This window comes from Pelagicoccus sp. SDUM812005 (genome assembly GCF_031127875.1).
Classification (GTDB): domain Bacteria; phylum Verrucomicrobiota; class Verrucomicrobiia; order Opitutales; family Opitutaceae; genus Pelagicoccus.
In genome coordinates this window covers 403,700-634,385 of record NZ_JARXIA010000001.1, presented here as the reverse complement: position 1 = coordinate 634,385, position 230,686 = coordinate 403,700, and the positions used below count along the sequence as shown (strand labels likewise).

At 58.3% G+C, this 230,686-nt stretch carries 173 protein-coding genes and 2 tRNA genes (2 of these 175 cut by a window edge); 91 read left to right on the top strand and 84 right to left on the bottom strand.

What is annotated here, in order from left to right:
* The 5 genes from QEH57_RS02375 to ilvE all read right to left on the bottom strand — a co-directional run.
* Nucleotides 1-2,152, bottom strand: the 5' portion of a protein-coding gene (locus tag QEH57_RS02375) for a S8 family serine peptidase (RefSeq protein ID WP_309005068.1). 1,916 nt of this gene lie to the left of the window's left edge; the window shows 2,152 of its 4,068 coding nt (coding positions 1-2,152); the start codon lies at nucleotides 2,150-2,152; the stop codon falls past the left edge of the window.
* 221 nt (nucleotides 2,153-2,373) lie between these two features.
* Nucleotides 2,374-4,878, bottom strand: a complete 2,505-nt coding sequence (locus tag QEH57_RS02370; RefSeq protein WP_343224738.1) for an ATP-dependent Clp protease ATP-binding subunit — start codon at nucleotides 4,876-4,878, stop codon at nucleotides 2,374-2,376.
* A 6-nt stretch (nucleotides 4,879-4,884) separates the two neighbouring features.
* Nucleotides 4,885-6,015, bottom strand: coding sequence for a protein arginine kinase (locus tag QEH57_RS02365; protein ID WP_309005066.1), 1,131 nt, complete (start codon nucleotides 6,013-6,015; stop codon nucleotides 4,885-4,887).
* 5 nt (nucleotides 6,016-6,020) lie between these two features.
* Complete coding sequence (locus QEH57_RS02360; protein ID WP_309005065.1) at nucleotides 6,021-6,530, bottom strand: UvrB/UvrC motif-containing protein; 510 nt, start codon at nucleotides 6,528-6,530, stop codon at nucleotides 6,021-6,023.
* A 265-nt stretch (nucleotides 6,531-6,795) separates the two neighbouring features.
* A complete protein-coding gene (ilvE, locus tag QEH57_RS02355; RefSeq protein ID WP_309005064.1) occupies nucleotides 6,796-7,662 on the bottom strand; it encodes a branched-chain-amino-acid transaminase in 867 nt (288 codons plus the stop codon).
* Between the two features lie 360 nt (nucleotides 7,663-8,022).
* Here ilvE and QEH57_RS02350 point away from each other — a divergent pair, with 360 nt between their 5' ends.
* The gene (locus QEH57_RS02350; RefSeq protein WP_309005063.1) at nucleotides 8,023-8,757 is read left to right on the top strand and encodes a type II secretion system protein; all 735 of its coding nucleotides are present in this window, start codon (nucleotides 8,023-8,025) and stop codon (nucleotides 8,755-8,757) included.
* Between the two features lie 53 nt (nucleotides 8,758-8,810).
* Here QEH57_RS02350 and nth read toward each other — a convergent pair whose 3' ends face one another.
* Nucleotides 8,811-9,464, bottom strand: coding sequence for an endonuclease III (gene nth / locus QEH57_RS02345; protein WP_309005062.1), 654 nt, complete (start codon nucleotides 9,462-9,464; stop codon nucleotides 8,811-8,813).
* A gap of 198 nt (nucleotides 9,465-9,662) precedes the next feature.
* Here nth and gcvP point away from each other — a divergent pair, with 198 nt between their 5' ends.
* Nucleotides 9,663-12,590, top strand: a complete 2,928-nt coding sequence (gene gcvP, locus QEH57_RS02340; protein WP_309005061.1) for an aminomethyl-transferring glycine dehydrogenase — start codon at nucleotides 9,663-9,665, stop codon at nucleotides 12,588-12,590.
* Nucleotides 12,591-12,629: 39 nt separating this feature from the next.
* On the opposite strand, the gene QEH57_RS02335 is transcribed toward gcvP, so the two are convergent.
* Complete coding sequence (locus QEH57_RS02335) at nucleotides 12,630-13,517, bottom strand: HDOD domain-containing protein (RefSeq protein WP_309005060.1); 888 nt, start codon at nucleotides 13,515-13,517, stop codon at nucleotides 12,630-12,632.
* A gap of 263 nt (nucleotides 13,518-13,780) precedes the next feature.
* Here QEH57_RS02335 and QEH57_RS02330 point away from each other — a divergent pair, with 263 nt between their 5' ends.
* The 10 genes from QEH57_RS02330 (at nucleotide 13,781) to QEH57_RS02285 (ending at nucleotide 23,839) form a co-directional block, all read left to right on the top strand.
* Entirely contained in the window at nucleotides 13,781-14,581 is an 801-nt protein-coding gene (locus QEH57_RS02330; RefSeq protein ID WP_309005059.1) for an alpha/beta hydrolase family protein, read from the top strand.
* A 25-nt stretch (nucleotides 14,582-14,606) separates the two neighbouring features.
* Nucleotides 14,607-15,308: a hypothetical protein gene (locus tag QEH57_RS02325; protein ID WP_309005058.1), complete on the top strand. Its 702-nt coding sequence runs from the start codon at nucleotides 14,607-14,609 to the stop codon at nucleotides 15,306-15,308.
* A gap of 83 nt (nucleotides 15,309-15,391) precedes the next feature.
* Nucleotides 15,392-16,582 (top strand): outer membrane beta-barrel protein, encoded by a 1,191-nt coding sequence (locus QEH57_RS02320; RefSeq protein WP_309005057.1) that lies wholly within the window; start codon nucleotides 15,392-15,394, stop codon nucleotides 16,580-16,582.
* A 157-nt stretch (nucleotides 16,583-16,739) separates the two neighbouring features.
* A complete protein-coding gene (locus tag QEH57_RS02315) occupies nucleotides 16,740-17,390 on the top strand; it encodes a response regulator transcription factor (RefSeq protein WP_309005056.1) in 651 nt (216 codons plus the stop codon).
* 230 nt (nucleotides 17,391-17,620) lie between these two features.
* Nucleotides 17,621-18,265 carry a response regulator transcription factor gene (locus QEH57_RS02310; protein ID WP_309005055.1) on the top strand — a complete coding sequence of 215 codons (645 nt, stop codon included), beginning with the start codon at nucleotides 17,621-17,623 and terminating at the stop codon, nucleotides 18,263-18,265.
* Between the two features lie 33 nt (nucleotides 18,266-18,298).
* Nucleotides 18,299-18,715 carry a response regulator gene (locus QEH57_RS02305; protein WP_309005054.1) on the top strand — a complete coding sequence of 139 codons (417 nt, stop codon included), beginning with the start codon at nucleotides 18,299-18,301 and terminating at the stop codon, nucleotides 18,713-18,715.
* 201 nt (nucleotides 18,716-18,916) lie between these two features.
* Nucleotides 18,917-19,189 carry a 30S ribosomal protein S15 gene (rpsO, locus tag QEH57_RS02300; protein WP_309005053.1) on the top strand — a complete coding sequence of 91 codons (273 nt, stop codon included), beginning with the start codon at nucleotides 18,917-18,919 and terminating at the stop codon, nucleotides 19,187-19,189.
* 286 nt (nucleotides 19,190-19,475) lie between these two features.
* Nucleotides 19,476-21,698 carry a polyribonucleotide nucleotidyltransferase gene (pnp, locus tag QEH57_RS02295; RefSeq protein WP_309005052.1) on the top strand — a complete coding sequence of 741 codons (2,223 nt, stop codon included), beginning with the start codon at nucleotides 19,476-19,478 and terminating at the stop codon, nucleotides 21,696-21,698.
* A 123-nt stretch (nucleotides 21,699-21,821) separates the two neighbouring features.
* Nucleotides 21,822-22,592 carry a 5'/3'-nucleotidase SurE gene (gene surE / locus QEH57_RS02290; protein ID WP_309005051.1) on the top strand — a complete coding sequence of 257 codons (771 nt, stop codon included), beginning with the start codon at nucleotides 21,822-21,824 and terminating at the stop codon, nucleotides 22,590-22,592.
* A gap of 95 nt (nucleotides 22,593-22,687) precedes the next feature.
* Nucleotides 22,688-23,839: a phosphoserine transaminase gene (locus tag QEH57_RS02285; RefSeq protein WP_309005050.1), complete on the top strand. Its 1,152-nt coding sequence runs from the start codon at nucleotides 22,688-22,690 to the stop codon at nucleotides 23,837-23,839.
* Nucleotides 23,840-23,902: 63 nt separating this feature from the next.
* Here the strand turns inward: QEH57_RS02285 and QEH57_RS02280 are convergent, their stop codons facing one another.
* Genes QEH57_RS02280 through QEH57_RS02260 form a run of 5 tightly spaced genes read right to left on the bottom strand, consistent with a single transcriptional unit; the run spans nucleotide 23,903 to nucleotide 28,955 of the window.
* Entirely contained in the window at nucleotides 23,903-24,580 is a 678-nt protein-coding gene (locus QEH57_RS02280; RefSeq protein WP_309005049.1) for a YoaK family protein, read from the bottom strand.
* Between the two features lie 3 nt (nucleotides 24,581-24,583).
* Nucleotides 24,584-26,053, bottom strand: coding sequence for an FAD-linked oxidase C-terminal domain-containing protein (locus QEH57_RS02275; protein ID WP_309005048.1), 1,470 nt, complete (start codon nucleotides 26,051-26,053; stop codon nucleotides 24,584-24,586).
* 42 nt (nucleotides 26,054-26,095) lie between these two features.
* The gene (gene murJ, locus QEH57_RS02270) at nucleotides 26,096-27,616 is read right to left on the bottom strand and encodes a murein biosynthesis integral membrane protein MurJ (protein WP_309005047.1); all 1,521 of its coding nucleotides are present in this window, start codon (nucleotides 27,614-27,616) and stop codon (nucleotides 26,096-26,098) included.
* Between the two features lie 52 nt (nucleotides 27,617-27,668).
* Nucleotides 27,669-28,349, bottom strand: a complete 681-nt coding sequence (locus QEH57_RS02265; protein WP_309005046.1) for a hypothetical protein — start codon at nucleotides 28,347-28,349, stop codon at nucleotides 27,669-27,671.
* 21 nt (nucleotides 28,350-28,370) lie between these two features.
* Nucleotides 28,371-28,955 (bottom strand): DUF4013 domain-containing protein, encoded by a 585-nt coding sequence (locus QEH57_RS02260; RefSeq protein WP_309005045.1) that lies wholly within the window; start codon nucleotides 28,953-28,955, stop codon nucleotides 28,371-28,373.
* 46 nt (nucleotides 28,956-29,001) lie between these two features.
* Here QEH57_RS02260 and QEH57_RS02255 point away from each other — a divergent pair, with 46 nt between their 5' ends.
* The 4 genes from QEH57_RS02255 to QEH57_RS02240 all read left to right on the top strand — a co-directional run bounded on the left by QEH57_RS02255 (nucleotide 29,002) and on the right by QEH57_RS02240 (nucleotide 35,553).
* Nucleotides 29,002-29,880 carry a farnesyl diphosphate synthase gene (locus QEH57_RS02255; RefSeq protein ID WP_309005044.1) on the top strand — a complete coding sequence of 293 codons (879 nt, stop codon included), beginning with the start codon at nucleotides 29,002-29,004 and terminating at the stop codon, nucleotides 29,878-29,880.
* 95 nt (nucleotides 29,881-29,975) lie between these two features.
* Nucleotides 29,976-30,827 carry a glycosyltransferase family 2 protein gene (locus tag QEH57_RS02250; RefSeq protein WP_309005043.1) on the top strand — a complete coding sequence of 284 codons (852 nt, stop codon included), beginning with the start codon at nucleotides 29,976-29,978 and terminating at the stop codon, nucleotides 30,825-30,827.
* Between the two features lie 79 nt (nucleotides 30,828-30,906).
* Nucleotides 30,907-32,106: an aminotransferase class I/II-fold pyridoxal phosphate-dependent enzyme gene (locus QEH57_RS02245; protein ID WP_309005042.1), complete on the top strand. Its 1,200-nt coding sequence runs from the start codon at nucleotides 30,907-30,909 to the stop codon at nucleotides 32,104-32,106.
* A gap of 471 nt (nucleotides 32,107-32,577) precedes the next feature.
* On the top strand, nucleotides 32,578-35,553 hold the full coding sequence (locus QEH57_RS02240) for a TonB-dependent receptor (RefSeq protein ID WP_309005040.1): 2,976 nt from the start codon (nucleotides 32,578-32,580) through the stop codon (nucleotides 35,551-35,553).
* Nucleotides 35,554-35,678: 125 nt separating this feature from the next.
* On the opposite strand, the gene QEH57_RS02235 is transcribed toward QEH57_RS02240, so the two are convergent.
* The 6 genes from QEH57_RS02235 to recN all read right to left on the bottom strand — a co-directional run bounded on the left by QEH57_RS02235 (nucleotide 35,679) and on the right by recN (nucleotide 43,116).
* Entirely contained in the window at nucleotides 35,679-36,770 is a 1,092-nt protein-coding gene (locus QEH57_RS02235) for a glycosyltransferase (protein WP_309005039.1), read from the bottom strand.
* Nucleotides 36,771-36,893: 123 nt separating this feature from the next.
* Nucleotides 36,894-38,012 carry a hypothetical protein gene (locus tag QEH57_RS02230; protein ID WP_309005038.1) on the bottom strand — a complete coding sequence of 373 codons (1,119 nt, stop codon included), beginning with the start codon at nucleotides 38,010-38,012 and terminating at the stop codon, nucleotides 36,894-36,896.
* Nucleotides 38,013-38,104: 92 nt separating this feature from the next.
* The gene (locus QEH57_RS02225) at nucleotides 38,105-39,295 is read right to left on the bottom strand and encodes a glycosyltransferase (RefSeq protein WP_309005037.1); all 1,191 of its coding nucleotides are present in this window, start codon (nucleotides 39,293-39,295) and stop codon (nucleotides 38,105-38,107) included.
* A 36-nt stretch (nucleotides 39,296-39,331) separates the two neighbouring features.
* Nucleotides 39,332-40,510 carry a glycosyltransferase gene (locus tag QEH57_RS02220; protein WP_309005036.1) on the bottom strand — a complete coding sequence of 393 codons (1,179 nt, stop codon included), beginning with the start codon at nucleotides 40,508-40,510 and terminating at the stop codon, nucleotides 39,332-39,334.
* A 23-nt stretch (nucleotides 40,511-40,533) separates the two neighbouring features.
* Nucleotides 40,534-41,343: an SDR family NAD(P)-dependent oxidoreductase gene (locus QEH57_RS02215; RefSeq protein ID WP_309005035.1), complete on the bottom strand. Its 810-nt coding sequence runs from the start codon at nucleotides 41,341-41,343 to the stop codon at nucleotides 40,534-40,536.
* A 111-nt stretch (nucleotides 41,344-41,454) separates the two neighbouring features.
* Complete coding sequence (recN, locus tag QEH57_RS02210; RefSeq protein ID WP_309005034.1) at nucleotides 41,455-43,116, bottom strand: DNA repair protein RecN; 1,662 nt, start codon at nucleotides 43,114-43,116, stop codon at nucleotides 41,455-41,457.
* Nucleotides 43,117-43,279: 163 nt separating this feature from the next.
* Here recN and QEH57_RS02205 point away from each other — a divergent pair.
* From QEH57_RS02205 to QEH57_RS02195, 3 genes are all read left to right on the top strand, one after another.
* Nucleotides 43,280-43,356: transfer RNA gene (locus QEH57_RS02205), tRNA-Val, on the top strand.
* A 445-nt stretch (nucleotides 43,357-43,801) separates the two neighbouring features.
* On the top strand, nucleotides 43,802-45,754 hold the full coding sequence (locus QEH57_RS02200; RefSeq protein ID WP_309005033.1) for a sialate O-acetylesterase: 1,953 nt from the start codon (nucleotides 43,802-43,804) through the stop codon (nucleotides 45,752-45,754).
* A 97-nt stretch (nucleotides 45,755-45,851) separates the two neighbouring features.
* Nucleotides 45,852-47,399, top strand: a complete 1,548-nt coding sequence (locus QEH57_RS02195; RefSeq protein ID WP_309005032.1) for a SpoIIE family protein phosphatase — start codon at nucleotides 45,852-45,854, stop codon at nucleotides 47,397-47,399.
* Nucleotides 47,400-47,426: 27 nt separating this feature from the next.
* Here QEH57_RS02195 and QEH57_RS02190 read toward each other — a convergent pair whose 3' ends face one another.
* Nucleotides 47,427-50,243: a rhamnogalacturonan acetylesterase gene (locus tag QEH57_RS02190; RefSeq protein ID WP_309005031.1), complete on the bottom strand. Its 2,817-nt coding sequence runs from the start codon at nucleotides 50,241-50,243 to the stop codon at nucleotides 47,427-47,429.
* A 159-nt stretch (nucleotides 50,244-50,402) separates the two neighbouring features.
* On the opposite strand from QEH57_RS02190, the gene QEH57_RS02185 reads away from it, so the two are divergent.
* The 5 genes from QEH57_RS02185 to QEH57_RS02165 all read left to right on the top strand — a co-directional run bounded on the left by QEH57_RS02185 (nucleotide 50,403) and on the right by QEH57_RS02165 (nucleotide 57,882).
* The gene (locus QEH57_RS02185) at nucleotides 50,403-51,746 is read left to right on the top strand and encodes a hypothetical protein (protein WP_309005030.1); all 1,344 of its coding nucleotides are present in this window, start codon (nucleotides 50,403-50,405) and stop codon (nucleotides 51,744-51,746) included.
* Nucleotides 51,747-51,860: 114 nt separating this feature from the next.
* A complete protein-coding gene (locus tag QEH57_RS02180; protein ID WP_309005029.1) occupies nucleotides 51,861-52,631 on the top strand; it encodes an EI24 domain-containing protein in 771 nt (256 codons plus the stop codon).
* 5 nt (nucleotides 52,632-52,636) lie between these two features.
* Nucleotides 52,637-53,191, top strand: a complete 555-nt coding sequence (locus QEH57_RS02175; protein WP_309005028.1) for a sugar O-acetyltransferase — start codon at nucleotides 52,637-52,639, stop codon at nucleotides 53,189-53,191.
* A 95-nt stretch (nucleotides 53,192-53,286) separates the two neighbouring features.
* Entirely contained in the window at nucleotides 53,287-56,016 is a 2,730-nt protein-coding gene (locus QEH57_RS02170) for a tetratricopeptide repeat protein (protein WP_309005027.1), read from the top strand.
* 210 nt (nucleotides 56,017-56,226) lie between these two features.
* Nucleotides 56,227-57,882 (top strand): hypothetical protein, encoded by a 1,656-nt coding sequence (locus tag QEH57_RS02165; RefSeq protein ID WP_309005026.1) that lies wholly within the window; start codon nucleotides 56,227-56,229, stop codon nucleotides 57,880-57,882.
* Between the two features lie 131 nt (nucleotides 57,883-58,013).
* On the opposite strand, the gene QEH57_RS02160 is transcribed toward QEH57_RS02165, so the two are convergent.
* Complete coding sequence (locus QEH57_RS02160; protein WP_309005025.1) at nucleotides 58,014-59,210, bottom strand: KamA family radical SAM protein; 1,197 nt, start codon at nucleotides 59,208-59,210, stop codon at nucleotides 58,014-58,016.
* 141 nt (nucleotides 59,211-59,351) lie between these two features.
* Here QEH57_RS02160 and carA point away from each other — a divergent pair, with 141 nt between their 5' ends.
* Nucleotides 59,352-60,509, top strand: coding sequence for a glutamine-hydrolyzing carbamoyl-phosphate synthase small subunit (gene carA, locus QEH57_RS02155; protein WP_309005024.1), 1,158 nt, complete (start codon nucleotides 59,352-59,354; stop codon nucleotides 60,507-60,509).
* A 90-nt stretch (nucleotides 60,510-60,599) separates the two neighbouring features.
* On the opposite strand, the gene kdsB is transcribed toward carA, so the two are convergent.
* On the bottom strand, nucleotides 60,600-61,340 hold the full coding sequence (gene kdsB / locus QEH57_RS02150; protein ID WP_309005023.1) for a 3-deoxy-manno-octulosonate cytidylyltransferase: 741 nt from the start codon (nucleotides 61,338-61,340) through the stop codon (nucleotides 60,600-60,602).
* 94 nt (nucleotides 61,341-61,434) lie between these two features.
* Between kdsB and QEH57_RS02145 the strand changes: the two genes are divergently transcribed.
* From QEH57_RS02145 to QEH57_RS02125, 5 genes are all read left to right on the top strand, one after another.
* Nucleotides 61,435-61,734, top strand: a complete 300-nt coding sequence (locus tag QEH57_RS02145; RefSeq protein WP_343224737.1) for an HPr family phosphocarrier protein — start codon at nucleotides 61,435-61,437, stop codon at nucleotides 61,732-61,734.
* A 236-nt stretch (nucleotides 61,735-61,970) separates the two neighbouring features.
* Nucleotides 61,971-62,762 (top strand): cytochrome c3 family protein, encoded by a 792-nt coding sequence (locus QEH57_RS02140; RefSeq protein WP_309005021.1) that lies wholly within the window; start codon nucleotides 61,971-61,973, stop codon nucleotides 62,760-62,762.
* A gap of 24 nt (nucleotides 62,763-62,786) precedes the next feature.
* On the top strand, nucleotides 62,787-64,862 hold the full coding sequence (locus QEH57_RS02135) for a hypothetical protein (RefSeq protein WP_309005020.1): 2,076 nt from the start codon (nucleotides 62,787-62,789) through the stop codon (nucleotides 64,860-64,862).
* Nucleotides 64,863-64,882: 20 nt separating this feature from the next.
* On the top strand, nucleotides 64,883-65,218 hold the full coding sequence (locus tag QEH57_RS02130; RefSeq protein ID WP_309005019.1) for a cytochrome c: 336 nt from the start codon (nucleotides 64,883-64,885) through the stop codon (nucleotides 65,216-65,218).
* Nucleotides 65,219-65,248: 30 nt separating this feature from the next.
* Nucleotides 65,249-66,748 carry a NapC/NirT family cytochrome c gene (locus QEH57_RS02125; RefSeq protein ID WP_309005018.1) on the top strand — a complete coding sequence of 500 codons (1,500 nt, stop codon included), beginning with the start codon at nucleotides 65,249-65,251 and terminating at the stop codon, nucleotides 66,746-66,748.
* A 39-nt stretch (nucleotides 66,749-66,787) separates the two neighbouring features.
* Here QEH57_RS02125 and QEH57_RS02120 read toward each other — a convergent pair whose 3' ends face one another.
* Nucleotides 66,788-67,651 carry a TatD family hydrolase gene (locus QEH57_RS02120; protein ID WP_309005017.1) on the bottom strand — a complete coding sequence of 288 codons (864 nt, stop codon included), beginning with the start codon at nucleotides 67,649-67,651 and terminating at the stop codon, nucleotides 66,788-66,790.
* A 165-nt stretch (nucleotides 67,652-67,816) separates the two neighbouring features.
* Between QEH57_RS02120 and trxB the strand changes: the two genes are divergently transcribed.
* The gene (gene trxB, locus QEH57_RS02115) at nucleotides 67,817-68,755 is read left to right on the top strand and encodes a thioredoxin-disulfide reductase (protein ID WP_309005016.1); all 939 of its coding nucleotides are present in this window, start codon (nucleotides 67,817-67,819) and stop codon (nucleotides 68,753-68,755) included.
* A gap of 93 nt (nucleotides 68,756-68,848) precedes the next feature.
* On the opposite strand, the gene QEH57_RS02110 is transcribed toward trxB, so the two are convergent.
* Nucleotides 68,849-70,222: a M20/M25/M40 family metallo-hydrolase gene (locus tag QEH57_RS02110; RefSeq protein WP_309005015.1), complete on the bottom strand. Its 1,374-nt coding sequence runs from the start codon at nucleotides 70,220-70,222 to the stop codon at nucleotides 68,849-68,851.
* 165 nt (nucleotides 70,223-70,387) lie between these two features.
* On the opposite strand from QEH57_RS02110, the gene QEH57_RS02105 reads away from it, so the two are divergent.
* Nucleotides 70,388-71,053 (top strand): GPP34 family phosphoprotein, encoded by a 666-nt coding sequence (locus QEH57_RS02105; protein ID WP_309005014.1) that lies wholly within the window; start codon nucleotides 70,388-70,390, stop codon nucleotides 71,051-71,053.
* A gap of 36 nt (nucleotides 71,054-71,089) precedes the next feature.
* On the opposite strand, the gene QEH57_RS02100 is transcribed toward QEH57_RS02105, so the two are convergent.
* Entirely contained in the window at nucleotides 71,090-71,422 is a 333-nt protein-coding gene (locus tag QEH57_RS02100; protein ID WP_309005013.1) for a hypothetical protein, read from the bottom strand.
* Nucleotides 71,423-71,642: 220 nt separating this feature from the next.
* A complete protein-coding gene (locus tag QEH57_RS02095; protein WP_309005012.1) occupies nucleotides 71,643-73,085 on the bottom strand; it encodes a hypothetical protein in 1,443 nt (480 codons plus the stop codon).
* A gap of 202 nt (nucleotides 73,086-73,287) precedes the next feature.
* Here QEH57_RS02095 and QEH57_RS02090 point away from each other — a divergent pair, with 202 nt between their 5' ends.
* From QEH57_RS02090 to QEH57_RS02060, 7 genes are all read left to right on the top strand, one after another.
* On the top strand, nucleotides 73,288-74,082 hold the full coding sequence (locus QEH57_RS02090) for a thiazole synthase (protein WP_309005011.1): 795 nt from the start codon (nucleotides 73,288-73,290) through the stop codon (nucleotides 74,080-74,082).
* 49 nt (nucleotides 74,083-74,131) lie between these two features.
* Nucleotides 74,132-75,280, top strand: a complete 1,149-nt coding sequence (gene thiH / locus QEH57_RS02085; protein WP_309005010.1) for a 2-iminoacetate synthase ThiH — start codon at nucleotides 74,132-74,134, stop codon at nucleotides 75,278-75,280.
* A 37-nt stretch (nucleotides 75,281-75,317) separates the two neighbouring features.
* Nucleotides 75,318-75,518, top strand: a complete 201-nt coding sequence (gene thiS / locus QEH57_RS02080) for a sulfur carrier protein ThiS (protein WP_309005009.1) — start codon at nucleotides 75,318-75,320, stop codon at nucleotides 75,516-75,518.
* Nucleotides 75,519-75,521: 3 nt separating this feature from the next.
* Nucleotides 75,522-75,914 carry an ApaG domain gene (locus tag QEH57_RS02075; RefSeq protein WP_309005008.1) on the top strand — a complete coding sequence of 131 codons (393 nt, stop codon included), beginning with the start codon at nucleotides 75,522-75,524 and terminating at the stop codon, nucleotides 75,912-75,914.
* Nucleotides 75,915-75,999: 85 nt separating this feature from the next.
* Nucleotides 76,000-76,878, top strand: coding sequence for a cytochrome c biogenesis protein CcsA (ccsA, locus tag QEH57_RS02070; protein ID WP_309005007.1), 879 nt, complete (start codon nucleotides 76,000-76,002; stop codon nucleotides 76,876-76,878).
* The gene (gene hemA, locus QEH57_RS02065; protein ID WP_309005006.1) at nucleotides 76,875-77,930 is read left to right on the top strand and encodes a glutamyl-tRNA reductase; all 1,056 of its coding nucleotides are present in this window, start codon (nucleotides 76,875-76,877) and stop codon (nucleotides 77,928-77,930) included. Before ccsA (QEH57_RS02070) ends, hemA begins: the two co-directional genes overlap by 4 nt.
* A gap of 58 nt (nucleotides 77,931-77,988) precedes the next feature.
* Nucleotides 77,989-78,387 carry a hypothetical protein gene (locus tag QEH57_RS02060; protein ID WP_309005005.1) on the top strand — a complete coding sequence of 133 codons (399 nt, stop codon included), beginning with the start codon at nucleotides 77,989-77,991 and terminating at the stop codon, nucleotides 78,385-78,387.
* A gap of 22 nt (nucleotides 78,388-78,409) precedes the next feature.
* Here the strand turns inward: QEH57_RS02060 and QEH57_RS02055 are convergent, their stop codons facing one another.
* Complete coding sequence (locus QEH57_RS02055; protein WP_309005004.1) at nucleotides 78,410-79,513, bottom strand: PilT/PilU family type 4a pilus ATPase; 1,104 nt, start codon at nucleotides 79,511-79,513, stop codon at nucleotides 78,410-78,412.
* A 131-nt stretch (nucleotides 79,514-79,644) separates the two neighbouring features.
* Between QEH57_RS02055 and dapA the strand changes: the two genes are divergently transcribed.
* From dapA to ruvA, 3 genes are read left to right on the top strand one after another with little or no spacing between them, the layout of a single operon-like run.
* Complete coding sequence (dapA, locus tag QEH57_RS02050; RefSeq protein ID WP_309005003.1) at nucleotides 79,645-80,526, top strand: 4-hydroxy-tetrahydrodipicolinate synthase; 882 nt, start codon at nucleotides 79,645-79,647, stop codon at nucleotides 80,524-80,526.
* A 9-nt stretch (nucleotides 80,527-80,535) separates the two neighbouring features.
* A complete protein-coding gene (dapB, locus tag QEH57_RS02045; RefSeq protein ID WP_309005002.1) occupies nucleotides 80,536-81,267 on the top strand; it encodes a 4-hydroxy-tetrahydrodipicolinate reductase in 732 nt (243 codons plus the stop codon).
* Nucleotides 81,268-81,276: 9 nt separating this feature from the next.
* The gene (ruvA, locus tag QEH57_RS02040) at nucleotides 81,277-81,897 is read left to right on the top strand and encodes a Holliday junction branch migration protein RuvA (protein ID WP_309005001.1); all 621 of its coding nucleotides are present in this window, start codon (nucleotides 81,277-81,279) and stop codon (nucleotides 81,895-81,897) included.
* A 105-nt stretch (nucleotides 81,898-82,002) separates the two neighbouring features.
* Here ruvA and QEH57_RS02035 read toward each other — a convergent pair whose 3' ends face one another.
* Both QEH57_RS02035 and QEH57_RS02030 read right to left on the bottom strand, forming a co-directional pair.
* Nucleotides 82,003-82,737: a hypothetical protein gene (locus tag QEH57_RS02035; RefSeq protein WP_309005000.1), complete on the bottom strand. Its 735-nt coding sequence runs from the start codon at nucleotides 82,735-82,737 to the stop codon at nucleotides 82,003-82,005.
* On the bottom strand, nucleotides 82,734-83,336 hold the full coding sequence (locus QEH57_RS02030; protein ID WP_309004999.1) for a sigma-70 family RNA polymerase sigma factor: 603 nt from the start codon (nucleotides 83,334-83,336) through the stop codon (nucleotides 82,734-82,736). The genes QEH57_RS02035 and QEH57_RS02030 overlap by 4 nt, the downstream gene beginning before the upstream one ends.
* A 368-nt stretch (nucleotides 83,337-83,704) precedes the next feature.
* Here QEH57_RS02030 and QEH57_RS02025 point away from each other — a divergent pair.
* Nucleotides 83,705-83,780, top strand: a tRNA-Lys gene (locus QEH57_RS02025).
* Nucleotides 83,781-83,883: 103 nt separating this feature from the next.
* On the opposite strand, the gene QEH57_RS02020 is transcribed toward QEH57_RS02025, so the two are convergent.
* From QEH57_RS02020 to QEH57_RS01970, 11 genes are all read right to left on the bottom strand, one after another.
* Nucleotides 83,884-88,236: a family 78 glycoside hydrolase catalytic domain gene (locus tag QEH57_RS02020; RefSeq protein ID WP_309004998.1), complete on the bottom strand. Its 4,353-nt coding sequence runs from the start codon at nucleotides 88,234-88,236 to the stop codon at nucleotides 83,884-83,886.
* 107 nt (nucleotides 88,237-88,343) lie between these two features.
* Nucleotides 88,344-90,965, bottom strand: coding sequence for a family 78 glycoside hydrolase catalytic domain (locus QEH57_RS02015; RefSeq protein ID WP_309004997.1), 2,622 nt, complete (start codon nucleotides 90,963-90,965; stop codon nucleotides 88,344-88,346).
* Nucleotides 90,966-91,068: 103 nt separating this feature from the next.
* A complete protein-coding gene (locus QEH57_RS02010; RefSeq protein WP_309004996.1) occupies nucleotides 91,069-95,085 on the bottom strand; it encodes an exo-alpha-sialidase in 4,017 nt (1,338 codons plus the stop codon).
* A 19-nt stretch (nucleotides 95,086-95,104) separates the two neighbouring features.
* The gene (locus QEH57_RS02005) at nucleotides 95,105-98,629 is read right to left on the bottom strand and encodes a glycoside hydrolase family 88 protein (protein ID WP_309004995.1); all 3,525 of its coding nucleotides are present in this window, start codon (nucleotides 98,627-98,629) and stop codon (nucleotides 95,105-95,107) included.
* On the bottom strand, nucleotides 98,626-100,119 hold the full coding sequence (locus QEH57_RS02000) for a sodium:solute symporter (protein ID WP_309004994.1): 1,494 nt from the start codon (nucleotides 100,117-100,119) through the stop codon (nucleotides 98,626-98,628). The genes QEH57_RS02005 and QEH57_RS02000 overlap by 4 nt, the downstream gene beginning before the upstream one ends.
* Nucleotides 100,120-100,139: 20 nt before the next feature.
* The gene (locus QEH57_RS01995; protein WP_309004993.1) at nucleotides 100,140-101,063 is read right to left on the bottom strand and encodes a dihydrodipicolinate synthase family protein; all 924 of its coding nucleotides are present in this window, start codon (nucleotides 101,061-101,063) and stop codon (nucleotides 100,140-100,142) included.
* A 21-nt stretch (nucleotides 101,064-101,084) separates the two neighbouring features.
* The gene (locus QEH57_RS01990; RefSeq protein WP_309004992.1) at nucleotides 101,085-102,074 is read right to left on the bottom strand and encodes a glycosyl hydrolase family 28-related protein; all 990 of its coding nucleotides are present in this window, start codon (nucleotides 102,072-102,074) and stop codon (nucleotides 101,085-101,087) included.
* A gap of 34 nt (nucleotides 102,075-102,108) precedes the next feature.
* Nucleotides 102,109-103,098 (bottom strand): glycoside hydrolase family 43 protein, encoded by a 990-nt coding sequence (locus QEH57_RS01985; protein ID WP_309004991.1) that lies wholly within the window; start codon nucleotides 103,096-103,098, stop codon nucleotides 102,109-102,111.
* A 30-nt stretch (nucleotides 103,099-103,128) separates the two neighbouring features.
* Complete coding sequence (locus tag QEH57_RS01980) at nucleotides 103,129-104,697, bottom strand: DUF5060 domain-containing protein (RefSeq protein WP_309004990.1); 1,569 nt, start codon at nucleotides 104,695-104,697, stop codon at nucleotides 103,129-103,131.
* Between the two features lie 35 nt (nucleotides 104,698-104,732).
* Nucleotides 104,733-107,720, bottom strand: coding sequence for a DUF6298 domain-containing protein (locus tag QEH57_RS01975; RefSeq protein ID WP_309004989.1), 2,988 nt, complete (start codon nucleotides 107,718-107,720; stop codon nucleotides 104,733-104,735).
* Between the two features lies 1 nt (nucleotide 107,721).
* Nucleotides 107,722-109,359, bottom strand: coding sequence for a glycosyl hydrolase family 65 protein (locus tag QEH57_RS01970; protein ID WP_309004988.1), 1,638 nt, complete (start codon nucleotides 109,357-109,359; stop codon nucleotides 107,722-107,724).
* Between the two features lie 363 nt (nucleotides 109,360-109,722).
* Here QEH57_RS01970 and QEH57_RS01965 point away from each other — a divergent pair, with 363 nt between their 5' ends.
* From QEH57_RS01965 to QEH57_RS01930, 8 genes are all read left to right on the top strand, one after another.
* On the top strand, nucleotides 109,723-110,811 hold the full coding sequence (locus tag QEH57_RS01965; RefSeq protein ID WP_309004987.1) for a LacI family DNA-binding transcriptional regulator: 1,089 nt from the start codon (nucleotides 109,723-109,725) through the stop codon (nucleotides 110,809-110,811).
* A 278-nt stretch (nucleotides 110,812-111,089) separates the two neighbouring features.
* Nucleotides 111,090-112,652 carry a sodium/solute symporter gene (locus tag QEH57_RS01960; protein ID WP_309004986.1) on the top strand — a complete coding sequence of 521 codons (1,563 nt, stop codon included), beginning with the start codon at nucleotides 111,090-111,092 and terminating at the stop codon, nucleotides 112,650-112,652.
* Nucleotides 112,645-113,829, top strand: a complete 1,185-nt coding sequence (locus QEH57_RS01955; protein ID WP_309004985.1) for an iron-containing alcohol dehydrogenase — start codon at nucleotides 112,645-112,647, stop codon at nucleotides 113,827-113,829. Before QEH57_RS01960 ends, QEH57_RS01955 begins: the two co-directional genes overlap by 8 nt.
* Nucleotides 113,830-114,759, top strand: coding sequence for a dihydrodipicolinate synthase family protein (locus tag QEH57_RS01950; RefSeq protein WP_309004984.1), 930 nt, complete (start codon nucleotides 113,830-113,832; stop codon nucleotides 114,757-114,759).
* 9 nt (nucleotides 114,760-114,768) lie between these two features.
* On the top strand, nucleotides 114,769-115,959 hold the full coding sequence (locus QEH57_RS01945; RefSeq protein ID WP_309004983.1) for a four-carbon acid sugar kinase family protein: 1,191 nt from the start codon (nucleotides 114,769-114,771) through the stop codon (nucleotides 115,957-115,959).
* Entirely contained in the window at nucleotides 115,956-116,978 is a 1,023-nt protein-coding gene (gene pdxA / locus QEH57_RS01940) for a 4-hydroxythreonine-4-phosphate dehydrogenase PdxA (RefSeq protein ID WP_309004982.1), read from the top strand. Before QEH57_RS01945 ends, pdxA begins: the two co-directional genes overlap by 4 nt.
* 23 nt (nucleotides 116,979-117,001) lie before the next feature.
* On the top strand, nucleotides 117,002-118,843 hold the full coding sequence (locus QEH57_RS01935) for an exo-alpha-sialidase (RefSeq protein ID WP_309004981.1): 1,842 nt from the start codon (nucleotides 117,002-117,004) through the stop codon (nucleotides 118,841-118,843).
* A 41-nt stretch (nucleotides 118,844-118,884) separates the two neighbouring features.
* Nucleotides 118,885-122,781, top strand: a complete 3,897-nt coding sequence (locus QEH57_RS01930; RefSeq protein WP_309004980.1) for a malectin domain-containing carbohydrate-binding protein — start codon at nucleotides 118,885-118,887, stop codon at nucleotides 122,779-122,781.
* An 89-nt stretch (nucleotides 122,782-122,870) separates the two neighbouring features.
* Here QEH57_RS01930 and QEH57_RS01925 read toward each other — a convergent pair whose 3' ends face one another.
* The 7 genes from QEH57_RS01925 to QEH57_RS01895 form a co-directional block, all read right to left on the bottom strand.
* Nucleotides 122,871-123,674 (bottom strand): fumarylacetoacetate hydrolase family protein, encoded by an 804-nt coding sequence (locus QEH57_RS01925; RefSeq protein ID WP_309004979.1) that lies wholly within the window; start codon nucleotides 123,672-123,674, stop codon nucleotides 122,871-122,873.
* A gap of 66 nt (nucleotides 123,675-123,740) precedes the next feature.
* On the bottom strand, nucleotides 123,741-124,514 hold the full coding sequence (locus QEH57_RS01920) for a glucose 1-dehydrogenase (protein WP_309004978.1): 774 nt from the start codon (nucleotides 124,512-124,514) through the stop codon (nucleotides 123,741-123,743).
* The gene (locus QEH57_RS01915; protein ID WP_309004977.1) at nucleotides 124,489-125,328 is read right to left on the bottom strand and encodes an amidohydrolase; all 840 of its coding nucleotides are present in this window, start codon (nucleotides 125,326-125,328) and stop codon (nucleotides 124,489-124,491) included. Before QEH57_RS01915 ends, QEH57_RS01920 begins: the two co-directional genes overlap by 26 nt.
* Before the next feature lie 19 nt (nucleotides 125,329-125,347).
* Complete coding sequence (locus tag QEH57_RS01910) at nucleotides 125,348-126,421, bottom strand: L-rhamnose/proton symporter RhaT (RefSeq protein WP_309004976.1); 1,074 nt, start codon at nucleotides 126,419-126,421, stop codon at nucleotides 125,348-125,350.
* Nucleotides 126,422-126,435: 14 nt separating this feature from the next.
* Nucleotides 126,436-127,578 carry a CaiB/BaiF CoA-transferase family protein gene (locus QEH57_RS01905; protein ID WP_309004975.1) on the bottom strand — a complete coding sequence of 381 codons (1,143 nt, stop codon included), beginning with the start codon at nucleotides 127,576-127,578 and terminating at the stop codon, nucleotides 126,436-126,438.
* Between the two features lie 8 nt (nucleotides 127,579-127,586).
* Nucleotides 127,587-128,720, bottom strand: coding sequence for an ABC transporter substrate-binding protein (locus QEH57_RS01900; protein ID WP_309004974.1), 1,134 nt, complete (start codon nucleotides 128,718-128,720; stop codon nucleotides 127,587-127,589).
* A 127-nt stretch (nucleotides 128,721-128,847) separates the two neighbouring features.
* Nucleotides 128,848-129,924, bottom strand: a complete 1,077-nt coding sequence (locus QEH57_RS01895) for a Gfo/Idh/MocA family oxidoreductase (RefSeq protein ID WP_309004973.1) — start codon at nucleotides 129,922-129,924, stop codon at nucleotides 128,848-128,850.
* A 70-nt stretch (nucleotides 129,925-129,994) separates the two neighbouring features.
* Here QEH57_RS01895 and QEH57_RS01890 point away from each other — a divergent pair, with 70 nt between their 5' ends.
* From QEH57_RS01890 to QEH57_RS01880, 3 genes are read left to right on the top strand one after another with little or no spacing between them, the layout of a single operon-like run.
* The gene (locus QEH57_RS01890; protein ID WP_309004972.1) at nucleotides 129,995-130,765 is read left to right on the top strand and encodes an IclR family transcriptional regulator; all 771 of its coding nucleotides are present in this window, start codon (nucleotides 129,995-129,997) and stop codon (nucleotides 130,763-130,765) included.
* Nucleotides 130,766-130,778: 13 nt separating this feature from the next.
* Nucleotides 130,779-131,219, top strand: a complete 441-nt coding sequence (locus tag QEH57_RS01885; RefSeq protein ID WP_309004971.1) for a MaoC/PaaZ C-terminal domain-containing protein — start codon at nucleotides 130,779-130,781, stop codon at nucleotides 131,217-131,219.
* A 60-nt stretch (nucleotides 131,220-131,279) separates the two neighbouring features.
* Complete coding sequence (locus tag QEH57_RS01880; protein WP_309004970.1) at nucleotides 131,280-134,105, top strand: glycosyl hydrolase; 2,826 nt, start codon at nucleotides 131,280-131,282, stop codon at nucleotides 134,103-134,105.
* A 19-nt stretch (nucleotides 134,106-134,124) separates the two neighbouring features.
* Here QEH57_RS01880 and QEH57_RS01875 read toward each other — a convergent pair whose 3' ends face one another.
* The gene (locus QEH57_RS01875) at nucleotides 134,125-134,952 is read right to left on the bottom strand and encodes an AraC family transcriptional regulator (RefSeq protein WP_309004969.1); all 828 of its coding nucleotides are present in this window, start codon (nucleotides 134,950-134,952) and stop codon (nucleotides 134,125-134,127) included.
* A gap of 97 nt (nucleotides 134,953-135,049) precedes the next feature.
* On the opposite strand from QEH57_RS01875, the gene QEH57_RS01870 reads away from it, so the two are divergent.
* The 6 genes from QEH57_RS01870 (at nucleotide 135,050) to QEH57_RS01845 (ending at nucleotide 144,480) form a co-directional block, all read left to right on the top strand.
* Nucleotides 135,050-135,865: a phytanoyl-CoA dioxygenase family protein gene (locus QEH57_RS01870; protein WP_309004968.1), complete on the top strand. Its 816-nt coding sequence runs from the start codon at nucleotides 135,050-135,052 to the stop codon at nucleotides 135,863-135,865.
* 108 nt (nucleotides 135,866-135,973) lie between these two features.
* Complete coding sequence (locus QEH57_RS01865; protein WP_309004967.1) at nucleotides 135,974-136,852, top strand: hypothetical protein; 879 nt, start codon at nucleotides 135,974-135,976, stop codon at nucleotides 136,850-136,852.
* Nucleotides 136,853-139,162, top strand: coding sequence for a TIM-barrel domain-containing protein (locus tag QEH57_RS01860; protein ID WP_309004966.1), 2,310 nt, complete (start codon nucleotides 136,853-136,855; stop codon nucleotides 139,160-139,162).
* Between the two features lie 368 nt (nucleotides 139,163-139,530).
* Complete coding sequence (locus QEH57_RS01855) at nucleotides 139,531-141,624, top strand: TonB-dependent receptor (RefSeq protein WP_309004965.1); 2,094 nt, start codon at nucleotides 139,531-139,533, stop codon at nucleotides 141,622-141,624.
* 2 nt (nucleotides 141,625-141,626) lie between these two features.
* Nucleotides 141,627-142,181 carry a YfiR family protein gene (locus tag QEH57_RS01850; RefSeq protein ID WP_309004964.1) on the top strand — a complete coding sequence of 185 codons (555 nt, stop codon included), beginning with the start codon at nucleotides 141,627-141,629 and terminating at the stop codon, nucleotides 142,179-142,181.
* Nucleotide 142,182: 1 nt separating this feature from the next.
* Nucleotides 142,183-144,480: an ATP-binding protein gene (locus tag QEH57_RS01845; RefSeq protein ID WP_309004963.1), complete on the top strand. Its 2,298-nt coding sequence runs from the start codon at nucleotides 142,183-142,185 to the stop codon at nucleotides 144,478-144,480.
* A gap of 6 nt (nucleotides 144,481-144,486) precedes the next feature.
* Here QEH57_RS01845 and QEH57_RS01840 read toward each other — a convergent pair whose 3' ends face one another.
* The 14 genes from QEH57_RS01840 to QEH57_RS01775 all read right to left on the bottom strand — a co-directional run bounded on the left by QEH57_RS01840 (nucleotide 144,487) and on the right by QEH57_RS01775 (nucleotide 164,007).
* On the bottom strand, nucleotides 144,487-145,782 hold the full coding sequence (locus QEH57_RS01840; RefSeq protein ID WP_309004962.1) for a glycosyl hydrolase family 28 protein: 1,296 nt from the start codon (nucleotides 145,780-145,782) through the stop codon (nucleotides 144,487-144,489).
* A gap of 33 nt (nucleotides 145,783-145,815) precedes the next feature.
* Complete coding sequence (locus tag QEH57_RS01835; RefSeq protein ID WP_309004961.1) at nucleotides 145,816-147,903, bottom strand: hypothetical protein; 2,088 nt, start codon at nucleotides 147,901-147,903, stop codon at nucleotides 145,816-145,818.
* Between the two features lie 36 nt (nucleotides 147,904-147,939).
* Nucleotides 147,940-148,836, bottom strand: coding sequence for an ABC transporter permease (locus QEH57_RS01830; protein ID WP_309004959.1), 897 nt, complete (start codon nucleotides 148,834-148,836; stop codon nucleotides 147,940-147,942).
* A 125-nt stretch (nucleotides 148,837-148,961) separates the two neighbouring features.
* Entirely contained in the window at nucleotides 148,962-150,467 is a 1,506-nt protein-coding gene (locus QEH57_RS01825; RefSeq protein ID WP_309004958.1) for a sugar ABC transporter ATP-binding protein, read from the bottom strand.
* Between the two features lie 103 nt (nucleotides 150,468-150,570).
* Nucleotides 150,571-151,608, bottom strand: a complete 1,038-nt coding sequence (locus QEH57_RS01820; RefSeq protein ID WP_309004957.1) for a sugar ABC transporter substrate-binding protein — start codon at nucleotides 151,606-151,608, stop codon at nucleotides 150,571-150,573.
* Between the two features lie 3 nt (nucleotides 151,609-151,611).
* Nucleotides 151,612-152,718 (bottom strand): Gfo/Idh/MocA family oxidoreductase, encoded by a 1,107-nt coding sequence (locus tag QEH57_RS01815; RefSeq protein WP_309004956.1) that lies wholly within the window; start codon nucleotides 152,716-152,718, stop codon nucleotides 151,612-151,614.
* Nucleotides 152,719-152,733: 15 nt separating this feature from the next.
* The gene (locus QEH57_RS01810; RefSeq protein ID WP_309004955.1) at nucleotides 152,734-154,008 is read right to left on the bottom strand and encodes a bile acid:sodium symporter family protein; all 1,275 of its coding nucleotides are present in this window, start codon (nucleotides 154,006-154,008) and stop codon (nucleotides 152,734-152,736) included.
* Between the two features lie 30 nt (nucleotides 154,009-154,038).
* Nucleotides 154,039-154,743, bottom strand: coding sequence for an aspartate/glutamate racemase family protein (locus tag QEH57_RS01805; RefSeq protein ID WP_309004954.1), 705 nt, complete (start codon nucleotides 154,741-154,743; stop codon nucleotides 154,039-154,041).
* Nucleotides 154,744-154,754: 11 nt separating this feature from the next.
* Nucleotides 154,755-156,128 (bottom strand): four-carbon acid sugar kinase family protein, encoded by a 1,374-nt coding sequence (locus QEH57_RS01800; RefSeq protein ID WP_309004953.1) that lies wholly within the window; start codon nucleotides 156,126-156,128, stop codon nucleotides 154,755-154,757.
* 16 nt (nucleotides 156,129-156,144) lie between these two features.
* Complete coding sequence (locus tag QEH57_RS01795; RefSeq protein WP_309004952.1) at nucleotides 156,145-157,392, bottom strand: ribulose-bisphosphate carboxylase large subunit family protein; 1,248 nt, start codon at nucleotides 157,390-157,392, stop codon at nucleotides 156,145-156,147.
* Complete coding sequence (locus tag QEH57_RS01790) at nucleotides 157,392-160,130, bottom strand: family 78 glycoside hydrolase catalytic domain (RefSeq protein ID WP_309004951.1); 2,739 nt, start codon at nucleotides 160,128-160,130, stop codon at nucleotides 157,392-157,394. Before QEH57_RS01790 ends, QEH57_RS01795 begins: the two co-directional genes overlap by 1 nt.
* Before the next feature lie 77 nt (nucleotides 160,131-160,207).
* The gene (locus tag QEH57_RS01785) at nucleotides 160,208-160,387 is read right to left on the bottom strand and encodes a hypothetical protein (protein WP_309004950.1); all 180 of its coding nucleotides are present in this window, start codon (nucleotides 160,385-160,387) and stop codon (nucleotides 160,208-160,210) included.
* Nucleotides 160,384-161,895 carry a hypothetical protein gene (locus QEH57_RS01780; RefSeq protein WP_309004949.1) on the bottom strand — a complete coding sequence of 504 codons (1,512 nt, stop codon included), beginning with the start codon at nucleotides 161,893-161,895 and terminating at the stop codon, nucleotides 160,384-160,386. The genes QEH57_RS01785 and QEH57_RS01780 overlap by 4 nt, the downstream gene beginning before the upstream one ends.
* 54 nt (nucleotides 161,896-161,949) lie before the next feature.
* Nucleotides 161,950-164,007, bottom strand: a complete 2,058-nt coding sequence (locus tag QEH57_RS01775) for a beta-L-arabinofuranosidase domain-containing protein (RefSeq protein WP_309004948.1) — start codon at nucleotides 164,005-164,007, stop codon at nucleotides 161,950-161,952.
* Nucleotides 164,008-164,411: 404 nt separating this feature from the next.
* Between QEH57_RS01775 and QEH57_RS01770 the strand changes: the two genes are divergently transcribed.
* A complete protein-coding gene (locus tag QEH57_RS01770) occupies nucleotides 164,412-165,965 on the top strand; it encodes a hypothetical protein (RefSeq protein WP_309004947.1) in 1,554 nt (517 codons plus the stop codon).
* 28 nt (nucleotides 165,966-165,993) lie between these two features.
* On the opposite strand, the gene QEH57_RS01765 is transcribed toward QEH57_RS01770, so the two are convergent.
* The 12 genes from QEH57_RS01765 to QEH57_RS01710 form a co-directional block, all read right to left on the bottom strand.
* The gene (locus QEH57_RS01765; protein ID WP_309004946.1) at nucleotides 165,994-166,845 is read right to left on the bottom strand and encodes a hypothetical protein; all 852 of its coding nucleotides are present in this window, start codon (nucleotides 166,843-166,845) and stop codon (nucleotides 165,994-165,996) included.
* A gap of 18 nt (nucleotides 166,846-166,863) precedes the next feature.
* Nucleotides 166,864-168,072: a DUF1593 domain-containing protein gene (locus QEH57_RS01760; RefSeq protein WP_343224743.1), complete on the bottom strand. Its 1,209-nt coding sequence runs from the start codon at nucleotides 168,070-168,072 to the stop codon at nucleotides 166,864-166,866.
* 173 nt (nucleotides 168,073-168,245) lie between these two features.
* Nucleotides 168,246-169,670, bottom strand: coding sequence for a nucleoside hydrolase-like domain-containing protein (locus QEH57_RS01755; RefSeq protein ID WP_309004944.1), 1,425 nt, complete (start codon nucleotides 169,668-169,670; stop codon nucleotides 168,246-168,248).
* A gap of 117 nt (nucleotides 169,671-169,787) precedes the next feature.
* The gene (locus tag QEH57_RS01750; protein WP_309004943.1) at nucleotides 169,788-170,501 is read right to left on the bottom strand and encodes a PA14 domain-containing protein; all 714 of its coding nucleotides are present in this window, start codon (nucleotides 170,499-170,501) and stop codon (nucleotides 169,788-169,790) included.
* 107 nt (nucleotides 170,502-170,608) lie between these two features.
* Complete coding sequence (rbsC, locus tag QEH57_RS01745; RefSeq protein WP_309004942.1) at nucleotides 170,609-171,589, bottom strand: ribose ABC transporter permease; 981 nt, start codon at nucleotides 171,587-171,589, stop codon at nucleotides 170,609-170,611.
* A gap of 2 nt (nucleotides 171,590-171,591) precedes the next feature.
* A complete protein-coding gene (locus QEH57_RS01740) occupies nucleotides 171,592-173,130 on the bottom strand; it encodes a sugar ABC transporter ATP-binding protein (protein ID WP_309004941.1) in 1,539 nt (512 codons plus the stop codon).
* Nucleotides 173,127-173,780, bottom strand: coding sequence for a DUF2291 family protein (locus QEH57_RS01735; RefSeq protein ID WP_309004940.1), 654 nt, complete (start codon nucleotides 173,778-173,780; stop codon nucleotides 173,127-173,129). The genes QEH57_RS01740 and QEH57_RS01735 overlap by 4 nt, the downstream gene beginning before the upstream one ends.
* A 22-nt stretch (nucleotides 173,781-173,802) precedes the next feature.
* The gene (locus QEH57_RS01730) at nucleotides 173,803-174,780 is read right to left on the bottom strand and encodes a D-ribose ABC transporter substrate-binding protein (RefSeq protein ID WP_309004939.1); all 978 of its coding nucleotides are present in this window, start codon (nucleotides 174,778-174,780) and stop codon (nucleotides 173,803-173,805) included.
* A 52-nt stretch (nucleotides 174,781-174,832) separates the two neighbouring features.
* Nucleotides 174,833-176,338, bottom strand: coding sequence for a glycerol kinase GlpK (gene glpK / locus QEH57_RS01725; protein ID WP_309004938.1), 1,506 nt, complete (start codon nucleotides 176,336-176,338; stop codon nucleotides 174,833-174,835).
* A 92-nt stretch (nucleotides 176,339-176,430) separates the two neighbouring features.
* The gene (locus QEH57_RS01720) at nucleotides 176,431-177,423 is read right to left on the bottom strand and encodes a transketolase C-terminal domain-containing protein (RefSeq protein ID WP_343224742.1); all 993 of its coding nucleotides are present in this window, start codon (nucleotides 177,421-177,423) and stop codon (nucleotides 176,431-176,433) included.
* 17 nt (nucleotides 177,424-177,440) lie between these two features.
* Complete coding sequence (locus QEH57_RS01715; RefSeq protein ID WP_309004936.1) at nucleotides 177,441-178,283, bottom strand: transketolase; 843 nt, start codon at nucleotides 178,281-178,283, stop codon at nucleotides 177,441-177,443.
* 102 nt (nucleotides 178,284-178,385) lie between these two features.
* The gene (locus QEH57_RS01710; protein ID WP_309004935.1) at nucleotides 178,386-179,810 is read right to left on the bottom strand and encodes an L-fucose/L-arabinose isomerase family protein; all 1,425 of its coding nucleotides are present in this window, start codon (nucleotides 179,808-179,810) and stop codon (nucleotides 178,386-178,388) included.
* A 184-nt stretch (nucleotides 179,811-179,994) separates the two neighbouring features.
* On the opposite strand from QEH57_RS01710, the gene QEH57_RS01705 reads away from it, so the two are divergent.
* On the top strand, nucleotides 179,995-180,852 hold the full coding sequence (locus QEH57_RS01705; RefSeq protein WP_309004934.1) for a helix-turn-helix domain-containing protein: 858 nt from the start codon (nucleotides 179,995-179,997) through the stop codon (nucleotides 180,850-180,852).
* 80 nt (nucleotides 180,853-180,932) lie between these two features.
* Complete coding sequence (locus QEH57_RS01700; RefSeq protein WP_309004933.1) at nucleotides 180,933-182,126, top strand: hypothetical protein; 1,194 nt, start codon at nucleotides 180,933-180,935, stop codon at nucleotides 182,124-182,126.
* Between the two features lie 296 nt (nucleotides 182,127-182,422).
* Here the strand turns inward: QEH57_RS01700 and QEH57_RS01695 are convergent, their stop codons facing one another.
* Entirely contained in the window at nucleotides 182,423-185,470 is a 3,048-nt protein-coding gene (locus QEH57_RS01695) for a TonB-dependent receptor (RefSeq protein WP_309004932.1), read from the bottom strand.
* 585 nt (nucleotides 185,471-186,055) lie between these two features.
* Between QEH57_RS01695 and QEH57_RS01690 the strand changes: the two genes are divergently transcribed.
* The 3 genes from QEH57_RS01690 to QEH57_RS01680 all read left to right on the top strand — a co-directional run bounded on the left by QEH57_RS01690 (nucleotide 186,056) and on the right by QEH57_RS01680 (nucleotide 188,425).
* Nucleotides 186,056-186,835, top strand: coding sequence for an IclR family transcriptional regulator (locus tag QEH57_RS01690; RefSeq protein WP_309004931.1), 780 nt, complete (start codon nucleotides 186,056-186,058; stop codon nucleotides 186,833-186,835).
* A gap of 128 nt (nucleotides 186,836-186,963) precedes the next feature.
* Nucleotides 186,964-187,743, top strand: coding sequence for a hypothetical protein (locus QEH57_RS01685; protein ID WP_309004930.1), 780 nt, complete (start codon nucleotides 186,964-186,966; stop codon nucleotides 187,741-187,743).
* Between the two features lie 175 nt (nucleotides 187,744-187,918).
* Complete coding sequence (locus tag QEH57_RS01680; RefSeq protein ID WP_309004929.1) at nucleotides 187,919-188,425, top strand: AAA family ATPase; 507 nt, start codon at nucleotides 187,919-187,921, stop codon at nucleotides 188,423-188,425.
* 95 nt (nucleotides 188,426-188,520) lie between these two features.
* Here QEH57_RS01680 and QEH57_RS01675 read toward each other — a convergent pair whose 3' ends face one another.
* Both QEH57_RS01675 and QEH57_RS01670 read right to left on the bottom strand, forming a co-directional pair.
* Nucleotides 188,521-190,077, bottom strand: coding sequence for a sulfatase (locus tag QEH57_RS01675; RefSeq protein WP_309004928.1), 1,557 nt, complete (start codon nucleotides 190,075-190,077; stop codon nucleotides 188,521-188,523).
* Between the two features lie 170 nt (nucleotides 190,078-190,247).
* Nucleotides 190,248-191,255, bottom strand: coding sequence for an AraC family transcriptional regulator (locus QEH57_RS01670; protein ID WP_309004927.1), 1,008 nt, complete (start codon nucleotides 191,253-191,255; stop codon nucleotides 190,248-190,250).
* A gap of 206 nt (nucleotides 191,256-191,461) precedes the next feature.
* Here QEH57_RS01670 and nrfH point away from each other — a divergent pair, with 206 nt between their 5' ends.
* The 8 genes from nrfH to QEH57_RS01630 all read left to right on the top strand — a co-directional run bounded on the left by nrfH (nucleotide 191,462) and on the right by QEH57_RS01630 (nucleotide 202,192).
* On the top strand, nucleotides 191,462-192,106 hold the full coding sequence (gene nrfH / locus QEH57_RS01665; protein ID WP_309004926.1) for a cytochrome c nitrite reductase small subunit: 645 nt from the start codon (nucleotides 191,462-191,464) through the stop codon (nucleotides 192,104-192,106).
* Nucleotides 192,090-193,592 (top strand): ammonia-forming cytochrome c nitrite reductase, encoded by a 1,503-nt coding sequence (gene nrfA / locus QEH57_RS01660; RefSeq protein ID WP_309004925.1) that lies wholly within the window; start codon nucleotides 192,090-192,092, stop codon nucleotides 193,590-193,592. The genes nrfH and nrfA overlap by 17 nt, the downstream gene beginning before the upstream one ends.
* 126 nt (nucleotides 193,593-193,718) lie before the next feature.
* Nucleotides 193,719-195,002 (top strand): cytochrome c biogenesis protein ResB, encoded by a 1,284-nt coding sequence (locus QEH57_RS01655; protein WP_309004924.1) that lies wholly within the window; start codon nucleotides 193,719-193,721, stop codon nucleotides 195,000-195,002.
* Complete coding sequence (ccsA, locus tag QEH57_RS01650) at nucleotides 194,999-195,784, top strand: cytochrome c biogenesis protein CcsA (protein WP_309004923.1); 786 nt, start codon at nucleotides 194,999-195,001, stop codon at nucleotides 195,782-195,784. Before QEH57_RS01655 ends, ccsA (QEH57_RS01650) begins: the two co-directional genes overlap by 4 nt.
* 111 nt (nucleotides 195,785-195,895) lie before the next feature.
* Entirely contained in the window at nucleotides 195,896-197,002 is a 1,107-nt protein-coding gene (locus tag QEH57_RS01645; protein ID WP_309004922.1) for an efflux RND transporter periplasmic adaptor subunit, read from the top strand.
* A gap of 14 nt (nucleotides 197,003-197,016) precedes the next feature.
* Nucleotides 197,017-200,157 (top strand): efflux RND transporter permease subunit, encoded by a 3,141-nt coding sequence (locus QEH57_RS01640; protein WP_309004921.1) that lies wholly within the window; start codon nucleotides 197,017-197,019, stop codon nucleotides 200,155-200,157.
* A gap of 45 nt (nucleotides 200,158-200,202) precedes the next feature.
* Nucleotides 200,203-201,567: a TolC family protein gene (locus QEH57_RS01635; protein ID WP_309004920.1), complete on the top strand. Its 1,365-nt coding sequence runs from the start codon at nucleotides 200,203-200,205 to the stop codon at nucleotides 201,565-201,567.
* A gap of 163 nt (nucleotides 201,568-201,730) precedes the next feature.
* Nucleotides 201,731-202,192: a bifunctional nuclease family protein gene (locus QEH57_RS01630; RefSeq protein ID WP_309004919.1), complete on the top strand. Its 462-nt coding sequence runs from the start codon at nucleotides 201,731-201,733 to the stop codon at nucleotides 202,190-202,192.
* Between the two features lie 47 nt (nucleotides 202,193-202,239).
* On the opposite strand, the gene QEH57_RS01625 is transcribed toward QEH57_RS01630, so the two are convergent.
* Together QEH57_RS01625 and galK are read right to left on the bottom strand one after the other, a co-directional pair.
* Entirely contained in the window at nucleotides 202,240-203,787 is a 1,548-nt protein-coding gene (locus tag QEH57_RS01625; protein WP_309004918.1) for an HDOD domain-containing protein, read from the bottom strand.
* A gap of 195 nt (nucleotides 203,788-203,982) precedes the next feature.
* Complete coding sequence (galK, locus tag QEH57_RS01620; protein ID WP_309004917.1) at nucleotides 203,983-205,170, bottom strand: galactokinase; 1,188 nt, start codon at nucleotides 205,168-205,170, stop codon at nucleotides 203,983-203,985.
* Between the two features lie 103 nt (nucleotides 205,171-205,273).
* On the opposite strand from galK, the gene QEH57_RS01615 reads away from it, so the two are divergent.
* The 5 genes from QEH57_RS01615 to QEH57_RS01595 all read left to right on the top strand — a co-directional run bounded on the left by QEH57_RS01615 (nucleotide 205,274) and on the right by QEH57_RS01595 (nucleotide 214,381).
* Nucleotides 205,274-206,434 carry a XylR family transcriptional regulator gene (locus tag QEH57_RS01615; protein ID WP_309004916.1) on the top strand — a complete coding sequence of 387 codons (1,161 nt, stop codon included), beginning with the start codon at nucleotides 205,274-205,276 and terminating at the stop codon, nucleotides 206,432-206,434.
* 113 nt (nucleotides 206,435-206,547) lie between these two features.
* Nucleotides 206,548-207,660 carry a TlpA disulfide reductase family protein gene (locus QEH57_RS01610; RefSeq protein ID WP_309004915.1) on the top strand — a complete coding sequence of 371 codons (1,113 nt, stop codon included), beginning with the start codon at nucleotides 206,548-206,550 and terminating at the stop codon, nucleotides 207,658-207,660.
* 193 nt (nucleotides 207,661-207,853) lie between these two features.
* Entirely contained in the window at nucleotides 207,854-209,020 is a 1,167-nt protein-coding gene (locus tag QEH57_RS01605) for a VCBS repeat-containing protein (protein ID WP_309005298.1), read from the top strand.
* A gap of 5 nt (nucleotides 209,021-209,025) precedes the next feature.
* Nucleotides 209,026-210,423 (top strand): tetratricopeptide repeat protein, encoded by a 1,398-nt coding sequence (locus QEH57_RS01600; RefSeq protein WP_309004914.1) that lies wholly within the window; start codon nucleotides 209,026-209,028, stop codon nucleotides 210,421-210,423.
* Between the two features lie 388 nt (nucleotides 210,424-210,811).
* Nucleotides 210,812-214,381 (top strand): TonB-dependent receptor plug domain-containing protein, encoded by a 3,570-nt coding sequence (locus QEH57_RS01595; protein ID WP_309004913.1) that lies wholly within the window; start codon nucleotides 210,812-210,814, stop codon nucleotides 214,379-214,381.
* Between the two features lie 93 nt (nucleotides 214,382-214,474).
* Here the strand turns inward: QEH57_RS01595 and QEH57_RS01590 are convergent, their stop codons facing one another.
* Nucleotides 214,475-215,140 carry a response regulator transcription factor gene (locus tag QEH57_RS01590; RefSeq protein WP_309004912.1) on the bottom strand — a complete coding sequence of 222 codons (666 nt, stop codon included), beginning with the start codon at nucleotides 215,138-215,140 and terminating at the stop codon, nucleotides 214,475-214,477.
* The gene (locus QEH57_RS01585; protein ID WP_309004911.1) at nucleotides 215,137-216,429 is read right to left on the bottom strand and encodes a sensor histidine kinase; all 1,293 of its coding nucleotides are present in this window, start codon (nucleotides 216,427-216,429) and stop codon (nucleotides 215,137-215,139) included. The genes QEH57_RS01590 and QEH57_RS01585 overlap by 4 nt, the downstream gene beginning before the upstream one ends.
* A gap of 173 nt (nucleotides 216,430-216,602) precedes the next feature.
* Between QEH57_RS01585 and QEH57_RS01580 the strand changes: the two genes are divergently transcribed.
* Nucleotides 216,603-217,115, top strand: a complete 513-nt coding sequence (locus QEH57_RS01580) for a hypothetical protein (RefSeq protein ID WP_309004910.1) — start codon at nucleotides 216,603-216,605, stop codon at nucleotides 217,113-217,115.
* A 113-nt stretch (nucleotides 217,116-217,228) separates the two neighbouring features.
* On the top strand, nucleotides 217,229-217,732 hold the full coding sequence (locus QEH57_RS01575; protein WP_309004909.1) for a hypothetical protein: 504 nt from the start codon (nucleotides 217,229-217,231) through the stop codon (nucleotides 217,730-217,732).
* A gap of 31 nt (nucleotides 217,733-217,763) precedes the next feature.
* On the opposite strand, the gene kdsA is transcribed toward QEH57_RS01575, so the two are convergent.
* Nucleotides 217,764-218,606, bottom strand: a complete 843-nt coding sequence (gene kdsA / locus QEH57_RS01570) for a 3-deoxy-8-phosphooctulonate synthase (RefSeq protein WP_309004908.1) — start codon at nucleotides 218,604-218,606, stop codon at nucleotides 217,764-217,766.
* A gap of 89 nt (nucleotides 218,607-218,695) precedes the next feature.
* Between kdsA and orn the strand changes: the two genes are divergently transcribed.
* Nucleotides 218,696-219,271 (top strand): oligoribonuclease, encoded by a 576-nt coding sequence (orn, locus tag QEH57_RS01565; protein ID WP_309004907.1) that lies wholly within the window; start codon nucleotides 218,696-218,698, stop codon nucleotides 219,269-219,271.
* On the top strand, nucleotides 219,268-220,452 hold the full coding sequence (locus tag QEH57_RS01560; RefSeq protein ID WP_309004906.1) for a S41 family peptidase: 1,185 nt from the start codon (nucleotides 219,268-219,270) through the stop codon (nucleotides 220,450-220,452). The genes orn and QEH57_RS01560 overlap by 4 nt, the downstream gene beginning before the upstream one ends.
* Here QEH57_RS01560 and QEH57_RS01555 read toward each other — a convergent pair.
* Genes QEH57_RS01555 through trpD form a run of 3 tightly spaced genes read right to left on the bottom strand, consistent with a single transcriptional unit; the run spans nucleotide 220,449 to nucleotide 224,252 of the window.
* Nucleotides 220,449-221,846: a hypothetical protein gene (locus tag QEH57_RS01555; RefSeq protein ID WP_309004905.1), complete on the bottom strand. Its 1,398-nt coding sequence runs from the start codon at nucleotides 221,844-221,846 to the stop codon at nucleotides 220,449-220,451. The two genes, QEH57_RS01560 and QEH57_RS01555, sit on opposite strands and share 4 nt — an antisense overlap.
* A 13-nt stretch (nucleotides 221,847-221,859) precedes the next feature.
* Nucleotides 221,860-223,215: a hypothetical protein gene (locus QEH57_RS01550; RefSeq protein ID WP_309004904.1), complete on the bottom strand. Its 1,356-nt coding sequence runs from the start codon at nucleotides 223,213-223,215 to the stop codon at nucleotides 221,860-221,862.
* Nucleotides 223,212-224,252: an anthranilate phosphoribosyltransferase gene (gene trpD / locus QEH57_RS01545; RefSeq protein WP_309004903.1), complete on the bottom strand. Its 1,041-nt coding sequence runs from the start codon at nucleotides 224,250-224,252 to the stop codon at nucleotides 223,212-223,214. Before trpD ends, QEH57_RS01550 begins: the two co-directional genes overlap by 4 nt.
* A gap of 220 nt (nucleotides 224,253-224,472) precedes the next feature.
* Here trpD and rpmF point away from each other — a divergent pair, with 220 nt between their 5' ends.
* The 8 genes from rpmF to QEH57_RS01505 all read left to right on the top strand — a co-directional run.
* Nucleotides 224,473-224,652 (top strand): 50S ribosomal protein L32, encoded by a 180-nt coding sequence (rpmF, locus tag QEH57_RS01540; RefSeq protein ID WP_191617571.1) that lies wholly within the window; start codon nucleotides 224,473-224,475, stop codon nucleotides 224,650-224,652.
* Nucleotides 224,653-224,701: 49 nt separating this feature from the next.
* Nucleotides 224,702-225,748 carry a phosphate acyltransferase PlsX gene (gene plsX / locus QEH57_RS01535; protein ID WP_309004902.1) on the top strand — a complete coding sequence of 349 codons (1,047 nt, stop codon included), beginning with the start codon at nucleotides 224,702-224,704 and terminating at the stop codon, nucleotides 225,746-225,748.
* Nucleotides 225,749-225,806: 58 nt separating this feature from the next.
* Entirely contained in the window at nucleotides 225,807-226,805 is a 999-nt protein-coding gene (locus QEH57_RS01530) for a beta-ketoacyl-ACP synthase III (protein WP_309004901.1), read from the top strand.
* Nucleotides 226,806-226,857: 52 nt separating this feature from the next.
* Nucleotides 226,858-227,967, top strand: coding sequence for a tetratricopeptide repeat protein (locus tag QEH57_RS01525; RefSeq protein ID WP_309004900.1), 1,110 nt, complete (start codon nucleotides 226,858-226,860; stop codon nucleotides 227,965-227,967).
* Nucleotides 227,968-227,994: 27 nt separating this feature from the next.
* Entirely contained in the window at nucleotides 227,995-228,501 is a 507-nt protein-coding gene (locus QEH57_RS01520; RefSeq protein WP_309004899.1) for an LptE family protein, read from the top strand.
* Between the two features lie 81 nt (nucleotides 228,502-228,582).
* On the top strand, nucleotides 228,583-229,239 hold the full coding sequence (rpe, locus tag QEH57_RS01515; protein WP_309004898.1) for a ribulose-phosphate 3-epimerase: 657 nt from the start codon (nucleotides 228,583-228,585) through the stop codon (nucleotides 229,237-229,239).
* Between the two features lie 7 nt (nucleotides 229,240-229,246).
* Nucleotides 229,247-230,101, top strand: a complete 855-nt coding sequence (locus QEH57_RS01510; protein ID WP_309004897.1) for a class I SAM-dependent methyltransferase — start codon at nucleotides 229,247-229,249, stop codon at nucleotides 230,099-230,101.
* A gap of 103 nt (nucleotides 230,102-230,204) precedes the next feature.
* Nucleotides 230,205-230,686, top strand: partial view of a polyphosphate kinase 2 gene (locus tag QEH57_RS01505; protein WP_309004896.1) — the 5' portion only. Its footprint extends 376 nt past the window's final position; only the first 482 of its 858 coding nucleotides appear in the window; the start codon lies at nucleotides 230,205-230,207; its stop codon lies off the right edge, out of view.

The window sequence follows — 230,686 nt, the reverse complement described above, 5'->3', positions numbered from 1 at the left end:
TGTTCACGATGCGAGGATGCGGACTCACGCTCATGTCGTCGGAGCGAACCAAGGCCGCGATGGTCACCACATCGCTGAAGGCCGCGTCGAAGCTCATCCGCTCGTTCGCCGCATTCAGTTCCAAACTCCTCCCGTACTCGCCCTGCGTTCGCGTCGCCCCCGAGATCGACCCGTTGCTGCCGCCAGCCAAATCCGGCTCCACGCTACCGCTCCCTTCGAAGGCGTAATGGCGTTGCAGACCGGAGCTGACAGGCTCGCGCACCCCCACCACGACCGATCGCTCCTCGAAGCGGACCAGCCCGGACAAGCTCGCCGTAAACCTCAAGCGAGCCTGGCCCTTCGCCAGGGTCCTAAAGCGAAAAACGCCCTTCTCCACTTCACGTACTTCTCCCACGCTAGCCCCCGAGAGCAGCTCCGCTCCCAGAATCGCGTCCTCCCAAGCGGACAACTCAAAAACGACTTCCGTCCCAGCTTCCTCCACCAGCACCATCGCATCCCGGACGTTGCTGACTTCCAGAAAGTGCCCGCCCAGCTCTGGCTTCAAGGCTGCCAACAGGTTCAAGCGCTTGCCGGTCACGGTTCGCCCGTTCTGGGAACCGACCGGATCCGCCGTATCCAAAATCCGAGCCTTCAACTCGCCCGCCGTGAGCTGCGGCTGGTTTTGAGCGAGCAGCGCGATGGCGCCGGCCACCATCGGCGACGCCATCGAGGTACCGGACAAGAACTCGTAATCACCATCTGGATACGTCGAATAAATATCGCTGCCGGGTGCCGAAATATCCACGCTAACCGCTCCGTAGTTCGACGACAGGTTCAGCGTATCCTCCTGATTCGAACTGCCCACCGAAATGATATTATCCAAATCGTAGCCGGCTGGATACTCTAGGGAATCGGACGAAAGGTCTATGTTTCTCCCTTCGTTTCCAGAAGCCGCCACGAAGAGGATGCCTAGCTCTTCATGTTTTCGAATCTCGCTCCGAGTCGACGCGTTGGCCGCGCCCGACCCATAGGAATTGTTCGTAGCCACAATATTGATACCGGCTTGCTTGAGAAAACGAACATAGGTTAAGGCGTCGTTGATTGCCGAGGTTCGCAATCCATCCGCATCCCCAACCTTCAAGGGCAGGATCCGCGCTCCCCAGCTCACGCCTACCGCTCCGCTGCCGTTGTTCCCAACCGCCCCGGCGATTCCCGCCACATGGGTTCCGTGCCCGTCGTCGTCCTGAGGATCGGCATCGTCGTCGAAAAAGTCCCAACCGCTCACGTCATCCACTAAACCGTTTCCATCCTCGTCCGCCCCGTTGCTGGTGGAATCGCGTGGATTGCGAAACAGGTTCGCCGCCAAATCCGGATGCGTTCGCTGCATGCCGGTGTCGATAACGGCGATCACCACTTCGTCTGCAGCGGCCCCCGTCTCGAATTCCCAAGCATCCCGAGCCCCAATCTGGTCCAAGCCCCACATCCGCGATGCGTCCCAATCGCTCGGCGTCGCGCTGGGAAAGCTCAAGGTATCGAATTCAGCCAAGGCCCCTGGAAACCGTTCCCGAAACAGCGCCTGCAAAGCTTCGATCCGCCCTAGCGACGGCGCCCCAAACCCAAGGCAAAGGTAATCCGAAAGCGAGGAGTCGCGCTCGATAAACAAGCCGTTCTCGCTCAGAAACGCAGCCAAGTCCGCCTCTGGCACAAGCTCCGGGGCCGCCTCCACCAAAATCACGTTTCCCACATGGGCGACGTAGCCCGAACTGCCCCATTCCCCGCTGGCCTCCCGCTGCAGCTTATCTTCCCACAGCACCCAAGGCAGGCGGGCACCCCTTCGCTCCAGCAAATGCTGTCGCCTCCAAAAGCCCTCCTCCGAGCGAACGACCCGAACCTCCACCAGCCGCGCCTCGGGATAGCGCTCTGCCCAACGGCTCTGCAGCCCCTGTAGGTCAGCCAGGGTCGGGACGCTGCCAACCGCTTGCTCATCCTCGCCGCGTGGCGACGTCGCCAGCGGTTCCGCCTCGACCTCCGGTCCCTGCGCGCTCGCGGAAACTTCCTCCCTCGCGAGACCCTCCGGCGCTTCCGGATCGGCTTCGCGCAGCCATGCCCACCACACAACGCTCCCGACAAGCAGGAGCGCCCAGGCAAAAGGAGCGATACGGCGGCTGTTCATTCTGTTTTCGATCGGAGCGATCCGCTCGCAGCGGACGCCCGATATAATCTATCTACGGCACGAGCAAAGGGTTCGTATGCAAAAAAGAGCGGATTCTCGGAGCGCCAAAGCCATCGAGAGACGATTTCCCTCCCCTGCGAAACGCCCTCGCTCGCCAAAAGGAAACCGCAGCCTCGTTCGAGTACTGCGGTCTCCCGTTGAAACTAGTTTCGAGGCTTGGACTACTTCTCCGACTCGGATGGCACCTCTTCGGTTTCGCTGTCAGCCGCCTTGGTGAACTTCAGCTCCTTGCCGTCGCGAATCACGAGAATGTTGTCTCCTTCTTCGACTTGGCCGCCGAGCAGCGCTTCCGCCAAAGGATCCTCGAGGAATCGCTCGATCGAGCGACGCAGCGGGCGGGCCCCGTACTTTTCGTCGTAACCTTCGTCGATGAGCAGCTCCTTCGCGTCGTCTTCCAAGGTCATCTTGATGTCCTTGTCGTCGAGACGCTTCTGCAGCTTAGCAATTTCGAGGTCGACGATCTTCACCAAGTCGTGGCGAGCCAAGCTGTGGAAGACGATCAGGTCGTTGATACGGTTGAGGAATTCAGGCTTAAACACCTTCTTGGCCTCGTCCATGACCTTGGCCTTCGTGCCTTCGAAGTCGTCCGACAAGTTCGTCGCCGCTCCGAAGCCCATCGTGGTCTGCTTCTGGATCACGCTGGCGCCCACGTTTGTGGTCATGATGATGATCGTGTTGCGGAAGTCGATGATGCGACCCAAGCTGTCCGTGAGGTGGCCTTCCTCGAAGATCTGCAGCATGATCTGCACGACGTCCGGGTGAGCCTTTTCAATTTCGTCGAAGAGCACCAGCGAGTACGGCTTGCGGCGAACTTGCTCGGAGAGCTGTCCGCCCTCTTCGTGACCGACGTAGCCTGGAGGCGAGCCGATCATGCGCGATACGGAGAACTTCTCCATGTACTCGGACATGTCCACCTGGATGATCGCATCCCGGTCGCCAAACATCTTCTCGGCCAGCGTGCGAGCCAGGAAGGTCTTGCCGACACCGGTCGGCCCAAGGAACATGAACGAACCAATCGGACGCTTCGGATCCTTCAGGTCCGCGCGGCTGCGGCGCAAGGCCTTGGAGATCGCCACACAGGCTTCGTCCTGGCCGATAACCGTTTCCTGCAACTCCTTCTCGAGCTGGAGAAGACGCTCGGTCTCCTTCTTTTCGAGACGCTGCAGCGGCACGCCGGTCCAGTCGGAAACGACCTTCAGCATGTCCTCCTCGTCAATGGTGATGCGGTTCTCCTCGCGGCTGGTCTTCCATGCCTCGAGCACGTCTTCCTGCTGCTTGCGGAGACGCTTTTCCTCGTCGCGGAACTTAGCCGCTTCTTCGAAATGTTGCTTGCTGATCGCGTCTTCCTTCTTGGCGCAGACCTCGTCCACTTCCTTGGCCAAAGTCTCGATCTCCGGCGGACGGTTGAGGGAGGCGATACGGGCCCGCGAACCGGCTTCGTCCATCACGTCGATGGCCTTGTCCGGCAGGAAGCGGGAAGTGATGTAGCGCTCGGAAAGCTTGGCCGCGGCCACCAACGATTCGTCTGTGAAGACGGCCTTGTGGTGCTCCTCGTACTTGCCGCGGATCCCCTTCAGGATGAGCACCGTGTCTTCGATGCTCGGAGCCTCGACCTTGACGCTCTGGAAGCGGCGATCGAGGGCGCTGTCCTTCTCGATGAACTTGCGGTACTCGTTCAGCGTCGTGGCGCCGATACACTGCAGCTCGCCGCGGGAAAGCGCCGGCTTGAAGATGTTGGACGCGTCCATAGCGCCTTCCGCCGCTCCGGCGCCCACGATGGTGTGCAGCTCGTCGATGAAAATGATTACGTTACCGGCCCGCTTGATCTCGTCCATCACCGCCTTGATGCGCTCTTCGAACTGGCCGCGGTACTTGGTACCGGCCACCATGAGAGCGAGGTCCAAGGTGATGACCTTCTTGTCCAAGAGGATCTCCGGCACCACGCCGCTGGAAATCTCCAAAGCGAGGCCTTCCACGATAGCGGTCTTGCCCACGCCCGCTTCGCCGATCAGCACCGGATTGTTCTTGGTGCGGCGGCAAAGGATCTGGATGACGCGACGGATCTCCGACTTGCGGCCGATCACCGGATCGAGGTCGCCCTTGCGAGCGAGCTCCGTCAAGTCGCGACCGAAAGCCTTGAGAGCAGGCGTCTTGGCCTCCTTCTTCTCTTCCTGGTTTTGGCTGCGGCCGGGAGCGACCGCTTCTTCGGTCTCGCCGGAAAACTGGGGATCGAGCTCGCGGAGGATCTCGTTGCGGGTGCGCTCGATATCGACGTCGAGCGACTTCAATACGCGGGCTGCCACGCCTTCGCCTTCGCGCAGGAGTCCGAGCAGGATGTGCTCCGTGCCCACGTAGCTATGGTTCAGGGCCTTCGCCTCCTTGCCGGCGAGCGCCAAAACCTTCTTCACGCGGGGCGTGTAGGGAATGCTGCCAGCCGCCTTGCCTTCCGGCCCGGAGCCAACCTGCTTCTCTACCGCGCTGCGCACCGTCTCGAGATCGAGACCCATCTTTTGCAAAACGCTTACCGCTACGCCCTGGCCGAGCTTGATCAAGCCGAGCAAGATGTGCTCCGTGCCGACGTAGTTGTGGTGAAAGCGATCTGCCTCCTTACGGGCCAGGGCAAGGACTTGCTGGGCGCGCGGAGTGAAATTGTTCATTGGTTCCATAAAGCGTTATTCTGCCTCCTGTTCGGGATCTGATTTTGGGGTATCGTCCTCAGTGGACGTTTCGTGAAGATTAAATAAGGGACGCGCCACGTTTTCGAATTGCTTGCGCATGTAGGCCGCCCGGAACTCGTCGCGAGCGCCGGATTCGATCTCGTCGCCCGCATGGTACTGGACGTGCCCCGGCTGACATTCGATGAACATTCGGTCCACGATGTTCCGCGTCTTCTCCGGAAACATCTCCAGATCGACGCCGAAACGCACCAGCGAGGCCAAGTTCATGCACTCCGAGGAGGTGAGCAAATGGCTGTTCTGCAGGATCCCGTACGCTCGTCCGATCTTGTCGTAGAGCTTGTTCGGATCCTTCTCCAAGATCTTTTCGCGAGCGTTCATCTCCTGGTCGATGATAGTACGCAGGACCGAGGAAAGCCGCTTCACGATCTCCTCCTCCGACTCGCCCAGCGTGGTCTGATTCGAAATCTGGAAAATGCTGCCGCTCGCGTCCGAGCCTTCGCCGAACAAGCCGCGCACCGCGATTCCGAGCTGGTTGACCGCTCGCACCACCTTCTCCATCTGGCTGGAAATCACCAGGGCCGGCAAGTGCATCATGGTCGACGCCCGCATCCCCGTGCCCACGTTGGTCGGGCAGGCGGTCAGGTAGCCGAGCTTCTGCGAAAAGGCGAAATCGAGCTGCTCCTCCAAGGCCGTGTCGATGGCGTCGATCACGCCCCAAGCGCTCTTGAAACGATAGCCGGACTTGATCACCTGGATGCGCAAGTGGTCCTCCTCGTTAATCATGACCGAAATCGACTGGTCCTTGCTGATCACCACCCCTGCCGCGTCCGCGTTGCTCGAAAGCTCGCGGCTGATCAGGTGGCGCTCCACCAGGATCTGCCGCTCCAAGTCCGACAGGGAAGAAATTTCCGCGCTGATGCCGCGCTTCATCTGTCCTAGCGACGCCACGGAGGGCAAACATGTCTCAAGGACTTCCTTGCGGCGCGACTCTTTGGCCCACCCCGGAAACGGCGTGTCCGACAAGTTGCGGGCAAGGCGAATGCGGGTCATCAAGACGACCGGGCACTTCTTGGAGCCCGCTTCCGTCATCTCCGACTTACCGCCAAATATGCTTTTGATTAACATCGATTCTAGTCCTCGAGGGCCGCGGCCTCCATCGCCTTTTTCAGTTCAATGATCTCGTCGCGCATGCGAGCCGCGTCTTCGTAGCGCTCGCTTGAAATCGCTTCCTTCAAGCCGTTCTCCAAGGTCCCGAGGCGATCGATAAAGGTCGCTCGCTCCAAGGCCCGCTGCGGCACCTTGCCGCGGTGGGAGTCGCCCTTGTGCATGTTCAGCAGAGCGGGATTCACCACGCTCGCAAAAGTCTCGTAGCAGGCCGCGCAGCCGAGCCGTCCCGTCTTCTTGAACTCGCGCTGCGTGCATCCGCACTCAGGGCACGAGAGGGCCGCGACTTCCGGCGCCGCTTCCGACTCGGGCTTCACCAGCAAATCCGCCAACGAGTAACCGCTGGGATCCGTGATGCCCTTCTGCTCGGCGCAGTTTTCGCACAGGTCGATCTTATGAATCTGATTGTTGATTATCTGCGTCAGGTGAACCGTAGCCGGCTCGCTGCAGACATCGCATTTCAGTGGCTTCGCCATTTAGTAGAGTATTGTGGTTGGGTTTGGTTAACTAGGCAGAATGCGCCTTCCGCTCAACGCGGGGATGACAATGCAAACGCCATGCCATGTTTGCTGGAAGCTTAACGCACTGTCCAACATTAATGCGTGACGAATCGCTCGGTCTCAAAGCAAGACTAACGATTTCCTTAAATTTTACGAGAAGTCGACGCAGATTACTGCACGCCCCGTCAATTGCCTCAAGGGCGGCGCGGAACTCCCCTCGCCACCTTGCAGGCCGGGCCGCTCAAATCATGGTCCCGTGCGTGCTCACCTCGCGGTGAAAGGCCTCGTGCAGCTTCTGCGTGATCGGGCCGGGCTTGCCGTCACCGATCGCCCGCGAGTCGAGCCCGACCACCGGGATCAGCTCCGCCGCCGTACCGGTCAGGAAGCACTCGTCCGCGTTCCAAATCTCGTAGCGGGTCAGGTTCACTTCCTTCACCTCGATGCCCGCCGCGTTCGCCAGATCGATCACCGCCTGGCGAGTGATGCCGCGCAGCGCTCCATTTGAAGCGTGCGGCGTAAAAATAACCCCCTTGTGCACAATAAAAAGATTATCCCCCGTACACTCGGCCACGTTGCCCTGGTCGTTCAAGAGGATCCCCTCCAAGGCGCCCGCCTGGGCCGCCTCGACCTTGGCCATGATGTTGTTCAAGTAGTTCAGGGACTTCACCCCCGGATTCAAGGCCGCTGCGTTGGTGCGACGCGTCGGCACCGTCACGATCTTCAAACCCTCCGTGTAGCACTCCTCCGGATACAGGGCGATCTTGTCGGCGATGATGATAAGCGACGGCTTCGGACAAGAATTCGGCGACAAGCCCAAGCTGCCCGGACCCCGCGTCACGATCAGGCGGATGTAGCCGTCGCTCAGCCCGTTGACCCGGCACGACTCGCACACCAAGTCCGACAGCTCCTGCCGCGACCACGGCATGTTCAGCAATATCGCCTTGGCCGAGTATTCCAAGCGCTCCAAATGCTCGTCCAAACGGTAGACGCAATTCTTGTAGATCCGAATCCCCTCGAAGATCCCGTCCCCATACAACAAGCCATGGTCGAACACTGAAATCTTCGCATCTTCCTTCTCAACAAACGCACCGTCCAAATATATTTTCATAGGTCGCGTATAACGCTAAGCCCCTCCCCCACTGGCAATTAAAAATTGCCGGCCGCGCCAGAAAGCGAAAGCGCCCCGTAGCGCTGAGCTTCAGCCAGCGCCCACAGCGAACAGGTCAGCCAAGCCCTCGAAGACACCAAGAAAGCGCCCGCCGGCTCTTGCCCAACGCTACGGCCTCGCCCTATCAGGTTTTCCATTACGTGGGCCTAAGGTCCGCCATGAGTGCCGCCTAGTAGCAAATACGCTGATACCCCTTATACATTAATGTAACTTGAAGAAACGCTGCTCTGAGCTTTGGTATAGTTGCAATACTGTGTCCCCACTCCCCAAAAGCAACGACCCACAAACTCACCGATTATCATGAACAAACCACTTAACGCCAAGAGAGGCTTCACGCTCATCGAGCTGCTCACCGTGATCGCCATCCTCGCCATCCTCGGGGCCATCATCTTCCCGACCGTTGGCCAGTTCCGTACCCTCGCCAAGAAGAGCAGCGACTCCAGCGACCTCCGCAACATCGTCCAAGCCTCGCAGCTGTTTGCAGCACAAAACGGGGAGCGGTTGGTAGGACCATCGCAAACGCTAGGCCTCGGCGGCGTTACCTCAACTGATGGAGGTGCTGCTAACACAATCGTCGACGTTGCAGCCGTTCTTGCATATGGCGGGGAACTAACAGACCCAAAAACCTGGGTCAGCGCGAACGAGACCACTAGAAACGAAGGTTCTGGAGGTTTGTTTACCGCAACTGTAGATGAAGAAACCAGCGAAATCACAGGAGCGGCTCCGGGGAATTATGACGAAGGAGATTTTTCTTTTTCTTACGTGACTGGCCTCCAAACATCCGACCCAGCGACTACGCCTGTTGCATTCACACGTATGACTTCAACTACCTCAAACACTTGGGGCAGCAACGACCCATACGGAAACGACGGTGGCCACGTAGCATTTTTGGGTGGCAACGTAAGCTGGTACAATGATTTAGGTACCGAAACCAGTGGCGAACTGATTGCAACCAACGGTACATCCGCGAACTCCATCGACCAAGCGGTTCCCGATTCCGATAACGTCAGACAACCGTCAGTGACTCAGCAATAAACGCTGACATTTCCAAAACCCCAGCCTTCACCGGCTGGGGTTTTCTTTTGCCCTCACGCCTTGCGCGTGACTTTCGCCCGCTTGCGATCGGGATAGAGCGTCGTGCAGATCGGGCAGACAGTGCCGTCGCACCCGCGAGCCGTACAGTGCTCCCGCCCGTAGTAGATGATCTGCAGGTGCAGGTGATTCCACCGTTCCTTCGGAAACAGCCGCTTCAAGTCCGCTTCCGTCTGGGCCACGCTCTTGCCGCTGGTCAGCCCCCAGCGCTGCCCGAGGCGGTGGATATGGGTATCCACCGGAAACGACGGATGCCCGAACGCCTGCGACATCACCACCGAAGCGGTCTTGTGCCCCACCCCCGGCAAAGCCTCCAGCTCCTCGAAACTCTCCGGCACCTCGCCCCCGTGCTTCTCCACCAGGATCTGCGACAGGTCGCGGATCGCCTGCGACTTCCGCGGCGACAGCCCGCAGGGCCGGATCACTTCCCGAATCGAATCCACCGGCACCATGCGCATGGCCTCGGGATTGTCCGCCAGCTTCCAAAGCTCCGGCGTCACCTTGTTCACCCGCTCGTCCGTACATTGGGCCGACAGCAGCACCGCTACCAGCAGCGTATACGCATCCACATGGTCCAAGGGAATCGGCGGGTTCGGGTAACGCCGTTCCAATTCCACATCCACATACTCCGCCCGTTCCTTCTTGGTCATGCGTAACCAAGGAGCGAGCTTGCCCGCCAAGCTCAACCCCAAAACGCAAAGAACCCGTTCGAGCAACGTAGCGCGGAGCTTCAGCCCGCGACCGCGCTGCAGAATCCCATGCAAGCGCGGGCCGAAGCTCCGCGCGCCCTACAAAATTAACCGAATTGCCGCATTGATTTGCGCAGATCGATTTCTACTCTCCCGCCCATGCCAAACAGCACCGCGGCCACACCATCTCGCAGCGCCTCCGCGCTCGCCCTCAGCAACCCGCTCGCCAAGCTCGATCAATTCGCGCCGCGCCACCTCGGCACGAGCGGTCCCGCGGCCGACGAACTTGCCCGCAGCGTGGGCTTCGATTCCGTCGATGCCCTCGTTGACCAAGCGGTTCCGGCCTCCATCCGAATCGCCGGCCTCGTAAACCTCCCCGCCCCCATCGGCGAACACGACATGCTGGCGGAGCTCAAAGGCATCGCTTCCCGAAACACGGTCAGCAAGAGCTACATCGGCCTCGGCTACTACCCAACCATCACGCCGCCCGTGATCCAGCGAAACATCCTGGAAAATCCAGGCTGGTACACCCAGTACACTCCCTACCAGGCCGAGATTTCCCAGGGCCGCATGGAAGGCTTGCTCAATTTCCAAACCATGGTCTCCGACCTGACCGGCCTTGAAATCGCCAACGCCTCCCTGCTCGACGAAGGCACCGCTGCCGCGGAAGCCATGGGGCTAGCCTTCTCCCAAGTCGGCCGCGCCGGAAAGAAGCAAAAGATCCTCATCTCCCAGGACTGCTTCCCGCAAACCATCGAAGTCGTCACCGCTCGGGCCGAGCCGCTCGGAATCGACTTCGAAATCGTCGACCTCGACGCCCCGCTCGAGCTCGAAGGCGTATTCGCCGTACTGCTGCAGTACCCGGACGCCAAGGGGATCGCCAAGGACTTCTCGGCCATCGCCGCCCAGGCCAAGGAAAACAAGGTCCTCACCATCGTCGCCACCGACCTGCTCGCCCTCACCCTCCTCAAGTCGCCCGAAACCCTCGGAGCCGACGTTGCCATCGGCAGCGCCCAGCGCTTCGGCGTCCCGATGGGATTCGGCGGCCCGCACGCCGCCTTTTTCGCCACCCGCGACGCCTACAAGCGCAAGATCCCCGGTCGCCTCATCGGCGTGTCCAAGGACCGCTCCGGCAATCCAGCTCTCCGCCTGGCCCTGCAGACCCGCGAACAGCACATCCGCCGCGACAAGGCGACCAGCAACATCTGCACCGCCCAGGCCCTGCTCGCCAACATCGCCGCCGCCTACGCCGTCTACCATGGACCGGTCGGACTGCGCAACATCGCCCAACGCATCCAGCTGCTCACCTCCCTCAGCGTCGAGCTCCTACAGAATTCTGGATACGCGATCGCGGAAGGCTGCCGATTCGACACAATCGTGGTAGACCTCTCCGCGGACGATGCCGCCTCGATTCTCGCCAAGGCCCAAGCGGCCGGCATCAACCTCCGCGCCGCAGCGGACAACAGCCTCGGCTTCTCCCTCGACGAGACCACCTCGCCCGAGGACCTGCTCGCTTTGCTTGCCCTCTTCGGAATTTCCGTCGGCCTCGAAACCCTCGTCGCCAAGGCCCAGGAGCGGGAGGGCGACGCATCGGGCGAACTCGCTCGCGAAATCGACTACCTCAGCCACCCAGTCTTCAACTCCTACCACACGGAGACTGAAATGCTGCGCTACCTCAAGCGCTTGGAAAACAGGGACCTCTCCCTCACCACCTCCATGATCCCGCTCGGATCCTGCACCATGAAGCTCAACGCCGCCGCGGAAATGCTTCCCATCACCTGGCCCGAGTTTTCCAACGTCCACCCCTTCGCGCCCAAGTCCCAAACAACTGGATACCTCCAGCTCATCGAGCAGCTCGAGGACTGGCTCTCCGAAATCACCGGATTCCACGCCACTTCCCTGCAGCCCAACGCCGGCTCCCAGGGCGAGTACGCAGGCCTGCTCGCCATCCGCAAGTACCACGAAAGCCGAGGCGACACAGAGCGCAACGTCTGCCTGATCCCTCTCTCCGCCCACGGAACGAATCCCGCTTCCGCCGCCATGGCCGGCTTGAAGGTGGTCACCGTCGCCTGCGACGAAAAGGGCAACATCGACGTGGAAAACCTGCGGGCCAAAGCCGAGCAGCATGCGGACAACCTAGCCGCCCTCATGGTCACCTACCCTTCCACCCACGGTGTATTCGAGGCGTCGATACGAGATATCTGCAAGATCATCCACGAGCACCGCGGACAAGTTTACATGGATGGGGCCAACATGAACGCCCAGTGCGGACTTACCAGTCCTGGCGAAATCGGGGCTGATGTTTGCCACCTCAACCTGCATAAAACCTTCTGCATCCCGCACGGCGGCGGCGGCCCGGGCATCGGCCCCATCTGCGTGGCCGAACACCTAGCCCCCTTCCTTCCCGGACACGGACTCAGCGATTCCCTGGAAGGCGAGCAACGCATCGGAGCCATCTCCGCCGCGCCTTACGGCAGCGCCAGCATCCTGCCTATCTCTTGGGCCTACATCCGCATGATGGGAGCCCCCGGCATCACCGAGGCCACCAAGATCGCGATCGTGAACGCCAACTACATGGCCAAGCGCCTCGAGGGCGAATTCGATATCGTCTACCGCGGCGAAAGCGGTCTCGTCGCCCACGAGTTCATCATCGACTTCCGCGACTGGAAGGAACAGTCCGGCGTAGAAGTGGAGGACGTCGCGAAGCGCCTCATGGACTACGGCTTCCACGCCCCCACCATGTCCTTCCCCGTCCCGGGAACCATGATGATCGAACCCACCGAAAGCGAATCGCAAGCCGAGCTCGACCGCCTTTGCGACGCCTTGATTTCCATCAAGGGCGAAATGCTCCGCATCGCCAACGGCGAGTGGCCCCAAGACGACAACCCGCTCAAGAACGCGCCGCACACCAGCCAAGCCGTTACCGCTGCGGAATGGAGCTCTCCCTACAGCCGCGAAGAGGCCGCCTTCCCCGCGTCATGGACGCGTGAATACAAGTATTGGCCCGCCGTCAGCCGCATCGACAACGTCTACGGCGACCGAAATCTCGTCTGCTCCTGTCTCCCCATGGAGGCCTACGCAGAGTAGCCACGCCCTCACGAACCGAAAAGAGCGGGCCGGGCTGCATCAATTCGCTTGGTCCGGCCCCGCCTCTTCTTCGACCATCGCCAGCGTGTATTCAAAAAGCTCCGACAAGGTCTTGCCGCGATAAACGGCGCGGCCTTCGCCACGTAGCGGATTCGCTACGCCGCTCAGCGATTCCTGAACGCGGTCTGCGATAAAACGTGAGATGGCGAGGCTTTGCGTCCAGTCGAACTTGTCCTTCGCCGCGTCCTTGCTGAATTGAGCCGCGATCGGCCGATGAATCAGCTCGGAGAAGCCCCAGGTCTTTAAAGCGAGACCGCCCACCTCCGCGTGAGTGACGCCAAACTCGCTCAATTCCGCCTCGGCGAGGCGGCGCGAAGTGCGCTCCATAAACACCAGATCCTCGTCCTCAGCTAAGCGAACCACCTCCGCCACTACCACGCGCCCGATGCCGTGCAACAGCCCGATCGCATAGGCAGTCTCCGACTGTTCCGTATCGCCCTGGTAAAGGTAGCGCATCGCCGCCCCGCAGGCGAAGGACCGGCGCATGAAATGGCCGCCGTCGAGATTGTAGACCGCCAGGTGGCTCGGAATCAGATTGCGCAGCCAAATCCTCAGAGCGATCCGCCCCAAGCGCTCCAAGCCGATCGCCTGCACCGCATCCTTGATCGAGTTCGCTCCTCGAGAGCCGTAAACCGCGGACTTGGAACTCCTCACCACCTCCACCGCAAGCAAGGGATCCACCCCCACCAGCTCGGCAGCACCTTCGCTCGTGCACTGCCTTTGCAGCAAGTAGAAGTAGAGCTCGCGGCAGCCGGCGGCCAGAGTAGGAAGCTTTTCGATACGGGCGACAAAGGCGCTTTTCCAATCCGGACCTTCGAGTTGCGGGAGTCGATCAGCGGAGGCCGCTACATTATTAAAAGATTGCATGGGAACTTTCGAGACCGCCGACAGGGTGCGATTTGCACCCCTTTTTCTGCAGTCGCCCTAGTATCGGATAAAATCGCCCCTGTGAAAATAGGGTTGGCCCGCATTTTTTGACAAGTCCGCCCACCTAGGGAGCCTAGAGCGCAGCCCCTAAAGCGGGCCCTCGTTCGCGTTCCCCCGCAAGCTGGCGCAAAACCAGCAGAGCGCTGGCAAACCTAGCGATATAACGCCATTGATATTCGAAAAAGCACCCCTAGGTTCACGCCATGGCATTGATCCAATTCGATTTTTTCTCCGAAACGCTTCGCCTCTCGTCCTCCATAAAAGTTGTCTTCAGCCAACGCATCAAGATGCAGAAAGGCGCCGACCACAAAAGCCCCGTGCTCTACTTGCTGCACGGGCTTTCCGACGACCATAGCACCTGGACGCGCCGCACCAGCATCGAACGTTACGTCGAAGACTACGACGTCATCGTGGTGATGCCCGCAGTTCACCGCAGCTTTTATCGCAACACCCACGCTGGGCATCGCTACTACGACTACGTCGCCCACGAGCTTCCCGAGATCTGCGCCCAACATTTTTCCATCTCCCAAGATCCCGCCAAAACCTTCGTGGCCGGCCTTTCGATGGGAGGGTACGGAGCCTTCAAGCTCGCCCTCTCCAATCCGCAAGCCTTTGCGGCCGCGGCCAGCCTATCGGGCGTGCTCGATATCGTAGGGGTCGCCGGAGAACGCGAAGAGCGCCTGCCGGATTGGCCCTCCATCTTCGGCCCCGACGCCGAGATCAAAGGCACCGAAGACGACCTTCTCCACCTCGCCAGCCAACTCAAGGAATCAAACGCCCCCATTCCCCAGCTTTTCCAATGCTGCGGAACCGAAGACTACCTCTACCTAGCCAACCAAAGCTTCCGCGCCCATGCTGCGAAGATTGGCCTTCAGGTAAAATACGAGGAAGGTCCCGGCGCCCACGAATGGGGCTATTGGGACCAAACCATCCAACGTGTGCTCGACTGGCTCCCCCTCCCGCGGCTTGAAAACGAAGCGATCGCCGGAGCCCCCACCCGTTAGCCTCCCTTTCCCCCTGAGTAAATCCATGAACAAGAGCCTCGTCACCAACCTCGCAGCCCTCGCGCTCCTCATCGTCGGCATCGCCTTGCCCGCATCGGCCGCCAAGCCCTACCTTTTCAGCGCGGGCGTCTTCGCCCTCGCCGGAGCGATCACCAACTGGATCGCCGTCCATATGCTCTTCGAAAAGGTCCCCGGACTTTATGGCTCCGGCGTCATCGCCGCCCGCTTCGAAGAATTTAAGGCCGCCATTCACAAGCTGGTCATGGAAAGCTTCTTCACCGAGGAGAACTTCATGAAGTTTGCCGACACCGCCCTGCACCAAGGGCTCGATCCGGCAACCCTCGAAAAGTCCATCGACATGGACGAGCTTTTCGACGGCTTCCTGCAGGTGGTCGCCAAGTCGAAGTTCGGCGGCATGCTCTCCATGTTCGGCGGCCTAAAGGTGCTGGAGCCGCTGCGCGATCCCTTCAAGGAGGAGTTCCGCATACGGCTCAAGCAAATCGTCTCATCGCTCGATATCAGCCACTCACACAGCTCCTTCGAGAAGATGCAGCCCATGATCGAAGGCCTCGTGCGCGGCAAGCTCGACGAGCTTACCGCCCCCCAGGTAAAGCAAATCCTTTCCGACCTCATCCGCGAGCACCTCGGCTGGCTCGTCGTCTGGGGCGGCGTCTTCGGCGCCCTCATCGGCATCCTTTCCACCGCGCTGCAGTCCGCCTTTCTCTAAACTCCAAGCAAAGACCAATCAACCAGCCCAAGCTTGTAATTCAACGCCTTGCGCGACATCTACTGACACCAACGAATCCCGATATGAAGCCTACCAAACCACTCTCTCTCGCCCTGCTCAGCGGCGCCCTCCTAATTCCGGCCACCAGCCTGCAGGCTGGCCCACGCTTCGCCGGCGGCGACGTCACCGTGCAAGGCACCCTCTCCGTAACCGACAGCAGCCGCGTCAGCCCCAACGCTGACGCAGGCTCCGACACCATCTTCGGCTTCACACCGGCAATCTACTACACCCGCGAGTCCAACCGCATGAACATGGAGGCCAACCTCAGCCTCCCCATGCGACGCTACGACGAGAACGACTACCTCGATTCCGACTCGCTCAGCTTTGGTCTGTCCGGCGAAATCCCCTTCGGCGCCGGCCCCAAGCTGTCGGGCAACTGGGGCGTCAGCTTCTTCGACGGCGTGCAGGAAAGCTACCTCACCAATCGAACCCTTGACTCCGAAACCTTCTCCGCAAACGCCTACGCGGACTACGTCCTCCAGCGCCGACTCAGCTTCCGCGCCAGAACGTCCTACAGCGATCGCTCCAGCTCCGGCATCGATACCTCCTTCTCGAACGCCAACACCACCACCCTCTTCGCAGCCGGACTGCACGCTCGCGAACTCATCCGAGGCCGTATCGGACTCTACGCCGAATACCAAATCCAAGACCGTAAAACCGACCGCGGGCTCATCAACCAAGCCGTCGACGACACCGACGACGGCCTGAACTTCGGCATCACCGGACAGATCTTGCCCGAACGCCTCTTCCCGAAATTGGACGCGGACCTGTCCTTCGGCTTCACCTCCACCAGCGCGAGCGATCGCGTCAGCTCTCGCCCCGGCGCCGGACGTAGCAACCGCCTGACCCTAAACGGCAGCCTGGCCTACCCCGCCAACGCCAAGACCAACGTGGCCTTGACCTATAGCCGAAACCTCAGCGTCACCGACGACGACCAAACCGTCGAGCAAAGCCAAATAAACCTTTCGGTGGACTACACGCCCCGCCAAAAGCTCACCTTCATAACCTCCGTCGGCATGCAAAGCAACGACTTCATCTACGACCTCGAATCCCGCAACGACGACGTGCTCACCGCCAACTTCAGCACGCGCTACTCGATCCGCTCCAACTGGACCGCTAGCCTTTCCTACAACTACCGCGACTCCGAATCGAACCTTGAGCTCAGCAATTACGACTCCTCCCAGCTCACCCTTTCCACCACCATTTCCTACTGACCGTGTATCCACGTAGGCAGCCGACTAAAGCTGCCTACAATCGGGCCGATTTGATAATAAGCTCCTTATTATCAGCTAAATGGCTTGCCAGCGAAGCGAGCTGAGCAATCTTTTTTACGCATCCAACCATCGGTTTCCCAAAACGAGAACCCAAATCATGTCGATAAGAGTATTCATCGTAGACGATCACCCCTTAGTCCGCCAGGGACTCACCCAGATCATTAACGGTCAAGAAGACTTCGAAGTCTGCGGAGAAGCCGAAGACTCCTCTTCCGCCATGAGGGGCATCGAAAACACCAGCCCCGACGCCGTCATCGTCGACATCTCGCTCCAAGGAAACAACGGGCTCGAGCTCATCAAGAACCTCAAGGCCATCCACGAAAAGCTGCCCATCCTCGTCTTCTCCATGCATGACGAGTCCATCTACGCCCAGCGGGCCCTGCGGGCCGGAGCCAAGGCTTACGTGATGAAGAAGGAGTCCTCCGAAAAGATCATCGAAGCCATTCGCAAGATCCTGAAAGGCGAGATCTACGTCAGCCCGCGCGTCGCCGACCAAGTACTTCACCAGATCGTCAACGGACCCAGCAACTCCTCCGCCTCCCCCGTCGATCGCCTCACCGATCGCGAACTGGAAGTCGTGCAGCTCATCGGCCGCGGCCTCTCCACGCGCGAGATCGCGGAAAGCCTTCACCTCTCCGTCAAGACCATCGAGTCGCACCGAGCCCACGTCAAAGAGAAGCTCAACCTGCGCAACGCCACCGAGCTCGTGCAGTTCTCAGTCCAGTGGGTCGACCAGCAGGAAACCTAAGGCCTCGCCCCCTCCACTCGAATTTCCAAGCAGGACGACCCATTTCGGTCGTCCTTTTTCGTGTCCTTCCCTAGATGAAACTCCCCAAGGGAAATCTCGGGGCAAACCAAGCCTGCAGCTGCGTTTTACTGCTGGCTACTCACGCTCTTTTTCCATTCGAGCTGCATCCGCCCCCCGATTGTAAAAATAAAACCGAAAATGCTACCCTGTCGCACCTTAACAACTGCGACATGATCCTTGCCACTCCTCCCCAAGAAATCCTCTACATCGACGAACACCCCGTCTGCCACGCGGGCCTGCAGGCCTTCCTCGAATCCACCCCCAGCCACGTGCTTGCCCACAGCGCCCGCAGCATCGATGCGCCCGACTTACCGGACAGCGTCGATCTCGTCATCGTGGAGATCACCTCCACCCAGCCCAAAGGCATCGCCGCCGTTCGCGAGCTGAAGCAGAAGTACCCTGCCGCCCGCATCCTCGTCCTTAGCAGCTACGACGAGGGCATCTACGCGGACCGCTGCCTCAAGGCCGGGGCCAACGGCTTCATCATGAAGGCCGCCCCGCTCGCCGAACTCAAGCACGCCATCGAGACCGTCACCGAGGGCGACCTCTACGTCAGCGAAAACGTCAAGTCCCTGATGATCAATCGACTCGCCAACCCCGCCTCCCAAGAAGCCGCCTCCTTCCACAACCTCTCCGACCGCGAGCTCCTCATTGTCGAACAAATCGGGCTGTCAAAAAACAATAAAGAGATAGCTCAGGCGCTGCAAATTAGCGTAAAGACGATAGAGTCCCATAGATCTAGAATTAAGGCGAAGCTACGCTTGGAAAGTCCGCAGGATCTGATGCGGTACGCGATGCGGATGCACTACTTCTAGAAGTAGACACAACCGCAGGCCCAATTTCCCAAAGTGACACCGCAAGCATCCTCCAAAACCGAACATCAAAAAGCCCTCCTGGCAGAAGACGATTCGCTCATCCGAGAGCTTGTGGCCCACTACCTCGAGAAATTGGGATACGAGGTCAGCCAGGCTGCCAACGGAGCGGTCGCCCTGGAAATCCTCGAAACCGATCCCGACGCCTCCTTCGACCTCATCGTGACCGACCTGCTCATGCCCAAGGCCAGCGGAGAAACGGTCATCAAACACGCCAAAGCCTGCGGCGCCTGCCAACGCTTCCTCATCATGTCCGGCAACCCGATAGGACCCCAGGAGCAAGCGCAGCGCCTCGAAGCGAATTCCCGCTACATCGAGAAGCCATTCACCTTCGGCGACTTCGAATCCAAGCTCCATTCCCTCGTCGACGATCCCGTCGCCCAAAGGGCCTAAGTGCATTTTGTTATTGCGCCAGGGAGGAATTCCCCTCTTTTAGACCGCTTTCACGTCAGAGTCTAGCGGCTACACCGCTCTTCTCCGCGGAAGCCTCCATTCTCGGAGGTCAGCGTCTAACCCAGCGAAAACTTGGTTAGGGACCAGCCCAACAGCTCGTCCGTCCTTCCGTGCTAATTCGAAAAATAACGAAATACACAAATGGCTAACAGCAAATCAATCGACAAGTCCCAGATCATCGGCGACTTCAAGACTCACGACTCCGACACCGGGTCCGCAGACGTTCAGATCGCCCTCCTTTCGGCGCGCATCAACCACCTCACCGAGCACCTTCGCTCCAACCGCAAGGACTTCCACACGCGCCGTGGCCTCCTCGCCCTCGCCGCTCGCCGTCGTAAGCTTCTCAACTACCTCAAGAAGAACGACCTCGAGAAGTACAACGAACTTCTCCAGCGCCTCAACCTCCGCAAATAGTTGCGGTTCCTCACGAGGACTCAAATTTCCGGTCAGACATTGCAAACTCAGCGATGATGATCCCCTTTCAAGCCTGCGAATACTCTTCGCGGGCTTTTTCGCTTACCCATTTTTCCAACTAACTAAGTAAAACACCCGCGACGACCCGGCAGAACCCGATCCGTTTGAGGAAATTTCCGCATGTCGCGCCTCGCTTCCCAGCGTGGACGCAACATCCCGAAATCTCTTCAGATTTAGACCGATCCCGTTCGCCGAGTCGTCCTGCACAAAGAAGTAAAAGAAATAAATGATACAGAAACATAGCATCACAGTAGACGACCTCGACATCACATTCTCCACCGGCGACGTAGCGAACCTCGCTTCCGGTGCCGTGACTGTCTCCACCGGCGAAACCAGCCTCTTCGTCTCCGCAACCGTAGCCAAGACCGTACGTGAAGGCCAGGACTGGTTCCCGCTCACCGTCGACTACCGCGAAAAGTACACCGCAGCCGGCCGCATCCCAGGCGGCTACTTCAAGCGCGAAGGACGTCCTTCCGAAAAGGAAATCCTCACTTCCCGCCTCTGCGACCGTCCGTGCCGTCCGCTCTTCCCCAAGGGCTTCCTCAACGAAGTGCAGATCATCGGCTTCGTCCTCTCCGCTGACCAAGTCAACGACGCGGACATCCTCATGGTCAACGGCGCCTCCGCCGCCCTCGCCATCTCCGACATCCCTTGGAACGGCCCCATCGGCGCCGTACGCGTTGGCCAGATCGACGGACACTTCGTCGCTAACCCAACCATCGAAGAGCAATACGCTTCCGACCTCGACCTTATCTACGTCGGCACCAAGGAAGAAATGCTCATGATCGAAGGCTCCGCGGACCAAATCCCTGAAGACCGCTTCCTCGAAGCCCTCCAGTTCGCCCACGAAGCCATCCAGCCCATCATCGCTGGTATCGAGCAGCTCCGCGCCGAAGCCGGCAAGGAAAAGAAGACCTTCCCGCTCTGCGTCCTCGAGGACGAAGTTCGCCAAATCGTAAACTCCCTCGTGGGAGACCGCATCGGCGAAGCCTGCGCCGCTGGCGACAAGCAGGAGCGCAACGCCAAGATCGACGAGCTCAAGGTTCTCGCCGAAGGCGCCCTCCAGGAAAAGTACGGCGAAAAGTACAACCCTGCCCAACTCAACATGGCCATGGAGGAGCTCCTCGAGCACACCTACCGCAAGTCCATTCTCGACAAGGGCATCCGCGCCGGCGGCCGCAAGCCAAACGAACTCCGCGAGCTCAAGTCCAAGGTCGGCGTAGTACCCCGCGTACACGGTTCCGCCCTCTTCTCCCGCGGCGAAACGCAAGGCCTCGTCCTCACCACGCTCGGCCCAGCAAACCAGGCTCAAAGTCTCGACGCCATCACCGGCGGCCCGACCACCAAGTCCTTCATGCTGCACTACAACTTCCCTCCCTTCTCCGTAGGCGAAACGGGCCGCTTCGGCTCGCCAGGTCGCCGCGAGATCGGACACGGAGCCTTGGCTGAGCGCTCGCTCCTCCCAGTCGTTCCTTCGGAAGACGTGTTCCCATACTCGATTCGCGTCAGCTCCGAAATCATGGCTTCCAACGGTTCCACTTCCATGGCTTCCATCTGCGGCGGCTGTCTCTCCCTCATGGACGCAGGCGTGCCCATCAGCGATCCCGTCGCCGGTATCTCCGTCGGCCTCGTTTCCGAATTCGACGAAAGCGGCAAGATCGGCAAACACCACATCCTCACCGACATCCTCGGCGAGGAAGACCACTTCGGCGACATGGACTTCAAGATCGCCGGCACCAAGAACGGCATCACCGGCTTCCAGCTGGACCTCAAGATCAACGGCCTCCCCTTCGACATCGTCAAGGCATCCGTCGCTCAGTCCCGCGAAGCCCGCATGGAAATCCTCGCCAACATGGCAACCGCCCTCGAGGCTCCACGCGAAGAAGTCGCAGCGACCGCGCCACGCATCACCACCGTTCAGATCAACCCTGAAAAGATCGGCGCCCTCATCGGTCCCGGCGGCAAGAACATCCGCCGCATCGTGGAAATAACCGGAGCCCAGGTCGACATCAACGAGGACAACTCCGGCCGCGTAAACGTCTACGCCACCAGCGAAGAGTCCATGAAGCGGGCCCTCAACGAAATCGACCTCGTCTGCGGCGAAATCGAAGAAGGCAAGATCTACCGCGGCATCGTCAAGGCGACCAAGGAATTCGGTTGCTTCGTCGAAGTGCTCCCCGGCCAAGAAGGCCTCGTACACATCTCCGAGCTCGCCGACTTCCGCGTCCGCAAGACCGAAGACGTCTGCAAGCCTGGCGACGAGATGGTAGTCAAGTGTCTCGGAGTCGACGAGCGTGGACGCGTTCGCCTCTCCCGCAAGGCCGCCCTCGAAGAGCTCGAAGCACGCCGCGCCGCCAAGGAAGCAGCCGAAGCGCCTGCAGCTGAAGAAGCCGAGCCCGAAGCGGCCGAAGCTTCCGAAGAAGCGAGCGAAGAAAAGGCCGAAGCGTAGTCTTCAACCAATTACAGCGCCCAAGGCTCCTCGCCTTGGGCGCTTTTTTGTACCATCTCCAGTCTAGGAAACGCGCTTGTCACCCCGCTCCCAGCCGCAATATTCAGCCCAACGACCTTCCTCATGTCCAAAATCCTTATCGTAAACGACGACGGCATCGACTCGCCGCTTCTCCTCGCACTTGTATCCAGCTTTCAACGACTCGGAGAAGTCGTTGTCGCCGCTCCACGCTACGAGCAAAGCTGGGTCGGCAAATGCATGAGCCGCTTCAAGGAAGTCGACGTCATCGGCCGCAAAGATTTTCCCTGCGAAGCCTACTCCATCTCCGGCTCGCCCGCGGACTGCGTCAACCTAGCCCTCGGACACCTCCTCCCCGAAAAGCCACGCTGCATCGTCTCCGGCATCAACGTCGGACACAACGCCGGCCTCGCCTACATCCTTTCCTCCGGCACCGTTGGAGCCGCCCTCGAAGGCGCCCTCCACAACATTCCCAGCTTCGCCGCCTCGCTCGGACTCGCTCGCGACGACTACGATCGCCTCAAGGACAACCCGCAGGAACTCGGCGAAAAGCTCGGCAGCAAAGCCCAGACCGCCGCCGCCATCCTCTCGAAGTTCGTCGAAGCCCAACTCGCCTCGACCGAAAACGCCTACGGAGTCGTCCACAGCATCAACTTCCCCTCCGCTCCCATCACCGAGGAGACAGAAATCGTCCGCACCAACCCAGCTCGCACCGAAGCCGGCAGCTTCTTCGGGCAGAAGAACAACGCCTACAACTTCATCTACTGCGAACTCGGCGAAAACGCTCCCGCCGCCCCCTCCGATCGCGACACCCTCATCGAAGGAAAAATCAGCCACACCCGCCTAGACTTCTCCCAACTCGGCCGCATCGACTGATTGCGACAGCCACCAATTCCACGCCTCGTCTCTCCTGCGATTGACACTCCCCACCTCGCTCCCTAGACAGCTCCCTCCTTTAACCTAACACGCGAATGAAACCCGCAAAAAAACCGAATCGTCCTTACTTCTCATCGGGCCCTTGCTCGAAGCGTCCGGGCTGGAGCCTCTCCGCCCTCGATAACGCGTTGGTCGGCCGATCCCACCGCGCCAAGAACGCCAAGGCTCGCATCCAAGAAGTAATCGATCGCTCCAAAGAGCTGCTCAACCTCCCCGAAGGCTACGTCTGCGGCATCGTCCCCGCATCCGACACCGGCGCGGTTGAAATGGCTCTCTGGTCCCTGCTCGGCGCTCGCGGCGTCGACATGATGGCTTGGGAATCGTTCGGTTCCGGTTGGGTCACCGACGTCGTCAAGCAGCTTAAGCTCGAAAACGTCAACAAGCACGAGGCCGCCTACGGCGAAATCCCAGACCTCGCAAAAGTCGACTTCTCCAACGACGTCGCCTTCACCTGGAACGGCACCACCTCCGGCGCCAAAGTCCCCAACGGAGACTGGATTCCAGACGACCGCGAAGGCCTCACTATCTGCGACGCGACCTCCGCCGTATTCGCCATGGAACTACCATGGGAGAAACTCGATGTCGTTACCTACTCCTGGCAAAAGGTCATGGGCGGCGAAGCGGCCCACGGGATGCTCATCCTCAGTCCGCGCGCCATCGAACGCCTCGAGTCCTACACTCCCGCTTGGCCTCTTCCCAAGATCTTCCGCCTCACCAAGGGCGGCAAGCTCATCGCTGACATTTTCACCGGCGCCACCATCAACACCGTCTCCATGCTCTGCGTAGAAGACGCCCTCGACGGCCTCAAGTGGGCCGAAGAAATCGGCGGCCTTCCCGCCCTCATCCAGCGCTCCGACGCAAACCTCGCAGCCATCGAGAAGTGGGTAGAGAAAAGCGACTGGGCAGGGTTCCTGGCCGAAGACAAGTCAATCCGCTCCAACACCTCCATCTGTCTCAAGATTACGGATACATGGTTCACATCCCTGCCGGCCGACCAACAAGCGGCCGCAGCGAAGAAGATCGTATCCCTCTGCGACGCGGAAGGCGTTGGCTTCGACTTCGGAGCCTATCGCGACGCCCCTACCGGATTCCGCATCTGGGGAGGCGCCACCGTCGACACCGCCGACATCGAAGCCCTCCTCCCCTGGCTCGACTGGGCTTACGCCGAAGTCAAAGCCAGCAGCTAGGCCCGCTGGCCACTCAGCCGCACCTTTTCACCGCCTCGCTCCTCAGGAGCGAGGCGTTTTGCGTTAGGAAGATCTTCGGGCCAAGCGCCTCTTGACGAGACTCCAAGAAATGCCACCCAACAGGTAAGCTCCCCCTGCTAAGGCCAGCCAAGGCAGCTCGAAGGTCAAGACAGCAAAGGCTCCGCAAACCGATCCTCCGAAGAACGATAAGCAAAGGAAAAACGGAACCCAAATGCGCCAGCTCTCGATTCGATGCCCGCGAAAGCGCATCCCCAGCATGATCCCGAGGTCCGTGACCAATCCCGTCATATGGGTCGTACGCAGCACCGCGCCTCGGTACTTGCTCGCCATCGCGTTCTGCAGCCCGCACCCCAAGCCTGCCAAGCCGATCGAAGCCACAGGACTAATCGGCTCGCAGAAAAAAGAGCCGACCAGCAGTATCCCGATCGCTGATACAACCCTGCCATACGGCCTTTCGATTTCCAATTCCGGATGATGAAGCAGCGCCCCCGAAAAGAACGCCCCCAGCACGAACCCCAAGGTGGCCGCCCCTACGAGACTGAAACCGTGTCGATAACCTGAATCGTCGCGGAGCAACTCCGAAGCCAAACGCGAAAGGTCGCCCGTCAAATGGCTCGCCGACGCCCCTGTTCTCAACAGAAAACCAACATTCACGAATGCCGCGCCAAAGGCCAAGATACAGCCACCCAGCACGATGTACTTGGGAGAAACCTGCTGCATCCGCTACGATTTAAGGGCAGAGATCGGCTTTTTGTCCCAAGGCAGCTTCACCTTTTCCAACGTCTTGTCCCAAACCTCGTAGGGCTGGAAAATCTTTCCTGGATTCAAAATCCCGTTCGGGTCGAGAGCCTTCTTGATCGCCTTCATGGCCCCCATCTCCGCCTCGTTGCGGGCCACCGCCATGAACGGAGTCTTCGCCAAACCGATCCCATGCTCGCCGGAAATGGTGCCTCCGAGCTCGCATACCTTCTTCATCAAGTCCGCAACGGCGCCCTTTGCTCGCTTGCACTCTTCCTTGTCGCTGCGGGTGTACATGATGTTCACGTGGAAATTCCCATCCGCCGCATGGCCGAAGGTAGGCGCGTTGATCTTCCACTTCTTTTGCATCTGCTTCAAGAACCGGGCAAACTTCGCCTGGCTTTCCAGCGGCACCACGATGTCTTCGTTGATCTTGGAATCGCCCATGGAGAACATGGCCGGCGAACAAGCGCGGCGGGCCGACCACAAGACTTCGGTTTCCTTCTCCGTCTTGGCTTCGCGGAAGGCCAAACCATGCGCGGTGGCCCACTCGATGGCCCGCTTCTTGTCAGCCCGCAACTGGGCCGCATTCCCGTCGAACTCCACCAGCAGGAGCGGCTTCAAGGAAAGCCCTTCGAAGAGCTTCACCCCAGCGATCTCTTCCGCGCAATAAACCGAGTTACTATCCAGAAATTCCAGAATGGACGGGTTCTGCCCCTCGCCCAACAGCGTCTGAACCGCTTCCAAAGCCTTTATGTCGGAATCGAAGGCGACCAAGATGGTCCACTTCTTTTCGGGCTTGGGCAACAGCCTGAGCACCGCCTTGGTCACTACGCCCAAGGTCCCTTCGCTACCGATCCACAGATCGCGGATGTTGTAACCCGTTGCGAACTTTTTGTATTCACCTCCCCATGACACCTTTTCCCCGGTCGGCAAAAATCCTTCCAGCGCCAAGACGAAATCGCGCGTCACGCCATACTTCGCGCAGCGCATACCGCCCGCATTACAAGCGATATTCCCGCCGATGGTGCTGTACTTGAGCGAGGACGGATCGGGCGGGTAAAAGAGCCCGAGCTCCTCCGCCGCGGCTTGGATTTGCCCCACCACCGCTCCAGGCCCGACGATCGCCATGGACTTCGTCTTCTCGATCTTGATGCGGTTCATCTTCGACACATCCAGCACCCAACCGCCCTTGACCGGCGCCGCCGAACCGGTAAGCGACGTTCCAGCTCCGCGGGTGGTGACAGGAACGCCAAACTCGTTAGCAAGCTTCAGCGTGGCGCCGACATCCTTTTCGGACTGAGCCAGCACGAGGGCATCGTATGCGAAAGCCAGCTTCAAGCTATCGAAGGAAGCCATGTACTTCGCGTCCCCCTCGAGCTTCACCTTCCTCGAGCCCAATGCCTCGAGAAGCTTCTCCGTTGCCTGCTGACGTTTCTTCGAAATCCGTGCCATAATCCGCAGCACTACAGCAGACGCCGGCAGAATCGCAATCGTCTAGTTCAGCAGTCGCTTCAACTTGGCTCCCAGCAGCTGCAGCGCTACGAAGTACACCAAAATTCCCGCCAGGATCGGCCCCATGACCAAGAAAACAGCCCCCAGCAAACCATCGCCGCAACGCGTCGATAGCCAGCCTGAAACCGATACCACGGCCAAGCCCATCAAGGCCGCCGCCACGGCGATGCGGAAGACGTCCCCAAACAACTCCCTCAAGCTTGTATCCAATTTTTTGCGACCTAACGACACGTGCAGCATCACCGACTGTACGATCGCAGCGAAATTCGTGGCGACCGCGAGCCCTACCGCACCGTAAACGCGCATCAAGACCAGACTCAGACAGACGTTAACCACAAAGGCCACCACCGCGACCCGCACCGGCGTTCGGGTATCCTTCAGCGAATAGAAGGCTCGCGTTTCCACCGAAACGAAAGAGTAGAACGGCATGCCGATCGCAAACACCCAGACCAAGGGCACCGTGGCGCTGGTGTCGCTATCGGAAAAAAGCCCCCGCTCGAAAAGCAGGCCAATAATCTCAGGAGCCAAGGAGCAAAGCCCCACTGCCGACGGCACCGCCATCAAAAGGCAGAGCAGAATCCCGCGCCGATAGGTTTTCGAAAACTCGTCCATCCGCTTTCCCGCCACCGCTGCCGTCAGGCTTGGAAAGACCACCGTGGAAATCGCGATCGCGAAAACGCCCACCGGCAGCTCCACCAAGCGATTCGCATAATACAGCAAAGAGGCCGCAGCGTCGTTCACCGAAAACGCCAAGCCGCGGCTCATCATGATATTGATCTGGAAAACCGCCGCTCCAAAAATCCCCGGCAGCGTCAGAAGGGCGACCTCCTTGACGCGCGGCGATATCCCGAGATCGAAACGCGGCCGCCACCCTTCCTTCGCCAAAGCGAAAGCGGGCACCAGCATTTGCAGCGTACCGCCCACCATGGCGCCCCCGCAAAGCCAATAGGTTTTCGTCCGCAGGTCTCCTCCCAGATACCAACCCGCGATCCCCAAAGAAAGCACGATTGAAGTATTCAACCAGACCGCCGTCAGAGCTGGAATCCCGAAGCGGGAAAAGAGATTCAACGCTGCCGACAAAATCGCCGCTACGCAGATTAAAAGCACGTAAGGAAAAACGATTTGGCCGAGGTTCGCGGCCAGTCTCCACTTTTCCGATACGTCCCAGTTCTGAACGAGCTCCAATCCAGCCAATACCAGGACAGTGATTCCTAGGCAAATCAGCACCAGCCAACTCAAGGATTTGTTGACCAATTCGTGCACCGCTTCCCGACCGCGTTCCTCCAGCTCCTCGCTCAGATTCGGCATCAAGGCCGCCGTCAAGGCCCCTTCCCCAAGCAGCCGGCGAAAGAGGTTCGGCAAGGTAAAGGCCGTGATGAAGGCCGAGTTCCAAACCGACGCGCCCAGCATGTAGCTCGTAGCCATGTCCCTCAAGAGACCGACTACGCGGGAGAGCATGGTGAAGGCGGATACCAGCCCGATACGTTTGACAAGCGCTGCCATTAGCTCAAAGCGAACCCTTCTTCGAAATCGAGATCCGCCTCGTATCCAAAATCTAAGCGCGGCGTAAGCCGACTTCGGTAATCAGCTTTCCTGACTCCACATGGATCGCTCGTATGTTTTCCCACATCTCGAGCACCTCCTCAGGCCATGGCGTCTGCGCAATCTTCGATTCGATCATCGAAGAAATCAGCCCCGCCATGCCCGGCACCGGCAGGGAATTGATACGCAGGCTATTGACCTTAAACTCCGGACCTTCGTCCGTATTCTCGAAGCCCACATTCGCCAGCGCCAAAATCTCGAAGGGACTGCCGTTGGGATCGACCACTATCTTGATCGAAGCAAAGATTTGGTCGCCCTCCATCCTCACGTTAAACGGGCCCACCTTGGCGCCTTCGTCCTTCGCCTCGCCCACCGGCTCGCCAAAGGACAAGCTCTTGAAGAAATAGTTTACCTCGCCCTGGCTGAAGGAAACCGGCCCCGGCGAGCGGCGCTTGATCCGCCCTGTTCCGCTGCGCAAATTCGCCGACTCCGCAGGATCCACGCTCCCCGGACGGTAATAAGTGTTGTAGTTGCCAGGCTTGGACAGGAGGGATTCGTCCGGCACGCTGGAAACCGTATTGACCGGTCGCGACAATAACAGCGACACGCCCAACAGCGCCCCGAGCATGATACCGGAAGAAGCGGTGAGGATGAGCGTGGAAAGCTTAGGTTCCTTTGGAGTTATCTTTTTCATACAAGGAAAAGTGTTTTCAGGCTACTTGCGGGATCGATTCTCGAGGTCCTTGAAGGCGCAGCCCATCAGGTAAAAATAAAAGACGCCTCCGAAGAAAAAGGGAAACGGAAGCAACACCAGCCCCAACATGCACAGCCCCAAATAGGCCAAGGTCGGAACCGTGTAGCTAATGGCAGCCTTCTTGAGCATGATGCTCAAGGCCTCCACGTTGAAGCAGTCCGAAATGTCCTGCTTCACCGAATACAGGTACAGGGCCGCGCTCATCAAAGGCCCCGCCATGAACAGCACCGGAATCAGCGGTATGCTCGCGATCATCCCGTCAAACGCGATCTCCGCGCAAAGCGTCACCACCGCGATGGGCAGCACCGCGAAGATCAAACCCACCACCAAGAAACGCAGGCCGTCGAGAAAGAGGTTCTTGAAGTCGTCCCACTCGGGCAGCGAGATCCCCTTTTCGCTGCGACCTTGCAGGAAAATGCGGTAGAGATAGCCGAGAGCGAGGATGTTCACGATCGGGATCAAGCTAAGAACTCCGCCAAGGGCGCACTTCTTAAGCCAATTATTGTCTGAAAAGACTCGTTTAGATACTTGCTCGATTGTGGGCATTCCGGATGCTTTGGTTCTTTAACTGCCTGTAATACGCACATTTAAGATGGAGTTCAAAGAGAAATTACGAGCCTACCAAAGCGAAGTTGAATCTGCTGTAGAGCAATACCTACCCGCAGCGGGAACACGACCCAGCCGCATCCACGAAGCCATGCTCTACAGCATGCGGGCCGGGGGGAAGCGCCTACGCCCCGTGCTCGTCCTGGCCGCCCACAGCCTCTTCGCCAGCAAGCTCAACCCCATGCCGGCCGCAATCGCTGTGGAAAGCCTGCACACCTACTCCCTCATCCACGACGACCTTCCCTCCATTGACAACGCCGACCTGCGACGCGGCAAGCCCACCAGCCATAAGCAGTTCGACGAGGCGACCGCCGTCCTGGCAGGCGACGCCTTGCTCACCTACGCCTTCCAGCTCCTAGCCCGCCACTACGCCGCCGCGCCGGAAATCTGCGCCAAGCTGGTCGCGGAACTCGGCGAAACCGCCGGCAGCGAACGCCTCATCGGCGGGCAAATGGAAGACATCCTCGGCGAAGGCGCCCCCCTCTCCGAGGACACCCTCAACTTCATCCACCTCAATAAAACCTCCGCCCTCATCGAATGCTGCCTCGTCATGGGCGGCACCATCGGCGGCGCCAGCGACGACCAGCTCGCCGCCTTTCGAGCCTACGGACGGGAAATCGGCATCTCCTTCCAAATCATCGACGACATCCTCGACGCGACCAGCGACGAAGAAACCATGGGCAAGAGCATCGGCTCCGACGCCGAACTGGACAAGACGACCTACGTAAAGCTCCACGGACTGGAAAAGTCCCGCGAGCTCGCCCACGCCCGCACCCAAGAGGCCATCCGCATCTGCTCGACCTTGCCTGGCGACACCGAATTCCTCGTCGGCCTCGCCAGCTACCTCGAAAACCGCCTCAATTGAGGCCACTCCCGGTTCCCAGTTCTCCGCAGCAAGGCTGTCGCCCGCGACACGCCGCGACGCGACGAGCAAATCCCGACCGCAGAACGCTCCCGCAAATGTCGCTTCCTCCCGTCACCTTCATCTCCTCGCTGCACAACTGCCTGCCTCACACGCGGGCGATGTTGAGCAGCCTTGAAGCGACGGTCGACCTGCCCGCCCACCAGCTGGTCCTCATCGACGACGCCTCCAGCGACGGGACCCCAGCCTTCCTCCGAACCCTCGCCCCACGCCCTGAAATCACCCTCCTCGCCAACGCGAGCAACCTCGGATTCGCCGCTTCTAACAACAAGGCCGCCGCCGCCGCCCGGCACGAAATCCTGCTCTTCGTCAACAACGACCTCGAATTCGCGCCAGGCTGGCTCCCCCCTCTCCTCGACGCCCTCCAGTCCGCGCCCCAGGCCGGCGCCGTTGGAAACGTGCAGCGAAACTACGCCAGCGGCCTCGTCGACCACGCCGGAATCTTCTTCGACCTAGAAGGCCTGCCCACCCACGCCCACAAGAACCGCCGACACCCGCCGGCCGGAACCCTCATCGAGCGAAACGCCGTCACCGCCGCTTGCCTCGCCATCCGCAAGGAAACCTTTTTCCAGGTGGGCGGATTCGACGAAGCCTACCGCAACGGCAGCGAGGACGTAGACCTTTCCCTGAAACTCAAAAGCCGCGGCTACCGACTCTACGTCGCCCTCCAGAGCGTGATCCGCCACCACATCAGCGTCTCCCCCGGCCGCAACAACCACAACGACCGCAACACCGAAATCTTCCGCCAGCGCTGGGCCCAGCACGCCGCCCGCTACGGCCGCAAAGAGTGGCCCCGGGAATACTTTCGCCGCTACGCCCGCTATTGGTGGCGCATGAACCCGCGACTCGCCGCCCGAGCCCTCCTCATACTGCTGCGACTTCGTTCCTGACTCGCTTTTGCCTTCAGTTACCGCGGCAAGCGCGCAAGCTCCACCGCCAATCCACCGGCCGCCGACCTTTCCCGATCCCATGATCCGCAAGTTCCTCAACTCAAAAGCTCGCAACCCCATCGCCCTCCGCTGCGAGGACGACAAGCTCACCACGCTCCGCCAAAAGTACGACCTCTACTACGAAATCGCGGAAGGCCAAAGCGGAACCCGCATCACCATAGACGGCCAGGAACTAGTCATGCTCGCAAGCAACGAGTACCTCGGACTTTCCCAACACCCTAAAGTCGTGGCAGCGGGAAAGGCCGCCCTCGAAAAATGGGGCAGCGGCACCATGGGGGCCCGTTCCGCCAACGGCGGCCGCGGCTTCCACCGCGAGCTCGAAGCGGAACTCGCCGCTTTCCTAGGTAAGGAATCCTGCCATGTCTTCGCCGCCGGCTACCTCGCCTGCATGGCGTCCATCACCGGCTTCGCCCAACGCGGCGACATCATTCTCGCCGACAAAAACCTCCACTCCAGCATCTGGGACGGCATCCGTCTCTCCATGGCCGAAGTCGAGCGCTTCAGCCACAACAATCCCGACCGGCTCCGGACCCTGCTCGAGCAACTCGACCCGCAAGCGCCCAAACTCCTCTCCATCGAAGGCATCTACTCCATGGAAGGGCACATCGCCGCCCTTCCCGAATTCGTCGAAATCGCCCAGGAGCACCAATGCTTCATCTCCCTCGACGACGCCCACGGACTCGGCGTATTGGGAAAACAAGGACGCGGCACCGCCAACTACTTCGGTCTCACCGAAAAAGTGGACGTCATCGCCGGCAGCCTCTCCAAGTCCCTAGCCAGCACGGGCGGCTTCGTCGCCGGAGACGCCAACGCCATCGAATTTCTCCGCACCCACTGCAAGCAATCCATCTTCAGCGCCGCCATCAGCCCCATGCAGGCGGCCTGCGCCCGCGCCGCCTTGCAAGTCATGCAAGAGGAGCCCGAATGGAACGAACGGCTCTGGGCCAATACACAGCGCTACAAGGACCTGCTCCAAGAGCTCGGACTCGATACCTGGGAAAGCGAAACGCCCGCCGTCCCCATCGTCCTCGGCGACCGCGAACGCGCCTACTACTTCTGGAAGCACCTGCGGGAAAAAGGAATCTTCACCGTGATCTCCACCGCGCCCGGCGTCCCGCCCGGCAAGGACCTGGTCCGCACCGCGATTTCCGCCCGGCACACCGACGAAGACTTCGAGCGCATCGAAGCCGCTCTCCGCTACGCTACCAAGAAGCTGTAACTCCGGTCGTGAGGAAGACGCAAGCGCTACGAGGCGGCTCCCTGTCGGAATCGGGCATCGCTTAAACGTACCATGCCGCGAGGCAGGCGCGCAGAACAATTGCGTTAACTAGGAAGTAGCGACGCAGGCCCCATTCGGCTTCACCCCATCGCTTCGGAAAGCCGCAATCCTAGGCCTCACCCTTCGCTTTTCCATCCCACTATTTTCCCAAGCTAATGTTCTTCCTCAACCGGACGGCAGGGACAATTTTAAGCGCGACGAGAGCGGTTCCCCATCGAATGTAAAAATACCTAAACCCGCTCTAACGGCCGCGATCAGCTTCCTTAATATTTGCGATCAATAACAAGCGAAACGCGGGAAAAAGGGTCGGTCCGTTGACGATTAGTATAAGTATTGCTTACTGATAAATACGCGCGAAATTAATCAACCGACCTGAACCCGTTTCGCGCTGAACTTACAGATGCACTAGAAATGAAGTACAGAAATGCAGCAGAAATCCGAGTTTCCCGATCTGGGTCAGTCATTGGAGCGATCAGCCTAGCCTTGCTCACGACCTGGGGACAGTCGCAAGAAGAATCCGATGAATTCTTCGAGCTCGAACCCTTCCGAGTAGTCGGCTCCCACCTTCTCGTCACAGAAATGGCGGACCGGTCAAACATCACCCCCGTCGCGGTCGTGCTTGCCTCGGACTTCGACGCGAAGGGATTCTCGACCACCAGCGAAGCCCTGCAATCGCTTTCCGTAAACAACGGCGGATCCGTTCCCATCTCCAACAATGCGACCGGCTTCACGCCTTCCGCCTCGTCGGTCTCGCTGCGCGGCCTCGGCCCCGAAGCAACCTTGGTGCTGATAAACGGACGCCGCGTAGCTCCCTTTCCTGTTGGGACCGACGGCACGACCGCTTTCGTCGATCTCAATTCGTTTCCTCTCGCAGCCATCGATCGCATCGAAGTTCTGAAAGACGGGGCATCGGCTCTCTACGGAGCGGACGCCGTAGCTGGGGTGGTCAACATCGTTACCAAGCGAGATTTCCAAGGCACCGAACTCACCGTCAAATACGGCAATACCTCCAAAGCGGACGCCGGAGATCTCACCGTGAACATCGTCAGCGGAAAATCCGACGAAGACGGCAGCGTCACGGTGGGCGCCAACTACTATAAGCGCAACGCGATCTTCAACCGCGACCGTTCCTACTCGGAAGTACCGCCATTTCTCAGCTCCAACGCGAGCCCGCTCAACTTCCAAATTACTCGCGAGGCCGCCCTGCAGGCCCTCGGGCTCGACTCCGATGCAGCGATCCCAGGCCTGGACGATGGAGTCGAGCCTGAAGATCGGGAAGACCTCTTCTTCGCTTCGACCTACGACAATCGGGAGAACAACGACGGTAACTTGCCCGCAACCGACTACCAGTACACCGATGGTCGCAGCTCCTCCTACAATTACAACGAAACCTCGGGCTCGTATCCAGAATACGAGCGCAAAGGTGGATTCCTCTCGTGGGACAAAAGAATCAAGGGAACCGAGCACGTATTTCTCTACGGCGATCTGTTCTACCAAAACACCTATTCCGTGAACGAGCTCGCCCCCTCCGCGACCGGCAACTTCGGCAATCCAGGCGGCGTCTCCCTCGTGATCCCCGCCAATTCAACAACCCCCATCCTCACCCCCGACGAGGTAGAGGCAGGTCAGCGCACCGCAGCGGAAGGCGCCTACAACCCCTTCAACCCCTTCAACCAAGACTTTTCCGGCGGCACCCGAGCGCGCCTCGCAGAATTCGGCAATCGAATCTACCGCGACACCAACGACGCGCTCAACGCGACCCTCGGCCTCAAGTCAGACGTCCTGTTCGGAAACTGGAACCTCGATGCGTCGCTCAGCTACAGCAGCATCAAGAATACGACCCGCAATACGCTCGTATCCATCTCCAAGTTCAATCGCCTCAACAACGCTGCCGATCCCATCTTCGATCCCGAAAGCGACGAGTACATCGGCACCACCATCCCCTACAACCCCTTCGGCTACTACCGCAACGAGATCGAAAACAACCAGCTCATCGCATCCTACGCCAAAGTCGACTTGAAGGACACCAACGAATCCAGCCTCTACGGCTCGCAACTGGTGCTCAGCAACAGCGACCTCTTCCGCATAAACGAAAACCCAGTCGGCGTCGCCTTCGGCCATGAGTATCGCTGGGAGACTCTCGTGCAATCCCCGGACTCCGCCGCTTCCACGGGAGATGTGATCGGATCCTCCACGGCGAACATCACCGATGCTGAACGCGAAATCGGTTCCCTCTACTTCGAGATGAACCTACCTCTCGTCCTGCCTGAAAACGATGCCTCGTGGGCCCACTCCTTCACCGCGAACATCGCCGGCCGCTACGAAGATTTCGTCACCCAGCAAGACAGCATCTTCGTACCGAAGGCATCCTTTCGCTACCTTCCCTTCGACGATAGCTTCGCGATCCGAGCGACCTGGGGAGAGGGCTATCGCCAGCCCTCCATGTACGAACTCTACGCGCAAGGACTCACCTATACGCTCACCGCTGTCACCAATCCCCTCTCTGACGTCAACGAGCCGGAACAGGATGCGACCATCGCCAGCAATCCCGACCTGCGGGCCGAGGAGTCGACCAATACTTCTTTCGGACTCATATGGACGCCCAACTTCCTCAGCACCGCCACCAGCGCCACCAGCTTCAACCTCGACTTTTGGAGCATCGAAAGAAACGGCAACGTCACCGTGGATCACCAGGATGTGGTAAACCGCTACTTCGCGAACGAAACGCTGCTGCCCGGCGAAGGCGTGCAGCTGGACGCCAGCGACCAAATCGTCCTCGTAAACGGAATCTTCCGCAATCTCGGCAACGAAGACGCAACCGGTTTCGACATCGGAGCCAGCTACTTCGTCGCTAACGATATGGGGCGCTGGGACTTTTCGGTAAACGCTTCCTACCTCGACTCCTACGAAGTCCAACAGTTTCCAAGCGCTCCGTTTTTTGAATACGCGGGTTGGACCGAAGACGTCCTCTTCGACAATGCCACAGGCGAACCCAGCCCCGGAGCCGGCGACGACGCTTACCTGAAATGGAAGGGCGAGCTGGCCGCGACCTGGACGAAAGGGAACACTACCGTAAACTTGGTTGGCAACTACAAGGACGGTTTCCGTGACTTCAGCTTCGATTGGGATCCTAGCGCCCCGAGCGACCCAACAGGCTTCAACCAAGTCGAAGCCACTATGATCTGGGATATCACCGCGAGTCACGACTTCTGGAAAGGCCAAGAAACGTGGTTCGGAGACACAAAAGTAACAGTCGGCATCCGCAACCTCTTCAACGAGGCACCGCCCTATGTTTCATCTTGGGGCAACAACTCGACCGGGTACGCCGGATTCCTCTACTCCGCGGAAGGACAGTTCACCTTCGTTTCCATCAACAAGAAACTCTAATCGATCACTTGAGCAGTATCCTGCAGCGCCAAGCCTTCTCCAGCGACCGCGCTGCAGGATCCAGCCTCATCGACAAACAAGCTTGCAGCGACGAGCTCTCGACGAGCACAAGCGAGGTCCCGTTCCTATGCCTCCACCGCTACCCGCGGCTTGATGGTATCCAGCACTTCCTTGGCGGTCATCTGCCAAGTCGGCAATATCGAGGACTGAATTCCGTTCTTCAAATCGTCGACCAAATGGCGGTTCTCGATCAAACGGCGCAATTGCGAGGCAAGATCCTCCGAATCCTCAGGCTTGAAGAAACTCACTCCGCCGAAGCGCGAAGTCTCCCGCACCGGCTGCAGCTTCGAACTGAGCACCGGCAGCCCGCTCCAAAGCGACTCCAGCACCGGTAAACCGCAGCCCTCCGAACGGGACGCGAAAAGCAGCAGGTCCATGGAAGGAATCAAGCGCTTCAGTTCCTCGTCCTCGATATGCCCATGCAATTTGATCGAACGCCCGGACTTGACCATGCGCTTGATGCGACGCTCGATGTCCTTGCCGAAATACGGATTCGCGCGGCCGACGATGTGCAAATTAAACTCCAAGCCGTCATCCCAAAGACGGCTGCACGCATCTAGAGCCAGGTCATGCCCCTTCCGCTTTTCGATGATTCCCAATACCAGCACATCGAACGCATCCCCTTCGCTGCTGGCAGGAATCATCGGCTCGCTGAAAAGTCCGTCCGCCCCGAGCTGGATCGACTTCACGGAAGGCGAATACTCGTAGCCGAGCCATTCCCAATACTCCTCCAGGACGATGGAACTGTGCTGAGAAACCCCGAAAACCCCATCGAACAGGCTCAGCATCTTCATGTAGCTGGGGTGACGCTGCACGCTGTGCGGCCAAGTAAACTCTGGGTGCCGCAGCGGTATCGCATCGTGAAAGATTGCGTAAGCCCGACAAGTCGACGACCTCAGGAACGACTCGATCCCCGGACGCTCGAAATCGTTAAAAAGCTCCGCCGTCAGCAACACGTCCTCCGGTTCGATACAAAAGTCGCGGCCAATCGAAGGGGCCCGAAAGCTCTGCTTGCGCTCGCTCCAGACGACTTCCACTAGCTCGTCGCCCAAAGCCCGCTTCAGCTCGGTTTTCAGGCAATTGGAAACACGCAACACTCCCGAGTAGTGGGACTGCTTGCTCGCTTTAGTAACATCGAATAATAGGCGACCAGACATAACGGTATAAACAAGGGTAGGATATCCACTTCCTAACATGAGGTGGACTGGGGATCTCTCAAGCCCCTACCTTAAATAGTTTCCCCTCATGCCCGCAAAAATCAACGGCTCGAGCCAAAAAAATCAGTCCTCCGCCACCCGCAAGAAGAGCGATCCGTCCCCGTCCGATTCCGGAACCACAAAGCGCAGGCGCTCCGCGGTCGCTTCCGCATCCTCCACGAAGGTCCACTGCTGCATGTCCGAGCTTCTCTCCACCCGATAGAACACGCCCGGCACCGACTCGAACTCGACCTCCATCCCCACCCCTGGAGCGTAGTCCTGATCCGTGATCACCAAATCGTAGGATGGCGGAGCCAACGGATCCCGATTCGCTCGATCGCCAAACAAAGCCACGATCTGCCCGTCCGGAACCTCCAACGGATCCGCGAAGTCCACGCCCGCCAGCGCTGCCGGGACTCGCGGACGCTTGAAGCGAAAGTAGTCGATCGCCGCGTTCAGGTCGGGACTATGCCCGTCGATGGAGCTGCGATTGTGCTCGAAGGGATCCATCAGCTCCACCGACTCCCAATCCGTGTAAGCCGTGATCCCTACCTGCAAAGTATCCGGCATGTCACTACGCCGGTAACGACGATGCACTTCCCAATCGCCGCCCTCCAGCTTGCGCAAAACCAAAAAGACTTCCCCGAGCCGCACGACCTGGATAATCGCTCGCGGCGCCCCGGCATCGATCTCCAAGCTGGAAGCGCTGTTCACCGTCGACTTCACTTCGAACTGGTAGTGTCCCGGGTTGTTGCCCGTTCCCAAGGAAAGGAAAATATAGTTTTCGCCGTTCGCTCTCCAATCCGAAGGCTGCCTTATCGAATCCCGCGGCGCCCGGGCCATGATTCCCGCCAGCGAATAGGAAGAAGCCGGCGCCCCGTCGAGAGCCCTGTTGCGGGGCTCCACCTCCATGGTCGCTACGAAATCTCCCGCGATCCGCTTGTACATCAAGATGCCCCGCCAATCCCGATACCAAGAGCTGGTCTTCGGCACCATGGTCAGGTAGCCGCCGCGGGATTCGCCCACGTCGACCGACTGCATCTGATCCGCCCCCCAGCCTTCCGTCTCGAAGATGCGACTCCAGTTCGAGAGGCTCGACGCGGCCTCGAACTCGTCGCTCAGCGTACTCAGGTCATCCGCGAAGGAAGCTGGTAGGAAGCAAAACAAGGAAAGGGGTAGTAGCTGGATACACTTGGGCGCCATAGCCTGCCATTCGACCTCAAGGCGAAGGCTTGAGCCGACCTAAGCGAATTTGAGCTACTTCCCCAAGAAAACGGAATCCCCGCTGCGAGTCATCACCCACAGGCGACCTCTAAACACTCAAGAAGGTACCCCGTATTTCTATCAGCCACGAACTCTCGCTCCACCCAAGCCCGCGCCGCCTGCGACAAGCGCGAACGCAAGTCCCCGTCTACCTGCAGTTCCCGGCAACGCTCCACCCACGCGTCCGGCTCCCACGGGGCGCAGATAAACCCGGTCTCGCCATCGCGAACCGCCTCCACCACTCCGGAAACCGGGGAGCCGATCACCACCGCACCACTGGCCATCGCCTCCGGAACCACGTTCGGCAGGCCGTCGCGATCTCCGCTGGCGGCCACGATTCCCGTATGAAACAACAGGTCCGCCCAGGCGAGTTGCTCCAGGACCGCCTCTTCCGAAAGGCGTCCGGTCAAACAAACTTCCGCCCCCAGACCCAGTTCCTCGATTCCGGCTCGGATTTCCTCCTCCATCGGACCATCTCCAATGATCTTCGCCTCGAAAGCCAGCCCCGCCGCCTTCATGCGGCGATAGATCTCCAGCTGCAGCGGGAACCCCTTTTTTTCCACCAGGCGGGCGACGCACACAACCCGCAAGACCGGACACTCCGAACGCGGATCGCGAGCCGGCGGCAAGCGGTTCAATCCCCTGCGGATCAACTCCACCTTCGCCTCGGGACAAATAGTCCGTATCCGCCCTTCCGCTACCTGGGTCGACACGTGCACCAAGGCCGAACGCGCGCACTTCATCTCCAGCAGCCAGTCGCCACCGTACTCGAAAATATCGTAGGCATGGGCTCCACTCGAATAGCGGGTACCGGTAAGAGCTTCCGCCATGAGCCCAAACGCCGCCGGAGCGCTGGACCAGACGCAGTGCACCATGTCCGGATCCAACTCGCGTATACGCTTTTCCCATACAATTCCCGCTCCCAGTCCCAACAGGTTCTCGAAAAGGTTCAAGGCCGAGGCCGGCCGGCGCGCGTTCATTTCGCGAACGATCTCCATCAATTCCGGCCCGCGGCGCCAAAACGCCCACGGCAACAGGTAGAGCAGCTTGCAAAGCTCCCACTTGGAAAAGCGGAGCACCGGATGCCCCTCGAAATCCCTTTCGCCGCCGTGCAGCGAAACGATCTCCACCTCCACCCCGGCCTTGATCATGGCCCGGGCCTCCCGTTGGAGGAAGGTCTCGGAATAGACTGGAAAGCTAGTGGTTACGTAAAGAATTCGCATTATCAGCTGGGGCGAAGCTGCGAACCTAGGAAGCTGCTACTCGCCGACAACCTTTAAAGCAGGGCGATCCTTACCGGTCGCCGCATCGCGAGCCAACTCCACCAATAGCCGAATCGTATCCCGCGGATCGTCCTGGAAGCGCATCTTGGAAAAGCGGCGCTTCAGCTCCGTGAATTTTCCCGACGAGCGAAACCAGTCCGCCAACAAGGCCTCGAAGTCCTCCGCCTTGCTGATCTTCACCGCCGCATCGTCCTGCATGAAGTACTTTACCGTGAGCTTTTCCTGCGGCATCACGCCACCGAATCCATTGAAGACGATGGGGCACTCGAAATGCAAAGCCTCCGCGCAGGTCGTCGTACCCCCGCGTGTCACCACGAAGTCCGCCGCCTGCATGTACAAGTGGATCTCGTTGGTATAGCCGGTAATGTTGCAGCTGAAATCGGGATTCCTCTGCTTCCAATGCGTCGCCTCCAAAAAGACCTTCTGGTTTCGCCCGCAAACCACCACCGCCTGATACTTGTCCGCATGCCGCTTCAAGACTTCCAGCAAGGCAATGTGATTATTGGCGCCGGCCCCGCCTGTAGTGAGAAAAACGATACGCCGATCCGGCCTTAGCCCCAGACGCTCGGTAATAAAGCGATGACGCTCGATCGGTGTCAGGGCCTCGCGGTAGATGCGAGGCATCAGGAACTGTCCGCGTACCACGATCTTGCCGGGGTCGAGCTTCAGCGCCTTCACCGCATAGTCCTTAGCCGTCTCGGTACGGGAAATGTAGAGATCCACCGACGGCTCTACCCAATTGCGGCTGTACCCATACCCTCCGGAAAATTCGGAGCAATACGTCGCGCAGCGCACCTGTCCGCCAAGCACCTTGCGAGCATGTTGGAAATAACCTCGATTCAGGCAGTCGTGCACGCTGAACACCAAGTGCGGGCGATAGCTGCGCAAGACCTGGTCGTAGTAATGGCGGCCCAAGGAAACCTCGTTCTTGTTGAGGTAACTCAAGCCCTCGACCAGCAGGTAATAAGGATGGTGCAGCCAAGGGGCGTGGCGCTGTATGAAGTTATAGAAATGCACCCCGAAACGGGCAATCTTCGAGGAATCCTCCAGCATGCTCTCCACGCGTACGTCGACTTCCCACCCGTAAAGCTCGCGCACCCAGCGTCGGAAAGCCGTCGCCCGGGCGTCATGCCCGCCACCCGTGCTCGAAGTCAAAACCAGTATCCGTAACCCTTCCACTATCGCTTGCTGCCTGCGTTGTAGTACGAAAGATTGGCCGCCCGCTTCAGGCGATGCGAGACCAATCTCCCGAAAACCGAGGCTACAAAAGCCTGAAAAAAGCCGCCGACTCGCGCCACTCCGCTCCTGTCCCGCTGCAGAAGCTTGAGGAGCTGTCGCGCCACCTCTTCGGAGCTCGGCCCCTTCGCGACATGGCGACACATAGCCTCCCAAACCCGCTCCTGGCGACTCCCCTGCGGTCCCCCAACCATGGAGTCGTTAAAACGTGTATTCACATCTCCAAGACGCAGTTCGAGAACGCGAACCACAGCCGGATCGCACTCCAAGCTAAGAGATTCGCAAAACGCGGCCAAGCCTGCCTTCGCCACATTGTAGCCACTCATGTAGGGAATCGGATACTCGACTGCCAGAGAGCTCACGTTCACCAGCGTGCCCGGCCGCTCCGACGTCCACCTACCGAGGGAGAGGTGGGCCACTTTCATCGCACCCAAGAGCAAGGTAGCAACCTGCTGCTCCCACTGTTCCCAATCCCTTTCAGCGAAAGAACCGAAAGTCCCCGCACCTGCATTGTTGACCACGATATCGAAGTGCTGCTCAGCGAGCTTGCCCGCGTCCCACCCTTGCTGTACCGACTCGGGACTGGACAAATCCAAACGAACAGGAACCACCCCCTGCGGCCACTCTACCGCGTCAGGGTCCCGCGACGTCCCCAAAACCTGGATACCGACGCCAACAAAGGCCTCCGCGATCGCCCTACCGATCCCGCGACTCGCCCCCGTAACCAAAGCCGTTTTGCCAGTGAGTGTCACCAGACAGTCCCCAATCCAAAGCGGCGAGCCTCGAGCCAGAAACGATCGCACCCATCGCCGCAGGGCGACGGCAGAACGTGGATCGCCGGATTCGAATTCATTCCCATCTCCCTAAAGTGCCAGCAACTCGCGGGCATGCGACAAGGCCGACTTCGCTTGCCGGTCGCCCAGCATCCGAGCCAGTTCCTCCACACGACCTTCCGATTCCGTATCCATTCTGCGGATCTTCACCGCCGCCCGATCTCCGCTCTGGTCCTTCTCGACCAAGAAGTGCTGTTTTCCCAAAGCCGCCACCTGAGGCAAGTGAGTGATGCATATCACCTGATGGTTATCGCCGATCCCCTTGAGCTTTTGCCCCACGATCCTTCCGATCTCGCCTCCGACGTTGGCGTCCACTTCGTCGAAAACCAGGACCGGCACGCTGTCCACATCCGCCAATATCGTCTTCAGGGCCAACATCACGCGAGCCAGCTCGCCGCTCGAGGCCACGTCCGAGAGAGACTTCATCGGCTCGCCCACGTTCGGCGAGAAAAGCAGGTCCGGCAAGCTGTCGCCATGCGATTTCAGATTCGTCTGATCCAACATTTGGATACCGAATCGCCCTTTCTTGAAACCAAGCTCCAGCAGCATCTTCTCCGCCTTCTGGGCCAAGCTCTTGCCAGCCTTCAGACGCTTCTGCGTCAACCTCGAAGCCAGCCCCTTCAGCTCCGCTTCGATCTTGTCCGCCTCCGCATGCAAACGCTCCAAGCTGCCTTGGATGTCCCCCTGCGACTCCAAGCGCTTCTCCATCTCGTCCCGAGCCGCCAGCACCGCGTTCACATCGCGACCGTACTTGCGACGCAAATCCTGCCAGTCGTTCATCTTCTGGGTCACTTCCTGAGCGTACTCCGGCTCGAATTCCAGCGACGATCCGAGCTGCTCGTACTCCGCACCCAGCTCCTGGGTCTCGATGATCAAGCCATTGAGGCGCTCGGCCAGGTCCGAAAGGCTCGGGTCGAGCTCCGCCGCCTGCTCCGCCGCCCGCGACAATTGGGAAATCAGGTTCAAGGCGCCCTCGTCCCCGCTCAGCCCGTTGCTCAATTCCGCCGTCAGCTCCAAGAGCTCCTGCGCCCCCGAGACTCGGTTAAAATCCTGTTCCAATTGCTCGATGCTCTCCGGCGACAGCTCCAAGGCATCGATCATCCGCAACTGGGACTTGATAAAGTCGATCTGGTCCGGAGCCAATTGCGACGCTCCCTGCAATTCCTCGATCTCGCCCAAAATGGACCGCCAAGCCCGATACCGCTTCCCGTACTCCTGCGCCTCCTTCTCCAATCCACCGTAAAGGTCGATCAGCTCCAGCTGGCACTCGCTCTTAAGAAGACGCTGCGGCTCGCCCGGACCGTGGAAGTCGATCCACATCTCGCCCAACTCCTGCAGGTTGCTCAGCGTCGCGAAACTCCCATTGATCGAAATGCGAGACGGCTTCGAGACGTGCAAGGAACGCTTCAAGACCAGCATCCCCTCCTCGCAAGCCGGCAGGTTCATCCCCTCCAGCAAGGCGTCTATCGGCTGCGAATCCTCGAACCAAAGGGCTGCCTCCACTTCGCACAGCTCCGTGCCGGAGCGAATCACCGACTTGTCGGTACGGGCCCCGGACAAGAGGCTCAAGGCGCCCAGCAGGACGCTTTTCCCGGCGCCCGTTTCCCCCGTGACAACGGTGAATCCCGATTCGAAATCGATCGAAGCAGATTCCAGCAAGGCGAGATTGGCGATTTTCAGATATTGAAGCATGGCGACAGTTTACAGGTACCCCTCAGAAATTGGCTGTCCTACCCCTGAAAATCACGCCTGAAATTTAGCGAAATTTGTTCTTGCCCAAGATTTCGATCAATACCAACTTCTGGCCTTCAAATTTCGGACCGCTGGGAACCTTCCCGGAAGTCAGAACAAAAATGGGGGATTAGCTCAGTTGGTTAGAGCGCTACCTTGACATGGTAGAGGTCCCGAGTTCGAGCCTCGGATCTCCCACCATTTTAACCGAAGGAATTAAACGCCTTCGGACTTTTTGTGCCCTATTTCCAAGACCCGCCCCAAAGATCCGAGGCGAGGAATCAACCTCGGATCTCCCACCATTTTAAACCGAAGGAAACAAACGCCTTCGGTCTTTTTGTGCCCTATTCCCAAGACCCGCCCCAAAGATCCGAGGCGAGAACGAGCCGAGTACCAGGCCGTAGGGTTGCCGCTTGCGGCACACCGCGATTCCCCGATCCATCCATTCTTTCCCCATCGCGACAAGGGTACCCCCGGCGCCCCCCTCCGGCAAACAGCCAACTGCAACCATCCAGCCCTGACACTTCAAACTCCCCAACAAACAAAAAGTTAGAGCGCCCCCTGCCCAATTTTCCCCGAATCGCTATCGCACTACTCGGCCCTGGTGTCCTAGGGTACGCTTCCGCCCCGAAAAACGATAGCGCCGATGAAAAGACGAATTTGTCAGGGCCTGGCCCCGCTCCTCTGTATCCTTTTGCCACTCGCCGCAGCCCTGCAGGCTGAGGTCAAGCTCCCGAGCATCGTAAGCGACGGCATGGTCCTGCAACGGGGCACTCCCCTCGAGCTTTGGGGTTGGGCCTCCCCGGGCGAAGCCGTTCGCGTCAGCTTTCGAGGCGAACGCTACGAAACCCAGGCCGACCCAAACGGCGACTGGTCCCTGCTCACCGATAGCTTCGAAGCGGGCGGCCCCTACGAGCTGATCATCTCGGCCAGCAACCAGATCACCGTGAGCGACGTTCTCGTTGGCGACGTCTGGCTCTGTTCCGGTCAGTCCAACATGACCCACGCGTTCAATCGCTGGCAGGAGGAGTACGCCACCGAAATCGCCGCTTCCGAAAACACGGAGATCCGCCAATTCTACGTTCCCACCAACCCTGTATTGTCTGGACCGATACAGGACACGCCACCGCAAGCCTGGAAAGCAGCCAACCCGCGAAATCTGCTCGACTTCACCGTAGTCGGCTACTTCTTCGCCAAGAAGATTCACGACACCCTCTCCGTCCCCCAAGGCATCATCATGTCCTGCGTCGGCGGCACCCGCATCGAAGCCTGGACCAGCGAAAACGGCTTCAATCAATTCCCCGAACTCCTCGAAACCATCGAACGAAACAAGGACGCCGCCTACGTCGCCCGCGTCAACCAAGAGGCCAAAGCCGATCGCAAGGCCCATCCTGCCATCGAAACCATTGACCAAGGCCTAGCCAGCCAGCCCGCATGGTACGACCCGTCCTACCCAGCCCCTAACTGGAAACCGATCAACGTCCCTGGATACTGGGAGCATCAAGGCGTTCGCGACCTCGACGGAGTCGTTTGGTACCGCCGCGAAGTCGACGTCCCTAAATCCATGCTCGGAACACCCCTTACCTTAAAGCTGGGACGCATCCGCAACGCCGACGATGTCTATCTAAACGGAAAACGGATCGGCGGGACCACCTACGAGTATCCGCAACGCCGCTACACCGTGCCAGCCGACCTCCTGCAAGCTGGCAGCAACCTGCTCGTGGTGCGCATTTCCAATTCATCCGGAAACGGCGGCTTCATTCCGGACAAGCCCTACCAGCTCGAAGGCGCCGGACAAACGATCGACCTCAAGGGCACCTGGCACTACCGCGTGGGCGAAGTCTACCGGCCCAACCCTCATCGCTACAAAAGCGGCATCAACGCCCAATCCCAACCGGCCGCCCTCTACAACGGCATGATCGCTCCGCTCACTCGCTACCCGATTCGCGGCGCCCTCTGGTACCAAGGCGAGTCCAACGCGGGCGACCCCGAAGCCTACGCCAAACTCCTGCCCAACCTTATCGAGAACTGGCGACAGGAGTGGGACAACCCTGAGCTTACCTTCTTGATCGCCCAACTTCCCCGCTTCATGGACGTCGACTATCTGCCCGCCGAAAGCAACTGGGCCCTCATGCGTGAGGCCCAAATGGATACAGCCCGCGCCCTGCCCCACACCGGCATCGGCATCAACATCGACCTCGGCGAGTGGAACGACATCCATCCCGGCAAGAAAAAGCCAGTCGGCGAACGCCTCGCCCTCCAAGCCCTCAAGCTCTCCTTCGGCGCCGATATAGTGCCATCCGGCCCCACTTTCCTGTCCCAAGAAATCAAGGACGGAACCATCGAGCTGAGCTTCGAAAACGTGGGCAGCGGCCTCGTATCCAACAACGGCGAGGGGCTCGCCCACTTCGCCATCGCCGGAGCGGACAAGGCCTTCGTCTGGGCCGAAGCCAAAATCGAGGGAAACAAAGTGTTGGTCTGGAGCACCGAAATCAAGGAGCCCCGCTTCGTCCGCTACGCTTGGGCAGACAACCCCGACTTCGCCAACCTCGCCAACCGCGAAGGACTCCCCGCCGCCCCCTTCCGCACCGATCCCTAAGAAGTCGCGCCACCCCCTAAAAAAGTCTCCTGCTCTCGCTAAAATTACTGAGGCAGAGAGCTCGCCAAACAAGGGTAAGCCCTCTACTGCAAACAGGATGAAAATCCTGAAAGTCGATTGCGATTCCCAAGTCGCGGCCTGGCTCTCTGCGCAGCACCCCAACCTGCAGCAGGGCTCGGCCGAAAGCGACCTACCGATCAGCGGCTATTCAGATAGAGTCGACATCATCATCGTGGGTCCTCCCTGCGGCCAAGCCGTATCCCTCGCCAAGGCCGTATCCAACTGGCCCAGCGCCCCACCGACCATCTTCCTGGCCCTGCCGCAAGACCTGGAAACGCTCGACCAGCTGATGCGCTACACCCCCGGAGTCGGCAAAAACATCATCGTCAGCGAGTTCAGCGAAAAAGCCTTCCTCGCCAGCATCGAGCAAGCCCTCGAGATCTGCCGCAAACGCGCCGAGCTCGGCATCGCCTCCCACGACAAGCACGCCGCCATCAACTCGAACATGTCGCCCAGCTGGCTCCTGCAGCTGCTGCTCAAGCACCTCCCCGAGTACATCTACTTCAAGGATACCGCCGGACGCTTCCTCGCAGTGAGCGACTACACCGCCATTCGCTGCGGATTGGAAAACCCAAGCGACGCCATCGGGCTCACCGACTTCGATCTCTTCGACCCCGAGCACGCCGCCGAAGCCGCCGCGGACGAAGCGGACCTCATCCAAGGCAAGGTCTACCGCGTGGACAAGGAGGAGTTCGTGACCTGGAAGGGCAACAAGATCTGGGTCGAGTCCGTCAAGCTCCCCATGAAATCGCGCTCCGGCTACCCGCTGGGCACCTTCGGAATCTCGCGCGACATCACCACCAAGAAGCTGATGGCGGAACAATTGGAACGGCAGCACAAGCAGCTGGAAGACGAGCTCAAGCTCGCCCGCACCCTGCAGCGAAGCTTGCTCACCAAGGGCATTCCGAGCTTCGAGAACGAGCAAGGCGAGGACTTGCTCAACTTCGACGCCAAACACATCGCCTCCTCCCAACTCAGCGGAGACTTCTACTCCGTCCTGCGTACCCCTTCGGGCAACGCCGCCATCTTCCTCGCGGACGTCATGGGCCACGGCGCCCAAGCCGCCATGGTGACCGCCATGCTCTACGCCGCCGTCAACGAAATCTCCCACCTCGCCGACGATCCATCCCGCTTCATGGTCGAGATCAACTCCATGCTGCACACCTGGCTCAGCGAAAAGGGGCACCTCATCTTCGCGACCGGCTCCTTCTGCTACATCGACTTCTCCCAGCGTCACGCCACCTTCTGCCAAAACGGCAGCAACCACGTCCTGCTCCACGACGACCGGCAAAACGAGATCCCCATCAATCCCGCCCTCGGACTGATCCCTTCCGACTCCTTCGAGACCAAGGAACTCGCCTACCAAGCCGGCGACGAATTCCTCTTCTTCACCGATGGGATTACCGAAGCCCAAAACAGCCAAGGCGAACCCTTCGGCAGCGAGCGCCTAAGCAGCATCCTGCGCCAACACAACGACGCCCCAGACTCTACCCTCGTACAGGAAATCGTCGCCCAACTCCAGACCTTCACCAACAGGAGAACCCAGGACGACGACATCTGCCTCATGTCCACGCGCATGATCTAGGGCTCCGCGCACCGCCTCACCCAGCCGCTAGTTCCCCAGCGGGGCCAAATCGCTGCTAAACGGACTCGCCGACATCTCGAACGTATCCACATCGTCAGGACGCCGCGGATCGTAGCCCTCGAAATCCTCGACCAACCAGCGAGCCAGAGGAAGCTTCGCGTCGACGATTCCCTGCGCCACGCACTGAGCTAGCTGGTAGGCTCCATAGTTGTTGTGGTGGGTCGCATCCTTGCCGCCGTTGCTGAATGCCTTCGGCGCATCCTCTACCCCCAGGGCCTCGTACAGGGCCACGCTCATCGGCTGCAGATCGATCAATGCGACGCCCTGCTCCCGAGCCACCTCCCGCATCGCCTGCGGATACCCGCCCAGCGTGCTCTCGATCTTACCATCCCGATCGAAGCGGCGTCGCTCCATCGACGTCACCAAGACCGGCGTCGCCCCGCGCAGGCGAGCCTCGGCAATTAAGACATTGAGATAGGCTTTATAAGTCGTCCCCGCCTCCACATAAGTCTGCGGCCACTGCTGCTTCTGGTCGTTGTGCGTGAATTGGATAAATAGGTAATCCCCAGCTCGCATGCCTTCCAGAACCTTGGCCAAGCGCAGCCCTGTCATAAAAGATTTCAGGGTCTCGCCCGACTCCGCATGGTTGGACACCGCCACCTCGTCCTTGAAAAAGCGCGACAGCATCTGCCCCCAACTCGCCGCCGGTTCGTAGGGTTGATCCGTCACCGTCGAGTCTCCCACCAAATAGAACGTCGGCACCTCAACCTTTTCGATCTCCAGGGAACGTACCTTCGGCGCCGCCCCGTTAAACTCGATCGTCAGCTTATCGTCCCAATGCAGCTTCCCGATCTCCCGCTCGTTGAGGACCACTACCCTCCCACCGGTCGCATACTTTTCCGGCGGTACCAACTTATGGTTACGCGTATTGGCGATCACACTACGCGTTACGAAGACGCCCGCAGCCGTTTCCACCTTTTCCAATAGCAAACGGCGCGACTCGACCTTCACCGTATTGGACGACGCCTCCCCCGCATCGCCAAACTCGATGGTGAGACGATAGTTTCCATCCTTCGCCGAAACCGAAAAATAGAATGCACCTTCGTCTCCATCGGGCGACGTTCCCAAATCGAAACCGTAACCGCGCTCCGCATCGTACACATCCTCAACCCCGACTTGAATCTCGCCTTCCCTCGCCGCCTCCGGGCCAAACCGAAAACGCACCGGATACCCATCGCCCACATTCACCGTCATGAAGCCCTGCAAAGGATTCTCCTCCAAGGCTCGCAAGCCCTCCGCGACGCACTGAGCATTCAATATCGCGCCCTCCCGACTGGTATGCGTGTGCGCGTCTCCAAAAAGTGGATCCACCGCCCTCTTCCCCAAAGCATCGTACTTATCTGCCACCAAATGGTTCAGGTCCACGAAGGGAACCCCTTCCGCGGCCGCCACCTGTTTCGCCCAACCCCGATAGCTGCCGACGCTTCGATTGATCTTACCCGCCTCGCTCCAAGACTTGCGCGGCACGGGCGAGCAAACGATCGGAGTCACCCCCGCCTCCTTCGCCGCTTGGATATATTGCCGCAGGTACCAACCGTAAGTATGCACCACCTCCCGCTTGCCGGTCACCATGTTATCGATGGTTTCCGTTTCCTCCCCGATTCCCTTGATTGTGCCGCGAGCGCGCTTGGCATCGTTGAGGGCGATATCATCGTTGTGCCCGAACTGCAGAATCAAGAAATCGCCGGGCTTCATCATCCCTTGCACCCGCTTCCAATAAGGACCGGTGTAAAAAGTGCGGCTGCTCAAGCCCCCTACCGCGCGGTTCACCACGTTAATTTCCCCTGCATCGAAGTGCTCCTCCAGAAACGCGCCCCAACCCCACTGCCCATTGCCGCCATCCCCGCGTCCGTTGCGAACCGTAGAATCGCCAATGAGAAAAACGGTCGGCTTCTCGCCGTCGGCCGGAATCGGCAAACGCAACCATGACAGCGTATCCGCTGGCACCGCTTCCCCTTTCTCGGAAAGCCATTCGGCCACTGGACTCGGGCGAAGTCCCTTCAAGCCGGCCGTCACCGTTTCCGCATTCACCACGGCTCCTTCTAGGCCTGTGTGCACGTAGTCCTGCGGGAAATACACGTCCAGAGCTTCCTTCGACCCCAAGGGCTCCAAGCGGTCCACCACAGGGTTGGTGATATCGATGAAGGCAACATCGAGCTCTTTCGCCAATTGATAGCTCCAATAGCTATAGCGCCCCGACCCTCGTTCCAAGCGGCCGTCCTTCCAATGGTTGCGAGCCGTCAAGGAAAGCAAAACCGGAGTCGCTCCCTTTTCTCGCGTATCCATGATAATCTTACGCAGGTAATGCCCAAAGGTATATACGATTTCGCGCTTGCCGGTAACCGCATTGAGAATCTCTTCGCTCTCCTCGCCCAAGCCCGGCAAGCTTCCGCGGGCTCGCAAGGGCCGGCTCGATCCCTCCGGCTCGCGATTGATGGCGCCCCCATCGTTGTGTCCAAACTGGATCAGTACCACGTCACCCACCTCCACTTGCTGCAAAAGCGAATCCCAGTGCCCTTCCGTAATGAACGTCCGGCTGCTGCGGCCGCCGCGCGCGCAATTGACCACCTCTACTTTTTCCTCGTCGAAAAAGTCGGCGAACGGCGCTGCCCAGCCGACTCGATCCGACCCATTGCCCGCTGCCGCCGTCGAATCCCCGGCTACGAACAACCGGGCGCGGCGGGCCGTTTCCTCCGCGCCCGAGGCGCCGGAAAGCAAAAGAGCCAAAAGGACGGAAAGCAGAGCGATCGAGCGAAAGCGGGGCGAGGACATGTGCAAATTCATACGGGGCAGAGTTAGGCAAAGCTGACGCGAGCGCTCCACCCGAGCAACCCCGTACAGTCAGAAACCCGAAGGTCGGCCGGCCGCCAAATTCGGACTGTAAACAAAAATCCAAGGCGCAGACCTTTGACCGCCTTCCTTTTGCCAGCAGGATTCCCTTCCATGAACCGCCCCTTTCTCCCATTGATTGCAGCCACAGTCTGCCTACTGGCAACGCAGCTCTTCGCTGCCTCCCCCATCGGCACCCGCCTTCCCTCCGAGAAGAAGATAGTCTCCGATCCGGTCACCGGCGTCGAGCTGGCCTTCCTCACCAGCAAGCAAGCTGGCGACTCCAAGATCTACCAAACCCACCCCCAATGGACCGCCGACGGCGAATGGCTAGTCTTCCGCTCGGACCGCATTCCGGGCGAAGCCCTGGCCGTAAACGAACAGAGCGGCGACATTGTACAAGTCACCGAAGGCGGCTACTTCGGCATGCTCACCCTAGCTCGCAAGAGCATGAAGCTCTACGTCATGCGGGACCCCGAATTGCCCGCCACCGAGCAGCCTCGCTACGGACGCGGCGACGCCGACAAGGCCATCGTCGAAATCGACCTCGCCCGCCTCTTCGCCGACAGCGCCGCCGGCACCCTCAAATCCGCCGAGAGCTACCAACGCGCCATCGGCAAAGTGCCGGGCGAGATGGGCGCCGGAGGAGACATGGCTATCGACGCCGACGAGGACGTGATCTACTTCCGCATCGGCCGCGAGGAATCCGCCAAGCACCTCGCCCCCGGCGTCGAAATCATGGAAAACTTTGGCCCCCGCAACATGGGCGCCGGACCCACCGGAATCGCTTCCATGGAAATCGCCACCGGCAAGATCGACATCGTCGCCGTCGCCCCCTTCCAAATGGGCCACATCCAAACCAACCCCTGGGTTAGCGGCGAACTGGTCTTCTGCTGGGAAACCGGCGGCAAAGCGCCCCAGCGCCTTTGGACCGTCAAAGTCGGCGGCGAAATCGAGCCCCTGTACCCAGAGGCCGAATACGAGTGGGTCACCCACGAAGCCATCATCTCCCCCGACGAAGTCGCCATCGCCATCATGGGCCACCGCGAAGTCGGCACCGACGACGAATGGGGTCCCTCCGCTTCCCGCGAAAAGCCGACCGGACTGGGCATCGTCAACCTGCGCACCCGCGAAATGCGCATCGCCGGCCAAACCCGCAGCGGCAGCGGACTCTGGCACGTGCACGGATCCGCCGATGGACGTTGGGCAGTGGGCGACGACTTTTCCCGCAGCCTCTACCTCATCGATCGCAAGACCGACGAAATGATGCTGCTCACCACCGGCCACAAGCCCAGCGCCCGCGACCACGTGCACCCCACCTTCAGCCCCGACGGCACCAAAATCCAAATACAGTCCGCTATGCTCTCGGAAGACGACCGCTCCATGAACATCTGCATCGTCTACCTGCCCGACAGTCTCCTCGAGCGCGACTACAGCGGCGTGCTGCGCAAAGACTAGCCCACGCCCGACCGTATCCAAAAACGTCCAACGGCTGGCCCTCGCGCCAGCCGTTTTTTCTTGTGTAACGAAACCATCGACAATCGGGTAGCCGCTTCTCCAAACTCGAAAACGATGATCAAACCCTTCATGCAAGGCCTGCTGGCCTACAGACACGCCCACCACCTCGTTTGGAAGGAAGGCATGTGGAAGCAGCTCATCATTCCCGGGCTGCTGAGCATGCTCTACTTCCCGCTCGTCATCGGCGGCCTCTTCGGCGGCACCTTCCTCGGCGTGCAAGAGCTCAGCACCCACATCAGCGAAAAGTGGCTGCCCAACGAAGTCGCCGAATGGATATCCTGGGGCCTCAGCTTCATCGTCGGCCTGCTCGCCATCTATCTCGCGTTCCTGCTCTACCGCAGCGTAGTCATGATCATCTACGCGCCCTTCATCGGAATGATCTCCGAAACCGCCGAAGAGAAATTCCACGGCACCAAAGGTCCTGGCTTCTCCATCGGCGGCATGGCCTACGACATCTACCGCGGCTCCATGGTCAGCGTCAGCATGCTGATCATCTCGCTGATGCTCACCGTCCTTTGCTGGCTGCTTTGGCTGCTGCCCATCGTCGGCGCCGCCATCTACTTCGTCGGCATGTTTTTCCTCCAAGCCTTCTTTGCCGGAGCTGGATTCATGGACCCGGTCCTGGAAAGGCGGCGCCTCGGCATCCGAGCCAGCCTAGCCCACTCCCACCGCCACAAATGGCACGCCCTAGGCAACGGCACCGGCTTCGTGCTCATGATGTTCATCCCCGTCATCGGCTGGTTCCTCGCCCCTCCCTACGGTATCATCGCCGCCGCCGTCAGCGGAGTCGACACCCTCTACGACGGCAAGACCCTGAAACGCTAGCCCCGATGAAAAGCGAAAAGGAAAAGATGATCGTCGGCGAAGAATACGTGGCCATGGACAAGGAGCTCGCCGCCGAGCGCCTCGCGGCCCGCCAAGCCATCCATCGCTACAACGCCACCGAACCGGAGCAATTCAAGGAGCGCGCCCAAATCCTCCAGCAGCTGCTCGGCACCTGCCCCAAGACCGCTTTCATCGAGCCTACCTTCCGCTGCGACTACGGCTACAACATCCACCTCGGCAAAGCCTTCTACGCGAACTTCGGCTGCGTCATGCTCGACGTCTGCCCCATCGCCATCGGCGAATACGTAAAGTTCGGCCCCAACGTGCAGCTCTACACCGCTGCCCATCCGCTCGATCCCGAAGAGCGAGCCAGCTTCAAGGAATTCGGCAAGCCCATCGCCATCGGCGACAAGGTTTGGATCGGCGGAGGAAGCATCCTGCTGCCCGGGGTCACCATCGGCGAAGGTACGACCATCGGAGCCGGCAGCGTAGTGACCAAGCCAATACCGCCCCGCGTCGTCGCCGCCGGCAATCCCTGCTGCGTCATACGTGAACTCTAGCAAAGCGCCCCCTTTTCCCTACTGGAAGATTGATCCCGCCGGAAACGCTCTCTTCTCTCGATCAATCCAACTCGACTCTCCCTGCTAGCCATTCCGTGAGCGACCCGCCCCCACCGCACCTCCATATCCAGCTTTTGGGAGAATTCTCCCTCTCGCTCGGTCGTTCTACTCCCATCCACCTCGACAAGCCACGCCAACGCGCCCTGCTTGCCTACCTCGCCTATCACCAAGGCATTCCCCAAGCCCGAGCCCACCTAGCCTTCACTTTCTGGCCAGACTCTGAAGAAAAGCAGGCCCTCACCAACCTTCGAAACCTACTCCACGGCCTACGCCAAGCGCTCCCGGAAATCGACGCCTTTCTCGAAACCGATAAAAGCTCGATCACACTCAAAAGATCGAGCCATTGCACCGTCGATACAGCCGAGCTCCAAAACGCGCTCGAGCCAGACGACCTTGCCGCCATCATCCAAAATCTTCCGGCCATCGAGAAGCTCTACCGCGGCGACCTCCTCCCGAAAAGCTACGACGAGTGGATTGAATCGGAACGCAACACCCTCCATCAATCACTCGATACCGCCCTCGCCCAAAAAATAGAATTCCTACGCAAGGCCAACAAACTCAGCGAAGCCATCCGCTACTCGAAAATTCGAATACGACACGAAAAACTTAGCGAATCCCCGCACTCCACCCACATACAGCTACTATCCCTCGCCGGCGACAACGCCGCCGCCCTCGATTCCTACCAAACCTACCAAGTCCACCTAAAAGCCGAGCTCGACATCGCGCCTAGCGAAGCTTTGCAAAGACTTGCCCAATCTCTCGCCCGGCAAACTCCCCATCCTCGCACCTCTCCCCCAAGTCGTAACCAACTTCCAAATACAAGAACACCCGCAACCGACCCACGAAAGCGCCCCGCATCAACCCCGCGATGGGGCCTCTACGCCTCGATCGCCGCAGCTCTCGCGTTCGCCGTCCTCTTTTTCACAACGCGTGACATCGCCCCACCACCGTCCCTCGAAAAGTCCATAGCCATCCTACCCTTCGAAAACCGCAGCCAGCTGGAAGAGGACCGCTATTTCACCGACGGATTCCACGACGACCTCATCACCCGCATCTCCCATATCCCCGAGGTCAAGACCATCTCCCGTACCTCCGTCATGGGCTATCGCGACCAAGACAAAGATCTTCGAAAGATAGCCAAGGAACTGGGAGTCACCCACATCATCGAGGGTGCCATACAGCGCTCCGGCAAGCAAATCCGCATCAACATCCAACTCACCGACGCCTCCACCGGGTTTCACACCTGGGCAAAAAACTACACCAAAGAAATTTCCGCCCAAAACATATTCACCCTACAAGCTGACGTCGCTGAAGCCATTGCCCACGAGCTCAGTCCTCAATTCGCGTCTCCAGATATCCACGACACCGTCCCCACCCAAAGCCTAGCCGCTCTCGAAGCTTATTTCCGAGGAAACGCCAGCCACGATACGCTCACCAACGACGGCTTCGAAAACGCTATCGCCCAATTCCAAAACGCGATCGCGCTCGACCCCAGCTTCGCCCAAGCCCACGCCAAGCTAGCCATCGCCTACCTCGACCGCATCCACTTCCAAGGCCTGCCCGTCGCAGCCCAAGTCGCCAAAGCCCAGCCCCATATCAACGCCGCCCTCAACCTAAGCCCCCAACTCAGCGACGCCCACCAAGCCGCCGGCTTCCTCAAGTTCATTCTCATGGAAAACGACGCTGCGGCTCAAGCCTTCCAACTCGCCATCAAGCTCAACCCCAACAACGCAGCTGCCTACCAACACCTCGCCACCGCCAAGATGTACCGGGAAGGCAATCCCCAAGCCGCCCTTCCCCTCATGCAAAAGGCAGTCGAGCTCAACCCCAACAACCTCACCGACCATACCGCTTTGGCCGACATCCTCATCGCCCTCAAACGTACCGACGAAGCCAAAGCCGTCCTCCAACCTATCCTTCAAAAAGATCCCCGCAACATCAAGGCCCTCACCTCCATGGGCCGCCTCTACGACTTCGCCCTCTACCGCTTCGACCAAGCCATTCTCTACTACCGACAGGCCTACGCCCTTGACCCCGAAAGCCTCAACCTTTGCTCCTACATCGCCGACGCCTATTTCGATCTCGGCGACACCGAAGCCTACCTCAAATGGAGCGAGCACTACCTCTCCATCGCCCCCAGCTCCAACCGCTCCACATTCCTTCGAGGGCTCGCCCACGAATTCAGAGGAGAAACCGAACTCGCCATCGCCAGCTTCGCCGCGCTCAAAAAAAGCGACGACTACTACGACTGGTCGGCCTACAAGCTCTGCTCGCTCACCTACCAAATGGGCTACCCGCAAGAAGCCCTCCAAACCTACCTGAAGTCCTACCCCTGGATCGAAGACCCACTCTGCCCAATTACCAAAAAGAACTACATTCAAGTCGTCGAATTCGCCTACCTCCTCCACGCCTGCGGCCAAAAAGAAGAAGCCCGCGCCCTCGCCCTGCGGCTAAAGCAAGCCCGGCCAGACATGAACCGCTGGGGCCCCACCGGCTACCATTGCTACGACATCCCCCTCTTCATCGTTCTCGACGACATCCCAGGCGCCATCGCCAACCTGCAAGAATTCATCGACGAAGGCGGCGCCCTCCACCACGTCGCCACCGACCCCTACACCAGCCAAATTCACCAGCACCCGGAATTCCAGCGCCTCATCGGCGTCATGAACGCTCGACTCGACGCCCAAAAAACCAGTCTCCAAAAAATGGAAGCCAACGGCGAACTCCCACCTCTCCCTCGCGTCGTCAGCTCCCCCGCGCTCTAGCAACCAGAGAGGACTCACCTGCGATCGCAGGAAAAAAACGCCGTTTCTCCCCGCAAAACGCTAAACGAAACGCTCCCGAAACGCCCCATCCCTACAGTAGGCCCCAACCCAGAGGACGCCGCTCGTCCAACCGCGCGATACCGGCTCCCCTGACAAATCCTCCCGAGCTCCTACCCGAGCGCCGGAAACCGACCAACCCGCCTACTGCCCATGAAATTCCTCCACTTACGAACCCTAGCCGTCCTCGGCGCCGCCGTTCTCACCACCGCGTCCGCTCGCGCCCAAGCCAGCGAAGCAAAAATCTACTCTGGCTTCGGCGACTACCACCGCGCCATCTCCACCAGCTCCCCCGATGCGCAGAAATGGTTCAACCAAGGCATGCAGCTCCTCTACGGCTTCAACCACGACGAAGCCATCCGCTCCTTCCACGCCGCCGCCGAAGCGGATCCCGCCGCCGCCATGCCCTGGTGGGGCATCGCCTACGCCCACGGCATCAACATCAACGACCCCATGATGACCGACGAGCGCTCACGAGCAGCCCGCCACGCCGCCGACCAAGCCCTCTCCCTCATCGAAAAAACTACCCCTAGCGAAGCCTCCCTCATCCACGCAGTCTCCGCCCGCTACGAGTACCCAGCGCCCGAAGACCGCTCACACCTCGACCAAGCCTACGCCGACGCCATGGAAAAAGCCTACGCCGCTCATCCTCTCGACACCGACGTAGCCGCCCTCTTCGCAGAATCGCTCATGAACCTCCAACCCTGGGACTACTGGGACAACCAAGGAAATCCCCGCCATCGCATCCTAGAAATAGTCGCCGCCATCGAAGGCGCCCTCGAGCTCAACCCCATCCACCCCGGAGCCAACCACTTCTACATCCACGCCACCGAAGCCTCCCAAAATCCCGACCGAGCCGAAAAGTCCGCCGACCTCCTCCGCACCCTCGTGCCCGGCTCCGGACACCTCGTCCACATGCCCTCCCACATCTACGTTCGCGTCGGTCGATATAGCGACGCCGTCGACTCCAACACCCAAGCCGTCGCAGTCGACCGCGCCTACTTCAAACAAGCTCCCCAGCCGACCAACTACCTCATCTACTACGCCCACAACCTCCACTTCCTCTCCTACGCAGCCATGATGTCCGGACGCTACAACGACGCCATCTCCGCCGCCCGAGCCCTCGAAAAAGAGATCCCAGAGGAAGCTCTCCGTGAACTCTCCTTCCTCATCGAAGGCATCATGCCCAGCACCCTGCACGTCATGATCCGCTTCGGAAAATGGGAAGAGGTCCTCGAGGAACCGGCGTATCCAGAATTTCGATTAGTCAGCAACGCCGTCCGCCACTACGCCCGCTCGATAGCAAATGCCGCTCTCGGCCGCACAAAAGAAGCCCGCATCGAAATGGCCGCCTTCGACGAAGCCATCAAGGCCGTCCCCCAAGACTGGTACATCTTCAACAACCAAGTCTCCCAAGTCCTCCCCATCGCACGTGCCATGATGAAAGGCGAACTCCTGTATCGAGAAGGGAAATACGACGAAGCATTCGCCGCCCTCCGCCAAGGGATCGCCGCCGAAGACGCCCTCGTCTACGACGAACCCCCAGGCTGGATGCTCCCCGTGCGCCACGCTCTCGGAGCCCTGCTCATGGAACAAAAACGCTACGCCGAAGCCGAAGCAGTCTACCGCGAAGACCTCACTCGAAACCGCGACAACGGCTGGGGCCTCCTTGGGCTCCAAAACGCCTTGCGTGCCCAGAAAAAGAATACAGCCGAGGCCATCCGGCTCTCCGGCCAACTCGCCGAGGCCTGGATAAGAGCCGACACCCTCCCAAGTTCCTCCTGCTTCTGCGCCCCAGTGAACGACTAGCGATTCGAATTCCGTTTTGGAGGCAGCTCTGCTCCTCCCCAGTGCCGCGTCATACGTGAACTAGAGCGAAGAAAGTAGCGCGGCGCGAGTACCCGCGACCGCACACCAAAAACGCTAAACCTCCTACGACCTTACAGCATGATCTCTTCCGCGTCGCACTTGCAGTCGTCATCGTCGTCCGACTCAAGCGGACCGTAGGTCTTTAGTGGATACCGGTAGAGCTTGCCTTCGAAGTTCTTGAAGTGGATCGCTTCGTCGTCGATCTTGGTGATATACTGCGGATTGATCGGTACCTTTCCGCCGCCGCCCGGAGCGTCGATCACAAACTGCGGCACCGAGTAGCCTGTCGTATGCCCACGCAGCTGCTTCATGATCTCGATCCCCTTGCAGACGTTGGCCCGAAGGTGGGCGCTGCCGGTGATCAAATCGCACTGGTAAATATAGTAAGGACGCACTCGCATGCGCACGAGGCGATGCACCAGAGCCTTCATGACATCCACGTCGTCGTTCACATCCTTGAGCAAGACCGACTGGTTGCCCAACGGAACCCCCGCGAAGGACAAGCGCTCGCAGGCATCCTTCAAGGTCTGGGTACACTCCTTCGGATGGTTGGTGTGAATGCTCATCCAGATCGGGCCGTGCTTCTTGAAAATCTCGCAGAGCTCCGGCGTGATGCGTTGCGGCAGGAACACTGGGATACGCGAACCGATACGGATGAACTCCACATGCGGGATGGCCCGCAGGCGTCCGAGCAAATAGTCGATCTTCTTGTCCGACAAAAGCAGCGGGTCGCCGCCGCTCAGAAGGACGTCGCGCACTTCCGGGTGCTCTTCGATGTACTTCAGCCCCGCTTCGAATTCGGGATGGAAATTGTAGTCCTGGGCATTGCTCACCAGGCGGCTGCGCGTGCAGTAGCGACAGTAGGCGGCGCAGCGGTCCGTCACCAAAAAGAGGACGCGGTCCGGGTAGCGGTGCACCAAACCCGGCACCGGCGAATGGCCGTCTTCTCCTACCGGATCGAGCATCTCTTCCTGCCCCACCGTCATTTCCCCCGCCCGCGGGATCACCTGCTTGCGAATCGGGCAGTTCGGGTCCTCGCGGTCGATCAGGTTGAAGAAGTACGGCGTGATGGCCATCGCCAGCTTGGTGTTCGCATGCTCGCAGCCCGCCCGCTCTTCCGGAGTCAGCTCCATGTGCTGCTCCAGCTGCTCGAGCGTGGTGATGCGGTTTTTCAGCTGCCAAATCCAATTGTTCCAGTCTGATTCGGGAACGTGCTCCCAAAGGCCTTGGCCAGATTGCCAGTGAGTTCGGTCTTCGATGTAAGGCATAGTTACGAGTAAATCAGTAGAGAAAAGTTTTGGGATTAGGCGGCGATTCGACGGCCTTGGAACAGGTCCGCGATTTTATTTTGAATTAGTCACAAAAAGGGATTGTAGCCCCACCGCAAACCAACTTTTGTCCCAAACCTAATGAACGACAGCCAGACAGGTGTACTCGCATTAGAAGATGGATCCGTGTTCCGAGGCATTGCCTTCGGAGCGAAAAAGACGGTGGTCGGTGAAGCTGTTTTTAATACCAGCATGACCGGTTATCAGGAAATCCTGACCGACCCCTCCTATTACGGCCAAATAATTACCATGACTGCGCCGATGATCGGCAACTATGGTGTCAACGAGGAGGATATCGAAGCCGACAAGCCCATGTGCTCCGGTTTCGTGGTCCGCGAACTCAGCCCCATCGCCAGCAACTGGCGCAGCACCGCCACCCTTCCCGAATACCTCGAGAAGAACGGCATCCCCGGCCTCGAAGGCGTCGACACCCGCGCCATCACCAAAAAGCTCCGCGTTTCCGGCGCCATGAAGTGCTGCATCAGCACCGAGGACATTTCCGACGAAGAAGCGGTCAAGCGGGCCCAAGAGTGGGAAGGCATCCTCGGCGCCGACTACGTCAAGGAAGTCACCTGCAAGGCGACCTACGTCTACGGCCCCGCCGAAAGCGGTTGGCCCTACAATCCAGTACGCTCCACCGTGCGCAAGCCAGCCCGCGAGCGCGAGATCTACAAGATCGCCGCTCTCGACCTCGGCGCCAAGAAATCCATCTTCCGCGAGCTCGCCCACCACGGCTTCGAAGTGCACGTCTTCCCCGCCACCTCCACCGCCGAGGAAATCAAGGCCATCAACCCGGACGGCGTATTCCTCTCCAACGGACCCGGCGACCCCGAGCCCGTGACCTACGTGCACGAGACCGTGCGCGCCCTCATCGACGACTACCCGATCTTCGGCATCTGCCTCGGGCACCAAATCATCACCCACGCCATCGGAGCCAAGACCTACAAGCTCAAGTTCGGCCACCGCGGCGGCAACCAGCCGGTCAAGAACTTCGAAACCGACTTCGTTGCGATCACCGCCCACAACCACGGCTTCGCCACTTCGGAAGAAGGACTGGAAGCCTGCGGAGCGATCGTCACCGAGAAGAACCTCAACGACAACACCATCGCCGGCATCCGCCTCAAGGATAAGCCCGTCTTCTCCGTGCAGTACCACCCGGAAGCCGGCCCTGGACCCAGCGACGCCAATCCGAACTTCGAAAAGTTCTACCAGCTCGTCGCCCAGTCGAAGAAAGCCTAAAGCTTTCCCCTTTTCCGAAAGCGCGGTTCGCAAGGACCGCGCTTTTTTCGTGCCTGGCTCCTGCGAGGAGAAGCAGCGACGCGGGTCGCCCTAGCCCTTCACGTAAGCCTCGAACTGCGCCGCGTCTTCCGCGGTATCGATCCCGATCGAAAGCTCCTCCGTCAAGCCGACCTTGATCGCCACCCCATTCTCGAGGGCCCGCAACTGCTCGAGCTTTTCGATCACTTCCAGCTTGCCCTGCGGCAAGGAGCAAAACTGCCGCAGAAACGAGGCTCGATAGGCGTACAGCCCAAGGTGCCGATAGGCCGGGGCCGCGTCCACCCAAGCGTCGTCGAAAGTCGCGAAACCGTCCCGGTTGTAGGGGATGGGAGCCCGCGAAAAGTAGAGGGCGTCGCTTTGCTCGTTCATCACCACCTTCACCTGGTTCGGATCCAAAAAGTCCTTACGCGTGCGGAACGGCGTCGCCAAGGTCGCCATGGTCGCCCCCTCCTCCATAAACATGGCCAAGGCCTGGATCTGCGATGCCGCCACCAGAGGCTCGTCCGCCTGCACGTTGATCAAGACCTCCGCCCCGATCTTCTCGTTCGCTTCCGCCAGCCGATCCGTACCGCTCTGGTGGTCGCTGCGAGTCATGATCGCGTTGAAGCCCGCGCCTTCGACCACCGTCCTCAACTTCTCGTCGTCGACCGCGAAATAGGCCGGAATTTCCGGAGCCTGCTCGGCGATCCGCTCCGCGACCCAAAGGATCAAAGGCTTCCCGCAGATCGGGTGCAAAAGCTTCTCCGGGAAGCGAGTTGAGGCGAGGCGGGCGGGCGCGACGATAGCTAGCATTTTATCTAAGGGTAAAATATCCGTACTTGTACTCGGGCTAGTCCATACGTATACACAACCTTTACTCAAAGTTATTTTATCGACTTACTAGCTTATGGATTCTGCGAACTTACAATCAGACGGAAACGCACTGGAACGCATGCTCACGGTTCAAAACCAAATGGGCATCCACGCACGCCCCGCCGCCATGATCGTAAGGGTAACCAATAAGTTCCGCTCGGACGTCTTCTTCGAGAAGGACGACGAGCAAGTAAACGGAAAGTCCATCATGGGCCTCATGATGCTTGCCGCCGGCAAGGGCTCGGAAATCAAGACCCTCGCCACCGGCCCCGACGCGGCCGCCTGCCTCGACGCCCTCGAGGAACTTTTCGCCACCAAGTTCGACGAAAAGTAAAAAACACGCCGCTTCCGTACCCTCTTTTCAATATCCAGCCGCGCTCTCGTTCAGAAGGCGCGGCTTTTTGGTGTAAAAACGCCCAGAAACATTCCCCACCCATTGTAAGTGCGGGCGTTTGGCGCTAAATTAAGACACTTTTGTAAGTTATTACTTTCGTCCGTTTCGTAACTCGTTCGAATCAAGTCCCCTAATGTTTAGGCACCCCATAAAAATTCACCCCAATACCTCTCGCTATGAACGATTCCCCCACCTCACGTTCAGGCGGCTCGCGCAGGAGTAGAGTCGCGCTTGTTGGCAGCATCGCCGTGATGGCGATCTTAGCTGCCTGCAGCATCAACTACCAAGCCTACTTCAGCCCTCCGCAAATCCCAGGGGCATCCTTCATGGGGGTGCAAAGCTGCGAGGAGTGCCACGAGGAGATCGTCGACGGGTTTGACGCATCCACCCACGCAAAGCTACTCGGCGACGGGAACCATTCCATCAATATGGGCTGCGAAGCCTGCCACGGGCCGGGCAGCATCCACAACGAAAGCGGCGGGGAAATCGGAACCATCCACAACCCTCAAGCCGATCCGGAAACGTGCTACCAGTGCCACCTCAACGTAAAAGGGTCATTCGCGCTCGCCCACGCCCACCCCATCGGCGACCAGGTCACCTGCAACGACTGCCACGATCCCCATTTTGGCAGCGCGATTAAGGGAGGCGGCGTAGCCAGCATGAGAGCAGGAGAAACCTGCGTCGAATGCCACCAGGCCCAAGCAGGCCCCTTCGTCTTCGAGCACGAAGCCACCCGCGACGGCTGCACGGTCTGCCACACCCCACACGGTTCGCCCAGCGAAAAGATGCTCAAGACCAGCAACCAAATGCTTTGCCTCCAGTGCCACTTCCAGCAGCAAACCGCTCCTGACGTCATCCTCATCGGAGGCCGAAACCACGCTTCCTTCGTAAGCCGCGGGACCTGCTGGACCGCTGGCTGCCACGAGTCCGTTCACGGTTCACACGTGAATTCATCTCTCAGGTATTAACGCTATGAATACAAGGAGCGAAACATGAAATACGCAGCATCGACCATTTCTTCGCGAGCCATCCCGCTCGCTGCCCTGGGAGCCGCCCTCTCCGTTCTCGGACTCCCCACGCGATCGCTGGCCCAGGATCGCCTTCCCGACTCCGGCAACTTCGTTGACATTACCCTCGGCCACGCTTCACACAACGGAAACGAAGCCGCCTACCTCGCCCGCCATCCTATCAAGAAACACGCTTACGGAGGCATCGAGCGCTTCCAGTACGAGGGCTACATCGGAGACTACACGGAATTCTCAGTCGAAGGCAGAGCCCTGTTCGACAACAACGACTACCTCTTCGGCATGGAATTTCTCAACGAGGATGTCGGCTTCCTTAAGCTCCGCTATGAAGAGTTTAGAGTCTATTACGACGGCAGCGGCCTCTACTTCCCCGGCGGCGATACTTGGATCGACATCTACGACGACGAACTCGCCATCGACCGCAGCACCTTCGAACTTTCCGCCGGACTGAAGCTCGAAAACCTGCCCGATCTGGAGTTCGGCTATACTCGCCACGAACGCGAGGGACTGAAGTCCTCAACCATCCTCGCCGATACGACACTAACCGGAGGCTTCGGGACCCGAAACATCGTCCCCACCTTTACCGAGATCGACGAATCACGCGACATCTTCGAAGTCGTGGCCAAAGAAACCTACGGAAATACTAAAACCAAGCTCTCCCTGCGCAGCGAGACCAGCGAGACCGACAATGCTCGCAAAATCACGCGTCGCCCCGACGAAGGCGCCTTCCGACGCATCACGCACCGCGAAACCTTCGATACGGATCTCTTCAGCGCAAGATTCTCCTCCGTCACGGAGCTTGACGAGAAGAACACCCTCAGCGCCGGCATCGCCTATACCGAGATCGATGCCAACGTCACCGGTGGACGCATCATCGGTGGAGAATTTGACGCACCCTTCGACGCCAACTTCCAAGGCCAACGTCGCGACCACGGATGGACCAACCTGCTAGCCGACAGCCAAATCGACCAGTGGCTCCTCAATGCAAACTGGATGACCCGCCCCGCCAAGAACTGGAAAGCCGTGTACGCCTTGCGTCTCGAAGAAATGAATACAGGTATCGACAGTGAGTTTACCGATACCGAATTTTCGACATCTGCCAGAATCTTCGAGACTCACGACATCGCCCTCGACGCCGAACGCGACTGGAAAGATGCGGCAGTATCCGCCGAGCTCACCTACACCGGCCAAGAAAACGCCATCTACAGTGGAGCAATTCTCTACACTTCCGGAGATGGCGACCAACTCGAGGAAGAGTTCGATATCCAGTCCGGCAGTCAACTGCTAGAACGACTCTCCAACAACGAGCGCGACGTGTTGAAAATCTCCGCCAGCGCCAAATTCTACCCGAACGCCAACCTCCGCTACTTCCTTAACGTCTATCATAAAGAGCGAGACAACAAGTTCAACCATATCATAGACCCCGACCCCGGAGCGTACCCCGCCTTCACCTCCGCGCAGGACTTCACGACCGACGACATCAACCTATCCGTACGCTGGAAAGCCGCCAAAAACCTTAGCGGACTCACCCGTATCGACTATCAAGACTCAACCATCGATTCCCAGGGACTCGGCCTCGAATGGGCCCACGCCTACGACCGCAAGGCCCTCATTCTCAGCCAGTCCGCCACCCTAACCTTCGAAAAATTCTACATCCAGGCTTCCGGCGTCTTCATGGACGACTCCCGCGAATCGCCCGTATCCACCATCGGTGGTGGCGTAGCGGATACAGTCGCGGTCCTCGACGGCGACTTCTGGAACGGGAACCTATCCGCATCCTGGGGTATCGACGAAAACTCTAACGCCTCCGTCGCATTGTTCTACAATGCCGTAGACAACTACGTCGATAACAGCGACTCGGCCCAACCGTATGGCGAAGATCTCACCGAGATAGGATTTAGCGCCACCTACACGCGGCAGCTCACCGACAACGCCCGCCTCACCCTTCGCTACTCCTACTACGACAGCGAGGACAAAGCCGCCGGCGGCTACAACGACTACGACGCCCAAGTTCTCTATAGCTCCCTACGCTACCGCTTCTAGCATCAAGAAGTAACATAGTTATGAATACAAAAACCATCTCCTTCCTCGCCCTAGCAACCTTCGTCGGAAGCGCCCTAGCCGCAGAGGACTTCGATGTCGCCGCCGCATGGGTTAAAGACTGCCAGAAATGCCACGCCGAAGACGGTAGCGGCCTAACCAAAAAGGGACGCAAGCTCCGCCTCAAAGACTACCGCAAACCGGAAGTCCAAGCTAAGATGACCGACGAAGAAATCGTCAAAGCCATCAAGGAAGGCGTCAAAGAGGACGGCGAGTTCACCATGAACGCCTATGCCGAAGATTACACGGACGAACAGATAACCGCCCTGCTCGCCTACATTCGCGCCCTGGGGAAATAAGAACAAGACGGAGAATCCCCACAAGCGAATATGCAAGACGACCCAAAATCGCGCCGCGAAACCGGACTCCTCCTGCACTTTCGCAATTGGCTGAGCCTCAGTGGACTCATCATCGTCGCCGGGAGCTTCTTCGCCTTCCTGCTGCTCATCGGCTTCGACCTCGTCACCGGAGGCTCCAATCCCTACGTCGGAATCCTCAGCTACATCGTCGCCCCCCTGTTCTTCGGATTCGGCTCCCTGCTCACCTTCGTCGGCTGGCTCTGGCATTGGCGCAAGCGTCGCAGCCAAGGCGTCACGCTCCGCTTCGACCTATCCAAGCTCAAGGACCGTCGCATCTTCGGAGCCTTCATCGGAGCCGCCATGGTGTTCATGTTCGCAACCAGCATGGGCAGCTACCAAACCTACACCTACACCAGCTCCAACCAATTCTGCGGCGTGCTTTGCCACTCCGTCATGGAACCGGAATTCGCAGCCTACCCGGATGACATCCACTCCCACCTCAATTGCGTCGACTGCCACGTCGGCGAAGGCACCCAAGGAGCCTTCAAAGCCAAATGGCACGGCATCTACAAAGTCTATTCCCTCGCCTTCGACAAATACCCAACCCCCCTGAGGGCCGATCCGCACTACCTGCCCTCCACTCAAGAAAGCTGCAACAAGTGCCACGAAGAAGGCCCCGACTTCAAAGACGTCGCCAAAACCTACCACCACTTCCTCAGCGACGACGAGAACACCCCCTTCTCCGTCACCCTTCGCCTCAAGCTCGGTCCCGAAAAGTCCAGCGCCGCCGAAACCAACGGAATCCACTGGCACGCCAAAGCCGAAAACAAGATCGAGTTCACCACCGCTCAAGAAAATCCAAACGTCATCCCCTGGATCAAAGTCACCGACGCTCAAGGCTCCGTGACCGAATACACCTTTACCCCCGACGAAGACGCCGAAGACGTGCCCAACCTCGATCTCACCTCCGCAGTGCAAACCATGGACTGCGTCGATTGCCACAGCCGCCCCGCCCACGGTTTCAAGAAACCCAACGACCTCGTCGAGCGCGCCCTCCACCACGGCCAGCTCTCCCGCGAGATACCAGAGCTCAAATACATCATCGCCCGAGCCCTCGATCCCACCTACGAGACCCGAGAAGAAGCTAAAGACGCCATTACCAAGACGCTCCGAGACGAACTCAAAGGCCCCGCCCCCCTCATCGAGCAAACCATCGCCGCCGTGCACGGCTTCTACGCAAAAAACATCTTTCCCGAAATGAAAGCCGATTGGCGGGCCTACCCCGACCACATCGGACACAAGGACAGCCTCGGCTGCTTCCGCTGCCACGACGACAAGCACAGCACCTTCGACGGGGGCAAGACGCTCTCCGCTAAAAACTGCCACACCTGCCACGATGTCATATCCCAAGGCGAACCCGGCAACATGACTTTCGCCGCTTCCCCCGACGCCGAATTCGACCACCCCGACGGCTCCTACCTCGGCTTCACCTGCGCCGAATGCCACACCGGCGGCCTCCAACTCGAATAGTCACGAAGCCCCGGCACCCAGCGCAGCCTTTCGCCACGATTAGCCTAAGCTGTAGAATGCCTTGGCGCGACCCGTCGTCTTTTCCGCAAACTCCTCCGGCGAGACGCCGAACAGCTCCGCGCAATACGTCGCCGTGTAGGCCAGGTAGGCCGGTTCGTTCGGCTTCCCCCGCTTCGGCATCGGCGCCAGGTAAGGCGCGTCCGTCTCGATCATCAAACGATCCAGCCCCTGCAGCTTGGCTGCCTCCCGCACGCTCTCCGCGTTCTTGAACGTGATCACGCCGGTAAAGCTCCCGAAGCCGCCGCGATCCAGCAGCTGCTTCATCTCGCCCGGTCCCTCGGAAAAGCAATGGAAAACCACCTTGGTCCAATCCACCCCGCTCGCGTCGATCAGCTCCACGCACTCCTCGAACGCACCGCGCGAGTGAATCACCACCGGCGCGTCCAACTGCTTCGCCAGCTGCAGCTGCGCCTCGCAAGCCGCCACCTGCAGCGCGAAGATCTCCTTCGCAGCAGCCTCGTCGTTGCGCGGCAAGTGAAAGCGATCCAAGCCGATCTCCCCTAAGGCAACCGGCTTCCCCGCTCGCGACCAAAACGGTTCGATCAACGAAAAAGCATCCTCCCAGTCCGCTTCCACATGGCAGGGATGGATCCCCACCGTGTAGTCGATTTGGGAATACCTCTCCGCCAAGTCCGCATAGAAATCCCAGTCGTCCGTATCGGTGCCCACCGTCACCAAGCGCTCCAGCCCCGCCTCCGCGGCAGCCTCCAAAGTCTCGTCCAAGACCCCCTTCAGGGCAAAACTATGCAAATGCGTATGCGAATCCACGATTCCAGCCATGCCCACCAAACCGCCAAGGACCGCTATCGATCGCAATCCCAAAACAACCAAGGTGCGATTCAAGCCGAAAGGTCTAAGGTATCGGCCATGCAAAGGCTCCATTAGAACAGCTTAAGGCTACGATCTATCCACGCCATCGCCAATTCTCCCATTGCCAAAGCCGATTCGATCGCTTTCCTGCATGACTTTCCGCTCTCCCTTCGTTCATCACTTTCTAGAAAATTACTCATGTCTGCCGAAGTAGAAAACGTCATCATCATCGGAACTGGTTGCTCGGGTCTCACCGCCGCCATCTACACCGCGCGAGCGAACTTGAACCCGCTGGTTCTGGAAGGCACCCTGCCGGGCGGCCAACTCACCCAAACCAGCGAGGTGGAAAACTTCCCCGGCTTCCCCGAAGGCATCGACGGGTTCATGCTCATGGATAACCTCCGCAAGCAAGCCACGCGCTTCGGCACCCGCTTCGGCCAGGCCACCATCGACGACGTCGACTTCTCCCAGTCGCCCTACACCCTCAAGGCGGGCGACAAGGAGTACAAGGCCAAGTCCGTCATCATCTCGACCGGAGCCTCGCCCCGCCTCCTCGGCGTTCCCGGCGAAAAGGAAATGTTCGGCGGCAAGGGAGTCACCACCTGCGCCACCTGCGACGGCGCCTTCTACCGCAACATGGACGTGGTCGTAGTCGGCGGCGGCGACACCGCCTGCGAGGAAGCCCTCTTCCTCACCCGCTTCGCCTCCAAGGTCTACCTCATCCACCGCCGCGACGAGCTTCGCGCCTCCAAGCTCATGGCCGAACGCACCCTCGCCCACGAGAAGATCGAGATGGTATGGGATACGGTCGTCGACGAAGTCGTAGCCGACGAACAAGGTTTCGCCACCGCCGTCAAGGTCACCAACCGCAAGAGCGGCGAAAGCAGCTCCATCGACGCCAAGGGGATCTTCATCGCCATCGGACACATTCCCAATACCGGCCCCTTCGCCAAGGAGCTCGAAACCGACGACGAAGGCTACTTCAAGCCCAAGCTGGGCAGCCAAGTGCAGACCAACATTCCCGGCGTCTACGTTTCCGGCGACTGCGCCGACCACGTCTACCGCCAGGCGATCACCGCCGCAGGCATGGGCTGCCAGGCCGCCATCGAAGCGGAACGCTGGCTCGCCGAGCAATAATATCGACAACCTCTTTAAGCAAAAGAGCCGCGTCCCCGAAAAGGATCGCGGCTTTTTCGTAAACTCGTCGCGGCTAGCGATCCTGCGAAGCCGTCAAACGTCCGCGACTTCCTTCAGCACTCGCTTCGATACCCGTATCCCCTTCCTCAATACTTCCAGGGACATGCTCTCGTTCGGAGCATGCAGGTTGTCCTCAGGCAGGAACAAGCCGATCATCACCGAATCCAAGCCGGTGACCCGCTTTACGTCCGCGATGATCGGAATACTACCGCCCTCGCGCAGAAACAGCGGCTTCTTCCCGAAAACCTCCGTTACCGCCGACTCCGTGGCGCGATAAGCCTTCGCCAGAACCTCGCTTTGCCCGGCTGGCGTATTGGGACGATCCGGCGGCACCACCAAATACGGTGCCCCCTTGTGCCCCATCTTTACCTTCGCCTTCAGGCCCTTCGGCACGCGCGACAAAATCGCGTCCGCCACCTGCTTGCCTACCACGTCCGGTTTCATGTTCCCCACCAGACGACAGGTGATCTTCACCGAAGCCTTGGACGGCACGATGGTCTTGCTGCCTTCGCCCGTGTATCCGCCCCAAAGTCCATTGAACTCCAGCGTCGGCATATAGCGAATCGCCTCGAAAGGCGTGTATCCAGCGATCGGATGCAGCGCCTCGACTCCCACGCTCGCGGCGTAGGCGTCCATGTCCGCGCCCAATTCCTTCAATTCCTCGCGCTCCCACGCTTCGACCTCCGTCACGTCATCGTAGAAGCCAGGCACGTTCACGCGATTGTCCGGCGTATGCAACGAGGCGCAAATCTCCGCCATCGCCTGCAAGGGATTGTACACCGCCCCGCCATGCAAGCCCGAGTGCAGGTCCGACTTCGGCCCCACCAGCTCGACCTCCATGTCCACGATCCCGCGCAAGCCCACCGTCACCGCGATCTGATCGGCGCTCGGGCTCAAAGTGTCGGAGAGCAAAACGAAATCCGCTTCGCTCAGCTCCTCCTTCCGCTCCTCCAGCAACGGCAACAAGCTCGGACTGCCGACCTCCTCCTCGCCTTCGATCAAAAAGGTAATCCTCAGCGGCAAGTCCGGATTCTCCTCCAGCAGCTCCGCTACCGCCGCGATGTGGGCCATCTGCGGCCCCTTGTTGTCCGCCGCGCCGCGCCCATAGATGCGATCCCCCTTGATCGTCGCCTCGAAGGGCTTCGTCTCCCAGAGCTCGATCGGATCCACCGGCTGCACGTCGTAGTGCCCGTAAATGACCACATGGGGCCACGACGGATCGCCCGTGCGACGCGCCATCACGATCGGATGCTTCTTGGTATTCACGATCTCAACACTGAGTCCCAAGTCGCCAAGCATCTTGGCCACGAAATCACGCGTCTGCCCCATGCCTTCCTTGTAGGCCGAATCCGCAGAAACGCTCTGATATCCAATGTATTCCTTCAGTTTTTCAATCGCGTCAAACATGCCGCAAACTCAAGAGATTCCCTTTCCAATAGCAACCCGCAAGCTCAAGCTCCCTCAATTCCCCGAACAAAAACCCGCAACCCGCACTGCCTCGAACGGGTAACATTCGCGTAACACGCCTGCGCTACGATACCGCCCAATTCACGCTTCACCCTTTCTCCAGCCATGCTGCGCCTCTACCAAGAAATCACCCTCCTTGCCCTCCGCGACGACAAAGGCACCGTTTCCATCGAATTCCTCGCTCAGGTTCTCGCCGGGGCGCTCGCTGCCGAGCTCGCCCTCAAAAACAGGATCGCCCTCTCTACCGACAAGAAAAAGTGGGTCGAACTCCTCGACGCCCGGTCGACCGGCGATCCCCTTCTCGACGAATGCATCGCGAAGCTCGCGAACGCAAAACGCCGCGCCCGCCTGCAGACCTGGGTCCAACGCTTCGCCTCCATCAAAAAGATCCACCACAAGGCCGCCCAAAGCCTTTGCGATCGCGGCATCCTCCGAAAGGAGGAGGGAAGGTTCTTGCTGGTCTTCAACCGCACCACCTATCCCGAACTCAACGGCGAGCCGGAACGTCAAATCATCGCCCGCCTCGAGAAAGCCATCTTCGCTCCCAGCAAGGATCTGGACAGCCGCGACGCCCTGCTCGTTTCCTTCGCCCACGCCGGTCAGCTGCTCGTACCCCTATTCGGTCGCAAGCGCCTCAAGCTGCAACGCGACCGCATCAAGCAGATCGCCGAAGGCGAAGCCCTAGGTCGCGCCACGCGCGAAGTGATCGAAGCGATTCAAGTAGCCCTCATCACCATAACCGTGCTCGTAACCGCTGCCGTAACATCCTAGAGCGACGGCAGCCCCAGACCGCGCAAATACAGACGACTACGCCTGTTCGTCCATCAGGACGCCCGATCCCGATTCGCCACGATCCCGCAGCAACTCCATCAGCGCAGCGATGTCTTCCGAGCTGAGCTCGCCAGATTCGTATTTCTCGACAAAGGCAGCGATTTCCTCGTCCTCTTCGCTTCCGCCCTGCGGAGGAGGAGGCCCTCCAGGCCCTTTGCCCGACGGCCGCTTCACCTCGAAACCTTGATCGACCATGATATCTCCCAAATCCTTCCCCCGGCCGATACCTGCCTCCTGCAGTTCGCTGCGCATCTCCTCCCGGCTTTCCGCTGTCATCGTCTCCGGATCATACCGAGAGACAATCTCCATGGCTTGAGACTTTTGTTCGTCTGTTAATGAAACACCTTGCGGTCGGGGCATTTGCCCGCCGGAAGAGAATGCTGTAATTGCGTCCATAGCTTAGTGGGAGTCTTGTATTACCTGAGTTCGTCCCAACTATCGGCCACTAAGATTAAGCCATTCCCCTCAAAATAATTACAAAGCAGTCATTGTTTTCAAAAAAACGTAATCTGGAGCGCCACACTCGTTCCTAGAGCCGCCTCATCCCCTTGCTCATCCCGAGCAGGACCAGCCCGCATTCGTTGGCCGCTTCACGCAAGGCCTGCTCGTTCCCGCCGAGCGGCAGCAGCGCCGCTCGCACGCCATGCCGCTTCATACGGCTCAAACACTCCGGCTCCACTTCGGGAACATCGAAAACCGCCACCGTATTCGCCAAGCCAATACCGCTTTCCTCCACCGCATTCCAAGCGATCTTCGGCGCGTAACGCCCCGCCTCCAAGGAAATCAGCCGCTCGCCCGAGACGATAGCCAAAGCCGCCGAGTCGGCGTGCCGCACCACCTTCGCCCCAAACATCAGCGACTCCCAATCTTCCACCAGCGGTTGGGCCAAGCTCAGCACCGTCCACTCCATCGGATTGACCGCCACCCGATCCTTGTCCTGCACCAGAACGCCCCCGACCACGCTGCGGACTTCCTGCAGAGCCTCGTAGCCCATCCCGGAAAGGGAAGCCAAGGCCGTCACTGCAGAGTCGTCCTCGAAGACAGCCAACTCCGCCTCAGAATAGTCCGGAGCCAAAACGCCAGCCACCCCTCCGCGCGCCGCCCGCCGCAAATTCTCGACGCCCACGCTCCCGTTCACCACCAGCCACGATCCCTCCAGGTCTTCGTGTTCCAGCGCCTGGGCCAAACAGTCGCCCAGCTCTTCGCCCAAACAAGCCGCCACGATCTTGCCGTTGCGCAGCAACGCGACCGCCGGCTTTTCGAATTCGCCGATCAAATAGGCCGCTCGCGACACCGTCAAAACCGCGGCATAGCTCAGCTTCCCCCCAGCCACCTGCTTGAAATGCTCGAAAAAGCTACCGTAAAGCGCCGCCAACTGATGTCCGTTTTCACCCGTATCCAGCAATTGGGCACGAGGCCACGCAAAGCGCATCGCCTTGGAATAGCCGCTCAATGCCCCCATATCCGGAGCGTCCGCCCCCTGCACCTCCAAGTATTGCGCCACCGCGAAATCGAACTCGCTCGCCGCCCGCAGCGCCGCCGTAGCCCGCTGCATGCGAAACGCTTGCCGCAGCTTTCCGCCGTTCGCCCGCAACTCCTCCAAGGCTGCGTCGTAGTCGCTCGGGTTTCCCAAAACCGCAACCCGCTCCACCGCCCAGGCCGCAGCGCGGATCGTATCCACGATTCCCCTGTCGAAAGCCGACAAGGCCGACTTCCACGACATGAAGGAACGGCCCGCCGACTCCACGTCCACGAAGTTGGCCACCACCAAGGAAACGCCCTGCTCCCGGTCCGAGAGCAAATCCGCCGCCGCGCCGTCTTCCAGCGCCTCGAAAGCGATCCCCTTTCCCTGCAAGGCCTCCCCCGCGATCGCATTCGCCAATAGCTCGAAGCCAAACTCCGCCACAAGCCTCTCTGCCAAAGCCACCACACCTGATACATCCTTTACTACGAGCAACGCGCGTTTCGCCATGCCCCCTATCTCGCGACCCCCATCCGCCCCCTCAAGCCAAAACCTTCCGCTCCATGCATTCCATTCAAGCCGGCGATTAATAAAACTCTCCTCTGCCGTCCCGCGCCGGCCACGCCCGCCCCGCGCTAAAGTCTCCCCTCCCAAATTCCCTTTTCCTATTGATCTCCCGCCGCGCCACGCTGAAATTCCCCGCTTCCCAAGCATGACGCAGCAAAACACACAGCCACTGAAAATCGGAGATCGCGAGTTTAGCTCTCGCCTATTTGTCGGCACCGGCAAATTCAGCAGCAACGTAGCCATGCGCGACGCAGCAGCCGCATCCGGCTCCCAGCTCGTCACCGTCGCCCTCAAGCGAGCCAACCTTTCCGGCGACTCCGACCCCTTCGCCAACATTCTCGACTACCTCGAGTCCGACCGCTACCTCATCCTCCCCAACACCTCCGGCGCCATGAACGCCGAAGAAGCCGTGCGCATCGCCCGCCTGGCCGCCGCCGCCGGACTCCCCAAATGGGTCAAGCTGGAGATCCATCCCGACCCCAACTACCTCCTGCCAGATCCCATCGAAACCCTCGCGGCCGCCGAAATCCTCGTCAAGGAAGGCTTCACCGTCCTGCCTTACATCAACGCCGACCCTGTTCTCGCCCTCCGCCTGCAAGACGTTGGCTGCGCCACGGTCATGCCCCTCGGCGCCCCCATCGGCTCCAACCGCGGCATCGAAACCCGCGCCCAAATCGAAATCATCATCGAACAAGCCCGCGTCCCCGTCGTGGTCGACGCCGGCATCGGCGCCCCTTCCCACGCCGCCGCCGCCATGGAAATGGGAGCCGACGCCGTACTGGTCAATACCGCCATCGCCATCGCCCCCGATCCCGCCGCCATGGCCCGGGCTTTCGCCAAAGCCACCGAAGCCGGCCGCGAAGCATACGAGATCGGTCTCGGAGCCATCTCCAGCAAGGCCCAGGCCTCCAGTCCGCTCACAACTTTCCTGAACGCGTAACGCCTAAGCCCACTGAGTGGGAAGCGGCCTCCAGCCGCAAACTGCCGCCATGCCAACCTTTTCGCAAAAGTTCCAAACGCTTGATCTCGACCGCCCGCTCGACGTCGCCGCTACCGCTTCTAGCCAGACCGTCGAACGCATCCTCGCCCAAGGCCGAGCCCGTACCCTCAACGACTTCGCCGCCCTGCTCTCGCCCGCCGCCGAAGCCTACCTCGAGCCCCTTTGCCGCCTTTCGCAGCAGATCACCCAAAAGCACTTCGGCAAAACCATGCGCATGTTCGCACCGCTCTACCTCTCCAACGAGTGCGTCAACGTCTGCAAGTACTGCGGCTTCTCCCGCCACAACGACATCCCACGCATCACCCTCGACCTCGACACCATGGAAGCCGAAGCACGCATCCTGCACAAGCAAGGCTTCCGCTCCATCCTCCTCGTCGCCGGCGAACACCCCAAGTATGTATCCAACGGATACGTAGAGGAATGCGTCCGTCGCCTTTCCAAGTTCTTCCCGAGCATCGCTCTCGAGCTCGGCCCACTGGAGTCCGAACGCTACCAGCCTCTCGTCGCCGCCGGATGCGAAGCCCTGCTCGTGTATCAGGAAACCTACGACGAGGAAACCTACCGAGCCCTCCACACCGCCGGACCTAAAAAGCACTTCCACTGGCGCATGGACACGCCCGAACGCGCCTACGACGCCGGCTTCCGCCGCCTCGGCATCGGAGCCCTCTTCGGCTTGCACGACTGGCACAAGGAAGCCCTCGCCCTCGCCTCCCACGCGGAGCACCTGCTCCAAGTTTGCTGGAAGGCCCAGCTAAACGTATCCATGCCCCGCATGCGCCCGGCAAAAGGCGAGTTCGAGCAGGTCGAGTTCCTCAAGGACCACCACTTCGTGCAGCTCATCACCGCCCTGCGCATCTTCCTGCCGCACGTCGGCATCACCCTCTCCACCCGCGAACCCGCAACCTTGCGCGACGGCCTCGCCCCCATCGGCATCACCACCATGTCCGCCGGATCCTCCACCGAGCCGGGCGGCTACAGCAGCTTCGACGAGTCCACCTTCCAGCAAACCCGCAAGCAAGAGGGCGAGCAATTCCACATCGCCGACGAACGTTCCCCAAAGGAAGTCGCCGCCGTGCTCGCGCGACTCGGCTACGAACCCGTCTGGAAAGACTTCGACCAATCGCTCATCCAAGCCTAGATCCCGCGCCCGCAAAACCTTTCGCTACATCCTTCCCATGACCATCACCGCCAACGGAAAAAAATTCGACCTCGAGCCCGGCACCCCGCTGCCCGCCTTCCTCGAATCCATCAACCTCACGGTCGGCCTCGTCATCGTGGAGCGAAACAAACAAGCCCTCTCTCCCAGCGAAACCGCCGACGTGGTCCTCGAAGACGGCGACACCCTCGAAATCGTTAAGATCGTAGCCGGAGGCTGACCCATGCAAAGCAGCCCCTCCGAAGAACTCGACGGCCTCGTCGTACGCCTCGACGACCTCCGCTACCAATACGGCGGCCCCAACGTGCCGCCGGAAACGCCGCACGTCTTCATCTACTTCATCACCATCGAAAACAACTCCGACCGCACCGTCACCCTGCTCGGACGCAAGTGGATCATCCACGACGAGCTGGGTGAAACCCTCGTGGTCGAAGGCGACAAGATCGTTGGCGAAGAACCGGAGCTCGTGCCGGGCGAACACTTCTCCTACAACAGCTTCCACATCGGCTCCTGCAACGCCACCGCCCGCGGCAGCTTCCATGGCCAGGACGAGTACGGCCACAAGATCCACTGCCTCATACCGCCTTTCGACCTCACCATACCGGACGCCACCTGAACCGGCCGCGAGCGGGAACCGCTTGACCTCCTGATTCGCTCTCCGAAGATCGACCCTCCGCCGCCAAACACCTTCCACCGAAACTATGAACAACATCCTATTCGGCCTCGCCGATAAGCAATGGATCTGGGTCGCAACCGTCGTTTTCGCGTCGACCTTCGTTCTCGGCAGCTACTCCGCCCTCAAGCTCCGCCGCAAAACCGGGCGGCCCTACATCCTCGGACTTGTCACCTTCGGCTGGATCCTGCAAACCATCGGCCTCTACGCCCGCGGACTCCAATACGGAGGTTGCCCCCTCTCCAACCAGTTCGAACTGGTCCAGTTCATGGTCTGGTCCGCCATCGCCATCTACATCTTCGTCGGACCCGCCTTCCGCGTCAGCCTCCTCGGCGTCTTCACCTCCGGCTTCGCCTGCGTCTTCTCCATCCTCTCGCTGGTCTTCTCCCACTGGGACAACCCTAGCCGGGAGCCCATCTTCGGCGATTCCCCTTGGATCGAAACCCACGCGGCCCTCGCCCTCTTCAGCTACGGCGTATTCGGCGTCCTCACCCTGACCTCCGCCATGTACCTGCTGCAGAGCCGCAGCCTCAAAACCAAGAAGGTCGTCGGCGGCCTTTTTCCCTTCCTTCCCTCCATCGTCGAGCTCGTCCACATTAACCGCCGCCTGCTCATCATGGGCTTCGCCATCCTCACCGTGTCCTTGGCGATCGGATACAAGTACTTCATCGAGGACCTCGATTCCGTGCTCGCGGTAAAACTAGCCGCCACCATCGCCGTCTGGATCGCCTACGCCGTGACCCTAACCCTACGACAAAAGTTTGCCCTTTCCTCCAAGAAATTCGCTTGGGCCTGCATCGGAATATTCCTCGCCGCCCTGCTCTCGCTGGCCGCGGTCAACCGCAGCACCAAAACCACCAGCCCGCAAGCTGACCTAGCCCCAGCCCCGCCTGCAGAGGTCTCATGAGCCGTCAGCACGACTCCTTTACAGTCATCAGCATCAACCACGAAATCGCCCCCCTCGAGGTGCGCGAGCGCTATTCGCTGGACGACGCAAAAGTCGAGGCCCTCTACGCCCAGCTCCACGCGAACCCGCAGATCTCCGAGTCGCTGATCCTCAACACCTGCAACCGCTTCGAGCTCTACACCGAATGCGCCAGCGAGGCCAGCGAACGCTTCGTCCTGCAAGAGCTCGCCAAGTCCTACGGAGTCGAAATCGCCGAACTCGAGCAACACCTTCACCTGCGCTCCGGACGCGAGGCCGTGCAGCACCTCATCGAAGTCTCCGCCGGCCTCCGCTCTCAGATCACCGGAGAAGCGGAAATCTTCGGCCAAGTCAAAGCGGCCTACGCCGTGTCCCAAGACAACGGATACGCAGGTAAAACCATCAACCGCGTATTCCAAAAAGGCTTCCAGGCGGCCAAGCTGATCCGCAATTCGACCAGCGTAGGCGAAGGGCAAATCAATATCGCCAACGTCGCGGTCGACCTCGCGGGCAAGATCTTCGGCGAACTCAACTCCGCCGCCGCCCTTTCCCTCGGGACCGGCGAGATCGGAGAAAAGACCGTCAAGGCCCTGCGCAGCCGCGGAGCCAAGACCTTCGGCATCGCCAGCCGCAGCCAAGCCCGAGCCGAAGCAGTCGCCCAGGAATGGGGAGGCACCCCGCGACTCTTGCAAGACCTGGAAACGTATTTGCCGGAGTATGACATCGTCATTGCCTCCGTCGGCGCGGAAGAAGCCGTCATCACTCGCAAGATCGTCAAAAACTGCTTCGCCCGACGCAAGGGCCGCCCCCTCTTCCTCATCGACCTCGGCCTCCCCCGCAATATCGAGCAATGCTGCGAAGACTTCGACAACATCTTCCTCTACAATCTGGACGACCTCGCCACCATCGCCGACGAAAACCTCGCCCAGCGAAAGCAAGCCGTGGTCGACGCAACCGCCATCGCCGCCCAAAAGTCCGAGTTCATCTGGAACGCCATCCTCAAGCGCCGCGAGTACGAGCAAAAACAAGCGTAACGCGGACCGCCGACTTCGGGTATTGCTTAGTCAACAACGATAAGCACACTGCCCAACCATGTCCCTATTCTCCTTTCTCTTCCCCGCAAAACCAGAAGAAACCTCCACTTGGAGCCAAAGCCAGCAAGAGGCGCTCGTCGACTTGCTCTACCTTTCGATCTACGTCGATAACCACATTTCCCTCGTCGAAGAGAAAAAGGTGGAAGACGAGCTCAAGAACGCGAATTGGGGCGGCCCCGACTCCTCCGTGCTCTACGTCGAGTCCGCCATCAACCGCGCTCGCGACGCCAAAGGCAACGCCACCCTAAAGGCCGAATACCTCGCCAGCATCGCCGAACGCCTCGACGAAAAGAAGGTCACCGCCATCGATGCCCTCGACAACGTGCTCAAGTCGGACGGCACCGACACCAAGGAAGCCGCCTTCCTCAAGGAAGTCCGCTCCGCCTTCGAGCTCTAGCGCCCGCGTAGCGAAGGGGAATCTAGTTCCCCAGGATCCGGTTCGAATCGCTCAAGTAGATCCCCTTCAGGTTCATATCCAGAGCCTGCGGGTTCGGCGAATTCTTCATGCCGGTCTTCTTGCTGATCTTACCTTCCTTGATCAGGCGGGAGAGCTCCTTGTTGAAGGAGCGCGAACCGCTGTCCGCCGATACGTCCAGCAAGGTTCCCACCTTGTCGAAACGACCTTCCCGGATCGTCGTGCGCACCACCGAGTCGCCGATCAAAATCTCCTGAGCCGGCACGCGACCATCCCCTTCCAGGTTCGGCAAAAGCTTTTGCACGATGATACCACGTAAGGTTTCGGACAACTTACGCTGCACCAGCTGGTGCTGCTCCGCCGGGAAATACTCGAAAAGCCGCGTGATCGCCTGCTGGGCGCTGGCCGCGTGCAAGGTCGTGAAAACGAGGTGACCCGTTTCCGCCGCCGCCAGGGCCGTCTCGAAGGTCTCCTTGTCGCGCATTTCCCCGATCAAGATCATGTCCGGATTCTGACGCAAAACCGCCTTCAGGGCCTTCTGGAAACTCGGAGCGTCGATCCCCACCTCGCGCTGCTGGAAGACGGACTTCGAATCGATGAAGTTAAACTCGATCGGGTCCTCCAGCGTCACCACATGCTTGTCCATGTTGTGGTTGATCCAGTTCAAGAGGCAGGCCAAGGTCGTAGACTTGCCGGAGCCGGTGGCCCCGCAAACGAAGACGATACCGTCCTTCTTCTGGGCAAGGTTCAACAGAACGTCTTGATCCAGAGCAAGATCCTCGAAATTCGGAATCTTGCTCTTAATGTGGCGGAAGACGATGCTCACGGTGCCGCGCTGCAGGAACGCATTCACGCGGAAACGTCCCGCCCGCTCCAGGAAGTAGGCGAAGTCGACCTGCCCCTCCATCTCCCAATTCTCCTTGTAGTTGCTCGGCACGTTGTCGTCCACGAAAGCCAACACTGTTTCGCCGTCGATCGGCGGCATTTCCACCGGCTCGAGGTTGCCGTGCAAGCGGAGATATCCGGGCTTGTCGCTCTTGACCACGATGTCGGAAGCGCCGTTGTCCACAGCAAGATAGAGAAGTTCGTCGAAGATTTCAGATGCCATTTTTCGAAAGTGGGAATTGCGTTGGAGAAAAGGGCCTCGCCACAGGTATAGGGTTGACCGCCCTTATAAATCGGCTTGGAACTCGAATCCTTCACTTTCGAATTATGAGCGCACAAAAGTATACCGGATCAATGACCGCACTAGCGACCCCTTTCCTCGGAGACGGGTCTTTAGCCGAGGCCGATCTGAAAAAATTGGTCGAAGCCCAAATCCAGGCTGGAATCGACGCGCTCGTACCCGTGGGAACCACCGGCGAGTGCCCAACCCTGAGCCACGACGAGCACCAGCGCGTCGTCGAGCTCACCATCCAAACCGCAGCCGGACGCGTACCTGTGATCGCAGGCGCCGGCTCGAACGCTACCCGCGAAGCCGTTTCCCTCACAAAGTTCGCCCACGAAGCCGGAGCCTCCGGCTTCCTGCACGTAGCGCCCTACTACAACAAGCCGAGCCAAGAGGGACTCTTCCGCCATTTCTCCGCCATCGCCGAAGCCACCGACCGTCCGATCGTGCTCTACTCGATCCCCGGCCGCTGCGGCATCCAGATCGACGTGGCAACCGTCGAACGCCTCCTCTCCAAGTATCCACACGTCAACCACATCAAGGAAGCCGGCGGCAGCGTCGAGCGCGTGGACGACTTGAAGAAGGCCATGGGCGACGACCTCGTGGTCCTCAGCGGCGACGACAGCCTCACCTTGCCCTTCATCAGCGCCGGAGCCGAAGGCGTGATCTCGGTCGCCTCCAACGTGATCCCCGCAGAAGTCGTGGCTCTCGTCAGGGCTTCCCTCGCCGGCGACCTCAAGACCGCAAGCGCCTGGCACCAAAAGCTGAATCCGCTTTTCAAGAACCTCTTCATCGAACCCAATCCCGTGCCCGTAAAGGCATGCATGGTGAAGGCCGGCCTCTTCGAAACAGGGCGCGTACGCCTGCCGCTCTGTGAGCTGCAGCCCGAAAACAAGGAGCTCGTCCTCTCAATCTTCGATGCCTTGCAGGCAGAACTGACCGCTCAAGCGTAGGAACACACCATGTCACTCAAGATTTGCATCGTTGGCGCCAAGGGGCGCATGGGCCAAGCTATCGCTGAAGCGACCGAAGAAGCCGGACACACCGTCGTCGCTAAAGTCGATCAAGGCGACGACCTGCGCGCCGGCATGGAAGCCGCCGACGCGGTCATCGACTTTTCCTACCACACCGTCACGGAATCCGTTTTCAGCTTGGCAGCCGAACTCGGCAAGCCAGTCGTCTGCGGCACCACCGGCCACAGCCAGGAAGAACGCGCCAAGCTCCTCGAAATCGCCGCCAAGACGGCAACCGTTTGGGCCGGCAACTTCTCCATCGGCGTCAACCTGCTTTGCTACCTCGTAGAAAAGGCGGCCGACATCCTCCCCCTCGACTACAACGCCGAGATCGTGGAAATGCATCACCGCCTCAAGAAGGACGCACCCAGCGGTACCGCTCTCATGCTAGCCGACTCCGTACTGGAGCCGCGCGGGCTCAACCACGACGACCTGCGCCATGGACGCGAAGGCATCACCGGCGAGCGCACCCAGCGCGAAGTCGGCATGCACTCCCTGCGCGGCGGCGACGTGGTAGGCGACCACACCGTAATCTTTTCCGACGTCGGCGAGCGCGTTGAGCTCACCCATAAAGCCTCCAGCCGAGCCATCTTCGCTCGCGGAGCTGTACGGGCCGCAGCCTGGTCCGTGGGAAAGAAGCCCGGCATCTACGGCATACGCGAAGTCCTCGGCCTCGCTTAACGCACGCCTATGATCGTATCCATAGAGGGAATACTGGAGCGAGCTACGCCCCTTACCGCCATCATCAACGCGGGAGGGCTCGGCTACTTGGTAAACATTCCCGTTTCCACCGCAGCCAAGCTGCCCCCTAACGGGGAAAAGGTTAGGCTGCATACCCACGCGGTCTACCGCGAGGACTCCCAAGCCCTCTATGGATTCGCCAGCGAAGACGAGCGAAACTTCTTCCAGCTCCTCATCGAAAAGGTTTCGGGCGTCGGCCCGAAGGTCGGCATCAGCATGATGAGCAAGCTGGAACTGCCCTCGCTCCTCTCCGCCATCGGCAACGAAGACGCCGTGCTGCTGGCCAAGACACCCGGCATCGGCAAGAAAACCGCCGAGCGCGTCATCATCGAACTCAAGGACAAGCTTAGCTCCTTCGCCCACGCTTCGAGCTCTCCTGCCCTGCAAGGCATGGTCACCGACGCCAACGCAGCCGCCAAGGCCGGCGTCAACCACACCGACGACGCGGTCCTCGCCCTGCTCGCCCTTGGCTACAAGCAGAGCGACGCCACCAAGGCCGTCGGCAAAGCCGTCGACGCCCTCGGCCCCAACGCCTCAACCGAAGCTCTCATCAAAGCCGCCCTCGGATAAGGCGTTCTCTCGCCGCGCAGTAGGCGCAAAAAAAAACGCAGGCGTCTCAGCCTGCGTCTTAACGGCAACAGTGGATAGCTGCTGTCTTAAATGATTGGATACAACCTACGGCTTGGAAACTGCCTTCGTAGCCGCGGCTTTCCCGAAATCGTAGCGAACGTTTTCGCCTTCGCTGTCGAAAGCCGAGCCCACCGATTGAACCGTGAAGCTCGCGTCCGCAGCGTCCTTCAAGCTCAACTCCTCGTGAGCGAAAGTAGAGGTCTCGACCGCGTCGCCGAAGGTGAAGGATCGCTTCCTCCAGACATCCTCGATCTGCTTGTCCTGCACTACCGTGAAACTCGCGAACTTCACGTCCGCTTCGCTGCCGAAGTTGTGAGGCTTGCCGCCTTGGTCGAAGGCGCTGTCCAAATCGAAGGAAACCGGAACGAGGTTATCCCCCAACAGAACGGTGCGGCCGTTCAAGTCGTTCACGTCCATCACCCGCAGCGGCTCCGAAAAATCGGAGTTCACGCTATGGGAAGTCGGCGCAGCCATTGCCAACTCGCCGTCCAAGCCCTCGAGCATCGGAGAAAGGTTGCGGGCCGCCAGCAACAGCAAAGCCACCGCTGCCGCCATGCCTCCATAAGCGTAAACCCTCTGGCGCCACTGGCCGACCGGCTTGGGCTCCGAAAACTTGTCGCCGAGCTGGGAACACGCGTTGAAAAGCTGACAGTACTGGATGTAGATCCGGTGGTACTCTGGGTTAACGCGAATTTCCGCTAGAAGCTCCTCGGACTCCTCGGGAGACAACTCCTCGTCCAGGTGAAGGTTCAGGCGCTCGATGAAGCTCTGCTTGTTCATAAAAGTTCGTGTCCCATCTTCTCGCGAAGGCTTTCGCGAGCACGGGCGATTCTGCTTTTGACGGTTCCGATGCTGATTTGCAAGCGATCCGCAATTTCTTCGTAGGTGAGATTCTTGACATTTCGCATGACCAAGGCTTCACGATGCTTCTCGTTGAGAAGCTTCATGGCAGCGGCCACCCGATCCTTGAACTCGTTCGTGATAGCGATGTCCTCCGGCGACTCCACGTCCGCAGGAAAAACCTCCGCCAGAGTCGTGGACGACTCCGAAGCGATCGGCTGATCGAAGGAGATCGATTTGTCCCGCTTGCGGCGCCACCAGTACCAGTAGCGGTTGCGGGCGAGATTCGTCGCGATCTGGTAGAGCCAGGTCGAAAAGCTCGAGTCCCCGCGAAAGTTCTCCAAACCGCGATGGGCTCGGATAAACGCGTCTTGGGTAACCTCTTCCGCGTCTTGGGTATTACGCAGGAGCTTGTGAACCATCGCATAAATGCGATCCCAGTATCGAGAAACCATTTCTTCGAAGGCCGATTCGTCTCCGGCCTTGAAACGCGCTACCAGCGCTTTGTCTAAGGCGACTTCTTGAGCTTTAGTTGACATAGCAGTTGTCGCTTTGGGACGTTCTTGACCAGCAATTGTTCCCATTTTTTCCCTTTCTTCCAATTTTTATTACACCCTCCTTTACAGGAACTTAACGTCCCTGACCACTGTCCCTCAGCGGATCGGAGGAAACATCCCACGTTTTTAAATTTTGATCCAATTTCGAGCCGCTCGCGGATTTGGAGCGAACGGACTCGTTCTGAAAGACATATACGCGCAAACGGCGCGCTCGGTTGCTCTAATTAAGAGACAAAAACCTAGCTGCGGACGAGTTCCACCGCAACTCCGGAAACTTGTAAATTAGGACTTGCCATCCCCCGAAGCACATCCTGTATTCCCCACCTTCCGAACGCCCACTGGGCGCTGATGGGTCGATAGCTCAATCGGTAGAGCAGTTGCCTTTTAAGCAATTGGTTCTGGGTTCGAGTCCCAGTCGGCCTACCAAAAAGCCCCTGCAAGTCGCTGACTTGCAGGGGCTTTTTTGCGTACCGACACCTTCGCCCCCTCCAGCAGCCCCCCGCGACCCAAGAAGCGGAAATTGCCCCGCCTAGCGAGCCTGGAAGCGCCAGATCCCGGATCCGACCGACACCGTCTGGCGTGTTGCCTTCCGCTCCCCTACTTCGACGCCCTCAGCCTCCCGCAGAGCGACACCATTTACCGAAACGATCCCCGCTCCGGCCAACGGCAAATCGACGCTTGCCTCACAGTTCGCCGGCACGGATAGGGCTAGCTCGAAAGTCTCCCCCTCCTTCCTCCAACGAAGCTCGATGGGCCCTCGTACGCCCTCGAAACGCGCTTCCGCCCACTCGATTCCCTCGATCGGCTGTGGCTTCACGCGAACCTTCCTGAAACCCGCTTGGGCTTCGTCGGGCCCGATCCCCGCCAAACCCGCGTAGAACCACTCCATAATGTGTCCAAGCATGAAGTGGTTGTGCGAAGAATGCCGGTCCGCATCCCAGGCTTCGGTCAGACTCGTCGCCCCCTTCGCCAGCTGCATTCCGTATCCCGGGCGATCCGACTGGTGGTGCATGTCGAAAATCACATCCGAACGCCCGGCCTTGGAAAGGGCCAGAAGTAGATAGCGGTGCCCCACGTCCCCAGCCGTGAATCCGTTTCCTCGTGCCCGAATATCGGATACGATCGTCTCCATCACCGAGGTCTCGTACCCCTCCGGAACCAAGCCGAGCACATAGGCCATCGCGTTGCCGGCCTGGCTGCTGGCTCCATAGTTGCCCGCTTCCTGGTCGAAGTGGGCCTGATTGAAGGCAACTTTAATTTCCGAGGCCAACGCCTCCAAACTCTTCGTCTCCTCCTCCTTTCCGAGCAATCGGACGATCTTCGCCAAGGTCGCGACATCCTCATAGTAGATTGCCGAGGCCGAGAGCGAAATAGGCGTCAACTGCGAAAATCCAGGCCGCCCGGGTCCAAGATCGTACCAGTCGCCCAGTCCGTGGCTCAGCAACCTTCCCGCAGCCTTGCTCCCCAAATACGAGACGTAAGCTCGCATCGAATCGTAATGCTCCTGGAAAACGCTCAAGTCACCCGTCCATAAATACTGTTGCCAGGAAGCCAGGATCAACGCGCTTCCCCATTCGGGAGAATCGCGAAACGCTCCGTCAAAGGTTATAAACTCTGGGGAAACGTTCGGGACCAAGCCTGCCTCCGTTTGGGAATCCACCATATCCCCGAAGCTCTTGCGAAATAGGCTGTTCACATCGAACTCGTAGCGCAGCGAAGGACCGTTCAGGTGGTACTGTTCCATCCACCCCAAGCGCTCCCGATGCGGACAATCCGTCAAGACGCTCACCATGTTGCTTCGCTGGGCCCAACGGATCAGGCTTCGCGTCCGATTGAACAAGTCGCTGGAACAAGCGAAATGGCCAACCTGTTCGGAACTGGAATGCGTCACCACACTCTCAATACGCACTAGCTCCGGAAGGCTCCCTCCAGGAACGGCGCCAACCCGCTCCACCTGCAAATAGCGGGCTCCGTGATAAAAGAACTCGGGACGCCAGCCCTCAAGCTTTCCCTGTCCTCCCAAGGTATATTGCCAGTACGCGTCTTTCCCGCCGTGGGCAGACGAGCCTCGGTATACGCTCCCATCCTCGCGCAGCAATTCGCCAGGGATCAAGCGGACCGCCGAGCCAGCTTCGCCTTTCACTTGAATCTCTGGCATCAGGGACGCGTTTTGACCGAAGTCATAGACCGACACGCCTTCCTTCAATTCAACCACCGCCACAGGCTTGAGCGTCTCATGCCCTGACAGCGGTGGAGCTGCGTGGGAAGCGCCTCTCAATCTACCCTTCGGAGCTGCAGCAAACGAAACTGCCTCCCAGGAATCTCCCGCAAATCCGAGCGAGGACCACCCCGCTTCGTCCAGTCGGGCATCGAAATCTTCGCCTCCATAAATATGGCTGTAAACCGTGGGACCTACGCTGCATCTCCAATTCTCGTCCGTAACCAACTCCTGCATCGAACCGTCTTCGTATTCGATACTCAACGACACGATCGCCTTCAAAGGGCGAAAGCGACCTACAAACTTGGTGTATCGACCTTCCGGATGCGAAACGCTGTACATGCCGCTCGCGAGCTCGATACCGATCGCGTTCGGTCCGCTGTTTAGAAAAGCGCTAACCTCCCGCGTATCGTAAAGCACCGTTTCATCCGTATCCGTCCAACCAGGACTCAAACGCTCTTGTCCCACGCGGCGGCCGTTGATATGCAAGACGTACTGACCCAGTCCGGTAAGGTGCATCAACGCCCGCCTGACGCCGCCTCGCGCCTCGAACTCGCGACGCAATCGAATCGTCTTCGTTCCCAGCGTATTGCTTCCCGGAACGCCTTTCCCATCCACTAGGGCCGACGCTGACCAAAGGCCTTCCTCCTTGCTGTCGCTGGCGCTTACCTTTGCCCCCAAGGCGACATTCCTGCCACCGCTACGAATCTCGATCTGACTGAGAGCCAAGCAAATCTCACCGTCGAGCTCCCGCAATTTCGGCACGTCCATCCGAAAGTAACGCGCCAACTGAGGTTCCTCCAACTCGAAACGATGCTGGGTGAACCACTTGTTGGTGTGAGGCGGCAGCGTGTAGTCGGCTACCAAATACGGTTCCGAGAACGCTGCATCCTCCGAGAGCGCCACCTTGAACTCGGTTGGAAAACCAAGCCGTTCCGCAACCGTATGCCGCAAGGCGTGCAATACGACCTCATCCACCGCATACGCTTTACCGAGATCGATTTCGATCCATTTTGGCGTATCCACCGATTCCGCGCTCCGCGAACGATACCCTAAATGGTCTCGCTTCTCTTCCAGCCATCTTGGGTGCGTCACCCATTTCGCTTCGCCCCAAGCCTCGCCGTCGAGTGCGCCCGAGGTCCAAGTAGCAGCAGTTGCCCAATCCGTAGCCAAGCCTGCATCGTCCCACACCTTCACCGACCAATAAACCTGCTGCCCGGAATCCAGAGCTTCCCCTTCATAGCCTATCCCATACTGTTCGTTTGAGAAAACCTTTCCGCTATCCCACAGATCCGCTTTGCCCGGTTCCAGCGACGCCCTATCCGAAGCGACCAAAATGCGATACGCCCGCTGCTTCACGTTGCGGCGACGGCTCTCCAGCTTCCAGGAAAGCCGAGGCGCGACCGAATCAATTCCCAAAGGATCAACCCGATCATCCGTGCGCAAATCGTATATGCTCAGGTCAACGCTTCGTGGCTGCAGTCGATCGAGCGCTCTCCCCACGGCTTCCGCAGACCGCAGCGCCCCTACCGGAACGCGATGGGCCTCGTTAAACACGCGTAACCGATCAGGCGTTTCGACGACGATTCCCGCTTCCTCAATCTCCCCGCCTCCGTTCAGAATCGCCGAAAGGTCCAAACCGAACGCTTCAGCAAAAAACGGATACATCGCTTTCCGCTTATTCGGACCATAGTTATGCCCTTCGTCGGGAAGGTGCACATTCGACACCTGTTCCTGCGCCCCATAGAGCGAATAGATGCGCTGAAGAAATGGATACTCGACCTCTGGCGTATTCTTCGTCCAGTCTCCGCCGTCGGAAATGAGGATCTGCGACTTAGGGGCAGCCATGGCAGCGATCATCGCATTGCTCGCAAAATGCTCCTCGCTGCGGTGCACCGGCCTTCCGCTCTCGCAGGGGCAGCCTCCAAAGAAATAGGACGAGACCATGGCAACCGGCGCCGTCGCTGCCACGCGATCGTCGACTCCCGACAACAAGAAGGCTTGGGTTCCACCTCCCGAATAACCGGTTACGCCCAAACGTGTGGAATCGACCTCCGGCAATGACTCCAAAAAGTCCAAGGCCCGAATCGCATTCCAAAGTTGGATACGCATCGCCACTTCGCTACCATGGGCGTCCACGCCGACTTGCGGAATCCCGTCCGCATAGGCAAACATATCGATGCTAAAGACGACTGCCCCCATCTTGGCTAGAGCCGCGGCCCGAATCTGGTTTTGTTCATGGAAGCGACCGTACCGAGCCCATTGCTCCGGCCGTTCAACGCGCCCTGCATGGCCATGCGTATTCAATATCCCTGGCACCTTTACTTGTGGATTCAGCGGGCGAAAGAGATTACCTGTCGCCCAAAAGCCTGGAACCGTTTCGATCGCAACATTCTCGACGCTGTATCCATCGTACTCACGACGTGAGTGAATCATCGGCTGGAGCGCCGTTCGCCGCGGCAAGGGATCGAGCCCCGCCCCTTGCAAAATCTTACGCCTCACCAAATCCCGATACGCATCCCATTTCTCCCGCGTATCGAACTCCTTCGCTGCCGCCGACAACACCGCAGCTCCCATCGTTTCGGTCAAATAAGACCGCTGGCACAACTGGGACTCGTTGGGTTCCGGGAATCCATCCGGCAACCAGTCCAAATCTGCCGCCAACAACCGTAGCGCTCCACAAAAAACAAGGACAGAGCACAGACACGCCAGTCGCAAGGTATTGGAAACTAATCGATCCATAAATCCACCACCATCAAATTAAGCCCGCCTCAATAGGCACAGGAAAAGACATACCGCCCCGACCCGATCGAATAAACGGGGAAATCGCCCTCCATTCGCAATAGCCTGAGCTCGACATCCGCCGACACGCTCGAAAGCTCGCGCGTCGGCAAGACAACCTCCGCGGTCGCATTCACGGGGACCTCCACCTCTAGGCGAAAAGCATCATCCGCGCGGGTCCATGCCACCGCTATCTTCCCATGTCGCGATTGATAGCTTCCCTTGCACCACTCCAAATCGCCTACCGGATTGGGAGCGATGCGTATCCGGTCAAATCCTACAGATCCCTCTGCGTTGTCGATTCCCAACAGGTAGCGATAGTACCACTCCGTCACTTGTCCCAACATAAAGTGGTTGTTGGAACTGGTCGGACTGGCGAACCACGATTCAGTCAAAGCCGTGGCTCCCTGATCCAAGACATAAGCGTAACCTGGAGCTGAGTCCCTGCTAATGATCCTGTAAACGGCCTCCTGCTCGCCGAGTTCGGAGAGCGCCAATAGCAAGTAGCGAAACCCTACGTCGCCCGCCGTCATCGCATAATCGCGCTTTTCCAAATCCTCCAGAAGCGCCTTACGAATTCCCTCTCGACTTCCTTCCGGAGCAATCCCCAGCACCCAAGGCAAGGCGTTCGCGCACTGGGACTCCGGATCGTAGCACTGTCGCGTCTCGTCGAAAAAGGCAGCGTTATAATCCTCGCGAATCTTTTCCGCCTTTCTCGCATAGTCCCTAGCCGACTTCCTATCGCCCAAGACCTCTGCCATCTGCGAAAGCGCTTTCGCATCATAGAAATAAAAAGCGGTCGCCGTGCGAGGAGGGAGCGTCAACTCGGATCGGCTAACATTGGCCGGACCGATGTCATACCAATCGCCAAGGCCTTCCGACAGGATCCCATCCTCGTCCACCTTGCTCTGCAGGTAAGCGAAATAGCGCTCCATTTTATCCCAGTGCGTTTCGATCAAGCGCTTGTCACCAAGAAACTGATACTGCTGCCACGCCACGAGAATATAGGCTGCGCCCCACTCTGCCGCTGCCCGAAAGGTATTCTTGAATTTCACGTACTCGGGAGCGATATTCGGAACCAATCCCTCTTCCGTCTGAGCATCCGCCATATCGGCCATGCCTTTCGTGTACATGCGAGCCATATCGAACTCGTAGCGGATCGCAGGCCCGTTCAAATGATATTGTTCCAGCCAACCGAGCTTTTCTCGATGCGGACAGTCGGTTAGCACCGATACCATGTTCGAACGCTGAGCCCAACGCACCAAATCCCGGATACGATTCAACAAAGGATCCGAAGTCTCGAATTCTCCCGTAACCGCGGCGATGGAGTGAACAACCTCGCTCTTCAATTCCTCGATAACGGGTAGGGCTTCAGCCCCCACCGCCGGAAAAGCCTGGGTCTGCAAATAGCGATAACCTTGGTAATAAAACTGCGGCCTCCACTCCTCTACCTCGTCCGTCGCCTTGGTATATTCCCACCAGGCGCTGCCGCGATGCATCCCGCCCATACTGGCCCGCGTGATGCGCCCATCTGGATACAAAACCTCGCCAGGAATGAGACGTACCTTGCTGCCTGCCGGCCCGGAAATTCGCAACCGCGGAAAGTAGGACGCGTTTTGCCCGAAATCGTATAGGACAGCTCCCTCACCGCTCAGGGTTCGCGTTTCAAGCGGATCGCGCGTTTCGATGACCTCGATCGTCTCGCTGCTCCCCGTGAAGCCCTTCAACTGATTGTAGCCGCCTTCCATCGGCACCGCCGCCAGCCAGCCTTCGCCTGAAAAACGGGGCTGGCTCCAACCGGGCTCGAACAGCCGCGCGTCATAGTCCTCGCCCGAATAGATGTTCGAAAAGGTAATCGGCCCTGCTTTCGCCTGCCAGCTTGGGTCGCTCAACAACCAATCCACCGACCCATCGCTGTATTCAAAACGCAATTGCAGGACCGCCTTTTGCTTCCCGAAGGACCCAACAAATTTGGAGAAACGCCCCGGCACCCGCTCCACGTGGTACATTCCATTACCCAGAGAGATTCCAATTGCGTTTTCCCCCTCCTGCAAAAGCTCGGTAACATCCCGCGTATCGTAAAGAATCGTTTCCTCGTAATCCGTCCAGCCGGGCGACAACACATCGTCGCCAGACTTCCGGCCATTCACAAAAAGCTCGTACTGGCCCAGCCCCGTCACGAAAGCGAAAGCTCGCTCCAGTCCCGGCTTCAGTTCGAACTCCCGCCGCAGCAAGGTGTTCGGTACCCGTTCCGGATGCCCTATCCACTGCGCCTGCCACTCGTCCCCTGAAAGCAAACCAGTCGTCCAACGCGAGGCATCGCTCCAGCCAGAAACCTCCTCTGCCTGGTCCCAGGCCCGAACTTTCCAAAAGACGGTCTGGCCACTCGACAAAGGCTTTCCTCGGTACTCGATTTGAGAGCTGCCCCGCTCCGCAACACGGCCGCTGTCCCACAAGTCCGCCTTTCCTGGCTCGAGCATTTCCAAGCACGAAGCTACCAGAACCTGGTAGGCGGACTGCTGCAAGCCACGCCCTTGGCCCTCTAAAGCCCAGGAGAGACGGGGGCGTTGCGTATCGACTCCCATCGGCTCGATTCCGTATTCACATTTCAAGGAAACCGGATCGAGCTTGGCCCCCGCAAAGTGGCAAGCCCCCAGGAAGCAAGCGGACGCAATGAACGTTAGGAAAGATTGCCTTCGGTAACGCATCTGCAGGCTATAGCTTTTCTGCGTCGAGGACGACGTGCTTTATCAACTTACGATCCCACGTATAGGTCACGTGAATACGTCCGTCCTTGCCTTGAATAATCGCAGGATACGCGTACCCAGCACCACGCGGCTCCGTTTCTAACGTCAACACGTGCGTCCAATTCACGCCATCCGTGGAAACCGCCAAATCGATCGGGTAGCGCACTCCCTTCCCCGGTCGCTCGGGAGGACCAGAAGTGCGGTTGTAGATAAGCAAGTGACGACCGTCCGCCAAAGTCACCGCGTCCGTCCCCGATCCGGTATTGGGCAAGGAAGACGCGCGCGTCGGCGTCCAGCTCTCGCCGTTGTCATAGGACCAGGAGGTGGATAGATAACCTTGCTTGGTACGGCAAAGCACCTGCAGCACTCCGTCTCCATGATCGAGAACGCTTCCTTGGATCGAGTCAAACTCCTCGCCGTGCGTGCCGGGGTGGATGGGACCGATCATTTCCCAGGTCTTGCCTTGGTCGCGGGAACGTTCGAAATGGGCCCGCCATCCGTCGTAGGTCGCCTCCGTGCTGGATGGCGCCAGCCAATCTCCGTTGGAGAGCACTACCGGCTTGTTCTTAATCGGCCCCAACAGCTCTCCCTCCAGGCGAACCTCTTCGCTCCAGGATTTGCCTCCATTCTTCGAGGTGCGATACAAGCCCCACCACTCGCGCGGGTTGGGCCCAATCTTATAGAACAGATAGATCGGTCCCCCCTCCGGCTGGAACAAAACGGGATTCCACGAGGGCAGCCGACTGCCGTCTTCCTGTACCCCGTTCGCAACTTCAACCGCATCCTGCCACTCGCCGTTCTCGAAACGGGCGACCCATATGCCGACATCCGGATTGCGTTCCTTGGTTCCACCAAACCAAGTCGCCAGCAACTTCCCCTTGCCGAGGTCGATGATCGAAGAAGCATGGCATTCCTTATAGGTCTTGCTTTCGTTGATGAACTGCGAGGAAAGGACCGCTGGGTGATCGATCACCGCTTCCGCTTCCGCCGCGATGGCTGGATCTTTCGCGGTTGGGACCAAACGGAACGAGCCCTTGTATTCAGACTTTTCGTTCACCGGGATATTCCACTCTTCGCGTTCAGCTGGACCGTTTTTCACCCAGGAGCCCGCCACTTGCGACAGGAGGTGCAGCTTGCTGCCTTCACCGTAGACTCCGTCGAGGCGGAAAGCTGGCATCTGGTCGGCGTAAAAGCCGATGCCGTCGCCAAAGGCGATTCGCGCCCAATCGATACCAGTCTTGTGTCCGCGCGCTTCCTTGCTGAAGACCGGAGCGATCCACTGACCGAAGCGGGCCGCCGCCGTTTTGCCAGGAGTCGTATCCAAGATTCCAAGACCTTGCCACTCCACGTTAGCTGGCTCGTCTACGAGCTTGAGCGATACTCCGATTTCCGGGATCCAATCGTGATCCATCCGTGGACGCGCCGCGTAGGAAAGCTCCAGCACACCGTTCTCGTCGATCTCATAGCGGTAGTCGACCTCCACTGCGTTCTTCTCGTCGTAGCGATGCTCAACCGCAGTAAGCACAGAGACGCCATTAGCGCTTTTTTCGACCTTCCAGGACAGGGCCTTGGCTTCCAAATCGCTCATATAGGATTCCCATGGATACCCATCCTTGCGCTTGTCCAAGCGATTACGCTCCGCAAAAGTAGCCTCTCGCCAAACCGTGAAGCTGGAATCTTCCACCACTTGCATTCCCTCAACTTCGATAGAATCGATAATTCCTTTCGAACGATCGAAAGCGTAGCGTACCGTATCGTTGGATACGATTAACTCGCCAGCATTCTCGGAAACCGCAAGCGGGCCCGCAGCTGCAATCGCATGGTCGACGGCTGGGCTTTCGCCGCCCAGCCGTACACCGTATTCCGCCATCTCGCTGCCGTTCTCCCGCAACACCTTGATCACGGCGTAGTAGGCGCCGGGCCTCTCCAAGTCCACCGAAGCCGCTGGGAGCTTCAGGTCAACCGTGCGGTGCGGCTCCGCTTCTAAGGTAGCCGTTCCGCTCTCCAGCTTTTGATTCTCCCGATAGATTGCCCAATCAAAGCGGACCGTGGAGAGATCCAAAAAGTCGAAACCATTGTTTACCGGGATACGATAGACCGAATCCCCGACTGCGACGCTAGCTGATTCGACCAGGACCTGCACCGGCGCATAAACCGCCTTCGCCTCGAAGTAGTCGCGCTGCGGCAAGCGGTCCGCATCGACGATACCGTCCGAACCATAATTCCCGTGCGAATCGAGAATCTTCTTTTCGCCGCGTCCAACGTACTTGTCCAGGACCAGCTCTCCGCCGGTACGGCTGTATTTGTCCTTGTCCTTCATTGGATCCGCGACCTCCCGGTCTCCCACTTCCCGCAAAAGCCCCTCGTTCGCCCAAAGCCAAATCATGGCTCCCGCGCCGGCTCCATGCTGGGTGAGAGCTTTCCAACGCTGTTCCATTTCCCCGAAGTCGTTGGGTCCGATCGCGTGTGTGTACTCAGTGGATACGATGGGGCGACGCGCTTCGCTTGCCAGCTTGTCGTAGGCTTCCGCCGTCCAGTAGTGAGGAGCGAGGATATCGACTTCCTCCGGCAAGTCCTGCGAATGACGGAAGGGCATGAGCACGGGACGGGTATCGTCGAGCCCCTTGATGGCTTTCAAACCGGTGAGGTGCAGCGCTGAAAACGGATCTTCGTTACCAAAGTCCCAAATAATGACAGAGGGACGATTGCGGTCCCGCTCTATCGTCTCATGGATGCGCAAGTAAGAGCCTGCCGCGAAGATAGGATTGCCCATGCGATCGCCCCCAAACCCGAGGGGGATCTCGTCCAGCAAATAGAGCCCGTATTCGTCGCACAAGCGCACGAAGCCTTCCGCATGCGGATAATGAGCCATGCGCACCGTATTGATATTGGCCGCCTTCATGAGCTCGATGTCGCGTATCCAATGTTCGCGAGTAGTCGCCCGTCCCACATCGGGCCAAAGGTCGTGACTGGCCACGCCGCGTAGCTTCACCGCTTGCCCGTTTATCCTCAGGATGCCGCCGTCCGTGGAAACCTCGCGAAATCCGATGCGATCGTTCCAGCTATCCTTCACCTCGCCGTCTTGCACGACCTCAACCTTCAACTGGTAAAGGTTCGGCGTTTCCGCCGTCCAGAGAGCGGGCTTATCTACTAACAGCGACAAACTCACTTGGCGGCCGTTGTGCCGTCCCATCACCGAGGCTTCGTAGCTTTTGCGGAGCACAACCTCGCCCTCTAGCGTGGATAAAGTCGCTACCACATCGAAGGGAGGCCCGGGCGCGAAGTAGTCGCCCTTGTCGTTGCGCTGCACAAAGACATCGAGATTGAGATCCGCATCGATGAACAGATCGTCCAAATCGGTTTCCACTTGCACACGCTCGATGAATAGAGCCTTGGGCTTGTAATCGATGTAGACGCTCCGATAGATCCCCGCCAGGGCCCAATCGTCGTTGGCATCGAACTTGAAGAGTTCGCCCTCGATCTGCTGGCGTACCCGTACCGCAATTACATTCTCTTCTCCGGCTTTCAGCTTGTTGCTGATATCGTAGGAAAACGCAGTGAAACCGCTGTCATGCCGGCCCATACCTTCTCCATTCACCCAAACTTCCGTGGAAACCCAAGCCCCGTCGAATTTCAGAAAAGCCCGTAGTTCGCTCACGTTTTCAGGAGCGACGAATGTCTTGAAATAGAAGCCTTCCGCTTCGCTGCCATTTACCCACGAGGGATCCTCGTAGCCTAGCATGCTCCAATGCGAGGGAACCTTTATCGTATCCCAATCGCTGTAGTCGTAGCCTTCCTCGAAAAACCAGCGGTAGGCATCCGCTTCCTTCTTGTCCGCAGCAAACTTGAATTTCCAATCTCCGTCCAATGACAGCCTATCGGGAACATCCACTGCTCCACTCACGCTCTGAGTGACGCTCGCAAGGACTACTCCCATTGCAGCCGCCCAACGGCGACCTCTTGCTAGAAATCTCTTTGTATTCATAATCTAAATCCTCTTTGCCTTAGTTCTTAAAATAGGTTTCGAGCGCCACGCCGGCTCGAATGAAGGGACCAACCCCTTTCAGATCGTTGAAAATAACGGGCTCGCTCAAATAGTAGTCGAAGGAGCCATCCCTCGTGTCGCTCAAGCCCGCTACGCGACAGCATTGGGCCAGTTGCAGCTCCCCGGAGTCGACGTCCAAAAGTTCTCTTTGGATCCCCTCCCAACCTTTGCGAATTACCGCGTCATAGCGTCCGCGCTCCAGGTATCCCTGATTCACCGCCTTGGCCAAGGTGAAAACAAACATACTCGAAGCCGTACCTTCGAGGTAATTCCCTTCCCGATTCGGAAGATCCGTCACCTGCCACCAAAGCCCCGTATCCACATCCTGGTACAAAACAACGCCCTCTGCCCAACGTTCAAGGATTTCGGTCAATCGGGCGCGTCCCTTGTGAGATTCGGGCAAGTAATCGAGAACATCCACCAATCCCATCCCGTACCAACCAATGGAGCGGGACCAGAAGTTTGCCGAAAGTCCAGTCTCTGGATTAGCCCAAGGCTGCTGCCGCTTTTCGTCCCAAGCGTGGTAGTGCAGCTTCGCTCTTTCATCGTAAGCGTATTGGTCCATCAGGACAAACTGCTGCACCACCTCGTCAAAGGCTCCCGCATCATCGAAGACACTCGCATACTGGGCCAGGAAAGGAGCTCCCATGAAGAGCCCATCCAACCACATTTGCCACGGATACTTCTCCTTGTGCCAAAAGCCGCCCTCGCTGGTTCTCGGTTGCTTGCTTAGCTGTACCCGCAAGGTCGCGATGGGCTTCTGATAAACCGAGTCACCAGAAATTCCATACAAGTCGAGCATGGCGCTTCCGGGCTTCACCATGTCGATGTTATACTTTTCTAGCTCGTAACCGCGAATGCGGCCATCTTCTAACAGGTTGGGACGAATGATTTCCTCCGCATAGTCGAGCCACTTTCCGTCCCCGCTCGCTCGAAACAGCTCCACGTTGGCAACCGCCAACATGCCCAGCCCATAATCCCAAGCAGAGTAGACCGTCTTCCCCGCTGGCACCCAGGTCTTGAAGCGCTCCGAAGTGGAATCCATCATCCATTGCGACAATTCCAGCGGCGACTTTCCCCCAGCGTAAGCCGCCCCCTTTCTCAAGGAGCGCCCGAAACAAGCTGACTCCCCTGCCTTCAGCTTTACGTCCACGACGCGATTGCCGTAACGCAAACGGGCTTCACCACCCTTTTCGCTCCGTATGGCCAGGCTCTTCAATACTCCATCCTGCCACTCGATATCCAGCTCGAAACCGCCCCGGGCTCTTACCCCGCGTATCGAGCCCGTCTTCCAACTCGAAGGCAATGCGGGCAACAATACGATTTCCCGACGCTTTTCCTTCGCCGAAGCGTAATCGTGGCTCTGCACGAGCATCTCGCAAACGCCCGCAGTTGCAGCAAAGTTGCCGTCGATCTGGAAAGGCGGATGCGCGTCAAACAAGTTTGGATACACGCCTCCTCCGCCTTTTCCTCCATGTCCGGGATCGACGAGGTTCAATTGATTGTGGATGATCTTCAGGGCGTGATCTCCATCCTGCAGACGAGCCCAAAGGTTAATCTTCCAACCGAGCGACCACCCCGTTCCTCCGTCGCCACGCATCTCAAGCGATTTTTTGGAGGCATCCAGCAAGTCCGGCGTACGCGTATTAATCTCCCGGCCGGGAAAGACGCCCCAGAGGTGGGATACGTGACGATGACGGTTATCCGGATCGTCAACGTCCTCCATCCATTCCTGCAGTTGGCCTAAACGTCCGATTCGGTTGGGAGCGATTCTGGCTGCCAAGGCATCCAGCTCCCGCGCAAAGTCGGCATCCGTATCCAAAATCTCCGCCGCACGCGAAACCGCATCGAACAGGCTGCGAATGATCTGATGGTCCATCGTCGGCCCCATCACCAGACCTCCGTGCTCGGGAGAATTCGAAGGTCCGCTGATCAAGTATCCGCTATTTGGATCCTCGTAGAGATAATCGACGAAAAACTCCGCCGCCTCCTTCATGATCGGATAAGCCCGCTCCTTCAGAAACGTTTCGTCACCCGTAAACAAATACCGCTCCCAAAGGTGGTAACAAAGCCAGGCTCCGCCCGTCGGCCAAATACCGTGGTTGGAATTATTTATGGGCGCCGTGCCCCTCCAGAGATCCGTATTGTGATGCAGCACCCAGCCGTCCGCGTCGTAGTGAGTCTTAGCCGTCTTGCGACCGCTTATCACCAGATCGTCGATCATATCGAAGAAGGGTTCCGCTGTTTCGCTCAGATTCGCTACTTCTGCAGGCCAGTAGTTCATCTCCGCATTGATGTTCATCGTGTACTTGCTTCCCCAGGGCGGACGCACCTGGTCGTTCCATATCCCTTGCAAGTTCGCCGCTTGCGATCCGGGACGGCTACTTGAAATCAAGAGGTAGCGCCCGTAGTTGAAAAGCAATGCCACCAAACCTGGATCTTGCGAGCGATCCTCCGCTCGCAGCCGATCGTAAGTACTTAGCCCGCTATTCGCCGTCGTGCCGAGATCGATCGACATCCGATCGAAGAGCGACGAAAAATCTTCCCTGTGGTCAGCGAGCAAAACAGCGTAGTCCTTCGTTAAAGCCGACTTCACCCGTTCGTCCACTCGAGCCACCGGGTCGCCAGAAATGTCCTGAAAGTTAACAAAGGAAGTCGCTCCGCTTAAGATCAAGGTTGCCGCATCAGCTTGACGAATCTCGAGCTGCTTTCCCTTGCGCCTGATCTTGCCGCCTTCCAGCAGCACGGTCACCTTACTCGCGAAGCGCAATCCATTATCCGGATACAACTCGCGGAAGTAGGCGGATTGCTCTTCGCTCATGCGCTCATTGGTCAGGTCGTCCACTTGCCCGGTGAGCAGAAGGCTATCTTTTCCGACCGCCTCGATCTGGCTATCGGGATGCTCAGTCGCGAAGCGTAGCGTGAAGTTCAAAGCCTTCGCCTGGCTCGCGCTCAGCCGTTGCACGATCACTTGATCGGGATAGCTGGAGAAGGTTTCGCGCTTGTATTCAACGTTTCCTACCTGGTAGCGAACCCGTGCGATACCCTCCGAAAGATCGAGCTCTCGGCGATAGTCCGTAGCGGCTTCGTGACCGGGGAAAACAAGAAACAAATCCCCCATGGGCTGGTACCACTTCTGACGCAGGGGCACGCTCATGAAGCGCTCGTTAGCCAACTCCTCCGCTTCGTCCTGCTTCCCCTCTTCCAGCAAGCGTCTCAAAGTCGGCAGTACTTCCGACGCGCCCTCGTGCTGGTACTCGTGGGGATTGCCGTTCCACAGCGTATCCTCGTTGAACTGCAGGTGTTCCTCTGCCAAGCCGCCGTAGATCATGGCACCCAGGCTACCATTACCCACGGGCAAGGCCTCCGTCCAATGAACCGCAGGCTCGTTATACCAAAGGCTTTCCTCCGCTCCCTGCCCGCTTGCCCAAGTGGACAGCACCAACAGAGAGCTAACGCTAAGTTCCCTTAATCCAATCATCATTTCAAAGTCTTCTTTCCAATCAACAGGCTCACCAAACCGCCCACCAAGAGAATGGTAGCGGTGCCAAACACTATTATTAAGTTACTGTGGAACGGGCTCTGGACGCCTTCTGGCAACAAGCCTTCTCGCAAGGACAGCGACATCCAAACGATCAACAACACGCCCACGGAAACGCCGGCAACCGCTGCCGCGTTCTTGGCCTGGCGCGCGATCATGCCAAACAGGAAAAGTCCCAGCGTGCCGCCCCCGAAGATCCCGGCCAAACTCCACCACGCATCCAAAGCGCTCTTTACCTGGGTCATGGCCAAAGCCATACCCGTCCCCAGAATTCCCCACACGATGGTGGTCCCATGCAGGAAACGCATGCTGGAAGCCTCGTCCGCCTCCGGATTCCTGAATCGCTTGTAGTAGTCGTTGAGCACGATGGTGGCCGACGAATTCAAGCTGGTGGAAACCGTACTCATCGCAGCCGCGAAGACCGCCGCGATCAGCAGTCCCGTCACCCCGCTGGGCAAGGCCGCTACAATGAAGTGCGGAAACACCTTGTCCGCGTGCTGGGGATCGAAATAAGCCGCGGGCAACAAATCCGGAAACGCTTTGTAGTAAGCGAACAAGGCCGTGCCCAAGAAAAAGAAGATCGCGGAAACCGGCAAATACGTCGCCCCGCCCACCCAAAGGCTCTTACGCGCTTCCGCGTCGGACTTGGACGCCACGTAGCGCTGCACGTAGTTCTGGTCGATGCCAAAATTCTGCAGGTTGATCACCAAGCCGTAAACCAGCACCACCCAAAAGGACGACTCCGTTAAGCTGAAGCCATAGTCGCCCAGGCTGAACTTCTCCGACTCCCCTGCCACTGCGAACAACTCTCCCACTCCCCCCGGCAGCGAGAAAACCATGATCGCTCCGCAAACGAGGGCTCCAACGATCAAAATAATCGTTTGAATCGCATCGGTCCAAATCACGGCCACCAAACCGCCGAGGAAGGTGTAAGCCGTAACGCAAATCCCCGTACCAATGATGATGTAATGAATATCCCAGCCTAGAAGGACGTTCAGCGGAAGCGCCATCAAATACATGACCGTTCCCATGCGAGCCATTTGCGTAAGCAGATAACAACTACTCGCATAGGTACGCGCCCACACACCGAAGCGTTCCTCCAGATGCTCGTAAGCCGACACGGATGTACTGTTGCGATAGAAAGGCAGAAACCAACGAATCGCGATCAGCGTCGCCAAGGGTAAGCTCAAACTGAATACAAAGGAATTCCAGTCAGCCGCATACGCCTTTCCGGGAATCGCCAAAAAGCTGATACTGCTAACGTAGGTGCCCAAAATGGACAAGCCAGTCAACCACCCGGGAAGACTGCGATTGGCCGCCGTGAAGCCTTCCACGCTGGAACTCTTCTTGCGAAAGCCATAACCGACGCCGAGGATGGCGACGAAGTAAACGGCGAGAACCGCGACGTCTAGACTGCTAAATTGCGAATGCATGGGGTACTGGGGCGAAATTCTTAAACGCTTACTGGTCGCTCCACCGAAAGATTCCAAGTAGCGAAAAGTCCCTTTAGCTCTTCGCTCGAACGTTGCATCTCTTCCCTAAACGCTGCCGAGACATTGGTGCGCGAACTCCCTGGATCGAAGCCACGAGCCAACATCCCCATGCCAACATTTACCGGAAAACTCAGACGATCAATAATCGTACCCACTTCCTTCATACGAGAAGCGAATAAATCGACATCGCATTCCTTGCCTTTCCGGCAATGCTCGAAAATCGCGAGCATGTATTCAGGCACGAAATTGACCAATCCGCCGATAGCCGCTTTCACACCAAGCCCAAAGGCTTCAGGCAAGCGCGTATCCGCGCCGGTGTATACAGAGAAGCCCTTGGCATCGCCAATCGCTACCAGCTCCTTGTGGTAAGCAAATTCGCCACCGCTTTGCTTGATGCCAAACATGTGAGCCGTATCAGCAAAGGCTGCGACTGTTTCCGGAGCGATACGATTCCCGGTGAGTTCCGGAAAATTATAAAGCATGACCGGCAAATCTACGGCTGCTGCGATACGTTGGAAAAAGCTCAGCTGCTCCTGCCCGTTCACCGGATAGAAGCTCGGCGGCATCACCGCCACTCCCGGTAGTCCTATCGATTTTGCATGCCGCCCCAAGGCCTCCACATTTCTGGGATTAATGTCGCTGATGTTCGCGATAACAGGCAGATCGCCCGCTAGATTCAAAACCGTATCCAATGCGCACTTACGCTCGTCGATCGACATGAGGGGAAACTCCCCCGTACTGCCAAGGGCCAAAACGCCATGAATACCCTTCGACCGCAGCCAAGAAAGGTGCACCTCCAATGCGGATTCGAGCAATTGTCCATCGCTTCCTACTGGCAAGCAGAGCGCCGCCAGCACTCCTTCCGTTGGTAAATTCGTATTCATTTTTCTATAGATCCAAAAGGTTCATTCGGCTCCGATAACCCGCCCATCGGGTACGTCGGGACCAACCATGATCGGCGCTCGAGCTTGCGAAAGCTCGTTGCCGCTCATCACGATCCCAGAGCTCTGGGATCCCAAAACTTGCAAAAAGGTCTTCGTTCCGCTCTCTGCTTGGCAGTTGCTCAGCCGTAAACCTATCACATCATGGGCCGAAACGATGGGCTCGCTGGAACGCTCGCTGCTTCCAATGGCATCGAGAACCACAGAGCGGGATTCCATGAACAAAAACTGAGGGCCCGCTTTCGAGTCGATGCGAACGTCTACTAACTCGACATCCATTGCTAAACGACAGCTCAGGCCCGTTTCGCTCGTCGCACGTAACTGTGAAACGCGAATGCCAGAGGTATCACCGATTTCCAAGGCAGCAACAGCTCCCTCAATCGAGACGCCACTGAGTCCAACGTTCCGAGATCCTCCGATCCAGATCGCCTTCTTTCCGCCTTTTACAAGGCAGTTTTCAATCCGCACCTCACGAGAATCCTTTAGCGAAATCCCGTCACCTTGAGTTCCTCCCGTTTCAAAGCTCAGACCGCGGATCGCCACCCTCTCGCTGTCAACCACCCGCAACAAGCCGCTCCTCGCACTTCCCTTGAGCACTCCCTCTCCTTCTAGCAGTACGTCCTTTTTGCCTGAAATCGAAACCACGGACTCGCGCCCAGCTCCCCCCGAACCATCCATCAATCGAAGCGTCGCCCCTTTTTCGAAACGCAGCGTGAGCTTGTCCTCCAGCTGAATCGATCCCGTCAAGTACTCGCCTTTAGGAAAAACGACCGTGGCTCCACCCAGCTTCGCTGCAGCTGCAATCGCCTTCGCGACGGCAGCCGTGTCCTCGCTCACGCCATCGCCCAGCGCCCCGAAGTCGCGCACGCTCAGCCGATCGTCCTGCCCCCAGCTTAGGCCGGAAAGAAAAGCGATCACAAATGCGGCAATCAAATATCGTGGAGCAATGGTCATGGACAGTTTTGTATTCGCAAAACGATTACTGTGATCAAAGAGCTAAAAGCGGTTCTAGGATGGAGCGGTCCACCTCGATGAAGCAGCCGTGTCGCACGTCTTTGGGAAAGCTCAGAGTATCGCTCACGTCTTCCCAGTTCACCAGGTCCAGCGAACGGACCGCGCCATAGGCATTGAACATGTGCTTGTCGAAATAGACGTACCAATAGTCGCCGATCTTGAACGGCGACGGCCCCTCCGCCCAATAGTCCCCAGAGATCGGAGTCGAGGGAGCGGAAAACGGTCCGTGCGAAGTCTTGCCCCGAATTAACCGAATGTTCTTCTGCGTCGTCGGACTGAGTTGCTCGTGCTTCACGAACATCAACCAATCCGCTCCGTCCTTAGCCAGAATCGCATCGATTACGTTGAAACCTCCGTCGTAGTACAAGCGGGTGGGCGTAAACGTTTCGAAGTCCTCCGTAGTCGTACAGTAGATACGGTGGTTCCGGGTCGGTCTGCGATTCGTAAGAGCCGTCTCCGGAAACTCCCCCGCCAGAGTAGTCGACCAAAGAATGAGAAAATTCTCCTCGTCCGGATCCCAAATAACCTCCGGCGCCCAGGAATTCTGAGCGCCTGCTTCGTGAACCATGACCGGGATTGTCTTTTGCTCCGACCAGTTTATAAAATCCTTGGTCGAAGCATAGCCGATAGTCTTGCTGCCCCAAGAGTCGGTCCAAACCATATGGTAAGTCCCATCTGGTCCACGAGCCACGGAGGGATCGCGTAGCAGCTTCGACTCTCCAACGACCGGCGTTATCAGGCTATCCCCGTCATTAAGAAGCTCCCAGGAAAGTCCGTCCCGGCTCCAAGCCAAGTGCATGCCGGAATCGCCATTCCAATAAAAATGGGGAAACAGGTACGCCTTCTCTGGAATCTCCTCAATGGCCCCGGCACCCGCTTGCCCGCAAAGCAAAACAAGGCCGCAAACCATAGAACGGGCGAGCGTAGTCCTCAATCCAATACGTGTAAGGTTACAAATCATCATTCCTTTCCTCTCCCTTGCATAAACCACCGATTAACGAACGCGGGTGATGCGGAGCGCCTGGTACGTCTTCCCGCTCAGCTGGACCTTGCGACCCTTCTTGTCGTAGTGGTAGTAACCGTCCTTTTCGCCGATCTCGAAAATCCCCTTCACTGGCGTGATGGTCATGTTCCAAGCGTCAATAAGCTCGACCTTGAATTTCGATCCCGCTTCAAGCCCCTTATAGAGCTTAAACTCCCACTCCTTCGGCGTTTCGCGACCGAAGTATTGCAAATAATATTCGCCCGCCTCTCCCGACATTCCGGGATCCATCCAACTGTCGATCAGGTTCAGGCCGTCCTTCGGCCCGTCTTCCACGATCTCCCGCAGGAAGGCGATTCGCGGCACACTTTCGCCAAGTATCTTTCCGCCAAAAGAGGTCCAGGTATCCTCGTCCAGCGTATTGAAATAGTCGCCGTGCCCCACATAGGTGCCAGCCATCATAGCCGCCCAGAAGCGATGCATCATGCCTGGCCCGTCCAGATCCGCCCAACGAAACTTGGCATCTCCCTCGTACTTGATTTCATCGAATACCACGGGTTTGCGGAAAGCGTCGCGGTAGATCTTGGCGCTCGCAGGCGATTCGCAGGCGTGTCCATCCTGCACGCTCACGTGCGTCACCCAATCCTGACGATGGTCGAAAAGCAGATGTCCATTGTGAATCGAACGCAGGTGATTGTAAGGATCGCACGCTTGAATCAAGCGACCGATACGACCCCAATCCTCCTCTGTCTTTACCTTCAGAAAGTCGTATTCATTCGCCAAGGACCACCAGACATTCCGGTAGGCTCCAAACCGAGCGACCACATAGCGGACGAGACGTTCGTCGCCTTCCGCATCCTGAGAATTGAATCCAAACTTTCCATACGGATTAAACAGGATCAAGTCCGCCTCGATACCCAAATCCCGCAACTGTCCGATCCGCTTTTCGTAGTGACGGAAAAACTCCGGGTTGAAGCGGGTGAAATCCCAATCATGCGGGGCCGTACCTTCGTAAGGCCAAAGCGGTGGCGCGAATTCGTTGCGGTACGGGGTCGGCTGCTGCGTCAACAGCATGCGAGCCTTGTTGAAAGGTGACGCCGCAAGCGTGCGCAGCGTTTCCTCCTGCAGCGATTCTGGAGTATCGATCCAGTTGTACATCGTCGTCCCGAACTGCTTGTAAGGAGTGCCATCCGCGTAAGCGAAGTGGTACGTGTTGTAGACAACGACCGGACCATGGTTTCCCTCACTCGGTTCGCTAACCGAGAAGCTACCGCTTTTCTTGGTTAATTCCCACTCGTTGCTTTGCGTCGTGTAGCGCCACTCGCCGATCGCTTCCGGCATGAAGCGAATCCGGTAAATCCCGTCTCCGTCATAAAATCCGGTTACCGTTTTGCTCACGAAACCGTTGGTGAACGTGGCCTCCAATTCCACATCGAGAAAAGGATTCCCGTCGCTCGGTCCTTCGAGCTCTATTTCGTAGAGGCCCCATTTTTCGACCGTATCCGCCCAGAGAGTCGTAGCCGTTGCCAACAAAGCGCCCCCTAGAACGGCGACGCGAAAGAGTGATTTGATCAATTTCATTTTGAGGTATGGTAAATAAATGGGTTTGCGAAAAATCAAAGTGGGCGCAGCCAAAAGAGCTCGTGCGTAGTCGTCAGTTTCTTCAATCGCTTGTCTCCGGCTTTGTAGCGTCCACGAACGTCGATGCTGCCATCGACGGCGTTGATTAGGATAAATTCGTATTCGGAAGATGGATTCAAAGGTTGGTGATCGAAATCGACGTCCGCTTTCTTGCGCACCAGCAACGATCCCCGCTCGCTTTGCATCGCCCATTGGTGGGATTCATCGAGAAACAGAGGACGAGCCGCAGCGATTTCCTTCATCAAGGAGGCATCCGTCTCACGCGCCAATGGAGCCAACGATCCACCAGCAAAGGTATAAGACCAAGGATCCTGGATATCCTTCGTCGTAATCACCGCTTTGTCAGGAAACTTCTCCCGATACTCGCTAACCATGCGAGCCAAGGATTCGACGGAAAAGGAACCGCTGCCCCGTTTGCCCCCGCTACGACGCGGCGATAGATTTCGCCCTCCCGCGGGATCCACAATACCATCGTCCAAATACCACCAGTATTGAAAATCAATTACGTCCACGATGCCGGAGCGCTCGGGATCGGTAAGGATCGCATCTTGCACGTTCTTGGCGCAGCTGAGACCGATAAGCGGATCGTGTCCGGTCTCTTCCATCCATTCCGCAACCACATCGATCCAAAACTCCATGAAATGCAACGGACCGGAATACTCTGCCCCGATAACGTGAATGACGTTCGGACGCTCCGCCAAGTTATCCAAGCACTTGCGAATGTAGGCTCGATTCACCTCTCGCCGCACGGGATGCGTGATATCGTAGAACTCCGGAGCCATCACGATGGTATCGCCCTTGAACGGAGGCGGCTCCGTAAAGTCTGTTTCTTGGATCGTGTTCACGGGACGCCATGGGCAATCCACCCAGTGCCCGCCAGACTCCAAGATATTGTGCTGGAAGAACATCTCGTTCACCAGCACGAGTCGCTTTCGTTGAGCGAGCTCCGCAAATTCATCCAGACGTTCGAAGTACCAGGAGTTGTATTGGAAAAGGTCATACTTGCTCAGGCCGTTCCAGCTTCGCCCCTCTCCGCTCAAGTAAAAGGGTTGCTCGTAAAAAGGCGGCCAAACATCCGCCGTGCGGCGGCGCGTCATCTCGTGGTCGTCGCGACGGCGATCATACCACAAGCCATAATTGTGCCGCAGCGAAACGTCCCCTTTGGCTACCATCTCGTCGGTCATCAGGTCGAGATCATCGGTCAAGCCCGCGCCGCTGCGTCCGGGAGTGAAACGGGTGATGCTGTATCCAAAATCGCCCGCGCGAGTGGGCAGCAAGCGTCCGCGCCACCAAGTCACATTGCGATCGCGTCCCACCAGCGGCATTCCTCCCGCTTGCAGCTGTCCCGCGATCAACTCCAAGGAATCGCCGCGCTCGACCGTCTCGATGGGAAGCTCGGGAACGACCGTTTCCAGTTCAGGAATGGCCATTCGGTTCGAAATATAGATTCGCTGCTGCAAGGCTTTTTCCGCGCCTTCGCCCAAACGATCCTGAAGCTGGGCCACGTATAAACTTTTCGGATTGGCGAACTCGCTCGTCCCGATCCAAGTCCCATCCCCGCGGAACTGCCCCCAAACATTGATCGCCCAATTATTCGCCGTGGGCGGGCGACGAGTAATCATCTCCGAGGCGGAGCTATCATAGATAACGCTGTTAGCGGCAGCCCAGCCTACGCCTTGATTCCAAATTTCCCGGTTGTCCAAAGCGAGGGCACCGCCGTCCACATGCACGCTGTCGAAAAGCATGCCGGAAGCCCAGTGGCCGATAGAGCCGCTAACGCCCGAGCTCTCCTTGCTGCGGCATTCTAAAAACACGTTTGGCCCGCTCGCTAGATGGCCGACCGTAAAGTCATCGATGGAGTACTCGGAATAGCAGCGCAGAAAAAGCGTCTGTTGCCCATAGGTATTGAAACTTTGGCGACGGTATCCCGCCAATTCCGAGACCGGCTCCAGAAAGGAACAATCCTGCACCGTGACGCGGCGACAGTCCTCCCCCACTCGCACCGCGGACAAAACGAAATGCCGGGCGCTCACATCGCTCACCCAGGAGTCCACGACCCCTTCCAAGGAAACCGCTACCCAACTGTGGTTTTCGTCTTTGGAGTTCGATTCGTTGAAATCGCTCACGCAAGCGAGCCGCTCGATCCCCACCTGTGAAATAGCATCTGAAGCAACGATCTTCCGCACTTCCGACTGACCATATTTGCGCTCCAAGGCCGTGGTAATCGGAGCATCTAAGCGAAGCCTGTTACCATCGATCGCTTCGATCCTTCGATCCCATTGCAAAACCATCTTCTCACCCTTCCAATTATAGGGCAAACGCGCCGGAGCCTCGTGCATTCCTAGGTCGACCACCCAGTCCTGGCTTCCCGGCCGCACGATACGTATCGAGTCGCCCACTACCAATCCGTCGACTGCCGAAATTTCCAACTCATGGCTCCCCACCGGGACGTAATCCCCAACGACCGTCCGAGCCCTGTCCTCAAGCTTCGGATCGGCTGCCCCACCGGCCACGAGCAAATGCCGGCGGCTGTCGCCGGTCGCCCGCAGTACCGTGCGCGACGTTTCACCGCCGGAGCCACGCAAGACCACTCCGCTCGCCTCGATGCGAAGCTGACCTTCCACGAGAAACTCGCCCGGGGCCAGCAAGACCGCGCCGCGAATGCCGCGCTCGTCGAGCGGGAGCTTGGACACCCAATCGATAGCAGCCTGAATGCGACGCGTATCGTCTTCGCCCGAGGGAGAAACACGAACCTTGGCGTCTACCCGTGGCAGCATCAAACCTCCGCCGCCGTAACCAGCGCCGGAGAAGTCGGGGACCACATTGCCCCTCTCGTCTGCGTCGTAAACCAGAGTTCCGGAGGCGTCCTGGCGAAAGACAGCTTTCGACTGCTTCGCTTCGGCCAGCCCGAGGCCGCAGCAGAGGAGAAGCGAAACCGTAATGAGCTTTCGGATACCGCCCATCCTAGAACGCTCCCTCTAGCTTGCCCAAGGAATCCCTGCGAGAGACGAGCTCGCCATCCGCCCACAAGGAAAGCCCCGCGCCCTTACCGAAACGCTTGCCGGACTTGTCCCATAGCACCGTAAGCATGCGACCGCGGTACGGAACTCCATCCAAGCAAAACCAATCCCAAACGCCATTCGGCAGCAAGGGGTCGACCACCACGCGATTCGAATCCTCTGGACGGATTCCGATGAGATTCGCGATCAACAGATCCGCATAGGTGGAGTGATGGTAGAACTTGCTGCGAGGATTGTCCCCCTTCAGCCACTCGCCAGTTTGCTCGTCCTGGTACTCGCCGATATACGGGCGTCCATTCTTTCGCTGGGCCCGCGTATAGTCGAGAAAGGCATCGAAGAAATCCTGCTTTCCAATCACCTCTTGCTCGTAATCGCGAATCACGTTGCCCATCGCAACCAAAGTCTGCGAGGTCGCGTACGGCCAGATCGCTCCATCCCATTCGCAATAGCCCGTGCCGTGCGAACGAAACTCCGGGTGGCGCTGCTCCGCGGTAGTCAGCCCAAAGGGAGCCGAGAACCCTTCCGGATCCAGCACCTGCTCCCAAGCAACCTCGTACCCCTTTCCTGGCGTAGGCAGCTTGAAGTACCAAGGGATAAAGCCGATCGCTTCGCGAACCTTCGCGAATCCGCCGCTCTCCTTCACCGATTCGAAAAAGTTCAGGTCCTCGCTCCAAAGCGTATCCAAAACGCGGGCGCGCTGGGCTTCCGCTTCCTCATGGTAAACCGCTGCGGCTTCCTCCTTGCCCAGCAGCTTCGCCATGTTCGAAAGGGCCACCGCATTCCCGAACATATAGCTATTTATGGTGGGCCGAATATTCTTCTCGTGACGCCCACCGGAAATCGACTCCTCCATGGCGTCCCAAACGTCGGCCTGCCAGTAGAGTCCGCTGTCCAGCTGCTTCTCTTCCTGCCACAGGCGGTAGTCAGCCTCGAAGCGTTCGAAGCGCTGCGCGATGAAATCAAGGTCGCCGGTCACCAGGTAGCGCTGCCACATCGCATCGTGCAACCAACTGCTGTAGCGATGGAAGTGCCCCTGCGCCTTGCCGTCATTTCCCACCATCCAGTAGTCGAGATAGGAGTCGTCCTTATCCTGGTTCACCAGCCAACGCGTCTCCATAAAGTGGTGACCGAGAGCGCTCGCGATCGTTCTCTCGGGCGGGATGAACCACGCTTTGGTGTCCAACTCGATAAACTCCGTATAGGCATAGTAGTCGCCCACCTGCTTCAGATGCTTCCGCAAGGCCCACCAACGGAAGTAGTAGATCTCGCGCAAATCTTCGTCAGGACAGTCGAAGAACGGCACCTGCTCCACCATCCACTGCCAGGAAGCCGCGTTGGGGACCAAGTTCACCACCGCTTCCTCGTCCCATTCGTTGAAGCCTTCCACGATCTCCTGGTAGTCCGAAACGTCCAAAACCGCGAAACGCGACTTCGGCTCGTCGCCGCTAAAGAGCGACTGGGCAAAGAGGACCGCGCAAGCGGGCACCGCCAGCAAGGCAAGCTTCAGGCCAAAGCTGCGAGCGCGTTCTACCGATGTCTTTCGGCGTGAAAAGTCTGGGTTCTGGGCGTTTTGGGGCTCCATGGCAATCAGGGGTAAAATCGGGCGGAAAGGCGCTGCGCCCTTCTCAATAGGTTTTGATCTTCAGCGAGATATGCATTCACTTGGCAACCATTGCACGCATCTCCAACTCTGACAATCAGGCGCTCCGGCGCTTCCAAAGCCACCCTTCGAGATTCGCAGCTCGAGTCGGCTCTTTTCGCCAGCGGCTTTTCGCCCGCTTTTGCTTGATCGTTGGTTGACACGCATAGAACAGTTGCTTTTATTTCATCTTGTATTTCAAATGAAATAACCGGCAGCCAAGCGGGCCCCTGTCAATATTTTTCACTTCACGATCAACACTTCCTCACCTAAACACGTTCCCCAATCGATTCCTCCTCCCACAGCATGACCACCCGAAAGAAAAGCAGCCGCGCCACCATCGCCGACGTTGCCCGCAAAGCCGAAGTTGCCATTGGCACCGTCTCGCGCGTCTTCAACAACCATCCGGACGTCAACGAAGACATCCGCAATCGCGTCAACGACGCGGTGAACGAGCTGGGCTACGTCCGCCTCCGCAACCGCAAGCGCCCCCGCGAATCCAGCGATCGACGCGTCGGGAACATCGGCCTCGTCTTCTTCGGCATGGAGGACACCCTCGTGCAACTTCCCATCGTGAGCTCCGCCGTGCACGGCATCGAGCGCGCCCTCGCCACCCAGGGCTACAACCTCATGCTCGCCAACATCCCCAACGGCGACCGCACTCCCCACTTCATTTCGGACCAGCACATAGAGGGACTCATTCTCAAGGGCCCCAACCAAGGCATCCTCCCCTCCGAAGCCAAGCGCAGCTTGCTCAGCCGCTTCTACTCCATTCCCTACGTCTGGCTCATGGGCCGGCTGCCCAACGCCGTGGGCGACCACTGCAACTACGACACCGAGGAGGCCGGCCGCATCGTCGCCGAGCACCTCGACGAAAAGGGCCATCGCAGGACCGCCTTCCTCAACCCCAAGCCGGGCCAGATCCAATTCGAGCGCATGAAGGCTTCCTTCACTCAGCACTCCATCCGCCTCGGACACCAGACCTCCACCCTGGAAGTGGACCCGCCCACCTCCCTCGAGTGGCCCCTGCCTTCCATTACCTTGCAAAACAACGTGGACGTGCTCGTCGAGCGCTGGATGCAGCTGCCCAAGGACAAGCGCCCCACCGCCCTCTTCGTCCCCTCCGACCGTACCGCCGTGCAGGCCTACGCAGCATTCGCCCAGCGAGACCTTAAGGTCGGCGAAGACGTCAGCATCATCTCCTGCAACAACGAAAAGCCCCTGCTGGCCAACATGAACCCAGCGCTCACCACCATCGACGTGCACGCCGAAGTCATCGGGCAACGCGCCGTCGACCAGCTCATCTGGCGCATCGGAAATCCTAACCAGAAATGCCACTTCCAAAATCTGGTTGAACCCACCCTCGTCCCCGGCGACTCCGTCAAGCAACTCTAGGGCGCCTTCGCCCCGCCGAAAACCACTTTCCCACCAGAAGCGCTTCCCCTCCAGGAAGCGCTTTTTTGCGTCATAACGTCCCCTCGCACCGCCCCTCCTCCAAAGCCACGAGCCGCAGACTAAGCATGACCCGTTTTTTAAAAAATTTCCGCTGGCTTGGCCTCATTGGTGAACGATGAAACTAAACTTTCTATATCATTGTTTTTCATGAAAATAACCTTGATCTTTTCATCACTGAAAGGTTTCACATTTTCTATGAGCCATGCGAAAGCTGGCCCATGACTCCCCTAGCCCAAACCACTTTGAGTGTTCTAGACTACGCAGTTATCGGCATCTACATGCTAGCGATCGCCCTGATCGGACTAGCCGCTAGCTCGCGTCCCAAAACTGCCGCAGACTACTTCGTCGCCAACCGATCCATGCCCGCGTGGGCCGTGGCCATGACCCTAATGGCCACCATAATCGGCAGCGGCACCATCGTCGGCCTGCCGGGATCCACCTACCAGAAGGGCATGATCCTGCTGCTCGGGAACCTAACCCTGCCGCTTGTCCTCATCGTCGTCGCCAAGTTTATCGTTCCCTTCTACCGCAACGTGGTCGGCATGAGCGCCTACGAGTTCATCGGCAAGCGTTTCGGTCTGGGCGGCAAGTTCTACGCATCCTTCGGCTTCCTCGCGGATCGCACCTTCGACCTGGGCGTCACCCTCGTCACCACGGCCGTCGCGGTGCACGTCATGACCGGCTGGGACCTGTCCAACGTCATCCTAGGCATCGCCCTCTTCACCGTCGTATACACCATGGTCGGCGGCATGGAAGCCGTGGTTTGGACCAGCGTTGCCCAAGGCGCCATCTTCATCGGAGCGGCCGTGCTCATCACTTTGCGCCTCGTCTTCGCCAGCGAAGTGGGAGCCCCCGGGGCCGTGATCGGAGCCGCCTGGGAAGGCGGACGCTTCAGCCTCGGCGACTTCAGCCTCGACTGGAAGTCCCTCACCGATCCCGCAATCACCACTCAGTGGCTCTTCATCCTGGCCTACACCATCAATTGGGGCCGCCGCTACGTGGCCGATCAACACATGGTCCAGCGCTACCTGATCGCCAAGACCGACCAGGAAGCCAGCCGCGGCGCCCTCTGGAACGCCCTGCTTTGCGTTCCGGTTTGGACCGTGTTCATGTTCATCGGCGCCTGCCTTTGGGGCTACTACCAGCTCAGCGGAGAGGCGGGTCCCGCCACCGCCGACGACGTCGTGCCCCATTTCATCCTCAGCCACATGCCCGCCGGCATCGTAGGCCTGATCCTCGCCGCCATCTTGGCCGCATCCATGTCCTCCATCAGCGCCGATCTGAACAGCATCTCGACCGTCGCTACCAACGACTACCTGCTCCACTTCAAGCCCAGCCTCGGCGAAAAGGCCCGCTTGTTCAGCGGTCGCTTCTTCGTCGCCCTGGCTGGAGCCTTCGCCGCCGGAACCGCAGTGCTGCTCATTCCGGAGCAAGGCATGGCCTCCATCATGGAACGGGCCGTCACGATCGCCGCCATCCTCTCCGGCGGCACCCTCGGCTTCTTCCTCCTGGGCTTCCTGACCCGCCGAGCCACCCGCCAAGGCTGCTACATCGGAATCGCCGCCTGCCTCATCTTTACCGCATGGGGCGTGCTTACCTCCGGCGGAGACAGCCGCATCTTGGACCTCGGCTTCAACTTCTCCTGGCACCCGATCTACTTCGGCATCGGCGGCCACTTCATACTCTTCACCGTCGGATACCTCAGCAGCCTCGCTTTCGGCGGCTACCGTCCCGACGACGTCGATCAACTCACTTTCAGAAGAAAACGGATCTGTGCCTGACATCCTAGAAACGAACCGCACCCAAGGCCTCCGGCCCCTCACTCTGCTCCAACCTGCGAAAATCGCCTTTGGAGCAGGTTCCTGCCTGCAAGCGGTCGAATTCCTGGAACAACGCTCGATCCCATCCGTAGCCCTCTTCGTCTCCCGCTCCACTCGAGAGCTCAGCAAGGCCCTCGTGGATAGGCTGGAAGCGGCCCAGATCGCCGTCCACCTCTCCGAGCCGCTCCCTGCGGAACCGACCTTCGCCGACGCGGAAAACGCCCGCAAATGGCTGCGCGACACCGCCGCCCAAGCAGCCATCGGATTTGGCGGCGGCAGCGTGATCGATATCGCCAAGATCGCGGCCGCCACCCTCGACGAATCGGCAGAGATCCTTTCCTTCGTCGGCAACGGCCTGCTCCCGCCTCGCAACATCCCGCTGCTCGCCATTCCTACCACCGCCGGGGCAGGCAGCGAAGTCTCCCCCAACGCCATTTTCCTCGACCCCGAGGCCCAACTCAAAAAGGGAGTCATCAGCCCTTGGCTCGTTCCGGACGCCGCCTTCGTCGATCCCGAACTCACCTATTCCCTGCCAAGCGGCACCACCGCCAGCACCGCGCTCGACGCCCTCTCGCACTGCATCGAAGCCTACGCCAACCGCAACGCCCACCCCCTCGTCGACGTCTACGCGCTCAAGGGCATCCAACTCATCTTCGCCCAGCTGCAAAACGCCCTCGAAGACGGACGAGACACCGAAGCTCGATCTGCCTTGGCCCTCGGCAGCCTCTACGGTGGACTCTGTCTTGGTCCGGTGAATACAGCTGCGATCCACGCCTTGTCCTATCCGCTAGGGAGCGAATTCAAGGTGCCTCATGGCTTGGCGAACGCTATTCTCATGCCGCACCTGCTCCGCTTCAACGCAAGCGCCGTGCCGGAACGCTACGCGGAAATCGCCGCCCACCTCGGCCTTGCGGACACCTCCGCCACCGCCGCCGAAAACGCCGACCGCTTTATCGCCGCCCTCGAGCAGCTCTGCTCCGACTGCTCCCTACCGAGCAGCCTAGCCGCATGCGGAGTCACCGCAGGCGACATCCCGCGCATGGCCACCGCAGCCCTGGGAATCAAGCGGCTCCTCGTCAACAATTTGAGAGACCTTTCGCAATCGGACGCGGAGGGCATCTACCAAAACGCATTCTAAATGAACCAGCCAAACAAACACAGAGGCACGATCGTCCCCATGGTCACGCCGTTCACCAAAGAGCTAACTCTCGACGAGCCAGCCGCTGAACGCATGGTCGACCGACTCGCTTCCCACGGACTGGGAGCCTTCGTCATGGGAACCACCGGCGAGGCGGCATCGATCCCCTCCTCCCTGCGAAACCGCTTCGTGGAGATCGCCGTCAAAGCCGCCGCCGGTCGCGTTCCGGTGTATGCAGGAATTGGAGACAACTGCGTGCTCAACTCCATCGACGCAGCCAACGCCTACCTAACCATCGGAGTCGACGCCGTAGTCGCCCACTTGCCGAGCTACTACACCCTCACCTCCGGCGAGATGGTACAATACTTCCAGCTCCTCTCCGACCAAATAAACGGAGCGATCGTCCCCTACAACATCCCGCCCGCCACCCACATGTCCATGCCCATCGAGGTGGTGAAGACCATTTCCGACTGGGACAACGTGGTCGGCTTCAAGGATTCCGAAAACGTACCCGGTCGCCTCGAAGCCATCGCCGAACTCGGCAAGCGCGACGACTTCTCCATTTTCATGGGCGTTGCCCGCAATTCCCTCGAAGCCATGCGCCACGGATACGACGGACTGGTTCCCAGTTCCGGCAACCTCGCACCGCACCTTTGGCAAACCTTCGCCGAACTCGTGGAAGACGAAAACTGGAACGGAGCGGAAGAGATGCAAAACCTTGCCAACAATCTCGCCCAAGTCTTCCAACAAAACCGCACCCTCGGCCAATCCCTGGCAACGCTCAAGGCCTGCATGGCGGCGCTCGGGCTCTGCCAGCACTACATGCTTCCGCCCTTGCTGACACGGCCAGAATCCGAGATCGAAGAGCTAAAATCGCAGCTCGAACAATTTTCGGAGCTGCAAACCGACAGCTACAAAAAGCGAACCTAACAACCGCGCATGATCGTAGTGGCAGACGATTTCACGGGCGCTGCCGAGATCGCGGCCGCATCCTTCCATCGCGGCTTTAGCAGCGCCGTGCTTCGGGACCCTCTTCCAGAGAATTCCATCGTTCGTCATACCGTGCTGGATACAGACTCTCGATTGAGCGACCCAAGCGACGCCCAAGCCGCCATCTCCCGCGCGATCCGCTTCATCTCCAGGCAGCCTAAGCAAGGCCTTTTCAAAAAGGTCGACTCCGTATTGCGAGGAAACCTTGGGGTGGAATTCGCCACCCTCGCTACCGCCCTTCACAAGCGCCGCATCCTCCTACACCCCGCCAACCCATCAACAGGGCGCAGCATATGGGATCGGACCTACCGGATAAACGGCACCCCTATTTCGGAAACAGAATTCGCCATCGATCCCACTCATCCCGCCATGAGCGACGACCCAGTGCGACTGCTAGGCGACGTACCCGGCTTTCAAGTACACTGCTGCAAGCACCACGAACACTTGCCCGAAACGGGCCTCATTATTTGCGAGGCTTCAACTGCCGATGACGTTAAGGCCTGGAGCAAAAAGCTCCTGCCAAGCGACCTCCCAGCAGGAGGCCGGGAGTTCTACGAGTCCATCATCGAAAACGAAAGGCCCCTCCCTCAGGACCGCCGGAGTTCCCCTAGCCTCCCGCCGCAAGCGACTCTCCTGATCCACGGAACCGTCTCCCGTCAACGAGACGAATTTCATCGTTCCTTAAAGCGCCCCGCCCGAGCGCGACTGGCCCTCTCTCCCGCTGCCAATGAGGCTTCAGCGCTCGCCAAAGCCTGCGAAGCCATCATCGCCACCCTGCGCAAAACCAGCCTTGCCACTTTGGAATTCGAACGCCTGCCCACAGCGCCCGCGAACGCAGCCCAGGAAATCGAACGCGTCCTGCAGGCCTTGCTCGCCAAACTCAAAGAGCATTCCTCGCTTCTATCGAACAGGCTTCACCTCATCCTCGAAGGCGGAGCCACCGCCGCCCTCGTCATGAAGCAGCTCGGCATAAACGAACTTCAAGTTGAACGCATCTGGGCGGGCGGCGTCGTTTCCCTCGCCACCCCAAGCTACGAGGCGCTAAGCATCACCACCAAACCGGGCAGCTACCCCTGGCCCCCCGCCCTCGTCGCAAGCCTTCCGAACCAGGCCACGCAGCTACCCGCAACCACTTTATGAATACTCTCAGAAAACCAATCCTCGCCATCACCATGGGCGACGCCGCCGGCACCGGAGCGGAGATCATCACCAAAGCCTTCGTGGAAGAAAAGCTCGGCGACCGCTGCCGTCCCGTCATCGTGGGCGATCTCCAAGTCATGCAGCAAGCCCTCGGCTTCACCGGCTCGCCCCTGCAAGTTCGCGGCATTTCCTCGGTTTCCGAAGCCACCTTCGCCGATGGCGTACTCGACGTACTCGACCTCGACAACATCGACATCTCAAAGCTGCGCCTCGGCAGCGTCGATCCCATGTGCGGACAAGCCGCCTACGAATACGTCAAGAAAGCCACCGAACTCAACCTCAGCGGCGAAGTCGACGGCATCGTCACATGCGCCTTGAACAAGGAAGCGATGAACAAGGCCGGACACCACTACGACGGACACACCGGCCTGCTCGCCGAACTCTGCGATCGTCCCGGCGCCACCATGATGCTCGCCGCCGAGCACTTGAGAGTTAGCCACGTATCCACCCACGTCCCGCTCAGCGAGGCGATCAACCGCGTACGCGCGGAACGGATACTCAAAGTCATCGAACTCACCGACGAAGCCATTCGCCGCCTCGGCGTTGAGAAACCTCACATCGCAGTCGCCGGGCTCAATCCCCACGCGGGCGAAAACGGCCTCTTCGGCGACGAGGAAATCGAGCACATCAGCCCCGCTATCGAAGAAGCCAAGCGTCGCGGCTTCCAAGTCTCCGGCCCCTATCCGGGCGACACCGTTTTCTTCCGGGCCAACCAAGGAGAATTCGACGCCGCTGTTGCCATGTTCCACGATCAAGGGCACGTTGCCGCCAAGATGCTTGGAATCTGGAAAGGCGTAAACGTGACTCTCGGCTTGCCCATCATCCGAACCTCCGTCGAGCACGGGACTAACTTCGACATGGCCGGAACCGGCAAGTCAGACCCACGCAGCCTCATCGAAGCCGTCAAGCTCGCCGCCCAGCTGGGCAGCGCCCAAAGCAAACTTGCCCCGAGCTCCTAGAATCCCAAACCCACTTTCTCAAAATGCCAAACGCCCCTTTCACTCCCTTTCTCAAACGCTGGGCCTACGCCCTCGGCAGCGCCTCAGCCCTTGCTCTCGCAATTCCCGGCACGGCCCAAGACGACCCCACCGAGGATCCGCCAATCAAGTTCGATGGCGAGATCAAGGTAACGCACGCAGGCGACGGCGGCCTTCGCCCCGTCGTCGGAACCCACAACATACAAGTCTACCGCGCCAATCGCCTGGACTCGCAGCACCAGGACGGACTCGACCACACCTACACCCATGCTCCAAACCTGGCCTATTGGAACGGAAAGTTCCACCTGGACTACCTCAGCGCTCCCGTCAGCGAGCACGACAGCCCTACTCCGACCTCCTACACCAGCTCGACCAACGGCATCGACTGGGAACCGCCTCGCTTGATCTTCCCCACCTACGAACTTCCCGACGGCTCCCACCCCTTGACCCACCAGCGCATGAGCTTCTACGTCGCCCCCAACGACATGCTGCTCGCTACCGCATTCTACGGGCTGTATCCACGCCCCAACGACGGTACCGGAATCGGTCGGGCCGTCCGCGAAATCAAAAAGGACGGCAGCTTCGGACCCATATACTACCTTCGCTACAACTCCCAGGAAGGCTGGGACCCCGCAAACGCAGCCAACTTCCCTTTCTACACCGAGAGCAAGGACAAGAAATTCGTCGCCGCCTGCGAAGCGCTCCTCGCCAACAAGCTCATGACCGCGCAATGGTGGGAGGAAGATCGCTCCGAGGACGGATTCTACCGCGAAAAGGGTAAAGCCCTTTCCTACTACCACCTCCCCAACGGGAAGGTCGTAGGCATCTGGAAATACGCCGTCACCATGACCTCCGACGACGAAGGGGAATCTTGGATACGAACCGGATTCGCCCGCAATATTCCCCGCAACGGATCCAAGTACTGGGCTAAGCAAACCAAGGACGGCCGCTACGCCCTCGTATTCAATCCGACAACACGCTTACGCCACCCGCTCGCTATCGCCACCAGCGACGACGGCGAACACTTTTCCAAGCTCCTTTCCGTCCATGGCGAACACGCCGACATTCGTTTTTGGGGCAAATACAAAAGCATGGGGCCCCAATACGTTCGCGGCATCCTCGAGGGAAATGGGACCACGCCCGACAACTACCTCTGGCTAACCTACAGCGTCAACAAAGAGGACATCTGGGTCAGCCGCGTTCCCACGCCGGTCGAGTCAAGCGTGCCCCCCGGGCCCATTTTCGACGACTTCGAAACAGGCAACAAGGACGGTCTCCCCGTCAAATGGAACGTCTACAGCCCTCTCTGGGCCTCGCCACGCGTCGTGGATACAGGCAGCGAGCGCGGCAAAGCGCTCGAACTCAACGACGAAGACCCCTACGACTACGCCTCCGTTACCCGCGTTTTCGAAGAAGGACGCTCCTCGCTCATCCGCTTTAAGCTGCTCGCCAAACAGGTCTTCGGCCGGCTCGAAATCGACGTAGCCAGCGGCGACGGACTTCGTCCCGTGCAAATCGCCTTCACCGAAAACGGCACCATCGAATCGAAGCACGAAGGAGCCTGGAAGCCGGGTGGCACCTACCGCCCCGACGAGTGGATCGATGTCGAACTGGACGTCAATCCGGGCAACAACCACGAACGCTTCCAGCTTCGCATCAATGGCGAAGAGGTACTCTACCGCATCGCCTACTTTTCCGACTTCCCCGAGACCACCGAGCGCCTGACCTTCCGCACCGGAAAATACCGCTATCGGGGCGAAGGTGGAATCGACCTTCCGGATCCTGACTTCAAGACGCCAAACGCAGTGTTCCTGATAGACGACGTATCCATAGAAGCAAACAGGTAGAGAGCGTCCTTGGTCGCGAACCAAGCCAAATCTCATTCCCCATGAAACACGTTTTCAAACGATTCATAGTGGCGGCCCTTATTGCCGCCACCGCAGCTGCTAACGCCCAGATTCCGACAGGATCCGCTTACCGCGGTCACCAAATCCTCGATACGGACTGGAAAACGACCACTGAACTGGATCCGCGGAGCGACACCTTCCAAAATGCCGCTTTCGACGACAGCGACTGGAAACGCGTATCCGTTCCCCACAACTGGGATGGCTACGAAGGCTACCGCCAAGCCAAGCACGGCGTACACCACGGCAGCGCCTGGTATCGCAAGAGCTTCACCGTGCCCTCCTCCGAACGCGGGCGCCAAGTATCCCTCTTTTTCGAAGGAGTCGGCTCCTATGCCACCGTCTGGGTGAACGGCCAATACGTCGGCGAACACGCCGGCGGGCTTACCACTTTCTCCATCGACATCACTCATGCGATCTCCTTCGACGCGCCTAACCAACTTTCCGTCCAAGCCGACCATCCCGCCCACATTCGCGACCTCCCTTGGGTCTGCGGCGGCTGCGAGCTAGCCTACGGATTCTCGGAAGGCACCCAACCCTTCGGAATCTTCCGCCCTGTCCATCTCGTCACCACAAATCCGATACGCATCTCTCCCTTCGGCGTTCACATCTGGAGCAATCAGGACGTCTCCGAAAACGGAGCCACCCTGCATGTATCCACCCAAATAGAATACAACTCCGAACCCAATGGCCAAGTCCCCATCCTCCTCAAGCAACAGCTCGCTGACCACACTGGCCACGTGCTTGCCGAAACCTTGAGCAGCGACCTAAACAATCCCATCCCGCTCTCCCTGGCCCAAGTCAGACTCTGGCATCCCGATCATCCTTACCTCTACACCGTCACCACCCAGATCATGCAGGGAGGCAAGGTCCTCGACGAAGTCCGCACTCCCTACGGCATCCGCTCCGTCTCCTGGCCCGACCTCAACGGCCCCAGCGACCAGCCCCTCCTCATCAACGGAAAACCTTTCTTCCTCAACGGCGTCGCCGACTACGAGCACCTACTCGGTCAAAGCCACGCCTTTTCTCCAGAGCAAATAAACACGCGCGCCTCCAAGATCCACGCCGCTGGCTTCAACATCTTCCGCGACGCCCACCACCCTCACAACCTTCGCTTCAACCAAATCTGGGACCGCGACGGCATGCTTTGGTGGACCCAGTTCGGCGCCCATATCTGGTTCGAAAACGAGGCCTTCCAATCCAACTACAAAACCCTCCTTCGCGACTGGATCAAGGAACGCCGCAACAGCCCCTCCCTCATTCTCTACGGCCTGCAGAACGAATCCAAACTACCCGCCTGGTTCGCCAAGGAATGCGCCGACATAATCCGCGAGATGGATCCCACCGCCAGTATCCAGCGGCCCATTACCACCTGCAACGGGGGCGAAGGCACCGACTGGGATGTCGCCCAAAATTGGTCCGGCACCTACGGAGGCGATCTCTACAACTACGCCAACGAGATCCGCCAACAGCGCCTCGTGGGCGAATACGGAGCCTGGCGCAGCATCGACCTGCACAGCGAAGGCGGCTTCATCGAGGACGGCATCCTCTCCGAAGACCGCATGGCTGCCCTCATGGAAACCAAGGTCCGCCTCGCCGAGACCGTTCGCGACAAGGCTATCGGCCACTTCGCCTGGCCCATGACCACCCACCAAAACCCCGGACGCAACGTCGGTGGCAGCGGTCAGCAAACCACCGACGGCATCCGCGAGCTCGACCAAATCGGCCCCGCCAACAACAAAGGCCTGCAAACCATTTGGGGCGAACCGCTGGACGTCTTCTACATGTACCGCAGCAACTACACGCCAGCGAATCAAGATCCCATGGTCTACATCGTCTCCCACACTTGGCCCGACCGCTGGACCGAACCCGGGCTGAAAGACGGCATCATCGTCTACTCGAATTGCGACGAAGTAGAACTCTTCAACGACCTCGGCCGCAAATCCCTCGGCGTCCGCAAGCGCGGTCCCCGCGGCACCCACTTCACTTGGAACCAAGTCGACATCCAATACAACACCCTCTACGCCGAAGCCCGCATCGACGGTCAAACTGTCGCCACCGATATCATCCAGTTCCACCACCTTCCTCCCGCTCCGCTCGCTTCCGCTGCCAACGCCAAGGAAGACCCGATCCAAGCCAAGACCCATGATCGCAACTACCTCTACCGCATCAATTGCGGCGGTCCTGACTATACGGATACAAACGGAAACCTCTGGCTCGCCGACCAAAGTGACGGCGAATCCGCAACCTGGGGCTCCACCTCATGGGGCGATCGCTTCGCCAACCTCCCCTCCGCCTTCGGCAGCAAACGCCGCGTCTACCACCCGATCAACGGTACCCGCGACGACCTCCTCCTGCAGTCCTTCCGCTACGGCCGCGACGAGCTCTCCTACCGCTTCGAACTCCCCAACGGAAACTACGAAGTCGAACTCTATTTCATCGAGCCCTGGTATGGCATCGATTCATCGAAAGACGTGGCCGGCTGGCGCCTCTTCGACATCGCCCTCAACGGAGAAACCCGTATCCAAAATCTCGACATCTGGAGCGAAGTCGGCCCCGCCACCGCTCTTTCCCAAAGGCTCCCCGTTAAGATCACCGACGGCGAACTAACTATCAGCTTCCCCGAAGTCCGCTCCACGCAAGCCGTTCTCTCTGCTATCGCCATTTCGACGAGCAACAAGCGGAAGATCTCCGCAAAAACGGACCGCTTGATAACCGCCCTCAAGAGCTCCCACCCCTCTACCTCAGCCAAAACGTGGCTCGACACCGGAGACAAACTCTTCAGCGACGCCGCTTCCACGCTAGCTGACCTCTCCTATCCACTCCGCGAAAGCGAATGGATCCAGCTCGATTCCTCGGCAGTGACTCGCCCAGGTTTCTCCGCAGCATTCACGCTCTCCCAAGACGCCGACATTTTCATCGCGATAGCGGAGCCCAAACCCGCGTGGCTATCCAGCTGGGAAAAATCGGAGTTTAACCTGAGCACGGCAAATCCAGACCACAGAGAAATACCCGTCTACCGAAAACGCTTCAACAGAGGTGAAGAGGTTTCGCTCGGATCAGGGACCGCCTACATCCCAATCGTCAAAAGACGCCCCGAGCCCGCCCCCGCCACAAGCGTATCCAACTTCACGGTACGCGGCAGCCAGGTGTCCCAACAATGGCAAGCCATCGCCAATCTCCGCTCCGGTCGCTCCCTCTACAGCGACGGCGGCCCCAGCATAGAGCGCTTCTACTCCCGCCTCAGCGACTGCGATTGGCTCAGAGGCCCTCAAGCTGACGCCCTAAATCCAGATTTAGAAATCACCTTCTCCGTCGACGACCACACCGAGGTCTACCTCGCCCTCGACCCCGGCATAGCCACTAGGCCTGAATGGCTGCAAGACTGGATCCCCACCAACTTCTACATTCAGCCTCTCGGCTCCGACCGAATCTCCATGCTCAAACGTCGCTACGCCCCCGGCGAAACCGTCAGGCTCGGCCCCAACGGCATCCTTCCCGATGGCTCCGCCGCCAAGCTCTACAGCGCAGTAGTCCGCTCGGTACGGGAATCCTTCCTCAAGCCCATCACCAAACACCAACCCGAAAACGGCATCGCGGAATGGGAAATCTACGTCGGCGTGGGCGACCGTTACGGACTGAACGTCCCGTACCGCTACCAAGGCGAAACGCCCCTCGAAGCGAAACTCGAAATCACGTCCAACATCGACGGTAGCCTCATCTGCGACGACACCTTCACCATCGCTCCCAGTATCGGAAATCCGGTGACAGACGTCATTCGCCTCCGCACCTGCGACAGCATCAACGCCGGCAACTACACCATCCGCTTCAGCTTCGAACCCGGAACCAATATAAGCTTCCAGAACGTCACCGTTGAATGATCGCACCGCTACGCTGGCAACCAACGTTCTAGACCATGCCAAAAAAAGCCCCACTACGAAAGTGGGGCCAACTGCAAAGAGGCGAAGGACTACGATTCCAATTTCACCGGGTTTGTAAGCTCCCCGATCCCTTCGATCTCGATCGTCACTTCGTCCCCCTCCTTCAACCACTTAGGCGGATTGAAGGCCATGCCCACTCCGTGAGGCGTTCCGGTCAAAATGACCGTCCCGGGAACCAGCGTCGTGCTTCCACTCAGAAACTCGATAATCGCCGGCACATCGAAAATCATGTCATCCGTATTCCAATCTTGGACACGCTCGCCATTGAGCACTGTAGCTATTTTCAAGGCATTTGGATTCGGAATCTCGTCCGTCGTCACCAAACGCGGTCCTAGCGGAGCAAAGGTATCGAAAAACTTGCCACGGCACCACTGCCCGCCGCCCAGCTTGATCTGCCAGTCGCGGGCCGAAACATCGTTCGCGCACGTGTAGCCGAGCACGTAGTCCAGCGCCTCCTCGCGCTTAACGTTCTTGCACGGCTTGCCAATCACCACCGCCAGCTCGCACTCATAGTCCACTTCCGAGCTCGCCATCGCGGTTGGGATCTCAATCGGGTCTCCCGGGTTCTGCAGCGTATTGACTCCCTTCACGAAGAGAATTGGCCGTTCGGGCATCTTGGCTTTCGTCTCCTCCGCGTGCTTCTTGTAGTTAAGTCCAACACACAAGATTTGAGTCGGCACGACCGGCGCCAAAAGCTTCACCACGTCCGCCTTCTCAGTCGTAACGTCATAGTCGCCAAATATGTCGCCCTCGATCCGCAATGCCGATCCATCAGACTGTTCCGCTCCGTAGCGAGCCTCTCCCGCCGTATCCAAATAACGTATAATCTTCATAAAACGATTTCTCCCTTTTCTAAGAATGCGTACTAGTTCGTGAAATTCTTGGGCTAAAACAAGCGCCTACTTTCCCGCGGACCAACCACCGTCTATCAACTGGCAACTCCCCGTCACCATCGCTGACTCGTCACTGGCCAGGTAATGCGCCATCGCCGCAATTTCCTCCGGCTTTCCCATGCGGCCATTCAACTGAGTCGAAGCCATCTCGCGATACGCCGCTTCGGGATCCGCGTACTCAGCGATTCGCGCTTTCACGAAAGGCGTCTCCACTCTTCCAGGACAAATCGCATTAAAGCGAACCCCCGTATGCGAATGATCCAACGCCAGCACCCGCGTCAGCCCGACCACCGCATGCTTGCTCACGGTATAGGCAAGCCTGTCCCGCACGCCCACGATCCCCCCAATCGACGCCATGTTGATCACGCTTCCACGCCCTTGCTGCAGCATCGACGGAACAAACGCCTTGCACAGGTTAAAAGGTCCACGGACATTAACCGCGTGCAAGCGATCGAGGTCCTCCGCTTCCGTTTCCAACAACCCTCCCACGTGGCCGACTCCAGCATTGTTCACCAAAATATCGATCGCTCCCAATCGTTCCGCCAAGGCTTTCGCCGCTCCAGCGTCCGAAACGTCCAACGCTTCGAACTCCGCCTTACCGCCGGCCGCCCGAATTCGTTCGACCGTAGCATTTCCCTCCGCTTCGTTGCGGTCTACAACCCAGACCCATGCGCCAGCCTCGCCAAAGCGAAGGGCGATCGCCTCTCCGATCCCCGAACCCGCTCCTGTGACGACCGCTCGTTTTCCATTCAAATCAAACACGATAAATCCTTTCCGCATTCTGATAGTAGAGTTTCGACAACTCACTATCGCTCGCCCCCGAACAGAGCTCCTTCGACGTCTCCAACCAGGTTTTCAGGTCCGTCGTCACGGTACAAACCGGCCAATCGCCGCCCCAGACCAAGCGATCCCAGCCAAAAAGCTCAACCACCCGATCGAACCAGGGACGCAAGGTATCCACATTCCAATTTTCTCGGTCAACGTATGCAACCAATCCGCTTACCTTGCAAGCCACCACATTCGCGCACTGAGACAGCTCGCTCAACTGCAGAGACCAGGACTCAAAAGCTCCACCTTTGATATCCGGCACCCCGCAATGATCCAACACGAAGCTCACCTCCGGGCATGCCTTAACTAGCTCTACAGCAACGGGTAGTTGCCGTGACAAGACACAAAGATCGAAAACTAGACCGTGCTGCGGCAGCTCCCGCAGGTTGTTTCTAAACGTAGAACTTTGCGAAAAGCCATCGTCCTGCGTATGCAACACACGACGAAGCCCCCTCAATTTCGACAGTCTCAACAAGCGATTCAACTGCCCCGAAAAGTCCTCCGACTCAAACGATGCGGTCGCTACGATACCAGCGATCAAAGGGTTTTCCTCCGCCAAAAGCTGCGCCCATCGCGCTTCCTCCAAACCATGCGGAGCATCGACATCGCATTCCATAAAGATCGCTTTGCTCACATCCGTTCCGGCCACTGCTTGCCGGTAATCATCTAAATTGAAGCTACGGTTCAAAACAGGTAATCCAGAAGTCCAAGAATACTGGAAACGATCAAGTTCCCAAAGGTGCTGGTGCGTATCTACGATTCTCATACAACAGTCCCTTTTTCTTTCAGTGACCTGCCTCAGCAACTTCCGCTGATCCTAAGAAATTCCCGTAGGTTATCAGACCGACCGCCGCTACCAGCAAAGCCAATGCAAGCAACATATAGCCAAAAGTCTTCGAACGAGCTCCCTTCCACTCTCCAATCAACACCCCAAATCCGCTACTCAGCAAAATAAGGATGATCATGTGAATCGCCCAACTGGAAAACTTGAAGTCTCCCATACGAATGTGACCCAATCCATAGAAGAAGAACTGCAGGTACCACATTATTCCTGTCGCGATAGCCAACAGGTAATTAATCCCTAGCCCCTTGCCGTCCTCGGTCCGAGAAAACTCACCCCAACTTCGAGACCGACCTGCAAGAAATAGTACATACAACAAAGTGGTCAGAAACGCCCCGTTCATAGTGAAGGGATACTTCGCAAGCTCCTGAAAGTTTCCGGCCCCATAGGCTGCAGCGACTTCCGCGATGGGAGCCCCGGCTTCCAACGAAAAGTTAAAAACTGCGCTCAGCACTCCCGCGACCACGCAGATCGGCAAACCGAGCTTAACATTGAAACCACTGCCTTCCCGCTTCCCATCCGCGGTCAGCTCACGTTCTTTTCGAAAACCTGCTAAGCCCGATATGATCATCGCAACGAAACCTAGGGCCACGCCGCCAACTACGATCATGCCCCCGTCTTGCTGCAGCTTTTCCGCTAGTATGCCATTGATCAACGGCATGAAAAGCGTCCCTATCAAACAAGAGAACCCAATCGCGATCGCATAGGTCAGCGAAAAGCCAATATAGCGAATTGCCACCCCGAATGCGATTCCTCCCACTCCGTACAAAACGCCGTATCCAAACGCTAACCACATTGCATCGCTCGGTGACTCGCTCAATACGCTCCCGTACTCAGGCACGAACAAATAGGCGAACAACCAAGGCAACACCAGCCAGCACACCGCCGCTTGAGCCAGCCAATAGGTTTGCCAGCTCCACTTATGCAGAAATTTCTGTGGCGAATAACAAAGCGCCGCGCTCGCCGCGCCGATCGTGTGCAACAAGGTTCCAAGTATTGGGGATGCTTCTAAGATCATGGGGTAGGAATAGGTTATAAGCTAAATTCGTTTTCGATACGTTCCGTGTGCTGGCCCACACGCGGAGCGCCCACCGAAGATTTGAAACGCTCTCCATCAATCGTGATCGGACAGCGCGTGGTCTTGAGAGTTGGCCCGTCCTCTCGCGTAACGTCTTGCACAAAGTCCAACGCCTGAAACGCTTCCGTTTCCCAAAGCCGCGGCCAGGAGAGCACGTCTGCGCACCAAAAATCTGCTGCCTCCAAAATCGACAACCAATGCTTGGTCGGCTGAACCTGTAGGTGCTTCCCCAATACGGACTTGATTTCGTCTCGGCGGGAAAACCAAAGCTCCGAATCTTCGTATTCCTCCAACGCTGGACAACCGATAAGTTTTCCCAAGGTCACTATCGACCCCATCGCCAAGGCAAGGTAGCCGTCCTGCGTCTCATAGATTCCATATGGAGCTCCCAGATAGGCATGCCCGTTGTTCACCGCGCTTCGCTGCGGCTCACGCCCCCCGTCGTTAAGGTAAGTGGTGGTCACCTCGAACTGAAGATCAAGTACCGATTCAAGAAGGCTTACCTCTACCAACCCACCCTTTCCGCTAATTCCGCGACGTACCAAAGTCGCCAAAATCCCCTGCACCAAATGGGCGCTCGCAGTCAAATCGGCCACAGCTAGACCAAAGGGCATCGGCGGTTGGCCCGCATTTCCGTTCAGCCAGACAAGCCCTGAAAGCGCTTGAGCCAAGAGATCCTGACCTGGTTTGCCCACCCACGGTCCTTCGCTTCCGTACCCGGAAACCACGCTGTATACGATTTTTGGATTCAGAGCTTTGCATACCTCGTAACCAAGTCCGATGCGCTCCATTACGCCGGGACGAAAGTTTTGAATCAATACGTCTGCCTTAGCAATCAAAGCCTTAACCTTCTCCAGGTCATCCGCATCCTTCAGATTCGCTGCATAACTCTGCTTATTGCGATTAATCGAATGAAACAGCGTGCTGTCTCCATCCAGCGAAAGGTCGGAGATGTAAAGTTGCCGACAGATATCGCCGCTTCCTGGGCGTTCGATCTTAATCACCCGAGCTCCCAGGTCCGCCAAACGCGTCGCCGCCCAAGGCCCAGCAAGAAACTGGGAAAAATCTAAGACTAAGAGTCCTTCTAGTGGTTTCATCAAATTACTTATTCACCGTTTCTCACTGTATCTCGGTAGAGAGCGTCGAGCGCCTCCAGCGTTTCCGTTGCGCTCGCCTCACCTTTGAGGCCGCGATGCAGCACAGGACCACCCATTTCTTGAAAGCGAGTGTATCCACAGTATCGCGGACGCAGAAAAGAACGATCCAAAACAGAAATCGTATCCGATAGATAGTTACCCGTTAAAGCATTGTTAAGTTTATCCTCCCACGCCTTTCGATGTCCCGGTTGCCCACCTGCCGGAGTCGCGAGACAACGCTGCGTCTCACCGGAAGCCGCAAATTCCACATACTGCCTCACGAGGTCGAGTTGCTTGGTCTGAGAGGATATAGCCAGTCCCGTACCTCCCAGCGTAGTCGCCAGAGGCACGCCCCCGTAAGCCGGCGGTTCACCGAATTTGAGCCGTCGCTCTCCGTAGCCTTCCCTGGCGTAGTTGATGTAACCATACGCGAGGGGACAATAGACAGCGGACGTGTTCGCGGCACTCGAAACTAGGTTGTGCGAATCAATCGGATTGCGCGACCAACAACCCTCGTCGCAACGTTCCACCAACTGCCGCAAAGTCTCCAAAGCCTGAACACCCGCTTCCCGCGAAACCACTTGATCCTTCGATTCGAAGGGCTTTTCGCCGTGAGCGATACACAGGCTGTAAAAATTCATCAGACAGTAGATCGGAGCCGCGGGGATTTCCACATGCCCCCGATCTGCCAATCGCAGCAAGGACTCCCAATCAACAGGAAGCTCCAAGCCGAGCTCCTCCATCAAGTCCTCGCGCCAGAACGCCACCGGAGCTGCAGCATCGATCGCCAGTGCCCATTGTCCTCCCGCGTAGTGATAGCTTTCATGCGAACCGCCCACCGAGTTTGCTTTTTGGTCCTCCAAAAACGAAGCCGACAAACAATCCTCCAGATTTAGTAAAGTGCCATGCTTCGCCGCGTATCCAACAAACGGATGATCGATGATCATCATATCATACCGTTCCGCCAAAACTTCCACTGGATACTCCTCGAAGTCCTTCAGCGATCGCTTTTCCCAAAGAACCCTCACCCCAGGATTCAACTCCTCAAAGCGCTGCCCGCTCGCTACCATCGGCAAATAGCCGCGCGAGTGATCCCAGGTCATTCCTCTTAAAACTGTCCTATCCATTAAAATATTCTCTTCCCGTAGCGCGGCGCTTCAGACCGCGGCCCATCGAACGTCCTGAGCCTTGTGATTATCGAGTATCTTGCGGTTAAAAATTCAGCCCCCATTACTCCGGTATCGGGGTCCCCCCACTCGCGTTCGAAATATACGAAGCCTCCACTACCGCCATAGTCTTGAAGGCGTCTTCCACTGAAGTCGGTAGCTCCTCCGTCTCGCCGTCGGCAAAGCGCATCAAACTGGCCATCGTCCCGATGAAAGCGTGCGGATACCAGCTGCCCTGCAGTTCCACGCTCTGCCACTCGCCTGGCTTTCCGTCCTCGTCCAAGGTACAATACTCCAGAGCGTCAGGTTCCCCATCCGGATAGTTCATGAGCAAACCCAAAGTCGCCTTGATAGCCCCTTTGGTCCCCTCCCATTTCACGTAGCTCTGCTGATGCTTCAGTCCGAAGTTGTGCCCGTGGTTCGCGCTGATATTGGCCCGCTTCAGTTGACCATAGTCCAACGCGATATTGGTGCGCGTGGAAGCGAGCTTTTTTGTATCCGGATGCTTCACGGTCTTAGCATAGACCCCACGTGGTTCACCGAAAAACGAGCGGACCAGATCTACGTAGTGAACGCTGTGATACAAAATCTCTACTCGCGGAATCCCTTCCAAAAAGGTCCACAGGTGCCACGGCATGTAAACGGTCACCCGCACCGCCAGGTCGTGCAGCTCGCCAATCACCCCCTTTTCGATCAAGTCCCGTGCTGCCATTATATAAGGAGCATAGCGTAGCTGGAAATTGACCGCCGCTTTCAATCGCTTCCTACGACACAAGGCCAAAAGCTCCCGAGCTTCCTCCAAGTTCTCCCCAAAGGGCTTTTGCAACAATGCGGTCGCTCCATCAGGCAAAGCCGCCACCACCTTCTTCAAACCCACCGCCGGCACCGCCACATCGAAAACGACCGTTTCCGGATCCTGAGCGCAGGCTTCCTCCAGGCTTCCATAAACGGTCTCAATACCGAAGTCCAAAGCCAGCTTCTCAGCTTTCTCCCGGTCGATGTCGTAGATTCCCGCTACTTCAAAACCGGCCAAACGGTAAGCTGGCAAATGAGCGTCACGTACGATTCCGCCAGCGGCCAATACGACGATAGGACGCGGCTTCTGGGGCAGAATGGGAGTCTGGCAAAGAGGAAGGGGCATTTTTATTTGCAAAATGTCTTTTCATATACGAAACGTTTCAAGCTTTAAATACGCGTCCTTCGTTCTACCCATGACCAAAGCCCCCCAATACAAAGTCCCTGCCCTGGAAAAAGGTCTCGATATCCTCGAAGCCCTGGCTGCCGACCCAATTCCACTCTCCCTAGCCGAGTTGGCGAGCCGACTGGACCGCAGCAGCAGCGAACTTTTCCGCATGCTCAATTGCCTCGAGCATCGCAACTACGTCGAGCGAGATACCGTATCCGGTAAATACCTACTATCCCTCAAGCTCTACGCCTTATCTCACACGCACTCCGCCGCCGTACGCTTAGCCCAGAGCGCCATCGGCCCTATGCAGGAGCTTACCGAAACGATCCGCGAATCCTGCCACCTCAGTCTCCTCGACAGAGGGCGCCTTCTGGTTGTATCCCAAGTCGAAAGCCCATCGCCCATTCGCCTATCCATAGAAGTCGGCTCCCGCTTCGACCCGCTTCTTACCGCCTCGGGCCGCTTGCTCCTCGCCCACCTCCCAGAGTCCGCTCGACTTGAGCACCTCAAGAATTCCGACACCTGGAAACAAGCATCTGCCGCGAAACGAAAGAATCTCCTCGGCAACTTAACGGACCTCGCTTCGCAGGCATCGACCGAGGCCGAGAGCGACAGCGTCGAAGGCGTCGAAGATATTTCAACCCTAGTCGGGCACTCGGAGAGCGGCTTGCTCGCTGCCCTCACAATCACGCGCTTCCGCAGCAAAAAACAATCCACGACGAAAGCCGCCATCTCTAAACGACTCCTCGAGACAGCCGGCAACATTACCAAAACACTCGGCCTCGCCACAAACTAGCCCCCTTCCGACCATGAAATCGATCTACTTCGAAGACTACCAAATCGGCGAATCCCGCAGCTCTACCGGGCGAACCATCACCGAGACGGATATCGTCATGCACGCAGGCCAAACCGGCGACTTCTATCCGCACCACATGGACGCCGAATGGTGCAAGACCCAGGACTTCAAGCGCCGCATCGCCCACGGTACCCTTATTTTTAGCGTCGCAGTCGGCCAGACAGCCGGAGAAATCAACCCCGAAGCCTTCTCCTACGGCTACGACAAAATCCGCTTTATCAAGCCAGTCTTCATCGGCGACACCCTCACCTCCCGTTGCACCATCAAAGAAAAGAAAGACGACCCTAAGCGACCCGACTACGGTCAAGTCATCGAGTTAGTGGAAGCCATCAACCAAGAGGGCAAAACCGCGCTCATCGCCGAGCACGTGCTTCTGGTCAAGAAGAAGACCTAACGCCAAGAGTTTCCTAGCGTCACCACAACCCTGATACAAAAAGTCAATTTCCTAGTCTCGATGCCCCATCCCTTAACCCGCCGCCGCTTCCTGGAACTCTCCTCCCTCACCGGTCTCGGCCTCCTCCTCGCCCCCCTCACCTCCTGCAACCGAGTCTACGCACCCGCCGCCCCGGCATCCCCCGATTCCTTCGCGACCCTCTTCGCCAGCCCGCCCCGTCCCTACCAACCCAAGTTCCGCTGGTGGTGGCCGCACGGCCTGGTCGAGCCCGAACAAATCCGCCGCGAGATCGACAGCATGGCCGATGCGGGATTTGGCGGAGCCGAAATCGCCGACGTTCACCATAGCGCCCGCGGTGTCGACCTATCCGCCGACACTCATGGCTGGGGATCCCACCCTTGGCGCGCCGCGGTGCAAGCCGCTCTCGAGCAAGCTGCCAAGCATGGCATGAGCATCGATCACTCCATCGGGCCAAGCTGGCCTGCGGCTAGCAACCTAATCACTCCCGACAGCGTCGGCGCGTGCAAGGAACTCGCCACCGAAATCTTCGCTCTCGACTCCGGCCGATCATTCGAGGGTCTCCTCCCCAAGCCAGACAATTCCAAAAACAAGGCCACCCCCGTCCTCCAAGCAGTACAGGCCCTCAAACTCGCGGATGTACCCCAGCTTGAAGGCAAGGAATACGTCGCGCGACGCGACTCCCTGATCGATCTCCTCCCCCTCGTATCCAATAATCAATTATCTTGGACTCCTCCCGATAACGGAAACTGGCTAATCCTCTGCTACTGGCTGCGTGGCTCCGCCCAACAACCCGAGGGCGGGCCCCACTCGGAACCAGAGTTCTACGTGGTCGACCACTTCAGCGCCGCCGGAACCGCCGCCATCGTCGACCTCTGGCAAAAGAAAGTCCTCACCCCAACTCTCGCGCCGCTCATCAAGCAAGTCGGCGGCTGCCTCTTCGAAGATTCCATCGAGATGGAAACCCACGAGACCATTTGGACGCCGAAGCTTTTCGATGAGTTCGAGAAGCGACGCGGCTATTCCCTCCTTCCGTACCTTCCGCTCGTCGTCCAGAAGAAGGAAGACCCCTTCATCAAATACCAGGACTTCGACTCCAAGCACATCGAACATGACTGGTGGCAAACTCTCTCCGAGCTCTTCCTCGAACACCACTTCGAAGCCCTGAAGGTCTGGGCCCACAGCATCGGCCTCGGCTTCCGCGGCCAACCCTACGGATTGAAAACCGATGCCGTCCGCGCCGCCGCCACCCTCGATATCGCAGAAGGGGAATCCCTCGGCTTCAAGAACCTCGACGACTACCGCTCCCTCGCTGGCGGTCGGGACATGGGCGGCAACAAGATCCTCTCCAACGAAGCGGGAGCTTTCCAAGGCCTTGCCTATTCTACCACCTGGAAGCGTGTCCTTCAGAAGCTCAACCCGCAGTTCGCCGCCGGAGTCAACCAAACCGTGCTCCACGGCTACTCCTACGCTGAGGCCCCGGGCGCCAACTGGCCGGGCTTCTCCGCCTTTTCCCCTTATTCAGGCGGCCCCGGCTACTCGGAATCTTGGGGTCCACGCCAACCGAGCTGGACCCACATTACCGACATCTCCGGCTACTTTTCACGCGTCCATTTCCTCCTCCAGCAAGGCCAACCGCAAATCGACGTCGCCTTCCTTCGCCAAAAAGGCTACGCCGGATCAGGCTTCGGCGCTCCCTGGTTCAGCAAAGAAGGAGTATTCATCGGATGGACACACGAATTCATTTCGCCTTCCACCCTTGAACTTCCCACGGCCACCGTGCGCGACCGGCAGCTCGCCCCCGACGGTCCCGCCTTCCAAGCCCTCGTGTTCGAGGGCGACGCCTTCCACGGCCGCAAATGCACCTTCGAAATCCCAGCCGCTCGCAAAGTCCTGCACCTCGCCCGATCCGGACTCCCCATCCTCGCCATCGGCGACTGGAGCGAACCTACGTGTTCCGGCATCCCCAATCCGAAATCGGACGCGATTCTCAAGGAGATTTTCTCCGAGATCCTCGAACAAGCTTCGGTCGTCACGGTTCCAAGCCGTGAATACATCGAAGAGGGCTTGCAAAAGCTGGATCTTCGCCCTCGCATCTCCCATTCGAAGGCCGACATCGTGCATGCAGAACGCCGCACCGAAAACGGCCGCTGGTTCTACTTTTGCAACCAATCCAGCGAAATGCCAACGAACGAAACGCTAACGGTTCCGCTTTCGGGCTCTCACCGCTACCCTCACCTCCTCGACCTCTGGACAGGCAAGATCACCCAACTGCAAACCCGAGAAGTCCAGGAAGATTACATCGATATCCCCCTAACTCTCGGCCCCAAGGAAAGCTTTGCCTTCTGCCTTACCGATAGACCCATTGGCGAAGAAGAACGTAACATAAGCGCTCACCATCAGGGCCAAATTCAAAGCCTTCAATTAAAGGACTGGCGACTAAGCGTCGAAAGCTGGCTCCCAGGAGAAAGCCCCTCCAGCACTCGCAAAGAAGCGACATCCCTTTCTATCGCACACGCCCTTCCTTGGAGCGAGCTCCCAGAATATGAAAACAGCTCCGGCATCGGAAGCTACGAGTGCCGCTTCCAGGCAAGCCCGGAAATAGCCCGATCGCCGAGAGCGGCCCTCCAGTGGAGCGAAGCCTTCGACACCCTACGGATATCGATCAACGGAAGACCGCTTCCTCCCTGCGACCCGCTGCGCAATTCCGTCCTGATCTCCGGCTTCCTCCGCGAGGGAAGCAACACCCTAAAAATCGAAACCAGCTCCACCCTCATCAATCAACTCCGGGTCGCCGCCCCAAAAACCTACAGCATCGCAAAGCGACAAAGCTACGGCCTACGCGGACCTGTGCAAATCCTTTGGTAGAACGCAACTGGCAAGCTTCTCAAAAAGCCTTCCCCCGCCGTCCTTCCGACGGAGCCTTACCTGTCTTTTTAATGTGGATACGGTAAAACTGGGCATAGCTGCCGAAGCCCGCCGCAAGCGAAGCCTCCAAGATGTTCATTCCTATTCCTTCGCCATAGATTTCCCGAAACGCGCGAAAGCGCTGCTCGCTGCGGTAGTCCGATAGCGATTGCCCCATCTGCTTCTTGAAGAGCCGGCTCAAATGTTCGGAAGACAACCCGACTTGCCGTGCCAACTCAGTCAGCGACTCTCTTGCCGGTTCACGACACAGGGCAATCGCCGCCCTGAAAACGCTTGGATGCAAGGCCTTCGACTCAAGCGCTTCCCCATCGCTTTGCCTCATCTCCTGCCAGGCCACTAGCAACAAATAACGAATACATCCATTAAACAGGTCAGCATTTTCCGAATACGCTCGCCAGCCATTCTCACAAAGCCCACGCAAGTGCTCGAAAGTCCCTGGTCTCAGCTGCGCAAAAACACGCCCTTCAGCCTCTGACCGACGTAGTGGCACAAACATCGCCGTCTTGCAGGCGCTCTTCAGCAAACGCGGCCGAAAGACGTACACCCACATCTCGAAGTCGTCTGAACTCGCTGATAGCGCGTGACTTTGCGAGGGAAACAGCCAGAGCAAGGCACCTTCCCTCAAAGCCAAACGACGCCCGTCGACCAGGTATTCAGCAGTCCCCCGAACCACTAAATTGAGCTCCAGCTCCTCGTGCGAGTGCAAGGGGCGCTCAGCCGGAACCGGGCCCCTCACCCAATAAGCTTTCCCTTCCAACTCCTCCCTGATTTCAAGCGATTCCTTCATCGGCCCAGCAAATCAAATCATGCAAACTTTTTGCAGCGCCGCGCAATGAAAGAATCGGCCGTTTTCCGTATATTCATAGGCCTAAGAAACAACGCTTATGAACCCATCCACCCTTACCCCGTTGATCACTGAAGATCACATCCGTCAATACCAGGAAGAAGGTTACTTCATCCTCAAAAACGTGCTCGATGCCGAGACCATCGAAAAACTCCGCGACTTTAGCGGACGGGAAATCGATCGCATGCACGGACTCATGGACGCCCAAGGCACCGACGTGATTGGCCTCAACCGTCGCAATAGTCGCTACTTCATCCCCCACTCCTACCGCGAGGACGAAGCCGTCTATAACTACGCCTTCGGCGACATCATGAGCCAGATCTGCCAAGCCACCATCGGCCAGACCGCGAACCTATTCCTCGACCAATGGGTAATCAAAGCTGCCGAAAAAGGATCAACCTTTTCCTGGCATCAAGATTCCGGATACATCGAATTTCCCCACGATCCGTACGTCACCTGCTGGACCGCCCTCGACGACGTAACGGAAGAAAACGGCACCGTCTACCTGCTTCCCTACTCCTCCATCGGCATCAAGACGCGGGTCGACCACATCAAAGATCCCGAGGTGAACGACAAGGTCGGCTACTTCGGTAAGGATCCTGGCATCCCCGTCATCGTCCCAGCCGGCAGCGTTGCCGTATTCTCCTCCGTTTGCTTCCACCGCTCTGGCTCCAACACCACTCCAAATCTCCGCCGCGTATTGCTCACCCAATACAGCAAGGACGCCATCGAAAACCCTTGGACCGGCAAACAGTCGCTCAACTGCATCCCCTTCCTCAAAGACGGCAAAAAAGCAGACCCTGGCTTCGAAGCGGCAAAAACCATCAGCTTCGAAGACGACGGCAAGTTCGACTAGGACAACATACGCTAACCAAACAAGGCGCAAAACTCACAAAAGGAGGAATAGATCTTCTTCTGTGACTTTTGTGCCTTCTGTCATTAAGCACCAATAGCTGGAAACATTATGATAATTTCGCCAACAAATGATGGCTCGAAGTCCGCGCCCCGTCTCGAGGTTTTCTTCAACATGTGGACTTTCCAGGACCTACCGGATCACTGCACAGCTCCCCGCGGCGCGCCGCACGAGCTCTATGCAGCCATCAGGGACGCTGGCTTCAGCGGAGTTCAAGACGGCAACGCTGCAGCAGCCAAAGCAGCTGGCCTCATGCTCACTGCCGGCGCGCGCGTCAACCACCCGACCGAAATCAAACCGCTCGTGGAAAAGCACCTCGCCGAGGGCCAACTCGCCACGACCCTGCACTGCGGCTGGGGAATGGAGGACGACCATCAAGTAGATGCCTACGCCACCGCCGTTCTCGAAACGTCACGAGAATTCAACTACCCGCTCTTCATAGAAACCCATCGAGCGACCATCACCCAAGACAATTGGCGCACCGTCCAGCTGGTAAAGCGCTTTCCGGAGCTGCGCTTCAACGGCGACTTCTCCCACTGGTACGCAGGTCTCGAAATGGTAAACGGACACTGGGACGAAAAAGTAGACTTCATCCGTCCCGTTCTCGAGCGCGTAGGCTTCATGCATGGCCGTATCGCCACCCCCGGCGCCATACAGGCACCAGTCACCGGCGAACTCGAATCCACCTACGTGCAGCACTTCCGCGAGCTCTGGCGACTCTGTTTCGAAGGCTTCCTGAAACGCGCCGGGCCCGGTGATTTCCTCGTCTTCGCTCCCGAGCTCCTTTGGCCCGCGATCTACTACGCTCCGACCCTCCGCAACGAATCAGGCGGAGTCTCCGAAATCGGCGACCGCTGGGAGGACGCCTTACTGATACGCGACATCGCGCTCGAAGAGTTCGCCCAAGCCCAAGACTCCACCACAGTCTAGATGAACGCTCAGCCCTTCAAGTCTCGGCTGGAAAGTGGATATTGGATACAGATCGACTTCCCGACAGCACAAACCGCACGCGTACGCGTAAATCCCTCGGGAAACTTTCCAAGCACCGCTTCCGGCATTCTAGTCAATCCCGAGTATCAAAGCTGCAACTACAAAAAGTCGCAACAGAGCGGTATCCAAGAACTTTCAACAGGTTCTCTTCGACTGCGCCTAGACTCAAGGGATGGGCAGATCCACTTTTTCGATGAGAAAGGTGAATTACGCCTCCAAACCAGCGAGCAGCCCTTTCGTTTACAGCCAAGCAAGGTCTACCGCACCATCATGGACGAGGACTCCCTCGTCCTCACCGAGACCGTAGATGGCGAGCGGGCCATGGGAAAAGTCAAGGAAACCATCTTCGATCGCGACGCCTACAGCGGCGAGATCCGCTTTCAGCTCGACGCCAACGAAGCCCTCTACGGCCTCGGTTCCCACGAGGAGTCTCACCTCAACCTCCGCGGCACCCACCAATACCTCTACCAACACAATCTAAAAGCCTGCGTCCCCACCCTCGTCTCCACTAAATCCTACGGCCTGCTCTTCCACGCTGAGTGCGCCATGGAGTTCGACGACCGCAGCGATAACTGTACCCTTTCTCTGGATACCGTAGAGGAACTCGACTTCTTTTTCTACCTTGGCGACACTCCCGACGCCGTTATCGCACAATACCGTATCCTCACCGGCCGCGCCAGCATGATGCCCCGCTGGGCCTTTGGCTATTGGCAATCGAAGGAGCGATATAAAACGCAGGAGGAAATCGTCTCCGTCGCCCGCGAGTTCCGGAACCGCCAGATTCCCATCGACCTCATCGTGCAAGACTGGCACTACTGGCCCGACGGCTGGGGCGGCAAGCATTTCGACGCTACTCGCTACCCCGACCCCGCCAAGCTCTGCTCCGATATTCACGATTTGGATATGAAGGTCATGATCTCCATCTGGCCCAACATGATGGACAGCAAAAATCGTCCCGAAATGATCGCAGCGGGAAAGATGCTCAATGACCACACCATCTACAACGCCTTCGACCCCGAAGCGCGCGAACTCTATTGGAAGCAGGCCGAAGAGGGAATTTTCCAATACGGATTCGACGCCTGGTGGTGCGACTCCACCGAACCCTATATCGCCGACTGGGAAGGCGATCAAAAACGTGATCGCCACCAACGAGCCGCCCTCAATATCGCCGAGTTCAAACGTCACATCGACCCTGCCCACATCAACGCCTACTCGCTCTACCACAGCCAAGGCATTTACGAAAACCAACTTAAATCCCAGCCCAATAAACGCGTCGTAAACCTCACTCGTTCCGCCTATGCCGGCCAGCAGCGCTTCGGCACCATCACTTGGCCCGGCGACCCCTCCGCCAATTGGGAGACACTGCGCCAAAACATCGCCGCCCTGCTCAATTTCTCCGCCAGCGGATGCCCATGGGTCACCATGGACATCGGAGCTTTCTTCGTCAAAAGCCAGGAACAATGGTTTTGGTCGGGCGATTACCCGGAAGGCGTCGATGACCTCGGCTACCGCGAGCTCTACACCCGCTGGCTGCAGTTCGGCGCCTTCACTCCCGTCTTCCGTAGCCACGGAACGGATACGCCACGCGAACCTTGGAGATTCGGCGAACCAGGCACCCCCTTCTACGACTCCATTTTAAAGTTCATCAACCTTCGCTACCGGCTTCTACCTTATATCTATTCCGCAGCCGCCGCTTGCCATCGCAAGCACGACACCCTCATGCGCCCGCTCGCGTTCGACTTCTCTGAAGACGAGGAGACCTACTCCATCGCCGACCAAGTCATGTTCGGCCCCTCCATCATGGCCTGTCCGGTGACCGAGCCCATGTACTACCGCTCCGGCAGCGCTCCCGTCGAAGAAACAACCCGCACCCGCCGCATCTATTTGCCAGCCGGCACCGACTGGTACGACTTCTGGACTGGCGAACGCTTCAATGGCGGACAGACCATCGCCGTCGACACCCCCATCGACACCATACCGCTCTTCGTCAAAGCTGGCAGCATCATCCCCATCGGCCCCGAACTCCAGCACACAGGAGAGTCGCCCCGCAACGAGGTGTCTATCCTTCTCTACCCCGGAGCCGACACCACCTTCGATCTCTACCAAGACGACGGAGAAACCTACGCGTACGAGGAAGGCGATTTCGAATTGACCGAACTGAGCTGGGATGAAGCCCTGCAAACGCTTTCAAGCGAGCCGAACGACAAGCGTTTCTCAATCATTCTCGGCGAAGAAGGATTCCCCCTCTAAATTGCGCTTTAACAACATCCCCACCCCACATTCACAAGACTGCTTCCAGCGAGCTGTTTCCCAGAATCCAACTCGCCCCCCCCTGTCCTGATCGAAGCGGATCGCATCAGAAATCAGAAATCGCCGCGAGGAGCGGCAAAAAAACGCCTCGAGCGCGGCCGATTGAACTAGTCCACAGAGGTCCGGAAGGCGGCTGATCTAAATGAGAGAGATCGCCAGTTCCCAGCAGCTCTGAGGATCGGAGCTGTCGTTTAGGGATGCCGCCTCTTCCGCGACGACTAGGTAGGAGCAAGAATCAACGATTTACCGTAAAACCGTCTTCAAGAAATACACTGAGTGGACCGATAGAGAGACTACTTAGAATCACTATGGGAATCCACCCTCCGACAAGTAACACCAGAGTTTCACCTACCAGACGACTCGGGCTCGCTGCCCTTGCCCTGTCTTCGATCGCGTCGGTTTCACTCACCGCCAACGACTTCTCCGGGCTCTCGCTCGAGGAGCTCGCCAGCATGCCGGTTATCGAATCCTCGAAATCCGGCTTCCAGCTTTTCGACGCGCCCAACGGGGCCTTCGTGTTCGACGAGGAAGCAATCCAAAACCTGCCCGTCGACTCCATTCCCGAAATGCTGCGCTACGCGCCCGGCGTTCACATCATGCGCTCGAGCAACGGAGCCTGGGGACTCGGAGTCAGAGGCATGAATTCACGCTTCTTCTCGCGAGCCTTGTTCACCGTGGACGAACAAAGCCAAAACAGCACCCTCTTCAACGGACTTTTCGGAAGCGACCACGACCTGCTCCTCGACGACGTCGCCTCCGTAGAAGTGGTTTACGGTCCAGGCGGCAGCCTCTGGGGTACCAACGCCGCGAACGGTCGGGTCAATGTGATTCTAAAATCCGTCTTCGAAACCGAAGGCACCGTGCTGAAAACCCGCGTGGGCAACCTTAACCGCTCTACCGAAGGGCGACACGGTTGGCTCATTGACCAAAATTCAGGCATTCGCGTCTGGGCGAAACACAGCGAACGCCAGTCTGCTGCCGACTTGTTAAGCGATGCCTGGACGACGAGCAGAGCTGGCATCCGCTACGAAAAGCGTCCCAACAGCGGAAACTTGATCAGCCTGTCCGCCGAGTATTTCGACTCCGAGCTGGGCTTCTCTCGATCCGTGCTGGATCCAGAAACCGGATACCCGGAAACGCTGGTAGCTCCGGAAACTCAAAGTGGCTTCAATACACAGCTCAAATGGACCCACCATGAAGATCGAGACAATGGATTCAGCCTGCGCGGCTGGGTCGGCAGCACCGATTTCCGGTCCCTCTACGCGAACTACGACTTCTCGCTCGGCGGTCTCGAGTTCCGCTCCCTGATCTCACCGAGCGAGAGACACAAGTTCGTCCTGAGCGCCGGCGTGGTACTCGACGATGAAACGCTCTTCGACTCCGAGGAAACCTCGTTCCTAGATGACTACACTCCTCGTAAAACCACTGCCCACCTCGGCGGAGAATACACCCTCACCCTCTCACCGCAAAAGCTCGAGCTGACGGCCGGCCTCAGCGCCAGCTACGACTCCTACACCGACCACGTGGAGCCGCTCCCCTCAGCCCGCTTGCTCTATCGCTTGAATGACGCAAGCCGCATCTGGCTTGCCTACTCCTCTTCCAGCCGAGCCGTCCCCTCAGGAATCACCTCTATCGAAAGCATGAAAAACGGCTACCTTGGACTAGAGCCCTTCGTGATTCCGACTCCCTACGGCGACTTCACCATAGACACCCAGCTCCTCAACCTCACCAACCAAGGAATCGAGCTGAAGAGCGAGCGACTCGATGCGATCGAGATCGGATACCGCAGCCAGTACCAAGCCGGTGGATCGCTCGTCGTCACAGCCTTCCTAAACGAGTACGCGGACATCATCGGTTTCCGCGACTTCAACATGATACCCGTTCTCGCCGTGGCGGATCCCTACCTGCTCAACCAAATGGTGATCGACAACCTCGCCACAGGCAGATCCTACGGACTCGAATTCAGTCGCGACCTTGTCTTGGGCGAACGCAGCAAACTGCTACTCAACTACTCCTATATCGGAGATCGCTTCGAGCCCGCGGAACGATTCGCTGCGAATATCCAAAACCTTCCGACCCTGCAGGCAGAACTGGAAACGCTCAGCAACAACGTCCCTACCCATCAAGCCTCCCTCTGGTATTCCCAGAGTTTCACCGCAGAGTGGCAGGCCGACCTAGGACTGCGCTATAAAAGTGGATACGCGAGTCCCCGCTCCAACCAAGAGCAGAGCATGCAAGGCGATCTCCGTCTCACCTGGCAACCGAACGAGCAATTTCGCCTCTCCCTCGTCGGACGAAACCTTCTAGATCCCCAAGTCGACGAGACTTACCTCAAGGACTACATCGGTATCGGTAGCGAAATTAAGCGCGAAGCTTACCTCGAAATGAACCTCGAGTTCTAAGTATGAAGATGACGCTGCTTCCGCCAAAATTCCGCCATTTCGCGATTCCATTGATAGCGCTCTGCCTCTTCGCTGCGACCGCAAGCGATAGCCAAGCCCAATCTCTCAACGAAGACTCGCTCAAGGCCAACTACCTACTGCGCTTCGTCGACTTCGTCCGCTGGGAAAAACCGAAAACCGGGCATTCCAAGATCGGAGTGCTCAACGAGCCCAGCCTCTACCGCGAGCTCAAGTCGATCGCCGCAGACAAATCGACCCCGACTCGATCGTTCGAGATCGTCGAAATCGATGCCAACGCGCCCTACTTGGACCAAGCCAAAGGGCTTGATATGATCTACGTCGGCCGCGGACAAAAGAAACGTTGGTCCGATATCGTGACCAATTCCCGCCAAGAAGCCACCATTACAGTCAGTAGCGAAACCGGCTTCATGGACTCCGGCGGGCTAATTGAATTCGTGACCCTGCAAAACCGCCTGCGCTTCGCCCTCAACCTGATCGAAGTCGATTCCTATAACCTTGGAGTAAGCTCGAAGCTCGCCCAGCTCGCTGTTCGCTGAAATGGGAAAACGACTACAAGCCTGGGCAAGCTCGCTCGTCTCGATCAGCGTTCGCAAGAAGTTCCTGCTCGCGACGAAGCTTTCCAGCCTTGCTACGCTTTCGCTCTTCGGCGTCGCCTACGTCTTCCATGAAAAAGCAACCTTCATTGAACAAAAGACCGAGCACTTAAGCTCTCTTTCCTCCATCGTCGCCAGCAATTCGGAAGCATCGCTGATCTTCGACGATCCCATAACAGCCGCTGACTACCTAAATAGTCTTTCGAGCGAAACGGACATCACCCTCGCCGCCCTCTACAAACCTGATGGAAGCCTCTTCACGTCCTACCAAAGAACCCCCTCCCTTAAGATCCCTCCCGCTCCAGAGACCTACGGATCAATCCTCACGCCATCCTCCGTTTCGCGTGTAACCAAAATCCTAGTACGCCAAGAGCACGTCGGCACCCTCCTCATCGAAACTGATTCCCGCTCCTTACACGCAGAGCTGCGCAAAGCCATTACCATCGCTGTCATTATCGTCGCCCTCGGAACCCTCTTCTCAGTCTGGATCGCGAACCTCCTGCAACGCCTAATCACCCGCCCTCTGCTCGAGCTCGAACAATTCGCCAAACAAGTCGCCCAAGACGGCAACTACTCGAGACGCGCCTCGAAACGCTTCGACGACGAAATCGGGTCGCTCGCCCAAAGCGTCAACACCATGATGGAAGGCGTCCAAGAACGGGATCGAGCCATCAGCGAGCACAACAGAACACTCGAGGACCAAGTCTCCACGCGAACCCGAGAGCTTCGCACCGCCATGCACAAGGCGGAAGCCGCCTCCAAAGCCAAATCCGAATTCCTCTCCACGATGAGCCACGAGTTGCGCACGCCCTTGAACGCCATCGTAGGCATGAGCAGCGTACTCGCATCCGAGAAGATCGACCACGAGCTGCAAAACTACGTCAAGATTATCCAATCCAGCTCCGACAACCTGCTCGCGATCATCAACGAAATCCTCGACTACTCGAAAATCGAAAGCGGACACCTAGAGCTGGAAACCGCCCCCTTCAGTCTCCCCGATTGCCTCGAAGAAGCCATCGATATGGTGGCAGCCCTCCATTGGGAAAAGCAGGTCGACTTCTTCGTCACCCTCGACCCGAGCTTGCCTTACACCATCTTGGGAGACATTACGCGACTGCGACAAGTCGTGGTCAATCTGCTTGGGAACGCAGCCAAGTTCACGAGAACTGGCTATGTCTGGCTCGAAGCCAAATACGCCTCGACCGACGACGACGTTCCCTCCTCTACCCTCAGCATCGCCGTTCACGACACCGGAATCGGCATCCCGCAAGATAGGCTAGACCGACTTTTCCAAGCCTTCTCCCAAGTCGACTCCACAACCACTCGCCAATACGGCGGCACCGGTCTCGGACTCGCGATCAGCCAAAAACTGGTCAAAGCCATGGGCGGCGACATCGCAGTCCGCAGCGTCGAGGGAAAAGGTACCACCTTCTCGTTCGAACTCTCGCTCGCCAACGCTCCCGCAGAAACCATCGCCGCACGTCTTGCTCCAGATCCTCTTCCCATCGATCGAAGCCTTTCCGTACAAGTACCTTTCACCCCTCTGAAAGAGAGCCTCGAAGCGCTCGGAAAACGATGGGGATTGAAACTTGTCACCCCCGAAGAGCGCCCTGACTTTTCCATTGGCTCCCGCTTCAACAACTTCGAAGAACAAAAACCGGTCCCCGCCAAGCTCGCCTCCCTCACTATCCAACATCCCCTCAAGCGGAACGCTGATTCCCAAGGCATCTACAGCAACTGCCCATTTCGACTCAGCGAAGCGAGAAACTTTATAGCGCAAGCGATCGGATCGCCGCCTAAGGTAACGAAAAACAAAGCGAGGCACCAACAACAACAACAAGCCGACAGACTCCCCAGCAAATGCACCCGCATCCTGCTAGCCGAAGACAACAAGGTGAATCAAAAGGTCTTTAAGCTAATCATGAAACGAGAAGGCTTCGCCGTGGATATCGCCAACGACGGACAGGAAGCAGTAGCCGCCGTCCTCAAGAAACCCTACGACATCATCTTCATGGACTTGCAGATGCCAAAAATGGATGGGCTGGAAGCTTGCCGCATCATACGGGCCAACGACGAAATCGACCAACCCTGGATCATCGGATTCACCGCCAACGTCGAATCCGATGCAGAGCCCGCCATGCGGGCCGCAGGCATGAACGATTTCCTATCGAAGCCGGTCAAAGACGAACGCGTCCGCCAAGCGCTGTACGACTACAAGGCCCAAAACGCCTTTGCACTGTAAGCCTGGCTACTCGGTCTGCAGCTTCTTACCATTCACGGTCACGTTCTTGAAGCGCAGGCCGTCGACTTGACCAAGCGTCATCACGTCGCTCTCGATTTCAAGCTCCACGTTTTCCACGGAAAAGTTTGAGATCGTATCCAACGGATTTCCCACGATCTCGCCCCACTTGCCAGTCCAGCCCTTTACGTTCCGAACCGTAACGTTGCGCACCACCGAACGCGGCGGTTCCTGCCCCTTCAGGTCGAAGAACTGCTTCCAAGGCTTGATATCAAAAATTCCGCCTTCCGCTTCGTAGACAATGTTTTCGTAGAGCAAGTTCTCGTAAGTCTGAGGCGTATCCGGGCGCAACTTTAGACGCACCAGCTTGTTCCAGCCCGTCACCGTACAATTCCGCACCGTCACGTTACGCACGATGGTCGCTTCGCTGCCCAGCGTCACCACCCCGTGCCCACTGTCGAAGCGACAGTTTTCCACCAAAATATCTTCCACCGGAGGACTTGTCTCATCTTCCAAAGCGTCCGGACCTTTTGTACCCTTAATAGCAATACAGTCATCGCCCACCGTTATGAAACAGTCTCGCACCGTTACCCGCTGACAGCTATCGATGTCGATTCCATCCGAGCTAGGGGCCCGGTCCGGAGGGGTGCCATTGGGCGAAGTGATCGAAACGCCATCGATCGTTACATCCTGCGAACGATAAACGTGTATGTTCCAGAAGCCCGAATCCTGCAGACTTACCCCTTGTATCAAAACATCCTTACACTGGTCGATGAACATCATGCGCGGGCGCTCCACCTCCAGGTTCGTGCAATTCGGATTCTCTTCCCGACGCTGCCAAAACGCCGCCCAAAACGGCTCGCCATTGCCATCCAGCAAGCCTTCCCCAGTGATGCGAAGCTGGTCCACATGCTGAGCGTTGACCAAGGCCATACGCCATGGCTCGAAATGCCCTTCAATACGCGTGTTCAACTTGGGATAATCTTCAAGCTGCTGCGATCCTTGCAGGACGCCTCCTTTTTCAAGATGCAGGCCCACTCCTGGCTTGATGAAAATAGAACCAGACCGAAAAACACCCTTAGGAATCACTACCACGCCTCCTCCTGATTCGGAAGCCGTGTCGATCGCCTTCTGGATCGCTTCCGTATTGATGGTACTCTCATCGCCAACCGCCCCGTAGTCGGTAATCAAATACCTCTCGCGATCCAAAAGTGGATCGTGATCGATCGAACTTTGCGAATAAGCAGCGCTGCCTGCCAATGCAACAACCGCCGCTCCAATACTTAAATGCTTCAATAACCTCATAGCTAATATACTCTCCTCTTAGATTCCATAAACTCAGCGAGCCTTTTTGTATTCATGAAGCCACTTCAATTGCTCGTCTCGATCCCACTTAACCTTGTCGTTGAGCGTACGCTCCCAAGGCTTCGCCGCCCACATCGAAGACCCTGCCTTGTAAAACTTCAGCGCGTATCGGACCAGTTGCTCGTACTTCACTACGCTTCTTTCCATCAAGGATTCAAAATCGTCCGCGTACTTAAGATCCCCCGTCTTCTCCAACATGCGCTTGGCAAACGCTGCCTGAACCTTCAGGTCATAGAACTCCGCCGTATAAACGAGGCACTGGCTATCGCTCACGAACCGTAAGCGTTCCCCTACTTCCGCACCGGGCAAGTCCGCCATATCCTGAGCCAAGTCGAGCGCCTCCTTGGCCATTGCAACGTAAAGGGCTGAGAGCTTCAGGGGTTCGAGGTAGTGTTCCTTGGGGAGCCTTCCGGAATCAATCCACTCCGCGTACTGGGCCACGGGTACCGAGCGTAGGTCCTCTATTCCCGATACCGCATAGCGCTCTTCGTATTTGGAAATCGTATACGCATCCACAGGCCGACTGTAGTAGCGTTGCCCCGTATGCCCGGTCGCCCCTTCGATCGGACCTTCATCCAAACTAAGACGCGATCCCAGAATCTCGTCCACATCCGTCTGAACGCGAGCGATCGATGGCGGGAAGAAGTTTCCGAAGCGAACCGCGGTCAAGTTTTGCAGCCCTGGCAAAATAGGCGCCGTCAAGTCGTACCACTCCACCATGAGTTCACCCACCTGTGGATTCTCGAACTTGCGACCGAGCCAATCCGCAGCCCAACGGGTTTCCCCTTCCTCCTCGCGCTTCGCCTTCCAAAGGTAACGCCCTTCCAGCAAATGCCAAAGATCGTCCCGCTCGAAACCGAGCAAGCTCTCGCCCTCCGGCAAGACATCTACGGTATTCGGCCAAACCCAAGCTTGCGGAGGATAGAACCAAGACCCCTTAAAATAGCCTTCATCCTTCCAGTGTCCCACCATCTCGTTGAAAAGCTTCGGACTGCCCACACGATACGGAACCACATCCGAAGGATCGTGCAGATTTATGATATGCCCCTTCAGCTTACCCTTCCACTTACGATGACGCGTATCCGGCCAAGGGCTGGTGATCGTTTCGTCGTTGTGTTTCAATTCCGAATACAGATTTCCGTACAGGGACGGCAGGGCTTCCATGAAATCCGGATCCAAAGTCCAATCGCGAATGATCAGCAAAGGTTCCCTGCCAGTCTCCTTGGCGACCTTGAAGATCACGTCCTCGAACCAGCCTTTCTGGAATTCCAGGCCAAGCGATTCTCCGGGACACACGTAAAGCCCCACGCTGGGGAAAGTCTCAAAGTAACGGCTCAGGAGGGTGCGGTAATACTTCGTCACAAACGCATCCGGCTCCTCGTAACGCGTCGGCTCCTTGCCCGTGCGACCCAAAACCTTAGCCAAGTCGTCGCTAATGTGAATATTGTAGAAGTGGGTCAGGATCGTGATATTCCGCTTACCACATTCGTTCGCCAGCCAGCGGAACTGTTCCTGATTCCGGTGAATCTCTTCCGCAGAAAAACGCGACGCCTCCGGATATTCGGGCAGATCTAGGATATGCGGAAACAAGTGGCCAGACCACAGCACCAGTGTATTCAGACGGGCAGAGGCCAAATAATCGAGATACTTCGTCATCAGCTCCTGGTCATAAAACCAAGGAAAGGTATCCGGATGGAGCTCGGACTGATAATCCCAGTCCTGGCTTAACATCATCAGAACCGCACCTCGAATCTCAAAGTCCGGCTCCCCTTCAGCTTCCACCACACTATGCGGCATCAAAAGCTCCTGCACCCCATACAACAAGCCGGCATCGCCGCCAGCCTGCACAATAGTCCTACTTCCCTTTTCGATCAGCTCGAACGCTTCCTCCGAAGCGAAAGAGTCCACGACCTCCAGCCGCACAGCTCCTGCCAACTCGCTGCCTTGCAACAACTCATCCACGTACCCGCGCACCAGCGACTTCTCCTTCGCAGCAAGTCCAACCGCTCCCCAAACAAGGGCAGAGCTCAACAATCCTTTAAATCCATCTACTAATTTCATCTCAAAAAACCTGTGCATTTTGTGTTAATAAAAAGACTACTTCCCATCCTTTCCGAAATGTTCCCGGGCCCGATCAACCACGATGGCCAGCAGGATCAGACCTCCCAGTAGCGTATTCGAATAGTTATCGTTTATTTTCAGAATGACCAGGGCGTGCTGTATCAGCTTGAATATGACAGCGCCCACCAAGATCCCCAAAGGCGAGATCAAGCTCCCGCTCAAGCCCGTTCCTCCGATGATCGCCACCGCAAAAGAAATGATCAGCCAGTCGTCGCCCGTCTGCGGAGCCGCGTTCCCCGACCAGGATGCCCACATGATCGCCGCTAGCGCCGAAAATCCGCCCGAAAGCACATGCGCCACGACGATCATCCGCTTCGTATTGATCCCCGAAAGCCGCGCCGCTTCGCTGTTGCTCCCGGTTGCGAGCAAGCGACGCCCTAGTACCGTATTGCGATACAAATACGAAATCCACCACAGGACTGCGATCACAATCAAAGCCATGTAGGGCAGCCAACCGCCGATATTTCCCTGTCCGAGCCACCAGAATCCCTCCGGGATACGATAGGAATTCCCACCCGAGATGCCCGAGCGCAGTCCCATGTAGACAAACATCATGGAAAGCGTCACGATAAACGCATCGATCTTGAACCTTGTGATGATAAGCCCGTTCAACCAACCGGTTAACGGACCGAGGGCAAACACGATCGGAACCGCCACCCAAGGGGAAAGCCCAGCAAACTCGGGCGAAATCGCTAATCCCAGGGCAACCGTAATGATACTCCCGATCGCCCCCACCGTCAGGTTCAAATCGCCCACCGCTAGACACACAGCCTGCGACATCGCTACCAATACATAGAACGCCACATAGCGGCTTTGGCTAAAAAACGTATCCGCCGTCAAGAAGCTCGGCGACGCCAGAGCCATCGCTATCATTAAGATCCCAGCGAATAGGATTAAACCCAAAGTACGGCTACTCACCCAATCCCGCTGACCAAATCCTGTCCTAACTATTTCACTACTCATGATTAAATTCTCCAAGTCCGCTTACACACTCGCGCCTATACCAAATACTTACCTATCGCTTCACTGACCTGCTCGTAAGACTTCGCTTCCGTATCGATGTCCTTCACCTCTCCCACGATCTCCTGTTCTCGAAAAACAAGAATTCGATTGGCCATACGTACGATCTCCGGCAGATCAGAAGAAATCACGATAATCGATTTCCCCTGCTCCGCGGCCAGCTTCCATATCAAGGTGTGAATCTGTTCCTTCGCGCCTACATCGACCCCCACCGTTGGCTCGTCGATAATCAAGATATCGCAGTCCGCAGCTAGCCACTTGCCAATACTCACCTTCTGCTGATTTCCACCGCTCAAAGCCCCAACCACCTGATCCAGACTCGGCGTTTTCACGCTCATCGCCTCCGCATAGCGGTTTGCCGTGGATCGCTCAAGAACTTCGTCTATCCTGCGTGTCACCGCATTTCGGATACGTGGCCATACAGGCAAGGCTACGTTGGAAAGAATCGGATTTTCTAGAAAAAGCCCCTCCTCCTTTCGGTTCTCCGTCACGTAGCCAATCCGGTGCCGGTAAAGGCATTCCTCCACGCTCTCGATCGACACCCTCTCTCCGCGAACTAAGACCTCACCGGAATCCATGCGATCTTCCCCAATCAGAATGCGAGCTAACTCAGTCCTTCCCGATCCAACCAAGCCATAAAATCCCAAAACCTCGCCCCGATGCAACTTGAACGAAGCCCCCTTCGCCTTGCCCGCTCGCACGATCTTCCGCGCCTCGAGGGCAACTTCCGAAAAGTCAGGATTCAACACTCCCAGATGCTCGTCGTTGCAAGTCCGACCGATCATCATGCTGATCAGCTCAGCTTGCGTCAGCCCCTCGACCTCCCTCTCCCCAACAAACAGCCCGTCCCTCAAGACCGTCACCCGATCGCAGATCTCAAAAACTTCCTCCAACTTGTGAGAAACGAAAATGAGGGCGACTCCCTTCTGTCGCAATTCGTTCAATACAACAAACAGCCGTTTCGCTTCGTGCTCCGTCAAAGAACTGGTTGGCTCGTCCAGCAACAATACACGCACATCCGCCGACAAGGCCTTCGCAATCTGAATCTGCTGCTTCTGCGCCGCGCTCAATCCTGAGGCCATTGTCTCAGGCGAAACCTCTAGGCCAACGATTTCCATGTATCGCCTTGCCTCGCGGTACACGCTTTCCCAATCGATAATGCCCCACCGGTTCGCGATCAGCTTATCTATCATGATATTCTCCGCTACCGAGGCATCGGGAATCACATGCAACTCCTGATGCACGATTCCGATTCCTTTCGCCAAACTGTCACGATAGTTCTCCAAAACCACACGTTTTCCATCGTACCAAATCTCGCCCGTATCCGGTTGATGGATGCCTGTCACGACCTTGATCGCAGTGCTCTTGCCTGCGCCATTCTCCCCGATAAGCCCATGAATCTCTCCCGCCCGAAAGCGCATCGAAACGGAGTCCAAAGCCCTCACGCCTGGAAAGGTCTTGGTGATGTTCCTTAACTCCAACATCAGAAGAAAATCCCTCCCGTAGCGCGGAGCTTTAGCCCGCGACCGCGCTGCAAGTTTCCTCCGTCACGACACTTTCGCACCCGAAAACTAAAGCAAAGCAAACTCACTCCCTGCCCTCCTTCACCAAATAACGCCCCTTCAAGTCCGCCACGATCTCTTCCGTCAAACGTTCGATTCCCCCTTGGAAATCGTCCACATTCTCCTTCGTCACAACAGCTGCCCCGGAATCGATGAACTGGTACGGCTTCACTGGCTGCCAGCCTTCTTGCATCAGGTCTATCAAAGCGCAGGAGATGTATCCATGCCCGAAAGGATTCTGGGCCAAAGTCGCATCGACATGACCTAGGCGAATCGCCTCCAAGACCCGCTCGTCCGTATCCAACCCCACGAAACGGATACGCTTCCCTTGGGACTTGGCGTTCCGCTCCGACAACAATACCGCTGCTGCAACCGTAGTCGTATATCCAGTACAAATTACCCCATCGACCTCATCGCCCCGAGCGACCAAGGCGCTTTCGATTTTCTCCCTAGCCTTAGCCTCCGTGGTCACGTCTCCTACCGTTTGCACTATCTCTACCTGAGGATACTTCGCCACGACCGCCTCGATAGCCGCCTTGCGAACCGGAGTGTTCGCATCCGTCAATGACTCTAGGACATTCAAGATCCGTCCTCGTCCTCCCATTAGGCGAATCAGCTCCTCGGCCGCCATAGTGGCAGCCGCACTTGTATCCGTCGCCACCGCAAAAGAGGCGGCAGACCCATCCATCGGCTCCGCGCCGTAGCAGACCACCTGCCGTCCACCTGCCTGCAGCCGCGCAAAAAGGCCTTTCGACCCCGCGGGATCGACGGGATAGATAGCGAAGCCTTGGTGCCCCAGCGTATACATGGATTCCACGTTGGTATTCACGTTCGCCTGGGTGCTCTCCTGCCCCACGACCACGCGAACTCCCTTGCCGGAGTCCTCCGCATAAGCTATTCCTCCTTCGCCAACCGCGTTGCAATAAGGATGGGGTAGTGGCAGGTACAATACGATTGGTTCCACTCCCACCGACACATGCCGCGACTGGTACCACTTGATCCCGCCAAGGATCGCCGCCAGAGCCGCTAAAGTTGCAATTAGAAATCGATTGTTCCGCGTCATCCCCTAGCCCTCGTCCTCCCAAAGGTTTTCCAAGCCAAATCGCTTCAGCAAGGCTGCAATCTTTACCGGACTTCCGGTATCCGAAGCTTCCTCCATCGCCTGCATTACCGCTACCGTTACGATTCCCTCGCGGGCGTCCGGCTTTGGGAGCTCCTCGAATCGAATACAGTGAGCAATGTACTCGATATAGTTTTGGTATTCGCCCGCATGATGCGAATGCCCGCCAAAGCGAAAGAAGTAATCGGCATGATCCTCAAAAGTCTCGATTCCGGAACGCCCTTCCAACTTGTAGGCATAGCGGAGATCATAGTAGTCCGCCTGGCTTGCTCCGTTGTCGCAGCGCAAGATGCAGCTCATATTGCTGTCACGGTGATTCGGAACCACTGGACTGGAATAGGTTCCGCTCACCCGAGCCGGCACGCCCTCCTTCGATTTCAATACATAGTGAAACGTATCCGGATGCTTGAGACCGAGCGCTTTCCCATTGTTGCTTAGATGAGCATACCCGCATACCTCTTCGATGTTCGGAAGGTACCAGCGAATCAAATCTCCAGGATGACTAATGCAACCGTACAACCACTTGAATGTATCGTTCCGAGCCCAGTCCTTCTTCAAAAACCAACGGTGATCCGCGTTGTAATAGGACTCGATCGTTACGATGTCGCCAAAGCGCCCCTCCTCATAATGCTCCCGCTGACGCTTGAAGGGTGCAAAGAAACGCGAGCTTTGCCCAACCATCACCTTGCAAGAGCTTCGCTCAACTGCTTCGAGGACATCCTTGGCCCTATCCAGGTTATGAATAAACGGCTTCGTGCAAACGACATGCTTTCCCGCATCCAAGGCTTGGATCACATGGTCCGCATGCAAATGGTCCGGCGTATATATGCCGACCACATCCACCTCCGGATTCGCCAGCAAACGATCGTATTCGGTCGTGTAAGTCGACAAGCCAAATTCTCGGCAACGCTCGCGACACAACTCTACGTTGCGGTCGCAAAGTCCGACCACCTCCCACATATCGCTCTGCACCCCGGCAGATATGATACTGCGCCCTTCGCCGAGGCCTAGAACACCCAGCCCTAATTTGCCCTCCTTTTTCATTAAGCTCATCGTTCTCTTCGCCCTTCAGTCTTTCACGGGCTCACGGCTCCAAATATTCGCTAGGATCGAACCGGAAATATTCATCCAAGGACTGAATACAGCTGACGCCAACCCAAGCGTACCGAGCTTGCCCATCGCCCCCGCTATTCCGGAAGCCATGCCTCCGTTTTGCAGCCCCACCTCTAAGGCCATCGCTCTCGCTGAATTTCTTCCCAAACCAAGCGCCCTACTAAACCAATACCCCAGAAAGTAGCCAGAAGCATTGTGTATCACTGCCGCTAGCAAGAGCAGCAGCCCCACCTGCAGCAAGTGATCCCTTCCCGCCGCCGTAGTCACCGTAGTGAAATAGACAATACCGAACATCGAGGCATAAGGCATGACCTTCTGCAAAACGGGAAGCGCTTTCAGGGCAAAGAAGTAGACCATACCCAACACAATCGCTGCGGCAAAAAAGCCAAAAACACCGACGGACATCAATACCGCAGGCGACAAGCGCTGGACCAGAAACTCCCAGCCGCCAAAAGCGATGTAAAGGAGCCAGACAAGGCAAAGACCTGCCACGATGCCGACCTTTCGCACCGCTGCGAGCGAGGCCCGACTCAAGTAATCCGCCAAGAGCGCCGCCCCTATCGGAGCGAGCACGATCTTCACAATCGACATCATCATTCCCAAAAACTTAACCTCCACCATCGTCGACGCGAAGAAGCTCATCAAGAGCGGCGTCATAAGAGGAGCCACCATGGTAGCCACCGCGGTCACAGTGACCGATAGCGCCAGATTCGCCCGAGCGATATAGGCCATCACGTTCGAAGCTAAGCCGCTAGAACAAGACCCGATCAGAATGATGCCAGCAGCAATTTCAGCAGGAAAGTCGAAGACACGCGTCAACAACCACCCCATGGTCGGCATGATCGTAAACTGACAAAGTAGCCCTACCAGCACGCCTTTAGGCGTTTTGATCACGCCCTGAAAATCTCCTAGCTTCATCTGGGTCCCCATCCCGAACATGACCAGCTGAACCACGATGAGAATCAGCCACTTGTTTCGCAGATCAAAGTCACCGATGCCTAAGCAACGCTCCGGGAAAAGCATGCCTGCCACTACCGCAGCCACGATCCATGCCGTATACTGGTAGCCCTCCAACCTCGGCAACGCCCCCAAACCCAGAGCGAAAAAGACAGCCAAAGCCAGCCCCGCCCCACTCGTGTATCCAGATCCCAGGACACCAGAGAGACCAAGACCGAGAAGAATCAGAAAAATAAGGGCTAGAGCCAAACAGAGCTTACGAAATTGCAACATGGGGTATGGGGCTTAAGGTAGGGCGGAGCTTTAGTCCGCGTCCGCGCTGCAGGATCCAGCGACAGTTCCCGCTGAGCCGAGAACCTTTGAAAGGTATTCCATCGCTATTTCCGGACTGGCCAAAATAGGCGTTTTCCTATCTTCCGCGTCGAGCGTATCGACCACTCGCGCCATGGATGCTTGAGCGAGCAGGATCACATCCACTTCCTTGCTGAGCGATTTCAGAGCAGAGGAAACCTCTGCGTCGTGCGTTGCGGCATCCCCGCCCATCAACGCTTCAAACGCGCCGTCGCACAATCGCTCCACCAACTCGATATCCGCCCCTGTCACCGCAGCGCGGCGACGCACCAAATCCGCAGTAGGCTCGAGAGTGGTCGGCAGGGTTGCGATCACACCGATACGCTTACCCATAGAAACCGCCTTGTCCGCCATCGGTTGATCAACTCTCAAGACCGGTACCCCCGTCAACGTTGCCGCCGTTTCCACTGCCTTTCCGATCGAAGAACAGGTGACCAATATGTAATCGGCGCCTGCCGCCGCTGCCGAGCCCACATGTTCAACCACCCGACGAGCAGTCCCGGCCGTCATCTCTCCCCGCCTAATTACGTCCTTTATCAGGCTGTCGTCGGCGATGTTAAACGTATCCACATTCGGGATATGCTTCTGGCTGAGCTCTTGAAAGATGGGGACCAAAGTCGCCGAGGTGTGAACAAATCCTAAGGTTTTCTTCTTCATGCTAATTCGTTTTATAGGCAGCCCTTTGCAACTTGCGAAAAGTAAGCTTTTCCGCCGACTTGACCGCCCTTGAAATTTACTTCGACTCCATCGAGTGGCGAATCCGGCGCATGAGCGCGGCAGATAGGAGCGCCCGCCACGAGCGGGGCAATCATTTCAACCGCTTCGATTCCCATGGCTCGGGCCGCATAGCTCGACGAATCCCCGCCGGATACCAGCAATCGCTTTATCCCCGTTCGTTGGATACACTCGCGGGCGATCTCGCCTAGAGCTCCACCAAAAAGCGCTCCGCTACGTTCCTTCAAAGAATCAGGGCCTACTCCAACCCTCGCAAATGCGGCTTCCGTTCGATCGATACGAGGATCCTCCGGACCTTTGGCGCTATGCACGATCGTCGGTCGTTCCTCCGCCAAATAGGAAACAGCTTCCTCTACCGCACGCGAAATTTCCTTCCTGTATCCCTCCGCATCGACCAACAAACTCGTGTCCAAAGATACCGCTGCAAATCCATCAGAAATCGCCCTGTCAATCTGTTCGCCTGTAACCGGTGAACAACTACCCGATATGACCAAGAGATCCTTCCGCTCCCTTAGCGATTCGAAATCGTTAGCCCCAGCGAGTAAACCGTCCTCTGCCCACAGCGATCCCAAGGCCGCCTCTACCCCGGAGGAGCCGACGCTAAATAGGCACGATCCGTTGGCTTCGGAATCCAAAAGGCGCCCGATCACTTCGAGATGGGAAGGATTAAGCGTGTCGAAGAAAACAACCTCGCAACCATCCGCTTTGAGACCTTGTAGAGCAGAGTCCGCTTCGCCGCTCTCCAATTGCGTGAAGTCAATCAAGCCCATTCGCTTATCCGTCTGCCGAGCGAGGTGGCGCATCAAATCAGCCTCCGTCATCGGGGTTACGGGATGGCGACTGGTCGACGGGTGTCGGTCTAGACGGTAAATGTTTCCTCGGCTCCCAATTCCCAGGCGAGCAAACAAGTTGCCGAAAGCGACGTAGCGCCCCAATGCAGGAGCTCCCACAACTAACGGAACCATCGAATTTTTGAATACACGCAACCCAGCCTCGATAGCCTGCCCGATATTTCCGATCTTCGGCGAGGAATCGAACGTCGAACACACCTTGTAGTGAACGTGCCGTGGCTCAAGGGCTTCCAAGCGGGCAAAGTCTTCCAGCAAGCGTTCCTCCATACGTTCCGGCGCCATCGAGCGCGTCAAACCCGCCACTCCGATCGCATCGAGCTTTCCATAGCGGGCCAATTGCTCCCTACTGGGCGGCTCCACGAATAAAACTGTGCGAGCTCCCTCCCGCGTCAGAAACTCCAAGGCGTCGGTCGAGCCCGTAAAGTCATCGGCGTAGTATGCTATCTTGAGGCTCATCGCTCTAACTCCGAGGTCACGCCCCGCCTCCAAATTTCTCTACCGAAGCTCCAAATTCCGAATACATTTCAGCAGCATCCTGCAAACTCACCCCGGCTACCGCGGCATTCCACGCTTGCTGCAAGGCCTTAACACCGTCACGCGCCCCACCGGGGTGACCCATAATCCCGCCTCCCGCCATGTAGAGCAAATCCACCGTCGGCACGCGGCGATAGGTTTCGAATGCCTGACCTCCCCACTGACCTGAGGAAACGACCGGCAAAACACTGAATCCGCCCAGCAAAGGCTCGCTACAAGCCTCCATAGACCGTACCACCGAGTCGTCACTCTCCCAAAACTTGTTAGCGACCCCGTTCACATGGATCTGGTCCACGCCCGCCAATCGCCAAAGCTTTTGATAAGCCTTGAATTCAATTCCTAGCAAGGGATGCCGGTTCATCATGCCCCACCCATTGCGATGCCCATGGATCGCGAGAACCCCTTGGTCGCAGATCTTTTTCGCCCCAGCCAAACCAACGCTGTTCAGGCTCACCATGGCGCAGGTGCCTCCAGAAGCCACGATCGTCTCGTAGTTTCGCAACATAGCATCCAGCTCGTCCGAAACGTTAAACGCGTACATAACCTTCTTGCCGCTGCGATCGGCGTGGTCGTTGATCACCCGCATCACCGCTTCCACCCGTTCCGCAAACGGCGAATTCGCGGCGGAGGAAAGCAACTCGTCGTCTTTGATAAAATCGATCCCTGCTTCCACCAGCGTTTTAACCAACTCTGCCGTATCCGCCGGAGTCATACCAATGCTAGGCTTGATAATGGTACCGATCAAAGGTCGATCCTCGACTCCGGTCAGCTCCCTGCACCCCGCCACTCCAAAGCGCGGCCCCCGGAAATGCTCGCCATAAGAGGCCGGCAAATCGATATCCATGAGCTTCAACCCAGTGAACTGCGTAAGCTCGTAGAGATTTCCCTGCAAGGTAGATATTAGGGTTGGGAGATTGTATCGAAAATTCTCGATCGACCAAGAAACCTTTACACGAGCTCGCTGATACGAACCCGCGGACAACTTTTCGCTGGGAATGCTAGGCCGCGAAACGGATTCCAAGGCCTCAATCGTCTCAACCCGCGCCGCAAAGCGCTCCTTCAGCTCCGCCGTTTCGCCGGGCACCGACACGAAGGTTCCCGAGGATTGCTCGCCTGCCAACGTCGCTGCCGCCTTTTCCAACGGAAACGGAGTCTCGATAAAGTAGTCTGCGTAGATGCGTTCCATTAGTTCAATACAGTAGCCGCTCCACAACGAACGCGGCCGCTCACCTTGATTTCGTAGCTTCCTGATTCCGCGTGGCAAAGCAGCCAGCCATCCTTTCGGGAATAAATCTCGAGCCCATCAAGATCAACGCTCGTCTCGTCATGTACGGGAATCCAAACGCTTGCTCTCGCGTTGGCCGGAATACGGAATCGCCAAATCCAGGCGTCCTTGGATTGCTCCCAGGCGCTTTCGTAAGTCCCGTGCAAGCTGTCGTAGCTAGCCTTCACCCAGTCCAGCCCCTCACCCACATAAGGCTTAAGCTGGGCCGCCGCAAAGCCGAGCTCCGAGTCGTCGAGCTGAAGGCCTGCGACATGGCTAAATAGCCACTCTCCCACGGACCCGAGCGAGTAATGGTTGAAGGAATTCATCAAGGGATCGAAGAAACCGCCCTCTTCCGTCCAACCGTTCCAACGTTCCCAAATCGTAGTGGCGCCATGCTTCACTGGATACAACCAAGACGGGTAGCTGTCTTGCAGCAGCAGGCGATAGGCAACATCCCCGTAACCAGCATCGGTCAATACAGGATTCAAAAAACGAATACCGACAAACCCGGTGCTTAGGTGCCAATCCAAATTCTTGATGTTCTCAACGAGGTGGGCAGCCGCCTTCGCTCGCAATTCCTGCGGCAGCAAATCCATAGCCAAAGCCAGAAGGTAAGCCGTCTGCGTTTCTACGCTCAGACTTCCATCGTCATTCACGAACTCAGCCTGGAACGCTGCCTTAACTCTTTGGAAAGTTTTCAAGTAAGCCTCGGCTTCCTCCACCTTCCCTAAAGCCTTCGCCATTTCCGCCATCTTGGCGGCGTCATCCGCCCAGTACGCGGTTGCCAACAGATTCTTCATGGGCGAATGCGTCCTAAACTCGCGATCGGAAGGAATGCACAACCAATCCCCGTAATTATTACGCAAGTCGTTCACCCGCAGATAGTCTGGGTTGGTACGCTCCAGATAGTCCATCCAGGCGGCCATGGAGTCCCAATGTCTTTCCAGCAAACGCTTGTCCCGGTATACTTTCCAAAGCGTATGCGGAATAATGATACCTGCATCCGCCCATGCCGCCCCTCCCACGAGATCGTCCAGCCCCACGAAATTTTCGCCTTCCCGCAAACGCGGAGCCGTATCGGGAAAAATGCCCTCCGCCGTCTGCGCGTCGCACACGTCGACCATCCATTTCGTGAAGAAGGCCGCCACATCCATGTTATAGGTCGCCGTCCGCAAAAAAACTTGGGCATCGCCCATCCACCCCAACCGTTCGTCGCGCTGGGGGCAATCAGTTGGGACGGACAAGAAATTGTCCTTCTGGGACCAAAGCCCGTTTTTCCAAAGTCGAGTCACATCGGAATTCGAGCAATCAAAGCTCCCTGCAGGCGGCGTTGCAGAGTGTATGACGCAAGCCACTACACAGTCTTCGCCCTCGGGCTCTACCAATCCCGTGATTTCGATGTATTGAAATCCGTGGAAAGTGAAATGCGGTTCCCAAACTTCATCGCCTCCGCCGCGGCACATATACACATCGGTCGATTTCGCCAGACGCAGGTTTTCGGTGTACAATTGCCCGTCGGGCTTTAGTCGCTCCGCATAGCGGATTTGGATTCGCGTTCCGGCTGGCTGGTTCACCCGTATCCGCGCCCACCCTGAAATGTTTTGGCCAATATCGAAAATCCAGACTCCGGGCTCTACCTCCACCCGCGATACAGGCGACAGGGTATCGATCACACGCACCGGCTCCGAACGCTGAGAACAAAGAACGGCTGCGGGCGCCTCAATCTCGATCGCCGACAGCCAAGCCTCTCCAGCGAAGCCTGGCGAGCTCCAGCCCGGGCTTTCGCGCCGCGCATCGTAGGATTCGCCCATCATGAAATCGGATGACAAGATTGGCCCCGTATCGCACTGCCAGCTCGAATCGGTGACGATGATCTGTCGGCGGCCGTCCTCGTATTCGACTTCCAATTGCGCGCAAACGCTGTTCTGCAAATCGCCATAGCGAGCCCGCGTCTCCTGCCAACCAACATAACCGCTCCACCAGCCATCCCCCAAAGTCAGGCCCAAGGCGGAACTGCTTCCGCCCAGCAGCGAGGTAACATCGTAAGTACGATAGTGGATACGCGTATCGTAGTCGGTCCACTCCGGGGCGAAGAGATCTTCGCCAACGCGGCGTCCCCCGATCTTCGCTTCGACCAGGCCTCTCGCCGTCAAATAAAGCGTCGCCCGCATTGGGGCATCGTCCAATTCGAATTCCTTGCGAAAAAGGACAGGCGTCCCGCATTCCGTAAGACTCGGAGCCGTAGCCGCATCGTCGCGAGCAATCACCTCGGGATCGGCGGCGATCCATCGAGCTTGCCAATCGCTGGGATCCAGCAGCCCCATGCTCCAGCAAGCGCTTCCTGAGAGGTGGCGCTCGCCCAGCTCGTCCTCCACCTCGACCTGCCAGTGGCAAACCATGCGTGATTTCAGACGAGCTCCGAGGTATTCGATTTGGCTCGTCACTCGACTCTCGCACCATCCGCTATCCCAAAGGTCCGCCTGCCCCTCAAGCAAGAGGCGCTCGCTCGTAGCCACTCGAATGCGACGAGCGATCTGCTTCGCTCCACGTCGATCGCTCTCCAGCACGTAGCTGAAGCGTGGGCGCGTTTCGTCGATCCCGAGCGGGTCGTTCAAGTACTCGCAGCGGAGCTTGTTGATGGATAGCTTTTCAGACATTTCAAATAGTAGCGCGGAGCTTCAGCCCGCGTCCGCGCTGCAGGATCTTACCGCAACAAGATAGCGAAGCCCCTGCCTCACGGTTGATGCTGGTCGGGCTTTACCCAGAGAACCGCAGTGACAAACCAAAGAACCATACCTGCAATCATCACGCTGTAGTGCAGTTCCTTTTCCATCTTTCCAGCGAAGACCAGAACCGAAGGCAAAACTGTCATGGCAAGTCCAAGATAAGAGAGTACCTTTAAAATCGATTTCATGACTCTTGGGTTTGGGGATTGAGGTTCGAGCTTTCGACCGCTCCTGGATTAAGCTTTTGCTGGATTATACTACACCCCGTATAAAGCACCACCGCCAGTATCCAAGCGGGCAATACCTGCATGAAGAAGTCGGGCTTATAGTGAGCGAGGAAATCTGGCAGGACATCGTTCACCCAAGCAAAGCTCGGATACTCTTCCTTTGCGAAAAGGAAGAAACAGATAATAAAAGAACCGAACCAGCCCACCATCGCCGGCCAGCTCGCAAGCAGCTTGCGGCTTTCCGCCCAGTAGCGCGTCAGTCCCAGCTTGGGAAAGACCCAGTAGTCGAAAAAGATAAAGGCCCCTAGCGGCATAAAGAACAATCCGTAGTAAGCCACTATTCGATCCAGGAAGAAGGTAATGGCAGGTACGCAGGCCGCGATTATCATCAGGATTCCCGCGAAAAGCGTGATCCTCCACCGGCTCCAATTCGGAGTAGCTACCTGGAAGGCGAGCCCTGCTCGATAGAGGGTTGGATTCGCGGTGGACCAGCCCGCCAGCACGACGCAAACGAGGCCAGCCCAGCCCGCGCCGAGCCAAGCGATGTTGCCCGGGGTCGGGTTTGCCCCAGCTCCATTGGCCGTGAAGAACGCCGCACACATGATACCGGAGCAGATCCAAGCGACATAGTGGCCGATGAACATACCGAAAGCTGAAGCGAAACCGTACTGCCACTTCTTGGCGTATCGGAAAATCGTGACATCCCCCATGCCCATGTGCTGGGAAACATTGCAAAGCCAAGCCAAGCCCACGCAGCTCCAAAAGCCGTACTTGGAAACGCCTTCGGCAGGAACCCCCGTCCAGATCTTCTCGCGGGCAGCCGTCATGAAGTCGCCAAAACTGGATACGCCCAACGTCGGCAAGCTCGCTAGGGCCCCGGCTACGAAAACCAAGGGCATCCAAGGGGCGCAAATTTTCGCAAAGTGCGTCAACTTGTCGAAGCCGAACATCGCCAGCAGAGCGATCACCACTCCGACCCCCAATGCCACCAGCATCCAAGAAACGCTCGGAAAGACATCCCCCGCCGCAAAGTTAGGGCTCTCGATCCCAAAGGGATGAGCGATCGCTGTGGTGGATACACTCACCATCGACCCCGCCAACACGCACATGATCAAGGCGAACAACACCGAGTAAAGCACAGTCGCGTAGGGACCCGCGATCTTGCGAATCTGCCAGTAGACCGTCAAACGCTCTTTGACCGCGATAGGGGCGCACATGAGGGCCCAACTCAAGACGGCAAGGATGTTGCCGACAGCTAAGCCTACCAAGGCGTCGAAAGCGGAAACTCCGTGCACGACCAAGAGCGTGCCCAAAACGAACTCCGTTCCGGCAACGTGCTCGCTTGAGAACATGGCAATGAAGGATTTTACTCCATGAAGCTTGTCCTTCGCGACGGGCTCGCGCTCGAACTCGTTAACCGCGTCGAGCCGCTCGACCAGCGATTGTTTATGGGGATCAGTACTACTCATTCTATGGGATGGGGTTGGGAAACGAGAAAGGTATTAAAAAGTTAGCGACAGGCGCTAGCGCGCTTGCAGCCAGACAGTCATATTCGTGTCGCCTCGGTTTCCCCAAGCGTAGTACGGAACGAATTCCAAATCGATCGGCTTGGCCTCCTGCTTGCGGGCTTTGCGATAAAGGCTTTCGCTCTTCCACCTTTCGCTCTGCAAGTGCCATGCAGGCAAGGTCACGGTAGTAACCGTCGTATTGGCGATCTGCTTTTGGCCAAATACAGCCCCTCCTTCAACGGCGTCCATGGACAAAGCCACATCCATAATGTCTACCCCTTCCGGCAAGTCGTTGGACTCCATGCAGTAAACCAGCGGCCCGTACTTAACGGCTACCTGCCCTAGCGTTTCCTCCACCAAGGGGTTCGACTCGTAGAGGCTCACTTCGAAGCCGAGATCGAGCTCTACCACATCGCCCGCCTTCCACTTACGGGATACTTCAAAATACTGTCCACCAGCGACGCCGCTCGCGATCGTCTTTCCGTTTACCACCAGCCGCGTCTTCTCCGAATCAACCCACTCCGGAATCCGCAACTGCAGGGCAAACTTCGACTTTGGAGCCTTCTCGAAATCTAAGCGTACCGCTCCATTCCACGGGTAGTTCGTGCTCTGACGAAGCTTAACCTGATCGCCATTTTTCCAGTGCGTATCCAAATCATTGGCACCATAGAGGTTCACGTAGAGCTCTCCTTCCGCCAACGAATACATGTGGTTGTGCACTTCTGCGATGGTGCGCAATACGTTGGGCGGACAGCAAAAACTGTTCTTAATATTCGGAGCCCGCGTGAGCGCCCACCGAAGCGGCCAATCGAAATCGTCCAGCTTACGAAGCGGATTCGTGTAGAAGTATTCGGTCCCCTCCAAGCTGATACCGGCCATGATTCCATTATACAGCGTCTGCTCGAAAAGATCCATGTATCCAGAATCCCCGGTCAGCGTAAGCATACGCCAGTTCCATAGATTGTACCCGATGGTGGCGCAGGTCTCGTTGTAAGCCGTCAGGTTCGGCAACTGGTAGTCGCGGCCGTAGGCCTGGTGAACCAACTTTATAGAATTGTGCTTCTTGGAGCCATCGGGAGAGGCGCCATCGTAGATTGCCCCGGTCATTCCCGTGATATAGAGCTTCTGCGTCGCTACGTCCTCCGCGATCTTTTCCAGCGGATCGAGCAGGGTCATGTCGCCGTTTTCCGCCACCACGTCAGCCACCCCAGCATAGAGGTAGTTTGCCCGCACCGCATGGCCAACCGCTTCTTCCATCTCGCGAAAGGGAACCCGGTCCTGGTTATGGTCGCTACCGATGTCCTCGGGCACCAAGCTGCGAATCTCAATCATCTGCGCCCCCAGGTCCTTGTACTTCTCGTCTCCAGTCACTCGATACAGTTCCATCACCCCCATGTAGTGGGATGGGCAAATCGCATTGCGGGCCAAGTCATGCGGCACATCGCGGCAAAGCCCGTCGATGTAGTCCGCCGCCTTAATCGCCAACTTGAGCATGCTGTCTTTTCCCGTCACGCGATAGTGCAAGCAAGCGGTCGTGATCAAGTGGCCCATGTTGTAGGTTTCGAAGTGTTCGCGGTCCTCGAACTCCTTGGCCTGGGACACGCCTTGGCGTTGCGGAATGATCGTCTTCGTGTGCAGATATCCGTCCTCGCGCTGCGCCTTGCCAACGACGTCGATGACCTTGTCCATCAACTCGTCGAGTTCTGGATCCTTGGTAAGGGCATAAACGTTCACCACCGCTTCCAGCCACTTCAAGAAGTCTCCATCGTTGAAAGGAGGACCGTGGAAATGACCGTCGCGACCATTGCCCAAGCCCGCGGCAAGCAGGTAGTTCGACCAGGCGTGGCTCTCGTAGTCGTCCTGGAAAAGCTCCCACATGTATGGGATCATCGAATCCTGAAGAACCTGGAAACGCTCGCCCCAAAAGCCGTCCCGCCAATGCACGTCGTCGATCTCGACCATATACATCTTCGCATGAGGCGACGCCGAAGTGTCGATCAGTGAACGGTCGCCCGCCTGAGCGAATGCGAAAGGAAAAAGGAGCAAGGATGGGATAAGGGAGCGTTGAAACATGGCTTTCACGGACGCTACCCACGGCACCTAAGCGGGCTGGGGTAACGCATTAACAGGTTTGGAGCAAAAGTGGGCGGGATAGAGAAAAAGAAAATGAAACAGGGTATTATTTCACAAACTCGCCCGGCAGCTGCTCTACCCCAGCAGCCACCGGACAAACCTATGATTATCGAGATTGAAAGTCTGTAAAGGCACAAAAACGAATGACAAGAACTTTTATGAAACTAAAGGAAACAATTCTTTATTTCATTCCTGTTTCACCGTAAGATTCGCTCATTCTTGGGATTTATCCCTTTCGGTAACCTTTTCGTAAGGGTGGCTCTGCTAGTCTGTTCACTCGCGCAGCGCCCCCTCCGGTAAAACGGGCTGAACGACTTCTTAAACTGAACCCTCAAAGAATCGCTATGAAGCTTAACTTGCCTCAAATCGCGCTCGCGCTTGCGTGCACCCACTCCTTAACCGTCCCCTCGCCGGCCCAAACGCCCAGCACCCCTCAGGAAGGACTCGTCGAGCCGCCTCCTGCCATGGCGCCTCCCTTACCGCCAGTACTGCCCTACAAGATTCCTGCCTTCCCCGGAGCCTGGGGCGGCGGCATGTATGCTACGGGCGGGCGCGGCGGGGAAGTCATCGCAGTCACCAACCTCAAGGACAGCGGACCGGGAAGTCTCAGAGCCGCGATCGAGGCGGAAGGTCCTCGCATCGTCGTATTCAAAGTAGCAGGACTGATCGAACTGGAATCCAACCTCGAGATCGAGAACCCGCACATCACCATCGCCGGCCAGTCCGCCCCGGGAGATGGAATTTGCATCGCATACGCGTCCCTCGACATCAATACCTACAACGTCATCCTGCGACACCTTCGTATTCGCAGAGGCATTACAACGGGAGGCCAAGGTTCCGACAACATTGGCGGATACCCGCACCGCAACGTCGTCGTAGACCATTGCTCCACCAGCTGGGGACGGGACGAGAACCTCTCCCTTTATCGCAGGATGGAATACCACGACGATCCGCACAATCCCGGCGAAAAGCTACGCATCAAAACCGCCACGCAAAACGTGACCGTGCAGTACTGCATCTCCAGCGAAGGCATGAAGCCGGGGCATGAATTTGGCGGCACTTGGGGCGGTACCGATTCCACCTTCCACCACAACCTCTTCGCAAGCAACACTGGCCGCAATCCATCCATTGGCATGAGCGGGGAATTCGACTACCGCAACAACGTGATCTTCAACTGGCGCCATCGGACCATGGACGGAGGAGACGAAACCTCCCTCATCAACGTTATCAACAACTACTACAAACCTGGTCCTGCCACCAACGAAAACATGCTAAGCACTATCGCCAAGATCGAGCAGCGCGACATGCTTTCCCCAGGCTCCCGCTTCGAGGGCAGCTGGTATCCAAAAACCGGTAAACGCCCAGGCAAATGGTACATCGCAGGCAATCTTGTCGAAGGTTCCCCTGAGGTCACAGCCGACAACTGGAAAGGCGTGCTGATCCAGGAAGGCGCGGGTACCCTCGAGATGGCCCGCGTCAATTCCCCCTTCGAAGGGTGGCCCGTAAACCAGCAAAGCGCCGCTGTCGCCTACCGCGAAGTGCTCGAAAAAGCAGGAGCCACCCTACCCCGCAGAGACGCCGTAGACCTCCGCGTCATCGAAATGGTACGCACCGGCGAGGTTACCTACGGCAACGGAATCATCAGCGACCACCAGCAAGTCGGCAGCTATCCCGAGTACACGTTTTCTCCGCAAGACGTTCCGCAAGATAGCGACAACGACGGCATGCCGGACGCATGGGAAAAACAGCACCGCCTCTCCCCGCACTCGGCAGCCGACAGCCGCCTCGACAGCGACGGCGATGGATACAGCAATATCGAGGAGTTCCTCAACGGGACCGACCCCAACGAAAAAGTCGACTACTACAACCTCGACAACAACGTCGACACCATCAGCTAGGGCAAATTACGCATCGGCGGTTTGGCGTTCATTCTACAACTCCCCCACCATCCGAGCCAAACGGCTGGGCAAGGAAGCCTTCGATCAGTCCCGTCATTTCCTGATGGGTGAGGTCCGCCGATGCGAAGCCGATCACACATACATGCTCATTACCGCTCATGCCGAAGGTCTTGTACCCGCGATCACGTCCGGTTCGACCGAAACTGTAGAGGTCCATGTTGTGCATTCCGTTTGGACGAATCTGTCGATGGTTTTCGTTGGGAGCGTCATCCTCCGGCGTCTTGGCCAGAAAAAGGAAATGATCCACCTTCGGATCGCCTAAATAAAACCACTCCGGCGTGATATCCAGAAACTCTCCGCTCGGTATCCGCTTCTTTCCGTCAGCCAACACAAAGTAATCCTCTTCGTCGGCTGTACCGCCAGCCACTGTTTCCAGCAAGAAGCAATAGTCGCCCTCTGACTTCAGAACCTTTATCGCAACCCTGTCCTCAAAAAACCAATACTGGAAAGTAAAGGTCTCGTTGCTCGATTCGAGCACAACGCAATCCCCCTCCCTCCTATCGTCCACCACAATCGTTTTCGAACCGCTGTCGCGTCCGGCATGACCGAAGTTTCCCACGCTATTGGGAAAGCCCCGAAAATCACCGTTCGGCCCCGGTGGCATATAGGAGGCAACCCAATCGTTTCCTTGATTATCGACGAAGCTCTTAAATCCGGAGACTCCATTGTCCTTCTCAAAGTAAACCGTCCCCATCTCCATCTCTATCTTGAAACAACCGACCTCTCCCCAAACGACCTCAGTAAGCGAAACTGCCTCAATACTCACTTGAGAAATTTGGATACAAGCAAAGGAAGCTAAGAGATACGCGTATTTTTTCATAATGTTCTGGTATTCAGTTTATCGTTTTGGCGAGCGGCAACGGTCTAGCCGTTGAGCGAAATCGCGCATAAACGCCTCCCGCCATTGGCTCACAGTACGAGCCCCTTGGTGCTCGGCTACCGCCGCCGCAGGAGACGGATCGTCAGTCCACCAATTCGGCCAATGCGAATCTGGACGAAGCGCCTGTTCCGGCAAAGCGGGCACAGCCGTAACCTTGCCTTCTTTTCCGTTTAGCGACGGGGCGTCGCCTACGATCTTGTAGGAAAAGGTTTTCGCCGACTTTGGGCAAAAGCGAAAACGTACCGTACCGTCGCCAGGAAGATGCCCAAGCAGCGATTGGTTCTCCACCTCCATGCGCAGTTGCGGCGTTTTCGGGCAATCGGGTCCCAAGGGCAGCTCAAGCTCCATGATGGAGCAAAACTCGATTTCGTCCTCAGCCGTAGTAAGCCTATCGAAATGCGAATACGGCCGGGTCCAGGCGCGAACGAACCGGCCACCCCAACCTCCTTGGAACGGCATGTTGGGATCGCCCTGCAACAACCATCCCACTGTGGGAGTGTCGCCCATTTTGACTTCGCTCCGAATCGCTGATTCGAAAGAAATTCCCCGAGCGAAAAAGTTACCCAAAGCTCCGTGGCCATCGGCATGAATCGCAGCGAATGAATGAGCGCTTAAGTCGCCCTGCTGAGCTCCCCCCACGAACCACCCGCGATAGGTAGAATTCGACTCGATCATCCAGAGCGAAGGAAATTGGGTAGCGAGATAGTGATAAGCATCCGGACTCCATTTCTTGTTGGGACCGCCGATGTAGTGGATTTTCAATTGCGGCAAAATCTCCGGCGCGTCGTGCAGCGCTTGGGCCACGTCTTCCAATCCGCCCCAAACCAAGATATGCAGCGGGCGTGAATCTTCGCGGCGGGCGCAAGCGACAATCCACTTCGAGCCCTCGGTCGGCTTTCGATACCCAGCGTAAGGCGCCATCTCCAGCTCACCTTGCTTCGTGATAGCCCGCAATGAATCCGGAGTTGGATAGCGATCCGACCAGGTGCGCAGATTTCCATAGTCCGCTTCGTAGTGGTCGATCACAGACAAGATATGCTCCTTTCGCCCCGGACCATAAGGAGAGGAAACCAGCCCTTCGATTTCTAGTACGTCTGCATAGAGCAGCAGATGCACCATGGATTGGAAATCATCGAAATCCGTTCCTCCAATATCCGTGGATACGATAACTCTATGACGAGATATAGGCTCAGCGAAAGATGCCGAGACAAAGGCAAAGCAAAGAAGACCGCAGCTCAGCCCCCGCAGTGCAGGAGCCGAGCTCCGCAAGCGACGACTCAAGCTCCACAATGATGCGTTAAACAGATTCACGGTCGCCTTTCTCGTCAGCTCGCCTTGACTCAAGGTTCCACTGTTACGATCACGCGGGCGTAGCGCGTGAGCGATGGAGTGCCCTTGTCGCTCAACTTCAGGATGATGTGCATCGTCTCCTCCTTTTCGACCTTCGGCGCCGTATAGTTCACGCGATCGAAGTTTTCCGCACCGTTGTGCGGAACGAATTTCTTGTAGCTTCCCGCTTCCGGGTAGTGGAACCAGAGGTAGCTGATACTATCGCCATCGGGATCGCTGCTGCCGTAGGCATCGAGCGTAAATCCTTTACCGGACTTCACCCTGATTTCCCGTGGATGGTTTAGGTGAACCACTGGCGGGTGGTTCGCTTCATCGTAAGGTTGCGTGCACCAATCCATGCGAGCCGCAAAGTCGTTCTGGAAATCTTCGCGCCAACGCCAAAGCGTTACTGCGTTTCCGCTATAGCTCTTGTCGCTCTTTTCTACTGCCCGCTTGAATTCACTTTTCCGATACGGAGTATAGGTGTCGGAAGTATCCGTCCAAATAGGTCGAGTCTCCGGCTCGGGAACAACCACTGAACTTCCGTCTTGGAAATCCTTAACGTCGGGTATGCTTAGCTCGTAGCGGCCTCCCCAGCTCCCCCAGTTAGGCTTTTCCATATGATTCAAGCCGTTCGGTATCAATCCCAGAAAAGCCGGGGTATCCCCCTCGAATCCCCAGGACGTATCCGGATAACGGGCACCCAAGGGGCCGTGACCTTGCTGGATGTGAGCTTCGAACCAAGGATTGCTCACCAAGGAATTGTCGGCTCCCTCGTGATTGTTGTTGATCGCGATCCAGGTCGACTTCCCGTAGTCATCCGTCGGCGTGACGATGTAGAAAAGCTTCGGAAAGGTCTTACGCATCCACATGGCGCTGTCGTCCTGGTCAGAGATCGTGTAAACGCGCAGCTTGGAGATTAGCTTTTCCGCTTCCGGCTTCGATCTGGTCTTGTCGATCTTGTAGAGAGCCTGAGCCAGAACGTTCGGCCCACCCCAAACGCTGATCCAAAGCGGACGCTCGTCGTCTCGCTCCAGCACTTCGATAATCCAATCGGAACCTTCCGTATCCATACCTTCGCCCACTCCTTCCATACCGTATTTAGGTATTCCCTTCTTCGATACAGAGCGAAGCGTATCCGCCGACGGATAACCGGACTCATGCAAGAGCAAGTTTGGCCGGACCTTTTCGTAGGCCGCTAGGATGTCCCGAATAAAGTCCGGACGAATACTGTCGCGGTGCCAGCAGGAAGTCGTGGCCACGATTCCTTCTATATCGATTTGGTTCGCGTACAGCAGGAGGCGCACCAGCGATTGCTCATCATCGGGATCCGCGCCCATATCAGTGAGCACGATCATGCGATGTTTCTCTAATTCGCCTCCTTGCAGGGAGATGCAAGCAAGGAGCAGGGACAAAATGGCTAGTAGTTTCTTCATAGCTTGGGTAGTTTCCGAGCGTTCGTCCCGACGCTTAAAGCCAGGGTCGGACCGCATCCTAAGATGCTACTGACAAGACCTAGATTCAAGCCCCATACCGTCATAACCTTAGAACTCTTAACGACTCAACGCGACAGCTGTTCCAACCGGATCCGTTAGCGGATTAGCGGGGAAGCCGAGAGACGCCTCAAGCTCGCTCTTGGAGTAAAAGGCGCCCTTCCTCGCAGGTTCTCCGTCTACAAAAAAGCGGATAATGCTCTCGCCGTGATTTCCATGGCCATCCTCCCAGTCACCGTTGAAGAAGGCAATTTCGATGGGATACAAGCCAGCTTCCGCAAAGGTCGCCGTCCCCTCGGGAAAGTCCCCCGGCGCAGCGCCGTACCCATCGTTGAGAATAACCAGCTCCCCACCGATCCAAACCATAGACCCGTCATCGGAAGAACAGGTAAAGCTCACCTCACCTGCTTCCGGAATTGCTATGTATCCAGAAAAGCGCAACACGCAGTCTCCCATCACATTCGCGTCTGGCTTGTTTTGGTAGCTCAAGCTTCCGACGTCGTCACCTAACCATTTCTCCAAGCTCCAAAGATCGTTTCCTCCGTACTGAACAGCGCTCGAACGGAAGGTCGCATTCGTTGGTTCTTCACGGATCACATCCAAGGCTTGTCGCCCGAGACTCTTGAGAGACTTCGCAGGCTGCGCCCAAAACTGAGCGTCTAGGCCAGTGCCGGCTTCGTTGGGAATTTCACCAACTGGTTGCAGAGGGTACGCAAACGTCGCCGTCGAAAGGGTAAAAAAGGCAGCAAGGGCTTGGGTCAGGCGTATATTCATAATCACTAGGGTATTCTGAGTTTTCTTAGTTTAGTATTGTGGGTATTGAGATTCGACATACGGACGAATCTGCGAACCTGACCGGGGTTCGAGAACGTCGGGTATCTTTAAGCGTCGGATTCCTTTGTATTCATTTTATCGATAGCGACAGCCAAGAGGATTACGCCGCCCTTGATCACTTGTTGCCAGAAAGGCGACACGTTTAGCAAAAAGAGACCGTTATTCAGGACACCGATGATAAGACAGCCCAACACCGTCCCCATCACCGTACCGCGACCGCCAGACAAAGAAGTTCCACCAATCACCACCGCCGCGATGGAATCGAGCTCGTAGCCAAGCCCCGCATTGGGCTGGGCCGAGTCGAGACGCGAGGTCACGATCAATCCCGCCACACCAGCCAAGGCTCCGGCCAGGGTATAAACGGCGATCTTGATCCGGTTCACGCGCAAGCCGGTCAAGCGGGCAGCTCGCTCGTTGCCGCCGACGGCGTACAAGTGGCGACCGAAGCGTGACTTCCGCGTCACCACCACGAACAACGCCGCCATGGCCACCATGATCCAAACCGGCATCGGAACTCCGAGAAACGTTCCCGTACCAACCGCCCCAAAACTATCGCCTAGGCCTGTAACCGGAAATCCTCCCGTCCACAGCATTGTCAGGCCGCGAGCGATACTGAGCATGCCCAGCGTAGCCACGAAAGGCGGCAAGCGGAAGCGCGTTATGACAAACCCGTTCGCCCACCCTGCGGCGCCACCCACCAGTACGCCTGCCAAGATGGCTCCTGTCGTTGTGAAGACCAAAGCCACACCGAGAGGCGGGATAGCTAGTCCATTTTTCAAAAGTCCCGCAGCCACCGCGCCCGCGAGCCCGAGGATCGCTCCGACCGACAAGTCGATTCCGCCACTCACGATGACCAGCGTCATGCCGATCGAAAGGCAGAGGTTCACAGAAATCTGACGCAGGATGTTGAAGCCGTTTTCGGCCGTCAAAAACTGCTCGGAAAGGAAGCTCAGCGCGATCACCATCAGCCCCAAGGCCAGTAGCGAGCGAAAGCGGTTCAAGTTTGCTGATAAGGTTTCAGGATTCATTTCTAATCGATCACCGCTACCTCGTCCGGCAAAGCGGCATGCAAAACACGTTCAGGGGTTGCTTCTTCGCGGGAAAATTCCGCTGTTTTCCTGCCCTCGCAGAGCACGATAACCCGGTCCGATAGGGCCAGGATTTCCGGCAGCTCCGAGGAGACGACGATCAGTCCAAGTCCCGCCTTGGCCAACTCGTCGATAAAGGTATAGATCTCGCGCTTAGCGTTTACGTCGATGCCGCGGGTCGGCTCATCGAGCAAAAGGATTCGCGGTTCGGTCGCCAACCATTTGGCCAGGATCACCTTTTGCTGGTTGCCGCCGCTCAAGTTCACCACCGCTTGCTGCATCGAGGGCGTCTTCACCCGAAACCGATCGATGAACGGCTTGATGTATTCAGTTTCCTTGGATACGTCCACCAAACCGCCTCGAACCGATTTGTCCAAAGTCGGCAAGCTCGCATTCTCCAACACGCTCATCGGCAACACCAATCCATCGCGCTTGCGGTCTTCCGGAGCAAACGCCATCCGGGCCGCGATAGCATCCGCCGGAGTCCGAAACTGGATCTCCTCGCCATCGATGAAAACGGTACCGGTCGCCACCCCGGCATGGGCGCCGAACAAGCACTCGAGCAATTCGGTACGGCCGGCTCCCACGAGGCCAAACAACCCAAGGACTTCGCCTTTCTTCAGCGAAAGCGAAACATCGTTCACCAAAAAGGGACGACCCACGCCCTGGGCGGGCAAGCTTACGCTTTCCGCTCGCAAAACCTCTTCTCCAAGTACCGTATCCGCCTTTTGGAACAACTCTTTGGACTCCCGTCCAGCCATCAGCTGCACGATCCGATCGCGGCTCATCTGCGCAAGCTGCCCTTCCCCCACTCGCTGACCGTCTCGCATCACCACGACCTCGTCGCAGATTGGGGCAAGTTCCTCGAATTTGTGGGTAATATAGATTAAGCCCACCCCATCCGCTTTCAAGTCCCGCACCACCGAAAACAAAGTATCCACTTCATGAGACGATAGCGATGAAGTCGGTTCGTCCAGGATCAAGACACGAGCTTCGGAGGCCAAGGCCTTGGCAATCTCAACCAACTGCTGCTGGCCGACCCGAAGGTTCGAAACGAGTTCGCTCGGGTCCACTCGCAAATCGACCCGCTCGAGGACCTTGGCCGTTTCCGCCTCCATCTTGCGAAAGTCAACCAAGCCACTCCAGGATTTAGGTTCGTTTCCGAGAAACACGTTTTCGGCCACCGACAAATAGGGAATCAGATTCAACTCCTGGTGCACGATCCCGATACCGCGGGCCTGAGCCTCTCGCGTATTGGCAAACTGGACACATTCACCATCGACTCGAATCGTACCCGAATCGGGCTGAAAAACGCCCGAAAGCACATTCATCAAAGTCGATTTCCCCGCGCCATTTTCACCCAGCAATGCTACCAGCCGCCCGGAGTAAACGCTCAACCCCGCCCCCGAGAGAGCCTTAACGCCTGGAAAGGTCTTAACGATCTCCTCGGCTTCGAGGATACACTTCGCTTCAGAAATCATTCCGCTATCTCCACTCGCAATGGAGTGAATTCCAGGTTCGCCCCGTCAGACAAGGCCTCGGGAACTTTCGAGCAGCCAACGAAACGCACTTTCACCCCCTGCGAAAGACTATCCTTCAGAACAGACATCACTTCCAACTCGACCTTCTTGTTCAGGGCAGCAGAAACCGCATTGAACTCCTCTAGGCCAGGCAGTTCGTTGACGCTCAGCAACCCAGTTCCATCTCGTACTGTATTTCCAAATACAGGAGGCGCAATCAGCAGGTTGACGCGCGCCCCGTGGGCTTGAAGCGTGGCCCGACGGCCTTTGATCTCAACCACGGTGCCCTCTCCCCCTGCATAGAAGTAAACGGGAGCTCCTTCCCCCTTCTGCTCGCCATAGCTCCGCTTAGCCGAAGCGAGATCGGCATCGATCGCCTCAAGCAAGTCGCTGAGCGGCGTCGCGCTGTCCATGCTGGAAACCAAGGTTTCCTCCCAAAAGCGATCCGCAAACTCCCCTGCGTCAAAGGCAGCATCCCCTTTTCCATTAGAAGGGAGCTTACCGTTCTCGTCCAAGGAGACGATCCTGAAGGGAGGCAATACGAGCCAGAGGATGGCGAGCAAAGCCACCGAGCCGCCCCAACGTACAAATTTCGACGAGAGATAAGACACGGAATTTCCAGCAAAGCAGAAACTATTTGCGACCGAAGTCGCCAAATTTGGATACGTTTTCCTTTGTCACCAATTCGACCGCAACCAAGGTGCGCTGATCGAAATCGCGCTTGCCATTGATGTAGGCATGAGCGCTTTCCGCCGAGGTTCGCGCCATACGCTTGGGGAACTGCATTCCGGTAGCCGTTATCTTGCCTTCCGCAATCGAACGAACGACATCGTCCGCTCCGTCGAAGCCGAAGACCTTCACCTGCTTCGCCTTGCCGGCCGCGAGCAAGGCTTGGTAGGCGCCCATCGCCATCGCGTCGTTACCGCAGAAGACCGCCTTGATGTTCGGGTTTGCCTGCAGGATCGACTCCATGACTTCCAAGGCCTTGGCCCGGTCGAAGTCAGCGGACTGCTGGGCAACCATCTTCAAACCAGGAAAGCGATCCACTACGCTGTGGAATCCCTTGGAGCGATTCCAGGTGTTGGTATCGGCTATAATTCCCAACAGCTCCGCATACTCGCCCGACTCCCCGACGGTTTCGACGAAGTACTCGCCCAAGGCGACGCAACCGGAATAGTTGTCCGAAAGTATTTGAGAAACCGCTACGTCGTTCGCCGTGATCTCTCGGTCCATGCAAAAGACAGGAATATCAGCCTTCTTGGCGCGACGCACGTTGGCGATGGAGCCCTCTGCATCCGTGCAATTGAAAAGGACCGCGTCGTACCCAGAGGCGATCAGGTTGTCGAAGTGAACCGATTCTTTGGACGGATCGTTTTGCGAGTCGAAAATCGTGGCTTCGTAGCCGAGCTCGATCGCCCGATCCCGAGCGGTTTCCGCAAGTACCACAAACCAAGGATTATTAAGGGTCGATACGACCACAGCCATTCGCTTCGGCCCCGTAGAGTCGGAGCCAGCTTCGCCGTCCTCGCCTTTGCCACAGCCAGCGAGAAGAAAGATTGCAGAGCAAATGGCAACAAGCCACGCCCCAACGGGTAGTTTTTGTGTATTCATTTTTTGGGTATTTTTTCGGGGGATATCTAGATTCTTCGTAATCAGTAAATCATTACAAATACAACGGGTCTTTAGCCTCGAGAGGGGCGAGGGTCTGTTGCACTGCGGAACGCCATTCACCTAATAGTCGATCGGACTCTTCGGCAAGCATCCGAGGGGTAAAACCTTCGGCCGATCCTAAGGAAAAGTCTTCCGGCGACACCACAAGGCCCATTCCGAGCATTCCAGCCATGGTCGCTCCCAATGGAGAACATTCCGGCATGCCTGCGACCGACAAATCCACACGACACAAGTCTGCGACCAACTGCATTAAAAAGGAATTCTTCGTGGCTCCGCCATCGGCCTTAAGCCCCGAAAGCGACACGCCAGCATCCTCACGCATCGCCGCCAATGCCTCGCTAACTTGATAGGCCATCGACTCGATTCCGGCCCGCACCAGGTGACGCCGATCGCTCTGCGAGCTCAGCCCTACGATCGTCGCCCTCGCATCGGCTTTCCAATAAGGCAGGCCGAGCCCCGTAAACGCGGGAACAAGGTACACGCCACCGTTGCCCGTGAGCTCGCGGGCCATGGGCTCCACCTCGGAATAGCTTTCGAACAGGCCTAGCTGGTTCTTCAGCCAAGCCAAAGTGGCCGCCGAACTGATAATGATGCCCTCCATTGCATAGGTGGGGATCCCGCCGCGAGTCCACGCTAGCGTCGTCACCACCCCGTTGTCCGAGCGCTTCATTTCGGAACCGACATTCAACAAGATCGACGAACCCGTGCCGAAAGTTACCTTAGCCGAGCCTGGTTCGTAACAGCCTTGAGCGAATAGAGCCGCTTGGGAATCACCCATCACTCCGCATATGGGCAAAGCTTCCTTTAGGATACCTCCCAAGGTCGTCTCCCCAAATTTGGCTTCGCAGTCTCGGACCTCCGGCAAGGCGTGCAGAGGCGTGTCCCAAAGTTCGCAAAGAGCCTCGTCCCAACGCAACAATGCTATATCGTAGAGCAAAGTACGACTCGCATTCGTCGTATCCGTCGCGAACGTACGCCCCTCCGTCAATCGATAGATCAAATAAGCGTCGATCGTCCCCACCAGCGCTTCGCCCGAACGCACCTTACGAGCGATTTCCGGCTCGTTTTGCATCAGCCATTTCAGCTTCGAAGCCGAAAAGTAGGCATCGATCTTCAAGCCAGTCCGCTCTTCGACCAATTGGCCCAAACCGCCTGCGTTCGCCGCATCGCACAAGCCGACGCCGCGACGGCACTGCCAGACCAGAGCAGGATAGAGAGGCTTACCGCTCGATTTTTCGAATACGACAATCGTTTCCCGCTGGTTGGTAATGCTAAGGCTACACAATGATTCCGCCTCGGCGGGTCGTCGCCCCAAGAGCCGGCGCGCGACCGTCAAGAGGTTCTGCCAAATCTCCTCCGCATCATGCTCCACCCACCCCGCTCTTGGGTAGTGCTGGACATGCTCGATGCCTTCTCGATCGAGCAACTCTAGGCGTTCGTTAAACAGCAGAGCCTTGGTGGCCGAGGTGCTTTGGTCTATGGCAAGGAAATGGGGCATTTATTTTTTTAATCCGGAGCGGAAGCTCTGGCGGCGCGCCGCGGATCCTGAGATCCGCAGCGCGTCGCATGCAGCAACCCTACTCAGTTACATCAAACCCTTTCGAGCATCTGGCCCGCCGTGGAAAAAAGTCCTTCCATCGAAATTCCATAATGACGGAAAATGTCCGCCTGACTGCCCGTGACGGTGTATTCGTCAGGGATTCCAACTCGATGGAACAAGCAATCGCCCACTCCCGCTTCTAAAATCGCAGCAGCGCAGGCTTCGCCCAAACCACCATTAACCATGTGCTCTTCCACCGTAACAACCGCCCCGCATTCGCGAGCCGCCGCCAAAACCGCATCCACGTCGAAGGGCTTCAAGCTATGCAAGCTGATAACGCGGGCCTCCAGGCCTTGTTCGCGTTTCAACTTTTCCGCAGCGAGCAAGGCATGCGCAACCGTCTCTCCTGTCGCAATGAACGCCAAATCGTCGCCATAACGCAAGAGGCGCGCCTTGCCAAACTCGAAGGCTTGCTCCGCTTCGCTCCCAAGACTGTACAGAGCGGCCTTGCCGAAGCGTAGAAAGACAGGTTTTTCCAAGACGGCCGCCGCTCGAACCGCTTGCTCCGCTTCGTAGTTGTCCGCTGGGCACACCACGTGCAAATTGTTGATCGCCCGCAAGGCGGCAAAATCGTGCAAGGAGTGGTGAGTCGTACCCAAGGCTCCGTAGCTCACTCCCGAGCTGATCCCCACAAGGGTGACAGGGTTATCTGAATACGCGACGTCGTTCTTGATCTGCTCCAAGGAACGCGCCGTCAAAAAGCAAGACGGCGACACCGCAAAGACCTTCTTGCCCGCCGAGGCGAGACCAGCCGCGACGCCGACCAAATTTTGCTCCGCGATTCCGACTTCCACGAGCTGCTTCGGATAAGCCGCCCCGAATGGACCCAACTTGCCGGAGCCACGCGAATCGCTGACGACCGCCACGACCTGCGGGTCGCTCGATGCGAGAGCCTCCACCGTCGCCGCAAACACTTCCAAGTTTGCCTTGCCTTTCTTGAGCCCAATCTCTTCCGCGAGAGCGGAGGCTTCGGGGCTATACATCGAGGGTGCAGGAGCGCTCATGACAGAGCTCCTTCCTTGGCCGCGAGTTGCATATCGAAGCCTTCCATCGCTTTCGCGAATTCCTCGTCGTTCGGCACGCCATGATGCCACTTTCCGACATCTTCCATAAACGAGACTCCCCGCCCTTTAACCGTATCCGCAATCACCATACTTGGTTTTCCCGCTTCCAAGGGATCCCTCAAGGCCTCCGTCAAAGCAGCTATATCGTGGCCATCGATTCGACGTACCGCCCAACCAAAAGCTTCCCACTTTTCCACCAAGGGTTCGCTGTTCATCACGTCCGCGGTTCGCCCAGCGATCTGCAGGGTATTGCAGTCGATTACGGCGGTTAGGTTATCGAGCTTATAATGAGCCGCAGACATGGCCGCCTCCCAGTTCGATCCTTCAGCCAATTCTCCATCGCCGAGCAAGGTATAAACACGGTAATCCTTGGCGTCCATCTTGCCCGCTAGCGCTGTGCCCACGCAAATCGGCAAACCATGGCCCAAGCCACCGGTATTCTGCTCCACGCCATTTACCTTTCGGGTGGGATGCCCCACGTAGTGCGACTGGTAGCAGCAAAGCGTCTCCAGGTCCGACTCGTCGAAAAACCCTGCATCCGCGAGCACCACAAACAAAGCTTCCACCGCGTGGCCCTTGCTCTGCACGTAACGATCGCGATCCGGAGAGGTAAAATTCTCCGGCGATACATTGAGTATCCGATTGTACAATACGTTTAAGATATCGATGCAAGACAAGCTGCCGCCCGTGTGTCCGGCTCCCGCATGCTTGATCCACTTTACGACGCTCCGCCGCAATTTCAGCGACTTTTGCTCAAGTTGTCCGTCAGTGTAGTTCATGGTGAAAATGATTCGAAAATTCGTAGCGCTGCGCTTTGGTCATCGTTCTAGCAGCCTAGATCAGGCAAGGCGCTGGCGGGCTCTCGCTCCGAGCTACGCTTCTCAATCCTCTGGTTGTTCATGGTAATATGTTTCCCAGCCGAGATAGTTCTCGAAGGCTTCCTTGAGGATCGCCGCAGTGTGCGAGGCATTCATCACCACGTGGTGCTCGAAGCCCTCGCGGCAGACGTGCCGCATCAGCTTCTGCAGCTTAGGCACCTGCGCAACCGCCCGATTCCCAAAGGTCTTCAAATTGTCGTCGGTCAATTGACCTTCGCCGATATAGGCTCGAATCGAGCCGTTCGTATCATCAGTGGTGATACGACCATAGGTGAGCGAACTCGCTGGAGTACGGCCATCAAGCGCTCCATAAGTATTCTCTTCGCCCACGACCGTACCCAGGATCGGCGCGGTGGAGATTTTCGCTTCCTTCAAGAAGGACTTCGCCCAATTGCCGCAGTGAAAAAGCACGCACTTGTCGTCCTCGGCGCCGTAGTTGTTATTCCAGTCCACCAGCGCGCTTGGCGTTCCGGATGCCAACTGCATCGCGTACATGGTGAGCACTCCAGTGACGTCCACTTCGCAAGCGCTGGGCGAAAGGTCCTCGCTCATCATGCTCATCGAGGTGCAAACGTTGCAACCATGGTTCGCTTGCACCGACGTCCAGCACTGGACAGCGGTCGCATCGAGAGCGTTTTGCTCTACGAAACGGTCCAGCACCACGCCGAGCCGAGCCATCTGGACGAGCTTTGCCTGCGGTACCATGGAGGCATTGGCGTAGGCCTTGATCTCTTCGACCTTCGCAACGATCGCATCGCTATCCGCCGCGAGCTTTTCGGCATCGCCTAGGATCTCCGACAGGTCGACAGTGGTGACGCTGATGCCATTGCGCTCCAAGATCTTCTCGCTGTAGCGAACTGTATTGAAGGCACCAGGACGGGCTCCCACGGCGCCGATACGGCAACCGCGGATTCCTCCTACGACGCGGCACACCGCGACGAACTGCTGCAAGTCTTCCACGAAAGAAGGATCATTGGGGCGAACCACGTGCTTCCGCGTTAGGGAATAGGCAATCCCCGCCTGTCTCAGGTTATTGCATACGGAAATCTTGCCACAGAACGCGTCGCGGCGACGAATAACGTCTAGCCTGTCCAAGTCATCTGGATACCCCTGTATCAGCACCGGCACGTTCAAGCCCGCCATCTTGAGCGTGTCGGCCACGCCCTTCTCGTCCCCGAAATTCGGCAAACAAACAAGCACCCCCGCAATGTCGTCGCGACGCGACTTGAAAAGCTCCGCGCACTTGCGGGCGTCGGCATGCGTCTCCACCCCGCCGAGCTTGGTGTCCTCCTCGGACAAATACACGCCTTCCAAGCCGAGCTCACCGAAAAGCTTTTCGATATCGGCACGGGCTTCCGTCACCAGCTTGTCCGGGAAGAAGTCGCGATTTCCAAAGATGACGCCAAAGGTTTGAGTAGATTTTTTCACAGGGATTATTTTTCGAAACAGCTTTCCCCGAGAGTCGTCAGCGACCTATATTAATACGGGGCAGGAAAGAGGTACAAATTCCCGAATCCGGGAATATGACCGTAGAATATCCTAATTTTATCCTCGTTTCATCCTGACAAGGACTACATATCACCTGAATACTAAGCCTCAACCCCAACTCGCCTTGGACACCTTCGACCCCAACCGCCCCGACTTCCAACCCTATGGCTTGAGCTGCGTGAGCTGGAATCCCTCTCCCATGGGACGCCCCGACCACCACAACGAGATCGAGCTCAACCACATGGTTCGCGGATCCGTCACCTACCTGCTCGGCGGACGCAAGATCACCCTCAACGCGGGACAACTCGGAGCCTTCTGGGCCTCCATCCCCCACCAGGTCATTTCCTTCAGCGAGGACAGCCAATACTTCGTCGTCACCATCCCCTTCCCCTGGTTTCTCCAGTTCAAGCTGCCCAACGCCTTCGTGCATAACCTGCTGCACGGTGAACTGCTGCGACAGCGGCTCGGCGGCAGAATCGAAAGCGAGAACGACCGATTCGCCCAATGGGAGCACGACCTCGGCAAAGGCGACAAGGAATCGGAGCAAATCGTCCTGCTGGAACTGGAAGCCCGCCTCCGACGCATGGCCCAGCTGCACGACGAGCTGCCTACAACCTCCAAGTCAAGCACCGCCAGCAAGGCCAATGCCCTCCTCGACGGCAGCTTGAACAAGGTGGAACACATGGCCTGCCTGGTCGCCCAGCGCTACCTGGAGCCGCTCAATGCCGAAAGCATCGGAAAAGCGGTCGACCTGCATCCCAACTACGCCATGAACCTCTTCAAAAAAACCTTCGGCACGACCCTCGTCGACTACATCACCCATCACCGCGTATCGCACGCCCAGCGCCTCCTCATCACCACCGACGACAAGATCCTGGACGTGGCCATGGCCTCCGGATTCAACACCCTCTCCCGCTTCAACGAAGCCTTCCGCCGCGCCTGCGGCTGCTCCCCCAAAGAATACCGCAAGCGCCAACGCTAAGCGAACGCGACGCGAAGCTCTCGCTCGGGAACAATGCCGCATCCGGAAATCCTTCCCCTCCTACAATCGTATACCCCTAAATGAAGCAGTCCTGGAAGATCGGAAAAACGCTGCGGCCCGCCAAAGCGCTTTTCGCCCTCGGCGCCTCCGCCTTCGCCGCTCTCCTCGCTTCCGCGCAAATGGAAGTGCTCGTGCAACACGGCGACGATTGGCTTACCGTGGTTTCCATGGACGGGGAAACGCCGCTCGCCTTCGTCGCCTCCGATCTCAAGCCCTTTCCGAACGGAAAGCTCGCGGTCAATTCCAACGGCACCTACACGGACGGAGGCATAATCCTCCAGGACAAACAAGTCGGCATCCTCAAAGATACCCGCTACCACTACAACACGCCCGTATTCGTCCTCAAAGCGAACGCCGTCATCGACCGCGACTTCCAGCACTGCTTCATCCTCTTGCTCATCGAACCGGATAGCGGAATACCCACCAAGATCGTGCAGGAAATTCCCGACATCGAAGCCGACAAAGGAGATGAATTTTCCATCACGGTCCCCATCAATCCGCTCTTCAGCGGAGCCAACTACACCTACCGCCTCTTCTCAGCAGGCGAAGAAATCAGAGTAAGAGACCTCAGCGCCGCTCCCTCCCAAGCCTCCCCAAGGCCCCAGTCATCGCCAACCGACACGCGAAAGCTGGAGCCCCCGCAGGTCGCACAGGAACATCCGCTCGCATTTCCCGCTGCCCTGCAAGGCGTCATGGAAGGCGGCTACGCCCAAGCCACTTTCCTAGTAGCAGCGGACGGCACGATAGAGCACCTCATTGAACTCAAGGCCGATCACACCGAGCTGCTTCCGCCCGCCTTGGCAACCCTGCTGAAGTCCCGGTACCACCCCGCCACTCTCGATGGCACCCCGATCCCCCTTGCCGCGCGCCAACGCTTCTTCTTCAACGAATTCGCCTGCTTCGTCGAACAACTGGTACCGATACCGTATCCACAATTCAACGACAGAAATCCAACTCTGATCTACGCCCCGCAACGCGACCCCGAACAGCTTAGCAAGACCAAGACCAAAGTCCTCCTCAGCGTAGACAAGCGAGGCGTAACCACGCACGCACGCTGCGCCCCCGAAGCCCAGGCCGCCCTCCCTCCCGAAACCAAAGCCTACCTCGAAGCCTGCATCTTTTTGCCAGCCATCGAGGACGGCGTCCCCGTCGACAAGGAAGTCGCCACCAGCGTGCGAACCGACAGCCCGGATTCCGCGTCGAAGGACAAATAGCACGCCTCCTCATCCTCGCATTTTCCACGGAGCCGCCAAACCTGCGTTCAACGGCTCGCTCCCCGTAGCGCTGAGCTTTAGCCAGCGACCGCGCTGCAGGCTCACTCCTTCAACGCCGCAGGCAAAAGCTCAGCGCGACCGATCCACAAACAACGAAAGCGGAAGAGCCTAAGCTCTTCCGCCCGTTTACTAATAGCACGCCTAAGGCCAAGTACTCGAGAACCTACTATCGCCTACCTCAAGCGACCTTTCCTCCAGCCTCACGCGTGCCATTATTAAGATTTGCAAGGCAGGGACTAGAACTTGCCCTTCACGCCCAGCGACCATTGAGCCCCGTATGACTCTTCGCGATACAGCACGCGCTCGTCGGTCGAGGAACCTTCCACCTCGCTGAGGTCCAGGATCCAGCGGTAAGGAGCGTTCTTGGCATTGCGGACCGAGAAGAAGACCGACATGTTGTCGTTAACCTTGTAGTCGCCGTTGATGTCGAGCGTGGTGCGTTCCTCGTCGTGGATACGGGGACGCAGCACCGTGCCGTTAACCAAGCGCAAGTTGCGGGTGCCGCTTTGCGTTTCCTCTCCGCGGGTGTTCCAACGGAACTTGAGGGAGAAAGGACGCTTGTCGAAGATCACGCCGTAGGAAATCGTTTCCTTGGCAAAGCCGGGCAGCGTGTCGGTGAAGTCCGCGTAGTCCGTCCCTTCGAAGCTCCCGTCAAGATCGAGGAAAGTGCCGTTCGCATAGATGCTGGAAGCCTTGAAGAACTCAGGAATGAAGGAGTGGTCCAGGCTTTGGTTCCAGCTCAACTCCAAACCGCGCACAGTCGCATCGCCAGCCGTGAAGGTGTACTTCAGGTTATCGACGTCGTCGTACTCGGCCTGGTAAGGGATGCCTGCAGCAGCCATCGCTTCGCGACTCATCGGCACGGTCGTCGTGCCTTCGAAGTTCTTGATGTCGTTCTGGAACACCGACGCGCTCAGCAAGCTAGTGTCGCCAAAATAGTATTCCAGCGTGAAGTCCAGGTTATCCGAGCGACGCGGAGTGAGGTTCGGATTCTTCAGGTTCAGCGTATATTCGAAGCTCGAAGTATCGTAGCTAATCGTCGCCGCCCCGAACATATTGCCGAAGCTAGGACGCCCGATGGTATTCGCCGCGGAAACGCGAGCAGTCAGCTGAGGCGTGAGATTGTAGCGCAGGTGGGCGCTTGGGTGATAAGTATCGTAGCTCTGGTTGGCCGCGATGAACTCTCCTGCCAAGACTCCGTTTTCTCCAGTCCCCTCTAGCCACATAGTGGAAAGCGTCTTGGTATTGTTCGGATTTTCCGTGGTAGGATCGGGCACGACCTTCGAACCGACGGGCGACAAGCCTTCAACCTTCGTATCCTCGTAGCGGATACCTGTGGTAAACAAGCCCTTGTCTCCAGCGAAGCCGATAGAACCCATCACGTAGTAGGAGGTGATCGTTTCGTCCAGGTTCAGGTAGCTGCCCTGCTGGGCGCTGAGAGCGGTGCTGTTGGCCAAGGTGAAGTCGCCCATGTTTGCCTGCAAGTAGTCCTCGAGCTGGATCGAGCTCAGCCAGGTGAATCCTGGGTAACCAAATCCAGGAGTGATGTCCTTGTAGACTTCGTCCACGAAATCGGAGAGCGGCTTGGAAGCGGTCGGGCTATTACTGTTTACGTTGTAGCGCCACTCGCGGTTGATCGTATCGCGATGTTGCCCGCTACGGTCGTATCCAAATTTAAACGACCCCTTGTTGTCGCCGAGCTCGAAAAGGCGAGTCACGTTGAGACGCAGGTTCGAACGCTTGTCTTCCGAATCGTTCGGGCGGTGGCGCAGGTAAGCCAGACGTCCCTTGGAAAGGTCGAAGCCGTAGTTGGGCAACACGTTTCCGGAAGAGTCCTTGGCAACGATGTCCGCGTAGGCCACCATCATGTTTTCGAAGTCGTAGGACAAACGTTGGCCCGTTACGTTGAAGTTGCGGGTCGACATGCCTTCCACGTACCCTTCGGATCCGTCGCGGTACTCGTTGGTCGCGATAGAGGAAGTGAAGCCGTAGTCGATCTTCCAATCGCCAAAGGTGTGCTTGGCGCCGAGGTCCACGTGCGTGGTTACGCCCTTCTTGTTGCGAACGGAGGCTCCTACATTGTTGTTCGAGGTAAAGGAACCTTCGATATGCCCCTCCCGCGAATTCGCCATGTCGGTGCCGATCGCGAAGTTGTAGTTGCGGTTGTTGAACTCCGCATCGTACCAGTTCACCTGGGAACGGAGCGTGAAAATCGTATTCTCGCTCGCCTTGTAGTCGAAGTTCGCAGCCACGCTTTGGCGGAAGCTGAACTTCGGTCCGTCCTGGATCTGTATCCGCTCGTTGGCGACGCTTCCATCGTTTAGGATTCGATAGTCTCCCGTGTAGTTGAAGCGGCGCTGGATATTGAACTGGTTCGACTGCGAAACCGTGAAGGACGCGCCGAGACGATCGTTCAAGAATACGTCGGAGTAGCCGAACTCGAAACTTGGATTCGTCTTGGTCCGGTAGCTGTCGGAGGTCCAACCGGGCGACTTGTCGAAGTCGAACCCGTAAATGCCGTTCCAGTTCGCAAAGGCCTTGTAGGTGATCTTGCGTCCCCCTTGGGCGAAGGCATTCTTGCTCACGAGATTGATCGAGCCTCCCATGGAGTTGGCGGGATTGTCAGGACGTGGAAGCTTGGTTACCTCGAGCTGCTCGATATTGGTCAAGGAAACCTGCTCCAGCTCGAAGTTTCGCCCCTTACCACTGGAAGCAGCCGAGGCCATCGAAGCGCCGTCGACCGTCACCGTCGTGAAATCCGCCGACATGCCGCGCAGCTTGATCGAGCGGGCGTCCGCCGCCACGTAGTCGATCGCCACGCCGGGCATGTTCTTGAGGAACTCGCCGATGTTGCCTTCCGCGATTTCGCCCAGAGCGTCAGCGTGCTGCACGAGCTTGAGGTTCGAGGAAATCTTTCGCTCCTGCTGGGCGATGGCGTTGCTGTCGAAGTCGCTGCCGTCCACCGTAAACGCCTCCAGCTCGAAGACTTCCTCGTTGTCGAGGCCAGCCCGGGCCGCGTACAAGGCGATCACTGGAGCCGTGACGCCGCCTTCCTCCACGAAGACCGAAAGCGACTTCTCGCCCAGGCCCACATAGCTCGCCGTCAAGCGAACGTCGCCCAAAGCCACGTTGCTGAAGCGATACTCCCCGTACTCGTCCGTGTACGCTCGCTGGTTGGTCCCCTCGATCACGACTTGCGCGTTGGTGAGGAACTTGCCCGTAGACAGGTTCTTGACCTGGCCGCGGATCGAACCGGTGGATTGACCGAAACCGTCAGTGCTCATGGAGAACACGACAGCGAAGAGAGAAACGCAGGCAAGCGCTGCTCTCGCGATACGGGCATAGGCCGTACCAAATGAAGTACCTTTGCAGTATGACATTGTTGTTAGATTTTGAGTAACAAGCGAAATCAACGAACCAACACGTGTTAGGTCGTTGGGGTAAAAAAACAGAGCTGGGTAAAGCTCCGAGGTTCACATTTGAACTTATTTCGAGGTATTTGCGTCGTTTCTTAGCGCCTGTCAATAAAATCCATCTCGATTCTCTCCCTAAAAATAACGCTAAATCAAGCGTTCCGAATTTTTTCACATTCGAACCTCCGCGGAGCCCTTTAGCCGTTCCAAAGTCGCCGAAAACGAGGAGCGGGATCGCTATCGTAAATTTGCTCAAAACAAGCGTTCTCCCTCTGCGCACCGAGTGACACGCCTGCCTTTCGGCTTTCGTTCTGAAACGTCCGAGGCAAGGTCGAAAGCAACTTCCCAGCTTTCAAAATCCGCGATATCCCTCGTCCTTGGCGCTTCAGCCAAAGGCGCCGCGCCACAGAAATGGCACTTGCAACGCCTGCGAGTTCACATTTGAACTCACTCCTGATGGAAAAATATAGAATCCCCAACCTCCACAATGCCTGCCGCGTCTTGAAGCTCCTATCGACGACGCCCCAGGCCCTCTCCATCCGCAGCATTTCCGAATCCCTGCAAATCCCCCGCACCACCACCCTACGCATCTTGGCGACGCTAACCTTGGAAGGATTTACCGCCAAGAAAGACGATTGCTACAGCCTCGGCCCCTCCCTCGTGCCGATCGGCGACGCAGCCAAGGCCAGCATGGACATCAGCGAACTTGCCCGTCCCCTGCTCCAACAAATCGTACAGGCAACGGGCGAAACCTGCCACCTAGCCATTCCCTCCGGAAACCGTGCCCTTATCGTCGAGGCGATCCCCAGCAAGCATCGGCTCTCGTCCTCCACCAAGCCGGGAGCCATCCTCGACCTGCACAGCTCCGCCACGGGGAAATGCCTGCTGGCCTTCGCCCATTGGCCCGACCTCCAAGCCGTCCTCCCGCTCGACGAGCTGCCGCAGCATACTTCCAAAACACTCGTCACTCTAGAGGCTCTTAACGCCGAGATAGAGAGCGTGCGGCACGCTAACTACGCCGTGGACGACGAAGAGTTCCGTAAAGGAGCGCGTCGCATCGCGGCACCGGTCTTCTCCAACGACAACCAATGCGTCGCCGCGATCGGCATTTCCGGCTCGTGCAAGCGCCTGCCCCTCGAGCGCATCGAAGAAATCGCCAGCCTCCTCAAGGAAGCAGGCCTTCAGCTCTCCCGCCTTCTCGGATGGAAGGAAGCGCTCGAACAAGGCAGCGCGTAATTCGGGACAAAGTTCCCTCGAACTCGAAAATTTTCAAAAATATCTTAATTGATTTGGTTCGCTCCGTACCCATTATCTGGGTACATAAGCGCCGAAGCATGCGCTTTTCAACAAACCAAACTAATAAGATGAAAACGAAACTAGCGACCTTATCCATGGTCGCGTTAAGCTCAATCGTCCCGTCCCTACGGGCTGAGTACACAGCCGAAGTATCGCTAGGCTACCAAAACCTGGATTCTAACTTTTCAGGGGAGGACCTATACTTGGGCGGTTTTACCATCTATACCAGCTCCTTGGACTATCTCGGCAAAACGCCTTACGATGAAGCTGCCTTCTTCAACAAGGTAGGACAGGTCGACCTACAGTACGGCCTCGCTACCGGCTTCGGGGAAGACATCAACACCTACGGCCTAGCCTACACGCACCAGAACCGAGACAGCGATCACGGTTTCAGCGCCTCGTGGTTCTCCACCGACGTGATGGACGACTTCAACGCCTACCAAGTCGGCTACCACTACTTCCTCCAACAGGGATTCACCGTAGGAGCTGAAGTCGCGCTCGCCGATTTCGACGAGGGGCACGCCTGGTCCTACGCCTTGAACTCCAAGCGATTGTTCGCCCTTGAAAACGACCGCTGGTTCACGCTCGAAGGTGGATTCGGCTGGGCCAACAACGGTAGCGAAGGCGACTGGAGCTTGAACGCTCTCGCCACCTACTACCCGACCGCTCGCACTGGAGTCGGTATCGGAACAACAACTACAGACCGTCTGTCCGACTTCAACACCGTGCTCAGCGCCACCCACTACCTAAAGCCAAACCTCGCCGTAAACGTCTCCTACAACCGCGATTTCATCAAGAACGCGAGCGACTCGGACGGTGTCAGCGTAGGCGGCAAGTTTAGGTTCTAATAAACAATCCGAAATTCTCTAAGCCAAGGCGGCAGCTTCCAAAGAGGCTGCCGCCTTTTCGCGTTTCCGCTTTGGCATCCCGGCACCGCCCTCAAACGAACTCCCAGCAACTTACCCTTGCCAACTCGAGTCCGCATGGAATCCTCCCTGCCAGGAAAACCAACCATCCTGAAAAATGACACGAACCATCGTCTTCGGAAACTCGGGCTCCGGCAAGTCCACCCTAGCGCGCCGCATCGCGGAACAAAGCCAGGCCGCCCACCTCGACCTTGACACTCTCGCCTGGAAAGCGCCCGCCGTCCGCGAAGAACTTTCCGTCAGCGAAAAGCGGATACGCGACTTCATAGCCGCTCACGAGGATTGGGTCATCGAAGGCTGCTACGCATCCCTCATCGAGATTGCCGCCGCCCACGCTCAAGAGATCGTCTTCCTCAATCCCGGAACCGCAACCTGCCAGGAAAATTGCCGCTCCCGCCCCTGGGAACCCCATAAGTACGCCAGCAAGGAAGAACAGGACAAGAACCTCGAGATGCTGCTGGGCTGGGTCGCCCAATACGAAAGCCGGGAGGACGAATTTTCGCTCGCCGCCCACCAAAAGCTCTTCCGCGCCTTCGAAGGCCAAAAGCGTGAAATCACCTCCAACGAGGAAGCCGGCCAGTTTCGCCGCCCGACAGCCGAGTGACGCGCCCAGCATAAAACGTAGCGCGGAGCTTTAGCCCGCGACCGCATTGCAGGCACGATAAACCTATCGCTTCGCAGCTTTCGCCGTCCGACAGCCTAGTTCGCGTCGCTCCTCTCCGGCTTTTCCAAGACCAAGGCCTGCGGGAAATCGGAGGCCTGCTCGCCGCCTTTTGGCCCAAAGCGCTTGTTCTGGCTTTTGCCGCTCGGCTTGCGCAAGGGAACGCTGTCGCCACCCAACTCCTCCATCATCGCATAGAGCCGGTCCTCCATTTCCCGAACCTGCTGCGCGTACTGGGGATCGTAGATCAAGTTGTTCTGCTCCATCGGGTCCGCCTGGATATCGAAGAACTCGTCCGTATCCCACAGGCCGTAGTAAGTCGTATACTTGAAGCGATCGCCGCGCAGCGAAAACTGGGTCGGGGACTGGGGGAAATTCTTTTCCCAATAGTAGACGTAGAGAAAGTAGTCGCGCCAAGGAATCTCCTTCCCCTGAGCGAGCGGAATGAAGCTGGCGCCATCCATGTGCGGCGGCTTGGCCAGCCCCATCGCCTCCATCACGGTGGGAGCGATATCGATATTGGCCACCACCTCGTCTACCACGGTCCCGCCTTCGAAGAGCTCCGGGCACTGCATCAGCATGGGCACTCGAATCGACGTTTCGTAGGCCACTCGCTTGTCGATCAAGCCATGCTCGCCAAACATAAACCCGTTGTCCCCCATGTAGATCACGAGCGTCTCCTCGTAGATGCCCATCTCCTTGAGCTTGTCGAGCACCGCCCCCACGCTGTCGTCCACCGAACTGAGCGCCTCGCAATAACGGCGATAGAGATAGTCGATGTCAGCGTCGCTGTGATAAGGAAAGTCGACTCCGTGCCAACTGTTGCGCTGGTCGAGCAACCAACGGGGACGATTGAGGGCATTGTCCGTCACCTCCGCTTCGCTGGCTGGCTTCACGAAGGGCTTGTCGCCAAAGGCGCCGTCGTACTTCGGCTCTGGAGTGAAGTTCGCGTGCACCGCCTTGTGCGACAAGTAGAGAAAGAACGGCTGCTCGCCCCCTTTTTGCCGGTCGAGAAACTCGAGGGCATGCTCGGTCAAAACCGTCGTGATGTAGCCATCCTGCTCAATACGCTCTCCATTCTTGTTGAGCGTATAGTCCGGGCTCGGAGGATAATAATGCCCCTGCCCCCTGAAGCTGAGCCAGTAGTCGAAGCCGGGCCGCGGGTCGTCGTTGTGAGCCCCCATGTGCCACTTGCCCACGAAGCCCGTGGCATAGCCTGCCTGCTGCAGATACTGCGGAAAGAAGAGCGTTCCTTCCGGCACCAAGCGCTGGTTGTCGATCACTTGGTGGCGGAAAGTATAAAGCCCGGTCAGGATGGAAGCCCGACTGGGAGAACACAGCGAGGTCGTGACGAAGGCGTTCTTCAAGTGCACGCCATTGGCCGCCATGCGATCCAGTTGCGGGGTCTCGGCAAAGGGATGCCCCATGAAGCTCATGGCGTCGTAGCGATGGTCATCCGAAAGGATGAAGACCACGTTTCGCTTTTTGGATCCTTCCAGCAACTGCGGGATCACCTCGGACGGCACCGGGGCGACGGCCGCAGCCGCAAGCGAAGCGAAAAGGAGGGAGACGAAGGCGATGATACGAATTTTCATTGGGTGGGGGGATTAATGATTCGCGGGCAGCCTAATAGCAAAATCCACGAGATGCAAAACAACGGCGAAACTCTTCCAAACGATCCCAAGCCCCAGAGTCTTCAACCCGCCTAAACCAGTCGCCTTTTTCTGGATACAAGCCACTCGCCCCGCCCCCGAACTCCCCCAGCCTATTCCCGATGCGACTCGCCCGCCGAGTAGTCGACGCGATCGTAGTAGATCGTCTTCGGTCGCGCCTCTTCCTTGCGGCGACGCTCCTCGCTCTCGGCGCGGTACTCCTGCGGCGACATTCCGAGGAACTTCTTGAAGACGCGGGCAAAATACGCCGGATCCGAGAAGCCGCTCGACCAGGCAATCTCCGACACGTAAAGCGGGGTCGTCTGCAAGGCCAAAGCCGCCCCTTCGATGCGGATTCGCTGGATGTAGTGCGTGAGCTTCTCGCCCGTCTGCGTATTGAAAAGGTGGGACAAGTAATCCGGCGAACACTGCAGGCGCTCCGCCAACATCTTCACGTTGAGCTCCGTATTCGAAAGTTGCTCACGAATCAGCCACTTCGCCTGAAACACCTTGCCGATGTCCTGGTTGATCCCTTCGTTGCCCCGCTCCACCAAGCCCTTGATCATAGCGAAAAGAGCGATACTCAAGCCCTTCACCACATGGTCCCGCGTCGCCCCGCTCTTCTTGCTGTTCTCCACCAAGCCGTTGGTCAGGCTCAAAAACACGTCCAAGTTCGGAGCATCGTAGAACTCGATCACGTCGATCTCAGGCTTGCCAGGCTCCACCTCGAAGGCCAAGTGCACGCTGATCGCGTTACTGTAGAAGCCCACGACCAAATTCTTGAAGGGATCCTTCCGCGACGAAATCGTCTCATGGTGCGGCACGCCCGCAGGCATGATGCAGACCTCCCCCGGGCAAACCGTCACCGTCTCGTTCGGCACCTTGAACTCCGTCCAACCGCTAGTCTGCACGAAAATCTCCGGCTTGAAGTGGTAGTGCATGCCCGGACGCTTCTGCAGCCTGCCCTCGTCGCTGGGCACCTTCAGCTTGAGCTGGTTGTACTCCGCCTCCCGCACGCAACGGCCTAGCGTCTCGATAATCTCGATACGGTCCGCCTTCGACAGAGGACTGCCAATATGGCCTTTCTTGTTCGCTTCGGTTGAACGTTTGGGATCGCTCATGTATAGTGCTGAAAGGATTCGAGAAGGAGTCCCGTTACTTGGAATCCATCAATGCCTAGGTGAGCGAGTTTTGCAATACAACCTGAAGATCCACTCGAGCCGATCGATTCAACAAAGAGTAATTGGTATTTTATTCTTGATTATTCGCCACCGCTCTTCTACCCAATTACCGCAACTCCAGCGACATCGACTCCCGGCTAAGAGCCATGCAACCCGCTCCTCCCTCATCCCCTTCTCCCGCCCCTAAGCGTTCCTTGGCGCGGTTCTGCCCTCCCCGATGGAGGCTGCCCCTGATCCTCGCCCTCGGCACCCTCTTCGGATTGGGCATCGTGCTCCTGCGCGTCTCCAACGCCACCTCCTACCTCTCCGACGATCCCGCCGCCTGCGTCAACTGCCACATCATGACGCCCCAGTTCGCCACCTGGGAGCGCGGCAGCCATGCCCGCGTCGCCAACTGCAACGACTGCCACGTCCCTCACGACAACGTCGTCAACAAGTACTACTTCAAGGCCAAGGACGGAGCTCGCCACGCCTTCATGTTCACCTTCCACATGGAGCCCCAAGTCATCAAGGTGCACGAACCGGGCATGGGCGTCATCCAGCAAAACTGCATCCGCTGCCACGAGCACCTGCTCGACGAAGGCATTCACTTGGCCGTCAGCCTCCAGCAAGCCGAACAAGGCCAGGGCAAGCTCTGCTGGGACTGCCACCGCGAAACGCCGCACGGCAAGGTCAACAGCCTCTCCTCCGCAGAATGGGCCCGCACGCCCGACCTCGATTCCGTAATGCCAGACTGGCTACAAGGAAAACTTTCAAAGCCAACCCCTTCCGAAAATGAACCAGCAAAATAAGAAATCCGGCAGTTCCAGCATGGGCTGGATCCTCTTCCTCTCCACCCTCGTAGGCGTCGCCATCGTCGGCTTCCTCATAACCACCGTCATGGAGCGTAGAGGCGAGGCCAAGCAAGCCAAGATGACCAACCCCATCGGCGAGTGGGAACCGCGCAACGAAGTCTGGGGAGCCAACTTCCCACGCGAGTACGAAACCTGGAAGAAAACCGCCGAAACCGACTTCAAGTCCGCCCACGGCGGCTCCGCCAAGACCGACTACCTCGAAGAGTTTCCCAATCTCGTCGTATTGTGGGCTGGATACGGATTCTCCAAAGCCTACGAGCAAGGCCGCGGCCACGCCTACGCCGTGGAGGACATCCGCGAAACCTACCGCACCAACGCCGGCATGCCCGCCACTTGCTGGACCTGCAAAAGCCCGGACGTCCCCCGAGTCATGAACGAACTCGGCGTCGCCGAATACTACGACGCCACTTGGTTCGACCGCGGCGACCAAATCGTCAACGCCATCGGTTGCCAGGACTGCCACGACCCCAAGAACATGAACCTACGCATCTCCCGCCCCGCTCTCGCCGAAGCCTTCAAGGCCCGCGGCGACGACATCAACGAGGCCACCCACCAGGAAATGCGCTCCCTCGTCTGCGCCCAGTGCCACGTCGAGTACTACTTCCAGAAAGAGCCCGCCAAATACCTCAAGTTCCCTTGGGACAAAGGTTTCTCCGCCGAAGCCATGGAAGCCTACTACGACGAGCTCGGATTCTCCGACTGGACCCACAAACTCTCCCGGGCTCCCATGCTCAAGGCCCAGCACCCCGACTACGAGCTCTACATGACCGGCGTGCACGGCCAGCGCGGCGTCTCCTGCTCCGACTGCCACATGCCCTACAAGAACGAGGGCGGAGCCAAGTTCACCGACCACCACGTACAAAGCCCCCTCAACAACATCGCCAATTCCTGCCAAGTTTGCCACCGCGAGTCCGAAGCCACCCTCATGGGCGACGTCTACTCACGCCAGAACAAGGTCATGGAGCTGCGCGGCATCGTCGAAGGCCTCCTCGCCAAAGCCCACATCGAAGCCAAAGCCGCTTGGGACGCCGGGGCCACCGAGGAGGAGATGAAGACTTCCCTCATCCATATCCGTCACGCCCAATGGCGCTGGGACTGGGTAGCCGCCGCCAACGGAGCCGGCTTCCACGCGCCCAACACCGCCTTGCAAGTCCTCGGCACCGCCATCGAAAAAGCCGGAGCCGCCCGACAGGAAATCGCCCGCGTCCTCTGGAAGCATGGCATCACCGAAGAGATCGCCATGCCAGACATCTCCACCAAGGAGAAAGCCCAACGCTACATCGGCCTCGATCCAGAGGAACTCGAAGCCACCAAAGCCAAGCACCGCGAGGAGCTTTTCCCCGAATGGGACAAGAAAGCCGCCGCCCGCCAAGAAGCCATGGGCCTGCCAGACAACGTCTCCACCAAGAAAAGCATCTACTAGAATAGCCCCTTTCAATCCAAAGCTCCGGGCCGTTCGCGAAACAGCGAACGGCCCTTTTCGAATTACAGCTTTCAAAAACTCGGTTTACCCCCCAATTCCTTCGTGCTCCTCTTGGAGCAATCTCAAATGCAGGATAACTCCCTTCAGCCCCCAAAATCCGAATACAAGATCGGCGGCCTCATCTGCCTAGGCACCAGCCTGCTCGCCTGTGCCGTATCCATTTTCCAAGACGGCAAGCCACTCATCGCTCCTCCCTGGCCCACCAATGCCATCCTGCTAGGGCTCGTCGCCCTCTGGCTCTTCTTCATCGGCCTCAAGGGACAACGCTTCGCCCCCACGCTCCTGCTGGGCGGACTCCCCTTCGCCCTCTGCGTCATCGCCCACTTCTTCCTCTGGGTCCTGGTAGCCGGCACCCTCCCCGCCAGCGACGGTACCCAGCTCCCCGAGATCCTCCGCTTGCTCGGCCTCGCCAACCCCATCACCTCTCTCCCTTTCAACGCAGCCCTCATCCTCTTCCTGCTCAACCTCGGACTCGCCACCGCCGGGCGCCTCACCAAGCTCAAGAAAGCTCGCCTCAAGTTCTACGTCAGCCACGGCGGCATGTGGCTGCTCATCGCCGCCGGACTGCTCTCGTCCAGCGACCTCGAACGCTGGGAGCTTATCGTCTCCGAAGGCAACGCCACCGCTGAAGTCAGCAGCAGCGACGGCTCGCAAACCCGCTACCTCCCCTTCGGCGTCCTGCTCTCCGACTTCAGTATCGAATTTTTCACTACCCAGCTCACGCTCGTCGATCCGGACGAAAAGGAAATCGTCTGGCAAAAAGGCGAACCCCTCATCGACCTCGACCAAGGAAACCTCGCCCAAATCCGCGGCTGGCAAATAGAAGTCCTGCAAAGCTTCGAAGGAGCCCTGCCGCACGGAGACGGCTACCAAGCCTCCGACTCGCCCTACGCGCCGCCCGCCGCCCAGCTTCGCGCCACCCACCTGGCGAGCGGTAGCGCCATCACAGGCTGGACCACCTGCGGAAACGACCAAGTCCCCACCCGAACCATCCTAGCCGGCGACAGCGGCTTCCGCTTCGCAATGGCCCTCCCCCGCCCTAAACGATTCGCCTCCGAGATCACCATCCTCAAAAAAGGCGAGCCCCCTTATCCCGTCCGGGTCGAAGTCAACAAGCCCGTCAAGGTCGACGGCTGGGAACTCAACCAGCTCTCCTACGACGAAACCGCCGGCAAGGCCTCCCGCTGGAGCGTGCTCGAGGCCGTAAGGGATCCTTGGATACCCGTCGTCTACACCGGCATCGCCCTGCTCGCTCTCGGCGCCATCATGCACCTGCTCGACCGCATCGCCGTCGCCCCTCGTAGCGCCGAGCTTCAGCCCGCGACGGCCGCGCCGGATCAAGAAAAATGAACCTAATCCAAACCTTTCCCTACGCCGCTGCCCTGGCCCTGCTCCTTTGGAGCGCCGGGCTCACTCTCTTCCCTAAGAAACGAGCCCTCGGCATCTCTCTCCTCACCCTCGGCACCCTCGCTCTCGGCGGCATCCTCCTCGCCATTTGGATCACCCTCGACCGCCCTCCCCTGCGCACCCTTGGCGAAACGCGCCTTTGGTACGCCTTCCTCCTCCCCATCGCGGCCGGCTGCATCTGTATCCGCTGGAAAATGACATGGCCGCTCTACTACGCCATCCCCTTGGCCGGCCTCTTTCTCGGCATCAACCTCGCCCATCCCGAGAGCTGGGACCGCACCCTCATGCCCGCGCTACGCAGCGTTCTCTTCGTTCCCCACGTCCTCGCGTACCTGCTCGCCTACGCCTTCCTCTCCGCCGCTTTCGCCGCCAGTATCCGCGGCTGGCGAGCCGCCCCCCTCAGCAACAAATCAAAGCAATCCCTCGAATTCGCCGACCGCTCCGTTCAAATCGGATTCGCCTTCCTAACGCTCGGCCTTTGCATCGGCGCCGTTTGGGCCAAGGAAGCCTGGGGCCACTACTGGGCTTGGGATCCCAAGGAGACCTGGGCCCTGCTCACTTGGCTCGGTTACCTCGGCTACCTGCACTTCCGCTTGCAACATCCCCTGCAGGCTCGCGGCGCCTTCCTCTTCCTCGGAGCCGCCTGGATCGTGCTCCTTCTCTGCTGGTTCGGCCTCAACCACCTCCCCATCGCCGACCAAAGCGTTCATACCTACACCCGATAAATACCTAGAAAAAGCTTTCAACTTAATCGGTTTTAATCACAAGGGAGTCGCAAGCGCGCGGTAGGCTTTTTCGTAGCACACCGAGAACAACGAACCTGCTCCTCTCTAAACGTGATAAAAGCATTCCTCACCGTACTCGGCCTTCTCGGGCTGATCTTCACAGCGATTTTCTTGGTCAAAGCCAAGCAGTTCGAAGCGGCGCCGCCTATGGCGTTTCCGCCCTCGGTCGTCACCTCGGCCGTCGCCCAAGAGCAAACTTGGGACAACACCGTCAAGGCAACCGGCTCCCTTCGCGCCTCCAAAGGCGTCATGGTTTCCTCCGAAGTCCCGGGAACCGTATCCAAAATCTTCTTCGAATCCGGCCAGGAAGTGCAAGCCGGCGACCTGCTGCTCGCCCTCGACGATTCGACCGAGCAAGCCCAGCTCCGCTCCGCCGAAGCCTCAGCCCAACTGGCCAACCTCAACCTCAATCGGTCCCGCGAGCTGCTCGGCTCCCGCACCATCTCACAGTCGGAGTTCGACCGCGCCGAAGCCACCGCTTCCGAGGCCAACGCCCAGCTTGAGCAAATCAAGGCCGTGCTCGCCAAGAAGCGCATCCACGCCCCCTTCTCCGGCACCCTCGGTATCCGTTTGGTGGATATCGGCGAATACCTCAGCCCCGGCGTCGCCATCGCCTCGCTCCAACAGCTCGACCCCATCTACGTCGACTTCAACCTACCGCAAAAGCAGCTGCAGTCCGCCGCTAAGGACTATCCCGTCGAAGTCACCATCGACTCCTTCCCCGGCAAAACCTTTCGCGGCGCCGTCGAGGCGACCAACCCCGAGCTCGACCCCGTCACGCGCACCTTCCGCGTTCGCGCCATCCTCGAAAACTCCGACCGCCAACTCCGTCCCGGCATGTTCGGCAGCGTCGAAGTCATCCAGCCCGACCCCCTCGAGGTCGTGGCCATCCCCAACACCGCCATCTACTACCAAGCCTACGGGAACTCGATTTTCGTCATCCAATCCAATGCGGACGGCTCCGGCAAAACCGTCGAGCAGCGCTTCGTCAAGCTGGGCAAAAGCAAGGGCGATTTCGTATCCGTAACTCAAGGACTGGAACCGGGCGAAGAGGTTGCCACCGCCGGCGTCTTCAAGCTCTCCAACGGCCGCGCCGTGGTCATCGACAATTCCAAGGCCCTCACGCCTTCCCTCAATCCACAGCCTGACAACGCCTAACCGGCCCCGCTCCCATGAGCTACCATAAAAAAGCCTTCACGGACCTCTTCGTCCGCCGGCCGGTCTTGGCGATTGTCGTCAACCTGGTCGTCATCATCGCCGGTGGCCAAGCCATCTACACCGCTACCCAGGGCGGCGAAGGGTTCACCGTTCGCCAGTATCCGAAAAGCGAAAACGCGATCGTCACCATCACCACGCCCTACATCGGGGCCGACGCGGAACTGGTGCGCGGCTTCATCACCGCCCCGCTGGAGCGAGCCATCGCGGCCGCCGACTCCATCGACTACCTGGAGTCCACCTCCCAGCAAAGCCTCTCTACCATATCGGCCCGACTGAAGCTCAACGCCGACGCCACCAAGGCCCTCGCGGAAATCTCCTCCAAGGTCGACCAAGCCCGCGCCGACCTGCCGCCGGAAGCGGAGGTCCCGGTCATCAACATCGAGACCGCCGACAACCAATTCGCCTCCATGTACCTGAGTTTCCGCTCGGAGAACCTGAAGCGAAACGAAGTCACGGACTACCTCGTCCGCGTCGTCCAGCCCGCCCTCACCGCCGTCGAAGGCGTGCAGCGGGCCGACATCCTCGGAGCCCGCACCTTCGCCATGCGCATCTGGCTCGATCCCGCAAAGCTGGCCGCCTTCAACATCTCCGCCTCGGAGGTCCGGGCCGCCCTAGCAGCCAACAACACCCTGGCCGCGGTCGGCCAAACCAAGGGCAACCACATCCAGGTCAAGCTCTCCACCAACACCGCCCTCGAGTCCGAGGAGGGCTTCCGCCAGCTCGCGATCCGCGACGACGGAGCCACCATCGTACGACTCCAAGACGTGGCCGAAGTCGAGCTCGGCGCCGAAACCTACGATACCAACGTCCGCTTCGACGGAGAGGCCGCCGTCTTCATGGGCATCTGGTCCCTCCCTTCCGCCAACTCCCTCGACGTCATCGCCCGCATCCGCGCCGAGATGGAAAACCTGCGCGAGCGATTCCCCTCCGGCTTCCGCGGGGAAATCGCCTACGACGCCACCAAGTACATCGACAACGCCCTCAACGAGGTCGTCACCACCCTGGGCGAAACCCTCCTCGTGGTCGTCATCGTCATCTTCCTCTTCCTCGGCTCCATACGCTCCGTTCTCGTACCGCTCATCGCCATTCCCGTTTCCCTCATTGGAGCCGTCTTCCTGATGCAGATCTTCGGCTTCTCCATCAACCTCATCACCCTGCTCGCCATCGTGCTCTCGGTGGGACTGGTGGTAGACGACGCCATCGTCATCGTGGAAAACGTGGAGCGACACCTGCGCGAAGGACGCACTCCCTTCGATGCCGCCCTCATCGGCGCCCGCGAACTGATCGGCCCCATCATCGCCACCACCCTCACCTTGGCCGCCGTCTACGCGCCCATCGCCTTCCAGGGCGGGCTGACCGGTTCGCTCTTTCGCGAATTCACCGTCACCCTCGCCGGCGCCATCCTCATATCCGCTTTCGTGGCCCTGACCCTGTCGCCCATGCTAGCCTCCAAGGTGCTTAACGCCAAGGGCGAGGACAAGGGAATGACCGGCTTCATCAATCGCTTCTTCGACGGACTGCGCGACAAGTACCAACGGTTAGTCGACGCCACCCTGCGCACCCGCCCCGCCATCTACACGGGCTGGACGCTCGTGACCCTCGCGATCTTCCCCCTCTTCATCCTTTCCTCGATGAACACCCAGCTGGCCCCCACCGAGGACCAAGGGATCGTTTTCGGAGTAGTGAGCACCGCATCCAACTCCTCCCTCGAAAACACCTCGCATTTCACCGAACAAGCCCAAGAGGCCTTCGAATCCATCCCGGAATACGACTACTCCTTCCAAATTACCTTTCCCACCGGCGGGTTCGGCGGCATGATCGCCAAGCCTTGGGACGAGCGCGAACGCGATATCTTCCAGATCCGCTACGAACTCATGCCCAAGCTGATGGGCATCCCTGGCATTACCATCTTCCCTATCCTTCCCGCAGCCCTGCCCGGCGCCGGAAACTTTCCCGTGGAAATGGTCATCGCCTCCACCGCCGACACCAAGCAAATCGCCGCTCTCGCCCAAGAGATCGCCGGCAAGGCCGCCGCCAGCGGACTCTTCGCCTTCCCTCCGGAACTGGACGTCAAGATCGACGAGCCCCAGTCCCGCATCGTCTTCGACCGCGACAAGGTCGCCGCCCTCGGGCTCGATATGGCAACCGTCGGTTTCGACGTCGCGGCCAACATCGGCGGCAACTACATCAACCGCTTTCCCATGGACGGACGCTCCTACAAGGTCATCTCCCAAGTCGAGCGGGCCAGCCGCCTCACCACCGACGACCTCAACGACATCCAAATCCGCGGCGCCAACGGCCAGCTCGTCCCGCTCTCCACCTTCGCCACCATCGTGGACAGCGTGGAGCCGCGCGACCTCAAGCGCTTCAACCAGCTCAACGCCGTCAAGATCACCGGCATCCCCGCCGCCCCCTTGGACTCGGTCCTTAAGTTCCTGGAAAACGAAGCCCGCCAAACCCTGCCGCTCGACTACAACGTCGACTACGGGGGCGAGTCCCGCCAACTCCGCAAGGAGGGCAGCAACTTCCTGCCCTCGCTCGGGCTGGCCCTGATCCTGATCTTCCTCGTGCTGGCAGCCCAGTTCAATTCCTTCCGCGACCCGCTCATCATCCTGCTCGGCTCCGTGCCACTGGGCATGTTCGGAGCCCTGCTCTTCACCGCGCTCAGAGCCCCCGGCGGGCCTTGGGATCCGCATTGGAGCTGGGGTTGGACCACCTCTTGGAATATCTACTCCCAAGTCGGCGTCATCACCCTCCTAGGCCTTGTATCCAAAAACTCGATCCTCATCGTCGAATTCGCCAACTCCCTGCAACGCCAAGGACGCAGCAAGCTCAAGGCCGCCTCCGAAGCCGCCGCCGTGCGCCTGCGTCCGATCCTCATGACCACCGCAGCCACCGTCTTCGGCCACATGATGCTCATCTTCGTCAGCGGAGCCGGCGCCGCCGCCCGTAACTCCATCGGCCTAGTGCTCGTCTGCGGCATGGCCATCGGCACCCTCTTCACCCTCTTCTTCGTTCCGTCTCTCTACGTGCTCATCGCCAAGGAACACCACGGAAAAGAAGATCCCATTCCAGAACCCGGAGCCGAAGCCTAGCTTCCATTCACTTTTCACACTTTCACCCTTCACTCTTTCAAAGCCGTGTATCCAAAAATCAAACGCGCCACCGCTAGCCTAGCCGCCCTCGTCGCCGCCCTAGCGCCCTTGCCAGCACAGGAAACGCCCGAGGTTCCCGCCTCCCTCTCGCTGCAAACCACCCTCGAGTTCGCTCTCGAGAACAACTTCGCCATCAAGCAATCTATCGAGGCGATCAAGGAACAAGAAGGCCTCATCGTCGAAGTGAAGGCTCGAGCCCTGCCCAGCCTCGCGGTCAACGCCTCCTACTACCAGCTCGACGAAGGGCTCAGCGAAGCGAACAGCTTTTTTCCCGCGAGCACGGAATCCTGGGGAATCACCCTCTCCGCCCGCCAAGCCCTCTACCAAGGCGGCGGCATCCGAGCCGCCCTCGAGGTGCAGGACCTCCTTCGCGAATCGAGCTTGCTCGCCCTCGAGACCACCGTGCTCGACGCCCTGCTGGAAGTGCGAACCCGCTACTACGCCGCCCTGCTGGCCCGAGACCAAATCGGCGTCGAAGAGCAGAATATCGAGCTGCTGGAAGAAACCCTCAACAACGCCAAGCTCCGCCGCGACGCGGGCGACGTCTCCGACTTCGAAGTCCTGCGGGCAGAAGTCGCCCTCGCCAACGCCCAGCCAGCCCTCATCCGCCGACGCGGAGCCTACCGCGTCGCCATCGAGCAGCTCCGCCAAAGCATGGGCTACCAAAACTACCGCCGCGACGCCCACAACCTGGAACGCATCCCCGAATTCACCGACGAGCTCGTCTACCGCCCCATCGACTACGAACTGCAAGCCGCCCTCGACCAAGCCCTCGCCAACCGCTCCGAGCTCAAGCAGCTGGAAGCCATCGCCAAAGCCCGCGAAGCAGGGCTCGAGATCGCCAACGCCGGACTCAAGCCTTCGCTCGACCTAGTCGGCACCTACGGCAAGCAACGCTCCAGCTTCTCCTCCAGCTTCGACGACGGCCCCGACGGCTGGACGGTCGGAGTGGAAGCCAGTTGGAACATCTGGGACGGACGCAAAACCAAAGGCCAGCGCCTGCAAGCCCAATCCCAGCTCGAGCAAGCTCGCATCCAGCAGCAGTCCTACCGCCTCGGCATCGAGGTCCAAGTACGCCAAGCCATCTCCGCCCTGCAAGAGGCCGACCAACTTGCGAAAGCCGCCGTCAAGGTCGTCGAGCAGGCCGAAGAAGCCGTGCGCATGGCCGACTCCCGCTTCGAGACCGGCTCGATCAGCCAGCTCGACGTGCTGGAAGCCCGCGTAGCCCTCACCGAAGCCCGCACCAACGCTCTCGCGGCCAATTACCAGCACCTCGTGGCCGTGGCCCAGTACCGACGCGCCCTCGGCAGCGAGGCCATCTCCCGCGAGGCCTGGCCCAGCGCCGAATAAAGGGCGGCAAAGCCCTCATTCTCCCTCCCAAAGCGGGAGGCGAGCCCGCGCCCGAACGGACAGCTGCGAAAAACGAAAGCTTCGCTAAATGTTTGCCCAAACGGGACGATCCCTGTTTAGAGTATACTCACAGGCACCACGACTCTTGCTGCCCATTCCCCACATGAATACCAGCGTAATCCAAATCACTGTAAAAGGCGTCATGCCCACCGTTAACGGCTGTGCCGTGTTCCTGGGCAACGAGGACAAGGTATTCGTCATCTACGTGGACCACAGCGTCGGGAACGCCATTTCCATGGCCCTCAACGGAGTCAAGAAGGAGCGCCCCCTCACCCACGACCTCATCTCCTCCATGCTGATCGGCCTCGAGGCCAAGATCACCCGCATCATCATCAACGACGTAGAGGAAAGCACCTTCTTCGCCCGAATCTTCATCGAGATGAGCAACGAGGTGGATACCAAGATCATCGAACTCGACGCCCGCCCCAGCGACTCCATCGTACTTTCCCTGCAGAACAACGTGCCCATCTACGTGGCCGAAAAGGTCTTCAGTACCACCGAAGACATGTCCTCCATCCTCGAACGCGTGCTCAAGCAGCAAAACGAGGAATCGAGCGACAAGTAGCCGCCCCTACCCGAGCTCCCGATGCGACGGAGCTCTATTCCTACGCCCTAACGGCGCGACTGCATCTTCGCCAATTGCGTCCGCAGCTGGCGGAAGCGCTGATGGGTAGCCGGCTCGATCTCGATCGGCGTCCCGTCCATCTTAACGCCTACGAAAAGGGCGAACAGCTTCTTATCCAAGGAAGCCGGAAGCAAAATCAGCGAATTCACTTCGCCCCGGTCGTGTATCCAATCTGGAATTACCTTGGCGATCTTTCCTGAATTCGCGTCCTGGATCAGGATATCCTCCCCGCGGGCGAGGCAGATCGAAAAGATGTCCTTGTTGTCGGAGGAAACCAGCGGCCGGGTTTTGATCCGATCGTAGAGCAAGCCCGTGCCATTGCGGGCGGAGAAACGCACCGTCCTGCTGTTCTCCTGGTCTTCCAGGAAGGTCATGCAGCAATCGAGTCCGAGCTCGGCCGCGATCGCCAGGTTTAAGCTGTCGTAAAGCAGCTTCACTTGCTCGTCGTCGAGCGGCTCTTCGCTCTCCAGCATCGACTCTAAAATCTCGCTCAGATCCCGTTCGGGCTCCGTATTCGGTTTTCCGATACCAATACTCTTTCGAGTTTCCTTCTTGGTAGCCGGCTTGCTTAGCGGCCTGCCGTCGAGACGCGCCCGCAGGGCATTGTTCGCGGGCGAATTCTTGATGCCGATCACCTCGTTGAGCTGAGCCATGCTGGAATCGACCTCCTCCAGTCCCGCAGTGACCATGTCCAAGTCGATAGGAATACTGTCCCCAAACCGCTGCACGATCGCCGCCAATTCCTTCTTGAAAGCGTCCGGCCCCAGCGAATCGTTGAACGCCAATTCGCAGACCTGCACGCAAAACTCCGCCGCGATCAGAACCTCCTCCGAATCGGATTGGGCGGAGCGCGTCAGCTTTTCCTTGGGGACCCTTTCCAAGGACTCCATGATGATATCCGGCAGGTTCGTGCTGAGCAGGAGCGTATGCCCAAGCTCTAGGGGCGTCATGCCGAAAGCGTCGTAGTAGGCCTCGTCGTTGGCGCCTTGCCGGGCCAGCTCCCTGGCCTGCGTGTACTCGTCCAGGAAGAAGGTCGACATCAGCAGCTTACCGTAATTTCGCAAGGACCCGCTCACGAAAGCGATATCAGGATCGCAGCTGAAAAGCTCCGAGCTTGAAACCAGGTTCTGGGCCAGCAGCCCGCTGCATACCGAGAGCGACGCCATCTCGCGCTGCTGCTCGCTGTCCATCCCCTTGCCCGCGTTTTGGGCGAGCATCACCGTCAAAGTGAGATTGCGGATCCGGTCGAAGCCGACCGTGTGAATCGCTTCCGTGATGGTGCCGATCTCGATGCCGGAAGGATTGTAGCCGAAAGTGTTCGCGGCGCTGATGACCTTTTCGGTCACGCTAGGATCGCGCTCGATGATCTCCGAAAGGTCTTGGATCGACACCGTCGCGATTTGCCCGGAGAGCTTGCGCACCGTCTGCACGATTTCCGGCATGGCCCCCGTCTGCCCGCCCTCGATTGCTTCGTTGAGCCGCCGCAAGGTTTTGCGGGCTAAAGGATTGAGGGTATCAGGGATTGGGGTGGCCACGGCGCGATGTCTCTTGGTGATAGATCCGCCGAATCGGAGCGAATCGACGGAAAGGAGGTTTATCGACCCAGTTCCCCAGCGGAAAGTACCGGTGCTCGCGCAGGGGAATTAGGTCAACCTAGCTATCGGCGCTTCGACCTATGGAGTTTAGTGTAAGCAGGGAATAAGCCTTGGGGTCTTTCCAGGCCTCGTCCCTTAGGCCTTCCAGGCCCGGGCCCCGCCCATCGGACGCGTTTCGAAGATCTTGGGCTCGATTCCGAACTCCGCCTCGTAGCGCTGCTCGATCAAGCGGCTCAGAGACTCCACGCAATCGCGACGTACCAAGGCGATCGCCGATCCCCCGAAACCGCCACCCGTCATACGGCAGCCGGCCACGCCTTCCTGGGATTGGGCGAGCTCCGCAATGAAATCGAGCTCCGGACAGCTCACGCGATAGTCGTCGCGCAAGGAGACATGGCTGGCATTGAGCAATTCGCCGGCCCGCGCGTAGTCGCGCTCGCCCAGTGCCTCCACCGTCTCGAGCGTGCGGGCGATTTCGGTGACCGCATGACGCACGTAGCGCTGCATGTCTTCGGTCAGTTCGGGATGCTTCAGAGCCTCTTCCAACTTCGCCGGATTGATTTCCCGCAAGGTCCCGACTCCCAAAATCTTAGCTGCCGCGTGGCAACCGTCGCGGCGCACCGCGTAGCCTCCGTCGGAAAGCTCATGGCTCACGCAGGAATTGATGATCAAAAGTCCCCAATCCGGATCCTCGAAGGGGGCGTGCTGGAAGCTGTCGTCCACACAATCGAGCATCAGCAGCTTGCCTTCCTCGCAGAGGATCACCGCCGCCTGGTCCATCAAGCCGCAGGGAACCCCTGCGAAATCATGCTCGGCCTTCTGGCAAAGCTTGGCCAGGGCAAGGTCGTCCATCTCTTCGCCGATCAGCTCCAAGATCACCTTGCCGAAAACCGCTTCCAAAGCCGCGCTGCTACTCAGGCCGCCACCCACTGGAACGGTTGAAATCACAGCCGCCTCGAAGCCGGGAACCGCGAAACCAGCCCGCTTCAAGCCCGCGACTACGCCCTTCACGTAATTCCCCCAGCTCTTGCCTTCCGGAGCCAGTTCCTCGCTCGCGGAAAACTCCACCAGCTTCCCCGGCGCCTGGGCGGAAACCAAGCGCACCAAATCGTCCTCGCGCCGGCGGATCGCCACATGCACCCAACGGTCGATCGCTGCCGGCAGGACCAAGCCGCCGTTGTAGTCGATGTGCTCGCCAATCACGTTCACCCGCCCTGGCGCCACGCCAAATACCTCCGGCGTTCCAAATCCGGAATCCGCAAAAAGGGTTCCGACTGCTTCGATGCTAGCGTGATGTTCAGGCGAGAGGGTTTGAGTGCTCATATTAAAAGATTCAATCAGTTACGGTACGGCATGATAGCAGCTATTTTTAGCTTGAACAACGATTGCGCAGGTCAAACTTTGTAGAAATCCGGTCAAGCAAGCCATGCCCAAGAAGAACATCGCCATCCTCGTCGAAACCTCCCTCAACTCCGGCAGGCAAATCGTTCGTGGCATCTCCCGCTTCGCCCGCGAACGCAACGACTGGTCCCTGCACTACCACACCGGACCGCTAGGGGCCATGGCTCCCGGCTCCTTGGAGAACTGGCAAGGTGACGGCATCATCGCCCGCATCGCCAACCCGGACCTGCACGAGACCGTCAAGGCCTGCCAGGTCCCCGTGGTCGACGTGCTGGGAAACGTTCCCGGAACCCGTTACCCCGTCGTCAAATGCGACGAAGCCGCCATCTCCGCCCTCGTCGGAAACCACTTCAAGGAACGGGGTTTCCGCAACATCGCCTTCTTCGGCCTGAGCGACGAGCTTTGGTCGCTCGCCCGCCGCCAGGAGCTGGCCGCCTTTTGCCGCGACTCCCTCGGAACGGAGCTCTCGGTCCTCGAAGTGGCCCACCAAGAACGCGCCTCCAAAGTTTGGGCCAACTATATCGACCGCATCCAATCCTGGATCGCCGCCCTGCCCAAGCCGGTCGGCGTCATGATCGCGAGCGACCAGTTCGGCCCCGACGTGCTGGCCGCCTGCCAGGCCTCCGGCCTCAGCGTGCCCGACCAGGTCAGCCTCGTCGGCGTCGACAACGACCTCCCCTTCTGCGAAATTTGCCAACCGCAGCTCAGCAGCGTCGAGCCAAACCATGAGCTGATCGGCTACGAAGCCGCCCGCGTCCTCGATTGCATCCTGGAACGAAACCCGGAAATTCGCCAGAGCACCGAAGTCTCCCCCCGCATCCTTCACGTGCGTCCGTCCAGCGACGCCACCGCCTTGGAAGATCCGGCCCTCGTCAAAGCCCTGCGCTTTATTCGCGCCAACGCCTGCGATCCCATTAGCGTCGACGACATTGCCCGAGCCTCCGGCGTATCGAGAAGCGTACTACAGCGACGCTTCCGCAGCTCCCTCAAGCAAACCGTGCTCGAGTCCATCCTCACCGTACGCGTCAACCGGGCCAAGGAAATGCTCGCCACCACCAGCCTTCCCCTGCCGGACCTCGCCGAACGCTGCGGATTCCGCCACCAAGAATACCTCGGCTTCGTATTCAAGAAACGGATTGGCTGCACCCCCGGCCAATATCGCATCCAACACAGCAAGCCGCGATAAGCCCAAACTCATCCGCAAAGAGACCCCGCTCCCCCCAGCTCTGGAGCCCCTGCGAAAACGCCGTCACTTGACTTCCCGCGCAAGCGGCGACCTCCTTGGCCCGTCCCCTCTGCGTGAGGATTAATCGAAATTCAATTCTAGCGGCCCTGATCGCTTTCGCAGCCTTAGCCAGCTCCGCCCGGGCCGACTTCCAAATCGTCGCCGCCCCGTCCGCTCTGCCCCCTTCCGCCACCGTTACCCTCGCCCGTCACGACGTCGACCAACGCGCAACGCGACAGGTCCTTTCCGCCCAAACCGAAGCCGACGGATCCTTTTCCCTGCAATCCACCGAAGAAGCAGGCATTTTCGTGCTAACCGTCGAAACCGCTCCAAAGCTCACGCTCGCCGTGGCTGACGGCGAAACCGTTGAGCTCGCCCTCGAACAAGGAAACCTGCAAGCCAAGGGGTCCCCGGGCACCGAAATCCTGCAAGCCTACGAAAGCTTTCGTAAGGAATCGCTCGCCCGGCTCGTGTATCCAACGCGTAATGACATTCGCAACGCCAAAAGCCGCAACGCGACGGAGCAAGAAATCGAAAAGCTCACCCAAGCCGAGGTAGACGCCTACCAGGAACACCTGAAAGAACTAAACGACTTCGTCATCCAAAACGCCGGCCCCACCATGGCTCTCTACGGAAGTTCCCTGCGGCTCGACGGCGACTATCGGCTCCCCGAACTCGCCAAGCTCGTCGACTCCTTTGCCCAGCGGCACGGAGACATCGAAGCGACCCGCAGCCTGAAAAACCGGATTCAAATCGCCCGCAACGTCGCCCTCGGCAGCCTCGCGCCCGAACTGGCAGCCGCGAACCTCGACGGCGAAAACGCAAGCCTCAGCCAACATCGCGGCCGCTACGTGCTCGTGGATTTCTGGGCGAGCTGGTGCCCCCCTTGCCGCTTGGAAAACAAGCATTACGCCCAACTCGTCCAGCAGGCCGACAGCGACCGCTTTACGATTTTCGCCGTCAATCTAGACACCAACGAAAAAGCCTGGAGCCGCGCCGTCGCTCGCGACCAAGCAGATTGGATTCACGTTTCTGACCTGCAGGGCTGGACCTCCCCCCTCGCCGCCAAGTACGGAGTCTCCGCCCTTCCCGCAAGCTTCCTGCTCGATCCCGACGGCCGCATTATCGCCAAAAACCTCCGCGGCACCGCCCTCGACCAAAAGCTAAGCGAACTCGGCCTCCTCTGACCCCGGCATTGATTCCACCCCTCCCAAAGCGCCACCGATCCCATTGACATGCATGATTGAACGATAAACTATTTGCGGCATGCCTCAGCCCCGCCCCACGAGAATCCGCGCAAGCCGCAGCCTGCTCGCGCTGCCGCTCCTTATCTTCCTAGCCGCCTGCGGTCGCGAGCCCAGCGGCAGCGAAACGGAATAGATCAATAACGCGCCGCCCTCCCTCGCCTATTCGAGCGCCGAGATCGGAACACCCGCCAGCGCTCGCCCTTGGATTACCCACGTCAAAGCCGTCGACCTCGATGCCGACGGCTTGATGGACGTGCTGGTCTGCGACGCGCAATCCAACTCCCTAAGTTGGATACGCCAATCGACGAGCTCTCGATACGAAGAACGCATCCTCGCCGACCAGCTTCCCGCTCCGGTGCACTCCGAAACCGTAGACATCGATCAAGACGGCGACCTCGATATACTTCTTGCCTGCATGGGCCAAGTCTTCCCCAACAACGACCTGATCGGTTCCGTCAACGTGCTGGAAAATACCGGAGCAGAACGCTACGTTTCACATGAAATCGTCAGCGACACTTACCGCGTAACTGACCTTAGGGCGGGCGATTTCAACGGAGACGGGCGACTCGACATAGCCGTAGCGAAATTTGGATACCAGCAAGGCGAAATCGCATGGCTGGAAAACCAAGGCGGCTGGACCTTCCAAAGCCACACCCTCTCTCGTCTGCCAGGAACCGTCAACGTCGCCGTCGAGGACCTAAACGGCAACGGCTCCTTAGACATCGTCGCGATCGTCTCGCAGCAATACGAGGAGATCCACCTCTTCGAAAACGATGGCGAAGGAAACTTCTCGGATCGGATCGTCTTCGGCTCGACCAACGAAGACTTCGGCAGCAGCGGGATCAGCCTTTGCGACCTCGACCAGGATGGCGACTACGACATTCTCTATACCAACGGGGACGGTTTCGACTACGCCGAGCCCGGAGCTCGCCCTTGGCACGGCGTACAGTGGTTGGAGAACGACGGACAAGCCCAGTTCACCTACCACCGCGTTGCCGACTTGCCTGGAGCCTACAGCCCTGTCGGGATCGACCTGGACCTCGATGGAGACGTGGACATAATCGCAGTCAGCGGCTTCAACGAATGGAGCAAAGCTGAAGCGTACTCACTGGTCGCGTATTTGAATAATGGAGACGAAGAGTTCGAAGAAATCCCGCTCGCCTCGATTCCGACTCACCTGGTAAGCGCAAGCGTTGCGAACTTCGAGGGCGACGCCTTCCCGGAAATCGTGACCGGGGGATTCCACGCCTATCCACCCTGGGGCACGATGAGTCGCGTTCGCATCTGGAGCAAACGATGATTCCCATGAGCAATTTCCGACCAATCGTTTCCCTTCTTGCCAAGCTCCTCCTTGGCTTCGCCTTGGCAGCCTGCGGCAAGGCGCCCCACGAGGACAGCAATGCCGCGCTCCAGACCGAACCCCGCGACCCTTCCGCAATCTACCAGACCGAGGTCGAGAAAGCCCTTTCGCAATCCGAAGCGGGAGACCGGCAAGCCTTGGAGAGGCTCGCTAAGCTCTACCATGCCAATGGCGAACCGTCCAAAGCCATGCAGGCCTACCGTCGACTAATGGAACGAGATCCCGACCAGCCCGCCTGGCCCCATCTCCTCGCAAGCTTGCTCGCTGGCTTCGGCCAGTTGCGTGAAGCCCACGAGCTGCAAGCCCTCGCCGCCAGCAAAGCCAGCGCCCCCCTCGCGCCACTGCTCAAGCTGGGAGAGTTGCAGCTGAAACTGAACCGCTACGACCTAGCCAAAGAAACGTTCCAGAAAGCAGCCGCCACCGCCCCCCCAAGCACGCATGCGCTACTCGGCCTAGCCCGTTGCGACATCCACGAAGAAAACTGGCAAGATGCCCTCTCCAAGTTCGAGAAATCCGTATCCATAGATCCAGGATTCCGCGCCGGATGGGCCTTGCTCACCACGGTTCTCGAACACTTGCAGCAAAGCGAACTCGCGGAAATTGCCAGGACGCGCTCCTTCGGAAAACAGATTCCGATACCGGATCCCTACCTCGAGGAAATCGACTCCCATTGCTACGATCCTTACCAACTGAGCGTCGCTGCGGCGACATCGAACGATCCCACCTCCGCCCAAAGACTGCTGGAAAGAGCGATCGAACTCGCCCCCAACTCTAGCGCCTACCTGAAACAACTGGGAACGCTCTACCAAAGCGAAGGCAAGCTCGCCGCTGCCAAAGCCTACTACCAACAGGCGACTTCGCTCGCGCCGCGCGATTCCGAATCCTGGGCCGCTCTCATCCATCTTCTTATGGAAGAGCAAAACTACAGCGAGCTCTCCCGAGCCATCGACCAAGCTCTAATCTCGTGCCCTGATTCTGGATACGTCCACTTCGGAAACGGAAAACGCTACGCCATGATCGGGCTCTACGAAAAAGCGAAGACGGAATTCCAGCACGCCAAAAGGCTCCAACCCAACGAAGCGCGCTCCTATATACAACTGTCGATGATTGCCCTCATGCAAGGCTACCTCGCAATGGCAAACCAAGAAGCCACCGCCGCCCTCAAAGCGGAACCTTCCCACCCGGATCCCCTCGTTATGCTGGCTAAAATCGCAATCTCACAAAAGCGGCGAACCGAAGCGCGGAAGCGGATTCGCGAACTGCAGGATCATCCGAACCGCTCCCTCGAGGACCTGGAAATTCTAGAGCAATCCTTTCGACAAAGTTTTCGCCAAAACCCCTAGCCGCGCCGCCCCCTCAACTTCCGAACGCCACTGCGGCGTCGACCCACAGCCGCGTCCCTTTCAACCAAGTGGGACTCGCAATTTGAATTGACAGGAGGGGCTTTCCTCGGCTCCTAGATTTAACGATGCATCATGAGGTTTGCCCCTCCCATCGACACTTCCAACGACCCCTCTAGATAGCTTCCCGACAGTCGAGCTATGCCTTCCCCCAAATCCACTACCCAACTTACCCGAGTTATTTGATTTAACGTTCTATCTTTTAGATTCTTTGCCGTCTCAACCCTTTCCCGCCTGGAGTTCGGCGGCCGATTCACAATGCGGCGCCTAGCAAAATCCAGTTCAAACCCGGAAACAAAAAACAACCCCGATCAAACCAAGCGATTCGAACATGACAAAACCTACACACTACCCAAGGAGAAGGCTCAGCGGGCTCTTCCTCCTGACCAGCGCCCTCTCCCTAGCGGCCACGAGCGGCTTCTCCCAAAACGACGAAGAGGAGGAAGTCTTCGAGCTCTCCCCCTTCGAGGTTACCTCCGAGGACTCGAGCGGCTATAGGGCCACTTCGACCCTAGCTGGCAGCCGTATTCGCACCGACCTCAAGGACGTCGGTTCCGCCATCAGCGTCATAACCGAAGACTTCCTCAAGGATACCGGAGCCACCAACAACGAAACCCTGCTCCAGTACACCACCAACACTGAAGTATCCGGCGTCGGAGGCAACTTCGCGGGTCTCGGCAACGGCAACGCCCTTGACGACACGAACCAACGCATGGCTCCGCACGAAAGCACCCGCGTCCGCGGCCTCAGCCAGGCCGACAATACGCGCGACTTCTTCCTCACCGGAGTTCCCTGGGATTCCTACAACGTCGGTCGCGTCGACCTCCAACGCGGCCCCAACGCCATTCTCTTCGGCATCGGCGCCCCTGCCGGCATCATCAACGCCTCGGTCAACGGAGCCCACTTCGGAGACGACGGAAAAGTATCCCTCGGCTTCGGCAGCTACGGAAGCCTGCGCTTCTCCGCCGACAAGAACATAACCCTCATCGAGGACGAGCTCTCCTTCCGCGTCGCCGTCCTAAACGACAATACGAAGTACCAGCAACGCCCGGCCTTCAACGAAGACAAGCGACTCTTCACCGCCCTGCGCTACGAGCCGCAATTCCTCAAGACCGACAGCGCCAGCACCCAGCTGAACGTAAAGTTCGAGAACGGCAGCATCGAAGCCAACCGTCCCCGCATCCTACCTCCAGGCGACCTCATCACGCCCTGGTGGACCAATAGCGAGCTAGCTGCCATTCGCCAAGCCGGAGGCATCAATCCCTTAACCCTCGGCGAAAGCGACGGTCCCACTATCGAGGCCCTGCGCGCCGCGGGCGATCTCGGAGCCGGTGTGCGCGGCAGCAACTCGAACTACTTTAACCAGGCGATCGGAGCCTTCGGACGTAACTACGGCGGCATCGTAGCCGTCTTCGACGACCCGACCAGCTCCGAGCATCGGCTGATCACCACCGACATCTCCAAGAACGTCACTTCCACCGTGTCGCTTCCCTGGACCATCATGTCCGGCGTCATCGCTCGCAAAGACTTGGAAGGAACGCTGCAAACCAGCGAAAACTACGACTTCTACAAGGACGAGCGCCTGCTCGACACCTCCATCTTCGACTTCCGCAACAAGCTGATCGACGGACCGAACAAGGAAGAGTGGTCGGACTTCGACGTGCTCAACGCGAACCTCTCCCAAACCTTCCTCGACAACAAGCTCGGCCTGGAAGCGGCCGTCTATCGCGAAAACCTGGAGCGCGGCCAGACCAACCTCACCTCCGACTTCGGACAAGCGATCACCATCGACCTGAACAACCACCTCGTCGACGGATCCGTCAACCCGAACTACGGGCGAGCCGCTATGATATCCGACCAGTTCTCCAACAATAGCTACGTCTCCAAGCGGGACGCCGAACGCCTCACCGCCTTCGCGGAACTGGAAGGACGCGACATCTTCGGCGACAACAAACTCGGCGAAATCGTAGGCCGCCACGTCTTCACCGGCCTCCTCAGCAACGAAACCCACGAATGGGAAGACCGAAGCTGGTTCCGCTACGCCGCGCCGCTCTCCTACGGCGTCACCTTCAACGACGACACCGCCCTGAGAAACCGCACCGTTAACGTGCTGACCTACCTCTCGGACGACATCTCCAACCGCTCCCGCCTCTCCGGAGCCAACATCGGCCGCCTCTACGCGACCCAAATCCCCCGCGACGGCAACCTCCCCGTGTTCAATACCACTTGGAACTCATCCGCCTCGCCAGACGACGTCTGGATCGACCAATACGGCGACGAGTCCACCCAAGCCATGAACCCAGCCAACTACGTCGGTTGGAACGGAGCCGACTACGCGCTCAACCTCATCAGCGACGCCGAGGGCGACCGCGACCTGCTCACCACCAACGCCTCCCTTCAGAAAACCAAGACCGAGTCTTGGGCCATGAACTGGCAAGGCTACATGTTCGACGGGCTGGTCGTTCCCAGCATTGGCGTGCGCCACGACGAACAATCCGCCTTCTCCAAAGGCGGCGGCGAACTGCCCAAGCGTAGTGACGGAAGCGATACGATCGATCTGGAAAGCGCCGACTACGCCCTCCCCAGGGAGCCGAACAACGTAGACTCCGACTACAGCCGCAGCTACAGTCTCGTCGTGCACACGCCCCAAGCTTGGCGCGACCGTCTCCCAGGCGGAGCCAACGTTTCCCTCTTCTACAACGAGTCGGAAAACTTCCAGCCATCCGCCGGCCGCATCGATGTCTACGGCAACTCCATCGCCTCGCCGAAAGGCACCACCAAGGACTACGGTTTCCGCGTATCCATGTTTGAAGACAAGCTCTCCCTGCGCACCACCTGGTACGAAACCAAGGTCTCGGACGCGAGCTTGGACAGCTTCGGCGGAGCCTACATGATCTGGGGCGCCGAGGCCTGGGCATACGGCTTCGGACGCGGCAACCTGCTCCGGGCGAACGTAGGCGGCTGGGCCGACTTCCGTGAAGGCTACGATCCACTCGGCATCGCTGCCGACAGCACGCCCGAAGACGGTTGGAGCGACGAGCAAATCGCCTACGCCCAAGCCGTCGGCGACGCGATCACCCAAGCCTACATGGATACGCGCCTCCCCGACTCCTGGTACGATCTCTGGGGCATCGACATCGCCTCCGCAGACCAAGGAAACTTCATCTGGGGCACCATTCCAAACGGCTTCACCGTCTCGGGCGACACTCGCTCGGAAGGCATCGAGTTCGAACTCGCCGCCCAGCCAGTCAAAAACTGGAACATCTCCGCCAACGCATCCAAGACCACCGCGGAACGCACCAATATGGCAGGCTCCCTCGTCGAATGGACCGAAGCCCGCTGGGCAGTCTACAACTCGCCCGTCACTCTCGACGGCGAGCAAGTCGGAGTCGTGGGCGACGTTCGCTTCTGGAACGGCAGCTACAGCCCGAACGAATCGCTACTGGGCAAGTTCACCCGCGAGTACATGTCAGGCTACTGGCTCTACCGCATGCAAGAAGGCGCCAACGTGCCGGAGCTCCGCCCGTGGCGCTTCAACCTCATCACGAACTACTCCTTCTCCGACGGCACCTTCTCCGGACTCAATGTAGGCGGCGCCTACCGCTGGCAGGACGGTCAGGTCGTCGGCTACCCCATCCTGCCCGGTGCCACCATCGACGATCCACGCGCCTTCGACCTAGACAACCCCTTCGTCGGACCTGCCGAGGACAACATCGACATGTGGGTCGGCTACAGCCGTCCGCTAAACGATCGCATCGATTGGAACATCCAGCTGAACGTAAGGAACCTCTTCGCCAGCGACGACCTCATTCCGATCACGGTCCAGCCCGACGGCAGCCCAGCAACGGTTCGCATCCCGGAAGGAACCGTCTGGAAGATCACCAATACATTCTCGTTCTAAGCGGTAGCTCAGAACAGTTAACCAGGAAGGCCCCTTCGTCAGAAGGGGCCTTTTCCGTGGAGAAATCTCACCGGCCTCCGCAAAACGGGCCCCTCACACCAGGCCCAAGTCCCGCGCCATGAGGGCCGCCTGAGTCCGGTCCAGGACGCCCAGCTTTCCCAGCACGTTCGACACGTGATTCTTCACCGTGCCCTCCGCTAGGGAAAGACGCCCGGCAATTTCCTTGTTGCTGCAACCGCGCGACAGCCAAACCAGCACTTCCTCCTCCCGCGCCGAAAGCGGCTCCAACAACTTGACCGGCTTCCGCTCCGCTGCCTTGGCTGGCGAGGACATGCGCGAAAATTCCGCCAGCACCTTGGACGCGATCGAAGGCTGCAAAAAGGACTCCCCCGCACTGACCGCCCGAATCGCCTCCACCAATTGCCTGGACGGAGTATCCTTCAGCAGGTAGCCGGACGATCCAGCCTTCAAGGCCTCGAACACGCGCTCGTCGTCGTCGAAGGTCGTCAAGGTCAGCACATTGACCTCCGGCATCTCCGCCTTGATCGCCTTTGTCGCCGCTACGCCATCCAACACCGGCATGTTCAGGTCCATCAGCACGATCGACGGCTTCAAGCGCCGACACGCCTCCAGCGCCTCCTGCCCGTTCAGGCATTCGCCCACGATTTCCAAGGATGGCTCCAAGGACAACAGCGTCCGCAAGCCCTCCAGAAAAAGGGCTTGGTCGTCCACTAGCACAATACGGATACGCTCACTCATCGGGGTATCGAGATGCTTAAACGAAAGCCTTCGCCTGGCGAGGTATAAAACGAAACGTCTCCATCCAAAAGTTGGATACGCTCCCGAATTCCCATGATGCCAAAACCGCCCGACGCCGCCGAGCACCCCTTGCCATTGTCACCCACTTCCAACCCGACCCGGTTGCGCTCCGAGAAGTCGAGCCGCACCGACACCTCCGTCGCCGCCGCGTGCTTCCTCACGTTGGTCAATGCCTCCTGGACCGAGCGGTACAATGCCGCCTCGGCCGCCGCTGGCACCGTTTCCCCTCCCTCCACCACCGCAAAGTTCAACTTCACCTCCAGCCCTAGGGAGCTTTTCGCCAAGCTCTCGAGCGCCCGCTTGAGCGGCACTCCATCCAGCGGCGAAGAACGCAAGGACGCAACCGAGGATCGCACCTCCGCAAGCCCCTTCTTGGTAACCTCCTGAGCCTTTTCCAAAAAGCTGGCCGCCTTTTCGCGGTCCTTCTCGAGCAATGCCTTCGCCGTCTCCAGCTGCATGTTCACCACCGTAAGCGAATGGCCAATCGTGTCGTGGATCTCGCGAGCAATTCGGTTTCTCTCCTGCGTCGCCGCCAGCTCTTCCACCTGCTTGCTGTACGCACGCAGCTTCTCGTTCGCCTTGTCCAGCTCCACCGAAAGCGCGAAGGCGCGGCTGCGAGAAGCGCGCTCTCGCCGAAAGATGTAGAACATCATCGCCGAGAAGAAATAGCCGGAAACCATGGTCACCACATCCGCCAAGTTCATCCAGCCACCCCACATCAAGCGACCGATCAACAGCCAAGCGAAACACTGGAAAAGCAAGTAGAGAGCCGCCAGCCAAAGCGGAAAGATCAAGGGAGCGAACCCGGCCACCACGAACATCAAAATGTAGTTGAATCCGAAATACGCGGTATTCAGCTGGGCCACATAAATGTAGGCGAGGCAACTCGGTCCGAATACCAGGAGATAGAGCAACACTTCCTGCAGGCGCGAAGGCGACTCGGCCTTCAAGCCCAAGTCATCGCTCGAAAAGCCCGCGCCTGCCTTTTCTATCAAATACCCCTGCCGCATCCAAGCGGCGCAAAACACCGCCCAAAGAAGCACCTGCAGCGCGGACAGACCCAAGCTTACCTCCTTGCGGGCATAGGCGAAGGGCAACACCAGCGAGAGCAGCATCAGGCAACCGCCAAAAAGCGCGAAAATGAAGTTGTTGTTCCGTTCGGCCAACTTCGCCTCGATCCCGGCCCCGACCTCGCTCCGGTCCCGCTCTCCCATCTCACTCCTTACCATTGGCTAAGGAATCTAGCGCAGCAGGCAGGCGACTGTCATGTGCCAAAAGTCATGCGGACCGCAGGGAGACGCTCGAACCGGCCTCCCATGAAAATTTCCCCGGATCCAGTGAATAAAGCTCTTCGCGACTACGTCCCACCCACCGAACACGCGAATTTAACCCAACAACGAAAATGAAATCGAAAGCCATCAGCACCCTTACCCTCTTAGCCGTAGCCGCAGCCTTCGCTTTTCCCAACACCGCCCGAGCGGGCGACAAGGAAAAAGCCCTCATCGGGGGCTTGATCGGCGGAATCATAATTGGCGCCGCCATCGCGGACGACGACACCCATACCCACGTGAGCGTCGGCTACCGCCACGGCGGACACCATCGCCACCACGACCGTCATGGGTACTGGGAATGGGTCTCCGTCAAAACTTGGGTCCCCGGCTACTACGAACGCCGCTGCGACCGCCATGGCCATGTACGCAAGGTCTGGGTCTCCGGACACTATACCTACCACAAGAAGAAAGTTTGGGTAGACGCCCATCGCGGACACGGGCGCTCGGGACACAGCTACCGTAGCCATCGCGGACACGACGACCGTCACTACGATCGCCATCGCGACGACGACCGCCACCGCAGCCGCTACGACCGGCACGACGACCGCGACTCCCGCAAAGGCCAAGTCGTAAGAAGATTCTAACACACCACACACAACTGCGGGTGGCCTCGGGTCCCGAGGCCACCTTTGAATCCAAGTCAAAATTCGATCCTTCCCTTTTTCCCCTTATTGCCACATAAACAAATCTCCATCCCATGAAAAACGCAGCGGACATCAACCAAGACCAAGCACGGCTCCTCATGAGCCAGTTGCTCGATGGCGAGTTGAGCGCATCCGATGCCGAGCTCCTGGACCGCTACCTTAAGCACAACCCAGACGCCCAAGACTGGATGGAGAACCTCGACCTGCTAAGGGAGATCCAAAGCGAGTCCCCGTCGCGGAGCGACCACTCCGCATCCATTTTATCGATACAGGAAGCGATCGAAGGCACCCACGCGACACCCAAGAAAAGCAAGCTGCTTTCCTTCTCGGGCTTTATCCGCACCATGGCTGCCGCTGCCGCAATCGCCATCGTCGGTACCGTCGCGTGGATCGGGCTGAATCCGGACGCCCACGCCCATTACGAACCGAATATCGTCGAGTTCGTGGCCACCGACCTGCCGGGCGCCAGCACCTACATCTACCCCGACGAAGAGACGGGATGGACCGTCGTTTGGGTCGACTCGGACCCCGTAGTCGCAGAGTCGAAAAAGGGCTAAGCCCGCAAAGCGGAGCCTAGCCCGGGCAAAACTAGTCGATCTCGATCGGCGGCTGGCTCTTCACCAAGTCGTCGATCTGCTTCATCTGCTCCAAGAAGCCTTCGAGGCGGTTCAAGGGCAAGGCGCAAGGGCCGTCGCACTTGGCGTTGTCCGGATCCGGATGAGCCTCCAGGAACAGGCCGGCGATTCCCACCGACATGCCTGCCTTCGCTAGGTCGCACACCTGGCGGCGGCGCCCTCCAGCTGCTGTCGCGGTGCCGCCGGGAATTTGCAGCGAGTGGGTCACGTCGAAGATCACCGGATAACCGAAATCCTTCATGATGCCAAAACCGAGCATGTCCACCACGAGGTTGTTGTAGCCAAAACTGGAGCCGCGCTCGCAGAGCATCACCTTGTCGTTGCCCGCTTCGTTGAGCTTCTTGATGATATGGCCCATCTCGCGGGGAGCGAGGAACTGGGCCTTCTTCACGTTGATGATGGCACCGGTCTTAGCCATCGCGACTACCAAGTCGGTCTGGCGGCAGAGGAAGGCCGGCAGCTGGATGATATCGCAAACCTCCGCTACGGGGGCCGCCTGGTAAGGCTCATGCACGTCCGTGATGAGCGGAACGTCGAACTTCTCCTTGATCTCCGCCATGATCTCCAGCCCCTTGTCCATACCGGGGCCGCGGAAACTGTTGATCGACGAACGGTTCGCCTTATCAAAGGAAGCCTTGAAAACGTACGGGATACCCAGCTTGTCCGTTACCCGCTTGTACTCACCCGCGATTTCGAGAGCGAGATCGCGCGATTCGAGCACGTTCATCCCCGCCAGCAGGGTAAAGGGCAGTTGATTGCCGCACTTGATGTTTCCGATTTCAATCACCTTGGACATGGTCCCGTTCTTCCCTGTTTGATTGACTTCGCCAACCAAAAACAACACCGCTGCCCATAAATCTTTCCCAAAACAACCTCTGAATTGCTATGTCCAAACGCCGCTATTTCTGGATCGACCTGGAAATGACCGGACTCGATCCGGCCACAGACCGTATCGTCGAAGCCGCCGTAATCATCACCAACAAACAGCTCGAACCGGTCTTCGAATGGGAAAGCCCGGTGCGGCAGCCGCAAGAGGTCCTCGACAACATGAACGACTGGTGCAAGCACCACCACGCCGCCAGCGGCTTGATCGACCGTATCCAAGATGGAATTACGGAGCAGGAGCTCGACGAAAAGCTTTCCGAAATCGCTCTCAAGTACTTCAAGAAAAAGAATCCCTGCGTCATCGCCGGCAACTCCATCTGCCAGGACCGTAAGTTCATCGACGCCTACCTGCCGACCCTCTCGAATCGGCTGCACTACCGCATGCTGGACGTTTCCAGCTTCAAGATCGTCTTCCGCGAAATGCTGGGACGCGAGTTCAAGAAGGAGAACACCCACCGAGCCATCGACGACATCCGCGAGTCCATCGCCGAGCTCAAGCACTACATGTCCGCGATCGACGCTTCCAACCTGCCGCCGATCGACAACACTCCCAAACCGCCAGAGCCCAGCGAATGAGGAATACCGGCTGGACCCTTCTCGCCTGCCTGGCATTCGCCCTCGCGGGCCTTTTCCCCTGCGCGTACGGGCAAGCGGAACTCTCGCCCCAGCAAAAGGAGCGGCTCGTTGCCGCTATCGGCAAGAAGCTCGCCGCCAAAGCCTACGCCTTCGAAACCGACTTCTCCCGATGGGAACAACTCGCCGCCGCGAAAGCCGACGATATCGCCCAAACCCAAACCAAGGAAGAACTCGCCACCGTCCTCGGCGAAGCCTTGGAGACCTTCGAACTTTCCCACCTCGGGATCTTCGCCCCCAGCACCGTAAAGAACCGCAGAGCTGGCAAGCGCTCCGGCATGGGCATAACCATCCACCCGCTCGACGAAGGAGGCGGCCTCATCAGCTACGTCCTCGCCGGTAGCCCCGCGGAACGCTGCGGACTGCAAAAAGGCGACATCCTTAGCTCGATCGACCACGAGCCCCTCACAGACATCAAGCAACTCGCCGGCCAGCTCGGCCAACGGCGACTCATCGTTTGGCAACGCAATGGCCAGGAATTGTCCTGCGAAATCGAATACGCGAACTTCTCCCTCTCCGAACCGAGCTCCCTAAGCTGGATCCGCGAAGACGTCGCCCTCATCCGCATCCAAAGTTTCCTCCCGAGATTCTACAAAGCCGCCCGCATCAACAAATTCTTCCGCCAGGCCAAAGATGCCCAAGCAATAATAATCGACCTGCGAAACAACCGAGGCGGCCTCTCCTTCTACTCCCGCCACCTCGCCTCCAAACTGTCCACCCCGCAAGTCCCCTTCGCCCACCTCGCCAACAACAAGAGCGAGAACCGAGGCAAGAAGCGACACACCGTCCGCCCGCTCCCCTTTTCGAAAGCCTACTCGGGCAAGATCGTCGTGCTCGTGGACTCCCTCTCCGCCAGCGCCGCCGACATCGTCCCCGCCTTCGTCTCCGAGAACGAACTTGGAACCGTAATTGGACAACGCACCAGCGGCGCCCTCCAACTCGCCAAAAGCTATCCGCTCCCCTACGGATTCAGGCTCTACCTTCCCATCGCCGAAATGCTCACTCCAAAAGGCAAGCGACTCGAAGGGCTCGGCCTCCAGCCAGACATAGAGCTCAGCTTGGAAGAGACGATCGACGACGCGAAGATCCTCGAGATCGCCCTCGAGACGATCGATCGCAGCTAAGCCGGATCCGAGTAAAACCCGTCGATCTTGCTGGCCACGTCGCGAAAAGAAATGTCGTTCGCGTAGATCAGCTTGTAACGGCGGATCGCTTCCTCCTGCTTGCCAAGCGACTCGCAACACTGGGCCGAAGAATACAGGACGTCCTTTTTGAAATCGTCCATCCCTTGCGCTTCTGCAATCGCCTTGTCGAACTGCTCGAGCGCCAGATCGTACAAACGCTTCTTCGAAAAGCTTCGCCCCAACATCACGCAGGATCGTTGCTTCAAGCTCGTCCCCCGCTGAGCGACCTGAAACTCCTTGATCGCTTCGTCCACCTTGCCCGCGGCCAGCAAGAGCTCTCCAAAATTCAGGCGCTGAGCATAGTCATTGGGAAATTGTTCCACCATCTTCCGCGACTCCTCGAGCTTCAAAACGTCGAGCTTTGCCTCCAGTTCCTGGATACGCTCCTCCGACGCCGGACTGGACTCGCTATGCAGCTTATTGATCTCCAGCTCCGTCGCCTTGATCATGATCTCGCTGCGGAGCTGCTTGAGAGCGATATCCGATTCCGCCTGCGGAAGCAGGGCCGCCTTATCCAGCCAAACCAAGGCCTCCCGATAGTCGTCGGCATACAGGTAGGCCTTCACCAACTGCTTGTACAGATCCAGGTTTTGCGGATCCTTATGAATGTCGTCGACCAACTCGCGAGCTCGCATCCGAGCGCCCTGCGCGTCCTGCACCAAGCGGTTCTGCAGCTCCAAGTTTTCCGCCAGCTCCTCGTCCTTCAACTTGGAGCGGAAATCCTGCTCTTCCTCCGCCCACTTTCCCTTGTTGATCGAATGAGCCACCGAAGCCGACTTGACCAGCTCCTGAATCAAGGAACTATCCGGCTTGAGCCGCTTCAGTTGCTCCGCGATCGCCACCGCTTGATTCGTCTCGCCGACTCGAATCAAAGCTTCGCAGTAGCGCTGCATAAGCGCCAAATCCTTGGTCTCGCTATCGCAAATCTTCTTCAGGCAAAAGACCGCCGTCTCGTGAAAATCCAAGGCCTCCGCCCCGGCCGCGACCAGAGATAGCGCCCCCTCGTGCAACGGATCACGGGTCAAGGCCCGCTCGCCGTAGGACATCGCAAGCGACGCATCCTTCTTCAGGTACGGCTTCCCGTACATGACGATTAAGCTCGCCTCCACCTTCGCCCGCAGCCTCTGAAACCAACCGCGTCCCCGTTTCGTGAATACGCTTTGCTGCGCCTGCCGTAGCAATTCCCGAATCTCCAAGCAGCCCGGATTTTCGATGAGCAAGGACGAGCAAATTTCCACGCAGTACTCGAAGTTTCCGCGCTCCACCGCAGTTCGGGCATTGCCGAACTGCTTGCGGACTCTCGCATCCAACTCCTTGAGGGAAACTTCAGGCATCAGAGAACTGATCTTAAACCAACTGCAGATCCGCCTCAACCGCGGAGCGCAATTCCTCGAACGCGGAATCGACCGCTTCGTTCGTCCTCGCTTCCACCAACAAACGGATCTTTGGCTCCGTTCCCGAATAGCGAACCAGCAAGCGACCGTCATCTCCGAGATCCGTCTCCAGCTTATTGATACAAGCGGAGATCTTTCCACATTCGGCGAAAGGCGTTTTCGCGGCAACCTTGAATGCCTTGGACACCTGCGGGAAAGCGGAATACACGTCTACCAAGGAAGAAACCTTCGTGGCGGCTCGAGCAACGACCTCCGCCATAGACACAGCTGCCACGAGTCCGTCGCCAGTTACGGCGAACTTGCCGACCACCAGATGTCCCGACTCTTCGCCTCCCAGCAAGAAGCCTGAGCGCAGCATCAGACGAGCAATATGCTTGTCTCCCACATCCGTGCGCTCGGTCTTGATTCCCTTTTCCTTCAAAGCGGCATCCAGTCCAAGATTGCTCTGCACCGTGGTCACCAGCGTATCGCCCGGCAACTCTCCACGCTCCTTAGCATCGATCGCCAAGGCTGCGAGCAAGGCTTCGCCGGCGATCTTCTTGCCGGATTCGTCGAACATAACAAGCCGGTCTCCATCGCCGTCGAAAGCGAAACCGTAGTCATATTCACCTGTTGAATACAAGGCCCCCAACGACTCGGGACATTCGCTGCCCACACCATCGTTGATATTCGTGCCGTCGGGCTGGTCTCCAACGACCGTCAGGACCGCTCCCAGCTCCCGGAAAACAGCGGGCGCAATTTCCGACATCGCCCCGTTCGCGCAGTCCATAGCCACTCGCTTGCCAGCCAGCAAAGCACTTGGAAAGGCTGCAATGACAGCCTTTTGGTACTGGGAGCGCAGATCGCTTCCATCGAGCGTGGGAGCCTCGGTTTCCGCATCGTATCCGTCCGGCGAAGCTTCGCCGACCGCGTCATCCAAGGCCTGCTCCAAAGCCTCGGAGGGCTTTACGCCGCTTCCTTCGAAAAACTTGATCCCGTTGTCGCAAGCCGGGTTGTGCGATGCCGTGATCGAACAGGCAAGGATCGCCTCGCTTGAGCGAGCCGCGAAGGCCACGCAGGGCGTCGGCGCGATTCCAAGGTCGATCAGCTTGCCCCCTTCTGCAGCCACGCCGGCAGCGAAAGCCTTCAGCAAGGCGAGCCCCGAAGCGCGCGTATCGCGTCCTGCGACGATTTGAGGCTCCGGCGCCGAGAGCTTCTCCCGAGCGACCCGCACCGCGGCCTTTCCGGCGCGGAAAGCGATTTCATCGTTGAGAACCGCGCTGCCGTACTGCCCGCGAATTCCATCTGTTCCAAAGTACTTTAAACTCATAATGACGCGTAAAAGTCTTTCGTATCGGCCAGCTTGGCCTTCAGGGCTCCGCCCAGCAGCACATCGCGAGCAATTTCGATGCCCTCTTCGATTGACGCGCATTTGCCCACGATCATCAGCGCTGCAGCTATATTAAAGCAGATCGTATCTTCGAGCCCCTGGGGCGACTTGCCATCCAGCAACTCGTCGAGAATCCGCAGGTTGTCCTCGAGCTCGCCGCCCAGCAGATCTGAGACATCCGCGGGTTTCAGGGAAAACCGTTCCGCCGTCCAAGTCTCGCCAACAGCAGCAAGCGTCCCGAATCCGCGCACCCGATTCTCGCCGACCACGCTGAGTTCGTCCATCCCGCGCCCATCCGCCAGGACCGTATGGGCAACCAAACCGGAGCGCAATCCAAGCGCCCCTAAGGTACCGGCCAGCATGTCCACAACCGTCGGCGAATAGACGCCGAGCAATTGATGCGCAGGCTTGGCGGGATTGATGAGCGGTCCCAAAATATTGAATACAGTTCGCTGCCCCTGGGCCGCGAGCTCCTGGCGAACCGGCATGATTTCCTTGAAGGCCGGATGAAAAGCCGGCGCGAACATGAAGCAAAAGCCGAGCTGCTCCATCGACTTGGCCAGCGTCGCGTCGTCCGCCATCAGGTTCACTCCCAAGGCTTCCAGCAGGTTGGCGCTGCCGCATTTGGAAGTGATCGACTTGTTGCCGTGCTTCAGCACCGGCACTCCTGCAGCAGCCAGTCCGAAAACCACAGTCGTACTAATATTGAAGCTTCCGATCTTGTCCCCTCCCGTACCGCAAACGTCGATCGCCGTGTCCTGCCATCGCTGCAAGCCTGGATCCCGGGCCAACTCGCGAAAGCGCTTGGCGATGCCTGCCACTTCGTCAGCCACCTCCCCCTTCGCCGCTAAGGCCGTGAGGAATTTCGCCTTCTCGCCGCGGTCGACCTCGGCCGAGGCGAGCTGATCGGCCGCTGCCGAAGCCTGCTCGAGGGTAAGGTTGCTACCCTGTTCTACGAGTGAGGTAAGCTCGTTCATTTCCATAGGAGGCAAGATGTAGGCAGCTCCTTTCTGTAAAACAATGCAAAACACGCTCGCCAAAACCGCATCCCTTAGAGCAGTTTAGCTCGCTCCACAGGAAGGTTGCGAACCGCTCAGCTTATTTTGAAACAATAACTTGACGGGTGATAGGCCAAGAGTTATCAAGCGCAGCTTTTCTTTTAAGTAGAAGAACAACCGACGAACGAATTTACGTAAAATGGCTAATCCAAAACGCAAGCAATCCAAGCGCCGCAGCCGCCTCCGCAGAGGCGCTAACCGTTTCGAGGCTCCCGAGCTCGCGAAGGACCCGATCGATGGTTCCGCATTTCGCCCACACCGCGTAAATCCGAACAACGGAATGTACCGCGGTCGCCAAGTGTTGGACGCCTCCATCTAGGAGTCGCCCCGCAAGGCTACCCACCCGACACAGGCTCAGCTAGCTTCCTATGCTCGAACAGAAGAGCTCTTGCATCGCGATCGACGCAATGGGCTCCGACAAAGGCCCAGCTGAAATGGTCGCCGCCACTAAACTGGCGGTCGAGAAGGTAGCCAACCTCAGGCCCATCATTCTCGTCGGCGACGAAGCCGTCCTGAAGCCCTTACTTGAAAAAGAAGGGCTTTCTTCGCATCCGGACATCTCGGTCTTCCATGCGTCCGAGGTCATCACCATGGACGACAAGCCCCTGGTTGCCCTCAAGAACAAAAAGGACGCCTCCATGCTGCGAGCCATCGAGCTCGTCAAAAACGGCGACGCCAGTTGCGTGCTCAGCTGCGGAAACACCGGAAGCCTCATGGCAGCCGGCACCATCAAGCTCCGTACCCTCGATGGAGTCGACCGCCCCGCCCTCGCCACCGTCATGCCGCGCAAGCGAGGCCACTTCGTGCTCATCGACGCCGGAGCGAACCCGACCGCCAAAGCCGAACACCTCGTACACAACGCCGTCCTCGGCAGCGACTACTGCCGCCTGGTGCTCGGAATCGAGAAGCCGAAAGTCGGCTTGATGACGATCGGCACCGAGGAAGGCAAAGGCACCGACCTGGTTAACCAAGCCCACACTCTCCTCAAGAAGATCGACGGACAAATCCACTACGAAGGCCTCATCGAGGGCTTCCAAACCTTCGAAGAAGGCGTGGACGTCGTGGTCTGCGACGGATTCACCGGCAACATCCTCCTCAAAGCCTGCGAGTCCCTCTTCATGCTCCTGAAGGGATTCGTCACCGAGGAAATCCAAGCCAACACGATGCGCAAGGTCGGCTACCTCCTCTCCAAGGGAGCGTTCGACGCCATCAAGACGCAACTCAACCCAGAGCGCTACGGCGGGGCCCCCTTGCTCGGCCTCAAGGGCAACGTCCTCAAGGCTCACGGCTCAAGCAACAGGGAAGCCGTCATGAACGCCATCCGCATCGCCAACGAGATCGTCAGCAACGACCTCAATCGCCACATTCTCGAAGACATCGAGAAGGCGAACAACATCATCTACAACGCCGACTGATTCGCCCTGCAATTTGCAGGTTGCATGAACAGTGAGGCTTCCCCATTGAGACAAACGCATGAGTTCTGCGCCTAGATCCGTAAAAATAAAAGGGACCGGTTCCTACACACCGCAAAAAGCGCTTACCAACAACGACCTGTCTCAGATCGTAGACACTTCGGACGAGTGGATCTTTACCCGTACCGGCATCAAGGAACGCCGCATCGCCGCCGCAGACGAGACCTCGTCCAGCATGGGAGCGGAAGCCGGGAAGCGAGCCATCGAAGACGCTGGACTCACTCCCGACGAGATCGACGTCATCGTGGTCGGGACCATGACTCCCGACATGCCTTTTCCCTCCACCGCCTGCCTCGTGCAGGAAAAGCTGGGCATCAAGAGCGCGGTTTGCTTCGACGTTGAAGCCGCGTGCTCCGGATTCCTCTACGTGATGGAAATCGCCTCCGGACTCCTGCAAACTGGACGCTACCGCAACGCCCTCGTGATCGGATCCGAAAAGCTCTCCAGCATCCTCGACTGGGAAGATCGCACCACCTGCGTGCTCTTTGGCGACGGAGCCGGGGCCGCCATCCTCAGCCACGCCGAGGAAGGCGACACCGCTGGCATCATCGACTTCAAGCTGGGAGCAGACGGCAGCAAGGCCGACATGCTGCACCAGCCCGGCGGAGGCTGCGCCATCCCGCCTTCCCCCCAGTCGATCGAAGGCCGACAACACTTCCTGAAGATGCGCGGAAAAGAGGTTTTCAAGCAGGCCGTTCGCGTAATGGGACAAGCCGCTGCGGAAATCCTTGAACAAAATGGCGTAGAATCGGACCAACTCGCATGCGTGATTCCGCATCAAGCGAATATGCGCATCATAGAGTCCCTTTCGTCACGACTTCACATTCCAATTGAACGCTTCTTCTTAAATCTAGACAAATACGGAAACACATCCGCCGCCTCCATACCCATCGCCTTGGACGAAGCCGCCCGAGCCGGGAGAATCAAAAGCGGCGACACCATACTGCTCGTAGCCTTCGGAGCCGGCCTCACTTGGGGATCCGCTCTGGTCCGCTGGTGAGCAATCCCTCCCTAGAACACCACAAGATCCCAAAGCAACTGACATTTCATTGATGAACACCACATTCCCACGCCAAGCCTCGATTCGCAGAGCTGGCATCCTCACCTCCCTCTTCCTTTTCGCCCTCACCTTCGCGAGCAACCTCTGGGCGGAATCGAAGATCTCCTGGTCCGCCGAAACCGGGTACGTCTCCGAAGAAGTCGACCTCTCCGGCCTCCTCCCAGAAGAGCAGCAAAAAATCCTTAACTGGATGAACAACGCTCGCGCCGCCGAGGAAAAACGTAAGTTCTCCAGAGCCGTAAAGCTCTACAAGCGAGTATCCAAGAAATACCCAAAGAACCAGTACGCCCCTGAAGCCTACTACCGCACCGCCCTCATCCAGCTCGAGCGCAACAACATCGACAAAGCCTTCGAAGCCTTCAACACCATCGCCTGGGTCTACCCGAACTACGGCAGCTTCAACGAAACCCTCGGCGAAATGTACAAGATCGCCGTCGCTCGCCTCGAAACCTACCGAGACAAGATCTTTTGGGTCATCCCGGGCTTCAAGAACACCGACCGCGCCATCCAGTACTTCGAGCGCATCGTAGCCATCGCTCCCTATAGCGACTACGCGCCGCTCTCCCTCATGAACGTCGCCAAGGCTTGGTCCGACAAGAACAGCGACGCCATGACCATCTACGCCCTGGATCGCCTCGTCACCAACTACCCGAACAGCTTCCTCACCTCCGACGCCTACCTCAAGCTCGCCCAAACCCACTACGGCTTGATCAAGGGCCCCGAGTACGACCAGCGCGCCACCGAAGACGCCATCACCTTCTTCGAAGATTTCCTCATCCAATATCCGGAAAACCAGAACGTCGACCAAGCGGAAGAAGGCCTGGCCGGAGCCAAGAACATCCTCTCCCTCTCCAAGCTGAAGATGGGCGACTTCTACTACTACAAGCGCGCCAAGTACGACGCCGCCAAGATCCTCTACAACGAGGCCATCACCATCGCCCCCCTTTCGAAAACCGCCCAAACCGCGAAAACTCGCCTCGAGAAGATCGACGCCATCGTCGCCAAAAACGAGGAGACCGTCGAAGAGGACGCCCCTACGAACGAAGAAATCCAGGAGCAAGCCCGCAAGCGCGCCAAACGCCGCATCCTCGGCATCTTCTAGCAAAGGCTTCCCGGCACCCCAGCGAAAATGCGTACCGTATCACTCATCGGAGCCATCGCGTCCCTCTTCCTGGGAGCCTGCGCTTCCTACCAGATGGGAACCTCCGTGGAACTCCCTTACCGAAGCGTTTCGGTCGCCCCGCCTAGCAACCACTCCACCCTCCCGCAGCTCGAAGGCCCGCTCAACGCCGCACTCAGGCAAGCGTTGCAATCCAGCAGCGAACTCAAGCTTTCCACAAGCGACAGCGCCGACGCGATCCTCGAGGTTTCCGTGCTCGAAATCCGCCGCGACATCGCCGCCGTCAGCGCCTCCGACGTAGGCCGCGGAAGAAAGTTCGAACTCTCCGTCGACCTCGAGCTCAGCCTCAAGAAAGGGGACGGAAGCGGGCAATACTTCTTCAAGTCGCGCCCCCTCACCCTTACCCAGGACATCTACACCGACAGCGGACTCATCGACGCCGAACACCAAGCTGTCCCGGAAATCAGCCGCCAGATCGCCGCTCGCATTTCCGAATCCCTCGTCGACCTCTGGTAAGCAGGGAGCTCCGCCCGCAGGACGCAAATTCCCCGCGTCTAGACTTGAGCAACGCGTCAAACGACGACTAAGTTCAGCTCAATGGGTACACCAATTCTAGCACCATCTATGCTAGCAGCCGACCACACGCGGCTCGCGGAAGACATCAAGGGCGTCGAAAGCGCCGGTTGCACTTGGCTGCACGTCGACATCATGGACGGACACTTTGTGCCCAACCTCACTTTCGGACCGCAAACCGTAGCCGACCTGCGCCCCAAGACCGATCTGTTTCTCGACGTCCACCTCATGCTCGACAATCCCCAGGACTTCGTCGAGCACTTCATAAAAGCGGGCGCCGACCAAGTCACCATCCACGTCGAGCCCGACTACGACGTCTCCGCCTGCCTAGCGAAGATCCGCTCCCTCGGAGCAAAATGCGGCGTCGTCTTCAACCCCGGCACTCCCGCATCCGCCGTCGAACCCTACCTCGACGAAATCGACATCGTGCTGGCCATGACCGTACAACCCGGTTTCGGCGGACAGTCCTTTCAAGCGAGCGTACTCGAAAAAACCGCCCAAGTCGCCGCCTGGCGCCAAACCCGCGGACTCGACTTCCGCATCGAAGTCGACGGCGGCGTCAACGCCGAGAACGCTCCGCTTTGCCGTAAGGCTGGCGTGGATACGTTCGTAGCCGGTACCGCCTTCTTCAAGTCCGCAGACCGAGAGAAGTTCCGCCAAGACATCGAAACCCTCGCCTAGCACGACCATGATTCTGGCCAACAAGTGGGAGGATTACGAAATCCTCGAATGCGGCGACGGCATGAAGAAGGAACGTTGGGGCGACATCGTTCTCGTACGCCCGGACCCCCAAGTCATCTGGCCCCGAGCCACCCCCGACTGGGGCAAGTACGACGCCCTCTACCATCGCAGCGCCAAGGGCGGAGGCAACTGGGACTACCGCAAGAGCCTGCCCGAGAGCTGGATCATCAAGTACAAGGACCGACGCTTCAAGATTCGCCCCACCAATTTCAAGCACACCGGACTCTTCCCCGAGCAAGCCGTCAACTGGGACTGGTTCAGCAAGAAGATCAAGGAGTCCAAGCGCCCCGTCAAAGTGCTCAACCTCTTTGGCTACACCGGCGGAGCCACCGTGGCCGCAGCTGCAGCCGGAGCCGAAGTCTGCCACGTGGACGCCGCCAAGGGAATGGTCGCTTGGTGCCGGGAAAACGCCGCCCTCAGCAACCTCAGCGAAGCCCCTATCCGCTACATCGTCGACGATTGCGTCAAGTTCGTGGAGCGCGAAATCCGCCGCGGCACCAAATACCAAGGCATCATCATGGACCCGCCGTCCTACGGACGCGGCAGCAAAGGCGAGGTCTGGCAGTTCGAGCGCGACCTCTACGGCCTCCTGCAAAAATGCTCCAAAATCTTCGACGACAAGGGACTATTCTTCCTCGTAAACGCATACACCACAGGCGTTTCTCCCACTGTAGTTGGAAACTTGCTACGCGAATCCATGTCGGGATTCTCCGGAAACGTTAGCTCCGGCGAGGTCGGCCTGCCGATCTCCAACACGCTCAACACCCTCCCTTGCGGCCTCTACGCCCGCTGGGAAAGCTAAAACTTGACACATTTATGTTACAAAACCCCGGGCTCAACCGTTCAGGTTTGCATGCCCATACACCCGAGGCACAGATTCGACGCTCCAACACCGACCATCGACAATGCCCAAATACGACTTCGTTAAGAGCAAGTTCTTCAATTTCTACCGAAACATAGACTACCCGACCTACAAGCAAGAAAAGGAAGCTCTCCAAATCGAGCTCCTCAAGATGCAGCACTGGGTCGTGAAGAACAAAAAGCGCGTGGCCATCGTCTTTGAAGGAAGGGACGCAGCCGGCAAGGGCTCCTCGATCAAGCGATTTATCGAGTACATGATGCCTAAGGACCTTCGCGTCGTCGAACTCGGCATCCCCACCAAGAACGAGTCCAAGTATTGGTTTCGCCGCTACGAGAAACACTTTCCGAAGCCCGGAGAGATCGTCTTCTTCGATCGCTCCTGGTACAACCGAGCCATGATCGAGCCCACCATGGGTTATTGCACCAAGAGCCAGTACAAGTACTTCATGAGCAAGGTGCTCGACTGGGAGGAAAAGCACATCGACGACGGCCTTATCCTCATCAAGCTCTACCTGTCCGTCAACAA

Coding starts and splice junctions, on each gene's coding strand:
- QEH57_RS02370 (WP_343224738.1), bottom strand. CDS start 4,878: ATGGAACCAATGAACAATTTCACTCCGCGCGCCCAGCAAGTCCTTGCC.
- QEH57_RS02365 (WP_309005066.1), bottom strand. CDS start 6,015: ATGTTAATCAAAAGCATATTTGGCGGTAAGTCGGAGATGACGGAAGCG.
- QEH57_RS02360 (WP_309005065.1), bottom strand. CDS start 6,530: ATGGCGAAGCCACTGAAATGCGATGTCTGCAGCGAGCCGGCTACGGTT.
- ilvE (WP_309005064.1), bottom strand. CDS start 7,662: ATGAAAATATATTTGGACGGTGCGTTTGTTGAGAAGGAAGATGCGAAG.
- QEH57_RS02350 (WP_309005063.1), top strand. CDS start 8,023: ATGAACAAACCACTTAACGCCAAGAGAGGCTTCACGCTCATCGAGCTG.
- nth (WP_309005062.1), bottom strand. CDS start 9,464: ATGACCAAGAAGGAACGGGCGGAGTATGTGGATGTGGAATTGGAACGG.
- gcvP (WP_309005061.1), top strand. CDS start 9,663: ATGCCAAACAGCACCGCGGCCACACCATCTCGCAGCGCCTCCGCGCTC.
- QEH57_RS02335 (WP_309005060.1), bottom strand. CDS start 13,517: ATGCAATCTTTTAATAATGTAGCGGCCTCCGCTGATCGACTCCCGCAA.
- QEH57_RS02330 (WP_309005059.1), top strand. CDS start 13,781: ATGGCATTGATCCAATTCGATTTTTTCTCCGAAACGCTTCGCCTCTCG.
- QEH57_RS02325 (WP_309005058.1), top strand. CDS start 14,607: ATGAACAAGAGCCTCGTCACCAACCTCGCAGCCCTCGCGCTCCTCATC.
- QEH57_RS02320 (WP_309005057.1), top strand. CDS start 15,392: ATGAAGCCTACCAAACCACTCTCTCTCGCCCTGCTCAGCGGCGCCCTC.
- QEH57_RS02315 (WP_309005056.1), top strand. CDS start 16,740: ATGTCGATAAGAGTATTCATCGTAGACGATCACCCCTTAGTCCGCCAG.
- QEH57_RS02310 (WP_309005055.1), top strand. CDS start 17,621: ATGATCCTTGCCACTCCTCCCCAAGAAATCCTCTACATCGACGAACAC.
- rpsO (WP_309005053.1), top strand. CDS start 18,917: ATGGCTAACAGCAAATCAATCGACAAGTCCCAGATCATCGGCGACTTC.
- pnp (WP_309005052.1), top strand. CDS start 19,476: ATGATACAGAAACATAGCATCACAGTAGACGACCTCGACATCACATTC.
- surE (WP_309005051.1), top strand. CDS start 21,822: ATGTCCAAAATCCTTATCGTAAACGACGACGGCATCGACTCGCCGCTT.
- QEH57_RS02285 (WP_309005050.1), top strand. CDS start 22,688: ATGAAACCCGCAAAAAAACCGAATCGTCCTTACTTCTCATCGGGCCCT.
- QEH57_RS02280 (WP_309005049.1), bottom strand. CDS start 24,580: ATGCAGCAGGTTTCTCCCAAGTACATCGTGCTGGGTGGCTGTATCTTG.
- QEH57_RS02275 (WP_309005048.1), bottom strand. CDS start 26,053: ATGGCACGGATTTCGAAGAAACGTCAGCAGGCAACGGAGAAGCTTCTC.
- murJ (WP_309005047.1), bottom strand. CDS start 27,616: ATGGCAGCGCTTGTCAAACGTATCGGGCTGGTATCCGCCTTCACCATG.
- QEH57_RS02265 (WP_309005046.1), bottom strand. CDS start 28,349: ATGAAAAAGATAACTCCAAAGGAACCTAAGCTTTCCACGCTCATCCTC.
- QEH57_RS02260 (WP_309005045.1), bottom strand. CDS start 28,955: ATGCCCACAATCGAGCAAGTATCTAAACGAGTCTTTTCAGACAATAAT.
- QEH57_RS02255 (WP_309005044.1), top strand. CDS start 29,002: ATGGAGTTCAAAGAGAAATTACGAGCCTACCAAAGCGAAGTTGAATCT.
- QEH57_RS02250 (WP_309005043.1), top strand. CDS start 29,976: ATGTCGCTTCCTCCCGTCACCTTCATCTCCTCGCTGCACAACTGCCTG.
- QEH57_RS02245 (WP_309005042.1), top strand. CDS start 30,907: ATGATCCGCAAGTTCCTCAACTCAAAAGCTCGCAACCCCATCGCCCTC.
- QEH57_RS02240 (WP_309005040.1), top strand. CDS start 32,578: ATGAAGTACAGAAATGCAGCAGAAATCCGAGTTTCCCGATCTGGGTCA.
- QEH57_RS02235 (WP_309005039.1), bottom strand. CDS start 36,770: ATGTCTGGTCGCCTATTATTCGATGTTACTAAAGCGAGCAAGCAGTCC.
- QEH57_RS02230 (WP_309005038.1), bottom strand. CDS start 38,012: ATGGCGCCCAAGTGTATCCAGCTACTACCCCTTTCCTTGTTTTGCTTC.
- QEH57_RS02225 (WP_309005037.1), bottom strand. CDS start 39,295: ATGCGAATTCTTTACGTAACCACTAGCTTTCCAGTCTATTCCGAGACC.
- recN (WP_309005034.1), bottom strand. CDS start 43,116: ATGCTTCAATATCTGAAAATCGCCAATCTCGCCTTGCTGGAATCTGCT.
- QEH57_RS02200 (WP_309005033.1), top strand. CDS start 43,802: ATGAAAAGACGAATTTGTCAGGGCCTGGCCCCGCTCCTCTGTATCCTT.
- QEH57_RS02195 (WP_309005032.1), top strand. CDS start 45,852: ATGAAAATCCTGAAAGTCGATTGCGATTCCCAAGTCGCGGCCTGGCTC.
- QEH57_RS02190 (WP_309005031.1), bottom strand. CDS start 50,243: ATGAATTTGCACATGTCCTCGCCCCGCTTTCGCTCGATCGCTCTGCTT.
- QEH57_RS02185 (WP_309005030.1), top strand. CDS start 50,403: ATGAACCGCCCCTTTCTCCCATTGATTGCAGCCACAGTCTGCCTACTG.
- QEH57_RS02180 (WP_309005029.1), top strand. CDS start 51,861: ATGATCAAACCCTTCATGCAAGGCCTGCTGGCCTACAGACACGCCCAC.
- QEH57_RS02175 (WP_309005028.1), top strand. CDS start 52,637: ATGAAAAGCGAAAAGGAAAAGATGATCGTCGGCGAAGAATACGTGGCC.
- QEH57_RS02165 (WP_309005026.1), top strand. CDS start 56,227: ATGAAATTCCTCCACTTACGAACCCTAGCCGTCCTCGGCGCCGCCGTT.
- QEH57_RS02160 (WP_309005025.1), bottom strand. CDS start 59,210: ATGCCTTACATCGAAGACCGAACTCACTGGCAATCTGGCCAAGGCCTT.
- carA (WP_309005024.1), top strand. CDS start 59,352: ATGAACGACAGCCAGACAGGTGTACTCGCATTAGAAGATGGATCCGTG.
- kdsB (WP_309005023.1), bottom strand. CDS start 61,340: ATGCTAGCTATCGTCGCGCCCGCCCGCCTCGCCTCAACTCGCTTCCCG.
- QEH57_RS02145 (WP_343224737.1), top strand. CDS start 61,435: ATGGATTCTGCGAACTTACAATCAGACGGAAACGCACTGGAACGCATG.
- QEH57_RS02140 (WP_309005021.1), top strand. CDS start 61,971: ATGAACGATTCCCCCACCTCACGTTCAGGCGGCTCGCGCAGGAGTAGA.
- QEH57_RS02135 (WP_309005020.1), top strand. CDS start 62,787: ATGAAATACGCAGCATCGACCATTTCTTCGCGAGCCATCCCGCTCGCT.
- QEH57_RS02130 (WP_309005019.1), top strand. CDS start 64,883: ATGAATACAAAAACCATCTCCTTCCTCGCCCTAGCAACCTTCGTCGGA.
- QEH57_RS02125 (WP_309005018.1), top strand. CDS start 65,249: ATGCAAGACGACCCAAAATCGCGCCGCGAAACCGGACTCCTCCTGCAC.
- trxB (WP_309005016.1), top strand. CDS start 67,817: ATGTCTGCCGAAGTAGAAAACGTCATCATCATCGGAACTGGTTGCTCG.
- QEH57_RS02110 (WP_309005015.1), bottom strand. CDS start 70,222: ATGTTTGACGCGATTGAAAAACTGAAGGAATACATTGGATATCAGAGC.
- QEH57_RS02105 (WP_309005014.1), top strand. CDS start 70,388: ATGCTGCGCCTCTACCAAGAAATCACCCTCCTTGCCCTCCGCGACGAC.
- QEH57_RS02100 (WP_309005013.1), bottom strand. CDS start 71,422: ATGGAGATTGTCTCTCGGTATGATCCGGAGACGATGACAGCGGAAAGC.
- QEH57_RS02095 (WP_309005012.1), bottom strand. CDS start 73,085: ATGGCGAAACGCGCGTTGCTCGTAGTAAAGGATGTATCAGGTGTGGTG.
- QEH57_RS02090 (WP_309005011.1), top strand. CDS start 73,288: ATGACGCAGCAAAACACACAGCCACTGAAAATCGGAGATCGCGAGTTT.
- thiH (WP_309005010.1), top strand. CDS start 74,132: ATGCCAACCTTTTCGCAAAAGTTCCAAACGCTTGATCTCGACCGCCCG.
- thiS (WP_309005009.1), top strand. CDS start 75,318: ATGACCATCACCGCCAACGGAAAAAAATTCGACCTCGAGCCCGGCACC.
- QEH57_RS02075 (WP_309005008.1), top strand. CDS start 75,522: ATGCAAAGCAGCCCCTCCGAAGAACTCGACGGCCTCGTCGTACGCCTC.
- ccsA (WP_309005007.1), top strand. CDS start 76,000: ATGAACAACATCCTATTCGGCCTCGCCGATAAGCAATGGATCTGGGTC.
- hemA (WP_309005006.1), top strand. CDS start 76,875: ATGAGCCGTCAGCACGACTCCTTTACAGTCATCAGCATCAACCACGAA.
- QEH57_RS02060 (WP_309005005.1), top strand. CDS start 77,989: ATGTCCCTATTCTCCTTTCTCTTCCCCGCAAAACCAGAAGAAACCTCC.
- QEH57_RS02055 (WP_309005004.1), bottom strand. CDS start 79,513: ATGGCATCTGAAATCTTCGACGAACTTCTCTATCTTGCTGTGGACAAC.
- dapA (WP_309005003.1), top strand. CDS start 79,645: ATGACCGCACTAGCGACCCCTTTCCTCGGAGACGGGTCTTTAGCCGAG.
- dapB (WP_309005002.1), top strand. CDS start 80,536: ATGTCACTCAAGATTTGCATCGTTGGCGCCAAGGGGCGCATGGGCCAA.
- ruvA (WP_309005001.1), top strand. CDS start 81,277: ATGATCGTATCCATAGAGGGAATACTGGAGCGAGCTACGCCCCTTACC.
- QEH57_RS02035 (WP_309005000.1), bottom strand. CDS start 82,737: ATGAACAAGCAGAGCTTCATCGAGCGCCTGAACCTTCACCTGGACGAG.
- QEH57_RS02030 (WP_309004999.1), bottom strand. CDS start 83,336: ATGTCAACTAAAGCTCAAGAAGTCGCCTTAGACAAAGCGCTGGTAGCG.
- QEH57_RS02010 (WP_309004996.1), bottom strand. CDS start 95,085: ATGAATACAAAGAGATTTCTAGCAAGAGGTCGCCGTTGGGCGGCTGCA.
- QEH57_RS02005 (WP_309004995.1), bottom strand. CDS start 98,629: ATGATGATTGGATTAAGGGAACTTAGCGTTAGCTCTCTGTTGGTGCTG.
- QEH57_RS02000 (WP_309004994.1), bottom strand. CDS start 100,119: ATGCATTCGCAATTTAGCAGTCTAGACGTCGCGGTTCTCGCCGTTTAC.
- QEH57_RS01995 (WP_309004993.1), bottom strand. CDS start 101,063: ATGAATACGAATTTACCAACGGAAGGAGTGCTGGCGGCGCTCTGCTTG.
- QEH57_RS01990 (WP_309004992.1), bottom strand. CDS start 102,074: ATGACCATTGCTCCACGATATTTGATTGCCGCATTTGTGATCGCTTTT.
- QEH57_RS01985 (WP_309004991.1), bottom strand. CDS start 103,098: ATGATGATTTGTAACCTTACACGTATTGGATTGAGGACTACGCTCGCC.
- QEH57_RS01980 (WP_309004990.1), bottom strand. CDS start 104,697: ATGAAATTGATCAAATCACTCTTTCGCGTCGCCGTTCTAGGGGGCGCT.
- QEH57_RS01975 (WP_309004989.1), bottom strand. CDS start 107,720: ATGGGCGGTATCCGAAAGCTCATTACGGTTTCGCTTCTCCTCTGCTGC.
- QEH57_RS01970 (WP_309004988.1), bottom strand. CDS start 109,359: ATGGAGCCCCAAAACGCCCAGAACCCAGACTTTTCACGCCGAAAGACA.
- QEH57_RS01965 (WP_309004987.1), top strand. CDS start 109,723: ATGACCACCCGAAAGAAAAGCAGCCGCGCCACCATCGCCGACGTTGCC.
- QEH57_RS01960 (WP_309004986.1), top strand. CDS start 111,090: ATGACTCCCCTAGCCCAAACCACTTTGAGTGTTCTAGACTACGCAGTT.
- QEH57_RS01950 (WP_309004984.1), top strand. CDS start 113,830: ATGAACCAGCCAAACAAACACAGAGGCACGATCGTCCCCATGGTCACG.
- QEH57_RS01945 (WP_309004983.1), top strand. CDS start 114,769: ATGATCGTAGTGGCAGACGATTTCACGGGCGCTGCCGAGATCGCGGCC.
- pdxA (WP_309004982.1), top strand. CDS start 115,956: ATGAATACTCTCAGAAAACCAATCCTCGCCATCACCATGGGCGACGCC.
- QEH57_RS01935 (WP_309004981.1), top strand. CDS start 117,002: ATGCCAAACGCCCCTTTCACTCCCTTTCTCAAACGCTGGGCCTACGCC.
- QEH57_RS01930 (WP_309004980.1), top strand. CDS start 118,885: ATGAAACACGTTTTCAAACGATTCATAGTGGCGGCCCTTATTGCCGCC.
- QEH57_RS01925 (WP_309004979.1), bottom strand. CDS start 123,674: ATGAAGATTATACGTTATTTGGATACGGCGGGAGAGGCTCGCTACGGA.
- QEH57_RS01920 (WP_309004978.1), bottom strand. CDS start 124,514: ATGCGGAAAGGATTTATCGTGTTTGATTTGAATGGAAAACGAGCGGTC.
- QEH57_RS01915 (WP_309004977.1), bottom strand. CDS start 125,328: ATGAGAATCGTAGATACGCACCAGCACCTTTGGGAACTTGATCGTTTC.
- QEH57_RS01910 (WP_309004976.1), bottom strand. CDS start 126,421: ATGATCTTAGAAGCATCCCCAATACTTGGAACCTTGTTGCACACGATC.
- QEH57_RS01905 (WP_309004975.1), bottom strand. CDS start 127,578: ATGAAACCACTAGAAGGACTCTTAGTCTTAGATTTTTCCCAGTTTCTT.
- QEH57_RS01900 (WP_309004974.1), bottom strand. CDS start 128,720: ATGACCTGGGATCACTCGCGCGGCTATTTGCCGATGGTAGCGAGCGGG.
- QEH57_RS01895 (WP_309004973.1), bottom strand. CDS start 129,924: ATGCCCCTTCCTCTTTGCCAGACTCCCATTCTGCCCCAGAAGCCGCGT.
- QEH57_RS01890 (WP_309004972.1), top strand. CDS start 129,995: ATGACCAAAGCCCCCCAATACAAAGTCCCTGCCCTGGAAAAAGGTCTC.
- QEH57_RS01885 (WP_309004971.1), top strand. CDS start 130,779: ATGAAATCGATCTACTTCGAAGACTACCAAATCGGCGAATCCCGCAGC.
- QEH57_RS01880 (WP_309004970.1), top strand. CDS start 131,280: ATGCCCCATCCCTTAACCCGCCGCCGCTTCCTGGAACTCTCCTCCCTC.
- QEH57_RS01875 (WP_309004969.1), bottom strand. CDS start 134,952: ATGAAGGAATCGCTTGAAATCAGGGAGGAGTTGGAAGGGAAAGCTTAT.
- QEH57_RS01870 (WP_309004968.1), top strand. CDS start 135,050: ATGAACCCATCCACCCTTACCCCGTTGATCACTGAAGATCACATCCGT.
- QEH57_RS01865 (WP_309004967.1), top strand. CDS start 135,974: ATGATAATTTCGCCAACAAATGATGGCTCGAAGTCCGCGCCCCGTCTC.
- QEH57_RS01860 (WP_309004966.1), top strand. CDS start 136,853: ATGAACGCTCAGCCCTTCAAGTCTCGGCTGGAAAGTGGATATTGGATA.
- QEH57_RS01855 (WP_309004965.1), top strand. CDS start 139,531: ATGGGAATCCACCCTCCGACAAGTAACACCAGAGTTTCACCTACCAGA.
- QEH57_RS01850 (WP_309004964.1), top strand. CDS start 141,627: ATGAAGATGACGCTGCTTCCGCCAAAATTCCGCCATTTCGCGATTCCA.
- QEH57_RS01845 (WP_309004963.1), top strand. CDS start 142,183: ATGGGAAAACGACTACAAGCCTGGGCAAGCTCGCTCGTCTCGATCAGC.
- QEH57_RS01840 (WP_309004962.1), bottom strand. CDS start 145,782: ATGAGGTTATTGAAGCATTTAAGTATTGGAGCGGCGGTTGTTGCATTG.
- QEH57_RS01835 (WP_309004961.1), bottom strand. CDS start 147,903: ATGAAATTAGTAGATGGATTTAAAGGATTGTTGAGCTCTGCCCTTGTT.
- QEH57_RS01830 (WP_309004959.1), bottom strand. CDS start 148,836: ATGATAGCGATGGCTCTGGCGTCGCCGAGCTTCTTGACGGCGGATACG.
- QEH57_RS01825 (WP_309004958.1), bottom strand. CDS start 150,467: ATGTTGGAGTTAAGGAACATCACCAAGACCTTTCCAGGCGTGAGGGCT.
- QEH57_RS01820 (WP_309004957.1), bottom strand. CDS start 151,608: ATGACGCGGAACAATCGATTTCTAATTGCAACTTTAGCGGCTCTGGCG.
- QEH57_RS01815 (WP_309004956.1), bottom strand. CDS start 152,718: ATGAGCTTAATGAAAAAGGAGGGCAAATTAGGGCTGGGTGTTCTAGGC.
- QEH57_RS01810 (WP_309004955.1), bottom strand. CDS start 154,008: ATGTTGCAATTTCGTAAGCTCTGTTTGGCTCTAGCCCTTATTTTTCTG.
- QEH57_RS01805 (WP_309004954.1), bottom strand. CDS start 154,743: ATGAAGAAGAAAACCTTAGGATTTGTTCACACCTCGGCGACTTTGGTC.
- QEH57_RS01800 (WP_309004953.1), bottom strand. CDS start 156,128: ATGAGCCTCAAGATAGCATACTACGCCGATGACTTTACGGGCTCGACC.
- QEH57_RS01795 (WP_309004952.1), bottom strand. CDS start 157,392: ATGGAACGCATCTACGCAGACTACTTTATCGAGACTCCGTTTCCGTTG.
- QEH57_RS01790 (WP_309004951.1), bottom strand. CDS start 160,130: ATGTCTGAAAAGCTATCCATCAACAAGCTCCGCTGCGAGTACTTGAAC.
- QEH57_RS01785 (WP_309004950.1), bottom strand. CDS start 160,387: ATGAAATCGATTTTAAAGGTACTCTCTTATCTTGGACTTGCCATGACA.
- QEH57_RS01780 (WP_309004949.1), bottom strand. CDS start 161,895: ATGAGTAGTACTGATCCCCATAAACAATCGCTGGTCGAGCGGCTCGAC.
- QEH57_RS01775 (WP_309004948.1), bottom strand. CDS start 164,007: ATGTTTCAACGCTCCCTTATCCCATCCTTGCTCCTTTTTCCTTTCGCA.
- QEH57_RS01770 (WP_309004947.1), top strand. CDS start 164,412: ATGAAGCTTAACTTGCCTCAAATCGCGCTCGCGCTTGCGTGCACCCAC.
- QEH57_RS01765 (WP_309004946.1), bottom strand. CDS start 166,845: ATGAAAAAATACGCGTATCTCTTAGCTTCCTTTGCTTGTATCCAAATT.
- QEH57_RS01755 (WP_309004944.1), bottom strand. CDS start 169,670: ATGAAGAAACTACTAGCCATTTTGTCCCTGCTCCTTGCTTGCATCTCC.
- QEH57_RS01750 (WP_309004943.1), bottom strand. CDS start 170,501: ATGAATATACGCCTGACCCAAGCCCTTGCTGCCTTTTTTACCCTTTCG.
- rbsC (WP_309004942.1), bottom strand. CDS start 171,589: ATGAATCCTGAAACCTTATCAGCAAACTTGAACCGCTTTCGCTCGCTA.
- QEH57_RS01740 (WP_309004941.1), bottom strand. CDS start 173,130: ATGATTTCTGAAGCGAAGTGTATCCTCGAAGCCGAGGAGATCGTTAAG.
- QEH57_RS01730 (WP_309004939.1), bottom strand. CDS start 174,780: ATGAATACACAAAAACTACCCGTTGGGGCGTGGCTTGTTGCCATTTGC.
- glpK (WP_309004938.1), bottom strand. CDS start 176,338: ATGCCCCATTTCCTTGCCATAGACCAAAGCACCTCGGCCACCAAGGCT.
- QEH57_RS01720 (WP_343224742.1), bottom strand. CDS start 177,423: ATGTATAGCCCCGAAGCCTCCGCTCTCGCGGAAGAGATTGGGCTCAAG.
- QEH57_RS01715 (WP_309004936.1), bottom strand. CDS start 178,283: ATGAACTACACTGACGGACAACTTGAGCAAAAGTCGCTGAAATTGCGG.
- QEH57_RS01700 (WP_309004933.1), top strand. CDS start 180,933: ATGAAGCAGTCCTGGAAGATCGGAAAAACGCTGCGGCCCGCCAAAGCG.
- QEH57_RS01695 (WP_309004932.1), bottom strand. CDS start 185,470: ATGAGCACTGACGGTTTCGGTCAATCCACCGGTTCGATCCGCGGCCAG.
- QEH57_RS01690 (WP_309004931.1), top strand. CDS start 186,056: ATGGAAAAATATAGAATCCCCAACCTCCACAATGCCTGCCGCGTCTTG.
- QEH57_RS01685 (WP_309004930.1), top strand. CDS start 186,964: ATGAAAACGAAACTAGCGACCTTATCCATGGTCGCGTTAAGCTCAATC.
- QEH57_RS01680 (WP_309004929.1), top strand. CDS start 187,919: ATGACACGAACCATCGTCTTCGGAAACTCGGGCTCCGGCAAGTCCACC.
- QEH57_RS01675 (WP_309004928.1), bottom strand. CDS start 190,077: ATGAAAATTCGTATCATCGCCTTCGTCTCCCTCCTTTTCGCTTCGCTT.
- QEH57_RS01670 (WP_309004927.1), bottom strand. CDS start 191,255: ATGAGCGATCCCAAACGTTCAACCGAAGCGAACAAGAAAGGCCATATT.
- nrfH (WP_309004926.1), top strand. CDS start 191,462: ATGCAACCCGCTCCTCCCTCATCCCCTTCTCCCGCCCCTAAGCGTTCC.
- nrfA (WP_309004925.1), top strand. CDS start 192,090: ATGAACCAGCAAAATAAGAAATCCGGCAGTTCCAGCATGGGCTGGATC.
- QEH57_RS01655 (WP_309004924.1), top strand. CDS start 193,719: ATGCAGGATAACTCCCTTCAGCCCCCAAAATCCGAATACAAGATCGGC.
- ccsA (WP_309004923.1), top strand. CDS start 194,999: ATGAACCTAATCCAAACCTTTCCCTACGCCGCTGCCCTGGCCCTGCTC.
- QEH57_RS01640 (WP_309004921.1), top strand. CDS start 197,017: ATGAGCTACCATAAAAAAGCCTTCACGGACCTCTTCGTCCGCCGGCCG.
- QEH57_RS01630 (WP_309004919.1), top strand. CDS start 201,731: ATGAATACCAGCGTAATCCAAATCACTGTAAAAGGCGTCATGCCCACC.
- galK (WP_309004917.1), bottom strand. CDS start 205,170: ATGAGCACTCAAACCCTCTCGCCTGAACATCACGCTAGCATCGAAGCA.
- QEH57_RS01615 (WP_309004916.1), top strand. CDS start 205,274: ATGCCCAAGAAGAACATCGCCATCCTCGTCGAAACCTCCCTCAACTCC.
- QEH57_RS01600 (WP_309004914.1), top strand. CDS start 209,026: ATGAGCAATTTCCGACCAATCGTTTCCCTTCTTGCCAAGCTCCTCCTT.
- QEH57_RS01595 (WP_309004913.1), top strand. CDS start 210,812: ATGACAAAACCTACACACTACCCAAGGAGAAGGCTCAGCGGGCTCTTC.
- QEH57_RS01590 (WP_309004912.1), bottom strand. CDS start 215,140: ATGAGTGAGCGTATCCGTATTGTGCTAGTGGACGACCAAGCCCTTTTT.
- QEH57_RS01585 (WP_309004911.1), bottom strand. CDS start 216,429: ATGGTAAGGAGTGAGATGGGAGAGCGGGACCGGAGCGAGGTCGGGGCC.
- QEH57_RS01580 (WP_309004910.1), top strand. CDS start 216,603: ATGAAATCGAAAGCCATCAGCACCCTTACCCTCTTAGCCGTAGCCGCA.
- QEH57_RS01575 (WP_309004909.1), top strand. CDS start 217,229: ATGAAAAACGCAGCGGACATCAACCAAGACCAAGCACGGCTCCTCATG.
- kdsA (WP_309004908.1), bottom strand. CDS start 218,606: ATGTCCAAGGTGATTGAAATCGGAAACATCAAGTGCGGCAATCAACTG.
- orn (WP_309004907.1), top strand. CDS start 218,696: ATGTCCAAACGCCGCTATTTCTGGATCGACCTGGAAATGACCGGACTC.
- QEH57_RS01560 (WP_309004906.1), top strand. CDS start 219,268: ATGAGGAATACCGGCTGGACCCTTCTCGCCTGCCTGGCATTCGCCCTC.
- QEH57_RS01555 (WP_309004905.1), bottom strand. CDS start 221,846: ATGCCTGAAGTTTCCCTCAAGGAGTTGGATGCGAGAGTCCGCAAGCAG.
- QEH57_RS01550 (WP_309004904.1), bottom strand. CDS start 223,215: ATGAGTTTAAAGTACTTTGGAACAGATGGAATTCGCGGGCAGTACGGC.
- trpD (WP_309004903.1), bottom strand. CDS start 224,252: ATGAACGAGCTTACCTCACTCGTAGAACAGGGTAGCAACCTTACCCTC.
- rpmF (WP_191617571.1), top strand. CDS start 224,473: ATGGCTAATCCAAAACGCAAGCAATCCAAGCGCCGCAGCCGCCTCCGC.
- plsX (WP_309004902.1), top strand. CDS start 224,702: ATGCTCGAACAGAAGAGCTCTTGCATCGCGATCGACGCAATGGGCTCC.
- QEH57_RS01530 (WP_309004901.1), top strand. CDS start 225,807: ATGAGTTCTGCGCCTAGATCCGTAAAAATAAAAGGGACCGGTTCCTAC.
- QEH57_RS01525 (WP_309004900.1), top strand. CDS start 226,858: ATGAACACCACATTCCCACGCCAAGCCTCGATTCGCAGAGCTGGCATC.
- QEH57_RS01520 (WP_309004899.1), top strand. CDS start 227,995: ATGCGTACCGTATCACTCATCGGAGCCATCGCGTCCCTCTTCCTGGGA.
- rpe (WP_309004898.1), top strand. CDS start 228,583: ATGGGTACACCAATTCTAGCACCATCTATGCTAGCAGCCGACCACACG.
- QEH57_RS01510 (WP_309004897.1), top strand. CDS start 229,247: ATGATTCTGGCCAACAAGTGGGAGGATTACGAAATCCTCGAATGCGGC.